Genomic DNA, 193,115 nt, shown 5'->3' with positions numbered 1-193,115 from the left:
GGGGGGGGGCTGGGGGGGGGGTCTGGGGGTGGGGGTTGAGGTCGGCCGACCTCTCCCACAGCCCTTCGGGGGTGCGGGGCGGCGGGTCAGCCGCACTGGCAGGCGCCGCCCGACTGGCAGCCACAGGTGCAGCCCGAGCCGCAGCCGCAGGCGCCGAAGAGCGGCAGGCTCCTGATCTCGGCGGGCTGTTCGGTGGGGGACTGCCGGGTGGGGTCCTGCGGGGGTGCGGGGGTCTCGGCCATGGGTCCTCCTGAAGGTGGCGATGCGCGGGATGCCCTCACTCATTGCATGCCCGTCGGCGGCAGCGCATCAACGGCGCACGGAGGCTTGCGTGCGCCGCGGATGGCTTCCTCGCGCCGTGCTCTCGCCCCGCGGTTCGGATACCGCCGGTCCCGGTGCCGCGCAACCCCTGAGGTGAGCAGCCTTTGAGACGGGCGGTCTTCGGGACGGGCAGCCTTGAGACGGGCGGCCCCGCGGCCCCGGAGGTGGGGCCGGGCGGGGCCGGGCCTCGGCCGGAAGGCCCTCCGCGGGCAGGCTTCCCGTCGGAAGCCCCCGGTCAGGCGCCTTCCGTGTCCGTCGCCGACTGGATCTCCGACTGGATGTCGTCGGCGTGCTCGCCCGTCACCAGGAACACCACACGCTTCGCCACCGCCACCGCGTGGTCGGCGAAACGCTCGTAGTACCGGCCCAGCAGGGTCACGTCCACGGCCGTCTCGATACCGTGCTTCCAGCGGTCGTCGATCAGGTGCTGGAAGAGAGTGCGGTGCAGCAGGTCCATCGCGTCGTCGTCCTGCTCCAGCTGGAGGGCCAGGTCGACGTCCTTCGTGATGATGCACTCCGCGGCCTTCGCCATCAGGCGCTGGGCGAGCTGGCCCATCTCCAGGATCGTCGCGTGCAGGTCCTGCGGAACCGCGCGCTCCGGGAAACGCAGCCGCGCCAGCTTCGCCACATGCTGGGCGAGGTCTCCCGAACGCTCCAGGTCGGCCGACATCCGCAGCGACGTCACCACGATCCGCAGGTCGGTCGCGACCGGCTGCTGGCGGGCGAGCAGCGTTATGGCCCGTGCCTCCAGGTCGTGGTGGAGTTCGTCGACCTTCTTGTCCGCCTCGATCACGCTCTCGGCCAGCTTGAGATCGGAGTCGAGGATCGCCGTGGTGGCGCGCCCGATCGCCGACCCGACGAGCCGGGCCATGTCGACCAGGCCGTCGCCGATCGAGTCAAGTTCCTCGTGGTACGCGTCCCGCATCAGGGGTCCCTCTCTTACTCTGCCAGGGGGTTCCGGGCCCATAAGCCTGTCGTGAAACCGGCGGTGCGAACCCCACGCTCCCACGTTCCGGGCCGTACGCGTCCGTTTCCGCCACCACAAATGAACCAATACTGGCTCCAAGGTGAACTCTGGGCGACGAGTGTTGCAGCTCGCACCCCGACGGCTGTGGTCACGAGGTGTCCCATGCCTAACCTGTTTGCATGGACGTGAACGCGGCGGTCGCCGCAGCGGCAGCGATCGCCGGGGTGCTCACCGGTGTCATCGCCATGCTGGCGTTCCGCTGGAGCGAGCGCGACCAGAAACGCCCCACCAGAACCTCCCTGCACACCGACCCCGTGCTCCCGCCCGGCGTGGACACCGTGCTGTCCGTGCTGCGCAGCTCGGCCGTCGTCCTCGACGAGGCCGACGCCGTCGTCAAGGCCAGCTCCGCCGCGTACGCCCTCGGGCTGGTACGGGGCGGGAAACTCGCCGTCGACCCCATGTTGCAGATGGCCCGCGACACCCGCCGCGACGGGGAGATACGCCAGGTCGAACTCGACCTCCCCCGACGCGGCACCGGCCGGGGCGAGGCCCTCGCCGTCTCCGCGCGCGTCGCACCGCTCGGCTCCCGGCTGATCCTCCTCCTCGTCGAGGATCTCACCGAGGCCCGCCGTATCGAAGCCGTACGGCGCGACTTCGTCGCGAACGTCAGCCATGAACTGAAGACTCCCGTCGGAGCGCTCTCCCTGCTCTCCGAGGCCGTCATGGACGCCTCCGACGAGCCCGAGGCCGTGCAGCGCTTCGCCGGGCGCATGCAGATCGAGGCCACCCGGCTCACCAACCTCGTGCAGGAACTCATCGACCTCTCCCGGGTCCAGAACGACGACCCCCTCGAGGACGCCGAGCCCGTCCGTGTCGACGAACTCGTCGCCGAGGCCGTCGACCGCTGCCGCCACGCCGCCGGCACCAAACAGATCACCATGGCCGCCGGCGGCACCGCCGACCTGCACGTCTACGGCAACCGCGGCCAGCTCGCCGCCGCGCTCGGCAACCTCGTCGAGAACGCCGTCAACTATTCGCCCGCCCGCACCCGCGTCGGGATAGCCGCCCGCCGCGTGCCCGCCTCCGGCGGCGACCTCATCGAGGTCTCCGTCACCGACCAGGGCATCGGCATCTCCGACAAGGACAAGGAGCGTATCTTCGAGCGCTTCTACCGGGTCGACCCCGCCCGCTCCCGGGCCACCGGAGGCACCGGTCTCGGGCTGGCGATCGTCAAGCACGTGGCCGCCTCGCACGGCGGGGAGGTCACGGTGTGGAGCTCCGAGGGACAGGGCTCCACGTTCACCCTGCGGCTGCCGGAGGCGGGCTCGGCCCGCGACCGCGCGCACCAGCACCCCGACCTCGATGACGAGGACGCCGGCGCGGGGCACCTGGCCCGAACCACCCTCACCCCATCCCCTGCCGCAACCGCGTACGAAACGCATCCCGCCCCGGAGGTCCTTCCGTGACCCGAGTGCTCGTCGTCGAGGACGAGGAGTCCTTCTCCGACGCTCTGTCGTACATGCTCCGCAAGGAGGGCTTCGAGGTCGCCGTGGCGGCCACCGGGCCCGACGGCCTCGACGAGTTCGAGCGCAACGGCGCCGACCTCGTCCTCCTCGACCTGATGCTGCCCGGGCTGCCCGGTACCGAGGTCTGCCGCCAGCTGCGCGGCCGCTCCAACGTGCCCGTCATCATGGTGACCGCCAAGGACAGCGAGATCGACAAGGTCGTCGGCCTGGAGATAGGAGCCGACGACTACGTCACCAAGCCGTTCTCCTCGCGGGAGCTGGTCGCCCGCATCCGCGCCGTGCTGCGCCGCCGCGGCGAGCCGGAGGAGGTCACCCCGGCCGCGCTGGAGGCGGGCCCGGTCCGGATGGACGTCGACCGGCACGTCGTCACCGTCTCCGGTTCCAAGGTCGACCTCCCGCTCAAGGAGTTCGACCTCCTGGAGATGCTGCTGCGCAACGCCGGCCGCGTGCTGACCCGTATGCAGCTCATCGACCGGGTCTGGGGCGCCGACTACGTCGGTGACACCAAGACCCTCGACGTCCACGTCAAGCGGCTGCGCGCCAAGATCGAGCCCGACCCGGGTGCGCCGCGGTACCTGGTGACGGTGCGGGGGCTCGGGTACAAGTTCGAGCCGTAGGCCGGTGGAGGTGGTCGGTCCGGTGGGCGGGGGCGCTGCGTCTGCCCGCTGGACGGAGTCCGGTGCAGCACTCCGATGTCCGCGCAGCGGTGTGAGGGGTGCGTCGGGGGGAGGTCCCTCGACGTCCACGTCAAGCGGCTGCGCGCCAAGATCGAGCCCGATCCGGGTGCGCCGCGGTACCTGGTGACGGTGCGGGGGCTCGGGTACAAGTTCGAGCCGTAGGCCGCAGGCCGCGTACACCGTGGTCCGTGGGCCGCTGGTGCGGACGGTGAGGAGGGTGGGACCCCGCGGGGTCCCACCCTCCTCACCGTCCGTCCGCGGTTCCTACTGCCCCGAGGCCGAGGCGGAGGCCGACGCGCTCCCGCTCGGCGAGCTCGACGCGCCCGCGGCGGGGGACGCCGAGCCGCTCGGGGACCCCGACGGGCTCGCGGCGGCCGAGGCGCTCGCGCTCGGCGTGGGAATGCTGCTCGGGCCCCACTTGGTGAAGTACGACTCCGCCGGTACGACGAACGCGCGCAGACTCACCGCACCCGTCTCGCTGAAGGTGAACGTGACCTTCTGGGCGTTGCCGTCCGCGACGTTCGCACCCGGCGACTTCAGTGCCGCGGACGCGTTGCCCGCGCCGCCGAGCACCAGGGAGCCGCCCGCGGGGACGGTCACGCTGCCCTTGCCGCCGGCGGCGGTGAGTTCGGCGGAGCCGTCGCCCTCGACGCTCACCGAGTCCAGGGTCTGGGCCTTGCTGCCGCTGTTGAAGAGGGTCGCGGAGATCACGGCGGGGCCGCTCGCGCCGCCGGCGGGCTGGGTGATGACGATCGCGTTCTGGATCTTGATGGCGCCGACACCGGTCGCCGCGTTGTCCGGCTTGATCTGCAGGATCTGGCTGTTGTTGCCGGAACCGCAGGCGGCGAGCGAGGCGACGGAGAACGCGATGACGGAGGCGGCGAGGGCGCCGCGTCGAAGGCTGCTGCTCACGGCGGCGGCAACTCCTTGATCGTCAAGGGGCGGCTCTTCCTGATAAAGCTGCCCTAAGTGTCTTGTCAGCGGCCTTAGGTTACCGAGCCGTTCCCGGGCGACCGCACCCGACCCTCCCTCAGCGCCCCGGTTCCCCCGGATCACCTCTCCGCGCGGTCGGCGGCCCCGCGCCGTCAGGGGTTCCGCGCCGTCACCGGTTCCACGCCGTCAGAGGCCGCACGCCGGTCACCGGCTCCGTGCCGACCCCTCCTGCCCCTCCGGTCTCTCCCACCTCTCCCGTCACCCGACGCACGCACTCGTCCGTCATTCACATAAGTCGCCGATGGATAGCGCGGTACCGGCGCGCACATTTTCTGTGTAAAGAATGCGAGGACGGCCCCGGAAATTGATCACCGGCCAGGTGAACGGCGCTGTTCGGGACGGTGTGATCAATTCCCGATTCGGCCGGTACCCGCCCCTCCCGGCACCGAACGGAGTAGCGGAAGTCGCATGTGTGGAACCAGACATATGTGGACGTACGTCCGCTCGGGCGAGCCTCCGGATGTGTGTAACGTACGCGTTTCACTTCCCCCGTGCAGGCGCTCCGACCTGCGAATACCTGCTTCCGTTCGCCCCGCGAAGCACGTTCCTGTTGCTGTTGTCAAGCCCCGAGATATGCCCTGACCTGCGAAAACGCCATTCAGAAGACGCCGTATCCGTGTTACCCTGGATAGCCACGGAAGGGGTACCTGTCACATGACGTTCAAGGTTGGCGACACCGTGGTCTATCCCCATCACGGGGCCGCGCTGATCGAGGCTATCGAAACTCGCCAGATCAAAGGCGTGGACAAGACCTACTTGGTGCTGAAGGTCGCCCAGGGTGACCTGACGGTACGTGTGCCAGCGGACAATGCGGAGTTCGTCGGCGTGCGTGATGTGGTCGGTCAGGACGGGCTGGACCGGGTCTTCGAGGTGCTGCGCGCTCCGTACGCCGAGGAGCCCACGAACTGGTCGCGTCGCTACAAGGCAAATCTGGAGAAGCTCGCGTCCGGCGATGTCATCAAGGTCGCGGAAGTCGTGCGTGACCTGTGGCGTCGTGAGCGTGAGCGCGGACTCTCCGCGGGAGAGAAGCGCATGCTCGCCAAGGCTCGCCAGATCCTGGTGAGCGAGCTCGCCCTCGCGGAGAACACGAACGAGGACAAGGCCGAGGCCCTGCTCGACGAGGTACTCGCGTCCTGACGCGGACAGCGGCAGCTCGGCAGTGACCCTGCTCCGCCCGACGCCCCGCTCAGCAACAGCTCAGTACACCGAAATGCCGCGGTGCCCGATGACATCACCGATGTCGCCGGGCGCTGCGGCATGTCCGTATCCCGATGCCGTACGCCGTTGGGGCGCTGCTGTGTCGGGGGAGGACCCCGATGCTCGATACTTGGCGTGCCGGGCCCGGGCGGTGACTGGCCGGCGTCACGGAAGGGTGCCGGTCAAGGTGTCGTGCCCGACACACCCCCCGGGTGCTGCGAGCAGCGCCAGGGGTACCTCCCAGGCCATACCCACGTAGGCCGAGCACACAAACCTGACAGGAACCGATGTCCGACGTATCGCGACCTTCGCCCGCGCCGCCCGCCGCCACTCCGTCCCCAGGACCCTCAGCCGCACCCTCCCAGCGGGACGCGCGAGCCGCCGTCGCCGCGGTGATCCCGGCCGCCGGGCGGGGCGTACGGCTCGGTCCCGGCGCACCCAAGGCACTGCGCTCGCTGGGCGGCACGCCCATGCTCGTGCACGCCGTCCGGGCGATGGCCGCGTCCCGTGCCGTGTCCCTCGTCGTGGTCGTCGCCCCGCCCGACGGCACGCCCGAGGTCAAGTCCCTCCTCGACGCCCACGTCCTGGCCGACCGCACCGACGTCGTCGTCGTTCCCGGCGGCGACACCCGCCAGGAGTCCGTGAAACGCGGCCTCGACGCCCTGCCGCCCGGCTACGGCATCGTCCTCGTCCACGACGCCGCCCGCCCCCTCGTCCCCGTGGACACCGTCGACACCGTGATCGACGCCGTACGCGACGGCGCCCCCGCCGTCGTCCCTGCCCTGCCGCTCGCCGACACCGTCAAGGAAGTCGAACCCGCCGGGGTCCCCGGCGAACCCGAACCGGTCGTCGCCACCCCCGAACGCGCCCGGCTGCGCGCCGTCCAGACCCCGCAGGGCTTCGACCGTACGACGCTGATCCGCGCCCACGAGACGGTCACCGACGACGTCACCGACGACGCCGGCATGGTCGAGCGCATCGGTGAACCCGTCGTCGTCGTGCCCGGACACGCCGAGGCGTTCAAGGTCACCCGGCCCCTCGACCTGGTCCTCGCCGAGGCGGTCCTCGCCCGCCGGAGGCTCAACGATGGCTTCTGACCAGGCGCCGCCCGACTTCCCGCTGCCCCAGGTCGGCATCGGCACCGACATCCACGCCTTCGAGGACGGCCGGGACCTGTGGTGCGCCGGGCTGAAGTGGGAGGGGGAGGGCACCGGTCTCGCCGGACACTCCGACGCCGACGTCGTCGCGCACGCCGCCTGCAACGCCCTCTTCTCCGCCGCCGGTCTCGGCGACCTCGGCCGGCACTTCGGCACCGGGCGGCCCGAGTGGGCCGGGGCGTCCGGGGTCACCCTGCTCACCGAGGCCGCGCGGATCGTGCGGGACGCCGGGTTCCGGATCGGGAACGTCGCCGTGCAGGTCGTAGGACCCCGTCCGAAGATCGGCAAGCGGCGCGACGAGGCGCAGAAGATCCTCTCCGACGCCGTCGGCGCTCCGGTCTCCGTCTCCGGCGCCACCACCGACGGCCTCGGTTTTCCCGGGCGGGACGAGGGGCTGATGGCGATCGCCACGGCGTTGGTGCTCCGCACCTCGGGTACCTGACCGCTCCGCGGTCCCTGTCGGCGCCGTGGGGGTGGGCGGGGAGTGGGTTCGCCCCCGCCGCCCCTTCCCGTCCCGTCACGGGGGCTCCGCCCCCGTACCCCCGCTCCTCAAACGCCGGAAGGGCTGTGAGGGGGAGGGCCGGTGAAGGGGTGGGGCGGTGGAGGGGTGCGGCGGTGGAGGGGTGGGGCAGGGGGGAACGTCACGAATGTGTGGCCCTTGCCCGGAAGGGGCGCGAGGCACGGCCCGGTTCCCACTACCCTGGTTGCGTGACCATTCGCCTGTACGACACCAACGCCCGGCAGATCCGTGACTTCACCCCGCTCGCACCGGGCTGCGTCTCGATCTACCTCTGCGGTGCCACCGTGCAGGCCGCACCCCACATCGGGCACATCCGCTCGGGCCTGAACTTCGACATCATGCGCCGCTGGTTCGCGTACCGCGGCTACGACGTCACGTTCATCCGCAACGTCACCGACATCGACGACAAGATCATCGCCAAGTCGGCCGAGCAGAACCGCCCCTGGTGGGCGATCGGCTACGAGAACGAGCGCGCCTTCAACGACGCCTACACCGCCCTCGGTTGCCTGCCCCCGACCTACGAGCCCCGCGCCACCGGCCATGTGACCGAGATGGTCGCGATGATGCAGGGCCTCATCGAGCGCGGCCACGCCTACGAGGCCGACGGCAACGTCTACTTCGACGTGCGCTCCTTCCCCGGCTACCTCGAGCTGTCCCGGCAGGAACTCGACAACCTCCAGCAGCCCTCCGGCACCGGCGAGACCGGCAAGCACGACCCCCGCGACTTCGCCCTGTGGAAGTCCGCCAAGCCCGGCGAGCCCACCTGGGACACCCCCTGGGGGCCGGGCCGCCCCGGCTGGCACCTGGAGTGCTCGGCCATGGCGCACAAGTACCTCGGCACCGCCTTCGACATCCACGGCGGCGGCCTCGACCTGATCTTCCCGCACCACGAGAACGAGATCGCCCAGGCCAAGGCCTACGGCGACGAGTTCGCCCGCTACTGGGTGCACAACGCCTGGGTGACCATGGCCGGCGACAAGATGTCCAAGTCGCTCGGCAACTCCGTGCTCGTCTCCGAGATGGTCAGGACCTGGCGGCCGATCGTGCTGCGCTACTACCTCGGCACCCCGCACTACCGCTCCATGATCGAGTACAGCGAGGAGTCGCTGCGCGAGGCCGAGTCCGCGTTCGCCCGGATCGAGGGCTTCATGCAGCGCGTGGTCGAGACCGCCGGAGCCGTCGAACCCGCCGCCGACGTACCGCCCGCCTTCGCCGAGGCCATGGACGACGACCTCGGCGTCCCGCAGGCCCTCGCCGTCGTGCACACCACCGTCCGCCAGGGCAACAGCGCCCTCGCCGCCGCCGACAAGGACACCGCCGTCGCCCGCCTCGCCGAGGTGCGCGCCATGCTCGGCGTCCTCGGTCTCGACCCGCTCGACCCCGGCTGGTCCGGAGAGGGCACCGACCGCGGCGAGGACCTGAACGGCGTCGTCGACAGCCTCGTCGGCCTCGTCCTCCAGCAGCGCGAGTCCGCCCGCGCCCGCAAGGACTGGGCCACCGCCGACGCCATCCGCGACCAGCTCAACCGGTCCGGTCTCGTCATCGAGGACAGCCCGCAGGGGCCGCGCTGGTCCCTCGGCCCGCGCTGAGCCCCGGCACGCCCACAGCACCACAGGTACCCCCGCAGAACGGGTACCCCTACAGACAGGTAGATCATGGCCGCGAACAACCGCCGCATGTCCGGCAAGAAGGGCGCGCAGGTCGGCAGTGGCGGCCAGCGGCGCCGGGGCCTGGAAGGCAAGGGCCCCACCCCGCCCGCCGAGATGCGCAAGGGCCACGCCAAGCAGCGCGCCGCCGCCGCGAAGTCCCGCCGCGCCCAGGGCGCCCGCCCGCAGCAGCGCCGCGGTGGCAAGGGGACGTCCGAGTTCGTCGTCGGCCGCAACCCGGTCGTCGAGGCCCTGCGCGAGGGCGTGCCCGCCAGCACCCTCTACGTCCAGCAGTTCATCGACAACGACGAGCGTGTCCGCGAGGCCCTCCAGCTCGCCGCGGAACGCGGCGGCATCAACCTCATGGAGGCCCCCCGCCCCGAGCTCGACCGCATGACGAACGGGCTCAACCACCAGGGCCTGGTCCTCCAGGTCCCGCCCTACGAGTACGCCCACCCCGAGGACCTCGCCCAGGCCGCCTACGACGAGGGCGAGGACCCGCTGATCGTCGCGCTCGACGGCGTCACCGACCCGCGCAACCTCGGCGCCGTCGTCCGCTCCGTCTCCGCCTTCGGCGGCCACGGCGTCGTGGTGCCCGAGCGGCGCGCCGCCGGTATGACCGCGGGCGCCTGGAAGACCTCCGCCGGTGCGGCCGCCCGCACCCCGGTCGCCCGCGCCACCAACCTGACGCGCGCCCTGGAGGCGTACAAGAAGGCCGGCATCGTCGTCGTCGGCCTCGCCGCGGACGGGGAGACCGAACTCGGCGAGGTGACGGCCCTGTCCGGGCCCGTCGTCATCGTCGTCGGCAGCGAGGGCAAGGGACTGTCCCGCCTCGTCGGGGAGACCTGCGACGTCCGGGCGCGCATCCCGATGCCGGGTGGCGCGGAGTCCCTCAACGCCGGTGTGGCTGCCGGGATCGTGCTCTACGAGGCGGCCCGCCGCCGTAGCTGACCCCGCCCCCGCCTCCGCGGCGAGGGCGAACAGGTGTCCGGCGGCTCACCCGAGCGGGTCGAAAAGGGCGGACAGGGCGAGCTTGACGCGGTCCGGACACATCGGGGCGGTCGAGGCAGTGTCCTAACTCCGTGTCACTCGGTTAGATGAGTGTGGACACCAGAACACCCCGCACACCCACGGGGGACCGCTCGTCGGGATACGACGACGCTCCCGCGCTGAGCATGGTGAAGGTGCCGAGCGATCCGGCGCAGGTCATCGTCAACCATGCGAGCTTCCGCGTGCAGTTGGGCGCGTCCGCGCGCCGCGCCCAGTCCCCGCGGATCGCCCGCCACCTCAGCGCCGCGGACGACACCGCCCGCATCCCCGTCGCGGGCGCCGCGGGCAGAGCGGCCGCCGCGCCCGCGCGCGGCCGCCGTCGCCCCGTCGTCTGGAGCGGCCACTCGGCCCCCGACGACACCGGCGCGCACCGGCTCCTCCAGGCCGTGCGGGGCGGCAGCGTGGGCCACGGGGACGAACCGCTCACCGGCCCGGCCGCGGACACCGGGGCGACCCGTGTCATCCCCCGCGTCGACGGCGGCGGGGCCGACGGGCCGTACGCCGACGGCGGTCACGACCCGTACGGCGGCCACGACCCCTACGGGGGAGGCGGTCACCGCGGCGGATACGGCTACGGCTACGGCGACGCGCTCGCCGACACCGCCCCGGGCGGCACCCCCGTCGTGGGCGCCCAGCGCGGCCGTGGCACGAGCGGCCCGCCCGCCGACGGCACCCGTCTCCTCCCGCACATGCGCACCGGGGACAACGCCTTCGACGACCCGGCGTACGACTACCTCTTCGCCGACGGCCGCGGCCGGGACGACCGCGGTGGCGCGCGTCGTGGCGACGACCACGGCACAGACGGCGGCTACGAGGACACCGACGACGTCTACGACGTCACGTACGGGGACGCCTACGGCGCCTACGACGACACCGGCGACGCTTACGGTGACGCCTACGACGAGACCGACGAGACCGACGCGGCCACCCGGCGTCACGCCGCCCGCCGCACCGGCGACGACCCGGCCCGGCACGCCTACTTCCCCGGCCGCCGGATGAACCTCGGCGTCGTCCTGCTCCCCCTCCGCATCCTCCTCGGCTTCGTCTCCATCTACACCGGCATGGGCAAGCTCTGCGACCCCGTCTACTTCGACGGCGGCAGGCGCGGCTCCATGGTCAAGTGGCTCAACACCCTGCACCCCTGGGAAGTCGCCGAGCCGCTGCGCGCGTTCGCCCTCCACCACCCCGTCGGCTCCGGCCTGGTGATCGCCTTCCTCCAGGTCGTCGTCGGCGTCCTCACCATCCTCGGCTGCTGGCAGCGGGTCGCCGCCGCCGTCGGCGCGCTGCTGTCCGCCGCGCTCATCCTCACCGTCAGCTGGAAGACCGCCGCCGTCTACGACGCCCCCGACTTCATCTTCCTCGCCGCCTGGTCCCCGCTGGTCATCGCGGGCGCCCCCGTCTACTCCGTCGACGGCCGCCTCGCGGGCAGCGCCTGGCGCCGGCTCGGCCCCCGCTCCGACATCTGGGAACTCCGCGCCTACGTCCTGCGCCGCGGCGCCCTCGTCACCGCGCTCACCGTCGGCCTCACCCTGCTCGTCGGCTCCCTGCTCGGCGGCGCCGTCCGCGACGCCGGCCGTGTCGTCGTCCCCGGCCCCGGCGAGGCGCCCCGCAACGAACTCCCCGGCTCCCCGCTGCCCGGCGAACCCGGCGCACGGCACCGCAGGACCCCGGCCGCCCCCACCACGCCCACCGAGGGCGCCACCGGCACCGGTACGCCGTCCGGCGCGGCGGCCACCCCGGGCACGGCCGACGCCTCCGACACCGCCACCGCGGGCACGCCCAGCCAGACCCAGGGCACCGCGGGCCAGACCCCGCCGCGGCAGTCCGCGCCCGTCCAGCAGGCCCCCAGCACCAGCGCGGGACCGACCGGCGGCACCACGACCGGCGGCGGACCGGGCGCGGGCGGCGCGGGCACGGCCCCCGGCGGCACGGGAAGCACCGGCGGCTCCTCCGGCGGCGGTTCGGGGTCGTCCGGCGGCCGTACGGGACTGGTGGGCGGCCTGCTGGGCTAGCGCCCCGCCCGTACCCGGCACCCGCGGCCCCGCGAGAGCGCCACCGGCGCCTCAGAGAGGGCCCGGACGGCCAGGAGACGGTCACCGGCGCCCGTGTGGCGTAGCGATCAGCGACGGCCACCGGACCACGACTACGGCGATGGGGTCCCCCGAACCACTCGGGGGACCCCATCGCCGTAGTCATGAGGCGGTTTGCCGGGCCCCGGGACCGCCGGACCGCCGGAATGCCCGAATGCCGGGTCGCCGGATTGCCGGATCAGCGGCCGCCGGCACCGCTCCCGCCGCCCAGAGCGGCCAGCTCCTTCGCCGCCTCCGTCAGGTCCTTCGCCGTGTCGATGGCCCGCCAGTACGCGCCCTGCGGGATCGTGAAGCCGGCGAGGCGCCGCTCCCGGGCCAGCCGCGGGAACGTGGTGCGCTCGTGGTCGCCGCGCTCGGGAAGCATGCCGGTGAACTCGGGGGAGAAGACGTAGACGCCCGCGTTGATCTCGAAGGTCGACGGCGGGGCCTCGATGAAGTCGGTGATACGGCCGAAGCCGTCCGTCCTGACGGCGCCCCAGGGGATACGGGGCCGGGCCAGCGCGAGGGTCGCGACGGCGTCGCGCTCGGTGTGGAAGTCGGCCATGTCGCGCAGCGAGAAGCGCGTCCAGATGTCCCCGTTGGTGGCGTACCAGGGCCGCTCGGGGTGCGGGAGGTGCGCGGCGGCGTACCGGAGACCGCCGCCGCGGCCGAGGGGCTCCGTCTCGACGACGGTGGTGACCTTGACGGGCAGATCGGCCGCCGCCAGCCAGTCCTGCAGCACCTCCGCGAGATGACCGCAGGAGACCACGACGTCGGTGACGCCCTCCTCGGCGAGCCAGACGAGCTGATGGCCGATGATCGGGGTTCCCGTGCCCGGGATCTCGACCATCGGCTTGGGGCGGTCGTCGGTGTAGGGACGGAGCCGGGAGCCCTGGCCACCGGCCAGGACCACGGCTTGGGTGGGGCGCGACGCCGCGTTCGGGTGGGTCATGCCCCGAACTGTACGTCGCGCCCAGGGTGCCCCTCACCCTCCGCGGCGGCTTCTTGGCGACCCGTTACCGACTTCCCACCCGGGGCTTGCGGTCAGCTGTGCGCGGCCATGACACCGGAGGCGAAAGCGGTGTCGCAGACCGGGCGGGCGTACGACTGCGCGCGGGACGCGCCGTAGATACGGACGGCGGCCCGGCCGAGCGAACGGGCGATGGAACCGCAGTGCCGGGCCAGTGACGGACGGCCGTTCACCGCCTGCTGGAGATGGGTCAGGGCGACGCCGGGGTTCTTCTCCTCGAGTTCGGTGAGGAGCCGGTCGCGCAGGACCTCCTGCGGGGCACGGGCGTGCGCCCGCGAGGAGACGCCGGACGTCAGGGAGCCCGACGCGACCGACGCGTCCGAGGCGTCCGACGCGGTGAGCACGGAGGCCGAGGGACTTCCCGACCAGTTGACCCGGGTGACCGCGAGGGTCCCCGAGAGCACCAGGACGACGGGCAGGACGAGGGCGAGGGAGCGGCCGATACGGCGGGCGGGACCCCGGCCGCTTCGCGTCTGAGGGATGGTGGAGTGCTTCACGCCAGTGAGGGTAGCGCCCGGTAACCATATGGCGACATTTCGTCACCGTAACGAGGGACGGAAAGACGCCTTTCGCGCTGCGGGGTGTTGACGCACGCTGCTCGAAACGCCGGGAGTGCCGGGGTTTCGGAGAGCGCGGGGGGACACGGGAAGAGGGCCCCGCAGACCGTTGCGGGGCCCTCTTCGTCAACAGGGCCGAAATGCCCTGATGTGCCGCGTTTTCTCTCGCGTGCTGCGGTGTCAGTCGGTGAGACGCTCGCCGGTGGAGGTCGAGAACACGTGGGTCTCGCCCGCGCGCGGCACGACGTGGACGTGGGCGCCCTTCTCCGGCACGGCACGGCCGTTGACGCGGACCACCAGGTCCTTCAGCTCGCCGCCGACCTCGGCGGTGCCGTAGACGTAGCCGTCGGCGCCGAGCTCCTCGACCACGTTGACGGTGACCGCGAGGCCCGCCGGGGCGTCCTCGGCTTCCTTGGACAGCGAGGCCGCGGCGGCGCCGCCGCCCAGCTCGACGACGTCGAAGTGCTCGGGACGCACGCCGACCGTGACCGTGGTGTCACCCCTGTCGGCGGCGGCCTTGAGGGCGTCGCGGTTGACCGGGACGACGCTGTTGCCGAACTTCACACCGCCGTCGGTGATCGGCACCTCGACCAGGTTCATGGCGGGGGAGCCGATGAAGCCGGCCACGAAGAGGTTCGCCGGGCGGTCGTACATGTTGCGCGGGGTGTCGATCTGCTGCAGCAGACCGTCCTTCAGCACGGCGACCCGGTCGCCCATCGTCATGGCCTCGACCTGGTCGTGGGTGACGTAGACCGTGGTGATGCCCAGCCGGCGCTGCAGGGACGCGATCTGCGTACGCGTGGAGACACGGAGCTTGGCGTCCAGGTTGGACAGCGGCTCGTCCATGAGGAACACCTGCGGCTCACGTACGATGGCGCGGCCCATCGCGACACGCTGCCGCTGACCGCCGGACAGCGCCTTCGGCTTGCGGTCCAGGTACTCGGTCAGGTCGAGGATCTTCGCGGCCTCCTCGACCTTCTTCCGGATCTCCGCCTTGTTGATGCCGGCGATCTTGAGCGCGAAGCCCATGTTGTCGGCGACCGTCATGTGCGGGTACAGCGCGTAGTTCTGGAACACCATGGCGATGTCCCGGTCCTTCGGCGGCAGGTGGGTGACGTCACGGTCGCCGATCCGGATGACACCGGCGTTGACGTCCTCGAGCCCCGCGAGCATCCGGAGCGAGGTGGACTTGCCGCAACCGGACGGGCCGACCAGGACGAGGAACTCCCCGTCCTCGATGTGGATGTCGAGCGCGTCGACGGCGGGCTTCTCGGTGCCCGGGTAGATCCGGGTCGCCTTGTCGAACGAGACAGTGGCCATGGTGAATGAACCCCTTCTACCGGCAGGAACGTGCCGGACGATCCGAGTAGGAAGGCGGATGGTGTAGTCCACACGAGCGAACTGCCTCGGACGCTACCTCCCGATCCGGCCATCTGTCAGCAGCGAAGGCAGGTGAACTCCGCGAAAATTTTCCCAGGGCCGGGCCGCGGCCCCGGGTACACTGCACAGGCACACCCGAACACGCCTCCTTAGCTCAGCTGGTCAGAGCGCCGCTCTTGTAAAGCGAAGGTCGTCGGTTCGAATCCGACAGGGGGCTCCAGCTGCAGAAACCCCGACCGAAGTGATTTCGGTCGGGGTTTCTTCTGCAAAGAACGGCCGCTGGTCGAGGGTGATGAATTCCTCCTCGGCCGGTGGACGGCACGAGACCTTGCCGACCGTCTCTCCGGTCGGGTGGCCCAGATCGGCTGTGGCGGACCGCTGGGGTGCCGGCGGAACGGCAGGGACCGGGCAGGTGCGTCCGGGCCGTGTTTCACGATGGCGCGGTGCCCGGGGTCCGGCCGTTCAGCCGGTCGGGTCTGCCGGGTGCCGGACGGGCGTCCGCCCCGGGATCAGGACGGCGAGGGTTCTGCGGGCGTCGAGGCGTCGCGCCGGGGTTCGGGCGAAGGTCGCGGTCAGGGCGAGGATCGAGATCGTGCAGCCGTAGAAGACGGCGCTGATGGCGGAGAGGAGCCCGACAGCCATCGGGCACGCACCTTTCTTCCCCCGTTCGGCCCGGTCGGCCGGGTGACGGCCCGGCGCGGGCGTTGATGCGTTCCGTGTCCACGATACGAGCCCCGTCAACCACCCCTCCAGAGGCCCGCGGTGTCAGGCCCCGTTCCTCGACTCTGCTGAAGACGAGGGACTTTGCCGATGTCCGGAGTCACTGTCGTCTCCGTGTGTGCCCGTGCCGGAGGGGCCGTTCGGTGGCTGGTGCCGCGGCACTAGGCGTGGCTGCCGAGGGTTGTGAGGGGCTTGTCCGTCAGGCGGTATGTCGTCCAGTCGGACTGGGGGCGGGCGCCGAGGGACTCGTAGAAGTCGATGGCCGGGGTGTTCCAGTTCAGGACCGACCATTCCAGGCGCTGGTAGCCGTGGGTGACGCAGATGCGGGCCAGTTCGGTGAGGAGGGCCCTGCCGTGGCCGGTGCCGCGGGCGGTGGGGCGGACGTAGAGGTCCTCCAGGTAGATGCCGTGGGTGCCGCGCCAGGTGGAGAAGTTCAGGAACCAGAGGGCGAAGCCGACCGGCTCGCCGGTGGTGTCGTCGGCGGCGATGTGGGCGTACGCGGCGGGGTGGGGGCCGAAGAGGGCGGTGTGGAGCTGGTCGGGGGTCGCCCTGGCCTCGTGCGGGGCCTTCTCGTAGTCGGCCAGCTCGCGGATCAGGGTGTGGAGGGTGGGGACGTCGGCAGGGGTCGCGGTGCGGATCATGGGGCGAGGGTAGCCGGGGGGCCCTGGAGGGCCCGGTCGGTGATACTGGGCGGGTGAATCGCCTTGTGGACCTGGGGAGGGGGGTTCTGCGGCGGGTGCCGGGGTATGTGCGGCGCGCGCCGGGGACTTATGTCTGGCTGGCGATCCTGTTCGTGACCACCGTCGCGCTGCATCACATGTCTCCGGAGTTCGAGCGGGAGTTTCTCCTCCAGCGGTCGACGAATATCCGGGAGTTGTCGCAGGATCCGGTGCGGGTGCTGATCACCAGTGCCCTGTGGATCGACGGGGGGCACTGGCTGCCCTATGTCGTGCTGTACAGCGTTTTCCACGCCCAGGCCGAGCGCTGGCTGGGGACCGTGCGGTGGCTGGCGGTGTGCGTGGCCTCGCACGTGCTGGCGACGCTGGTGAGCGAGGGCGTGCTGCTGAAGGCGATCCATGACGGGATCGCGCCGCGTTCCGCCGTCAACACCCTTGATGTGGGGGTCAGTTACGCGCTGGTGGGGGTCGTGGGGGTGCTCTGTTACCGGGTTCCCCGGCCCTGGCGGTACGGGTATCTGGGGGTGGTCGGGGTGCTCTACGCCCTTCCGCTCGTCGAGGGGCCCACCTTCACCGACATCGGGCATTTCAGTTCGCTGCTCATCGGGCTCGCGTGTTATCCGCTGGTCCGGGGGCGGGAAAATGTACGGAATCCGAAGGAGACAGTGGCTGGTTCCACGGGATAGCGTCGGTTTATGGGCAGCTCAGGGAGCGGTTTCGTCAATGGCGGTATCTCGTTCTGGTTCGGGGACGACGGGCTTCCCGCGGTGCGGGAGCCGTTGCCGGGTGACTCGACCGCTGATGTGGTGATCGTCGGTGGCGGATACACCGGGTTGTGGACCGCCTATTACCTCAAGCGGGCCGATCCCTCGTTGCGGATCACCGTTCTGGAGCGGAAGTTCTGCGGGTACGGCGCCTCCGGGCGGAACGGCGGCTGGCTCTACAACGGCATCGCCGGCCGGGACCGGTATGCCGCGCTGCACGGGCACGAGTCCGCCGTACGGTTGCAGCGGGCCATGAACGAGACCGTCGACGAGGTCGTCCGGGTGGCCGGTGCCGAGGGCATCGACGCCGGGGTGCACCAGGGCGGGGTGCTGGAGGTGGCCCGTACCCCGGCCCAGCTGGCGCGGCTGAGGGAGTTCCACGAGCACGAGCTGGCGTACGGCGAGAAGGACCGCGTGTTCCGCGGCGCGCGGGAGACCGCCGAGCGGATCCGGGTCGCGGACGCCGTCGGGTCCACCTGGACGCCGCACGGGGCGCGGCTGCATCCCGCGAAGCTGGTGAAGGGGCTGGCGGCGGTCGTGGAGGGGCTGGGCGTCGTCGTCCACGAGTCGACCCCGGTGACCGGGATCCGGCCGGGGTGCGCGGTGACGCCGTACGGGACGGTCCGGGCGCCCTACGTGCTGCGCTGCACGGAGGGGTTCACCGCGGAGCTGCCGGGGGAGCGGCGGACCTGGCTGCCCATGAACTCCTCGATGATCGCCACCGAGCCGCTGACCGAGGCGCAGTGGGCGGAGATCGGTTGGGAGGGGAGGGAGACGCTGGGCGACATGGCGCATGTGTACATGTACGCGCAGCGGACGGCCGACGGGCGGATCGCGCTCGGCGGGCGCGGGGTGCCGTACCGGTTCGGGTCGCGGACCGATGACGACGGGCGGACCCGGGTCGCGACGGCCGCGGCCCTGCGGGGCGTGCTCGTCGGGTTCTTCCCCTCGCTGGCCGGGGTGCGGATCGCGCACGCCTGGTCCGGGGTGCTGGGGGTGCCGCGGGACTGGTGCGCGACGGTCGCGCTGGACCGGACGACGGGGCTGGGCTGGGCCGGGGGGTATGTGGGGTCCGGGGTGGCGACCACCAATCTCGCCGGGCGGACCCTGCGGGACCTGGTGCTGCGGGCGGCGGGGCAGGGCGGCCGGACCGGGCTGACGGATCTGCCGTGGGTGGGGCACCGGGTGCGGAAGTGGGAACCGGAGCCGTTGCGGTGGCTGGGGGTGCGGGGGATGTACGCGACCTACCGGACGGCGGATCGCCGGGAGGGGGCGTCGTACGGGGTGCGGTCGTCGCGGCTGGCCCGGGTGGCGGACCGGGTGGCGGGGCGGTAGCCGGACGGTGGCCGGGCGCCGTCTGCCCAGGTCGGGGCGATTGTCGGTGGCGGGGTGCAGGATGGGGGCATGGCGAGGAGAGCGGTCGGTGGGGGCGGCGGGGCGGACGGGGTGAAGGGGGCCCGGCGGCCCGAGGTGCGGCTGCCGGGGCTGGAGGTGTTCGGAGGAGGGGGACTGGAGCCGGACGGGGATTATGACGGGCTGGAGTTCCGGGAGGAGGATCTCGGCGGGCAGGACGGGCGGGGCGCGCGGTTCATGGACTGCCGGCTGACCGGATGCGCGCTGGACGAGGCCGAGCTGCCGCATGTGCGGGTGCTGGACTCGGTCGTGGCGGCGCCGCGCGGGGTGGGGACGAATCTCGCCGAGGCGACCCTGCGGGACGTGGAGCTGCTCGACGCCCGGCTCGGGGGTGTGCAGCTGCACGGGGCCGTGCTGGAGCGGGTGCTGGTCCGGGGCGGCAAGATCGACTACCTGAATCTGCGGGACGCGCGGCTGAGGGACGTGGTCTTCGAGGGGTGCGTGCTCGTCGAGCCGGACTTCGGGGGTGCCCGTCTGGAGCGGGTCGAGTTCGTCGACTGCCGGTTGACGGGGGCGGATCTGACGGGGGTGACGATGAAGGACGTGGATCTGAGGGGAGCGGTGTCGCTGGAGGTCGCGAGAGGCGTGGAGCGGTTGTCCGGCGCGGTCATCAGCACGGGGCAGCTGCTGGATCTGGCGCCGGTGCTGGCGGGGGCGCTGGGGATCCGGGTGCTGTGAGCGTGCGGCCCGGGTGGCCGGAGGTCAGGGCAGCCGGGGGAACTTCGCCTGGAGCGTCCAGATCGCCGGGTTCTCCGCCAGGGCGTCGTGGAGGTCGCACAGGTCGGCCAGCAGGTCCTGGAGGAAGTCCCTTGCCTCACGGCGCAGTTCGGCGTGGGAGAAGCTGAGCGGAGGCTCGTCGGCGGGCATCCAGTCGGCCTCGATGTCGACCCAGCCGAAGCGGCGCTCGAAGCGGAGGCGGTCGGTGGACTCGGTGAAGTCGAACTCGGCGCGCTGCGGGCGGGCGGCGCGGGAGCCGGCCGGGTCGCGGTCGAGGCGCTCGGTGATGTCGCACAGCGCCCAGGCGAAGTCGAGCACCGGCACCCATCCCCAGGCCGTGGACAGTTCCCGGTCGGCCTTGGTGTCGGCGAGGTAGACGTCGCCGCAGAACAGGTCGTGCCGCAGGGTGTGGACGTCCACGGTGCGGTAGTCGGTCTGCGGGGGGTCCGGGAAGCGGTTGGAGAGGGCGTAGCCGATGTCGAGCACGTAGGTGATGGTGTCACGGCGTCGGGGAGCGGGCGCGCGGCCGGCTCCGGACGCGGACGCGGGCGGGGCGCGGGCAGGACGTAGGCGGGGCGTGGGCAGGGCGGGACCGGCCCGTGGACGAGGCCGGGTCCGGGATCCGGGCCCGCCTAGGATCCGTGGCATGTCCTGCTCCGCACCCGCCGACCAGCCTGTCGACCGGCCTGTCGACGGGGCCGCCGATCGGTCTGCCGTTCCGGCGTCCGCCGTCCGGCGCCGCCCGTGGCGCACCGCCGCGCTGCTGCTCGGCGTCCTGGCCGTCCTGCCCGCGTCGGCGCTGACCGCGTGCGACGGCGGGGTGCGCGGCACTCCCGGGGGCTTCGGGGTGCGGGATCCGTACTTCCCGAAGCTGGGCAACGGCGGATACGACGTGCGTCACTACGGGCTGACGCTCGCCTACGAACCCGGCGGCCACCGGCTCACCGGTACGGCGGTGATCACGGCCCGGGCGACGCAGGACCTGTCCGCCTTCGACCTCGACCTGAAGGGGCTGACGGTCGAGAAGGTCACCGTGGACGGCGAGGCGGCCCGCTGGAACCGGGCGGGCCAGGAGCTGACCGTCCGTCCGCGCGACGAGGTGAGCGCGGGCGGGACGTTCCGTACGACCGTCCGTTACTCCGGCACCCCCGTGACCGTCACCGACCCGGACGGCACCGAGGAGGGCTGGCTGCGCACCGGCGACGGCGCCCTCGCCCTCGGTGAGCCGACCGGCTCGATGGCCTGGTTCCCCGGCAATCACCACCCCTCGGACAAGGCGTCGTACGAGGTCTCCGTGACCGTGCCGGAGGGGCTGACGGCGGTGTCCAACGGGGAACTGCGGAGCGAGCGCACCGCGCACGGCCGGACGACGTTCGTCTGGCGCACCGCCGAACCCATGGCGAGCTATCTCGCCACGCTCGCCGTCGGCCGTTTCGAGGTCAGCCGCTCGGTCACGGACGACGGGCTGCCGGTCTGTACGGCCGTCGATCCGGCGCTGGCGGCGGACAGCCGCGCGGTGCTCGCGGAGCTCCCGGAGATCGTGGCGTGGGAGGAAAAGACCTTCGGGCCGTATCCCTTCTCCTCCACCGGGGCGATCGTCGACCGTCTCGACGGCCTCGGGTACGCCCTGGAGACGCAGAACCGCCCCGTCTTCCCCGGCGCCCCGGACACCGGCACCCTGGTCCATGAGCTGGCCCACCAGTGGTACGGGGACTCGGTCACCCCGGAGAGCTGGCGGGACATGTGGCTGAACGAGGGGTTCGCGACGTACGCGGAGTGGCTGTGGGACGAGGACCACGGCGGTGACCCGGCGCAGCGGACCTTCGACGCGCTCTACGACGGCAGCTGGTTCGACGCCGATGCCGACGGCGGCGGCGAGCAGGGGGCGGAGGCCATGTGGGCCTTCCCGCCGGCGAAGCCGCCGGGTGCGGCGCAGCTGTCGGACAGCCCGGTGTATCTGCGGGGTGCGATGGTGCTGCACAAGATCCGGCAGAAGGTGGGTGACGAGGCGTTCCTCGGCATCCTGCGCGGCTGGGCCGCGGCGCACCGGCACGGCAACGCGGACACGGCCGGCTTCACCGCGTACGTGGAGAAGCGGGCGCCGGGCGAGGACTTCTCCGGGATCTGGCGGGACTGGCTGTACGGCGACGGCAAGCCGGACCGCCCCTGAGCCCGACTCCGTCCCCCTGCCCCGGCCCGGCGGCCGGTCACCGGCCGCCGGGGTGCGGGTACGGGACGCCGGACGGGCGGACCGTGGGACGGGCGGACCGTCAGACGTTGACGCCGAAGTCCTGGGCGATGCCGACCAGGCCCGAGGCGTAGCCCTGGCCGACGGCCCGGAACTTCCACTCGGCGCCGTTGCGGTAGAGCTCGCCGAAGACCATGGCGGTCTCGGTGGCGGCGTCCTCCGACAGGTCGTAGCGGGCGATCTCGGCGCCGCCGGCCTGGTTGACGATGCGGATGTAGGCGTTGCGGACCTGGCCGAAGTTCTGGCCGCGGTTCTCGGCGTCGTAGATGGAGACCGGGAACACGATCTTGTCGACATCGGCGGGGAGACCGGCCAGGTTGACGTTGATCGCCTCGTCGTCGCCCTCGCCCGCGCCGGTGCGGTTGTCACCGGTGTGGACGATGGTGTTGTCCGGGGTCTGCTTGTTGTTGAAGAAGATGAAGTGGGCGTCGGAGTAGACCTTGCCCTGCGGGTTGACCGCGATGGCGGAGGCGTCGAGGTCGAAGTCCGTGCCGGTGGTGGTGCGGACGTCCCAGCCGAGGCCCACGGTGACGGCGGTCAGGCCCGGAGCTTCCTTGCTGAGCGAGACGTTGCCGCCCTTGGACAGGCTTACAGCCATTGTTGGGAGTCCCTTCCCTCGTGGTGCACGTACGTACGCGCGTAAAGGCTTCGCACTGCGGACGAAGCTACCGTCATCGGTAGGAACGTCGACAGGTGTCGCCCCGGTTCCTGATGCTTTACCTTTTTTACCTTTTCCGGAATCAGTTCCGCGTCAAATTCGGATGACGTCGTGGCGGCGGTGACGGGAACATGGTCGTCATGTCCGGTCCTTATGTCGTCCGCGGCTCCGTCTCCCTGCCCGAGGCCGAGCTCATGTGGCGTTTCTCGCGGTCGTCGGGGCCGGGTGGGCAGCATGTGAACACCACCGACACCCAGGTCGAGCTGCGGTTCGATCTGGCGCGCACCGAGGCGCTGCCGGAGGTGTGGAAGCGGCGGGCGCTCGAGCGGCTCGCCTCCCGTCTCACGGACGGTGTCCTGACCGTCCGTTCCTCCGAGCACCGTTCCCAGTGGCGCAACCGGGAGGCCGCCGCGGTACGGCTGGCCGCGCTGCTCGCGGAGGCCACCGCGCCCCCGCCGAGGCCGCGCCGCCCGACCCGGATCCCGCGCGGCATCAACGAGCGGCGGCTGCGGGAGAAGAAGCAGCGGGGGGACACGAAGCGGGGGCGTTCGGGCCGCGACTGGACGGCGTAGCGGCCGGACGGCGCGGGCGGGGTCCTCACCTCAGCTGCCGGTAGCGCCCCTTGAAGTACGTCAGCGGGCCGCCCTCGGTGCTCGGCGCGCGGGCCGTGAGGACCCGGCCGACGACCAGGGTGTGGTCCCCTGCGGTGACGCGCTGCTCGGTGCGGCACTCCAGGGTGGCCAGCGCCCCGCCGATCAGGGGTGCCCCGCTGGCCTCGCCCCGGGTCCAGGGGACGTCGGCGAAGAGCAGCCGGTCGCTGATGCGGCCCTTCATGGCGAAGCGGCCCGCGATGTGCCGCTGGCTCTCGGCCAGGACGGAGACGGCCCACAGGGGCTGTTCGGCGAGCAGGTCGTCCATGCGGGAGCCCTCGCGCAGGCCGACGAGGACCAGCGGCGGGTCGAGGGACACGGACATGAAGGCGGTGGCCGTCATGCCGGCGTCCTCGCCGCGCGGTGCGGTGGGGTCGTCGGGGTCGAGGGGCGGCTCCTGCGCGGTCAGCAGGACCACGCCGGAGGCCAGGCGGGTCATGGCGGCCCGGAACTCGTCGTCGCTCACCCCCTCAGGATGCCTGGTGGGGGTGGGGGCGGCGGCTGCGGGGGAGGTGGGGGAGGCGTCGGGCACGCGGAGACGCTAGTCTCCGGCCGGTGGGCGTGACATCGGGCCGGAGCCCGATGAGGGGGACCGCCCGGGCCCAGGACCACGGAACGGGACCACGTGCCGTGCGGCCGTCCGCCCGGCGCCCGGGGTGGCCAGGTGGACTGGACCACGTGACCGGTGTTCACTGTCCGCACAGTGAAGACACAGAATTTCCCCGTAATTGCTCACGTTATGTTGTGACTTGAGTCACAAGAGACATCAATTGTTGACCCTGTGTACCGAGTGGGCAGCGCGCTGTGATTCAGTGGCCGTGAGGTACAAGGGAACCACTCATTGACCACTCATTGACCACTCAGTGAGAAGCGCCGAAGACAACCCTTGATTCGCTGCGATGTCTCGGGGGGAGGGCGAGCATGGAGACCGAGTCGGAGCCGTATGTCCGTCTGGCGTCGCTGCGGCAACTGCACCAGGTCATGGCGGACATGAACAAGGCCCGCAGCCTGGCGGACACGTTGCAGGCGGTCGCGGACGGCGTGATCGGCGGCCTGGGCTACGAACTGGCCTGTGTGAACCTCGTCCAGCCGGACGGCGATCTCGTGGTGGCCGCGTTCGCGGGGAACCCCGCGGCCGAGGCGCTGATCACCGGCCGGGTCGGCTCCCGGCACTCGTGGGAGCGGCGGCTGCTGATGGGGGAGGCGTGGGGCGACCTGCGTTTCATACCCCACACCGAGGGCTGGGTCCTCGACGACGACGATGTGCCGCAGTGGTACACCGACGGGCCCGCGCCCCGCTTCGAGGACGAGTGGCACCCCTCCGACCGGCTGTTCGCCCCCATGTACTCGCCGGGCGCCGGCGGCTCGCACGGCGAACTGGTCGGTGTGATCTCCGTGGACCGGCCGCGCAACGGGCGGCGACCGGGCGCGTGGGGCCGTGAGGCGTTGCAGCAGTACGCGTTCCAGGCGGCCATCGCGATCAGCAACGCCCGGCTGCGGGCCAACATGCAGCGCGCCCTGGTGAGACTGGAGCGGGAGCAGCAGGCGCTGCGCGCCAGTGAAGAGTCGTTCCGCCAGGCCTTCGAGTACGCCCCGTCGGGCATGGCGATCGCGGAGATGGGCGGCGACCAGCACGGCCGTATCCTGCGCACCAACGACGCCCTGTGCCGGCTGCTGGGCCGCCCGGCGTCGGCGATGCGCCGCTACTCCTTCTCCGACCTGGTCCACCCCGAGGACATCGGCACCCTGCTGCGCACCTCGGCGGAGGGCGGCCGGGCGGAGCTGCGGCTGGGGCGCCGGGACGGCACGTACGTGTGGGTGTCGCTGCGCAACTCGGTGGTGGCGGACGCGGCGGACGGGCCGCGGTTCCTGCTCACGCACGTCGAGGACATCGAGGAGCGCAAACGCCGCGAGCTGCAGCTGGCGCACCGCGCCTCGCACGACTCGCTGACCGGGCTGCCGAACTCGGCGGAGCTGCGTTCGCGGCTGTCGTCCCGGCTGTGCAAGCGCCCGCAGGCGGCGCATCCGGACGGGCCGGAGTCGCTGGACGCGGCGTACGGGCATCCGGCGTTCGACACGCACGGGCACGGTTTCGACTTCCGGCCGGGCGCGGAGGGCGTCGACGCCTACGACCATCATGTGCACACCATCGCCCCGGGCGAGGCCGCGGGCGGCTACGACGACGGCGCCAAGGGACTCGCGGTGCTCTTCTGCGACCTGGACGGCTTCAAGTCGATCAACGACCGGTTCGGGCACAACGCGGGGGACGCGGTGCTCATCGAGGTGGCCGGACGGCTGACCCGGGGGGTGCGGGACGGTGACACGGTCGCGCGGCTGGGCGGCGACGAGTTCGTGATACTGGCCGACGGTCTCGGCAAGGCGGACGCGCAGGACCTCGCCGTACGGCTGCGCAACGAGATCATCCAGCCGATCCGGGCCGAGGGCCGGGCGGTCCGGGTGGGCGCCAGTTTCGGCATCGGGTGGGCGCACTGCGGGATGACGGCGGACGAAGTGTTGAAATCAGCCGACGAGCGGATGTACGTCGAGAAACGATCTCGTCCCAAAGCTCATCGCCGGGCCGGATGATCCGCAGGTCAGAGCGATGTGAGGGATCCGGTCACCCGTTCGGGGCGGCCGGAGCGGGTAGGCTCGCCCTTCACACGTACAACGCATCCGCCCGCACCTGTTGAGGAGTACCCAGGGATGACGCCCGGCAACAACGGAGGGAGCCCGCCCGAGGACGACGACCCGTTCGGCTACCTCTACGCCGACGGTCAGGCCCGAGGAGCCCAGCCGCCGTCCGGTGGTGGGTACGGCTATCCGAACTCGGTCAACAGAGTGCGCCCGGTCGGTGAACGGCAGTACGGCCAGGCACAGCAACAGCAGCCGACGGCGCAGTACGGCCAGGCGCCGACGCAGCAGGGCGCGTACGGGCAGCCGGGCACGCGCTACGCGGCGCCGGAGCAGGCGCCGGGCGGCGCCCCGGCGGGCGGCCGTCGTGCGGCGCCCTCCGGCGGGGGCGGCAGGGGCCGCGGCCCCAACACCAAGGGGCTGCTGATCGGCGCGCTCGCGGTGGTCGCGGCGGTCGTCATAGGCATCAGCGTGGCGATGATGAACGGCTCCGGCGACAAGAACGACGCCGGCGGCGGTACGGCGGCTCCGTCGCAGTCGGGGAGCACGTCGGCGAGCCCGTCGTCGAGCGGCGGCGACTCCACGTCGCAGGAGCTGCCGAAGCCGATCGACGCCAAGGCGCTGCGGCTGGACGGCGGCGCGGCGACGGCGTCGGACGTGGAGGGCGCGCAGGCCGACGGCGGTGTCTACGTCACGCTCAACCAGACGGGCTCCTCGGTGACGTGGACGGTCAACGGCGTTCCGTCGGCGGGTGCGTACACGCTGTTCGCGCACTACAGCGCCGTGGACGACCAGTCGATGACGCTGACGATCAACGGCAAGAAGTTCGGCACCAAGATGAGCATGAAGAACTACGCGCAGGCCAAGGACGGCGACTTCTCGAAGGGCTGGACCACCACCTACGCGTATCCGACCCTCACCAAGGGCACGAACACCATCGCCCTGTCCTGCGAGGACGGCGACCAGTGCAACGTCCTGCTGGACCAGCTGTGGCTGAAGCAGGGCCAGGTCAAGGGATAGCGACCGCGCCGTACGGCGGCCGCCCGCGCCCGGCCGGGTCCTACCGGCCGGGCAGCCGGGCGGCCAGGGACGTCAGCAGGTGGACGACGCCCTCCGGGCCGTCCACCACCAGGTCCGCCCGTGAGGACAGTTCCGTGACCTCGGTGCTGCCGCTGCAGACCAGCAGGCCGGGGACGCCCTCCTCGCGGAGTTTCTCCACGGCCGCGTAGGCCGGGAGGTCGCCGAGGTCGTCGCCCGCGTAGAGGACCGCCTGCGCCCCGGTGGCCCGGACGTGATCGCGCAGGGCCACGCCCTTGTCCATGCCCGGCGGGCGCAGTTCCAGGACCAGGCGGCCCGGTTCGACGATCAGGCCGTGGGTGGTGGCCAGCGCGGTCAGGGGGCCCCGGAGGGCTTCGAAGGTCTGCTGGGGGTGTGCCGCGCGGCGGGTGTGGACGGCGATCGCCCTGCCGCCCTTCTCCTCGATCCAGATGCCGTCGCCGGCATCGGCGGGGGCATCGGCGTCGGCGGGGGCATCGGCGTCGGTCCGGGCCAGGAGGTCCGGGAGTGCGGCCCGCGCCGCGGCCACTCCGGGGTGCGGGGGCGGGGCGGTGAGGGTGGCGGTGGCCGCGTCCCAGCGTTCGGCGCCGTAGTGGCCCAGGACCACCAGGTGTTCCAGGCCGGGTACGTCCGCGAAGCCGCCGTGGTGCACGGCGACCTCGGCCGGGCGGCCGGTGACGACGGCGACGGACGCGACCTTCGGGGCGAGCGCCGCCAGCGCGGGTACCGCGCCGGGGTGGGCGCGGGCCTGTTCCGGGTCCGGGACGATCGGGGCGAGCGTGCCGTCGAAGTCGAGGCCGATCACGGTGCGGTCCGGGTGGGCGAGGATCGCGGCGATCGCCTCACGGCCGGCCCGGGTGACGGGCTGCGGGAGGGGATGGCGGGAAGGGGCCTGCGGCTCGGTGGGCATGCCGTCAACCTAACCGGGGGACGCCCGCCCCATGCGTACCCCGGCCGCCGGGGTTCTCAGCGTTCGGTGCGCCGCGTCTCCCTGACGCGCCGCAGCCGGTTCACCGTCACCGGGTCGTGGGCCAGGGCCCGGGTGTCGTCGAGGAGGGCGTTGAGGAGCTGGTAGTAGCGGACCGGGGCCAGACCCAGCTCCTCCCGTATGGCGCGTTCCTTGGCGCCGGGGCCGGGGAAGCCGCGGCGCTCCAGGGCCAGGACCGCGCGTTCGGTGCGGCCCAGGCCGTCGGGTGCGGTGCCCTCGGGCCCGCCGGTCTCGTCCTCCATGAGTGCACGGTAGCGGCCGTCACCGACAGCCGCCCCGGCAGCCGCTGTGCCTACTTGGTGCGCGACGCGTTGTCCGCCGCGTTGTCCGCCGCGCTCGCCTTGGACTGCAGGCGGGTCAGGACGGCGGACGGATTGCCGTCCGGGGCGACCGCCTGGCCGATGCTCTTCTTGATCGCGGCGCTGACGGTGGCCCACGAGGTCTTGCCGACCGGCGGGAGCACCGACGACGGCAGCTGCTCCAGGAACGGCCACATCTGCTCGTCCTGCTTCGACTCGGACATGGTCTGGGACGCCGACTGGGTCACGGGCAGCAGACCGTACTCGCGGGTGAAGGACAGGACGTTCTTCTCGTCGTAGACGAAGTCGAGGAAGTCGCCGATCTGTTCGGCGTGGCCGTGCTGCTTGAACGCCATCATCCAGTCGGCCACGCCCATCGTGGACTTGGACTGGGCGTCCTTGCCGGGCATCGGCACCATGCCGAACTTGACGTTCTTCTCCTCGGCCTGCTTCATCAGCGTGGGGTGGCCGACGAGCATGCCGACGTCGCCGTTCGCGAACGCGGTGAACGCGTCGGCGCGGTTGAGCTTCGCGGGCGCGACCGGACCGGTGAGGCCCTTGCCGACCAGTTCGTCCTTCAGCCAGGTGAACGTGGTGACGTTGCGCGGGTCGTCGATGGCGTACGTGCCGATGTCGCTGGTGTAGCCGTCGCCGTTGCTGAGCAGCCACTGCATGGTCTCGGCCTGGGCCTCCTCGGGGCCGAGGGGCAGCGCGTACGGGTAGCTCACGCCCTTGGCCTTGAGGGCCTCGGCGTCGGCGGCGAGCTGGTCCCAGGTGGTGGGCGGGGTGATGCCGGCCTTCTCGAAGAGCGTCTTGTTGTAGAACAGCATGCGGGTGGAGGCCGCGAACGGGATGCCGTACTGGGTGTGGTCCGCCTCGCCCGCGTCGGCGAGCTGGGAGATGAAGTCCGCCTGGGTGGAGATGGACAGCAGGTCGTCCGCGCCGTACAGCTTGCCCTCGGCGGCGTAGTCGGCGTAGGCGCCGATCTGCGCCAGGTCGGGGGCGTTGCCGTCGGCGACCATGGCCTTCACCTTGGCGTCGACGTCGTTCCAGGAGTAGACGGAGACGTCCACCGTCACATCGGGGTGCTTGGCCTCGTACGCCGTCACCAACTGGTCCCAGTACTTCTGGGAGGTGTTGGCCGAGGAGTCGCCGTAGTCGGCCGCGACCAGATGAAGGGTCACGTCACCGGATGCGGCCCCGGTCAGTCCGCACCCGCTGAGGACCGCCGTCATGCCCAGGGCGGACACCACCGCGGTCATTGCCGTCTTGCGCCGAGCCACTGCTCCCGACCTCGCCTTCGCCGTCGTGCTGTTCAACATATGGACAGAATAGGTCTACACCATATGTGGACTAGACCTCTTGCGGCTTCGGGGTCACACTGTCCCCCGTGAGACATGTCATCGCCCTGGACGTGGGCGGTACGGGGATGAAGGCTGCCCTGGTCGGCGCGGACGGCGCGCTGCTGCACCAGGCACGCCGCGCCACCGGCCGCGAACGCGGGCCCGGCGCCGTCGTCGAGGAGATCCTCGACTTCGCCGCCGAGCTGCGCGCCCACGGCACGGAGCACCACGGCGGACCCGCGGCCGCCGCGGGCATCGCCGTACCCGGCATCGTCGACGAGACGCACGGCGTCGCCACCTACGCCGCCAACCTCGGCTGGCGCGACGTACCCCTGCGTGACCTGCTCACCGACCGGCTCGGCGGCATCCCCGTCGCCCTCGGCCACGACGTGCGCACCGGCGGCCTCGCCGAGGGCCGCGTCGGCGCGGGCCGCGGTACCGACCGCTTCCTGTTCGTCGCCCTGGGCACCGGCATCGCGGGCGCCATCGGCGTCGACGGCCGGGTGGAGGCGGGCGCGCACGGCTTCGCCGGTGAGATCGGCCACATCGTCGTACGGCCCGGCGGCGAGCCCTGCCCGTGCGGGCAGCGCGGCTGCCTCGAGCGCTACGCCTCGGCCGCCGCCGTGAGTGCCGCGTGGGCCGCCGCCACCGGGACGGCGGACGCCGACGCCGCCGGCTGCGCGCGCGCCGTCGCAGCCGGTGACCCGGACGCCGGCCGCGTCTGGGCGGCCGCCGTGGACGCGCTGGCCGACGGGCTCGTCACCGCGCTCACCCTGCTGGACCCGCGCACCCTGATTCTCGGTGGCGGGCTCGCCGAGGCCGGGGAAACCTTGATCACACCCCTGCGGGACGCCCTCCGGCGCCGCGTCACCTTCCAGCGGCTCCCGGACCTCGTCCGCGCCGCCCTGGGCGACACCGCCGGCTGCCGGGGCGCGGGACTCCTCGCCTGGGACCTCCTGACCGCCCACACCCCGACCGCCCCGACCGACACGACCGACTCGACCGACCCAACGGAGGTAACCGCCTGATGGCCACCACCACAGTCTTCGCCGGTGCCCGGGTGGTACTGCCCACCGGGACCGTGGACGGGGGGCGGGTGATCGTCGAGGGCACACGCATCGCCGGAAGCGCGGCCCCGGACGCCCCGGTCGTCGACGTGAGCGGCCACTGGCTCGTGCCCGGCTTCGTCGACATGCACACCCACGGCGGTGGCGGCGGCTCCTTCTCGGTGGGGACGGTCGAGGAGATCCTCAAGGCCGTCCACACCCACCGCACGCACGGCACGACCACCATCGTCACCTCCACCGTCACCGACGACCTGGACGTCCTCGCCCAGCGCGCCGGCCTGCTGTCCGAGCTGGCCGAACAGGGCGACATCGCCGGCATCCACTTCGAGGGCCCCTTCATCTCCCCGCACCGCAAGGGCGCCCACTCCGAGTCCCTGCTGCGCGACCCCGACCCGGCCGAGGTGGCCAAGCTCGTCGACGCCGCGCGCGGCCAGGCCCGCATGATGACCCTGGCGACCGAACTGCCCGGCGGCACCGACTCCGTACGGCTGCTCGCCGAGCGCGGGGTGATCGCCGCGATCGGGCACACCGACGCGACGTACGAGCAGACCGTCGAGGCCATCGACGCGGGCGCCACCGTCGCCACGCACCTGTTCAACGCCATGCCGCAGCTCGGCCACCGCCTCCCCGGCCCGGTCGCCGCGCTCCTGGAGGACGAGCGGATCACCGTCGAGCTCATCAACGACGGCACCCACCTCCACCCGGCCTCCCTGCAACTGGCGTTCCATCACGCGGGTCCGGAACGCGTGGCGTTCATCACCGACGCCATGGACGCCGCCGGCTTCGGCGACGGCCGTTACCTGCTCGGCCCGCTGGAGGTCGACGTCACGGACGGCGTGGCCCGCCTGGTGGAGGGCGGCGCGATCGCCGGGTCCACCCTCACCCTGGACCGCGCGTTCAAGCGGGCGGTGACCGTCGACCGGCTGCCCGTCGAGCACGCGGTGCAGGCCCTGTGCGCCAACCCGGCCCGGCTGCTCGGCGTCGACGACCAGGTCGGCTCCCTCGACCCGGGCAAGTACGCCGACTTCGTCCTGCTGGACGACACGTTCGACGTCAAGGGTGTCATGCGGCACGGCGAATGGGTGGTGCGGCCCGAACTGGGCTGACCGGCAGGGCAGGCAGAACCGGCAGAACCGGCAGGGCGGGTGCCAGGGAGGCCGGGGTCCGGGGGCCCGGCCCCCGGGGACGGGAACGGGAAGGGGCGGCGGGGGCGAGAACCCGGGCTCCCGCCTGCCGCCCGGGGCACCCCGCCCGGGGCAGCAGGCTCCCGCCCCGGACTACCCCTGCAACGCGTGCAGCTGGTCCAGGAACCACTTCGCCGGCGGCAGCGCCGTCGCCGTCGCGGCGAGCCGCTTGGAGCGCTCCGCCCGCTCCCCGGCGGGCAGCGTCAGCGCCTCGTGGAGCGCCCGCGCCGTCCCCACCACGTCGTAGGGATTCACGGCCACCGCGTCCTCGCCCAGCTCCTCGAACGCCCCCGCCTCCCGCGACAGCACCAGCACGCACCCCTCGTCGGAGACGACCGGCACCTCCTTCGCGACGAGGTTCATCCCGTCCCGGATCGGGTTCACCAGGGCCACGTCCGCCAGCCGGTACGCCGCGAGCGAGCGCGCGAAGTCGTCCTCGACATGCAGCAGGACCGGCGTCCAGCCCGGCGTCCCGTACCGCTCGTTGATCTCGTCGGCCAGCCGCCGCACCTCGGCCGTGTACTCCCGGTACACGGCGAGGTCCTGCCGGGACGGATACGCGAACGCGACATGCACGACCCGCTCCCGCCACTCGGGCCGGTCGTCGAGGAGCTGCCGGTACGCGAGCAGCCCGCGCACGATGTTCTTCGACAGCTCGGTCCGGTCGACCCGCACGATCGTCCTGCGGCCGGCCCCGATCTCCTCGCGGAGCACGGCCATCCGTTCCCCGACATCGGCCCGGTGCGCGCGCTCGCGCAGGAAGTCGGCGTCGGCGCCGAGCCCGTGCACCCCGACGACGGTCTCCCGTACGGCGCCGGGGCCCTCGTCCGCGGAATGCCGTACGACGAGGCGGCCGTCCTCGGCCGCGCCCGCGAACGCGACCCCCTCCGGGTCCGCCTCCCCGGCGCACCGTACGAACGCGTCGGCCCACCGCCGGGTGAGGAACCCGAGCCGGTCCGCGCCGAGCATCCCGCGCACCAGCCGGGCGCGGACGTCGTCGGGCAGCATCCGGAAGTACTCCGGCGGCGCCCACGGCGTGTGCGAGAAGTGCCCGATGCGCAGATCGGGCCGCAGCTCGCGCAGCATGCCCGGCACCAGGCACAGGTGGTAGTCCTGGACGATCACCACGGCCCCGTCGGCCGCCTCCTCGGCGAGCGCCGCCGCGAACGCGCGGTTGTACTCCTCGTACGACGCCCACCGGCGCCGGAACCCGGTGTCGAAGACCGGCTCCAGCGGGGTCTGGTAGAGCATGTGGTGCACGAACCACAGCACGGAGTTGGCGATCCCGTTGTACGCGTCGGAGTGCACGTCGGCCGGGATGTCCAGCATCCGCACGCCGGGTTCGCCGACGCCGCGCCGTACCGCCTCCCGGTCCCCGTCACCGAGTGCCGAGCACACCCACAGGGCGCCGGCGTCCGGTCCGATGGCCGAGAGCCCCGACACCAGACCGCCGCCGCCGCGTTTCGCGTGCAGGGAACCGTCCTCGTGCACCTGGTACGAGACGGGACCGCGATTGGAGGCGACCAGCACGGTGGGGGCTGCGCTGTCTGACGTAGTGGCCATAAGCCCAGACCTAGCCCGCCGGACGGGGGGCCAAACGTATGGTCACTCACACTGTGCGCGCGTGCACACCGTGCCGGGGGGAACAGGGAACAGCGCTCCCGCCGGCCGGCGGCGGAGAGGACGACGGCCGCGGCGGGGCGCCACGGCAGGGCGGCGCGCCGCCCGCCCCGCCGGGCGGCACCCCGCCCCCGTCGTCAGGCGACGCGCCGTTCCGCGTACTCCTCGATCTCCGTGATCGGCGGACGCTCCTCCGTGTCCACCGAGTACGTCCGCGCCTCGAACCCGTCCGAGCCCCGCTCGAACTGCGTGAGCGACGGCCGGATCAGATGCCCGCGGGCCAGCCGCAGCTGGGCGGTGCGGTAGATCGCGGCGGCCATCCGCCCCAGCGCCTGCCCGTCCTGGTGCCGGTGCTTGCGCACCCCCACGTCGACCTGGGCGAGTGCGTCGAGCCCGACGAGGTGCAGCGCGTCGACGAGCATGCCCAGCTCGACGCCGTAGCCCACCGGGAACGGCAGCCGCTCCAGCAGGCGGCGCCGGGCCGCGTACTCGCCGCCGAGCGGCTGGACGAAACCGGCCAGCTGGGGCCAGTGCATGTTGAGCAGCGGGCGGGCCATCAGCTCGGTGACCCGGCCGCCCTGCCCGGTGGCGCCGCCGAGCGGCCGGTCGTACATGGCCTTGACCAGGTCGACCCCCGGGTCGGTGAGCAGCGGGCCGACGATGCCGGAGACGAAGTCGGAGGAGAACTCCTTCAGGTCGGCGTCGATGAAACAGACGATGTCCCCGCTCGTCACCAGGAGCGACCGCCACAGCACCTCGCCCTTGCCGGGCGCGGCGGGGATGCGCGGCAGGATGTGGTCGCGGTGGACGACCCGGGCGCCCGCCGCGGCGGCGACCTGGGAGGTGCGGTCGGTGGACCCGGAGTCGACGACGACGATCTCGTCGACCAGCGGGACCTGCTGCATCAGGTCGTGACGGATGATCGCGACGATGTCGCCGACCGTCTCCTCCTCGTTGAGGGCGGGCAGGACGACGGACACCGACTGACCCGTGCGCTGCTTCGCCGCCATGATCTGGTGGAGCGGGCGATCGGTCACGGACCAGGAGCGGTCGTTCAGCCAGCGCTCGGTTTCTTCCAGCACAGTCTGCGGCTCCTCACTGTTACGGCGTCACGGTCACACGTCGCCGTGTGATCCATCTCGCGGTTCGGACGACTATCTCAACTGTCCTGGCCGTCGGTTACAGTCTTGAACAACGCGGATGACCATCGCATGTCCGAGGTCTCCGGCGTTCACAACCGCATAGCGCTCATCCAGAGGGGCAGAGGGACACGGCCCGGTGAAGCCCCGGCAACCCCCCTACGACCGGTCTCGGGATCCAGGAAAGATCCATGACGAGGCTGCCGGCGAGGGAAGGTGCCAAATCCGTCTCACGGCGAAGTGCGCCGTGAGGAAGATGAGGAGAAAGGGCCTCGCCTCACATGGCTGCGCAGACAGTTGCTGGTACCACGGAATCCGGCGTCGACCTCGGCCCCGCCGCCGCCCTGAGCTGCCGCGAATGCGGTCACCGCGTCCCGCTCGGCCCGCTCTTCGCCTGCGAGGAGTGTTTCGGCCCGCTGGAGATCGCCTACGACTTCTCGTCCTACGACGCCGAGGAGCTCCGTAAGCGGATCGAGGCGGGACCCGCGAACATCTGGCGTTACGCGCCGCTGCTGCCCGTCCCCGCGGACGTCGCCGACAAGCCGAACATCAACCCCGGCTGGACGAAACTCGTCAAGGCCGACCGGCTCGCCCGGGAACTCGGTGTGACCGGCGGGCTGTACGTGAAGGACGACTCCGGCAACCCGACGCACTCCTTCAAGGACCGCGTCGTCGCCCAGGCGCTGGAGGCCGCCCGCGCCTTCGGCTTCACCACGCTCTCCTGCTCCTCCACCGGCAACCTGGCCGGCGCGGTGGGCGCGGCCGCGGCCCGCGCGGGACTGCGCTCGTGCGTGTTCATCCCGCACGACCTGGAGCAGGGCAAGGTCGTCATGGCCGCGGTCTACGGCGGCGACCTCGTCGGCATCGAGGGCACCTACGACGACGTGAACCGCTTCTGCTCCGAGCTGATCGGCGACCCGGCGGGCGAGAGCTGGGGCTTCGTCAACGTCAACCTGCGGCCGTACTACGCGGAGGGCTCCAAGACCCTCGCGTACGAGGTCTGCGAGCAGCTCGGCTGGCGGCTGCCCGACCAGATCGTGGTGCCGATCGCGTCCGGCTCGCAGCTCACCAAGGTCGACAAGGGCCTGCGGGAGCTGATCGAGCTGGGTCTGGTCGAGGACCGGCCGTACAAGATCTTCGGTGCGCAGGCCGAGGGCTGCTCGCCGGTGTCCACCGCGTTCAAGGCGGGGCACGACGTCGTACGGCCGCAGAAGCCGAACACCATCGCCAAGTCGCTGGCCATCGGCAACCCGGCCGACGGCCCCTACGTCCTCGACATCGCGCGCCGCACCGGCGGTGCCGTGGAGGACGTGACGGACGCCGAGGTCGTCGAGGCGATCAGGCTGCTGGCGCGTACCGAGGGGATCTTCGCCGAGACGGCGGGCGGGGTGACGGTGGGCGTGACGAAGAAGCTGATCGACGACGGCGTCCTCGACCCCGCGCTCACCACGGTCGTCCTCAACACGGGCGACGGCCTCAAGACCCTCGACGCGGTGGCCGGGACCGGCCTGACCGCCACCATCCGGCCCACCCTGGACTCCTTCCGAGAGGCGAACCTCGCATGAGCGTCACCGTCCGCATCCCCACCATCCTGCGCACCTACACCGGTGGCCGGGCCGAGGTGCCGGCCGAGGGCGCGACCCTCGCCGAGGTCATCACCGACCTGGAGAAGAACCACACCGGCATCGCCGCCCGCGTCCTGGACGACCAGGGCAAGCTGCGCCGGTTCGTGAACGTGTACGTCAACGACGACGACGTCCGTTTCGAGCAGGGCCTGGAGACCGTGACGCCGGACGGGGCGGGCGTGTCGATCATCCCCGCCGTCGCGGGCGGCTGAGCCCCCGGAGCGTCCCGCGCCGAGCCGTACGCGTTACCTACGGTAACGCCGCTCACGCACCGTTCACCCGATTGCCTCCTCCGTGAGAGAAACGGAGGAGGCAATTCAGTTGGGTTAGACGCGGTAGAGTTGGGGAACGCGCTCCTGATCTTCGGAGCGGAGGCCCTCGCGGCCCGCTGGGCGAACGGCAAGAAACAGCCAAAGTGTGCGAGCCTTTTAAGCCTTATGCGCCATTTATGGGGCCCGACTTGCCCTGAATTCGGGCGAATTCTCGGGAGATTCCCGACCGGTCATGCCCAGATTTCTCGTCCAGTTGACCTGTTGCACAGGGCAGTTGGGCAGATACATTCGGCCGCGGTCGACGCGTTCCGGCGCACGCCCCCAATCCATGGGGGGTGAGGTCTGACCCGGATCCGCGAGGTGTGGATCTGTGCAAGGGCCAGTAATAGGGGAGTTAGGCATGGCTCAGGGCACCGTCAAGTGGTTCAACGCGGAGAAGGGGTACGGCTTCATCGCGGTCGACGGTGGTGCGGACGTCTTCGTCCACTACAGCGCGATCCAGATGGACGGCTACCGCACCCTGGAAGAGGGTCAGCGCGTCGAGTTCGAGATCTCGCAGGGCCAGAAAGGCCCGCAGGCCGATATGGTCCGCCTCACCGCCTGAACGTCTTCCGCCTGTTTTTCTGCGAAGGGCCCGCACCCTCCTGGGTGCGGGCCCTTCGTGCCGCCGGGGGCACGGGCCGGTGCGGTCCGGGGCGCGGGTCGAGGGCTGTCCGGGGGTGGCCCGAGGGTTGTCCGGGGGTGGTCCGGGGCGGTTCGAGGGCGGACCGGAGATGGTCTGAGGATGGTCCGAGGACCGTCCCGGGGCGGCCCGCCGGGCGTTCGCCGGTGGCTGAGCCGCGACCGACCCTCCCCCAAGGCGCTTGCACTCGGCAGGGCCGAGTGCTAATCATTGGCGTTAGCACTCTGAAGGTGAGAGTGACAACGAAGGACCGGGTCGGTGAGGCCCGCAGGCCGCGTGGGGCAAGGAACCACAGGCCGGCGAGCCGTCCGTCGCGGGCGCGGGCGCGGTCCGAAGGAATCACCCCCAGTCCTGGAGGGACCACTTCACATGGCCAAGATCATCGCGTTCGACGAGGAGGCGCGGCGCGGCCTCGAGCGCGGCATGAACCAGCTCGCGGACGCCGTCAAGGTGACGCTCGGCCCCAAGGGCCGCAACGTCGTCCTCGAGAAGAAGTGGGGCGCCCCCACGATCACCAACGACGGTGTGTCCATCGCCAAGGAGATCGAGCTCGAGGACCCGTACGAGAAGATCGGCGCCGAGCTGGTCAAGGAAGTCGCCAAGAAGACGGACGACGTCGCCGGTGACGGTACGACCACGGCGACCGTGCTCGCCCAGGCCCTGGTCAAGGAGGGCCTGCGCAACGTAGCCGCCGGCGCCAACCCGATGGCCCTCAAGCGCGGTATCGAGAAGGCCGTCGAGGCCGTCTCCGCCGCCCTGCTGGAGCAGGCCAAGGACGTCGAGACCAAGGAGCAGATCGCCTCCACGGCCTCCATCTCCGCCGCCGACACCCAGATCGGCGAGCTGATCGCCGAGGCCATGGACAAGGTCGGCAAGGAAGGCGTCATCACCGTCGAGGAGTCGCAGACCTTCGGGCTCGAGCTCGAGCTCACCGAGGGCATGCGCTTCGACAAGGGCTACATCTCGGCGTACTTCGCCACCGACATGGAGCGTATGGAGGCCGTCCTCGACGACCCGTACATCCTGATCGCCAACTCCAAGATCTCCTCGGTCAAGGACCTGCTCCCGCTGCTGGAGAAGGTCATGCAGTCGGGCAAGCCGCTGCTGATCATCGCCGAGGACGTCGAGGGCGAGGCCCTGTCGACCCTGGTCGTCAACAAGATCCGCGGCACCTTCAAGTCCGTCGCGGTCAAGGCCCCCGGCTTCGGCGACCGCCGCAAGGCGATGCTGAACGACATCGCCATCCTCACCGGCGGCGAGGTCATCTCCGAGGAGGTCGGTCTCAAGCTCGAGAACACGACCCTCGACCTGCTCGGCAAGGCCCGCAAGGTCGTCATCACCAAGGACGAGACCACCATCGTCGACGGTGCCGGCTCCTCCGATCAGGTGCAGGGCCGCGTCAACCAGATCCGCGCCGAGATCGAGAACAGCGACTCGGACTACGACCGGGAGAAGCTCCAGGAGCGCCTGGCGAAGCTCGCCGGCGGTGTCGCGGTCATCAAGGCCGGTGCCGCCACCGAGGTGGAGCTCAAGGAGCGCAAGCACCGCATCGAGGACGCCGTCCGCAACGCGAAGGCCGCGGTCGAGGAGGGCATCGTCGCCGGTGGCGGCGTGGCGCTCATCCAGGCCTCCTCGGTCTTCGAGAAGCTCGACCTCGAGGGTGACGAGGCGACCGGCGCCCAGGCCGTGAAGCTCGCGCTCGAGGCCCCGCTGAAGCAGATCGCCGTCAACGCCGGCCTCGAGGGCGGCGTCGTGGTGGAGAAGGTCCGCAACCTGACCCCGGGCCACGGCCTCAACGCCGCGACCGGCGAGTACGTCGACCTGGTCGCCGAGGGCATCATCGACCCGGCGAAGGTGACGCGCTCCGCGCTGCAGAACGCGGCCTCCATCGCCGCGCTGTTCCTCACCACCGAGGCCGTCATCGCCGACAAGCCGGAGAAGGCCGCCGCGGCCGCTCCGGGCGGTATGCCGGGCGGTGACATGGACTTCTGATCCGGCTCACGGATCGGACCGTCCCGCTGACGACGAGGGCGGCACCCCCTGCCACATGGGGGGTGCCGCCCTCGGGCGTTCCCCGGGAGGCTTGCCCCGCCCGGTCCCCGGGTGTCCCGGATCACAGCGTGACGTCGCCGGTGGGAGGAATGCGGCCGCAGTCGTGTGGAGTTGGCACTTGATGCGTATGCACATACCGTTCGGTCGACCGCCTACTCCCGAGGAGCCCCCTCCTGTGACCGTCACCACGACCTCCGAGTCCCGCGCCGCCCGGATCCTGTCCCGGCCGATCGGGATCAACGGCCTCACCGTCCCCAATCGGATCGTGATGGCCCCGATGACCCGTCAGTTCTCCCCGGGCGGCGTCCCCGGTGAGGACGTGGTGTCGTACTACGCCCGCCGGGCCGCCGCCGGAGTCGGACTGATCGTCACCGAGGGCACCTACGTCGGCCATGACTCGGCGGGGGAGAGCAGCCGCGTCCCGCGGTTCCACGGCGAGGAGCAGCTGGCGGGCTGGGCGAAGGTCGCCGAGGCCGTGCACGCGGCGGGCGGCACCATCGTGCCGCAGCTGTGGCACATCGGCATGGTCCGCAAACCGGGCCGCCCGCCCTTCGCCGACGCGCCCGCCGTCGGCCCCTCCGGCCTCCGCCTCGACGGCACCGACGGCACCGACGGCACCGACGGCACCGGCAGGGCGATGACCCAGGGCGACATCGACGACGTCGTCGCGGCCTTCGCCGCCGCTGCCGCCGAGGCCGAGCGCATCGGCTTCGACGGCGTCGAGCTGCACGGCGCCCACGGCTATCTCGTCGACCAGTTCCTGTGGTCGGGCACCAACCGGCGCACCGACGCCTACGGCGGCGACCCGGTGGCCCGTACGAAGTTCGCGGCGGAGATCGTCGCCGCCGTGCGCGCGGCCGTCTCGCCGTCCTTCCCGGTGATCTTCCGCTTCTCGCAGTGGAAGTCGGACAACTACGACGCCCGGCTCGCCGAGTCCCCCGAGGAGCTGGAGGCCGTGCTCACCCCGCTCGCCGCGGCCGGTGTCGACGCGTTCCACGCCTCCACCCGCCGCTACTGGCTCCCCGAGTTCGACGGCGCCGACCTCAACCTCGCGGGCTGGGCCAGGAAGCTGACCGGCAAGCCCACCATCACGGTCGGCTCCGTCGGCCTCGACGGCGACTTCATCCGCGCCTTCGCCGGTGAGGACGCCCCGCTCAAGGGCATCGACGACCTCCTCGACCGCTTCGAGCGCGACGAGTTCGACCTCGTCGCCGTCGGCCGTGCGCTGCTCCAGGACCCGGAGTGGGCGGCCAAGGTGCTCTCCGGCCGCTACGACGAGCTCAAGCCGTACGACGCCGCCGCGCTGCGGACCCTCAGCTGACGCGCCGGAACCCGGCGGGCCCCGCCGGGTTCACAGGTTGCCCATCGGCTCTATGTCCACCTGCACCGGCGTGCCCCACACGCGCAGCACCTCGTAGTCGGTGAACTCGTGCACCAGCCGGTAGGCCATCGCCGGTCTGGGGCCGCGCCGCTGGGCGGCCAGATACAGCTCCGCCTCGTGCCGGTCGCGGCGCGGGGTGCCGCACAGCTGCCACTCCTGCCCGTTCCACAGCTCCGGCAGCCAGCGCTGCTGGGGCTGCGGGTGGTGGCCCCGGACGCCGTAGCGTGACGGCGCCGGGCCCTCCGCGGCGTGTCCGGCGGGGCGGGGGCCCGGGTAGCCGCCGGACAGCTCCGAGCGGCGGGCGGCCCTGCGCCGCGTCTCGCAGAGCAGGCACAGGTCGGGGGCGGCCTCGTCCACGGGACCGTTGGGGTGCTCGGCGCAGCGGGTGGTCGGGACGGCGGTCGTGACGGTCTCGTCCAGCATCTCCAGGGCGCGCCTCAGGTCCGTCCTGATCTCGTGCAGCTTGCTGTCGGCCGTGGTGGCGGCGAGGGCGTCGCCGTGCTCCCCGAGAAGACGGAGCGCACGGCCCAGGGTGGTGGCTTGGGCGTGATTCACCGTTCCACCGTGACACACGGGACTGACAATCGGCGGCGACGGCGGCCCAGGGACCTCTGGGAGGGGCAGCGCGGTCCGGGCCGGTGGTCTCCGGCGGGAACCGGGGCGGGCCCGGAAAGGGACTCCGGGCGGGTCCGGCCGGTGCGGTGGCGGGCCGTCGGCAGTGTGGCGGCCGTCCGGTCCGGGCCGGGGGCGTGGGACTCGGAGGCCGCGGTGCCGGGGAACGGCCCGGGTGTTCCGGGGAGTTCCTCACGGGGGTGGTGACGGTGCGTCGGAGGGTGCGGCCGCCGGGGTGGTGGCGGGGTCGGCCGGCGTGGGCCTGGTCGGGGCGGAACCGGTGGTGGCGGGGACGGGCGGGGCGGAGCCGGGCGGGGTGCGCAGTGCCGGGAGGGCGTAGGTCGCCGCGAAGCCGACCAGGTAGGCCGTGAGGAGGCCGCCCGCGTAGACCGCCGCCGTCAGGGCCAGGCCCCTGTTCCCCGCGAGCAGGGGGAACAGGGCCCAGCCCGACGGGCCGATCGCCGTCGCGCCGACCCTGTCGCCGGCCATCGCGAACGCGCCGAGGAAGGCGCCGCCCGCCGCGCCGCCCGCGCAGGCGGTCAGGAACGGGCGGCCCAGCGGCAGGGAGACGCCGTAGATCAGGGGTTCGCCGATGCCGAGCAGCCCCGCCGGCAGCGCCGACCGGATGGTCGTACGGATCGAGACGTCGTGGCGGAGCCGCACGTACACCGCGACCGCCGCGCCGACCTGGCCCGCGCCCGCCATCGCCAGCACCGGCAGCAGCACCGTGTAGCCCTGCTGCTCGATCAGGGTGGCGTGGAGCGGGATGAGGGCCTGGTGCAGGCCCAGCATCACCAGGGGGAGGAAGAGGCCGCCGAGCAGCAGTCCGGCCAGGACACCCGTGGTGGACAGCAGCCGGTCGGCCGTGGTGCCCACGGCGGAGGCGGCGGCCCCGGCCGCGTACATCAGGCCGTAGAGCGTGGCCAGTCCGGCGACCAGGACGGTGACGGTCGGGGTGACCAGGACGTCCAGCGCCGCCGGGACCCGGCCCCGGCACCACTTCTCGACGTACGTCGCGAGCAGCGCCGCCGCCAGCGCGCCCAGGACGCCGCCCTGGCCGGGGGACAGGTGCGTGCCGAACGCCGTCACCTTCGTCACCCCGGGGAAGACCACCACCGCCGCGACCGCGCCGCCCAGCACGGGCGTCCCGCCGAACTCCCGTGCCGTGCCCAGCCCGACGAACACCGCGAGCAACGCCATGAACGCCGACGCGATCGCGCCGAGGGCCGGGGTGAGGCCCGGCAGCCATCCGGCGTTCAGCAGCAGGCCGTTGAGGCCGGCGAGCACCCCGCAGCCGATCAGGGCGGGGATGAGGGGCACGAAGACGTTCGCCACGCGGCGCAGGGCGGACCTGAGCGGGGTGGCGTTGCGCCGTCGCCGGTCCGCCCGCCACTCGGCCCCGCGAGCCGCCAGTGCGGCGGCGGCCGTCGTCCCCACCGCGTCCGGGCGCTCTCCCGCGGCCGGGTGCTTCCCCGCCGCGTTCGGGTGTGTCCCCGCCGTCCGCTCCTCGTCCGGCAGCAGCCGCTCGAACTCCCCGGTCACCCGCGCCACCGCCCCCGGCCCGAGCACGATCTGGAGGGTCCCGTCGCCCCCCGCCACGGTCCCGAGCACCCCCGGCAGCGCCCGCACCGCCGCCTCGTCCACCCGGGACGGATCCGTGAGGGCGAGACGGAGGCGGGTCATGCAGTGGGCGGCGGAGACGACGTTCGCGGGGCCCCCGACCAGGGGCAGCAGCGCGGCGGCGATGACGGCGGGTTCGACGGTCATCCACCGAGCGTGCGGGTCAGCCGCCCGCAGCCGCCAGCGCGGCGCGCAGATGACCGCCGGACTCCACCAGAAGGCGGGCGGCCGTCGGGCCGTCCACCCCCGCGAGGACGCACAGCACGGCGTTCTTCACCTCGCCGTCCGTGGCGGCGAGCGCCCGTTCGATCTCGTCGTCCGGCGCGCCCGTGGCGAGGGCGACGATACGGCGGGACCGGGCCCGCAGCTTGTCGTTGGAGGCGCGCACGTCGACCATCAGGTTCCCGTACGTCTTGCCGAGCCGGATCATCGTGATCGTCGACAGCATGTTGAGGACCAGCTTCTGGGCCGTCCCCGCCTTGAGGCGCGTCGAACCGGTGAGCAGCTCCGGTCCCACGACGACCTCGATGCCGTGCTCGGCGGCGGCCCCGAGCGCACTGCCCGCGTTGCAGGCCAGGCCGACGGTCAGCGCGCCCAGCGAGCGGGCGTACCCGACGGCGCCGAGCGCGTAGGGCGTACGGCCGGAGGCGGACACGCCGACCACCGTGTCGCCGGCGGTGAGCCCGAGGGCACGGAGGTCGTTCTCCGCGAGCTCCCGGGAGTCCTCCGCCCCCTCCACCGAGGTGACCAGGGCGTCCGGGCCGCCCGCGATCAGCCCGACGACCTGCCCGGGGCCGGTGTTGAAGGTGGGCGGGCACTCCGAGGCGTCCAGCACACCGAGCCGTCCGGCGGTCCCGGCACCGGCGTGGACCAGCCGTCCGCCGTGCGCCATCCGCTCGGCGATCGCGTCGACGGCGGCGGCGATCTCGGGCAGCCGCGCCGCGACCGCGGCGGCCACCCCGGCGTCCTCACCGTTCATCAGCCGGGCGATGTGCAGGGTCGGCAGCGTGTCGATCTCGGCGAGCTCGGGCCGGAACGCCTCGGTGGTGAGCGACTCCAGCTCGGTTCGGAGGTCGTGAGGGTGGGACGTGGAGGTCATGGGGCGGCTCTCTCCGGTGACGTTGCCATGAAGGTCGGACGAGGTGCCGACACCGGTCGGTGCGGCGGCCCTCGGGGGCGCGGGGCCGTGTCGATCTGCGGCTCCGCCGCGTGGGCGCGAGGCCCCGCCGGGTGGACGCGGGGCACCGCGACGCGTCCGCGGGTCCCCACGACATCAGGCCCTGCGGTCTACCGCACGGCGCGGGCGTGCCCGTGCCGGTGGGCCAGCGCCTCGTAGGACGCGGCCAGCGCGGGACCGGCCCGGTCGTACGTCCGCTGCGTCACCCCGATGAACAGGCAGTCCACGACCAGGAGCTGACTCGTCCGGGAGGACATGGCGGCCGGGCGCAGTTCGCTCTCCCGTGCGGTGGACGTGGTCAGCACATGGTCCGCGTACCGGCCGACGGGCCCGTCGGGCCGTCCGGTGACGGCGACCGTCGTGGCCCCGCGCTCGAAGGCCGCCCGCAGCGGTTCGATGACGTCGCCGGTCGAGCCCGAATGGGTGATCGCGACGGCCACGTCGCCCGAGCGCAGCTGCACGGCGTTCGTGACGGCGAGGTGCGGATCGCTGTGCGCCTGCGCCAGCAGCCCTATCCGCAGCAGCTTCTGGGCGAGGTCCTGGGCGACGAGCCCGCTCGCCCCGACGCCGTACACGTCGATGCGCCGGGCGGCGGCCAGCGCGGTGACGGCGGCGCCGAGCTGCGCGGTGTCGAGCCCGGCGGCGGTGTCGGCGAGGGTCTGCTGCTCGTCGTAGGCGAGCTTGGCGACGACGTCGGCGAGAGGGTCGTCCACCGCGATGTCGGTCGTCAGGGCGGGAGCGCGCCCGGACTGCTGGTGCGCGGCGAGACCGGCGAGGGCGAGGCGCAGATCGCGGTAGCCCGGGTAGCCGAGCAGCCGGGCGGTGCGGACGACGGTGGCCTCGCTGGTGCCGGTGAGCTCGGCCAGACCGGTGACCGTGAGGGCGGCGCAGCCCGCCGGATCGCCGGCCACGGCCTCGGCGACGCGCTGCATGGAACGGGTCATGGAGGGGGCCAGGGTGCGTACTTTCGCGGCGAGGGCGGCGGGCGCGGGAGGCGTCGCGAAAATTTCCTTCACGTCCTGGGTCACCTCTGGAAGGTATTTTCCGTGCCGCTTCCGGTCAAGACCGCGCACAATGGCACCATGAACGACGTCACCCGTCTGGAACAGGCCCTGCACGCCGCCCGCGCCCTGGTGCTCGCCGACCTCGTCGCGGGCCGGGTCTCCCAGGCGGACGTGGTGTCCCTGGTCGAGGACTCGGTGGCGCAGCGCCGCTGGTGGGTCGAACAGTGGCCGGACGGCGCGTCGTACGTGGCCGGGCTGGTCGCGCAGGACGTGCAGGACGCCCTGCGGGAGCGGTACGGCCGCTGGCCGCTGTGCCCGGTCTGCGGCACCGGCGACCCGCACGCCCTGGAGGTCGAGCCGGAACTCGGGCCCGATCCGCACTGGGTGTGCCACCAGGCGGGTGTGAAGGTGGCCGCGCTGGGGTCGCTGTACGCGACGGACGGCCGAGGATGACGTGATCTATATCGACCCGCCCAGCTGGCCCGGCCACGGCCGGCTGTGGTCCCATCTGGTCAGCGACGTCTCGTACGACGAACTGCACACTTTCGCCGAGACGTTGGGCGTGCCCCGGCGGGCCTTCGAACGGGACCACTACGACCTTCCGTCGCACCGTTACGCCGACGCGGTCGCCGCCGGGGCGGTGGAGGTCCGCAGCCGCGAGGTGGTGCGGCTGCTGCACGCCGCCGGACTGCGCCGCCCGAAGCACGGCCACCGGACGCCGTAACTAGTGCCGCGGCAGGCAATGTTTGCCCGTGAAGGAGCGGCGTCCGGTGCGTGCTCTCTGGGGGTCCCCCCTGCTCGAAGAGCTTGGGGGAGTGCCGGCCGGAAGTCCTCGTACTGGATGTACTCGGGCTTCCGGCCGGTGCGGCGAGTGGGGGTCCCCCCTGCTCGAAGAGCTTGGGGGAGCGTGCCGGGCGTCGCGACGGGGCGAACATTGCCTGCTGCGGCACTAGCTTTCCTCGCGCCGCAGTTCGTAGGCGAACAGGTCCTCGTCCTCGCCCGCCTTGCGGAACCCGGCGCGGGAGACGACGGCCTGGGACGGGCGGTTGCCGCGCTCGACGGTCGCGAACAGCGTGCGTACGTCGTCCCGTTCGAGCGCCCAGCGGGCCAGGGCGCGCAGCGCCTCCGTGGCGTACCCGCGGCCGCGGGCGCCCTCGACGAGGTCGTAGCCGATCTCCACCCGCCCCTCCTCGTCCGGCGCGGAGTGGAAGCCCATGCTGCCGATCGCGTGCCCGTCCTCGTGCCGTACGAGGACGAAGGCGCCGAACTCGGGCCGGTGCACGCCTGCTTCGTACGCCTTCACCAGCATCCCGGCGGCGTCGCGCGTGCCGGGGTACGGGCCGCCGGTGAGCCATTCGAAGCCGCCGTCGCCGCCCTGGGCCAGGTCCCGTGCGGCGAGGGGCCGTACGCCTTCGAGGGTGAGGCGTTCGGCGGGCAGCACGAGGTTGTTGTGCCAGTGCCATCCGGTGACCGCCGCCCGGCCGGGCAGTTCGCCGCGCCCGGTGGCCCACAGCAGGACCGGCCAGGGCGCCGGGCCCGGCCGGACGTGCGGGAAGAGCGACTCCAGTACGCCCTCGGCGAGTTCGGCGGAAGGCTCGTAGGGCAGGCCGAGACCCTCGGCGATGTCATGGGTGTGCAGCAGCACCTCGGCGACGCCCATCGCGGCGAAGCCGGTCCGGTCGGCGCTGCGGAAGGGGAAGGGATGGAAGGCGCGCGCATGGCGCGGGGCGGTGCGGACGGCGGCGGCGAGGAGGGCGCCGGTCGTCGTGATGACGTCCAGGACACCGGCGTCGCCGGTGGCGTCGTCGAGGGTGATGCCGAAGGGCACGTGGGCGTGCTGTGCGCGGCCCGCCAGCCGTCCGGCGTAGGCGATGAGATCGTCCGCGATGTGCAGGGCCGTCCGCAGACAGTCCCACTCCAGCCGTCCGGCGCGGACCCGTGCCCAGTCCGGCCGTCCGGCGTCCGCCGTACGCAGCAGCGCCACGCACCCCGCGACCGCCTCTTCCACCTGCTCCCCGCCCATTGCACGCATGAGCCGCACCCTAGGACGCCGGGTCCGTCCCGGTCGACAGCATTTCCAGTTCGGACCGCAGGTTGTGACGGGCGGTCGCCTCCCACTCCCGCCGCCCGTACGGCGTCCGGAACAGGCGGGGCAGGGCGAGGAGTTGCCGCAGGACCGCGCTGCGCCCGGCGCGGAAGGCGGCGTCGGGGACGAAGGCGTACTCCTGGCGGACGGCGGCGGTGTAGGCGGCGTAGCCGGAGGGCGGGGCGGCGAGGACCGCGAGGTCGGCGTCGCAGAGCACCTCGCCGTCCGGGTCGCCGGCGGCGGGATCGTGGGTGACGGTGAGCCGCACCAGCCGGGCCACCTCGGCGGTCCGCTCCGCCGGGACCCCGGCCTCGGCGAGGGCCCGTTCGGCTAGGCGGGCCGAGCGCTCCTCGTTCTCGGAGCGGTCGGGCCGGTACACCGCGTCGTGGAACCAGGCGGCGAGCCGTACGGCGTCCGGGTCGGCGGCGTGCCCGGCCAGGGTGTCGATGTGGTCGAGGACCGCGGTCAGGTGGGTGAGCGTGTGGTAGTGGCGCTGCGGTTCCTGCCAGCGGGCCAGCAGGTCGTCGGCGTACGGCGCGGGGTCGGGGCCGCCGCCCGCCCCTTCCAGGGCTCGGGACCAGCGGGCACGGAGGGCGTCGGGATCGGCCATGGGGCCATTGTCGCGCGGGGCGCGGGGCGCGGGGCGCGGGGCGAGGTGTGTGGGGCGGCGGGGTGGCGGGGCGGGGCGTTCGGTGTGCGGTGGTGAAGGGGTGGTGGCCGGTGTGTCCGGGCGAGTCCTGGCGGCCCTCTTGCGCGGGCAGGCTAATCTGAATTGGACTAGACCTCTAGTAGACATGTATAGACCAGTAGCCGCCCGAAGCCGAATCCCGATGAATGGGGTCCCATGAACCAGCGTGCAGTCCTGGAGGTGATCGCCCTCGACACCGAGGACGCCGTCGCCGCCCAGGCCGGAGGCGCGGACCGCCTCGAACTCGTCACCGACATGGCCGCCGACGGGCTCACCCCGCCGGCGGACACGTTCGCCGCGATCCGCGCCGCCGTGGACATCGATCTGCGCGTGATGCTGCGGCTCGCGGACGGGTTCGCCGCGGGCGACACCGGGCTGCTCGTCGGTGTCACCCGGGAACTGCGGGCGGCCGGGGCCGACGAGTTCGTGCTGGGCTTCCTCGACGCGGACGGCGGCCCCGACCTGCGGGCCGTGGAGCGGGTCGTGGCGGAGCTGGACGGCTGCCGGTGGACCTTCCACCGCGCCATCGACCGGGCCGCCGACCGGGACGCGCTGCGGCGGGCGCTCGCCGGGCTGCCCGGGCTGGACACCTACCTCACGGCGGGCTCGGCGGACGGCGTCGACACCGGGCTGCCCGTCCTCCTCGCGGAGGCCGCGCGGGCGGGTGAACCGGGGTACGCCCAGCAGATCCTGGTGGGCGGCGGGCTGCGGCTCGATCATCTGCCGGTGCTGCTCGACGCGGGCGTCGACGCGTTCCACATCGGCGGTGCGGCGCGGCCCGGGGGCTGGGCGACGGCTGTGTCGGCTCGGCTGGTGGGGGAGTGGCGGGCCGTGCTGGACGGGGAGGGGTTCGCCCCCGCCGCCCTTTCCCGTCCCGTCACGGGGGCGCTGCCCCCGTACCCCCGCTCCTCGAACTCCCCCATAGGGGGTACCCCCAGGAGGGGCTGACTTCAGCCCGTCCGGCGTTTGAGGACGAGGCCCGTCCAGGGCCGGGAACGGGAAGGGGCGGCGGGGGCGAGGAAACCCCGCTCAGACCTCGCACCCGCCGAGCTGCCGCGGCAGCGGGTCCGTGTGGGTGATGATCAGGCCGGAGACCGCCCGGGTCAGGGCCACGTACAGGCGGCGCAGCCCGGTGCGCTCGTCGGGCTCCGCCGCCACGACCGCCGCCGGCTCGTCCAGGACCACGTAGTCGTACTCCAGGCCCTTCGCCAGCGACGCCGGGATCAGGGTGAGACGGGTGTCCTGCGTGGTCTCCTCACCGGGGGAGAGGTAGGGGATGTTTGCCGCGGTCAGCGCCTCGGCGAGGGCCGGGATCCGCGGGTCCGCGGCGATCAGGCCCGTCGAGCCCTCCTGCGCCAGGAGTTCCCCGCAGGCGGCCAGCACGGCCGCCGTGCCCTCGGCCCGGCGCACGTCGAAGAAGCCCGGGTTGTCGCGGATGGAGGCGACCGGGGCCAGACCGGGCGCGATGTGCGGGAGCAGCCGTGAGGCGTACGTGATGACGTCGGTGGGGACGCGGAAACCGGCCGTCAGCTCCTCCACCACGCCGTCCGTCTTGCCCAGGTGGCCCAGGGCCTCCGCCCAGCTGCGGGTCGCCCACGGCGTGGTGCCCTGCGCCAGATCGCCCAGGACGGTCGCGGAGCCGGTGGTGCAGCGGCGCCCCACCGCCCGGTACTGCATGGGCGAGAGGTCCTGCGCCTCGTCGAGGACCACATGGCCGAGGGAGTGCGTGCGCTCCACCAGGTCCCGCGCCTCGTCGACCAGCACCGCGTCGGCCGCCGACCACCTGGCCGACTTCACCGAGCGCACCGGCTTCGGCCAGCGGACCGTCCGCTGCTCGTCCTCGGTGAGGATCCCCTCGGCGTGCGCGGCGAGGAACTCCGCGTCGGTCAGCAGCCGCAGCACCAGCCTGGCCGGGTCGACGGGCGGCCAGATCTGCTTCACGGCGGCCTTCACGGCGGCGTTGCGGGCGACCGCGTCCTGCACCCGGTCGTCCGGTGCCTCGCCCGACCGTTCCATCTGCACCAGCACCGCGTGCGCGATCCGCTGCGGCAGGGCCTCGCGGGCGGCGCCGTAGCGGATTCCGCGGTCCAGCAACTCGCGGACGATGCGCTCCAGTTCGTACGCCGCAACGCGCCAGCGCCGGGAGCCCCGTACCACCACGACCGGCTCCGTCGGCACCGTCACATGCGAGACGACCGCCCGCCGCAGCACCTCCGCCATCCGCGCGTCGCCCTTCACCGTCGCGGCCGCCGTACCGTCCGTGCCGCGGATCTCGACGTGCGCCACGAGATCGTCCACCGTCGCCTGCCGCACCGTCAGCTCGCCCAGCGCGGGCAGCACCTGCTCGATGTAGTGCAGGAACGACCGGTTCGGCCCGATGACCAGCGTGCCGGTGCGGGCCAGCCGCTCCCGGTGCGCGTACAGCAGATACGCCACCCGGTGCAGCCCCACCGCCGTCTTCCCGGTGCCGGGCCCTCCCTGCACGCACACGGTCCCGCCGAGCCCGCTGCGCACGATCTCGTCCTGCTCCGGCTGGATGGTCGCCACGATGTCCCGCATCGGGCCGACACGCGGCCGCTCGATCTCCTGCTGGAGCAGCTTGCTGGTCTTCGCCGACTCCTCGGGGTCGGACAGGTGCTCGTCCTCGTACGCCGTGAGGTCGCCGCCCGTGTAGCCGAAGCGGCGGCGCAGCGCGACGTCCTGCGGGTCCTTCTTCGACGCCCGGTAGAACGGCTGCGAGACCGGCGCACGCCAGTCGATCACCATCGGGTCGCCGTCCCCGTCGTGCACATGGCGCCGCCCGATGTAGAACCGCTCGCCGTCCGCGCCCTCCGCCTGCTCCGCGCCCGGGGCGTGCAGATAGTCGAGCCGGCCGAAGAACAGCGGGGTGTCGCTGAGGTCGGCCAGCGCCTTGATGCGCTCGTCGATCTGGCGGGAGAGGACCGCGGCGTTGACCCAGTTCGCGGTGACGTCGCTGATGTCGAGCGCCTCCACGTCCTCGCGCATGGCGCGCAGCGCGGCACGGGAGGAGGCGAGATGGGCACGCTCACGGTCGAGCGGACCGGCGACGGGCGGGGAGGAGGGCAGGGGGGAGGGCAGGGGGGAAGGGATCGGGGCGGGCGCGGACAAGGGTGTGCCTCCGGAAGAACCAGGATCTGCGGCGGGCGCGGCGGGAGGGCCGCGCGGGACGGGCACGGACGCGGGGTGCGCCGCGTGCGCCGGACAGCCGACCGGTTTCCGTCCGGGCGGCGGCACTCCCGGGGGGAGGCGGGCAAGAGCGGAGATTCTAAGCCGCCGCGGCAGACCGACGCCAACGCTTTTCTCCGAGGCGGTTTCCGTCCGCCCGGCGGCCGCCCGGTCCCCTAGGGGACGTACCCCCCGTCCCGGAAGGACCGCCTCACCCGGAAGAGGTACGCCGGTGGCCTCCCGGTTCGCCCTGCGGACCGATGCCGTCCTTATGCCGCGAAACGCACCATGGAGACATGAGTGCAGCCACCCTTCATCCAGCCCACCCGGCCCCGGCCCGCCCGTCCGGCGCCACGCCCCTGCACGGCGGCCACCTCCACCGCCTCGGCGACGTCCTGCACGCCGTGCGCGTCTACGCGGGCGCCGCGTTCCGCGTCGTGATCCTCGGCGAGTACGGCGAGGAGGCCGGCGTACGCCGCAGGTGAACCCCGCGGCCGGCGGACGGGGGCGCCCCCGCCGCCCCGGCCCTCCGCTCGGCTCTTCGTTCAGCTCTCCGCGAGGAGGTCGTCGGCGTCGACGATGCGGTACGCGTAGCCCTGTTCCGCCAGGAAGCGCTGGCGGTGGGCGGCGAAGTCCTGGTCGATCGTGTCGCGGGCCACCACGGAGTAGAAGTGCGCCTGATGCCCGTCCGCCTTGGGCCGCAGCACCCGCCCGAGCCGCTGCGCCTCCTCCTGGCGTGACCCGAAAGTGCCCGACACCTGCACGGCGACCGTCGCCTCCGGCAGGTCGATGGAGAAGTTGGCCACCTTCGACACCACCAGCACGCTGATCTCGCCCTCCCGGAAGGCGTCGAAGAGCTTCTCGCGCTGCGCGTTGGTCGTCTCGCCCTTGATCACCGGGGCGTCCAGATGCTCGCCGAGCTCGTCGAGCTGGTCGATGTACTGCCCGATGACCAGGATCTGCTGCCCCGCGAACCGCCGGACGATCGCCTCGGTCACCCGGCGCTTGGTCGCGGTCGTGGCGCAGAAGCGGTACTTCTCCTCCTGCTCCGCCGTCGCGTACGCGAGCCGCTCGGAGTCCGTGAGGTTGACCCGGACCTCCACGCAGTCGGCGGGCGCGATGTAGCCCTGCGCCTCGATCTCCTTCCACGGCGCGTCGAACCGCTTGGGGCCGATGAGGGAGAACACGTCGGACTCGCGGCCGTCCTCCCGGACGAGGGTCGCGGTGAGGCCCAGCCGGCGGCGCGCCTGGAGGTCGGCGGTGAACTTGAAGACCGGCGCGGGCAGCAGATGCACCTCGTCGTAGACGATCAGCCCCCAGTCCCGGGAGTCGAACAGCTCCAGGTGGGGGTAGATCCCCTTCCGCTTCGTCGTCAGCACCTGGTACGTGGCGATGGTGACGGGGCGGATCTCCTTCCGCGTGCCGCTGTACTCGCCGATCTCGTCCTCGGTCAGCGTCGTCCGCTTCACCAGCTCGTGCTTCCACTGCCGCGCCGAGACGGTGTTCGTGACCAGGATGAGCGTCGTCGCCTTCGCCTGCGCCATCGATCCGGCGCCCACCAGCGTCTTGCCCGCGCCGCAGGGCAGCACGACGACGCCGCTGCCGCCGTGCCAGAAGTTCTCCACGGCCTGCTTCTGGTACGCCCGCAGCGCCCAGCCGTCCTCGCGCAGCTCGATCGGGTGCGCCTCGCCGTCCACGTACCCGGCGAGGTCCTCCGCCGGCCAGCCCAGCTTCAGCAGGGTCTGCTTGATCTGCCCGCGCTCCGAGGGGTGCACGAGGACCGTGTCCGGGTCGATACGCGCCCCCACCAGCGGGGCGATCCGCTTCGAGCGCAGCACCTCCTCCAGCACCGGCCGGTCGGTGGTCGTGAGGACGAGTCCGTGCGCCGGGTGCTTGCTGAGGGTCAGACGGCCGTAGCGGTCCATGGTCTCGGCGATGTCGACGAGCAGCGCGTGCGGTACGGGGTAGCGGCTGTACTGCACCAGCGCGTCCACCACCTGCTCGGCGTCGTGCCCGGCGGCGCGCGCGTTCCACAGGCCGAGCGGGGTCACGCGGTAGGTGTGGATGTGTTCCGGGGCCCGCTCCAGTTCGGCGAACGGGGCGATCACCCGGCGGCAGTCGTCGGCCTGCTCGTGGTCGACCTCCAGGAGCAGAGTCTTGTCCGACTGGACGATCAGAGGACCATTCACGCGCGAGCACCCTTTCGCTGTGACCGGACCCGGCAGCGTCCCGGCCGACTCTCCAGTGTGCCTCACCGGCCGCGCGGGGCGGGGCGGGTGGGGGGAGAGGTGTGCGGGGCGTGCGGTCCGGTACCGGCCGGCGTCAGCTGTCAGCTGTCAGCCGGCCGCCGTCAGTCGTCCGCCGGCTCCGCGACGCCCGTGATCCGGTGCAGCGGGTACGTGCGTACCTCGTCCGCCGTGTGGTCGTACGCCGTCACGAAGCCGCCCTCGACCCGCACCGGCGCGATGACGCGCCGGCTGGCCGCCCCCTCCGCGTTGACGTACCCGATCCACACCGTCTCGCCGGTCAGCACCGCCGCCTGCACGGTGGCCAGGGTCTCCGCGGCGCTGGTGCGCGGGAGTTCACCGGTCACGGCGGCCACGGCGGACGCGGATCCGGACGTGCCGCTGCCGCCGCTCGGCCTGAGCGGGGCGGTCGCCGCCAGATCGCCCGCGCGGATCGCCCGGACGGCGGCGGCGAGCAGCGGCGCGTCGGGTACCGGCGGGCCCTCCGGCACCGGCTCGGGGGCCGTGCGGGGCGGGGTGCGGTGGGCGAGGGCGCGGGTGATCACGACATCACCCTCGGCCGACTCGGCGGCGGGCGCGAAGCCCATCGCGCGCAGCCCGTCGAGCAGCGCGGCGGGGTCGGCCTGTGCCGCCAGCACGGTGGGCGCCAGCCGCCGCAGCCGCAGGCCCGCCGAGCGCTTGTCGGCGAGGATCTCGCTGAGCAGCGCGTCGTCGTCGCAGCGCACGTACGCCGAGGCCGCGCCGACCCGCAGATGGCCGTGCTTGCGGGCGACGTCGTCGATCAGATAGGCGAGCGGCTGCGGGACGGGGGTACGGGAGTGCGCGGTGAGGAAGTCGTGCAGGTCGGAGGCGGTACGGCCGGCGTCGAGGGCCCGCCGTACGGAGCCGGGAGTGAACCGGTACACGGTCGCCCCGCCCTTGGACTCCACGTCCGCGAGCACCGCGAGCACCTCGGCGAGCGGCCGCCGGAGCGGGCCGGGGGCCACGGCGGTGAGGTCGGCCTGGAGCAGCACGTGGTCCAGCGGTTCGGGCAGCAGCGGCGCGAGCAGCCGGGCGGCGGACGCGGTGGCGGTGGCCTGTTCGGCGGCGGAGAGGGGGGCCGCGGCGGTGGCGGGCACGGGGGAAGGGACGGGAGGGAGGGGAGGGTGCGGGTGGTGAGTGTGGTGGTGGAGGGGAAGTTTGTCGCCCGGCCCCGCGCCCGGCCCCGTCCCCGGTCCCTGGGCTGCTCCCGGTCCGGTGGGGTGCGGGGCGTGCGCCGCCTCGCTCTGCGGGGGTTTCCCGGCGGGTGCCGCCGCCCCCGCACCGAGCAGCGCGCGCCCGTGGGCGGAGAGCGCGCCCCGCCCCGTGACCCCCAGGAGTTCCGCCTCCGACAGGGTCCACCGGGCCAGCCGTGACCGCAGATCCTCGTCCCGGCGCCCGCCCTGGCCCTGGCCGGGGCCGTAGCCGTAGCTCTGCCCCTGACCTTGGCCGTAGCTCTGCCCCTCCCCCTGTGCCTGGCTCTGCCGGGAGCCGCGCGGCGGGCGCTCCCAGCGCAGGCGGTCCAGCACCGACTCGGTGGTCGGCGCCGTCCCCTCGGGGAGCCCGGCGAGGAGGGACAGCACCCGGTGCCGTACCTCCGGCGCCGCCGACCGGTCCAGTCCCGGCCCCAGCGCCGACAGCGCGCGGTCCTTCGCGTCCCGTCCGCCCACCAGGCCCGCCGTCCGTGTCGCCGTCAGCCATGCCTGCGCGAGCGGGGCCCAGCGTTCCGCGGGCGGACGCTCCAGCCACTCGTCGTAGGCCGGGGTCGCCGCGTACCGTTCGTCGGCCTCGCCGTCGGAGGCCAGCAGGCCCGCCGCGTGGGCGAGTTCGACCCAGAAGGCGGCCACCGGCTCGGACAGGCCGAGGGCGACGGCGGTCCGCTTCAGATCCCGCACGCTGAGCCCGCCGGCCCGCAGCACCGCGGGACCGCCCTCGTCCCAGTCCTTCAGCAGCTCCTCGACGGTCGCCAGCGCGGTGTACGCCTGCCCCGCCGCCGTCGCGTCCACCACCTCCGGCCGGTGCTCCGCCCCCGGCTCCACGGCGGGCGGCACCGGCTCGGGCATGCGGTGCGCGCGGCCGCCGCGCAGATGAAGGGCCACCTCGCGGGGCAGGACGACGGTGCCGGGCGCCGTCGGCAGCAGCAGCCCCCGGTCGAGCAGCCAGCGCAGATGGGCGGCCGGATCGGCGGTGACCTGGCCGTACGGCGGTCCCCACAGCAGCCGCGACAGCACCACGAGTGACTCCTCGGGCGCCTTGGCGAGCAGCGCGGTCATACGGGTGCGGTCCGTGAACAGTGCCGCCAGCGACTCCGTCGCCGAGACCGGGTCGTGGGTGGAGGGCAGCCCCGCCGCCGTCAGGATCTCCTGCACCCGGCCGGGTGACATCCCGCCGGCGGCCTCCCGTACGGTCGGTCCCAGCCCCGTCGGGGAGACGTGCGCCCCCGGCCCGCCCGGCCGGGCCGCGGCCGACGGCGGTGCCAGCAGCTCACGGGCGGTGCGCACCAGCCGCAGCCGGTCGTCGCCGCCCCACACCAGTGCCTGCTCGCGCAGCGTGCCGAGGGCGCGGGGCAGCGCGGCGGCGACGACCGGGTCGCCCTCGTCACCGGCGAGCAGCCCGAGCAGTTCCCCGTACGCCGCCGGATCCGCGGCCACCGCCAGCGCCTCCGCCGTCTGGAGCGCGAACCGGTCCAGCCGCTCCAGGGCCCGGACGACCGAGGCCCGCGTACCGGCGCGGGTGGCGAGCTGGGTGAGATCGGTGGGGACGGGGGTCATCAGATCGGGGCGGCTGCGCAGGAGCGCGGCGAGGGAGGTGTCGTCGCGTCCACGGAGCGACTCCGCCAGGGAGCGGGGGGCTGACTCGGCCTCGGTGCTCATTCGACCCACGGTAGCGGGTGTTCTCGTACATGCTTCCGTGCCCGGCCGAGGCGCGCCCACCCCGCCCGCGGTCCGGCCCTTCGGGCGTGTCGGCGGCCACGGACCGGACATACCGCCGTACCTGCCGCCGGACGCGGTACCGTCGTCGGACTGGGGTAATCCAACGCAGCCGCCCCGGAGGGGACTTCGTGGGGATCGAGAGCGACCAGGTCGTCTACGAGTATCTGAGCCGCGTCGGCGACGTGGCGCACCAGCGGCAGCTGCCGTCCGCCACCCGGATGCGGCTGGTGTCCGGACTGCGCGACGAGATCGACCGGCGCCGTGCCAGGGCGGTCGTGGACAGTCCGGCGGCGGTCCGCCGCATCATCGACGGCCTCGGCAGCCCGGACGACGTGGTCACGGCGGCCGGGGGCGCGGCCCCGGCCTTCGTGCCGCAGCCGCCGGTGACGGCCGTACCCGTGCAGCGGGAGCGGGACGGCGAGGCCGCGTTCGGCACGGGACCGGTGACGGAGACCGCCGGGGACGGCACCCGCCCGAAGGGCCTGCGCCGCCTCGTCCCCCGCCCCCGTCCCCGGGACGGCGAACCGGCCCCGGCCGTCCCCGCCGACCGCCCCACGCCTCCGCACCTCGCGGGCCCGGACGAGGCGGGGACGCGCAGCGCGGTGCCCGCCGACTGGTGGCGGGCGGAGAACACCCCCTTCTCGGTGGGCGACGGAGTCCCGGGCTTCGTCGGCGGAGTGGAGATCCCGGACCTGCTGAAACGCCCGCAGGGGCCACCGGGATCACCGGCACCGGGGGCCGCGGGGAAAGCGGCGGTGCCGGAGCCGAAGGACCCGGCGGCCCCCGCCGTACCGGACGGGGCGGCACCGGCGGCCCCCGCCGGCACCCCTCGCCGCCGCCTGCGTCTCCCCGTCCTCCCGCGCGGTGGTGCGGGTGGCTGGAACAACCCGCTGCTGCTGGTCGCGGCGGCCCTGCTGGTCGCGGGCGCCGTGCTCGGCAACCTGATCGCGCTGGTGCTCGGCTGGCTCATCGCGTGGGGCTCGCGGCGGCTGACGCAGAACGAGACCAAGTGGGCGGTCATGGGCGTGCCGGGCGTGGCGGTCGCCGCCGGGGTGGTGTGGCTGTGGGGCCGCGGCGCGGGCCGCTGGGGCGACCCGATCGCCCAGGGCCACCTGAACGACGCGGTCGCCCAGACCTGGCCGTGGATGCTGCGGGCCGCGGCGATCGGCTCGGCCCTGTTCCTGGTCTGGCGCTCCCAGCGCCGGAGATGACCACCCACCCGGCGGAACGCCGTCCGGCGCCGGACGGGGTTCCGGGGCCTGGGACAATGACCGATATGGCCTCCGCGATCCCGCCCGTCCCGTCCGCGTCGCCCGTCCCGTCCGCGTCGACCGTCCGGTCGTCCCCGGGTGACCGTCCCGCCGAGCCGCCCGCAGGGCTCACCGTCGGGTTCGACCTGGACATGACCCTGATCGACTCCCGTCCCGGGATCCGTGCCTGCTACGTGGAGCTGGCCGAGCGGACCGGGACGTACGTCGACGCCGATCTGGTGGTGTCGCGGCTGGGGCCGCCGCTGGAGGACGAGCTGGCCAACTGGTTCCCCGCGGAGCGCATCGAGGAGGCCGCGGGGCTGTACCGGGAGATGTACCCGGCGCTCGCCGTGACCGCGACGCCCGCGATGGCCGGGGCGCACGAGGCGATCGCCGCCGTACAGGCGGCCGGCGGGCGGGCGATCGTCGTCACGGCGAAGTACGAGCCCAACGCCAGGCTGCACCTGGAGCACCTCGGCATCGCTGCCGACGCCGTGATCGGCGACCTGTGGGCCGAGCGGAAGGCGGTGGCGCTGCGGGCGCACGGCGCGGACGTCTACGTGGGCGACCACGTCGGGGACGTACGCGGTGCCCGTACGGCCCGGGCCCTGTCGGTGACGGTGGCCAGCGGCCCGTGCAGCGCGGCGGAGCTGCGGGAGGCGGGCGCGGACGTGGTCCTGCCCGACCTCACGGCGTTCCCGGAATGGCTCGCGGCCTACCGGAACGCCGCCTGACGGGCTCCGCCTACCGGGACCCCGCCTCCCGCGCCTGCCGGCGTCCCGCCGCGACCGAGCGCAGCACCCCCGCGCCGGCGACGAGGAAGCCGACGCCCATCAGCATGCACAATCCGAACATGTATGCCGGAAATGGTTTCGTGCCCAGGAAGAGCGGGGTCACGGTGACGAGGGTGGCCACCGCACCCGCGAAGAACACGATGGCACCGGCACGGATCAGCCCGTCACCGGCCATGGCGGAATTCGTTTGGGTTTTGTCACGCACCGGACCAGGGTAGTTCCCTGCACGAGAGAACAACCGGGCAACGTCTTGTCAGCGGCCCGGTGACCATTAGCCTTGGACCGGCGGGTCGTGGCGGCCCGCCCGACTGGTGTCAAGAGCCGTTTCCCGAAGCAGTTTTCCGACGAGTACGAGGACGAGGACGGACGTGCCTACCGGCAAAGTCAAGTGGTTCAACGTAGAGAAGGGCTTCGGCTTTCTCTCCCGTGACGACGGCGGGGACGTCTTCGTCCATTCCTCGGTTCTCCCCGCCGGAGTCGACTCCTTGAAGCCGGGACAGCGCGTGGAGTTCGGTGTGGTCGCCGGGCAGCGCGGTGACCAGGCGCTTTCGGTGGTCCTGCTGGACCCGACGCCGTCCGTCGCGGCCGCCCAGCGCAAGAAGCCGGACGAACTCGCCTCCATCGTGCAGGATCTGACGACCCTTCTGGAGAGCATCACCCCGAACCTGGAGAGCGGCCGCTACCCCGACAAGGCGTCAGGGAAGAAGATCGCGGGCCTGCTGCGGGCGGTCGCCGACCAGCTCGACGTCTGACCGCCCGCGTTCCGCCGTGGCCGCCCGCGTTCCTCCGTTCAGGGGAAGACGAGCGCGTCCGGGCCGAGGGGCGGTACGAGTCCCTCGGCCGCCGCTCGGCCGAGCAGCCCGCGGATCGCGGCGTAGCCGTCCGCGCCCAGCTCCTCGGTGAACTCGTTGACGTAGAGCCCGATGTGCTGGTCGGCGACGGCGGGATCCATCTCCTGGGCGTGCTCCATGACGTACGGCCGGGCCGCCTCGGGCTCCTTCCAGGCGGCCCGTACGGAGGCCCGCGCGGTATCGGCCAGCAGCCGCAGCGTCTCCTCGCCCAGCGACCGTCTGGCGATGATCGCGCCGAGCGGGATCGGCAGCCCGGTGGTGCGTTCCCAGTGCTCGCCCATGTCGGCGAGCTTGTGCAGCCCGTAGGTGCGGTAGGTGAAGCGCGCCTCGTGGATGACGAGGCCCGCGTCGACCTTGCCGTCCCGGACCGCGGGCATGATCTCGTGGAACGGCATCACCACGATCTCGCCCACCCCGCCGGGCAGGGTGTCGGCGGCCCAGAGCCGGAAGAGCAGATACGCGGTCGACCTCTCGCTCGGCACCGCGACCGTCCGGCCCGTCAGGTCGGTGTCGCCCTCCCGGGTGAGCACCAGCGGCCCGCAGCCCCGGCCCAGCGCACCGCCGCACGGCAGCAGGGCGTACGTGTCGAGGACGTACGGCAGCACGGCGTACGACACCTTCAGCACGTCGGACTCGCCGCGTTCCGCCATGCCGTTGGTGATGTCGATGTCGGCGAAGGTGACGTCGAGGGCGGGGGCGCCGGGGACGCGGCCGTGCGCCCAGGCGTCGAAGACGAAGGTGTCGTTGGGGCAGGGGGAGTAGGCGATCCGGAGCGGATCGGCCGGCCGCCGCGTGATGCCGCTGCCGGGGTCGGCGAGGTCGGCGGGGTGGCCGGTGTTGTCAGGGTTGCCGGGGCTGCTAGGGCTGCTCATGGTTGTTCCAACTCTCGACCACGGGTGTGAGCTTCCCGAAGGCGGCGGTGAGGGCGGTGAGGGCGTCGCCGATGCGCCAGGCGGCGCGGTCGCGGGGGCCGACGGGGTTGGAGACCGCGCGGATCTCGGCCACGGGCACCCCGTGCGCGGCGGCCGCCTCGGCGATCCCGAAGCCCTCCATGCCCTCGGCGAGGGCGTTCGGGTGGCGGGCGCGGAGGGCGGCGGCGCGGGCGGCGGTGCCGGTGACGGTGGAGACGGTCAGAACCGCTCCGACACGGGCTCCCATGACCCCGGCGAGGTCTCGTACGAGTGAATCCGGCGGACGGTGGGTGACGGTGCCGAAGCCCAGGTCGGTGACCGGCACGAATCCGTCGGCGGTCTCGGCGCCCAGGTCGGCCACGGTGATCTCGTCGGCGACGACGAGGGAGCCGACGGGCGCGTCCGGCGGGAAGCCCCCGCCGATCCCGGCGCAGACCACCAGGTCGTAGGGAGCGCCGCCGAGGGCCGCCGCGGTGAGCGCCGTCGCGGTGGCGGCGGCGGCACGGGCGGGGCCGACTCCGGCGGCGAGGAGGTCGTAGGACGTGCCCGGGGACGTACGGCCGGACGACGCACCGGCGATCCGGTGGAGCACGATGCCCGCACCCGCACCCTGGTCCCCGCCACTGCTCCCGTCGCCGCTTCCGCCTCCGCAGGGGACCTCACGCCTCGCCGCCCCCGGGAACGCCCGTGCCACCGCGTCCCGCTCGGCGGGCACCGCGGTGGCCACGAGGACACGCACCGGCGCTGCGGGACGACCGGTGGAACGCGCTGCGCCGGGCCCGGCGGCGTGCGTTGCGGCGTGTCCGGCGGACGTGGTCAGGCGTCCTTCTTGAACTTGAAGGACCACAGCCCCTTGGTGGTCTTGTCGCCCGCCTTGACGGACACCAGGGTCGAGTTGCCGCTGGCGCCGTACTGGGCGTTGAAGAACACGCTGCCCGGGATGGTCCGGTACGTCTTGGTGCTGGAGTCGGTGAGCGCCTGGCCGTTCATCAGGATCGTCCAGCCGCTGTCGGCGATCTTCGGGTCGACGCCGAAGCGCACCGTCGCGTCCGGGTCGACCGTGATGGACTTGATGCCGGTGTCCTTCAGACAGGTCGTCAGCTCGGCCGTCCTGAGATCGCCGCCGTCGTTGTAGCAGGAGGCCTCGGTGTGCACCGAGCTCGTGCCGACGGTGATCGTCGCGATCGGGGTCGGCTTGTCGCAGGCCGACAGGACGAGCAGTCCGGCGGACACGGCACCGGCGGCGGCGACGATACGGCGGCGTCGCGCGACGCGTGATACATCAGCGGCTTCGCCGCGGGGCAGGCTGGTCATGGCGGAAGGCTATCGGGCACCTTCCGCGCGCCGCCCATGCGGGGTACGGCGTGCCCTCCCGCGTCACCGGACTGCGCCGTCCGCGCGGCGGACCCCGCCGTCGGGTCGTGCCGACGGCGAGCAGGTCGTGCCGTCGGGTCGCGCCGACGGCGGGCCGGTCACGCCACCCGTGAGCGGGGCGTGCCGCCGTGCCGGGCGGAGGTCAGCAGCCCGCGCACGGTGGTCAGCCAGCCGACGGCGACGATGAGGGCGGCGACCGACAGGCCGAGCGTGCCGTTGAGCGGCATGACGATACCGACGGCGCCCCCGAACACCCACGCCATCTGCAACAGCGTCTCGGAGCGGGCGAAGGCGGACGAGCGGACGTGCTCGGGCACGTCCCGCTGGATCAGCGCGTCCAGGGACAGCTTGGCGAGCGCCTGTCCGAACCCGGCGACCGCGGCGAGGCAGGCCACCAGGAACGCGCCGAAGAACACGGCGGCGGTGATCGTGGCGCCCAGCACCAGCGCCACGACGGTCACGATGATGATCTCGGGCGCGCGGGACCGCAGCCAGGAACCCACCGCCGTGCCCAGCGCGTTGCCGGTGCCCGCGGCGACGGCGACCGTGCCGAGGGACACCGCGGCACTCTGGCCGGTCATGGGGTGCTCGCGCAACAGAAAGGCGAGGAAGAAGATCAGGAAGCCGGTGAGGCAGCGCAGGGCGGCGTTGGCGCCCAGGGCGTGGGTGACGGCGAGCCCGACCGTACGCAGCCCGGGCCGCCTGACCGGCTGCCGGTGCGGGCCGTGCAGATGCTGTTCGTCGGCGGCGAGCAGGGCGACGTCCTCGCCCTTGGCGGAGTCCACCTTGGACGGGAGGAAGAAGGACAGGAACGTACCGGCGACGAAGATGACGAAGGCGCCGTAGAGCGGCCAGGCGTCGCCGACGGTGTGCAGCAGCGCCCCGACGGGCGCGGCGATGCCGGTGGCGAGCAGCCCGGCGAGGGTGACCCGGGAGTTGGCCTTCACGAGGGAGAAGCGGGGCGGCAGCAGCCGGGGCACCACGGCGCTGCGGACGACGCCGTACGCCTTCGACGCCACCAGCGCCCCGAGCGCCGCCGGATACAGCTCGATGCTGCCGCTGGCGGCGGCGCCGGAGATGATCAGCGCGAGGAGGGCACGGGCGAGCATGGACGCGGCCATCGCGGCGCGGCGGCCGTGCGGGAGGCGGTCGAGGAGGGGGCCGATCACGGGGGCGAGGACCGTGAACGGGGCCATGGTGATGGCGAGGTAGAGCGCGACACGGCCGCGGGCCTCGTCGGTGGGGACGGAGAAGAAGACGGTGGAGGCGAGGGCGACGGTGATCATCATGTCGCCGGCGCCGTTCACGGCGTGCAGCTCGATCAGTTTGCCGAGCCCGGACTCGCCCGCGCCGTGGGCGTGGGTCGCGCGCCGGATACCGCGTACCGGGAAGTGCAGGACACGCCCGACGGCGCGGACGGCACCGCCGAACCGGCCCGATCCGCCGCCCATGCTGCGCCCCCTCACCCCGCCGAGCCCGGCGGCGCCCTGGGGGTACCTCGCGGCTGCCACGACGTTCATAGTGCCCCGCGAGGGCCGTCGATAGTGCGGTTACCGCGCGGATGGAGGCGTCGAATGTGCGCGGGGGGCGGGGGAACCGCACCCGGACTCGAAGGAGACCGGACCGAGACCGGACCGAGACCGAGCCGGTACGGCAGGCCCGCGACCCGCCCCGGCCCGGCCCACGACCCGGCTCACGGGCCGCCCGCGGGAGGCCTCCCGGACGAGGGTCCGGGGCCGGGAAAGGGGCGGGAACGGAGCCGGAAACCACCGCCGCACCCCCTCTCCCCCCTTCGGATGTGTCTCTCGGTACCCATGGATGTACACGTCGGTGTAGGCCAGGCGTCGCTGAACAGGTAGCGTGCGTATCTCAGCCATGCCGCAGAATGGATGGCAGAGGTGCGCCCGAGTGCGAGTGGGCGCGGACGTCGACGCGGTCCCCCGGTCCGCTCCGTCCGCCACCGCCGCCCGAGGCAGCCGCACCCGAGTGACGGCGTAGGAGAGAAGCGATACCTGTGAGCGCAGCGAGCACGCGAAGCCGCACCCCCGACCGCCTGTGCGCCGAGGCCGTCGACCTCGCCCGCTCCGCAGCCGAGGAGGCGGCGGCGCCAGGTGTCGTGGGCGAGCATGCCGGGACCACCGTCGAGGGCGACCGTGTGGTGACGCATTTCTTCGAGTGCAAGGAACTCGGCTACCGCGGCTGGCGCTGGGCGGTGACGGTGGCGAGGGCGTCGCGCGCGAAGGTGGTGACGCTGGACGAGGTGGTCCTGCTCCCCGGCCCCGACGCCCTGCTCGCCCCGGAGTGGGTGCCGTGGAGCGAACGCCTGCGCCCCGGCGACATGGGCCCCGGCGATCTGCTCCCGACCGACGCGGAGGACCTGCGCCTGGAGCCCGGCTACTCGGGCGAGGACGAGCCGGCGCCGAACGCCCCCGTCTCGGAGGAGATGGCGCTGCTGGCGGAGGCGGAGGACGCCGAGGTGTCCGCCGGCACCCCCGCACAGCTGCCGGTCGTCCCGACCCGGGGCTCGATCGCGGCCGTGGCGGAGGAACTGGGACTGCGGCGCGCCCGGGTCCTGTCCCGGTACGGCCTCCACATCGCGGCGGACCGCTGGGAGGAGGGGTACGGCGCGAAGACCCCGATGGCCCAGGCGGCCCCGGCGACCTGCGTCAGCTGCGGCTTCCTGGCCCGGATCGGCGGCTCCCTGGGCCAGGCGTTCGGCGTGTGCGCCAACGAGTTCTCCCCGGCGGACGGCCGGGTGGTCTCCCTGGCCTACGGCTGCGGCGGTCACTCGGAGGCGGCGGTCATGCCCAGGCCCCCGCAGCCGCCCCCGCCGGTCATCGACGAGACGAGGGTCGACCACTTCCCCCTCCGCCCGTCCCCGGACTCCGGCTCGGTCCCCCCGTTCCCGGACGAGGCTTCGGCGGAACTCGGCCACGCGTAGGGGCGGTCGTCGGGATCAGACGTCCAGCGGAAGAGGGGGCTGCTCGGCGGCCGGCCCCAGGTAGGTGTACTCGGTGGACCGGGCGATCCCGACGGCGTCGAGCCGTTGACGGAAGCGGACGCGGAAGTGGACGTTGTCCCCGAGGACCGGCCGCATACGGAGCAGTTCCCCAGGTTCATCGAAGTGGACGTCGTAGGCGGGTGCGTTCTTCGCCGTGCCCGTCTTGACCTTGATCCAGCCGCTCTCGCGCAGTTCCGTGATGCGACCTGAGATGATGATCTCCTGGTCGCGGGGAGAGGTCTCGCGGAGCTGTTCGATGTGGTGACGTCCGCGCTCCGTCAGCTGCGCCCGGCGCATACGGCCGTCTGCCGCGTACCACGTCATGCCCAGGTCCAGCCGGTACTTGCCCAGGGCCCGGGCCAGCCCGTCCACGGCATCGAAGAGACGCGCCCACTCGCGGATGTCCTGACCGGACTCCAGCGCGGTCAGGACTTTGGCGAGCGCGTGCATGCCCATGCCGGTCGTGGAGGGGACGGGCGCATCCAGGACGGGCGCTTCCTGCTCGGGAGGTTCCTGCGTGGACGATCGGGTGACGGGCCGCGCGTGGATGACGGTGCTGCCCACGGAGATGCCGGTCAGCTCAAGTTCGACGGGGGATCCGGCGGCGGCGGACAGAACACCTTCCACAGGGCTGAGAAGCGCGTCGCCCCACTGGAACCGGAGGGCACCTCCCTCGGCGTCCGGACCGCTCAGCCGGAGCTGCAACTCTTCTTCGAGGCGCGCGCTCGGATCGTACTCGCGCACCGCGGCCAGCCGGCTCGCCCGGTGCTCGGCCTCGATCTCCTCGGAGTCCCGGTCCTCCGTACCCATCTCTTCGAGCAGCCGTGCCCGCTTCTCCGCGGCGTGCGGATCCGCCAGCTGCTGCGCGCGACGGCGCTCACGCCAACTGCCACCGGTCGTCACAGCCGCACCTCCAGATATCCGCGTGCCGGGACGGCGCTTTCCACCGAAGGGGAACGGTCCGACTGATCGGGCAGTCGGCAACGCTGCCACCAGTCGTCCCACAATCCCCGTTCCATGAAGTATGTCCTTTCACCCGTGCTGAAGTGCTCAGGCTGGAAGACATGGGCGATGGGCCGGTAGCCGACTCGGAGTGGGGCGACGCCGAACTTTGCTGCCATGTTCTGCCGGCTCTTGAAAGCGGTGGTCAACCACTTCGACCCCGGCCTGCCGCATACCCTGGCCTCTGCCCGAAGGTCGATGAGCAGCGTCGCGTCGATGTTCCGCGGGTCCCTTTTCGCACTGACGTAGCTGCCACCGAGCCACAGCCGGTGGACCAGGACGAGCCCGTCCAGATCAGCCGTGTAGGTGTCCTCCAGATCGGCGAACCGTCCCAAGTAGGTGAGCAGCCCCTCCCACAAGGTGGCGCGTGTGACGGAATCACCGAACTCCGGTGCACCGACCAAGAGGCTGTGCGCATCCTCGAGCGAGACGGAGTACCGGCCCACGGGCAGGAACCCGTTCGCGGTGAAGGAAGGAAGCATGAGAAGCAGGTCCTGTCGGTGTCGATCGGCAGGGGCAGGATGACCCGGCTGCCGGCTGTGAATGTCATCTCACCGGTACGGTCCGGGCTTTGTCCTCGTGGTCCTCGCGGTACTCGCGGCACGGGCCGGGCCGCGGGGCGTGGGAAGGTCGCAGTCGTCGCGGTTGACGCGTCCGTACCGTTGAGCAAGCGGTGGCTCGGGGGCACGCAGGACCGGTCGGGCCGGGAACCGTTCGGCGAGGCGGTGGGCCAGGAGGGTCGCCCGACGGGAGGACTCTCGGCGGCAGGCTCCGGGGGAGAGCGAAGCGGAAGCTGGGGAGGACGTCACGTTCCAGCCGGGCGGCGACGCCGGGGGCCGGATGGGTGACGTCGTCGGCGGACAGCACCAGGCATGGTCGTGGCGGTGCAGTTCGACAAGGAAGCCGGTGACCCGCCGCATCAGTTCGGGGGCGGACCGAGCGGTCTGCGGCATGCGGGTGACCACGCGGCCGACAACGCGTTCGCGCGTGCTGCGCAGGCAGCCTTGGGCCTCCGGCTCGCGCACCGCGGCGGCGATACGGGAGGCGCGCGGCGAGGCCCTTGATGCTCACGTGGGTGCCCTGGGGCAGCGTCTGGACGTGCGCTCCGGGGCCGATCGGGAGCAGCGACAGCTCCGGTTGCTGGGCGAGGTGGTTGCCGATCACCGTGAAGCGAGTGGTGCGGCGGCTGTGGTCGTGGATCAGTCCCCCGGTGGGGTGGAGCGGGGAACGGCGTTTCGGGCGAGTGCCGCTCGCACATCGGGCCGTGGCGGGCTGGGCCGCGCTAGGGTTCTGCGTGTCCATCAGGGAGCTGTCTTCTTCCTCGTTGGTCAGGCCCTCGCAGTGGGATCGCTAGTCCCGGCGAGGGCCGACGTATGTCGGAGGGTGAGGTACTGAGCTGGTCTACGGCGCCGTGTTGCGCAGCCGCTGCTGCGCCGAGCGTAGGCCGACCAACCCGCCCCAAATCCAGCCCGATCGGCAAGTTTCACCCGCTCGAGTGAGTTTGCGGAGCGGGAGGAAGGGGCGGGTTCGGTCTGGTCCTTTCAGCCCCAAGTCCTGCGGGAAAGAAACGGCTTCCGCCACCGGAACCCGTAGGCCGGGGGCACGGTGCCGTGTTGCGACCGACGGTGGGGTGACCCGCTCTGGCGGGTACGGTCATGAGGGGAAACCGGCCTTCCGGCACGATCCACGGCTCCTACCGGGTCCCGACGGCCGGGGACTGCTCCTGGTAGAGGCGCTCACCCGTGCGTGGGGCTGGTCGCCCGTCCCCGGAGGCATGGAGGAACAGACGTGACACAGCGCGATGCGGACGAGCGGCCTGCTATCGCCGCTGCCGTCGTCGTGGACGAGGGGCGTGTGCTGATGGTGCGCCGCCGGGTCGGGGAGGGACGGCTCTCCTGGCAGTTCCCGGCCGGAGAGGTCGGGCCTGGTGAGGCCCGCGAGGATGCCGCTGTGCGGGAGACCCGGGAGGAGACGGGGCTGACCGTGGCGGCCGTGAGGCCGCTCGGCGGGCGGGTCCACCCGATGACGGGCCGGCTGATGTCGTACACGGCCTGCGAGGTGCTGAGCGGTACCGCCCATGTCGCCGATACCGAGGAACTGGCCGCATGCGCCTGGGTTGCCCACGACGAGATCCCGCACTACGTGCCGTACGGGCTGTTCGAGCCCGTGCAGGAGTACCTCGACACGGCCCTGCTCTCCTGAGCGGATGAGGGCCGGGGCTCCGGAGCCGCCGAGTGGCTGCTGATTCTCGTGCAGGGCAGGCGGTCCTGTCCGGCCCACCGCCCCGCCCCCGCCGGACCCGCGGCGCGGGCGGTTGTCCGGGGCGGTACCTTCGTCGTCACGCCGACGATGGAGATGACCGTGAGCAAGTTCGTGCGCCCTGCCCCCGAAGGTGCGGACCCCTTCGGTACCGCCCGGCTGCGGCGTGGGGTGCTGGATGCCTGGGCGGCCGGCCCCGCCCGGTTCCGGGAGGACGCCAACGCCGAGGAGGACCTCGTCCTCGGCGGCTACCGCGACCGTCTCGTCGTCGAGCTCGCCCAGAACGCCGCCGACGCCGCCGCCCGCGCCCGGGTGCCCGGCCGGCTCCGGCTCACCCTGCGCGACGGTGTCCTCGTCGCCGCCAACACCGGCGCCCCCCTCGACACGGTCGGGGTGGAGTCGCTCGCCACGCTCCGGGCCTCCGCCAAACGGGACGATCACGAGAGCGCCGTCGGGCGGTTCGGCGTCGGGTTCGCCGCCGTGCTCGCCGTCACCGACGAACCCGCCGTCGTCGGCCGGCACGGCGGGGTGCGCTGGTCGCTCGCCGAGGCCCGGGAACTGGCCGCGGACACCGCCGCCCGGCTCAGCCCGCAGCTGGGCGAGGAGATCCGCCGCCGCGACGGCCACGTCCCCCTGCTCCGCCTCCCCTTCGCCGCCGAGGGCAGCGCGCCCGGCCCCTACGACACCGCCGTCATCCTGCCCCTGCGGGACGCCGCCGCCACCGACCTCGCCGAGCGGCTGCTGAACGGCGTGGACGACGCCCTGCTGCTCGCCCTGCCCGGCCTGGAGGAGATCGTCGTCGAGGTCCACGGCGACGACCCCCGCACCCTCGGCCGCCGGACCGACGGCGACCTCACCGTCGTCACCGACTCCCGGGACGGGACCACCCGGTGGCGGACGGCCGCCGCGCACGGCGGGCTCGCCGCCGAACTGCTCGCCGACCGGCCCGTCGAGGAACGGCTGCGGCCCTCCTGGTCGGTCACCTGGGCCGTGCCCGTCGCCGCCGACGGCGCCCCCGCCCGCCCCCGCACCAGCCCCGTCCTCCACGCACCCACCCCGAGCGACGAACCGCTCGGCGTCCCGGCGCTGCTGATCGGATCGTTCCCGCTCGACACCACCCGGCGGCACGCCGCGCCCGGCCCGCTCACCGACTTCCTCGTGCAGCGCGCCGCCGACGCCTACGCCGGACTGCTCGCCGACTGGCGCCCGGTGGGCCCGGGGATCATCGACCTCGTGCCGGGACCGCTCGGCAAGGGTGAACTGGACGGCGCGCTGCGGCAGGCCGTGCTGGAGCGGCTGCCCCGCACCGCCTTCCTCCCGCCCGCGGCCGAGCGGCCCGAGGAACCCGGCGAGCACGAGCACGAGGCCGAGGCTGAGCTGCCCGAGGCGCTGCGGCCCCGTGACGCCGAGGTCGTGGAGCAGGCGGGCGGCGACACCGTGCGGGTGCTCGCCGAGGTGCTGCCGACCCTGCTGCCCGCCGGGCTCGAGCGGCGCGTCGAACTGCGCACCCTGGGCGTCGCCCGCGTCCCGCTCGCCGACGCCGTCGACCGGCTCGCCGGACTGGAGAAGGACCCGGACTGGTGGTGGCGGCTCTACGACAGCCTCGCCGGGGTCGATCCCGACCGGCTCTCCGGGCTGCCGGTGCCCCTCGCGGACGGCCGGACCGCCATCGGCCCCCGGCAGGTGCTCCTGCCCACCCCCGACGCCGCCCGCGTCGACCCCGCCATGCTGGGCCGCCTCGGCCTCAAGGTCGCCCACCCCGACGCCGCGCACCCCCTGCTGGAGAAGCTGGGCGCGCTGCCCGCGACACCGCGCGCCGTGCTGACCACGCCCCAGGTGCGGGCCGCCGTCGCCGCGTCGCTCGACGACGAGGGCGCCCTGACGTGGGAGGAGGACACCCCGGACGCCGAGGAACTGGCGGACACCGTCCTCGCCCTCGTGCGCGACGCCGGTCTCGACCCCGGTGACGAGCCGTGGCTCGGCGCCCTCGCCCTGCCCGACGAGGACGGTGAACTCGCCCCCGCCGGTGAACTCGTCCTCCCCCACAGCCCGTTCGCCTCCGTCGTCCGTGAGGACGAACTGGATCGCGTGGACGCCGAGTTGGCTGAGCGCTGGGGCGAGCAGCCGCTCGCCGCGTGCGGGGTGCTCGCCGGGTTCGCCCTGGTCCGCGCCACCGACGTCGTCCTCGACCCCGACGAACTCGAGCCCCGCGAAGGCGACTTCGCCGAACCCGACGACGCCGGGCTGCTCGACGCCGTGGACGTGTGGTGCGAGGACGTCCTCGACCGCTTCCCCGACACCCCCGTACCGCCGGTCGCCACCGAACTCGTCGCCGTGCGCGACCTCGACCTCGTCGACGACGACCACTGGCCGCAGGCCCTCGCGATGCTGGCCCGGCCCCCGCTGCGGGACGCGATCACCGAACCGGTGCGGATCCTGCTGCCCGACGGCACCCACGAGGCCGTACGGTCCTACACCGCCTGGTGGCTGCGCGGGCACCCGGTGCTCGACGGCCGCCGCCCGGCCGGGCTGCTGGCCGCGGGGGGCGACCCGCTCCTGCGCGGCCTGTACGACGAGGCCGACGCCACCGGCTTCGACGACGAACAGGTGCTGCGCGCCCTGGGCGTCCGCACCTCGGTCGCCGCCCTGCTCGGCGAACCCGGCGGCGCCGCCGAACTCCTCGACCGGCTCGCCGACCCCGACCGCGAGGTCAGCGCCGGCCAACTCCACGGCCTGTACGGGGCACTTGCCGAACTCGACCCGGAACAGGTCACGTTGCCCGACGACCTGCGCGCCGTGGTCGACGGGCGGGTGGAGGTCGTGGACGCCGCCGACGCGGTCGTCGTCGACTCGCCCGACCTGCTCCCCTTCACCGCCGGTGTCCCGCTCCTCCCGGTCCGGCCGTCGCGCGCCGCCGACCTGGCCGAGCTGTTCCAGGTACGGCGGCTGAGCGAGTCCGTCACCGGCGCGGTGGACTCCGAGGGCTCCGAACACGGCGTACCGGAGCCCGTACGGGTACTGCTCGGGCCCCGTACCCCGGCGTCGTACGTCGAGCACGACGAACTCGTCGTGGACGGCGTGGAGATCGACTGGCGCCTCACCGACGACGGCGTCCTGCACGCCGCGACCCTGGAGGGCGTGGCCGCCGGACTCGCCTGGGCCGCCGGTCAGTGGCCCCGCCGCTTCGAGGTCGCCGCCCTCCTGGAGGACCCGTCCCGCACGGCGGAACTGGCCAGGGACCGCTGGTTCGACTGAGGGGAGAACGGGGCCGCCGGGGTGCGACACGCCCACCCGAAAACTTCCCCACGAATTCTCCCCTTCCCCTACAACCCTTCTCGCCCCTCACGAATCTGATCATGTGAGCCACAAGGCTCCACGATCATCTGGGCCCGGCAGCCCTCACGAGCCGCGTGACGACGGCTGCCGGGGCCCACCTCATGCAGGGGAACGCATGCGTATACGTGCCACTGTGGCCGCCGTCACCGGCGCCCTGGCCCTCTCCGCTCTCGCCGTACCCGCCGCGCAGGCCGTCGGCACCTCCTCGCCCAGCCACGCCGACATCGCCCGGCTCGCGCAGGCCGCGCGTCACCTGGACTCCGGCACGTCGGCGTACACCGGCTCCGTCGGCGCGGTCGGCGACCCGTACGCGCTGGACCTCACCTTCTCCAACGTGAAGGTCAACAAGGGCAAGCCGATCGTCGCCGGCATCAGCAACGCGGTGTCCGCGCCCGTGACCTACACCGTCACCCACGCCGTCGGCATCGACGTCAACGCCGGCGACTTCTACATGGACGTCGAGCTCTACCGCGGAAGCTCGTACGACGACCCGACCGGTCTGCTCATCGGCGACGACTGGCCGACGTGCACCGCCGTGTCGACGACCCAGGACACCTGCACGGGCACCATCGACATCTACCCGCACGACGACCTGGTCAACGCCGACGCCACCACCTGGAAGGCGGGCGGCTACGCCCTCGACTTCAACGGCCAGGACCCGACGGACGAGAACCTCGACATGAGCAAGGTCGGCTTCGCCTCCCAGGGGGACCTCGCCACCACCAAGCTCCAGCGCTACTCCAAGCTGACGGTCAACGCGGCCCCGGAGCCGGTGAAGAAGAACAAGACCGTCACCGTCACGGGCAGCCTGACGCGCGCCAACTGGGAGACGCACAAGTACGCCGGCTACACCAACCAGCCGGTGAAGCTCCAGTTCCGCAAGAAGGGCTCGAGCACCTACACCACGCTCAAGACGGTCACGTCGAGCTCGACGGGCGCGCTGAAGACGACCACCACGGCCACCGTGGACGGTTACTACCGCTACAGCTTCGCGGGCACCTCCACCACCCCGGCCGTCAACGCCACGGGCGACTACGTCGACGTGCAGTGACATCGCAGGACCGGCGAGACCGATGAACGACCGACGGCCCCGCGTCCCCGCCAGGGACGCGGGGCCGTGTCGTCGGTCACGACGGGCAGGGCGCCGCCGCCCCTACGCGAACCGCCGGTCCACCCACTTCCACAGCAGTTCCAGCGCCACCATCGACACCCCCGCGATGCCCACCGCGATCCACGGCATCGTCACCCCGACCAGCTTCAGGGCGAAGAAGTGCTGGAGCGACGGGACGATCAGGACCACCAGGAACGCGCCGCCCATCGCGGCCACCAGGGCCAGCCGCCACCAGGTGTAGGGGCGGGCGATGATGGCCAGCACCCACATGGAGATCAGGAACAGCGTCAGCGTCGCCGCGCTGGTCTCGGCGTCGAGCGCGCCCGGGCCCGTGTAGTGGTGCCGGGCCAGCAGATACGTCACGAAGGTCGCCACCCCGGCCACCACGCCGCCCGGGATCGAGTAGCGCATCACCCTGCGCACGAAGTGCGGCTGCGCCCGTTCCGTGTTGGGGGCCAGCGCCAGGAAGAACGCCGGGATGCCGATGGTGATCGTGGAGAGCAGGGTGAGGTGGCGGGGCAGGAAGGGGTACTCGACCTGCCAGAACACCACCAGCAGCGCGAGCAGCACCGAGTACACCGTCTTGACCAGGAACAGCGTCGCCACCCGCGTGATGTTCCCGATGACCCGACGGCCCTCCGCGACCACCGACGGCAGCGTCGCGAAGCTGTTGTCCATCAGCACGATCTGCGCCACGGCGCGCGTCGCCTCCGAGCCCGAGCCCATCGCCACGCCGATGTCGGCGTCCTTCAGGGCCAGTACGTCGTTCACGCCGTCCCCGGTCATCGCGACCGTGTGCCCGCGCGACTGGAGGGCGCCCACCATGTCCCGTTTCTGCTGCGGGGTGACCCGGCCGAACACCGTGCCCTCGTCCAGTGCCCGCGCCATCTCCGCCCGCTCCGCGGGCAGCCGGCGCGCGTCGACCGTCGTACCGCTGAGCCCCAGCTTGGCCGCCACCGCGCCCACGGACACCGCGTTGTCACCGGAGATGACCTTGGCCTGGACGTGCTGCGCGCCGAAGTAGCGCAGCGTGTCGGCGGCGTCGGGGCGCAGCCGCTGCTCCAGCACGACCAGCGCGGCCGGGCGGATGCCGTGGGCGACCTCCGGGTCGTCCAGGGGACGGGTGGCCGCGGCGAGGAGGAGGACCCGCAGACCCTGCTCGTTCAGGTGTTCGGTTTCTGTCAGGGCGGGGTCATCGGACGCCAGCAGCACGTCGGGCGCTCCGAGCAGCCAGGTGCGCGTCCGCTCGTCGTCCTCGGCGAACACCGCCCCGCTGTACTTGCGCGCGGAGGAGAACGGCAGCACGTCCAGCCGCCGCCACCCCGACGAGGGTCCGCCGTCCGGCGCGGGGAACGCCTCGACGATCGCCCGCAGGGACGGGTTCGGCCGCGGGTCCGCCCCGCCGAGCGCCCCCAGCACCCGCTGGACGTACGCCTCGTCCGAGCCGTTCAGCGCGCGCACCTCGGCGACGTCCATGCCGCCCTCGGTGAGCGTGCCCGTCTTGTCCAGGCACACGGTGTCCACCCGGGCGAGGCCCTCGATGGCCGGGAGCTCCTGCACCAGGCACTGCCTGCGGCCGAGCCGGATCACACCGATCGCGAAGGCGATGGACGTGAGCAGCACCAGCCCCTCCGGCACCATCGGCACGATGCCGCCGACCGTGCGGGCGATCGCGTCCTTGAGGTGATGGCTCTTCACCACCAGCTGGGTGATGATCAGACCGATCGCGGCCGGGATCATCATCCACGTCACGTACTTGAGGATCGTCGAGATACCGGTCCGCAGCTCCGAGTGGACGAGCGTGAAGCGTGACGCCTCCTCCGCCAGCTGCGCCGCGTACGCCTCGCGCCCCACGCGCGTGGCGGCGAACGCGCCCCCGCCCGCGACGACGAAGCTCCCCGACATGACCTGGTCGCCGGACCGCTTGAGCACCGGGTCCGCCTCACCGGTGAGCAGCGACTCGTCGATCTCCAGCCCGTCCGCCTCGACGCACTCCCCGTCGACGACCACCTTGTCCCCGGGCCCGATCTCCAGCAGGTCCCCGAGCACGATCTCCGACGTCCGCACGGCGACGGCGGCCCCGTCCCGGCGCACCGTGGGCCGGGCCTCCCCGATCACCGCGAGCGAGTCCAGGGTCTTCTTGGCCCGCCACTCCTGGACGATGCCGATACCGGTGTTCGCGAGGATCACGAAGCCGAACAGACCGTCCTGGATCGGCGCGACGAACAGCATGACCAGCCACAGCCCGCCGATGATCGCGTTGAACCGGGTGAGGACGTTCGCCCGGACGATCTCGCCCATCGACCGGCTGCTGCGCACCGGTACGTCGTTGACCTGCCCGAGCGCCATCCGCTCGGCGACCTCGGCGGAGGTCAGCCCGGTCGCCGGGGTGGTGGCGGCCGGCCGTTCGGGACCCTTGGAGTCGCCGGGACCGCCGGGGTGCGCAGGGTGGGTGAGGCGCGCGGAGCGCTGGTGTTCGAGTCCGGCGCCCGCGTCGGGGTGGGTCATGTATTCGACGGTACGTGCGGATCGGGGGCTTCACCCTGGTGAGCCCGGAAGATCCGACCAGCGGGACCGGAAGATCCGACCAGAGGACGAGAAGCGTGCCGGGGCATGCTGCCCTGGGCGTAGTCACCCGGTCGCGGCTGCCCGGCCGTGCCCGCCGCGGACGCCGTCACTCGGTCGCGGCCGCCGGTTCCTGGCCCGCGGCCCGCCGGTCGGCGTCCCGCTTGATCGCGGCGTCGCGCCGCCGGACGTAGTACACGCCGATCAGTCCGAGCCCGCCCCCGGCCAGACAGGTCCAGATCCACCAGGTGTGGCCGTGGTCGGCGTACCAGCCGTAGAACGGCAGCTGGACCAGGAAGAGGACGAACCACACCAGGGTGCCGCCGGTGATGGTGGCGACCACGGGGCCCTCCAGGGGCTCCGGCGCCTCGTGTCTGGGGGTCCACTTCGCCATGGGGACAGCTTACGAGGCCCGGGTGCCGACGATCGTTCGTCACCCGTCTCTGTGCGGCCTTGGCGCATCTCTCACCCGGATATGCAGGTGTTTTGTCTGGTTTTTGGTCGGTCTACGCGCAGAGATAGCGTTCTTCTCATCATAGGTTCATACTGAAACCGTTTGTCCCTGGCCGCTTCTGTTCGTATGAACCACCAAAGGAAACACCTTACGGAGCTCGGGGGAGCCCGTCCGGTGATGAGGTCCCGCATGTCCACCTCGGCCCCAGCCAAGGTCCCCGCCCCCGAGCAGCCCGGCGGAACGCCCGCCGGCGGCGCTCTCGACCGCTACTTCAAGATCTCCGAGCGTGGCAGCTCGCTGTCCCGTGAGGTCCGGGGCGGATTCGCCACATTCTTCGCGATGGCGTACATCATCGTGCTGAACCCGATCATCCTCGGCAGTGCGAAGGACATGTACGGGCACCACCTGAACAACGGCCAGCTGGTGACGGCCACCGCGCTGACGGCGGCGCTCACCACCCTGCTCATGGGCGTCATCGGCAACGTGCCGATCGCGCTCGCCGCGGGCCTCGGCGTCAACTCGGTCGTCGCGCTCCAGCTGGCCCCGCGGATGTCCTGGCCGGACGCCATGGGCATGGTCGTGCTCGCCGGCTTCATCGTGATGCTGCTGGTCGCCACCGGTCTGCGCGAGCGCGTGATGAGCGCCGTGCCGTACAGCCTGCGCAAGGCGATCGCCATCGGCATCGGTCTGTTCATCATGCTGATCGGCCTCGTGGACTCCGGCTTCGTCTCCCGCATCCCCGACGTCGCCCAGACCACCGTCCCGCTCCAGCTCGGCACCGGCGGTCACCTCACCGGCTGGCCGGTGCTGGTCTTCGTGCTCGGCGCGCTGCTGACGCTCGCGCTGATCGTCCGCAAGGTGCCCGGCGCGATCCTGATCTCGATCGTCGCGATGACGGTCCTCGCGATGATCGTCGACGCCGTCGCCAAGGTGCCGAGCTGGGGCCTGACCACCCCGAAGTGGCCCGGCAACCCGGTCGCCAGCCCCGACTTCGGCCTGATCGGCAAGGTCAGCCTGTTCGGCGGCTTCGGCAAGGTCGGCGTGCTGACCGGCGTGCTGTTCGTCTTCACCGTGCTGCTGTCGTGCTTCTTCGACGCGATGGGCACGATCATGGGCATCTCCGACGAGGCCAAGCTGACCGACGCCCAGGGCAACATGCCCGGCATCAACAAGGTGCTGTTCATCGACGGTGTCGCGGTCGCCGTGGGCGGCGCCAGCTCCTCCTCGGCCACCACCTGCTTCGTGGAGTCCACGGCGGGCGTCGGCGAGGGCGCGCGCACCGGCTTCGCGAACGTCGTCACCGGCGCGCTGTTCGCCGTCGCGCTGTTCCTGACCCCGGTCGCCACGATGGTGCCGTCCCAGGCGGCCACCCCGGCGCTGCTCGCGGTGGGCTTCCTGATCCTGGCGGGCTCGGTCAAGGAGATCGACTGGGCCGACTACACGCTGGCGATCCCGGCGTTCGTCACCATGGTGATGATGCCGTTCACCTACTCGATCACCAACGGCATCGGCATGGGCTTCATCACGTTCGTGCTGCTGCGGCTGGCGGCCGGGCGTGCCAAGGAGGTCCCGGTGGCGATGTACGTGGTCTCGGCCGTGTTCGCCTTCTACTACCTGATGCCGGCGCTGGGTCTGACCTGACCTCGCCCGACCTCACGGGCCTACGGCCCGCAAGGGGTCCACGGCCCGGGAGGGGCCTACGGCTCGGGAGAGGCGTAGAACTTCTCCGTCTCCTCGACGGCGGACTGGAACCGCTGGTCGAAGTCATCGCGAATGAGCGTCCGGACGACATAGTCCTGGACGCTCATTCCTCTTTTCGCCGCGTGATGCCGGAGCCGTTCGAGCAGCTCCTGGTCTATCCGGATGCTGAGCACGCTGGTCCCGCCGATGCCGCTGGTCCCCATGCGTACGAGGGTCGCTGCACTCTTCGGCGGGATGCGTGACATACCGCGCACAGATCACCCGTACGAGTGAAGGCATCTTGCGCCGGTCGGAGGGACGGATGCCGGATGATGGAACGAAGTGGCAAGAGTCACGCCGAACGGACGCATCGGAGTGGTCTTTAGCGAGGGTAATGAGTTACGCTAAAGAACATGCCGGACCTTACCCATGGCGACGATGCTGCCGCCGTGAACTCCCTGCGCTCAGCCGTGATGCGACTGTCCCGTCGGCTCAAGCACCAGCGGGTCGACGAGTCGCTGAGCCCCACCGAGATGTCGGTGCTGGGCACTCTGTCCACGTGCGGCCGGGCCACCCCGGGCGAGCTCGCCCGCAAGGAGCATGTGCAGCCGCCCTCGATGACCCGCATCGTGGCCCTGCTGGAGGCCAAGGGTCTGGTCCGTCTGGAGCCGCATCCCGAGGACCGGCGCCAGAAGGTCGTCACCCGGACGGAGCAGGCCGAGGCGATGCTCGAGGAGAGCCGCCGCAAGCGCAACGCGTTCCTGGCCGGCCTGGTCGACGGTCTCGACGAGGACGAGTGGGCGAAACTCCGCGCCGCCGCCCCCGTGCTGGAGAAGCTCGCACAGCTCTGACGACGCACGTCCTGGAGGCGCACCTTGAGTACGGGAAACGGAGCAGCTTCCGCCCCCGCACCGACCACCCCCGACCCCACCGCCCGCCCCGCCGCGAAGTCCTCGATGTTCAGCTCGCTGAGGACCCGCAACTACCGCCTCTTCTTCATCGGCCAGGTCGTCTCGAACATCGGCACCTGGATGCAGCGCATCGCCCAGGACTGGCTGGTGCTGAGCCTGACCGGCTCGGCGACCGCCGTCGGCGTCACGACGGCCCTCCAGTTCCTGCCGATGCTCCTCTTCGGCCTCTACGGCGGCGTCCTCGTCGACCGCCTGCCCAAGCGCCCCACCCTGCTGGTCACCCAGACCGCGATGGCCCTGACCGGCCTGGTGCTCGCCGCCCTCACCCTCAGCGGCCATGTCCAGGTCTGGCACGTCTACCTCGCCGCCTTCGCCGCGGGCCTCGCGACGGTCGTCGACAACCCGGCCCGCCAGTCCTTCGTGGCCGAGATGGTCGGCCCGGCGCAGTTGCAGAACGCGGTCAGCCTGAACTCGGCGAACTTCCAGTCCGCCCGTCTGGTGGGACCGGCGGTCGCCGGCCTCATGATCACCGGCGTGGGCACGGGCTGGGCGTTCCTCTTCAACGGCCTGTCGTTCGTCGCGCCGATCACCGGCCTGCTGATGATGCGCGCGCGTGACCTGCACGCGGTACGGCGCGCCCCGCGCGGCAAGGGCCAGCTGAGGGAGGGCCTGGCGTACGTCGCGGGGCGCCCGGAGCTGATCTGGACGATCGCCCTCGTCGGGTTCATCGGCACGTTCGGCTTCAACTTCCCGGTCTACCTGTCGGCCTTCGCCGACGACGTCTTCCACGCGGGCGCCGGCTCCTACAGCCTGTTCAACTCCCTGATGGCCGTCGGCTCCCTGGCCGGAGCCCTGCTGGCCGCACGCCGGGGCACCTCGCGGATGCGGGTGCTGATCGCGGGGGGCGTGGCCTTCGGCGTGCTGGAGACCGTGGCGGCGCTCACCCCGCAGCTGTGGCTGTTCGCGCTGGTGATGATGCCGATCGGCATGTTCGGCATGACGGTGAACGTCACCGCCAACAGCAGTGTGCAGATGTCCACCGACCCGGCGATGCGCGGCCGGGTGATGGCGCTCTACATGATGGTCTTCATGGGCGGCTCCCCGGTGGGCGCGCCGATAGCGGGCTGGATCACCGACACGTACGGCGTCCGGGCGGGCCTGGCGACGGGCGGCGTGATCTCGGCCGTGGCCGCGGTGGCGATCGGCCTGATCCTCACGAGGGTGGGCGGATTCCGCGTCAGCGTGACATGGCGGCAGGGCCACCCGAAGCTGTGCCTCACCCCGCGCAAACCGGCCCCGGAACCCACGGCGGCCTGACGGCGGCCTCCTGACGGCGGCGACCGGGGGCGACCGGGGCGAAGGCAACTGCCCCGGCCGCCGCCGGTCGCCGCCGTCACCGGTGTCACGGCTGCCGGGGCCCCTGCTCGCCCCTTGTTCGCTCCGTGCCGCCGTTCTCTGTTCGCTCCTTGCGCACGACTCGCGCACCGCTTCCGCGCCCCTGGAAGACTGCCGGGCATGAGACTCTTCGCCGCCGTGCTGCCGCCCGCGCACATCACGCACGACCTGGCCGCGGAGGTGGCCGAGCTGAGGAAGCTGCCGGGTGCGGACGCCCTGCGCTGGACGGGACGCCCCGGCTGGCACTTCACGCTGGCCTTCTACGGCGAGGTCGACGAGGCCGTCGTGCCGGACCTGTCGGCACGCCTGGAGCGCGCGGCGCGGCACACGGAGCCGTTCACGCTGACGCTGCGGGGCGGTGGCCAGTTCGGCCACGGCAGCACGGTGTGGACGGGAGCGGCGGGCGAGACGGCCACCCTGGGTCTGCTGGCCGAGCGCGCGCAGGCGGCGGCCCGCAGAGCGGGTCTCCCGATGACGGAGCACCGTGCCTACCGGCCCCACCTGACGCTGGCCCGCAGCAGGAAGGACCCGGTGGACGCGAGGCCGTACACCGCGCTGCTGGCGAAGTTCGAGAGCCGCCCCTGGACGGTCGCGGAACTGGCCCTGGTCCGCAGCAACCTCCCGAAGTCGGGCATTCCGGGCGAGCAGCCCCGCTACGAACCGGTCGCCCGCTGGCCGCTGGGCCGTTCCGGTTAGGCTCGACGGCGTGGACCCGAAAACCCGGAACCGGATCATGGCCGGTGCGCTCGTACTGATGTTCGTGGTGGTGGCACTGGCGGCGGCGCTGGGCAGGTAGGCACCCGCCCGAGCCGCCGCCACCGCGATCACACGATCACCAGGCGAAGGCCTCCGGGGACGGTCCCGGCCCGGGGAAGATCTCGTCGAGGGAGGCGAGAAGCTCCTCGCCCAGCTTCAGCTCGACGGCCCGCAGCGCGGACTCGAGCTGCCCGGCGGTGCGCGGGCCGACGATGGGCCCGGTCACGCCGGGCCGGGTGAGCAGCCAGGCCAGCGCGGTCTCGCCGGGCTCCAGCCCGTGCTTGTCCAGCAGATCCTCGTACGCCTGGATCTGCGCGCGGACGGCGGGATCGGCGAGCGCGTCGGCGGCCCGTCCGCTCGACCGCCGGCCCACCTTGGCCTCCTTCTTGAGGACGCCGCCCAGCAGCCCGCCGTGCAGCGGCGACCAGGGGATGACACCGAGGCCGTACTCCTGCGCGGCCGGGACGACCTCCATCTCGGCGCGCCGCTCGGCGAGGTTGTAGAGGCACTGCTCGCTGACCAGCCCGATGGTGCCGCCACGCCGGCCGGCTATCTCGTTGGCCTGGGCGATCTTGTAGCCGGGGAAGTTGGAGGAGCCGACGTAGAGGATCTTCCCCTGCTGGACCAGGGTGTCGACGGCCTGCCAGATCTCCTCGAAGGGGGTGCTCCGGTCGACGTGGTGGAACTGGTACAGATCGATGTGATCGGTCTGCAACCGCTTGAGGCTGGCGTCCACGGCCCGCCGGATGTTCAGCGCGGAGAGCTTGTCGTGGTTGGGCCAGGCGGGGTCGCCGGCGGCCATGTTGGCGTACACCTTGGTGGCGAGGACCACCTTGTCCCGCCGGTCACCGCCCTTGGCGAACCAGTTCCCGATGATCGTCTCGGTGTGGCCCTTGTTCTCGCCCCACCCGTACACATTGGCCGTGTCGAAGAGGTTGATCCCGGCGCCGAGCGCCGCGTCCATGATCGTATGACTGTCCGACTCATCGGTCTGCGGACCGAAGTTCATGGTCCCGAGAACCAGCCGGCTGACCGTGAGTCCCGTACGTCCGAGCTGCGTGTACTCCATGACCACCAAGCCAACGACGTGGAGCGCGCTCTAGGCAAGCGTGGGCCGGGGGCGGTTCCGCGCGAGGACGACGGGCACGGGCTCCGGCCGCCCGGACCGTTCGTCCCGCCGCACGGTCAGAAGCGGTACTCCTCGCCCAGGCCCCAGCCCTCGTGCAGGGTGTCGGCGAAGGTGGCCGCGATCCTGTGTTCGCCGTGGGGGTTGGGGTGGGTGCCGTCGTAGGTGTCGAGGTCCGTGTCGTAGGCGGGTGGCAGCGGGGCGAGGAGGAGGGGGGAGCGGTCGGTGTCCAGGTCCACGGCCGTCTTCGCCAGGAGGTCGTTGAAGAGGGTGACCTGTTCGGCGAACAGAGGGTCCGTCAGGGCGCGGACGTTGGGGATGACCGGGAGCAGGGCCATCGCGACGCGCGGGTTGGCGGTGCGGGCCTCGGCGATGAACTTCCGGACGTTGTCGGCCGTCTGCTCGGCGTTCGTGTAGAAGCCCAGGTCGATCAGGCCCAGGGCGACCAGGAGGACGTCCGCCCGGGTGCCGCGGACCGCGTCGGCGATCAGCGGGGCCATGTGCAGCCAGCCCTCGCCCCAGCCGGCCAGATGGCCGCGCGGGAAGTCCGGTTCGGCGTAGGCGTACGACACCGGCGCGTCGGCCTGTTTGTCGTACAGCGTCTCGCGCGGACCCACCAGCGTGACCGGGCCGCCACAGGTGCGGTCGAGGTGCTGCCACATGCGGTAGCGCCAGGTGTGTTCCCCCGCACTGCCGATGGTCATCGAGTCGCCGACGGGCATCAACCTGAGCACTCGCACATGATGGACGATCGGCGTGTTCCCCGGGGTACGCGGTGCGTGTGAGGCCCGCCACGGCTTCACCACTTGGGACTGCCCACCAGGTAGGTGATGCCCAGGAGAACGGCCACGGTCAGTGCCGGGATCGCCAGCCCCTTCGCGACCGACGCCAGTGTGCGCGTTCCGCTCGCCGCCTGTCTCGTGTAGTGCTCCCGGCGCGCTTCGAGATCGTGCCGGGCGAACACGGCGGCGACCAGCGCCACCGCACCGGTTATCAGACACACCGTGATCAGGGAGAGTGCTCCGTGCTGGTGGATGTCGTCCGCGATGCTTCCTTTCTTTCCCTGGTGGCTCCGTTCCAGGACGGCCGCAACCGCCGCCCCGACGGACGCCAGGAGCGTGACGACCGCCGTCACGGAGAGGGCGAGTGCGGCACCGCCGAGGACGAGAGCGCGTCGGGACAGGGACGGCGTCCCGGACACGGACGGTGTTTTGGACGGGGGCGATGTCTTGGCCGGAGGCGATGTCTTGGCCGGGGGCGATGTCTTGGCCGGAGGCGATGTCTTGGCCGGAGGTGATGTCTTGGCCGGGGGCGGTGTCTTGGGCGGGAGCCCGACGACCACCGTGTCCGGCCCGCCGCCCGCTGCGGGCTCCGACCCTGTGGAGCCGTTCGGCGGTCCGGTGTCGGGCTCGTGCGCCGGGCCCACCACTGCCTTCACGTGGATCACCGACTCGTCGGCCACGCCCTTCAGGGCGATGTCGCCGGACAGATGCCCCTCGGTGGTCGTGTCGACGTAGACCTCCAGGCCGTTGCCGGTCGGATCGACCCGTAGCCACGACCGCGTGGGCTGGGCCACGCAGTGACGGGCCAGGGGCGGACCGTGCAGGGTCACGGACTGCCTCCGGGAGGGCGAGCCCCTCGGTACCAGGCCGAAGTCCAGGTGGTCCGGGGACGGTGCCAGGCGGATCTCGCTCAGCGCGGCGGAGGCCTGGTCGGCGATCTGCTGGACGTCGTCGCGCGCGACCTCCTCCAGGTGCTGACGCGCTCCTTCGGCCACGGGCAGTTCCGTACGCCGCAGTCGCTTGTGCAACTCCGTCACGGCGCCCTGCTGTCTGAGGAAGTCGCCGCTGTTCATGGCCGCCTGGATGGGGGGCGGCGAGGCGACGGCGGCGATCTTGATGCGGCCACGCCGGCTGTGCGCGAGGTGCAGCTCTCCCTGGAGTTCCGCCGCCTTCTTCGGCGTCTGATGGGGGTTCTGCTCCCGGACGTGCTGGTAGACGTACTCGTACATGTCATCGAGGGAGACATGCCCGTCCGCGTCGAGGTCGGCTTCGCCGGTCTCCAGGCCCTCGACCACCGCGTGCGTGAACACCGAAGGCCGCGCGGCGTTCTCGGCGAGCTGGTCGCCCTCGAAGGCGTACTCCATGGAGTCGGACGCGGTGATGACGGCCCAGCCCCGTCCACTGACCGGCTCGTCCTTCGCGAACGACTCCAGGACGTTGACGTCTCCGGAAGCGCGCACGGAGGACGAACCCCGGGAGAAGGCGCCGCCGTAGCAGCAGTCGAGGAACAGGACGGTGCGGCCCGCCCGGGTGGTGGACATGCAGCTGCGCACGAACTGGGAGGCGACGGCGGTGGCGGCCAGCAGCGGGGGCTCGGTGTCGCTCGCGGCGAAGTACAGTTCGCCGGACTCGCCCTTGATGCCGTGGCAGGAGAAGTGCAACAGGAGCGTATCGGCGCGTTTGCGTTCGTTGAAGAAGCCCTGGATGCGCCTGCGCATGAGGTCGGCCGACGCGTTGTGCACGACCTCCACCTCGAAATCGCCGATCTGGGGGTCGTGCAGCACTCTCTCGAGGGCCGCGGCGTCCTGGGCGGGCGCTCTGAGTTTCTTGAGCCCCGGGTCGGTGTACCGGTCGTTGGCGATGATCAGCGCGTGTCTGGAATCCGTCATGCCTCGGCTCCGGCGGAGGAATGGCGCCGGACGAACATGTTGAACGCCTCCGACACCTGGTCGTCGGTCGCCTTGTGCACCTCCAGGATGTCGTCGCCCATCTGCAGGTGCAAAGAAACCTGTGATTCATGTGCCTCGTGACGTCGCCCCAGCCACGACCGGATGACGGTCATCACCTGGCTCAGCATGTTCGCCGAGTGTCCCAGGGCCACCAGCAGGGCACCGATGTCCGTGGGGTCCACGGCCCGCGCCCCGGGCGGGACCTCCCCGCCGGGCGGCGCCGTGACGTCGTCCACGTCGAGATCGAGCAGCTCCTCGCGCAGGTAGCCGGTCAGCTCCGCGATGCGTTCGGGATCCGCGTCCTCTTCGGTGAGGAGGATGCGCAGTGTGTTCTCCACCGGCTCAGCCCCTTTGCTCGTACTCATCGGGGCGGCGCAGATCCGGACCATGGTGGGATCTGCGTCATTTTCTACAGTTTCTGCCGTTCGGGGCGGGGCGGCAAGTCGTCGTCAAGTCGTCGGCGGGGGAGCGGATTTCGCGATTCAACCGGAAAGTTCCTCGTTCAACTTGGTGTCGCCGCCGTGGTGATCGTGGTGTCTTGGCAGGCCGTCTCGTTTTGGCGGACCCTGTGTCTTGGCGGACTCTGTGTCTTGGCGGAGCCTCTCCTCCCCGGTCCGGGAGAGCGCGTCGCGCGCGACGCGCGTGGCCGCCGGGGAACTCGCGCCTGCGGCGCGGCCACCGCGCGCCGGCCGCACGGCCCGGGATGGCAGGCTGGGGGCATGCGCCGATCCCTCGCGTTCCTCGCCGCCGGTCTCCTCGTGGGCGCGTTCGCCCTGCCCGCCTCCGCCGCGACCGGCGACGAGGGGTTCACCATCAAGGATCCGCGGATCAAGGAGTCCAGTGGACTCGCCGCCTCGCACCTCCACCCCGGGATCTACTGGACGCACAACGACAGCGACGACGGCCCGTACCTCTACGCCGTCGACAGCTCCACCGGGAAGACCGTCGCGACCGTCACGCTCAGCGGCATCGGCAGGCCCCGGGACGTGGAGGCCATCTCCATCGGGCCCGGCAACGAGATCTACGTGGGTGACATCGGCGACAACCTCGACGGCACCTGGCCCTACGTCTGGATCTACAAGCTGCCCGAGCCGAAGAAGCTCGTGAACCAGACCGTGCGGGCCACGCAGTACATCGTGAAGTACTCGAACGGGGCCCGGAACGCGGAGTCGTTGGCCGTCCAGCCCAAAACGGGGCGCGTCTACATCATCGACAAGAAGGAGGACGGGGGGCACTTGTACGAGGGGCCCGCCGAACTCACCGCCTCCGGTACGAACATCTTCAAGCCCGTCGCGGCCGTCGACCTCTGGGCCACGGACGCCGCGTTCTCGCCCGACGGCGGACAACTGGCCGTACGCGGGTACTTCGGCGGCATCCTGTACGACTGGAACGGCGGAGCGATCAAGCGGAAGCAGCGCCTGGACGTGCCGCTCCAGGGGCAGGGGGAGTCCGTCAGCTATTCCGCCGACGGCACCAAGCTCATGTACGGCAGCGAGGGCACCGACAGCCCCGTGCAGGCGGAGGACGCGCCCGGAGGCTCTGGGGGATCCTCGTCCTCCGGCGGCGGCGCCTCGGCCTCGTCGAAGGGGGCCGGTGGCGTGTCGGGGATGAGCGGGAGCGTCAAGGTGGGGGCGTTCGCCCTGGCAGCCGTCGCCGCCGTCCTCTTCGGCTCCCGGAGGCTGTTCCGGAGGCGCTGAACCGCCGGAGGTATTGACGTGGTCATGTTGTGTCAGTTTCCTGGGGGGAGCGCGGGAAGTGGGAGCGCTCCCACCGTGGTTCCGGTCCGCGCCTCCGGAGAGGACACAGCGACATGTTCCGCAGCTTGCGAAGAGGGCTGTGCGCGGTGGCGGCCGCGCTCCTGTTACCGCTGGGGGCCGCCGGTGCGCAGACGGCCCAGGCGGCCGGTACCGGCACCGGGACCGTGAAAGCCGCCGATGCCGCCGGTGCCGGTTACTGGCACACCAGCGGGCGCAGGATCCTGGACGAGGCCGGGCAGCCGGTCCGGATCGCCGGCATCAACTGGTTCGGGTTCGAGACCACCAACCACGTCCCCCACGGCCTGTGGAGCCGCGACTACAAGAGCATGATCGACCAGATGCGCTCGCTGGGCTACAACACTCTCCGGCTCCCGTACAGCGACGACATCCTCAAGTCCGGCACCATGCCGGACAGCATCAACTTCTCCAGCGGCATGAACGCCGACCTACAGGGGCTGACCTCGCTCCAGGTCCTCGACAAGATCGTGGCCTACGCCGGCCAGAGCGGTATGAGGGTCATCCTCGACCGGCACCGCCCGGACTCGGCGGGGCAGTCGGCGCTCTGGTACACCGCGGCGGTCCCCGAGTCGACCTGGATCACCAACCTCAAGGCGCTGGCGACGCGTTACTCCGGTGACTCCACGGTCATCGGCATCGACCTGCACAACGAGCCGCACGATCCGGCCTGCTGGGGCTGCGGCGACACGACGAAGGACTGGCGGCTGGCCGCCGAGCGGGGCGGCGACGCGGTCCTGTCCGTCAACCCGAAGCTGCTGGTGTTCGTCGAGGGCGTGCAGACCGTGGACGGCGTCTCCGGCTGGTGGGGCGGCAACCTGATGGGCGTGGCCCAGTACCCCGTCCGCCTCGACGTGGCGAACCGGGTGGTGTACTCCGCCCACGACTACGCCACCAGCGTGGCCCAGCAGAGCTGGTTCAGCGACCCGACGTTCCCCGCGAACATGCCCGGTGTCTGGGACAAGTACTGGGGCTACCTCTTCAAGCAGAACATCGCACCGGTGTGGGTGGGCGAGTTCGGTACGACCCTCCAGTCGACGGTCGACCAGAAGTGGCTGACGGCGCTGGTGAGTTACCTGGGCCCGACGGCGACGAGCGGCGCCGACTCGTTCCAGTGGACGTTCTGGTCGTGGAACCCCAACTCCGGTGACACGGGCGGGATCCTGAAGGACGACTGGACCACCGTGGACACGGTGAAGGACGGCTACCTGGCGAGCATCAAGGCACCGGCCTTCCCGGCCACCGGCTCGGGCGGCGGCGGCTCCGGCGGGGGCTCGGGAGGCGGCGGCACGGCGGCCTGCACCGCCGCGTACACCGTCAGCAGCGACTGGGGCAGCGGCTTCAACGCAGACGTCACGGTCACCAACACCGGCACCACGGCGCTCAGTTCCTGGAAGGTGACGTGGACCTGGCCCGGCGCGCAGCAGGTCACGAACATGTGGAACGCGACGTACACCCAGACCGGAGCCACGGTCACCGCAGTGAACGCGGCCCACAACGGCACGGTTCCGGCAGGCGGTTCGGCGAGCTTCGGCTTCGGCGGGGCGCCCGGCGGCGGGGGAACACCGAGCGTGAGCTGCGCGGCGACGTGATCGCTGGGCTTGCCCACGGCGCGGGTCGCCCGGCGGTACTCGCCGGGCGACCCGCGCCGTACCGACGAAGGGGCGGGCGTCCGAGTACACCGCACCAGGACGGTCAGCCTGCCCCACGCAGGGCCTCCACGTAGTCCACGGCGTCCTGACCGCCGGTCATGTCCGGCCAGAATCCCGCCGCCAGCTCATCGTCCGGCAGTCGGGGCTCCGTCGGAAGCACTTCGATCTCGGTCGCCCGCATCCGCAGGATCTGTCCTTGCGCGTTCTCCGTGATCTCGCCGGTCACCTCCACCCGGTCGCGCCGCCGCGCCCGCCTGACCACGGGTTCGAGGTCGTCGGAGAAGTACACGGGGACCACCTCACCGCCCACCTCTGTGTGCAGCAGGGCGCGAGGACGGTACCGCTGTGTGTCCCCCTCCGGTTCGCTGAGAAGTCCCCGGCGGGAGCCGAATGTGACCAGGGGCGATGCGCTCACGCCGGGAGCCCGGTGCGGGCGGCGGCGCATTCGGGGCACAGGACCTCCTCTCCGGTGGGGCGGAAGAGGGTGGCCCGGGCGTGGTCGCCCTCGCATTCGCGGGTGCCGGTGAGGCGGGCGGAGAGGCCGCCGCCGAGGGGGGTGGGGGCCGGTTCCGGTGTGGGTTCGGGAGTGGGCTCGGGGGTGGGTGGGATGTCGCGGAGGAGGTGGCGGAGGAAGCCTCCGGGGCGGTGGACGGGGGTGCCGTCGTCGGGGAGGCTGCGGAGGATGTGGAGGCGGATGTCGGCGGGGGTGTGGCCTGCGGCGAGCCAGTCGGCGGTGAGACGGGTGAGTTCGGCGTGCATGGGGCGGGGGATGCGGCGGAGGTCGGGGGAGAGGTGGGGGTAGGCGGAGGTGAGGGCGGCGGCCTGGTCGAGGAGGGGGAGGGGGTGGGCCGTGGCCGGTGCCTGGTCCTGCGCCGGTTCCTGTGCCGGTTCCGGTGCCTGGTGCGGTTGCGGATCCGGTTGCGGCTGCGGGGGGTTGGGGGGTTGGTGGGAGGTGTTTCCCTCAGAGTCTTGCAATGGATGACCGTCGGACAGCGGAGGGGTCGGGTCGCCGACGGTCGGATTGCCGTCACTCGGTGTGAGCTGGGGTGATACCCGGACGGGGGCGGGCTCGGGGGCCGTGCCTGCGGGGCTCACGGGGCCTACGGGCATCCGGGCGAGGAGTTTGGCGGCTTCGCCGGGGCTCAGCGGGATGCTGGAGACGAGTTGCTGGGTGATCCAGTGGCCGCCGGGGCCCTGGAGGCGGCGTTCGTGGACGAAGCCCTCGTCCTTGAGTTGCCGTTTGGCGCGGGTGAAGGCGCTGCCGCCGATGCGGGCGCGTTCGGCCGTGCGGGAGAGGGGTTCGCGGGCTTCCCGGGGGAGGGAGAGCTGCCAGGTGAGGAGGCGGGCCGCGTCGGAGGAGAGGCGGGGGTGCCGGATGATGTCGTGCGAGAACTGCGTGTAGGCGCGCGGGGGCGCGATATGGTGCCGGTAAATCACGGTGGAAGTCTCGTTTCCATTGGTGGTTCAGGCCCTCGCGAAGGGTTGCCGTCCGTCGCGGGGGCTGACTTGTCTGTGGTGCGGCGTTGGAGTGATCAGGCCGCACGCACAGTGTGTACGTGGATCCGATGAGTGACGGCACGTTTTCGGGGCTGTTCACTCATACGAGGCAATTCGCCCGATTGTCGGCCTGTTTGGTTTGCCCTGCTTCACGCGCACGCAGGGACGTTCATGGTCGGGTCCGTGCCCGCGCTCGATGCGGGTGGAGGTGCGCGGCTTGTTCACATGTCGTGGCCGTGGTGGTGCACAAGGGCGGCGAGGAGGCGGCCCAACTGCTCACGTTCCGGCGGCGTGAGCGGTGCAAGCACCTCGTTCTCCGCCTCGGCCAGCAGTTCGTCCAGCTCCAGCAGGTGCCGATGGCCCTGCCGGGTGAGGGTGATGATGTTCTGCCGGCGGTCTGTGGGGTTCGGTGAGCGTTCCAGCAGTCCGCGGTCGGCCAGCTCGTTGATGACCGCGACCATGTCGCTGCGGTAGATCCCGGTGCGGGAGACCAGTTCCGCCTGGCTCGCGGGTCCGAACTCGTCCAGCGTGGCGAGCGCCGCGTAATGCCACTTGCGGGCGCCCGCCCGGACGAGTTTCTCGTTCACCAGGCGATCCGACTGGATCGCGGCCAGAGACAGAAGCCGGGTCCGCAGGTTCCGCAGCCGTGCGGCGGTGGCCTGCCGGTCGGCCGGGCGGGACGAGTCTGGCGTGCGGTCACTCATGCCCGTATCCCTTGTGTTAGTCACACTAACAACATACGCTGCCCGGCAAGAAGACGTTAGTGTGACGAACGTTTTGGAGGCCGTCATGCCGGTGGCGAACGTGCTGGACTCGACGATGTTCTACGAGGAGGCCGGCAGCGGCACCCCCTTCGTCTTTCTGCACGGCAACCCCAGCTCATCCCACCTGTGGCGAAAGACGCTGCCCGAAATCGACTTACCCGCCCGCCTGCTTGCCCCGGACCTGATCGGCATGGGCCGCTCCGGCAAGCCCGACGTGCCGTACCGGTTTGCCGACCACGCCCGCTACCTGGACGCCTGGTTCGACCGGCTGGGCCTGGATGAGGTGGTGCTCGTCGGTCATGACTGGGGCGGCGCACTCGCGTTCGATTGGGCGGCCCGCCACCCTGACCGGATCCGCGGCACGGCCTTCTTCGAGACCATCGTCCGGCCGATGTCCTGGAACGAACTGGGCGACGGACCGCGCTCGCGGGCCGAGTCCGTACGCGGTCCCCGGGGCGAGACCCTGGTACTGGACCGGAACGCCTTCCTGGAGTCGGCCTTCACCGGCGGCGTGCTGAACCCGGTCGGCGAGGCGGACATGCAGGCCTACCGGGCGCCGTATCCCACTCGGGAAAGCCGCCGCCCGATGCTGGAATGGGCACGCTCGCTACCGCTGGACGGGGAGCCGGCCGACGTCACCGAACGGGTCGAGCGGTACGTCGAGTGGCTGGCCGACAGCAATGGGGTCCCCAAGCTGCTCCTCACCTTCGACTCCTCACCCACCCTGCTGATCGGCACAGCGATGGCCGAGTGGTGCGCGGCGAACATCGCCGCGCTCGAGACCCGGCACTGCGGACCGGCCGGCCATCACGCACCCGAGGACCGACCCCGGGCCATCGCCGACGCCATCGGCGCATGGGCCCGGCGGCACACTCTGACCGGCGACCGTCTTCCCGGCTGTCGGTGAGTCGTGCGGAGAAGCGGCTGACGGTGGCGGGCGGTGGTGGTCGCACCGCGCAAGGGGCACCGGACGGCCCCGGATCGCGTTGGTGACCGCTTCACGGACCAGTTGGAACGTGGGCCTTCTCGGGTTCCGTGAGTGTGAAGCGGGCCCACACGCACTTCGCGTACGGCTCCTGGTGGTGGCCCCAGGAGTCGGACAGTGCCGCCACGAGCGACAAGCCGCGTCCGCTCTCCTCGTCCGGGTCGGAGTGGTGGAGCAGGGGGAGTCCGTCCCGGTCCGGGTCCGCGACCTCCAGGACCAACTCCGGTCCGTGGAGCGTCAGTCTGATCTCGACCTGGGCGTAGGAGACCCGACAGTGGGTCACGGCGTTGGTGACGAGTTCGTTCGCCGAAAGGGTCACGCTGTCGGCGAGTTGATCCGTGATCCCCCAGTCCGCGAGGGCCTTGCGGACCTGCTGACGGGCGATCGGCACGTGCCTTCGGTGTTTGGGGATGCGGATGGTCTCGGTCGCGGGCATGGGCCGTACTACCTCCTGACATGCCGTCAATGTGTCGTTCGATGGCGACATGGCTGAGGTTAGGGTCGCAAGCTGGACATCAGCAATAAGCTAGGTCGCATACATGCTGTAGCACATATGTGCAGTATGTACCTTGCTCTACAGTGGCTCGCGAGAGAGGGGGTGCGATGCCCGCAGGTGGACGACCGACCGTGCGCAGCAGGCGACTTGGCTCCGCGCTCAGGCGGTACCGGCTGGCGGCCAAGCTCGACCAGCCGCAGGCGGCCGAGGTGATCGCGGCACATCAGACCAGGGTCAGCCGGATCGAGACCGGGCATGTCACTGCCCGGCCCATCGAGATCCGGGCGATGCTGAAGGCGTACGGGGTCGACGACCCCGAAGTCCGCGGAAAGCTGGAGGCGTTGGCCAAGCAGTCCAACCGGCGCGGCTGGTGGCTGGAGCATGCGGCGCATCTACGGCCGGACTACCTCGATCACATCGCGTTGGAGGATGACGCGACGTACATCCGCGAGTGGCAACCGGTGCTTGTCCCCGGGCTCCTGCAAACCGCGGCGTATGCCGGCGCGGTCATCGAGGAGGGGCCCGATTACGTGGCTCCAGATGCGATCGACCAGTTGGTGAGGGTGCGGCAAGGGCGGCAGGCCAAGATCGCGGAGGGCGGGGCGTCATACACCGCCATCCTCTGGGAGGCGGTCGTCGTGCACCCGCTGGTCGGTGTCGATACTCATCGGCAGCAACTGGCCGCGATCCTCGAAGCCGGAAAGAGGAAGAACGTCACCGTGCAGGTTCTGCCGTTCGGCGCCGGAGCGCTGGCGGCTTCGACTTCCGCCTTCTCCTCCTTCAGCTTCGATTCCGAGCCGGTGGTCGAGGCAGTGACCTTGGAGAACCTGCGGGGTACATCGGTCCTTGAGGCTCCGGAAGACCTGACCGCTTACGCCAATATGTATGACCAACTACGATCGGCGGCGTTGGCGTCGGAAGCGAGCGCGAGGCTCATCCGGGACATACTGCGGAGCATCTAGGAAGCCCGATGGTGACTGAGGTTGCGGGACCCTTCTTGAAGTCTTCGTACTCCGGACAGCAGGGCAACTGCGTAGAGGTCGCCCCCACAAGCGCCGGCGGCCGAGCCGTCCGTGACGGCAAGCGGCGCGACGGCTCGCTGCTCACCGTCTCCCGTGAGGGATGGCGGGCGTTCCTGCGGCAGTTCGGATAGGTGGCGGTGTCGTCAGGCCTGCACGGTGGGTCGGACGACGATCTCGCTGATGTCGATGCCGTCGGGCTGCTCGATCGCGTAACCGATGGCGGAGGCGACGGCGGAGGGCGGCATGGCGATCTCGTCGCGCTGCCGGGTCATCGCTGCCGCGACCTCGGGGCCGGCTCCCTTGCCGATGCCCTCGGTATGGGTGAAGCCGGGCGATACGAGGGTCACGCGCAGGTCGGGTCCTGATTCCTGGCGTAGGCCCTCGGTGAGCACCTTCACCGCCGTCTTGGTGGCCGCGTAGACGCCCTGCGGGGCTTTGACCACGTAGGCCGCGGTGGAGGCGACGTTGACGAAGTGGCCGGAGCGCTGTCGGCGGAAGACGGGAAGGGCTGCCCCGATGCCGTTGAGCAGGCCGGTGATGTGGGTGGAGACCATGGCGTCCCAGTCGTCCTGGCGCAGCTCGTCGAAGGGGGAGACCGCCATCGTGCCGGCGTTGGAGATCAGGACGTCGAGTCGGCCGAACCGATCGAGGGCCGTGTCCGTCAGGCGCCGCAGGTCCTCGCGGTGCCGGACGTCGACGATGACGCCGGTGGCGGTCCCGCCCTTCGCCGTGATGCCGTCCACGACGGCGCCCAGCCGGTCCGCGCGCCGGGCGCCGAGCACGAGCCGGGCACCCTTCTCGGCGAGGTGGGCCGCGGCGGCTTCGCCGATGCCGCTGCTGGCACCCGTGATCGCGATGACCTTGCCCTGGATTCTCGACATGATCGGGTTTCCTCCGAGGGGGGTGTACGCCGGTCAGCACGTTGACCGACGAGTAAAGTGGGGGATCCCCCACTTGGGTGAGGGTAAGTGGGGGTGTCCCCGTTTAGCAATCCGGGATGTCTCCGGGAAGGGGTGACGAGACCGATGGCCGACGAAGCGCACCGTCCGCTGCGCGCTGACGCCCGGCGCAACAGGGAGAAGATCCTCGCGGCTGCCGCGCGTGTGTTCACGACGGAGGGGCTGGACGCGCAGATGGAGCGCATCGCCAAGGAGGCGGGGGTGGGCAGCGCGACCCTGTACCGCAACTTCCCCACCCGGGAGACCCTGGTCGAGGCGGTCTACCGCCACGAGGTGGCCCAGTTGTGTGACGCCGTCCCCGCCCTGCTCGCCCGCCACTCGCCCGACGAGGCCCTGCGCGGCTGGACACGCCTGTTCCTGGACTACGCCACCGCCAAGTACGGCATGATCGACGCCCTGCGCGCCCTCGCCGCGTCGGGCGGCAATCCCTACGGTCACAGCCGGGAGATGATCCAGGCCGCCATCACCTCGCTCATGGAGGCCTGCACGGTCGCCGGACTGATCCGCACCGACATCCGGCCCACCGACATCGGCGCCGCCCTGGAAGGCATAGCCCTCACCTCGGCGGGGGCTGAGCACCGACAACAGGCGGAGCGCCTGCTCGACCTCACGCTGGACGGCCTCATGGCCCACCGGTGACGACCCGTGCGGGGGGCCGCTCCACTGCTGCCGGATCTTGACCTCGGACGCGCGAAGGGCGCCCGGTGCGGTACCGGGCGCCCTTCGTTGTTGTGACGGGAGCGGTCAGAGGCGCTCGATGGCGTAGTCGACGCACTTCGTCAGGGCTTCGACGTCCGCCGGGTCGACCGCCGGGAACATGGCGACGCGCAGCTGGTTGCGGCCGAGCTTGCGGTACGGCTCGGTGTCCACGACGCCGTTGGCGCGCAGCACCTTGGCCACGGCGGCGGCATCGATCTCGTCCGAGAAGTCGACCGTGCCGACGACCTGCGAACGCTTCGCCGGGTCGGTGACGAACGGCGTCGCGTACTTGGACTCCTCCGCCCAGCTGTAGAGCCGGGTCGAGGAGTCCTTGGTGCGGCCCGTGGACCAGGCGAGGCCGCCCTGGCCGTTGATCCACTCCAACTGCTCGTTCAGCAGGAAGAGGGTCGCGAGCGCGGGGGTGTTGTACGTCTGGTTCTTGCGGGAGTTGTCGATCGCCGTCGGCAGGCTGAAGAACTCCGGGATGTGCCGGCCGGACGCGTGGATCCGCTCGGCGCGCTCGATCGCGGCCGGGGAGAACACGCCGATCCACAGGCCGCCGTCGGAGGCGAAGGACTTCTGCGGGGCGAAGTAGTAGACGTCGGTCTCGGCGATGTCGACCGGCAGGCCGCCCGCGCCGCTCGTCGCGTCCACGAGCACCAGTGCGCCCTCGTCGGCGCCGGCCACCCGCTTGATGGGCATGGCGACACCGGTGGACGTCTCGTTGTGCGTGAACGCGTACACGTCGGCGCCCGCCTCGGCCCGCGGCTCCGGGTGCGTACCCGGGTCGGAGGAGACGAGGACCGGCTCGGCCAGCCACGGGGCCAGCTTGGACGCCTTCGCGAACTTGGAGGAGAACTCGCCGAACGTGAGGTGCAGCGACTTGTTCTCGATCAGGCCGTGGGTCGCGATGTCCCAGAAGGCGGTCGAGCCGCCGTTGCCGAGGATGACCTCGTAGCCCTCGGGCAGCGAGAACAGCTCGGAGATGCCTTCGCGAACCTTGCCGACGAGGTTCTTGACCGGAGCCTGTCGATGAGAGGTGCCGAGCAGAGAGGTGCCGGTCGCGGCCAGGGCGTCCAGCGCCTCCGTCCGCACCTTGGAGGGACCCGCGCCGAAACGACCGTCCGCGGGCTTGATGTCAGAGGGAATCTGGATCTCAGCCACGAGGGGAGATTATCGGGTGCGCGAAACCCGGGCGAAACGTTGTCCATGCCCTGAGACGGAGTCTCGTACACCGGACCGAACGACTGGGCCGGTCGGCCCCGGAGCGTCCCGGCGCAAAGGGTTCTCCTACCTTCCATAAGCTGCCTCTCAGGTTTATAAGACCACTCTCAGGTTGCGCGGGCGAACTCAGCGGGCGCCAAGGTATTCACAGCACCTCTATGCCGTGAGCAAGCCGATTTTGCCGTTCCGTGGGGTGTGCGGCGTGTAAGTTTCTCGATGTCGGGATCCGGACGCGGAATTCCCGAACTTCCCAAGCACAGCGCAATCCCGAGGAGTCGGAATGAGCTTCAAGAAGCTGGCCCCGCTGCCCCCGAAGCCCAAGTCGAAGCAGCTCCCCCCGCCGCCGAAGCCGAAGCCCAAGAAGAAGCACGAGGCGAAGCCGCTGCCCAAGCCGCTGCCCGGTCACGGCAACTGATTCCACTGATTCAGCTGCTTCTGTGGTGAGAAAGGGGGTCGATGGTGCACCGTCGACCCCCTTTCACCTGTGCGGCGGTTCAAGGCCCGAAGAATTCGACGGCTTATTGATCCTGATATTCGGTGACGTGTCGATGCGGATGTTCTTCCTGCGTCGTCATGCAGCTGCAAACAGGGAGGAGGGGTTCCCGTAATGCGGCATACCCCTGAATACCGTGCCCACGGACGCGACCTCGACCGCGATGACGATGCCGTCGACGAGGGGGAGGGCAAGGGCGAGGACGAGCCGGACGACGACTTCGAGGACGCCCCCACCATCCCCGCCCGTACCGCCTTCCGCCGTTTCTGGCCGCTGACCCGGGGACTGCGCGGCCGGCTGGTGCTGGTCTGGGTGTGCACGGTGCTCGCCGCGGTCGCCGAGACCGAGTCGATCCTCCTCTTCAGCGACCTCACCGACCACGCCCTCCAGAAAGGCTCGCTCGGCGCGTTCTGGAGCCCCGCGCTGAAGTGGCTCGGCATCGCGATCGTCGGCGCCGTCGTCGCGTACGCCGGCAACTCGCTGGCCGCGTGGATCACCGAGCGCTTCGTGATGCGGCTGCGCGAGCACGTCTTCGACCATGTGCAGCGGATGCCGCCGCACTTCTTCCAACGCCACCGCCAGGGCGATCTGCTGTCCCGGCTGACCGGTGACGTCGAGGCCATCGAGACGATGGTGGTGTCCGGGCTCGTCGGCGCGGCCTCCGCCGGCTTCAGCGCCGTCTTCTACGCGGCCGCCGCCTTCTGGCTGCGCTGGGACCTGGCCGCCGCGACCTTCGTCCTCGCCCCGCTCTACTGGCTGGCCGCCCGCCGGTTCTCCGGCTCCATCAAGGATGTCTCCCGCGAGGGCCGGGTCGCCGACGGCGCGATCACCTCCGTGGTGGAGGAATCGCTCGGCAACATCGTCCTCACCCAGGCCTACGACCGCCGGGACGCGGAGAAGCGGCGGCTGCACGAGGAGGCGACCGCCTGGTTCCGCGCCTCGGTCCGCTCCACCCGCCTCAACGAGGCCTACGAGCAGCTCGTCGCCGTCATCGAGACGGTGTGCGTGCTCGCGGTCATCGGCATCGGGGCCTGGGAGATCTCCTCGGGCCGGATGACCCTCGGCCAGCTCCTCGCCTTCGCCGCGTTCCTCGGCTACCTCTACCCGCCCGTCCAGGGCCTGGCCCAGCTCGGGCTCACCGTCACGGCGGCCACCGCGGGCGCCGAGCGGCTCATCGAGATCCTCGACGTCCGGCCGTCGGTCGCCGACCCCCGGCACGCCTCCGACACCGGCCGCCCGGACGGCACGGTCGAGGTACGGGACGTCACCTTCCACTATCCGGGCACCGACAAGGCGGCCCTGAAGGATCTCTCCTTCACCGTCAGCCCCGGCGAACTGGTGATCATCACGGGCCCGAGCGGCGCGGGCAAGTCCACCGTCTCCAAACTCCTCCTCCGCTTCTACGACCCCGACACCGGCGAACTCCTCCTGGACGGCGTCCCCCTGCGCGACCTGCCGCTCGCCCGCCTGCGCGAGTACGTCACCCTGCTCCCGCAGGAGACACTCGTCCTGCACGACACCGTCCGCGCCAACATCGCCTGCGGACGGCCCGGCGCCAGTGAACAGGCGATCCTGGAGGCGGCCAGGGCGGCCGACGCACACGACTTCATCCGCCGGCTGCCCGACGGCTACGACACCCGGGTCGACCCCAACTCCGCCCGCCTCTCCGGCGGCCAGCTCCAGCGCCTCGCCATCGCCCGCGCGATCCTGCGGGACGCGCCGGTACTCGTCCTGGACGAACCGACGACCGGCCTCGACTCGATGGCCGCGCGGCGGGTGGTCAAACCGCTGCGCCGGCTGATGACCGGCCGTACCACCATCATGATCACCCACGACCTCAACCTCGCGCCCGACGCCGACCGCATCCTCGTCGTGGACCGCGGCCACATCGTCGAGACCGGCCGCCACGAGGAACTGCTGGCGCGGGGCGGGGCCTACGCCCGTCTGCACCGCTCGCAGAACAACGCGATCATGGACACCGGCGAACTCCGGCTGCCGCTGTTCGTGGAACCCGGCGAGCGGGAACGCGAGCGGGAGGGTGAGCAGCGGCAGGAGCGGGAGTGGCAGCAGGCCGAGGCGCAACTGCTCCAGCAGCCCCAGCAGCAGCCGTGGGTGCCGTACGCGTACGAGGCACCGTACGAACCTGCCTACGACCAGTCCCACGCTCCTCCGCAGCCGTTGTACCAGCCGGCGTACGAGTCGGCGTACGCCGCCCAGGATCCCTACGGGGCCCCCGCCCCCTCCCCCTCCTCCCCTTCCCCCCTCTTTCCCGACGGCCGCCCCCTCTTCCGCGACGAGGTCCCGCTGCCGCCGTGGCCCGGGGTGTGAGGCGAGCGGCATAAAGAATTCACAGGCCGCGCGGAGTCCATTACCCTGGACCGGACAGTTCATCAAGCTGAACGCATGGCGGTGTCGGCGTCAGCGCCCGCATCACCTCCGCATCCGCATCCAGAGCCGAACCCCGTGGACCGCCCGTGAGTACCCCCAGCACCTCCGCTTCCGCCGCAGCCGCTTCCGCCGCCGCTGTTCCCGTCCCGGAGTCCCCGAGCCGCCGGGGCTCGCTCGGCCCCGTCGGTCTGGTGCTTGCGGGCGGCGTCTCGGTGCAGTTCGGCGCCGCACTGGCGGTGACGCTGATACCGAGGGCCGGTGCGCTGGGTGTGGTGACGCTGCGGCTCGTGGTGGCGGCGCTGGTCATGCTGCTGGTCTGCCGTCCGCGGATGCGCGGCCACTCGCGCGCGGACTGGGGGACGGTGATCGCCTTCGGCGTCACCATGGCGGCGATGAACGGCCTGTTCTACCAGTCCGTGGCCCGTATCCCGCTGGGCCCGGCGGTGACGCTGGAGGTGCTGGGTCCTCTGGCTCTCTCCGTGCTGGCCTCCCGTCGTGCCGTGAACGCGTTGTGGGCCGCGCTGGCCCTGGGCGGTGTCTTCCTGCTGAGCGGCGGAGGCTTCGGCGGCCTGGAGCCGGCCGGAGTCGCCTTCGCCCTCGCGGCGGGTGCGATGTGGGCGGGGTACATCATGTTCAGCGCGCGCACCGGCCGCCGTTTCCCGCAGGCGGACGGCCTGGCGCTGGCGATGGGCGTGGCGGCGCTGTCCTTCCTGCCGCTGGGCGTCGCGGAGTCCGGCACCCGGCTCCTCGACCCCGTGACCGTCGCTCTCGGCGCGGGCGTGGCGATCCTCTCCTCCGTCCTCCCGTACACCCTGGAACTCCTGGCCCTGCGCCGCCTGCCCGCCTCCACCTTCGCGATCCTGATGAGCCTGGAACCGGCGATCGCGGCGACGGCCGGCTTCCTGGTCCTGAGCCAGTCCCTGTCCGCGGTCCAGGCCGTCGCGATCGCCCTGGTGATCGCGGCCAGCATGGGAGCGGTACGCACCCAGGTGGGCCGCGGCCGTGCGAAGCCGCCCGTGCCGGACGTGCCCTGACGCCGACGCCGATACCAACGCCGATACCGGCACCGGCACCGGTACTGACTTCGTCACTCATCGTGCTGCCTCCCGCCGGCCCCGCCGTCTCCGTCGCCTTCGCCATCAACTGTCACACAGAGTAATCGATCGCACGCACACGGATGAGGCCCTGTGGATAACTAATTCATGCAAGCGTGCTTGATTGTTTCTACCCCCGCTGCCATGCTCCCCCCATGGCTGACCCGACGCCCGTGATCGATGATCTGCGTGCGGAGAGCGAGGAACTCGACCGGCTCGTGGCCGGGCTGGACGTGGCGCAGTGGGCACTGCCCACTCCCGCGGACGGGTGGACCGTCGCTCACCAGATCGCGCACCTTGCCTGGACCGACCGCTCGGCGCTGCTCGCCGTCACCGACGAGGACGGCTTCCGCGTGATGGTGGAGAAGGCCCTCGCCGCCCCCGCCACCTTCGTGGACGGCGGAGCCGAAGAGGGCTCCCGCCTGCCCGTCCCCGAGCTGCTCGCCGGGTGGCGGGACGGGCGGACCGCACTCGACCTGGCCCTGCGCCGGGCACCGGACGGAGCCAGGTTCCCCTGGTACGGGCCGCCCATGGCCGCCGCCTCCATGGCCACCGCCCGCCTGATGGAGACCTGGGCGCACGGCCTCGACATCGCCGAGGCGGTCGGCGCGGTCCGGGAACCCACCGCCCGCCTCCGGCACATCGCGCGGCTCGGCGTGCGGACCCGGGACTTCGCCTTCGGGGTACGGGGACTGCCCGTGCCCGAGGCAGCCTTCCGCGTCGAGCTCCGGGCCCCGGACGGCGAGGAGCTCTGGACCTACGGGCCCGAGGACGCCGACCAGCGGATCACCGGGACCGCCCTCGACTTCTGCCTCCTCGTCACCCAGCGCGCCCACCGCGCCGACCTCTCTCTCACCGCCACCGGCCCCGACGCCGACCGGTGGCTCGACATCGCCCAGGCCTTCGCCGGACCGCCCGGACCCGGCCGCCCCGCGCAGCCGGAGTCCCCTTCCGCGCAGGAGGACGCCCGATGACCCCGCACCCCGGTGGCGCAGGCCGTCCGATCGCCCGTCCCCCGGCGGAGGCACGCCGGTGACCCTCCGCATCGGCAACGCCTCCGGCTTCTACGGCGACCGTTTCGACGCCCTCCGCGAGATGCTCACCGACGGCCCCCTCGACGTCCTCACCGGTGACTACCTCGCCGAGCTGACCATGCTCATCCTCGGCCGGGACCGCCTCAAGGACCCCTCCGCCGGATACGCCCGCACCTTCCTGCGGCAGCTGGAGGAGACCCTCGGGCTCGCCCACGCGCGCGGGGTGAAGATCGTGACCAACGCGGGCGGACTGAACCCGGCGGGACTCGCCGGTGCCGTCCGGCAGCTCGCGGACCGGCTGGGCATCCCCGCGCGGGTCGCCCACGTCGAGGGCGACGACCTCACCGCCCGGTATCCCGGCAGCCTCGCCGCCCACGCCTACCTCGGCGGCTTCGGCATCGCCGAGTGCCTGCGCGCCGGGGCCGATGTCGTCGTCACCGGGCGGGTCACCGACGCCGCCCTGGTCACCGGGCCCGCCGCCGCCCACTTCGGATGGCAGCCCGGGGACCACGACCGGCTCGCCGGGGCCGTCGTCGCCGGACACGTCCTCGAATGCGGCACGCAGGCCACCGGCGGGAACTACGCCTTCTTCCGGGACGGCGACGTACGGCGGCCCGGGTTCCCGCTCGCCGAGCTGCACGCGGACGGCAGCTGCGTCATCACCAAGCACCCCGGCACCGGCGGCTTCGTCGACACCGGCACCGTCACCGCGCAGCTGCTCTACGAGACCGGCGGCGCCCGGTACGCGGGACCCGACGTCACCGCCCGCCTCGACACCGTACGGCTCACCCAGGCCGGACCCGACCGGGTGCGGATCTCCGGGGCACGCGGCGAGGCACCGCCGCCCACCCTCAAGGTCGGGCTCAACAGACTCGGCGGGTTCCGCAACGAGGTCGTCTTCGTGCTCACCGGCCTCGACATCGAGGACAAGGCCGGCCTGGTCCGCGCGCAGATGGACGACGCCCTCACGCGCGCGAAGGCCCGCCCCGCCGAGATCCGCTGGGACCTCGTCCGCACCGACCGGCCCGACGCGGGCACCGAGGAGACCGCCAGCGCCCTGCTCCGGCTCGTCGTGCGCGACCCGTCCCAGGAAGCCGTCGGACGGGCGCTGAGCGGCGCCGCCGTCGAACTCGCCCTCGCCAGCTACCCCGGGTTCAACGTGCTCGCCCCGCCCGGGAAAGGCGCGCCCTACGGCGTGTTCGAGGCCGCCCACGTGCCGCAGGACGCCGTCGAGCACACCGCCGTCCTGCCCGACGGCCGGCGTGTCGTCGTCTGCCCCCCGCGCCACACCCGCGCCCTCCAGGACGCCGGACAGCCACCCCTGCCCGAGCCCCTCACCCCCGCCGGTCCCACCCGCCGCGCCCCCCTCGGCCTCGTCGCCGGGGCCCGCAGCGGTGACAAGGGCGGCGACGCCAACGTCGGCGTGTGGGCCCGCGGCGAGGCGGCGTGGCGGTGGCTGGTGCACGAGCTGACCGCCGAGCGGTTCCAGGAACTGCTGCCCGAGACCGCGCCCCTCACCGTCGTCCGCCACGTGCTGCCCGACCTGCGCGCGCTGAACTTCGTCGTCGAGGGCGTCCTCGGCGCCGGAGTCGCCTCCCAGCACCGTTTCGACCCGCAGGCCAAGGCTCTCGGCGAATGGCTGCGCTCCCGCCACCTGGACATCCCGGAGGCCCTCCTGTGACCGTCCTGCCCACCGCCCTCGACACCGGCGGCGCCGACTACCGCACACACCGCGACACCATGCTCGCCAAGCTCGACGCCCTGGACGCCGAACACGCCAAGGCCCTCGCCGGCGGCGGCGACAAGTACGTGCAGCGGCACCGCGCGCGCGGGAAGCTGCTCGCACGCGAACGCGTCGAGCTGCTGCTCGACCCCGACACGCCGTTCCTGGAACTCTCGCCGCTGGCCGCCTGGGGCAGCGACCACACCGTCGGCGCGTCCATGGTCACCGGTATCGGTGTCGTCGAGGGCGTCGAATGTCTGATCACCGCCAACGACCCCACCGTGCGCGGCGGCGCCACCAACCCGTGGACCCTGAAGAAGGCCCTGCGCGCCAACGACATCGCCCTCGCCAACCGGCTGCCCGTCGTCAGCCTCGTCGAGTCCGGCGGCGCCGACCTGCCCTCCCAGAAGGAGATCTTCATCCCGGGCGGCGCGATCTTCCGGGACCTGACACGCCTGTCGGCCGCCGGGATCCCGACCGTCGCCGTCGTCTTCGGCAACTCGACGGCCGGAGGCGCGTACGTGCCCGGCATGTCCGACCACACGATCATGGTCAAGGAACGCGCCAAGGTGTTCCTCGGCGGGCCGCCGCTGGTGAAGATGGCCACCGGCGAGGAGAGCGACGACGAGTCGCTCGGCGGCGCCGAGATGCACGCGCGCGTGTCGGGACTCGCCGACCACTTCGCCGTCGACGAACTCGACGCACTGCGCCAGGCACGGCGTGTCGTGGCGCGCCTCAACCACCGCAAGGCCTACCCGGACCCCGCACCCGCCGAGCCGCCCCAGTACGACCAGGAGGAACTCCTCGGCATCGTGCCCGGCGACCTGAAGACCCCCTTCGACCCGCGCGAGGTGATCGCCCGGATCGTCGACGCCTCCGACTTCGACGAGTTCAAACCGCTGTACGGGACCAGCCTGGTGACCGGCTGGGCCGCCCTGCACGGCTACCCGGTGGGCATCCTCGCGAACGCCCAGGGCGTGCTGTTCAGCGAGGAGTCGCAGAAAGCCGCCCAGTTCATCCAGCTCGCCAACCAGCGCGACATCCCGCTGCTGTTCCTGCACAACACCACCGGTTACATGGTCGGCAGCCGCTACGAACAGGGCGGCATCGTCAAACACGGCGCCATGATGATCAACGCGGTGTCCAACTCGCGCGTGCCGCACCTGTCCGTACTGATCGGCGCGTCCTACGGCGCCGGGCACTACGGCATGTGCGGACGCGCCTACGACCCGCGTTTCCTGTTCGCCTGGCCGAGCGCCAAATCGGCCGTCATGGGACCGCAGCAGCTCGCCGGCGTGCTGTCGATCGTCGCCCGCCAGTCCGCCACCGCGAAGGGTCTGCCCTACGACGAGGACGCGGACACCGCGCTGCGCGCCATGGTGGAGCAGCAGATCGAAGCGGAGTCGCTGCCGATGTTCCTGTCCGGGCGGCTGTACGACGACGGCGTCATCGACCCGCGCGACACCCGCACCGTCCTCGGCCTGTGCCTGTCCGCCGTGCACACCGCGCCCTACGAGGGCGCGCGCGGCGGCTTCGGCGTCTTCCGGATGTGAGGGACCCCCACGTGATCACTTCAGTCCTTGTGGCCAACCGGGGCGAGATCGCCTGCCGGATCTTCCGCACCTGCGCCGAACTGGGGATCCGGACGGTCGCCGTGTACTCGGACGCCGACGAGAACGCGCTCCACGCGCGCGTGGCCGACGCCGCCGTACGGCTGCCGGGCGCGTCGCCCGCCGACACCTATCTGCGCGGCGAGCTGATCGTGAAGGCCGCCGCCGCGGCCGGTGCCGACGCCGTGCACCCCGGCTACGGCTTCCTGTCCGAGAACGCCGGCTTCGCGCGCGCCGTCCTCGACGCCGGCCTGGTGTGGATCGGGCCGCCGCCCGGGGCGATCGAGGCCATGGCGTCCAAGACCCGCGCCAAGGAACTCATGGGCATCGCGCCCCTGGGCGAGGTCGGACCGGACGACCTGCCGGTGCTCGTGAAGGCCGCCGCGGGCGGCGGAGGCCGCGGGATGCGCGTCGTACGGCGGCTCGGCGAGCTGGACGACGCGCTGGCCGCCGCGCGCGCCGAGGCCGCGAGCGCCTTCGGGGACGGCGAGGTCTTCGTCGAGCCGTACGTCGAGGGCGGCCGCCATGTCGAGGTGCAGGTCCTCGCCGACACGCACGGCACGGTGTGGACGCTCGGCACCCGCGACTGCTCCCTCCAGCGCCGCCACCAGAAGGTCGTCGAGGAGGCCCCGGCACCCGGCCTGCCCGACGCGCTCGAGGCCGAACTGTGCGCGCTCGCGGTGCGTGCCGCGCGCGCCGTCGACTACGTCGGCGCGGGCACCGTCGAGTTCCTGGTCGCGGGCGGCAAGGCGCACTTCCTGGAGATGAACACCCGCCTCCAGGTCGAGCACCCCGTCACGGAGGCCGTGTTCGGCGTCGACCTGGTCGCCCTCCAGCTCGCCGTCGCGGAGGGCGCCCCGCTGGACGAACGGCCGCCCCCCGCGCGCGGGCACGCGATCGAGGCCCGCCTGTACGCCGAGGACCCCGGCAGCGGCTGGGCCCCGCAGACCGGCACCCTGCACCGCCTCGCCCTCCCCGGCACCGGCCACCAAGGTCCTGGTGGCGGCCCCGGCATCCGTCTGGACACCGGCTACGCCGACGGCGACGACATCGGCGTCCACTACGACCCGATGCTCGCCAAGGCCGTCGCCCACGCGCCGACCCGCGCGGAGGCCGTCCGCAGGCTCGCCGCCGCCCTGGAACGCGCCGAGGTGCACGGCCCGGTCACCAACCGCGACCTCCTGGTGCGCTCCCTGCGGCACCCCGAGTTCACCGCCGCCCGCATGGACACCGGCTTCTACGACCGCCACCTCGCCGCCCTCACCGAACCGGCCGCCGACCCGTACGCCCCGCTCGTCGCCGCCCTCGCCGACGCGCACGGCCGTTCCCGCTTCGGCGGCTGGCGCAACGTGCCCTCGGCGCCGCAGACCAAGCGGTACCTGATGGCGGGCGAGGAACACGAGGTCGCCTACCGGCACACCCGCGGCGGCGGTCTGGCCGCCGACGGGGTGCGGGTCGTGCACGCCGACGCACGGCGTGTCGTCCTGGAGACCGGCGGCGTACGGCGGACCTACGACGTGGCCCGCTACGGCGGCGACCGCGTGTACGTCGGCGCCACCGCCCTCACCGCCCTGCCCCGCTTCCCCGACCCGGCCGCCCAGCAGGCCCCCGGCTCCCTGCTGGCCCCGATGCCCGGCACCGTCGTCAAGGTCGCCGACGGACTGGCCGTCGGAGCCGCCGTACAGGCCGGACAGCCCCTGCTGTGGCTGGAGGCGATGAAGATGCAGCACCGCATCTGCGCACCCGCCGGCGGCACCCTCAGCGCCCTGCACGCCGTGCCCGGCCTCCAGGTGGAGGTCGGCACACTCCTGGCCGTGGTCGACGCCGGCGACGACACCCCCGACGACACCTCTGACGACGCCCCGGGCACCGCCCCCGACAAGGAGGACCAGTGAGCGCCACCCTGGAACCGCAAGAGCACAAGGACCTGCGTGCCGCGGTCGCGGCACTCGGCACCCGCTTCGGCCGCGAGTACGTCACGAACGTCGCCCGGCAGGGCGGCCACCCCGACGAACTGTGGGCGGAGGCCGCCAAGCTCGGCTATCTCGGCGTCAACCTGCCCGAGGAGTACGGCGGCGGGGGCGGCGGCATCGCCGAGCTCTCGATCGTCCTGGAGGAACTCGGCGCCGCGGGCTGCCCGCTGCTGATGATGGTCGTCTCGCCCGCCATCTGCGGCACCGTCATCGCCCGCTTCGGCACCGCGGAGCAGAAACGCGCCTGGCTGCCCGGACTCGCCGACGGCACCCGCCGGATGGCGTTCGGCATCACCGAGCCCGACGCCGGCTCCAACTCGCACCGCATCACCACCACCGCCCGCCGCGACCCGGCCGGCGGCGACTGGCTGCTGACCGGCCGCAAGGTGTTCATCTCCGGCGTCGACATCGCCGACGCCACCCTGATCGTCGGCCGCACCGAGGACGCGCGCACCGGCCGCCTCAAGCCCTGCCTGTTCATCGTCCCGCGCGACGCCGAGGGCTTCCGGCGACGGCAGCTCGACATGGAACTCAGCTCCGCCGAGAAACAGTTCGAGCTGACCCTCGACGACGTGCGGCTGCCCGCCGACGCGCTGGTCGGCGACGAGGACGCCGGACTCCTCCAGCTGTTCGCCGGGCTCAACCCGGAACGCATCATGACGGCCGCGTTCTCGATCGGCATGGGCCGCTACGCGCTCTCCCGCGCCGTCGCCTACGCGCGCGAACGCTCCGTCTGGGAGACCCCCATCGGCGCCCACCAGGCGATCGCCCACCCGCTCGCCCAGGCGCACATCGACCTCGAACTCGCCCGCCTGATGATGCAGAAAGCGGCCCACCTGTACGACGCCGGTGACGACACGGGAGCCGGAGAGGCCGCCAACATGGCCAAGTACGCGGCCGCCGAGGCATGCGTCAGGGCCGTCGACCAGTCCGTGCACACCCTCGGCGGCAACGGCCTCACCCGCGAGTTCGGCATCGCCTCGCTGATCACCGCCTCGCGCGTGTCGCGCATCGCGCCCGTCAGCCGGGAGATGATCCTCAACTACGTCTCCCACCAGACCCTGGGCCTGCCCAAGTCGTACTGAGCAGCGCGCAGTTCATCGTCCGTACTGAACGGCACAGCCTTGTCCAGCACAGCGTCGTGCGAGGAGAAACCGTGTTCCGCAGCGAGTACGCAGACGTCCCGGCCGTAGAACTCCCCATCCACGAGGCCGTCCTGGGCCGGGCCGCCGAGTTCGGCGACGCGCCCGCGCTGATCGACGGCACCGACGGCACCACCCTCAGCTACGCCCAGGTGGACCGCTTCCACCGCCGTATCGCCGCCGCGCTCGCCGAGACCGGTGTGCGCAAGGGCGACGTGCTGGCCCTGCACAGCCCCAACACGATCGCCTTCCCGCCCGTCTTCTACGCCGCCACGCGCGCGGGCGCCGCCGTCACCACTGTGCACCCGCTCGCCACGGCCGAGGAGTTCGCCAAGCAGCTGAAGGACTCCGGCGCCCGCTGGATCGTCACCGTCTCACCGCTCCTGGAGACCGCCCGCGCCGCCGCGGACCTCGCGGGCGGCGTCCAGGAGATCTTCGTCTGCGACAGCGCGCCCGGACACCGCTCGGTCCTCGACATGCTCGCCTGCGAGGCCCCCGAACCGCAGGTCGACATCGACCCCGTCGACGACGTGGCCGTCCTGCCGTACTCGTCCGGGACCACCGGCGTCCCCAAGGGCGTCATGCTCACCCACCGCCAGATCGCCACCAACCTGGTGCAGCTCGAACACACCGTCGACGCCGGACCCGGCCACCGTGTCCTCGCCGTCCTGCCGTTCTTCCACATCTACGGCCTCACGGCCCTGATGAACGGCCCGCTGCGGCTGGGCGCCACGGTCGTCGTGCTGCCCCGCTTCGAGCTGGAGACCTTCCTCGCCGCTGTCCAGAACCACCGCATCAACGGCCTGTACGTCGCCCCTCCGATCGTCCTGGCCCTCGCCAAGCACCCCGTGGTCGCCGACTACGACCTCTCCTCGCTGGAGTACATCGTCAGCGCCGCCGCCCCGCTGGACGCCGCTCTCGCCGCCGCCTGCTCGAAGCGCCTCGGCCTGCCGCCCGTCGGCCAGGGCTACGGCATGACGGAACTGTCGCCCGGCTCCCACGCCGTCCCCCAGGCCCTCATGCGCGACGCGCCGCCCGGCACCGTCGGCAAGCTCGTCGCCGGGACCGAGATGCGCATCGTGTCCCTCGACGACCCCGGCAAGGACCTCGGCCCCGGCGAGGCCGGCGAGATCCTCATCCGCGGCCCCCAGGTCATGAAGGGCTACCTCGGCCGCCCCGACGCCACCGCCGCGATGATCGACGAGGACGGCTGGCTGCACACCGGCGACATCGGCCGCGTGGACGACGACGGCTGGCTGTTCGTCGTCGACCGCGTCAAGGAACTCATCAAGTACAAGGGCTACCAGGTGGCCCCCGCCGAACTGGAGGCCCTCCTGCTCACCCACCCCGGCATCGCCGACACCGCCGTCGTCGGCGCGTACGACGCCGACGGCAACGAGATCCCGCACGCCTTCGCCGTCCGCCAGCCGTCCGCCCCCGGTCTCACCGCGGACGACGTCATGGCCTACGTCGCCGAACACGTCGCCCCCTACAAGCGGGTGCGCCGGGTCACCTTCGTGGACGCCGTGCCGCGCGCCGCGTCCGGCAAGATCCTCCGCCGCGAACTGCGGGGCCGCTCATGACCGCGCCGTCGCCCTCCTCCGTGGCCCTGATCGGCCGCACGCGCGCGCGGGGCGTCGAGTTCCTCAGCCTCGACTCCACCGCCACCCGCAACGCGCTGTCCTCCGTCCTCGTCGGCGCGCTGTCCGCCGCCCTCACCGACTGCGCCCGCGACGACGCCGTGCGCGCCGTCGTGCTCACCCACACCGGCACCACCTTCTGCGCCGGTGCCGATCTGCGCGACCCGCCGGACCCGGACGCCTTCACCGGGCTGCTGCGGCAGCTCGTCGAACTGCCCAAGCCGGTCGTCGCCCGCGTCACCGGGCACGTCCGCGCGGGCGGCCTCGGCCTGCTGGCCGCCTGCGACATCGCGGCCGGCGGCGACGGCGCCACGTTCGCCTTCACCGAGGTGCGCATCGGGGTCGCGCCCGCGGTGATCTCCCTGCCGCTGCTGCCCCGCACCGACCCGCGCGCCCTGGCCCGCTACTACCTCACCGGTGAGCGCTTCGGCGCGGCGGAGGCGGCCCGCATCGGCCTGCTGACGGTCGCGGCACCCGCGGGAGGCACCGGTGCCGACGCCGACGGCGGTTCTGACGCCGTAGCCGCCCCGGACACCGACCCGTACGCCGCCCTGGACGCCGTGCTGGAACCCGTCCTGGACGGACTGCGACGGTCCGCGCCCGAGGCCCTGGCCGAGACGAAACGGCTGCTCACGGCTAGGGTGCTGGAGTCGTTCGACCGGGACGCGGCCCTTCTCACCGCGCTCTCGGCCCGGCTGTTCGCCTCCCCGCAGGCCCGCGAGGGGATGACGGCCTTCCTCGAACGCCGGGACCCCGCGTGGGTGCTGTGAGACGAGGAGACGACGGAACAGCAGGAGCGCGGAGGACGTGGAACCGGGATGGGCGTGACGTCGGTCGACCGAGTACCCAAGCAGGACCGCAGCCGGGCCACCCGGCAGCGACTCCTGGAGGCCGCCGTGGCCTGCCTCGCCGAGCACGGCTGGGCGGGCTCCACCGTCTCCGTCGTCGCCGAGCGGGCCGGAGTGAGCCGGGGCGCCGCCCAGCACCACTTCCCGACCAGGGAGGACCTGTTCACCGCCGCCGTCGAGTACGTCGCCGAGGAACGCTCCAGCGCCCTGCGTGAGCTGTTCCCGCAGGGCGCCGCCGACCGGCGGGCGGTGGTGTCCGCCCTGGTCGACCTGTTCACCGGACCGCTCTTCCGCGCCGCCCTGCACCTGTGGGTCGCCGCCTCGAACGAGGAACAGCTGCGGCGGCGGGTGACGGAGCTGGAGGCCCGGGTCGGCCGCGAGACCCACCGCATCGCCGTCGAACTGCTCGGCGCGGACGAGTCCCGGCCCGGCGTCCGCGAGACCGTGCAGGGCCTGCTCGACATGGCCAGAGGCCTCGGCCTCGCGAACCTCCTCACCGACGACAGCGCCCGCCGCGACGGCGTGGTGTCCCAGTGGGCGGCCCTGCTGGACACGGCACTGGACTGAGCGACCGGACCCCGGCGGCCAGAACCCCGGAGTCCGGCCGGGCGGCGGGTCCGGCCGGTGGGCGTTGCCCGGCCCCTGGTGGCCTCCCGGCCGGTGCGGCGCGCGGCGTGATCGGGCGGTGGTCCAGGGGTGTGGTGCCGGACGGACGGTTGTCCGTCCGGCGGGGGTGGCTCAGTGGGCGATGGCGGTGTACCCGGTGACGTCCTGGGGGCCGCGTGGCGCGGGACCGATGTAGCGTGCCGACGGGCGCACCAGGCGTCCGGTGCGCTTCTGCTCCAGGACGTGCGCCGACCAGCCCGCGATCCGCGCGCAGGTGAACATCGACGCGAACAGGCTCGCCGGTACCTCGGCGAAGTCCAGCGTGATCGCCGCCCAGAACTCCACGTTCGTCGCCAGGACACGGTCCGGGCGCCGGTCGTGCAGTTCCTCCAGCGCCGCCTTCTCCAGCGCCTCGGCGACCTCGTAGCGCGGCGCGCCGAGATCCTTGGCGGTTCGGCGCAGCACGCGCGCGCGGGGGTCCTCGGCCCGGTAGACACGGTGACCGAAGCCCATGAGGCGCTCACCGCTGTCCAGGACCCGCCTGACGTACGCCCGCGCGTCACCGGTGCGCTCGATCTCCTCGATCATGTGCAGCACCCGGGAGGGCGCGCCGCCGTGCAGCGGGCCCGACATGGCGCCCACCGCGCCGGAGAGCGCGGCGGCGACGTCGGCGCCGGTGGAGGCGATGATGCGGGCGGTGAACGTGGACGCGTTCATGCCGTGCTCGGCGGCGGAGGTCCAGTAGGCGTCGACGGCCGCGGTGTGCCGGGGGTCGGGCTCACCGCGCCAGCGGATCATGAAGCGCTCGACGATCGAGTGCGCCTTGTCGATCTCACGCTGCGGCACCATCGGCAGCGTCTGGCCGCGCGCCGACTGGGCGACGTAGGACAGGGCCATGACGGAGGCGCGCGCGAGGTTGTCGCGGGCCTCCCGCTCGTCGATGTCGAGCAGGGGTTTGAGACCCCAGGCCGGTGCGAGCATGGCGAGCGCCGACTGCACGTCGACCCGCACGTCACCGGAGTGCACCGGGAGAGGGAACGGTTCGGCGGGCGGCAGCCCGGGGGTGAAGGCTCCGTCGACGAGCAGTCCCCAGACGTTGCCGTACGAGACGTGACCGACCAGGTCCTCGATGTCGACGCCCCGGTACCGCAGGGCGCCGCCCTCCCGGTCGGGTTCGGCGATCTCCGTCTCGAACGCGATGACTCCTTCGAGTCCGGGTACGAAGTTCGACATCGGGCGGCTCCTCGTGATGGGTACGGCGGCTGGGTCTGCATACGTCGTCGGATGCAACACGTGGGGGACGCCGCGTGGACCGTGGCGTCGTGGACCCGGCCCGCGGCGAGGCGGCGGGCGGGTGAGGCAGGAAAGACTGTGCTGTTGTGCGGGTGCTGTGCGGGCTTCCGCGGGGGTGGAACAGAGGGTGGAACGGGGGTGGTGCGGGGGACGGGGACACGGGCGGAAACCGGAGCGGCATCAGCACGATATCTCCGAGTGCCACCTTTGGGGAGGGCTCGCGGCACTCAGTGCCACTATGAAGGTGCTGTGGAATGCGGGCCGGACGTCCCTCCGGCTACGCCGCGTGCATACGGCAAGATGAACGAGTGACCGAACGCGACCCCCTCCCCGACCCCGCAGACCCCGCCGCCATGCGCAGGCACTACCAGGAGGAGGGCCTCGACGAGGCCGGCCTGGCAGCCGACCCGATGACGCAGTTCGCGCGGTGGTTCGAGGAGGCCGCGCAGGCCGCCGACCAGGGACTGGTCTACGAGCCCAACGCGATGATCGTCTCCACGGCCGACGCCGAGGGCCGTCCCGGCTCACGCACCGTGCTGATGAAGCAGTACGACGGGCAGGGGATCGTCTTCTACACCAACTACGACTCCGCCAAGGCCCGTGACCTCGCCGTCAATCCGCAGGTCGCGGTGGTGTTCCCCTGGCACGCGCTGGCCCGCCAGGTCGTCGTCACCGGCACCGCGCGCCGTACCGGCCGCGACGAGACCGCCGCGTACTTCCGCACCCGGCCGCACGGCTCCCAGCTCGGTGCCTGGGCCAGCGTCCAGTCCTCGGTGATCGGTTCCCGCTCCGAGCTCGACGCCGCCTACGCGAAACTGGCCGCGCGCTACCCCGAGGGCGAACAGGTCCCGGTGCCGCCGAACTGGGGCGGTTTCCGCATCGCGCCGCGCACCGTCGAGTTCTGGCAGGGCCGCCACAACCGCCTCCACGACCGCCTGCGCTACACCGCGCAGCCGGACGGCAGCTGGCGGGTCGAGCGCCTGAGCCCCTGAACGCGCCCCGCCCCCGTCTCCCGGCGGAAGGGGTCCCGGACGCAGACGACCCGCGAGCTCGGGTCCCCCCGCCGGGCGGCGGGGGAGCCGGCCGGACGTACCGGCGAGCTCGCGGGTCGGGTGACTGCGTTGGATTCAGGCCGGCTGCGTGCAGAGACTGCACGCCGGTCCGGCACCGCACTGCGTGGGGTGACGGGCGCTAGCCCGCAGCCACCTCCGACGTCCGGTGTGCATACATGCTCCGAACCACCTCCTTTCCTCGGTACCGCCACCCTAAGAACCCCTCGCCCCCGGAATCAACCACTTTTTTCCCGCCCGCTTCCGGAACCGGGGTCTACGCGCGAAGGTCCTCGCCCACCGCATGAATGACCCACCCGCCGTCGGGGCATAGTGGCCGGTGAACGGCGTGCAACGATTCTCTCAATCTTGCGGGAACGACGTGTGGGCTCTGTCACGTTCGAGTTGAATGAAGGCCGAGCGAACCGACGCGCCGCTACTCGCGGGCGCAGCCTGCAGGGGGTTCTGGTGAGTGCTTCCCGGCGCAGTGGCGCCACCGACGAGCTGGGGCCCGACGAACGCGGGCCCGAGAGGGGCGGTCCCGCGCAGGGCGGTCCCGGCGGACCGGAAGAGCCGGGCGGCTCCGAGGGCGACCGCGGGGCGGAACTGCTCGCGGCGCTCCTCGACGGCATGGACGCCGCCCTGTGCGCCTTCGACGCGGACGGCGTGGTCACGCACTGGAACCGGGAGGCCGAGCGGATCCTCGGCTGGACCGCGGCCGAGGCCGTCGGCCGACACGGGTTCGCCGGATGGGCGGTGCGCAGCGCCGACGCGGAGGAGGTCGAGGCGCGGCTGCTGTCGGCCATGCACGCGCCCGGGCGGCAGGTGCACGAGTTCGCGCTGCTCACCAAGGACGGCGGCCGGGTGCTCGTGCGTACCCAGTCCGCCGCCGTGCCGGGGCCGGGCGGGAAGCCCGCCGGGGTGTACTGCGCCTTCAGCGAGGTGCACGCGCAGATCGACCTGGAGCGGTCCATCGCGCTGAGCGAGGCGCTGTTCGAGGACGCCGCCTGGGGCGTCGTCCTCGTCGACGCCGACCTGCGGCCCGCCGTGGTCAACGCGCACGCCGCGCGGGCCCTCGGTATCGGGCGGACGTCGGCGCTCGGGCGGCCGATCGGCGAACTGCTCGCGCAGGGCGTCGAGGAACTGGAGGGCGCGCTCACCCATGTCCTCGCCGAGGGCGCGCCGCCCGCGCCCGCCGAGATGTGGGTGACCGTGCGCACCCCGGACGGCGAGAAGCGGCGCTGCTGGCGCAACGGCTTCCTGCGGCTGTCCTCACCGCTCGCCGAGGAGCCCGTGCCGCTCGGCGTCGGCTGGCTCTTCCTGGACGTCACCGACGCCAAGCAGGCCGAGCAGGAGGCGGCCCTGCTGCGGTTCCGCGCCAGCCAGCTGCACCGCGCCGCCCGTGCCGCAGCCGAGTGTGAGGACCCCGCGGAGGCCGCCACCGTCCACCTCGACTTCGCCCTCGCCGGGTTCGCCGACCACGCCCTGATCGACCGGGTCGCGGGCGGCGCGCTGCCCGACGGCGGCACGGGCCCCGTCCGGCTGGTGCGGGTCGCCGCCACGCCGTCCGGCGCGCCCGGCCCGAGCGTGCTCGGCGGCCACTCCGGGCTGCCCGTGCGCTACGACGACGGCCACCCCGCCCTCCAGTGCGCCGAGCGCGCCGGGACGGTCCGGGCGGACGCCGGGGGCGTGGCGCCCGAGCGGGCGCGCGAGTGGGCGCTGGCCCGGCAGTGGCCCGGCGACGCGGTCCACGCGCTGTGCGCGGTGCTGCGCAGCCGGGGCCGCACCCTGGGCGTGGTGACCTTCCTGCGCGGCGCCGGCCGCAGCCGCTTCGAGCGGTCCGACGGGACGTACGCGGAGGACGTGGCCGTACGGATCGCCTCGGCGCTCGACCTCGCCGGCCTGCCGGAACGGTAAGCCTGTCCGGCGGATCAGCCGGGAGAACCGGTGGCCCGGAAGTCCGGAGATCCGCTGGCCCGGGAGCGCGGAGTCCGCTGGCCCGGCAGCCCGGCAGCCCGGAGGCTTGGGGGCCTTGAGATCCGCGGGCCCGGAGGCTCCGGCGCGCGCGGAGTCCTGGTGGTCCGGGAGCGTGGAGCCTTGGTGGCCCGGTGCCCCGGTGCCCCGGTGGGGTCAGTGGTCGTAGAAGATCCGGTCTCCGTACTCGTCCATCACGCGTGCGTTCCAGGCGTGGCCGCCGTCCACGTTGCCTGAGCGCAGCAGCGGCGGCTGGATGCCGCGGCCGACGAGGACGCCGGCCGCCGTGGCGACGACCGCCTGCAGCAGCGCGGACGTGACGACCGTCGAGGTCGGGCCGAACGGCGCCGGGATGCCCTCCAGGGTGAGTTCGGCGTCGCCGACCGGGATCCGGGAGTCCAGGACGAGGTCGCAGTGGTCCTTCAGGAACGTCCCCGAGGCGCTGCGGGACGTGGTCTCGCTCGCGTACGCCACCGACGTCACGCCGATGACCTTCACGCCCAGCGCGCGGGCGCCGACCGCCAGCTCGACGGGCAGCGTGTTGCGCCCGGACAGGGAGATCACCACCAGGGCGTCCCCGGCGCGCAGCGGGGACGTCTCCAGGACGACGTCCGCGAGGCCCCCGACGCGCTCCAGGGCGGATCCCAGGGTGGCGGGGCGCACATCGACGCCGAGGGCGCCCGGGACGACGAGCAGGTTCATCAGGGCCAGTCCGCCCGCCCGGTAGACGAGGTCCTGGGCCGGGAGCGAGGAGTGGCCCGCTCCGTACGCGAACAGCCTGCCGCCGGCCTCGACGGTGTCGGCGAGCAGGGTGGCCGCCGCCTCGATCGTCTCGGCGTCCTCGTCGCGGACGCGCCGCAGCAGGGCGATCGCCGCGTCGAAGTACTGTCCGGCCAGCTTGCCGTCGGTCATGCGTGGGGGTCCCTTCGACGTGTCCGGTGACGGTTCCGGCGGTTGTCCCGGCGCCCTCGCGGGGGCCGCACCGGCGCCGTGTCGGCGTACGCGTGTGAGGCGCGTGCGCGCGTGTCGCGGATCACCGTGCGGTCTGGACCAGTGTGCTGTCAACACGGCGGCGCGCAGGGCCTGTACGGCGCCGGGAAGCACGGGGTTCCCGCGGCGCGGCCCGGTTGTCGGCGGGATGCGTCAGAATTGGCTTTCAGGGCCGGCGCTACGCGGCCAGCGCACGCGCCGGAGCCGGCGAGCTTCCCGGCAGAGGTAATCGAGGGGCACGAATGTCCGGACTGATCGACACCACGGAGATGTATCTCCGCACCATCCTCGAGCTCGAGGAGGAAGGCGTGGTCCCCATGCGCGCCCGGATCGCCGAGCGGCTCGACCAGAGCGGGCCGACGGTGAGTCAGACGGTGGCACGGATGGAGCGCGACGGCCTGGTGGCCGTGGCCAGCGACCGCCACCTCGAACTGACCGAGGAGGGCCGCAGGCTGGCCACCCGCGTGATGCGCAAGCACCGGCTCGCCGAGTGCCTGCTCGTCGATGTGATCGGCCTGGAGTGGGAGCAGGTGCACGCGGAGGCGTGCCGCTGGGAGCACGTGATGAGCGAGGCCGTGGAGAAGCGGGTGCTGGAGCTGCTCCGGCACCCCACCGAGTCGCCCTACGGCAACCCGATCCCCGGCCTGGAGGAACTGGGCGAGAAGGACGGCGCCGACCCGTTCCTGGACGAGAGCATGGTGTCGCTGGCCGAGCTCGACCCGGGCCTGGACGGCAAGACCGTCGTGGTCCGCCGGATCGGGGAGCCGATCCAGACGGACGCGCAGCTGATGTACACGCTGCGGCGTGCGGGGGTGCAGCCGGGCTCGGTGGTGAGTGTGACGGAGGCGGCCGGCGGGGTGCTGGTGGGCAGCGGCGGCGAGGCCGCGGAGCTGGAGGCGGACATCGCCTCGCACGTCTTCGTCGCCAAGCGCTGAGCCGGAACCGGAACAACGAGCCGGAACCGGAACAACCGTCGGCTTCCCCGCCCGCAGCTGTTTCCGTGCATATGTTTCCGTGACAGGTGTCGAATGTGTCGAACACGCCGATTCCATGATCCAGTGTGCCGAATCGCAGCGCTCCGGCGCTCCGCGTGCAACGCTGTCGCGTAAGGCATATGACCTGAGGGGGGAGCGGGCGGATGTGCCGCAGACACAGTGAGGGCCCCGGCGCCTTGCGGCGCCGGGGCCTGTCCTCCCCTGTGCTGACCCGGAGCCCCGAGCTCTCAAGGTCAGTCCCCGCGGACCCCTGTCCCCGAGCGGTCCGCCTCCTGCTGAAGATCTCCCCCCGTCGGTCGCGATCATTCCTGGCGGAGTGTCACTCGAACGAGGGGTGTTGGCTGCCGGAACCATGTTTTCGAATACGCATTCGATATCCTGTGCGGGTAGGGGCACAGACATACGCGTAGACGTGATCCAGGGTGAGTGGTCCGAGCGGAGCTAGGGGGTGCCGGGACCGATGGCGCGGCGCATCGACGTGACCGGGGCGGGCGGTGTCCGCCTCGCGGCCTGGGAGTTCGGGGACCCGGTCAAGACGGGTCCGGGGGCGGCACTGGACCCGGCCGCGGATCCGGTGCACCAGGGGCGGCCCGGTGTGCTGTTACTGCACGGGCTGATGGGCCGCGCCTCGCACTGGGCGTCCACCGCCCGCTGGCTGTCCGAGCGGCACCGCGCGGTCGCCCTCGACCAGCGCGGACACGGCCAGAGCGCGAAGCCCCCGGCGGGGGCCTACACCCGGGACGCGTACGTCGAGGACGCCGAGGCGGCCCTCGAACAGCTCGCCCTCGCCCCCGCCGTCCTCATCGGGCACGCCATGGGGGCGCTCACCGCCTGGCAGCTGGCCGCGAAGCGTCCCGACCTGGTGCGCGGGCTCGTCATCTGCGACATGCGGGCGTCGGCGCTGGGCGCGGCCTCGCAGCGGGAGTGGGCGGACTGGTTCGACGCGTGGCCCGTGCCGTTCGCGACACTCGCCGACGTGCGCAAATGGTTCGGGGAGGACGACCCGTGGGTGGAACGGCCCAGCCCGGCGCGGGGGGAGTTCTACGCCGAGGTGATGCAGGAGTCGTCCGACGGGTGGCGTCCGGTGTTCGAGCCCGCGCAGATGCTCACGTCACGGGAGACCTGGGTGTACGACGCGCACTGGGAGGAACTGGCGCAGGTACGGTGCCCGACGCTGGTCGTGCGGGGACTGGACGGAGAACTGGGGCGGGCGGAGGCGCAGGAGATGGTGCGGGTGCTGCCGCTGGGGGAGTACGCGGACGTGGCTGACGCCGGTCACCTGGTGTTCTACGACCAGCCTGCCGCCTGGCGGGCCGTCGTGGAACCGTTCCTGGACGGGGTCCTGGCCGTGTGAGGCGGCCGGCTGCCGCGGACAGGGGGCACGGGACGGGCCACGGGGGACTTCGCCACGGGCGGGGGGTTCGGCCCCGGCCCGGTCCCGGCTCCGTCAGCCCTTGCTCACCGCCGCCAGGATCTCCGGGAGGCGGCTCGCCGTGCGGGGCGCGGCCAGGCGCAGGGAGAGCCAGGCGACGAGCGCGCCGTAGGCCGTGCCGACGGGGAGAAGGAGCCAGGTCCAGGGGGAGCCGGTCACGTTGAGCCAGATCGTCAGGGCGATGACCGGGGAGCAGAGCACCGCCGCGGCCGCCATCCCGCCGAAGACGGAGATCCAGGCGAGGCCCTGCTGGCCGGCGGCCACGTTCCGGTGGCTGTCCTGGGGGATGGAGTACGGGAAGAGCGCCGAGGCCCACGCGCCGGTGGCCAGCATCGCGCCGAGCAGGGCGAACGACAGGCCCAGCACCTCCGGGAGCTTCGGCCAGTCGCCGAGCAGGCCCGCGGTCAGCGACGTGACGAGGACGGCGTACGGCAGGATGACCAGCAGCAGGGCGAAGGCCCGGCCGCGCAGCTCGACGTAGGCGTCCCGGGGGGAGGCGACGGTCGCCGCGACCATCCAGAAGGCGGAGCCGTCCTGACCGTACTGGTTGTACATCTGCATGCCGATCATTCCGGCGGCGAAGCAGGAGAAGTAGACGGAGCCGGTGTCGCGGAGGGCGTTGAACACCGGGACGATCAGGCCGATCGCGAGCGCGGCCCCCCAGGCGCCCTTGGTCTTGGGGTCGCGCCAGACGTAGCGCAGGCTGCGTTCCATGACGGTGCCGGTGCGGCCGGACGGCAGCAGGCGGGCCGCACCCGACCGGTCGGCCGGGCCGCGGCCGCGACCGCGGGAGGCGGGTTCGGCGGCCTGGAGGGTGGAGGCGTCGGGCGAGGTCATCAGCCGGGTCAGCGTGCGGGACCACACGGTGAGGGCCAGCGCCAGGAAGACCGCGCTCAGAGCGAGTTGGGCGGCGGCGACGCCGTACGACCCGTCGCTCACGGACTGCACCGCGCCGACCGCCGACGCGGGCGGCACCCAGCGCACCACGTCCGCCGCCGGAGCGAGCTGCGTCAGGGCACTCGCCGAACCGAGGCGCTGCACGGCGAAGTTGACGAGCTGCGCGCCGATCGCGATGGCGAGGCCGCTGAGCACCGCCAGGTCGCGTCCCTTGCGGCTGTTCAGCAGGCGCACGTTGGCGGCGGCGACGGCTCGCGCGAGGGCCACACAGGCCAGCAGCGCGACGGCGACGGCGACGACCGCGGTGACGGAGGCCGCCGGGCCGTGGGCGACCGACACGGCGCAGCCGGTGAGCAGGAGGAGAGTGAACAGCGGGCCGATGCCGACGAGGGAGGCGGCGAGCAGCGCCCGTACCAGCGGACGGGGCCGCAGCGGGAGCATCACCAGGCGGGTCGGGTCGAGGGTCTCGTCGCCGCCGGGCGCGAACAGCGGCATCACGGTCCAGCCGAGGGCCAGGGCGGCCGTCGCGATGACGGCGACGGCGTCGGCGTGCGCGTGCCCGCGCAGGGCGATCAGACCGAGCAGCTGGAGCGCGGCGAACAGGAGCGCGACGATCGCCGAGACGACGTACGCGGCCCGGCGTCCCCCGGACTGCCGCAGGCCGTTGCGCAGCAGGGACAGCTTCAGCCGTATGACGACGGGGGTGACGGCCGGGCTGTCCGGACCGGCGCTCACCGGGAACCGCCGCCCAGCCAGTCGAGGTCGGTCCCGGTGTTCCGGCCGTTCGCGCCGACGAGTTCGAGGAACGCCTGCTGAAGGGTGGGGGCGTCGCCGCGCACCTGGTCGAGAGGGCCGTGCGCCCGGATGCGCCCGGCGGCCATCACGGCCACCCAGTCGCACAGCGACTCCACCAGCTCCATGACGTGGGAGGAGAAGACGACGGTGGCGCCGGAGGCGGTGTAGCGCTCCAGGACGCCGCGGATGATCTGGGCGGACACCGGGTCGACGCCCTCGAAGGGCTCGTCGAGGAAGACGATGTCGGGATTGTGGAGCAGGGCGACGGCGAGACCGATCTTCTTGCGCATCCCGGTCGAGTAGTCGACGACCAGCTTGTGCTGCGCCCCGGCCAGATCGAGCACGTCGAGGAGCTGCGCGGCCCGCTTGTCGACCTCGGCGCCCGGCAGACCGCGCAACCGGCCGCTGTAACCCAGCAGTTCGCGCCCCGACAGCCGCTCGAACAACCGCAGTCCCTCGGGCAGCACGCCGATCCGCGCCTTGACCGCCACCGGATCGCGCCACACGTCGTGTCCCACGACCTCGACGCTGCCCTGGTCGGGCCGCAGCAGCCCGGTCACCATCGAGAGCGTGGTGGTCTTGCCGGCCCCGTTCGGCCCGACCAGGCCGATGAACTTCCCCGCCGGCAGGTCGAGATCGATCCCGGCGACGGCGATCTGCTGCCCGAACCGCTTCCAGAGCCCCCGTACCCGTACGGCGGACGCTCCGTCCGCCACTGCCTCGGTCATGGGGCACAGACTACGACCGCACGCCGGGAAAAGGATCACCGCGGACGCCCCGCGGAACGCCTTTACCGTCCCGTGGCGGTCCGGCGGGAGGCGGGTTCCCGCGGAGGTGCGGCGCGGGGCGGTGCGTCGGGCGGGGGTGTGCCGGGCGGTGGTGCGTCGGGCGGTGGTGCGTCGGGCGGGTCAGCGTTCACGGCCGCAGGCGTAGGCCAGCGGGGGGATCAGTTCCGCGGCGTCCGGGAGCCAGCGGTTGGCGGGGGTGGGGCGGCGGGCCCACTGGACGGCGCCGCCCGTGCCGTAGCGGGTGGGGGGCGCGGGAACGTACGCGCCCTCGCCCAGGACGAGCAGGTCCAGGGACTCCGGGGCCCAGCCGGCGGCGTGCAGCAGGCCGGGGAGCCTGGCGACGGCGCCGGGCAGCACGAAGAAGCGCATGCGGCGGTCCGGGGACAGGGTCACCGGGCCCAGGGCCAGCTCCATGCGTTCCATCCGCGCCAGGGCCAGGAAGCCGGCCGTCTCGGGCACCTCCAGCGCGTCGAAGGCCCGGCCCGTCGGCAGCAGGATCGACGCCCCGGGCCGCTCCTGCCACAACCGCCGGGCCACCGTGGCGTTTCCGGTCGCCCGCGCGGCCCAGTCGGCGTGCGCCGGGTGCGCGCCGGGTGCGGCGCACGCCGGGGCGCCGCACGAGCACCGCTCCACCGCGTCGCCGGCCTCCAGCCAGGCGCCGGGAACGACGTCCCAGTGCCGGTCCACCGCGTACCGGACGGCTGTCTCCAGCAGCGATGCCCCGCGCTGCGTCGGAATGTGAACGGTGCCGGTGCCGGCGGTCATATCTTCCACATCTCACACAACTCCCGTGCCCACCTGGAGTTACGGCCGTAGCGCGCGCGGGGGAGGAGCATCGGACCGGTGGACGGGGCGCATGGATGCAAGTACGGGGGCGCGCGGTGAGAAGCAGGGCGTGAGCTGGGTAGCCACGAGAGGGTTCGGCATCCGTCTTTTCCCTACAAGGCGCGGCAAGGTACCGCAAGTCATGGAAAGACGTGGTGACTCACAGCAAATATCAGCAATCCTCGCAAGTTCCGCATTGTCGCTGTGCGGGTGGGGCATTGATCTTCCCGGCCGGTACTTCCCGCACTTCGCGGAGGGCGGGAGGAACGGCAGGGAAGACACGTCAACTCGGTGCGTGGGCAGGCACCGCAGCCACAGGGGGTCAACGCCATGGCCGCAAGGCCTCTCGTCGCGCGGCAGCCGAACGAACGGCTGCAGGCGCTCATCCAGGAAGCCGGCTGCTCCAACGCCGGGCTGGCCCGCAGGGTCAACATGTGCGGCGCGGAGCACGGGCTCGACCTGCGCTACGACAAGACGTCCGTGGCCCGCTGGCTGCGGGGCCAGCAGCCGCGCGGCCGCGCCCCCGCGATCATCGCCGAGGCGCTGGGCCGCAAGCTGGGGCGCGCCGTCACGATCGACGAGATCGGCATGGCCAACGGCAAGAACCTCGCGTCCGGCGTCGGCCTCCAGTTCTCGCCGACCGTGCTGGGGGCCATCGAGCAGGTCTGCGAGCTGTGGCGCAGCGACGTGGGGCGGCGGGACTTCCTGTCCGGCTCGTCGGTCGCGTCCTCCGCGCTGGTCGAGCCGAGCCGGGACTGGCTGATCACCGCGCCGGACACCCAGGTGGCGCGGGCGGCGGGGCCGAAGGTCGGGCAGTCCGACGTGGCGGCGGTGCGCGCGATGACGCAGGCGCTCACCGACCTCGACCACCAGTACGGCAGCGGGCATGTGCGCCCGGTCGTCGTGCACTACCTCAACAGTGTCGTCTCCGGCCTGCTCGCGGGGTCGTACCGGGAGACGGTGGGGCGTGAACTGTTCGCCGCCGTGGCCCGGTTGACCGAACTCGCCGGGTACATGGCGATCGACACCGGGCAGCCGGGGCTCGCCCAGCGCTACTACATCCAGGCGCTGCGGCTCGCCCAGGCGGCCGGGGACCGCGGCTACGGCGGCTATGTGCTCGCCGCGTCGATGAGTCACCTCGCCGCACAGCTCGGCAACCCCCGGGAGATCGCCCAGCTGGCGCGGGCCGCGCAGGAGGGCGCACGGGGGCGCGTGACGCCACGGGCGGAGGCGATGTTCCACGCCGCCGAGGCGCGCGGGCACGCGCTGCTGGGCGACGCGCGGGCGACGCAGCTGGCGGCCGGGCGTGCGGTCGGGGCACTGGAGGCGGCCGATCCGGGGTCCGGGGACGACCCGGCGTGGATCACGCACTTCGACCAGGCCTACCTCGCCGACGAACTCGCCCACTGCCACCGGGACCTGGGCCAGGGGGAGGCGGCGGCGCGGCGGGCCGAGGAGGCCCTCGCCGGGCACCCGGAGACCCGGGCGCGGCGGCGGGCCATCGGCTACCTGCTGCTGGCCACCGCGCAGGTGCAGCAGCGGGAGGTGGAGGAGGCCTGCCACACCGGCACCAAGGCCGTGGAACTGCTGGAGACGGTCCGCTCCAACCGCGGTGCGGAGTATCTGGACGACTTCCGGCAGCGCCTGGAGCCGTACCGGGACGAGTCCGTGGTCCGGGAGTTCGGGGCACGGCTGGAGCTTCAGCAGGCGGCGTGATCCCTGCGTCGCCCTGCGGGGCTTGGGCGGGGTTTGGGTGCGGGTGCGTGGGGGCTGGTCGCGCAGTTCCCCGCGCCCCTGTGGGGGTTGGGGTGGGTGGTCGGGTGCGGGTGGGCTGTGGCTGGTCGCGCAGTTCCCCGCGCCCCTGTGGGGGTTGGGGTGGGTGGTTGGGTGCGGGTGGGTGGGGGCTGGGTGCGCAGTTCCCCGCGTCCCTGTGTGTGGGGGCCGGTTTTGGGTGCGGGTGGGGCTGTGCTGCGTGGCAGTGGGGTTGGGGGACCCGGTAGCGTGGGCCGACGGTTTCGCAGGTTCCCCAGTGGTAGGAGTCCCGGTGACGCACAGTGGACAGGGCGAACGGCCCTCGGCGCGGCCCGCGCGCGAAGGCATCGTGCTGCCCTCCGACGGAAGCGAACCCCTGCTGCCCGGGACCATGCCTGAGCCGCCCGTGGACCGGCAGCCGCCCGCCGGTCAGGCGTGGGGGCAGCCCTGGGGCCCCGAGCAGCGGTACCCGCACACCGCCCCCGACCCGCAGACCCAGATCTGGCCGGAGCAGTCCGCCCTGACCTGGGGTTCCTCCGATCCCGAGCCCCAGCACCACCCGCACACCCCGGCACCGGTGTCCGGCGGCTGGGGCGGCGGTCCCGGCGCCCTGCCGCCCGAGGCACCCGCGCCCCAGGCACCGGCCTACGGCTACCCCCCGGTGGCCGGCGCCGACGAGGGTGCCACCCAGTACATCCCCCCGGTCCCGGCCGGCCAGGCCTACGGCGCCCCCGCCGACGAGGGTGCGACGCAGTACATCCCGCCCGTTCCCGCCGGCGGTGTGCCCGAGGGCGCCACCCAGCTGCTGCCGCCGGTGACGCCGGGCGCGCTGCCCCCGGAGATATCCGGCGCGGCGTCCCCTCCCGGTGCCGCGCACCCCGACGCCGAGCCCACGCAGTACATCTCCCCGGTGCCCGCCGGGCCGTACGGCGGTGAGACGCAGCCCCCCGCCGAGTTCGACAACCTCTTCCGCAGCGACTCCGGGTCCGGCGCCGCCGGCGGAACCCCGCAGATGCCGCGCGTCCAGCGCAACGCGCCCGGCGGGCAGCAGCCGTACGGCAGGGCGCCGTACGCCGAGCCGTCGTACGCCCCGCACGGAGCCCCGCAGGGTCCGGGCGACAGCGGTGGGCGTGGCGCGGGCCGCGGCGGGCGCGGTGGTGACGGCGGCAGCCGTTCGCGGGTGCCGCTGATCGCCGCGATCGGGATCGGCATCGTGGTCATCGGTATCGGCGCGGGCGCGCTGATGGGCGGGGGCGGCGGCGGGGGCGGCGACGACACGAACGGCAAGCCCGTCGCGGACACCGCCGCCGCGAGCGACGGCGCCTCGCAGCAGGGTGCCGATCCCGTGAAGCAGCAGGCGGTCGCGCTGGACAAGCTGCTCGCCGACAGCGGCAACAGCCGTACCTCGGTGATCAACGCCGTGGCGGACGTGAAGCGGTGCGACAACCTCGACGGCGCCGCCTCCGATCTGCGCGCCGCCGCCAAACAGCGCACCCAGCTGGTCACCCGGCTCTCCCAGCTGTCCGTCGACAAGCTGCCGAACAACGCGGCGCTGGCCAGTGCCCTCACCAAGGCGTGGCAGGCGTCCGCGTCGGCCGACTCCCACTACGCGAACTGGGCCGACCAGGTCGCCGCCAACCGCAAGGGCTGCCACAAGGGCCAGGCCCGCACCACCGGCGAGACCCAGGCGGGCAACGTGGCGAGCGGCACCGCGAGCACGCAGAAGACCGAGGCCGCCCAGCTGTGGAACCCGATCGCGAAGCAGTACGGCCTCACCCAGCGCGAACGCACCCAACTGTGACGCCGACCGGCTGAGACCGGCAGAGGCCGGCTGATACGCCGACCGGCTGATACGGCGGCGGGCCGGGCGCATCCCTCGCGGATGTGCCCGGCCCGCCGGCCTGTCGGCCGCGGTGCGGCGGCGCCGTCAGTCCAGCTCGGCGTCCGCCAGTGTCCTGGTGACGTCGATGAAGTCGCCCCGTGCCGCCGTCAGCCGGCCGTTCTTCACGACCTGCAGATTCATGTCGGCGTTGACCAGCCGCGGAAAGCCCACACCGGCGAGCTTGTTGGAGAACTCCCAGTGCAGCGTGGGCGTCAGCCCGCCGGTGCCGATCTTGAGGCCGTTGTCGATGGCCCGCCGCACGGCGTTGGCGGTGACCTGGCCGTGCAGGGAGTCGACGACCGCCTTGAACACCGTGAAGGCGATCCAGGTGGTCTGCACCCCGGCGTCCGCGGGGTCGATGCGGTTGTCGCCGAAGGCCTCCTCGCTGATGACCTTCTTCATCCGGTTCCAGCGCGCGTCCGTGGCGGCCGGGTACCAGCTCGCGATGTAGGAGTCCTCGTACGGGCTCGACGCGCCGCCGGTCTCGTTGATCACCGTCTGGTCGGCGCTGCCGATGACGGTGCCGGTCTGCACCGCGGGGAAGTCCTCGCGGGTACGGCGGAAGGAGTCCATGAAGGTGGCCGTGCGGTCGCCGAGCACGGGTACCACGCAGCCCTTCTTCGCCGGGTCGGCGGTGGACTGCTTGAGGGCCTTGTCGGCCTGCTGCCCGTACTCGGTGGCGTCCTCGGCGGCCAGCTGGTCGGCCGCCGCCTTGTGACCGCCCGCCGTCAGGCCCGCGTCCAGCAGCTGGGGCAGCTCGTCGCCGGCGATGCTGTCGGGCCGGATCAGGGTGAGGGGACCGCACTGCGCGGCCATCGCCTTGCCGAGGCCGGCCAGCAGCACCGGCTGGCCGCCGTTGACGGGGTAGGACACGGGGCTGGTGAACTCACCGTTGGTGACGCCGTATCCGCCGACGTAGGGGATGCCGGCGCCCTCGAGCGGCGGGAGGAAGGAGTCGCTGTACTGGCTGTAGGAACCGACGACGGCCACGACGTTCTCGTTGACGGCCCGCCGGGCGCACTTGGCGGCGTCCACGGCGTGGTTGTGGTCGTTGCAGGTCAGGACCTTGAGCTTACGGCCGCCCAGGCCGCCGTGGGCGTTGAGCCAGCGCGCGTAGGCGGTGGCCAGGGCGGGCATCCCGGGTTTGTTGGTCGCGTCGGTGTTCTCCGGGGCCCAGGTCATCACGGTGATGCTGTCGTCCGCCGACCCCCCGGAGAGTCCGGGAACGGTCCCGCATCCGGCGGTGAGCGAGGCGCACACGGCCAGGGCTCCCGCGGCGAGCGCGGGGCCTGTTCTGACGGGGCGGGTGGGGCGGTGGGGGAAGGTGCTGCGGTTGAGTCGCCTGCCGGTCATGCGTCCACACGATTCCCCCACACGGCCAACCCGGGTGTGACCGAAAGTCAAGAGAAGGTGACCGAGAGGTGAATTACGGGGGTCGTTACGGCTTTACGGCCAGGACACGTACGATCGATGACCGTGCAAGGTCCGGACAGCTCTTCCCGCCGCCCCCGTCGCTCGGCCACCATGGGCGGTATGCCCCTCAACGACATGCCGTGGTGGCGCTGGCGCAGCAATGTGCGCTCCGCGCTGCACATGCTCTCCGACCCTGCGTTCCAGCGGGACGTCTGGCTGACCGGCGTCGAAGGCTACGGCGACGTCACCGACGCCGTCTACCGTCTCGTCGAGGACACCTGGCTGGACAACTGGTCCGCCGAGAAGTACGTCGGCACCATCTTCCGCGACTCGCAGGAGGCGGCGCTCGTCGACACGGCGGTGCTGCGGGTGCTGCGGATCATGCACCAGGTCGGGCCCGACGCGCCCGTCGCCGTGTACATGGAGAACCAGGGCTGGCCGGAGGCGGTACGGGCCGCCCGTGACGCGCACGTCCGGATGACGATGGCCGACGGCGAGAACCCCGACGAACCCCCGCGCACCCTGGAGGTACTGCGGATCATGACCCGCTCCGCGTAGCCCCGGCCCGCCCGGCCCCGGCCCGCCCGGCCCCGGCCCGCCCGGCCCCGGTCCGGCCGGTGGACCGGCGGTCCGCCCGGGTGCCGGAATATGGGACGCTGTCCGGATGAACGAGCAGTCCAGCCCCGCCACCGCGGTCCGCGCCGGCCAGTACGTCCTCACGCTCTCCTGCCCCGACAAGCAGGGCATCGTGCACGCCGTGTCCAGCTACCTCTTCATGACCGGCTGCAACATCGTCGACAGCCAGCAGTTCGGCGACCAGGACACGGGACTGTTCTTCATGCGGGTCCACTTCACCGCCGAGACCACGGCGACGGTGGACAAGCTGCGCGCCAGCTTCGCGGCGGTCGGCGACACCTTCCACATGGACTGGCAGATCAACCGCGCCGACGAGCGGATGCGCGTCGTCCTCATGGTCAGCAAGTTCGGCCACTGCCTCAACGACCTGCTCTTCCGCGCCCGGACCGGCGCGCTGCCCGTGGAGATCGCGGCGGTGGTGTCCAACCACACCGACTTCGCCGAGCTGGTCGAGTCGTACCACGTGCCCTTCCACCACATCCCGGTGACCCGGGACACCAAGGCGGACGCCGAGGCGCGGCTGCTGGAGATCGTGCGGGAGCAGGACGTCGAACTCGTGGTGCTCGCCCGCTACATGCAGGTCCTCTCCGACGACCTGTGCAAGCAGCTCAGCGGCCGGATCATCAACATCCACCACTCCTTCCTGCCGAGCTTCAAGGGCGCCAAGCCGTACCACCAGGCGCACGCCCGGGGCGTGAAGCTGATCGGCGCGACGGCGCACTATGTCACGGCCGACCTCGACGAGGGCCCGATCATCGAGCAGGAGGTCGAGCGCGTCGGCCACGACGTCACCCCGGACCAGCTGGTCGCCCTCGGCCGCGACGTGGAGTGCCAGGCGCTGGCGCGGGCGGTGAAGTGGCACGCGGAACGCCGCATCCTCCTGAACGGCCGCCGCACGGTCGTCTTCGCCTGACCCGCCGACGGTCCCGCCCGGCCGGCTCCGCCCGGTGGGCCGGCCCGTTCCACAGCCGGCTCAGTGACGCCGCCGTTCTACAGCCGGCTCAGTGACGCCGCCGCGAAGAGCACGTCCCTGATCGCCGCCCGGTCGCCGAGCTGACCGGCGGCGGCCTCCTCGGGTGACACGTGGCCGGCCGCCAGGCGGCAGAACTCCACGCCGTCCAGCGCGACATGGGCCACCTCGTGCTCGGCGGACGCCGTCGCGCCGGGGGAGTCGAGCGGGATCAGCCACTGGCCGCCGCCCGCTCCCTCGATCTCCAGGCGCAGGCTGCGGCCGGGGCTGCCGACGGTGACCAGATGGCGTTCCCGGGCGGGCGCGGTGAGCCCGGCCCGGCGGCGTGCCGCGAGCACCAGCGGCAGCATCCGGGCCGCGAGGTCGATCATCCGGTGCAGATGGCGCGGTGCGGGCGGTTCGTACGGGTAGTCCACGGCGTTCGCGATGTCCTCCGCGTGCACCCAGCACTCGAAGGCCCGGTCCAGCAGCGCGTCGCGCAGCGGCAGGTCGAAGTCGCCGTAGGGCACCGTGAGCCGTTCACCGCTGTCCCCGGCGAACGACGCCGAGCGCACCAGGTCGTGGCTCTGCCGCCGCCAGTGCGGCCGTACGGCGCGGGTCGGCGGGAGGTACGACGCCCGCCAGTACGCCTCGGTGCGCGCCGTCGGGCCGGTGCTCTTCGCGCCGGTCTCACCGAGCGGGTCGTCGAGACCGAGGGCGGCGGCGACCAGTCCGTCGACCGTCAGCAGATGCGCGATGACCCCGGCGACCGTCGTACGGCGGGAGGCCGGTGCCCCGTCCTCGAACCAGCGCAGCCGCACCGGGGCGTGCCACTCGGCGTCGCCGATGTCCTGCAACAGGGCGTCGAGCCGCGCGGTCTCCGCGTCGTACGGCTCCGCCCAGCCCGGTACGGGGATGTGTGGCGGCCGCAGTTCGAGGCAGCCCTCCAGGACCCGGGTGCGCAGTGCCGGGTCCAGGTCCAGGCTCTCCGGCGGATGCAGCAGGCCGACCGCGTCGCGCAGCCGCAGCGCCTCGTCCGCGCAGGGGCCGCAGTCGCCGAGGTGGTCCTCCACGGCCGCCGTCTCGGCCGGGGAGCAGGCGGCCAGCGCCCAGGCGCCGAGCAGGGCCTTCAGTACGCCGTGGGGCAGGACGAGCGGGGCGGGCGCGGCCGGTTCGGGCGGTGCCGGCGGCACGTCCAGGTCGGGCAGGGGCAGCCCGGTGTCCTCGACCGAGGCGCGCGGGGTGGGGATACGGGTGCGGGGGCTCTCGCCGCGGGGACGGCTCTCCCCGTACCTCCCGTACGGATCGTGCCCCTCGTGCCCCTCGTGCCCCTCCTGCCCCTCGTACTCGTCGGGCTCGTCGAACTCGTCCTCCCCGCTCATGCCCCGCCCCCCTGCTCCGGCGGCCGGGCGCCGGTGTCGTGGGCGGTGGACAGGAGCTGGAGGCCGAGGCGGAGCCTGCGGCGGGCCTCGTCCTCGGTGACGCCCAGGTCGGCGGCGGTCTGGCGGTAGTCGCGGCGCTGGAAGTAGGCGAGTTCGAGGGCCGCCCGCAGCGGAGTGGGCATGGACTGGACGATGTAGTCGGCGCGGGCGGCGGCCGAGGCACGGCGCACCGTGCGCTCCAGTTCCTCCTCGGAGCCCGTCCCGCCCCGGGCGAGCGCCTCGGCCCCGGCGGCGCGCAGCCGCTGCACGGCGAGCCGGTGGGCCAGCCCGGCCAGCCAGGACCGCAGCGGTCCCTGCCGGGGGTCGTAGGTCTCCGGGTGCTCCCAGGCGTGGGCGAACACCTCACGGGTGACGGTGTCGGCGGCGCCTTCGTCCGTGAGGATGCGCCGGGCGAGACCGTGCACGAGGGAGGCGAACCGGTCGTAGAGCTCGCCGAGGGCGGCGGCCTCCCCGTGCGCGAGCCGCTGCTGCATCCTGAGGTCCCAGCGGTGCGGCGTGTCCTGCGGCATCCGCGGCCCCTCCCCTTCCTCGCCCGTACCTTCGCCCGTACCTTCGTCGTTCGCTCGTCATGCGGTCGTGCCGTGTCCGGCACAGGGGCGCCGTCCCCCCGAATGTAGTCGGCACGACCAGCGGCGCACGCCCCTTTGTGGCAATGTGCGCCCCCTGCGGCCCGCCAGGTGGTAGAGGAACTCGGCCGACATGACACAAGATTGAACAAGAACGGGGATGACCGAAACGAATCCTTCATTGATCGTTTTTGGTTTGTCGTGTTGCGTTTCAGGGAACGGCCGGTGGGCAGCCGCGCGGAAACAGGCGTAGGAACTGCTTCCGTTTCCGGGTGGTTTCGGGGTTTTTCGGGTTCCGGGTTTTCCGGGTGGTTCCGCGAGATCCGGCGAGCGGAGGGCGTGGCCGTGGCGTTGAAGGTGACCGGCGACGACGAGTGCGGGTGGGCCGTGCTCCGGGTGGTGGGCGAGCTGGACCTGATGACCTCGCCGACGCTGCGTCAACGGGTGCACGACGTGGTGGCGGAGGGCCGCCACAGCCTGGTCGTCGATCTGTCGGGCGTGTACTTCTGCGACTCGAGCGGTGTCGGCGTGCTGATCGCGGCCCGGCGGCTGATCCGCGCCTGTCAGGGCCGGCTGCGGATCGTCCTGCCGGCCGACGACGGCGCCGAGGCCGCGCACGTCAACCGGGTGCTGGGGGCGCTGGGCGTACGGCGGCTGTTCACCGTCTACCCGGACGTGGCGAGCGCGGTCGAGGAGGAACCGGACCCCTTGTCGGCCTGACGACGGCAGCCGGCGACGGGACCCGGCGACCGCACCCGACCGCGGCACCCGGCGACCGCACCCGACCGGGCCGCCCGACGGTACAGCCGGTCGTGCGCCGGGATCACACAGTTGTCCCGGAATTCCCCCGGTCTTGGCACAAACGCCGTTTTCCGGCTCGCGGACGCCTCGCGGCGTCGTACGCTCCGTGCCAGATGACCCTACGCGACGTGAGGTGGTCCGAAACCCATGGTCAGCAGCGAGTACGAACGCAGGATCGCGGCCAGGTTCGCCACGTTCGACCAGGACGGCAACGGCTGGATCGACCGGGAGGACTTCAGCGGGGCGGCCAAGGCGCTGCTCGCCGAGTTCGGCGCGGCGGCCCGTTCCGACAAGGGCCAGGCCCTGTACGCGGGCGCCGAGGCGTTCTGGCAGGGCATGGCCGGGATGGCCGACCGGGACGGTGACCAGCGCATCACCCGGACCGAGTTCGTGACCGGCGCGGTCAAGCGGCTCCGCGACAACCCCGACCGGTTCGCCGAGATCGCGCGCCCCTTCCTGCACGCGGCCCTCCAGCTGGTCGCCGACCCGGACGGCACGGCGGCGGTGGACGACACCGTACGGGTGCTCCGGGCGCTCGGCGTGGGGGAGGACCTGGCCCGTACGGTGGCCGCCGGGCTCGACGCGGACGGCGACGGCAGGGTGACCGAACAGGAGATCGTGCCCGCGTTCGCCCGCTACTTCACCGTGCCGGAATAGCGCTCCCGCAGCTTGTACTTGAGCACCTTCCGCAGCGTGTCGCCCCGGGGAAGGGCGTCCACCAGCTCCAGCTGCTCCGGCAGCTTGTGCACCGCAAGCCCTGCCGCGCGCAGGTACGACGTCACCGCGCCGAGCGTCAGCGCCTCGGTTCCCGGCGGCTGTTCGACCACCGCGCAGACCCGTTCCCCGCGCTCGGCGTCGGGCAGTCCGATCACCGCCGCGTCGCCGACGGCGGGGTGGGCGGCGAGCAGGTCCTCGATCTCCTTCGCCGAGATGTTCTCGCCCTTGCGGATGATGACGTCCTTCAGCCGCCCGGTGAGCACCAGATGGCCGCCGGCGGTCAGCCGCCCGAGGTCACCGGTGCGCAGGAAGCCGTCCGCGTCGAAGGCGTCGGCCGTCTGGGCCGGGTCCAGGTACCCCTGGCAGACGGCCTCCCCGCGCAGCCGCACCTCGCCGTCGACGATCCGTATCTCCATCCCGTCCGGGGGCCGTCCCTCGGTGGTGGCGAGGTTCTCGGCGGTGTCGTCCGGCGCCCCCATCGTGATCATCGGCACCTCGGTCATGCCGTACCCGTGGGTGAGCTGCACGCCCATCTCACGGACCACCGCGTGATAGAGCTCGGGCGGTTTGGGCGCGCCGCCCCCGGCGAGCAGCCGCAGCGTCGGGACGATCCGCTCGCCCGGCCGTCTGCGCTGCTCGGCGAGGAACATCGAGTAGAACGCCGTCGAGCCGCCCGCGACGGTCACCCCGTGCCGCCGGTATTCCGCCAGGGCCCCGGGCAGCGCGAAGTGCTCCAGCATGACCGCCGGGAAGCCGTACAGCAGGAGCATCACCGTGTAGTCGGGCCCGCCGATGTGCGCGTACGGGAAGGCCAGCGAGCCCACGTCGTCCGGCGCCGGGCGCAGCGCGTGCCCGAGGCAGGAGCCGCCGGCGATCAGTGACCGGTCCGTGTGCAGGACGCCCTTGGGCGCGGAGGTGGTGCCGGAGGTCCAGTAGATCCAGCGGACCGAGGTGCCCTCGGCGGGCGGTGGCGGCAGCACGGCCGGATCGCCGTCGGGCAGGCTGCCGGGGCCGTACACCTCGAAGATCCCCCGGGCGCCGAGCCGCCGCGCCATCTCCGTGTGGTCGAAGCCGCGCCACACCCCGGGCACGGCGAAGAAGGCGGCCTTCGACTCCCGCAGCGCGAAGCCGGTTTCGCGGTCGCGGTAGAAGGGGATCACCGGCGACTGCACGGCGCCGAGACGGGCCAGCGCGAAGGACAGCACGGCCGTCTCGATCCGGGTGGGCAGCTGCCAGGCGACGACCGTGCCGGGCCGGACGCCCCTGCCGTACAGCCCGGCCGCCACCCGCTCGGCCCGGTCGCGCAGCCCGCCGAAGGTCAGCACGCGGTCGTCCTGGAGCAGCACGGGGCGCCCGGGAGTGAGGGCGGCACGGCGGTCCAGCAGGTCCCAGAGGGTGCGGGAGGTGCTCAGAGTGTGCGCGGTGTCGGTCACGTGGGCCCCCTGCGTGGCTGATGGCCGGCAACACAGCTGACGCTGCGTCAGATCTCGCGGAGAGCGTAGGGCCGGGCGCCTTGTCGGTCCAGGGGTGCGGGACTAGCCTGCTGGGCACGTCGTATCTGACGCACCATCAGAAAAATCGGGAAGGGACAGGCGTCCACGGACGCCGGGCGGAGGGCATCCCATGACAGACGGCACGACCGGCCGGACCCCCGGCCGCACCGCAGAAGGAACCTCCGGCCCCGCCGGGAGCGGAGCCCCCAAAACCCCCGGTCCCGCCGCGGGCGGGACCACCACCGACCTGCCCCGCATCATCAGCGTCGACGACCACGTCATCGAGCCCGCCCACCTCTTCGACACCTGGCTCCCGGCCCGGTACCGCGACCGCGGCCCGCACCCGCTCACCGCGGGCATCGGCGAACTCGCCTACGTCGGCGGCAAGTACCAGATCACCATGGACCCGGCCGGCCAGCTCACCGACTGGTGGATCTACGAGGACCTGAAGTTCCCGTACAAGCGCAACATCGCCGCCGTGGGCTTCGACCGCGACGAGATGACCCTGGAGGGCATCACCCGCGAGCAGATGCGCCCCGGCTGCTGGGACCCGGCCGAGCGGCTCAAGGACATGGACCTCAACCACGTCGAGGCCAGCCTCTGCTTCCCCACCTTCCCGCGCTTCTGCGGTCAGACCTTCGCCGAGGCGCACGACAAGGAGGTCGCGCTGGCCTGCGTGCGCGCCTACAACGACTGGATGGTCGAGGAGTGGTGCGGCGACAGCGGCGGCCGGCTGATCCCGCTGTGCCTGATCCCGCTGTGGGACGTGGACCTCGCGGTCGGGGAGATCCGCCGCAACGCGGCCCGCGGCGTGCGCGCGGTGACCTTCTCCGAGATCCCCACCCACCTCGGCCTGCCGTCCATCCACTCCGGGTACTGGGACCCGTTCTTCGCGGTCTGCCAGGACACCGGCACGGTCGTCAACATGCACATCGGCTCGTCCTCCCAGATGCCCGCCGCCTCCCCGGACGCCCCGCCCGCCGTCCAGGCGTCCCTCAGCTTCAACAACGCCATGGCCTCGATGATGGACTTCCTCTTCAGCGGCGTCCTCGTGAAGTTCCCGCGCCTCAAGCTGGCCTACTCCGAGGGCCAGATGGGCTGGGTGCCGTACGCCCTCGAGCGCGCCGACGACGTCTGGCAGGAGCACCGCGCCTGGGGCGGCGTCCGCGATCTGATCCCGGACCCGCCGTCCACGTACTACTACCGGCAGATCTACTGCTGCTTCTTCCGCGACAAGCACGGCGTCGCGTCCCTCGACGTCGTCGGCCGCGACAACGCCACCTTCGAGACCGACTACCCGCACGTCGACTCGACGTTCCCGCACACCAAAGAGGTCGCCCTCGACCATGTGAAGGGCCTGGACGACGAGACCGTCCACAAGCTGATGCGCGGCAACGCGATCCGCATGCTGGACCTGGACCTCGACAAGGCCCCGCAGACCGGCTCCGGCGTGTAGGCGGCCGGCGCCGATGGACCTCACGGACACCCCGCGGGAGCGGGAGTTCCGGGCCCGGCTGCGCCGGTGGCTGGCCGGTGCGCTGCCCGGCCTCCCGCCCAAGCCGCCCGCCACCGACTGGCCCGCCCGGCGCGCCTACGACCTCGGCTGGCAGCGCATGCTGCACGACGCCGGGTACGCCCACGTCCACTGGGACGCGTCCCCCACCACCCGGCTGATCTTCCTGGAGGAGACCGAACGGGCCGGAGCCCCCTACGTCGGCGCCAACTTCGTCGGCCTGCTGCACGCCGGGCCGACCATCGCCGTCGAGGGCACCGAGGCCCAGCGGGACCGCTGGCTGCCGCCGATCCTGCGCGGCGACGAGGTCTGGTGCCAGGGCTTCAGCGAACCCGACGCGGGTTCCGACCTCGCCGCGCTGCGCACCCGCGCGGTACGCGACGGCGACGACTACGTGGTCACCGGGTCCAAGATCTGGACCTCCCACGCCGAGGTCGCCGACTGGTGCGAACTCCTGGTCCGCACCGACCCCGCCGCCCCCCGGCACCGCGGCATCACCTGGCTCGCCCTGCCCATGGACGCCCCCGGCATCACCGTACGGCCGCTGCGGACCCTCGCCGGATCCGCCGAGTTCGCCCAGGTGTTCCTCGACGAGGTGCGCGTGCCGGTGGCCAACCGGGTCGGGGACGAGAACGACGGCTGGCGCGTCACCATGGTCACCCTGTCCTTCGAACGCGGTACGGCGTTCGCCGGGGAGGTCGTCGCCTGCCGCAGGGTGCTGCGCGAACTCGCGCACGAGGCACACGCGAACGGCCGCTGGGACGATCCGGTGCTGCGGCGCGCGCTCGGCGGGCTCGACGCCGAGTTCCGCGCGCTGTGGCGGCTGACGCAGTGGAACGTGAGCGAGGCGGGGACCGGGGCCTCGGTCGGCGGGAGCGGGCGCGGGGGCGGCGGGATACCGGGGGTCGGCGGCTCGGTGTTCAAGCTGCGCTACTCCCACGCCCGCCAGCGGCTCTACGACACCGCGGCCGAGGTGCTGGGCCCCGCCGGCCGGCTCGACCTGGACCGGCCGTGGACCCATGACCGCCTGTCGTCCCTGTCGTACACCATCGCGGCCGGCACCTCACAGATCCAGCGGACCATCGTGGCCGAGCGCATCCTCGGGCTGCCGAAAGGACGGTGAACGCCGTGCGGTTCCGCCTCACGGACGACCAGCGGGCGCTGCGCGCGGGGGCCCGGGAGCTGCTGGCGCGGCGCTTCGGACCGGAGGCGCTGCGCGCGGCGGCGAATGCCACGACCGGCCCCGTGCCCGGTTCCGTGCCCGGCCCTGGGACCGGCGTCCCCCGGCTGGACCGGCGGCTGTGGCGGGAGCTCGGCACGGCCGGGTTCTTCGCGCTGCGGCTGCCCGAGGCGGACGGCGGGGCCGGACTGGGCCTCCCGGAGGCGGTGCTGATGTTCGAGGAGGCGGGCAGGGCGCTGCTCCCCGGACCGCTGATCGCCACGCATCTGGCGGCGGGCGAGGTGCCGGGCGCGGCCGACGGGAAGACGGTCGTCACCGCCGTGGACTCCTCCGGCCTCGTGGAGTGGCTGGCCGAGGCGGACACCGTACGCGGCGACGCCACCGGGGCCGTGGCACTGCGGTCCGTGGACCCGCTGACCCCCCTGCACCGCGTGCCCGCCCCCCGCGTGCCTGCTACCCCCGTGCCCGCCACCCCCGTGCCCGCCACCCCCGTGCCGTCATCGCCACCGGATCCGCTCGCCGTCCTCCTCACGGCCGCCGAACAGCTCGGCACCGCGGGACGCTGCTGCGAGCTGGCCGTGCAACACGCCCGGGCGCGAGAACAGTTCGGGCAGCCGATCGGGGCCTTCCAGGCGGTCAAGCATCTGTGCGCCGACATGCTGGTGCGCACCGAGCCGGCGCGCGCGGCCGTGTACGCGGCGGCGGTCACCGCGGACCCGGCGGACATCGCCGCGGCCCGGCTGCTCGCGGACGAGGCCGCCCTCCAGGGCGCGCGCGACTGCCTCCAAGTCCACGGCGGAATGGGCTTCACCTGGGAGAGCGAGGTCCATCTGCACCTCAAACGCGCCTGGGTGCGGGCGTCGCGTGGCGGAACCGCCGCGGAGTGCGCGGAGACGCTGGCCGCCGGGCTGCTCGCCTGAGGCACCGCGCCGGTGCCCCGTCCGGGGCCGCCGCAGGACCGCGACACGGCCGGTCGCCGAGAATGTCGCGGATCGTGGCACACCGGAATCACGGAGCGTTGATACCGGGTTGTGTCCTAGGTGTGACTTGTCACGTCATGGAGTCGGCCGCCCGCTCCGGTACCTTCTGTGGGATGCGAGTGGTGCGGAGCATGAGCCATGCTGACGCGGTCGCCCCGGTGACCCCGCGTCCGAGGGCGCATGCCACCGCACGCAGGGCGGGAGCGGGTCCGGCCCCCGTCCGTTCGACTCGTCGGGACGAGCGTCGCACAGTATGCCGTACGAGTACTCCTTCGCGCTGGAATATGCCCGAAGCGCTTGTAGAGGTGACTGTACGTCAACCAAGCTGTTCTGCAAGGGAGTCACGATCCGTGACCGCCGTGGTGGCCGGCGTTTCGGCCCTGCGCGAAATGGCTACGATCGTGGCCTTCGTCATGGCGCGCGTAATGGCGCTCATGTGGCGCGAGCCCATGTGTCCGCCGGTTCGGATGGTGTGAGCGGTGCAGGTGCTTCAGGTGCAGTTGGAGATCCGGCCCGACCCCGCTGAGGTGGGGCGAGCCCGCAGCTGGGCCCGTTCGAGGCTGGCCGGGTCCGGGATAGCGGTCGATGAACCGCTGGCCGAGACGCTGATCCTGCTCGTCTCCGAACTCGTCACCAACGCCGTCGTGCACACCGGCTGCACGGCCGTGCTGCGGCTCTTCCTGCCGGGCGCCGCCGCCGATTCGGCACCCGTACGTCTGGAGGTCGCCGACGCCAGCACCCGCGCGCCGGTGCCGCGGTGCGTGGACGGCGACGCCACGGGCGGCCGGGGCCTCGCCCTCGTCGACGGCCTGGCCGACCGCTGGGGCTGGAGCGCGGAGGGCGCGGGCAAGAGCATCTGGTGCGAACTCGACCGCTGCAAGAAGCGGTCGGGGGCGGCGGCGGGGATCACGTCCTCGTTCGGGATCGGCGTCACGGCGTACGACGGCCTCGCGTACGACGGTCTGGCGTACGAGGCGGTCTAGCCCGCGTCGGCCGGTGCGCCGGAACGTGCTCCCGTGCGCGGTGCCCGCGAATCAGGCGTGACCGGCGCACCCCCCTCCCGATGTTGACGGCGTGTGACCGCTTGGCCACGCTTGTCGCAGCGATTCGCCGCGAGGGGACGGCGAGGGCCATGGCGACGGGGTCCTCGGCGAACGCGGGTCGTGCGGGTGGCGGTGCGCGCGAGGGGGACGGGGGTGGCGCGCCGCCGGCCCGGCCCTCGCGCGTCCGTGCCGCCGCTCAGAGAACGGCCACCGGCGCCACCGGAGTTCCCGTCGCCCCGGTGAAGGGCTCCGGCATGGCGGAGAGCAGGAACGCGTACCGGCCGAGTTGTCCACAGGCTGTGGACAACTTTTCGAGATTCCAGTTCTGTCCCTGGAGCATCCCCATCTCGACCAGGTCCAGGGCGTGCACCGGCAGCCAGAGGTCGTCGAGTTCGGGCGGGAAGATCTCGAAGGTGAGCGTGTCGTTGGCGACGGCGGCGACATCGCGCGCGTGGAACCACTCCGGCGTCCGCACGGAGAGCCCCGGCGACGGATAGCCGTAGGCATGCTTGTCACCGGCCAGGTACACCTGCACCTGCCCGGTCCGTACGAGCACGACGTCACCGGGGCGGACCCGTACCCCGGCGAGTTCCTCGGCGGCGTCGAGGTCCTCCGGGGTCACGGCGTGGCCGCCGTCGAGCCGGTCGACCCCGCGTGCGCGCGCCACGTCGAGCAGCACGCCGCGCGAGACGATGTGCGGCACCTTGTCGATGCCGGCGAACGCGGCGCCCCCGTGCGCGGTGATCGTCTCCGCCGGACGCCCGTTGTAGAGCCGCCCCGAGTGCGAGACGTGGCTCAGCGCGTCCCAGTGGGTGCCGGCCTGAAGTCCCATGGTCACCGCGTCGTCGCTGCACGCGACGGTGCCGGGACCGAAGATCTCCTGGTTGATCTGCACCATCGCGTGCAGAGGGTTGACGCGGCCGGGGATCATCCCGGTCTGCACACCGTCCTCCCGGAGGGGCAGCGCGAGCGGTACGCGCAGCCCGCTGCGGACACAGGCGGCGGCCTCGCGCACCACGTCGTCGGTGATGAGGTTGAGGGTGCCGAGTTCGTCGTCGGCGCCCCAGCGCCCCCAGTTGTTGACGCGCTTCGCGATGGCGTGGAACTCGTCCGGCAATGACATCCGGATCCTCCCCGGGGGTTGTCTCTTCACGTCCGGCCGGTCATAAAATCTAACGGTCCGTCAGAAACCGCGGGAAGGGGCCGGGCGTGGGGAACTTCTTGGCAGGCAGGACCGTCGCCGTGACGGGCGCGGGCCGGGGCATCGGACGGGCGGTGGCGCTGGCGGCGGCGGCCGAGGGGGCTCGCGTCGTGGTCAACGACTACGGCGTGGCCGCGGACGGCACGGCGCCGACGAGCGAGGTCGCGGAGGCGGTCGTCAAGGAGATCGAGGCGGCGGGCGGGACCGCGGTCGCCGTGGCCGACGACATCTCCACGATGGCGGGCGGACAGCGCGTCGTCGACACGGCCCTGGCGTCGTACGGACGCCTCGACGGAGTGGTGTGCGTGGCCGGCATCCTGCGTGAGCGGATGCTGTTCAACATGACGGAGGAGGAGTGGGACCCGGTGGTCGCCACCCACCTCAAGGGCACGTTCACCGTGTTCAGGGCGGCGTCCGCGGTGATGCGCGCACAGCGCTCCGGCACCCTGATCGGCTTCACCAGCGGCAACCACCAGGGCTCCGTCTCGCAGGCCAACTACAGCGCGGCCAAGGGCGGCATCATCTCCCTGGTCCGCAGCGCCGCGCTGGGCCTGCACAAGTACGGGGTGACGGCCAACGCCGTGGCCCCCGTGGCCCGTACGCGCATGTCGGCGAACGTGCCGATGGAACTCGCCGAGATCGGCGACCCGGAGGACGTGGCCGCGCTGGTGACCTACCTCCTCTCCGACCGGGCCCGGGAGCAGGGCGTCACCGGGCAGGTCTACACGATCGCGGGCCCCAAACTCGCGGTCTGGGCCCAGCCCCGCGAACTGAGGGCCGCGTACGCGGACGGCGGCGGCTGGACCCCGGAACGCATCGCGGAGTCCCTCCCGGGCACGGTCGGCACGGACCCGATGCCGATGCTGGAACGCCTGGCGGCAATGGAACGAGCGGCCCGCGAGGGAGCCCGCCCCAACACGTGAGGGGGTCTCTGCCAGCCCGTCCGGCGTTTGAGGACGAGGCCCGTTCAGGGCCGACAAACGGGGGTCTGGGGGCGCAGCCCCCAGGGACGGGAACGGGAAGGGGCGGCGGGGGCGAAACACCCCCACCCCGCCACACAACCCGCACCACACACACGAGGCGGCAACGATGGACTTCGGATTCGGCCCGCAGGACGAGGCGTTCCGCGCCGAAGCCCGCACCTGGCTCCGGGCCAACCACCACGCACAACCCCGCCAGGACTGGGAACGCACCCTCGGCGCCGCAGGCTGGATAGGCCTCGGCTGGCCGGAAGCCGGGTACGGCAACCGCAGAGCCACCCTCACCCAGCAGGTCGCCTGGGCCGAGGAGTACGCCCGCTCCGGCGCACCCCCACGCTCGGGCCACATCGGCGAGAACCTGCTGGCCCCCACCCTGCTGGCCCACGGCACCGAGGCCCAGAAGGCCCGCTTCCTCCCGCCGATCGCCGCGGGCGACGAACTCTGGTGCCAGGGCTACAGCGAACCGGGCGCGGGCTCCGACCTGGCGGGCATCCGCACCACGGCCGTACGCGACCCGCGAGGTGCCGGCCACCGGGTCACCGGCCAGAAGATCTGGACGTCACTCGCGCACGAGGCCCACTGGTGCTTCGTCCTGGCCCGTACGGAGCCCGGCTCGCGACGCCACCGCGGCCTGAGCTTCCTGCTGGTCCCCATGGACCAGCCGGGCAGGGTGGAAGTCCGCCCGATCCGGCAGCTGACCGGCACCAGCGACTTCAACGAGGTGTTCTTCGACGGTGCGCGGGCCGAACACGTGGTGGGCGGCGAGGGCAACGGCTGGCGCGTGGCGATGAGCCTGCTCGGCTACGAACGGGGCGTGTCGACCCTGGCCCAGCAGATCGGCTTCGCCCGCGAACTGGAGGACGTGCTCCGCACCGCGGTGAAGACGGGAGCCGCCGCCGACCCGGTCGTCCGTGACCGCCTGGTCCGCCAGTGGGCGGAGTTGCGCACCATGCGCTGGAACGCCCTGCGCACGCTGGGCGGTTCGGGCGACGCGGGAGCGCCGAGCGTGGCGAAGCTGCTGTGGGCGGGCTGGCACCAGCGCCTCGGCGAACTGGCGGTGCAGGTCCGCGGCGCGGAGGCGAGCGCGGGCCCCGCGGACTGGACCCCCGCCTCCCCCTACCGACTGGACGATGACCAGCACCTGTTCCTCTTCTCCCGGGCCGACACGATCTACGGCGGCTCGGACCAGATCCAGCGCACGATCATCGCCGAGCGCGTGCTCGGCCTGCCGAGACGAGCCGAGGGCTGAGAGGGGGCCGCACGATGCGCGGTGTGGTGTACGACGGACGGCGGGCGGAGGTCGTCGACGACCTGGAGGTACGGGACCCGGGGCCCGGCGAGGTACGCGTGTCGATCAGGGCGGCGGGCCTGTGCCACAGCGACCTCTCCGTGCTGGACGGCACGATCCCCTTCCCGGTCCCGGTGGTCCTGGGCCACGAGGGCGCGGGAGTGGTGGAATCGGTAGGCGCAGGAGTGGCACACGTCGCCCCCGGCGACCACGTATCGCTCTCCACCCTGGCCAACTGCGGCACCTGCGCCGAGTGCGACAGGGGCCGCCCGACGATGTGCCGGAGAGCGATAGGCCGCCCGACCCGCCCCTTCACACGGGCGGGCACCCGGCTGTTCCAGTTCGCGGCGAACTCGGCCTTCGCCGAGCACACGATCGTGAAGGCGGTCCAGGCGGTCCCCGTACCGAAGGACATCCCCCTGACCTCGGCGGCCCTGATCGGCTGCGGCGTCCTGACGGGAGTGGGCGCGGTGCTCAACCGGGCCCGTGTGGACCGGGGAGACACGGTCCTGGTGATCGGCACGGGCGGCGTCGGCCTGAACGTCATCCAGGGCGCGCGGATCGCGGGCGCCCTGCGCATCGTGGCGGTCGACGCCAACCCGGCGAAGGAGGCGGCGGCACGGCAGTTCGGCGCGACGGACTTCCTCACCTCGACGGAAGGGGTCCGCGACCTCCTCCCCACGGGCGCCGACCACGCCTTCGAGTGCGTGGGCCGCGTGGAGCTGATCCGCCAGGCGATCGACCTCCTGGACCGCCACGGCCAGGCCGTCCTCCTGGGCGTCCCCCCGGCCGCGGCGGAGGCGTCGTTCCAGGTCTCCTCGCTCTACCTGGACAAATCGATCCTGGGCTGCCGCTACGGCTCCGCCCGCCCCCAGCACGACATAGCCCTCTATGCCGGCCTCTACCGCCAGGGCCGCCTCCTCCTCGACGAACTCATCACGACGACCTACCCGATAGAGGACTTCGACAAGGCAAGAACAGACGCGGAAGCGGGCCACCTGGCCCGCGGGGTCTTCACGTTCTAGACGCCACGGGCTCCCCGGTATCCGCCTCCGCCCCCGTCCCCGCCTCCGTCCGGAACGTCCGCCGGTAAGCCGTCGGGGTCACCCCCAGGGCCGTCTGGAGGTGCTGGCGCATGGACTGGGCCGTGCCGAAGCCGGCGTCGCGGGCCACCTGGTCGACGGACAGGTCCGTGGACTCCAGGAGCCGGCAGGCGCGTTCCACGCGCCGCTGGGTGAGCCACTGGCCGGGGCTGATGCCGGTCTCCTCGCGGAAGCGGCGGGTGAAGGTGCGTACCGACATGGACTCCCGGGCCGCCATGTCGCGCAGCTGGAGCGGCTCGTGGAGGCGGGCCAGGGCCCAGCCGCGGGCCCTGGCTGTGGTGGTCTGCGCCGGGTCGGGGACCGGGCGTTCGATGTACTGCGCCTGGCCGCCGTCGCGGTGCGGGGGCACGACGGTGCGGCGGGCCGCCGCGTTGGCGACGGCCGTACCGTGGTCGCGGCGCAGCATGTGCAGGCACAGGTCGATCCCGGCCGCCACACCCGCCGAGGTCAGCACGTCGCCGTCGTCGATGAACAGCACGTCCGGGTCGACCTCGATCTTCGGGAAGAGCCGCTGGAGCCGGTCGGTCTCGGCCCAGTGGGTCGTCGCCCGGCGTCCGTCCAGGTAGCCGGCCGCCGCGAGGACGAACACGCCGGTGCAGATCGAGGCGATCCGGGTGCCGGGGCGGATACGGGCGAGGGCGGCGGCCAGTTCGGCGGTGAGTACGCCCTCCTCGTACACCGGGCCCAGCTTGTACGACGCCGGGACGATCACCGTGTCGGCGGTGGCCAGTGCCTCCGGGCCGTGCGGCACGTCCACCGTGAAGTCGGCGTCCGTCCTGACCGGGCCCGGCTCGCGGAGCGCGCAGGTGACGACCTCGTAGAGGTGGCGGCCGTGGGTGTCCCTGGGCCGGCCGAAGATCCGGTGCGGGATGCCCAGTTCGAAGGGGAGCAGCCCGTCGAGGGCGAGGACGACGACCCGGTGGGGCCGGAAGTCAGGGTCCGGTACGGGTTCCCGTGCGTCGGTCATGGCCCGATCCTAGCGGACACTGTCCTTCGGGCCAGTGGTCCGGACGGGTCCCCGCACCGCACCCTCGATGACGTGACCCAGACACACGATGCAGCCGCGAGCACCGAGACTCCCGCCGGCGTCCGCAGACACCGCGTCCACCGGGCGTGGTTCGTCGCCGCCGTCACCTTCGTCACGATCATCGGCGCGGCGGCCTTCCGCTCCCTGCCGGGACTCCTCATCGACCCCCTCCACGCCGAGTTCCACTGGTCCCGCGGCACGATCGGCGCGGCCGTCTCCGTGAACCTCGCCCTCTACGGCCTCACCGCCCCGTTCGCCGCCGCGCTGATGGACCGCTTCGGCATCCGCCGCGTCGTGGCCGTCGCGCTCACCGTGATCGCGGTCGGGTCGGGTCTGACCGTGTGGATGACCGCGGCATGGCAGCTGATCCTCTGCTGGGGCCTGCTGGTCGGGCTCGGCTCGGGCTCGATGGCGCTGGCGTTCGCGGCGACGGTCACCAACCGCTGGTTCACCGAGCGGCGCGGCCTGGTCACCGGCATCCTCACCGCCGCCTCCGCCTCCGGGCAGCTGATCTTCCTGCCGTTGCTGTCCTGGCTGGTCGCCCACCACGGCTGGCGTCCCGCCGCCGTCACCGTCGCCCTCGCCGCCCTCGCGGTCGTCCCCTTCGTCTGGCTGCTGCTGCGCGACCACCCGGCCGACACCGGCCGGCTGCCCTACGGCGCCACCGAGTGGGTGCCCAGGCCCGCCCCGGTGAAGGGAGCCGCCCGCCGGGCCGTACGGATCCTGCTGTCCGCCGTCCGCACCGGACCGTTCTGGCTGCTGGCCGGTACCTTCGCGATCTGCGGCGCCTCGACCAACGGCCTGGTCCAGACCCACTTCGTGCCCGCCGCCCACGACCACGGCATGCCCATCACGGCGGCGGCCTCGCTGCTCGCGGTCATCGGCGTGTTCGACGTCGTCGGCACGGTGGCCTCCGGCTGGTTCACCGACCGCTTCGAGCCGCGCCGTCTGCTGGCCGTCTACTACGCCCTGCGCGGCGTCTCGCTCCTCTTCCTCCCGATGCTCCTCGCGCCGAGCGTGCACCCGCCGATGGTGTTCTTCATCGTCTTCTACGGTCTCGACTGGGTCGCCACCGTCCCGCCCACCCTCGCCCTGTGCCGCGAGGTCTACGGCGAGGACAGCGCCATCGTCTTCGGCTGGGTCCTCGCCTCCCACCAGATCGGCGCCGCCCTGGTCGCCTACCTCGGCGGCGCCGCCCGCGACGCGTTCGGCTCGTACGACATGGTCTGGTACACCTCGGGCGCCCTGTGCGCGGTGGCGGCGCTGATGGCACTGATCATCCGGCGGCGGCCGGTCGCGCCGCGCCTCGCGCCGGCTGCCGCCGCGGCGGTGTGAGGACCGTCAGGTGCGGGCGGTCCTGCCCTGTCCACCGGACCGGAGGGCAGATCTGCCGGGCCGCGCGGGCAGACCGCCGAGGCCGTCAGGGCCGCAGAGCGGTGAATCCCCCGCGGTGAAAGACGAGGGGACCGTCGGGCGAGGTGCCGGGCGGCGCGGCCAGAGCGGTGACCCTGCCCACCACGATCAGGTGGTCGCCGCCGGTGTGGACGGCGTGGATCGCGCAGTCGAGCCACGCGGCGGCGCCGGTGAGGCGAGGCGCACCGGAGACCGGGGACGGCTCGTACCGCACCCCCGCGAACTTGTCCGCCCCGCTCACCGCGAAGGCACGGCACAGCGGGCCCTGGTCCGCGCTCAGCACGTTGACGCAGAACACCCCGGCGCGGGCGATGCGCGGCCAGGTCGTGGAGGTGCGGGCCACCATGAAGACGACCAGCGGAGGGTCCAGGGAGAGGGACGAGAAGGACTGGCAGGCGAAGCCCGCGGGAGAGGACTCCCCTGCGGCCGCCGGAGCCGTCACGACCGTCACCCCGGTCGGGAAACACCCCAGTACGCGGCGGAACTCCGCCTGGTCCACCGGCGCCCGCTCGTCGTCCCGGACGCAGCGCAGCTCGGGGCGGGGCAGGGGCCCGGCGCCGGGGTGCGCGCCGGTGCCCGTCCGCCTCAGGTGACGGACCGCGGCCGCCGCCGCTCCTGCGTGTCCCATCATCCCGCCATTGAAGCTGACGTCACGTCAGATGGGAAGCCCCGTACGGCGGGAGAGCGGGTGCGTGGTGCCGCTCGGGCGGACGCGGGGGAAAGGGAGAGGTACTTGAGGGCAACCGTCCCGGCCGCCCGCGAGGCGCTCTTTGCCAGCACCGATCAGGAGAGGTTTACTCGGTTTCTCGGAACGGAGGGGTCAGCGATGCATGCTCAGGAGCGACAGAGGGCGGCCGAGGCGAGGGAACGCGCCCGGCGCGCGGCCCAGGCCGGGCCCGCGCCCACGCCGTCCACCTCGGCCCCGGCGCAGCTCCTCCGCCTCCAGAACCTCGCGGGCAACGTCGCCGTCGGCCGCGCGCTGAGCGGCGGCAGCCGGCACCTCCCGACCGTCCAGCGCACCCCGGTGGGCGCGCCCCCGGCGCCCCCGCCGCCGCCGATGCCCGTCCTCAGCCGGGGCCCGGCCGCCGTGGCCCCCGCCGCGACCTCCGCCGACAACGAGTTCGAGCTGCCTCCCGAACACGTCGGGATCCGTTCCACCGTGCCCGACGGGCGGCTGCCGCTGCGGAACAAGCCGCTCGTCCGGCAGGTGATCACGCGCTACTACGGTGTCAACCGCACCGACATCGTCGACCTGATCAAGGAGCGGTACGAGCAGGTCAACCACGAAGCTTTCGTGGACACACCGCAGATGGAAGCGCTCAAGCAGAGCCACCGGCCCGGGTACAAGGACTCGGACGCCTACATCGCCGTCTCCGGCAGCGGCGGAGTGCCTCCGCACTGGCCGGTCGTCCCCGGCGGGCCCGTCAAGGTGCACAAGGGCAGCCTGGACGCCTTCCGGCTCGGCGCCCCCGGTACGGCGTTCACCGGTCTGGTGCGCTTCGGGGGCCATGACGACAACGGCGCGCCGAACGAGCCGAAGATCATCCTCTTCCCGACCCAGAGCACCGGCGAGTACCTGAAGCAGGGCGTCGCCGAGCATCCGCAGGAGGACCAGGACAACCCGCCGGAGATCCTGCGGGAATCGAGGGTGTACCAGGAGCGGTCCACCGTGTACACGACGCACGCCGCGTCGGGCGCCCTGTCCAGTCACGGCAAGCTGGCAGCCCACGTCTACGAGAAGGACAAGTACAAGCAGCTCGTCAAGAACCTCGAACTGGAGGACGCGGAGGACCTCCAGACCGCCGGTCTGACCATCGGCTTCACCGTGGTCAAGGGGGGCGGCTCGGCCGCCCACAAGTATTCGTTCGTCTCCCGCAGCAGCAACAACCACATGTTCGACCTGCTCTCGCCCCAGGAGAAGAGCGACCTGAGCCCGATGCGGAAGATGAAGCTGCGCGCCGATCGCAGTGCCAAGTTCGGCCACCTCGGGCTCCAGGCCAACGGTCCGGGCAGCATCACCAAGGAGTGGGGCGAGAAGATCATCGCCTCGGTCAACTCGGCCGTCGGGTAAGGGAGACGCGCGGCAGGGGCGGCGCGCGGCTCAGCGGCCGGTGTACCTCGCGGGGCGGCGGTCCTTGAAGCCCGCCACTCCCTCCTGGGCGTCCCGGGTCGTCATGTTCAGCTCCTGGGCCGCCGCCTCCGCGGCGAACGCCGTCGCGCGGTCCGTGTCCAGGGACGCGTTGACCAGCTGCTTGGTCAGGGCCAGGGCGCGGGTCGGGCCGGCGGCCAGGCGGGTGGCCCATTCCGCGGCCGTCTTCTCCAGCTCCGCGTCCGGGACGACCCGGTTGACCAGGCCCAGACGTTCGGCCTCCGGCGCCGGGAGCGCGTCGCCGAAGAACATCAGCTCCTTCGCGCGCTGCGGGCCGATCAGCCGGGGGAGCAGGTACGCGCCTCCCGCGTCCGGGACCAGGCCCCGGCGGACGAACACCTCGACGAAACGCGCCGACTCCGCCGCCAGCACCAGATCGCAGGCCAGGGCCAGATGGGCGCCCAGGCCGGCCGCCGTACCGTTCACCGCCGCCAGTACCGGCTTCTCGCAGTCCAGTACGGCCGCGATCAGACGCTGGGCGCCCAGGCGCAGCATCCGGGACACGTCGCCCACGACGCGCTCACCGGTGGCGGTGGTGCCGCCCCGCAGGTCCGCGCCCGCGCAGAAGCCCCGGCCCGTGCCGGTCACGACCACGGCCCGGACGTCCGGGTCCGCCGACGCCTCCGACAGCAGCGCGATCACCCGCTCCCGCATCCCGGGGGTGAGGGCGTTCAGGGTCTCGGGACGGGAGAGGGTGAGGTACGAGACCTGGGCGCGGGTCTCGTGCCGCACCCACGTCCCCTCGTCCGGCGACGGCGACGACGGCGGCGGCGTCACCGGCACACCACCAGCGCGTCCAGCGCCACCGCGCCCTGCCCGCGGGGCAGCACCAGCAGCGGGTTGATGTCCAGCTCCGCGACGTCGTCGCCCAGCTCCAGCGCCATCCGCTGCACCCGCAGGACCACCTCCACCAGCGCGTCCACATCGGCCGGCGGACGCCCGCGCACCCCCTCCAGGAGGGCCGCGCCGCGCAGTTCGGTGAGCATCGCGCGCGCCTGGTCCTCGCCGAACGGCGGCACCCGTACCGCCGCGTCCCGCAGGACCTCCACCAGCACCCCGCCGAGCCCCACGGTCACCGTCGGCCCGAAGAGGTCGTCGTGGGTCACCCCGACGACCATCTCCACGCCCCGCTCGATCATCTGGCAGACCAGGATGCCGTCCAGGTCCACGCCCTCGTAGCGGGCGATGTCGGTGAGCTCGCGGTAGGCGTCGCGGACCTGGCTCGCCGAGGTGAGGCCGATCTTCACCAGGCCCAGGTCGGTCTTGTGGGCCAGCCGCGCGCCGGACGCCTTCATCACCACCGGGTAGCCGATCTGCGCCGCCGCCCGTACGGCCGCCGCCGCGCTGGTCACCAGCTGCTCGCGCGGCACGCGGATGCCGTAGGCGCGCAGGAGCTGCTTCGCCGCGTGCTCGCTGAGCTGTCCGCCGGGCTGGAGCAGGGCCCGCGCCTTGCGGTGGGAGGGGGACGGGGTGCGGGGGGCCTCGTCGAAGGGGGAGCGGTAGGCGGCGGTGAAACGGTGGTGGGCGAGGTAGGCGCGGACCGCCGTGAGGCAGTTGCCCAGCGTGCGGAAGGTGGCCACGCGCGACGAGCCGAGGAGCACGTCGCGGTACGCCGGCTCGGTGCCGACCGGTGAGCCCCACACCACGCACACCAGCTTGTCCGTGGTCTCCGCCGCGTCCACCAGATCCCGCACCAGCCGGTCGCTGAGCGGCGGGAAGGGGCCGGTGACCGGACAGATCAGCACGCCCACGGACGGGTCGGCGAGGATCGCGTCGATGATCTGCCGACCGCGCCGGTCACCCACCGGATGCCCGCCGTTGTCGACGGGGTTGGCCACGCTCAGATACTCCGGGATCCACTGGTGCAGCTCGGCCTGCTTGGCCTCCGGCAGCACCGGAAGCCGCAGTCCGGCCGCGGTGGCCAGGTCGGCGGCATGGGCGCCGGTGCCTCCCGAGATGGAGTAGACGACGACTCCGTCGGCGCGCGGCGGCCGGGCGCGGGCCAGCAGGGCGGCGGTGTCCTGGAGTTCGTCCAGCCCGTCGACGCGGATCACCCCGAACTGCCGCATCGCCGCGTCCACGATGTCGTCCGCGCCGGTGAGCTTGCCGGTGTGCGAGGCCGCCGTACGCGCGCCGGCCTCGGTGCGGCCCACCTTCACGGCGACGACCGGCACCCCGCGGCGGGCGGCGCGGTCGGCGGCGAGGAGAAAGGAACGGCCGTCCTTGAGGCCCTCGATGTAGCAGGCGACGGCACCGGTCTCCGGCCGCTCGGCGAAGTACGAGAGGAAGTCGGCGGTCTCCAGATCGGCCTCGTTGCCGGTCGGCGCCCAGTGCGAGAGGCGGATGCCGAGTTCCTGGAGGGCGAAGACGGGGCGGCCCTGGTGCCCGGACTGGGTGATCAGGGCGATGGCCGGGCCGGTGAGGTCGTCGCGGAACTCCTCGAAGGCGTTCAGGTTGGTGTTCGGGCCGAGCAGCCGCAGTCCCGCCCGCCGCACGGCGGCCGTCAGCCGGTCCTGGGCCTCGGCGCCCGCCGCTCCCGTCTCCGCGAACCCTGAGGCGAAGGCGACCGCGAACTTCGCCTTGGCCGCGCCGAGTTCCTCGATCACCGGCACCGGGTCGGCGACCAGCAGGACGGCGAGGTCGACCGGTTCGGGCAGCTCGGTCACGGAGCGGGAACAGGGCAGGCCGAAAACGGCGGACCGGGTCGGGTGCACCGGGTGCAGCCGGGCGCCGACCCGCTCGGCCCAGGCCACCAGCTGCCGCGTGATACCGGTGTTGGGCCGCCCTTCCATGTCCGACGCGCCCACCACGGCGACCGACTCGGGGCGGAAGAAGCGGTCCAGGTCGGGCACGTCGGCGTACAGTGGACGGCCGCTGACGTCGAGGTCGTCCACATCGGCCGCCGTACGCCCGTGCACGGCGTTGCCGGGCCGGGGTTCGCCGCAGGCGATGACCCGGGCCCGCCGGGAGTCGGTGGTGAGGGTGCCGTGGGTTGATCCGAGCATCGTCCGCCCCGCTCCTGAACTCGGCGACTCCGTGACGCACCGGACCGGCGCGTCATGACCCGTCAAAACTGACGCTCTGTCAGATTACTGAACGGGAGCCTTGTCAGGAACCCTTGTGAACGGCACCGCTCTCACCGGGCCGCCGGCCCGTCCCGGCGCCCACCCGGAGCGCCCCCACATCGGGCGCGTCCGCCCCGAAGTACCGCCGCAGATGCCGCTGTACGAACCGGTCGCCGCGCCGCAGCAGATACGCGCGCCCCGCCGCACTGCGCCCGAGCACCTGGTACCGCACGACGTTGGCGGCCACCAGCGGCGGCACCGCCCAGGGCCGGGCGGCCGGCAGCCGCAGGTCCCGCATCCCCTCGCGGCCGAGGAAGTAACGCAGCATGCTCAGCAGCCGCGCCCGCGCGTACCGGCGCCGCAGCCCGGCGAAGTGCTCGAAGTGCAGCGCGCGCTGGGCGTCCACGAGGGCGCCCGCCAGTGGCGGACCGGCCGTACCGCCGTAGCTCTGGGCGAGCAGGAGATGGTAGTTCAGCCGGTGCTGCTCGAGCTCGGTGTCGCACAGCCAGTCCTCGTCGACGCCCATCAGATGACCGACGTACCTCCACAGATGCATCAGCGCCCGCGACTCGGCGCGGGTGACGCGGACGCCCAGCAGCCGCACCCCGAGCAGCTGCACGGCGTTGAACAGACCGAGGGTGGAGGCGAGATCGGACCGGTTGACCGGCAGGCCCCACCGCGCGGTGTCCCACTCCCCGCCCCGCTCCACCTGATGGTTCACCAGCGCGTGCATCACGCGTACGTGCACCGTGAGGCGGAAGCCCTCGCCGTCGCGGCGCATCGCGCCGGGCCCGGTGACGGCGGTCGCCCACTGCTGGGTCTCGGCGATCCTGCGCAGCGCCGATCCGCCGGTCAGCCCGCCGGTCATGACGAGCAGGTTCGGCGGCCCGTCGAAGCGGTACGACCCGATGAGCGCCAACTGGAGCATGACGTCGGCGGAGTTGCGGCCGAAGCGGCGGACGACCCGGCCGCCCTCGTCGACGAGGCCGAAGTCCACCCAGTCCGGCACCGGGTCCACGGCGGCGAAGAACTCCCGCAGCGGGCGCGGCGCTTCGGGCACGGCGTCGATCCCGTCGGCCAGCGCCCGCCGGAACTGCTTCATCGTGACCTTGTCCGGGTCCGCCGGGTCCGGGTTGCGCAGGGCGGCGGCCAGGGCGGCGCCGGTCTCGTCGCGGGCGGTCAGGCGCTCACCGATGGTGGCCAGCAGCGCCGGGTCCGTCCGGCCCCGGCCCAGCAGCAGGAGCCGCAGCGGTCTGCCCAGACGGCGGTTGAGGCCCTCGGTCTCCCGGAAACGGCTCGGGTACACCGGCGGCTTCGGTGCGGACGTCCTCGGCGCGGGTGAGTCCGGCGCGGGTGGCTGGGGCGCGGGTGTCCTCGGCGCGGGTGCGGCAGCGGAGACGTCAGGGGTCTCACGCTGTAACGGCTCGTGTGCGACCATGACGTGATGGTGACCGTCCCCCGTACTCGCGTTCAATTCGCGTTCTGACGCCCATGTCGTCGCCCCGTCCCGACGCGCGGCGCACGGCCGCCGCTCGCGTTTCGCCCCGCAGGACACCGACGCAGCAACGCTCCCGGGCCATGGTGGAACGCGTCCTCGGCGCGGGCCGCGAGGTGCTGGCCGAGCACGGCTACGAGGGTGCGTCGACCAGCCGGATCGCGGCGGAGGCGGGGATCAGCCCCGGCTCGCTCTACCAGTACTTCCCGCACAAGGACGCCATCGTCCTCGCGGTGCTGGACCGCTACAGCGACGCCCTGGTCTCGGCCGTCACGACCCGGATGTCCGGCCAGTTCGAGCAGCCCGCCCCGGTGGTCGCCCGCACCACGCTGGCCGCGCTGGTCGACGGGCTCGACGTGGAGCCGCCGTTCCTGCGCGCCGTGGTCGAGCACGGCCCGCGCCTGGACGACGGCCGCGCGCTGCGCGCCTTCGAGCAGCGCGTCGGTGAACTGGTCCTGGCCTACCTGACCACCCGGCGCGAGGGCCTGCGCCCGGACACCCCGCTCGACACGGCGGTGTGGATGATGGTGCGCACGGTCGAGCACCTGACCGTGCGCTATCTCCTCGACCGGCCGCCGATCCCGCGGGACCGCTTCCTGGAGGAACTGACCCGCCTGACGCTCAACTACCTCCGGCCGCCGGAGAAGCGAGACCCGCCGGCCGATCCGGCGTGAGCCCCGCCGACCGGTCCGGCAGCCGTGGGGACCCGCCGGTCACTCCGGCAGCCGGGCCAGCCGGTCCGCCCCGTACCGTACGACGGCCTTGGCGATCTTCTCCGCGTCGATGGCCAGCTCACGGAACATGCCGCTGATCGGGTTGGTGAAGCCGGTGAAGTAGAGGCCGGGGGCGTTCTGCGGGGAACGCCCGCCGCTCACGACCGGCCGGCCGCGCTCGTCCAGCACATCGAGATCGCCGACGAGCCCCTCCAGGGCGCGGACGTACCCGGTGGCCGCGATCACGGCGTCCGGCTCGATACGGGTGCCGTCGGCCAGCACCACCTTGCCGCCTTCGAAGGAGTCCACGGCGGCGACGATCTCGATCTTCCCCTTGCGTACGGCGTCGATCAGCCCGACGTCCTGCACCGGGATGGCGCCCTCCCGCACCCGCGAGTAGAGCCCGGAGTCGGGGCGCGGCAGCCCCTGCGCCGTCAGGTCGGGCACGCCGAGCCTGGTCACCGGCTTGGCCAGCCGGTCGACGAGCCGGACGGGCAGCCGGCGGACGAGCACGGCCGAGTACTGCGAGGGCCACCCGGCGGTGGACCGGCGCACGATGTGCGGCACCGTCCGCACCGCGAGCCGTACCCGCGAGGCCCCGCCCTCCACCAGGTCGACGGCTATCTCGGCACCGGTGTTGCCGACGCCGACGACGAGCACGTCGCGCCCGGCGTAGGGCTCGGCGTTGCGGTAGGCACCGGCGTGCGCGAACTCGCCGGAGAAGGACTCCAGCCCGGCCCAGTCCGGGATGCGCGGGGTGTGGTTGAACCCGGTCGCCACCACGACCGCGGCGCCGGTCAGTTCACGCCCGCCGGTGGCGTGCAGCAGCCAGCCGCCGTCGGCCGCGTGCTCGATGCGGGACACCTCGACGCCGGTGACGATCTCCAGGTCGTGGACCTCGGTGTACTTCTCCAGGTAGCGCACCACGTCGTCCCGGGCGACCCACCGCCCGAACCGGCGCGGCATCGGCAGCCCCGGCAGGGCGGACATGCGCCGCGTGGTGTGCAGCCGCAGCCGGTCGTAGTGCTTGCGCCACGACGACCCGACGCGGTCGGACCGCTCCAGTACGACGGCGCGGATGCCCCGGGCGCGCAGCTCGTACGCCACAGAGAGGCCGCCGGGGCCGCCTCCGACGACGTAGACGGGGTGCTCGGCGGTGGGCGCGGCGCCGGTCGGCGCGGCGGGGGTCGGGGGGTTGGACGAGTCGGCCATGAGCGCGAGCGTAATGTCACCCACCGTTGATGGGTCTCGGTCAAGAGGGGAATTGATTGCGGATCGATCACGGCTGGGGGAGGGAGGGGTGGGATGTGTGGCGTAGCGGCCCCGGTCGCGGGGTTCCGGCGTCGTACGGGTCTTGCGGAAGCGGTGCCGATCGGCTGAACTGACGTACCGTCAGATACCTGGCCCGGAACCGGACCGGGACCGTACGTACGCCGTCGGCAGGGGTGCCCATGGACACGATCTGGCTCAGTGGTGCCGAATGGCTGGCCGTGCTGCGCATCGGCCTCGGGCTGTGGTGGCTGGAGAGCTGGCGGCACAAGGACAAGAAGACCTGGTTCCGGGGCGGCGGCATCGGCTGGGCGGCGGGCATCGCGGAGAAACACCGGTGGGGCGCGGTACGGTCCGGTTTCGCCGCGGTGGTTTCGCCCCGGCCGCGCCTGATGGCGTACGTCGTCGCGTACGCGGAACTGGCACTCGGGCTCGGGCTGGTCCTGGGGCTGCTGACGCCGGCGGCGCTGGTCGGGGGGCTGGTCCTGAACGCCCTGTACTTCACGCTCATGATCCACGACTGGGCGGAACAGGGCCAGAACTCGATGATGGCACTGATCTCGGTGACGGGGTTCTTCGGGATGTCGTGGCAGACGTGGTCGCTGGACAGCGCGCTGGGATGGTTCGCATGACCGGCACACCCGACCCGGGGCCCCGACGCCCCGACGCACCCGCCCCCGAGCCTGATGCCTTCACCCGCCCCTACTGGGACGCGGCGGCGCAGGGCCGCCTCCTGCTGCGCCGCTGCGGAACCTGCGGCAGGCCGCACCACTACCCCCGCGAGTTCTGCCCGCACTGCTGGAGCGAGGACGTGAGGTGGGAGACGGCGAGCGGCCGGGCCACGCTCTACACATGGTCGGTCGTGCACCGCAACCAGCTGCCGCCCTTCACGAGCCGCACGCCGTACGTCGCCGCGGTCGTCGACCTCGCCGAGGGCCCGCGGATGATGACGGAGGTCGTGGAGTGCGCGGCGGCCGGGCTGCGGGCGGGGATGGCGCTGGAGGCGGCTTTCCGGTGCGGGATCCCCGTGTTCCGGCCGTTGAGGGGGTGACCCGGGGGGAATGGGGGACTCACCGGTTTCAAAATGGGAGGCATGGCACCCCTACGCGACCGACACGACCCGCGTGACCGACGCGACCGTGCTCCGCTCCCGATCTGCCGCCCGCGGGGCAGGCGCCCGCCCGTGGACACCGGCCCGGACCCGAGCGGCGAGGGGTTGCGCCTGCGCCGCTGGGACGCGGAGTCCGAGGCCGACGCCGCGGCCTGGCTGCGTGGCAGGACCGACCCCGACTTCCTGCGCTGGAACACCCCGCTGGCGCAGACCGCCGACCTCGCCGGGGCCCGGCAGTCGCTGAGGGCCCAGGCGCGGGCGATCGCGGACGGCACGTGCGCGCACTTCTGCGTCACGGACGAGGCCGACGGCAGGGTGCTCGGCCATGTCGGGGTGAACGCCATAGACCGCGTGATGCGGGTGGCCCGCATCGGCTACTGGGTCCTCCCGGAGGCCCGCGGCCACCAGGTCGCCACCCGGGCGCTGGCCGTGGTCACCCGCTGGACGTTCGCCGAACTCCCGCTCCACCGGCTGGAACTCGGCCACGCGCTGGGCCACGAGGCGTCGTGCCGGATAGCGGAGAAGTGCGGCTACCGCGCGGAGGGCACGCTGCGGGGAGCGATGTTCGACACGGGCCGCGTGGACGCCTTCCGGGACGTCCACCTGCACGCGAGACTGACGACGGACGACACCGCCTGACCCGGGTGGCCCGCCTGACCCGGGTGGCTGAGGACCGGACGGCTCAGGGCCAGAGCAGTTGCCTGCTCCACCCTTCCGCCTCGCGCCGGTAGACGAGCCGTATGTGACGCCGCTGGGCATCCCCCTGGAAGAACTCCACGGTGTCGGGCCGCAGATGGTAGAGCGTCCAGGACGGCACGGCGGCCGTCGGCTCCAGCTCGGCCCGCCGCCAAGCGGCCCGCGACGCCTCGGCCAGCTCCTCCAGGGATCCGAGGGGCTCGCTCTGGTGCCCCGTGAGGGCGGAGGAGAGCGCCCCGGTGGAACGGGCGTGGAGATCGGCCTGTGCCTCGGTGGCCGGGGCGGTGGCGACGGACCCCCGCACCCGGACCTGCCTCCCGTGCACGGGCCAGTAGAAGACGAGGGCGGCGTGGGGCTGCGCGGCGAGCTGCTGCCCCTTGGCACTCCCGGAGTGGGACGCGAACGCCCACCCGTGCTCCTCGTCGGCACCGTGCAGCATCACGATCCGCGCGTCGGGAAGACCCTCGGCGTCGGTCGTGGCGAGCGACATGGTGTGCGCCTCGACCTGCCCGGCCGCCACGGCCTCACTCAGCCAGGCCCCGAACAGCTCCACCGGCCCGTCGGGCACGGAGCCCGGTTCCAGCGACCTCAGTTCGGTGAATTCCGGATCCCACACCCGAAGGGACCGCAGCAGTTTCTGAAGATCCATGGGCTGAGTATCACCTGAGGTGGTGGCCCGAAGGCAGACCTTCTCGGCCCGGACGTGTGGATGGCCCGTGGTGAGCAGTCCGATGTCCTCGACGTCCGACGTCAGGACCACCTCCGTGCCCGGACACCGAAGCGCGGTCGCGCACCGCATCGCGTCGATGGCGTACCCGGCACGCTTGGCAGCCACCGCCTGCGGATCCGCCGGGCCGTTCACCTGGTCGAAGTCGGTGATCAGTTCGTCCAGGTCGTCCCGCTCCATCTGCTGCTGCGCGGCCTTCTCCGGACAAGCCGACACGCCCCGCCTCCCGATCCCGGATCATGCCGGATGCCGGCAGCACTGCCCGAGTTGGGCCGTGAGCACGCCGTGCAGCAGCTCGGCGTCGACGAACTCTCCCAGCTCCGGCGCCCCGCAGCGCCAGCTGAGCGGGTACGTGTTGCCGTCCGGTGCCGGAATGCCGACGTACTCGTCCCGCCCGGCCGGCGCCGGCCGCCCGAGACGGCGTACGCCGGGCGGCCAGTCGAACTCCTCCCCCTCACCGGGAGCCAGCAGGAAGTACGTCCAGCGCCCCCGGCCGACCTCCCGCACGACGGGACCGGGCCGGTCGTCGGTGAGTGAGGCGAGGTGGTGCACCACGGCCTCCCCTCGGACCCCGCAGACACGGACGGCATCGAAGTGAATCCCGGCCAACCGGAGTTGCAGACCGACTGCGGGCACCCAGTTCGGGTGAAGGTTGCTCGTCATACGGACGAGCTTCGCGCCGTGTGCCTAGCGTGACCAGGTGGACACGATGCACATCGGTGCTTGTGGAGAGGACGGTGGCGGGAGTGGGGTCATGTGAGGCGCCTTCGGCGGGCCGGCGGATGGTGGGGGAGCTGCTGCGCGTCCACCGGACACGGCTGGGACTCACCCAGAAGGAAGCGGCGGACCTGCTCCACGTGTCGGAGTCCTGCCTCGGCTCGTACGAACGGGCGGAACGGATCCCGACGACGGCGTTCCTGAAGCACGCGGACAAGGGCCTGGACGCAAGGGGAGCGCTGTGCGCGTGCGTCGAGATGATGGAGGAGGAGAAGTACCCGCCGAAGTTCGTCGACTGGGTGAGGTTCGAACGGTTGGCCCCGATCATCAACGGTTATGAGGTCATGGTGGTCCCAGGGCTTTTGCAGATCGAGTCGTACACGCGCGCTCTGTATGAGTCCCGCTATCCCTCCTTCGTCGGCGAGGAGATCGACAAGCACGTCGAAGCCCGTCTCGAACGGCAGTCGGTGTTGACGCGGCATCCGCTGCCGCGTCTCGGGTTCGTGGTCGAGGAGTCGGCGCTGGAGAGGCAGTTCGGTGGCCCGAAGGCACTCAGGGAGCAACTGCTCCATGTGCTGGAGCTGATGCGGACAATGAGCCACCTCACCCTGCAGATCATGCCGGCCGACCGCCATACGCATGCCGGGCTGCAAGGTGCCATGCAGCTGATGAGTACGGAAGAAGGCCGCAATCTGGTCTTCGTCGAGTCTCAGGCGGGCAGTACGTTGATCTCCCGGCCGGATCAGGCCAACGGCCTCTTGGACCTGTTCGGCATGTTGCGGGCTCAGGCGCTCACGCCATGGGAGTCGGCGGAGCTCATCGAACGGAAGGCGGAGCAACTGTGAACACGGTCCAGCTCAACTGGTTCAAGTCGAGCCACAGCACCAACGAGGGCGGCGCCTGCCTCGAAATAGCCGTCATTCCCGCTGCGGTCTACGTGCGCGACTCCAAGACTCGCACGCCGACGGCTTCGGTCCTCACCGTCACCCCCACCATCTGGACGGCCTTCGTCACCGCGGTCCGCCACCACCGCTGACCGAAGGACAGGGGCCGGCTGCTCAGCTTGACCGGCACATTCGCCCAGGGCGGCTTCCTGTCGACCTTGTCGCCGACCGCCCGGCGGGTCAGGCGCGGGCGTGGATTCCCATGCCTCCGGAGACGACCAGGTTGTCGCCGGTGATGTAGCCGGCGGCGTCCGAGGCGAGGTAGGCCACCGCTTCGGCGATGTCGGCGGGCGTGCCGGCGCGGCCGAGCGGGACCTCCTTGCCCCAGGTGTCGAGCATCTCCCGGGTGACGCCCATCCTGCCGTAGACGGGGGTGTCGATGAGGCCGGGGCTGACGGCGTTGACGCGGATGCCGCGGGGAGCGAGTTCGAGCGCGAGGGACCGCATGAGGGGCAGCAGGGCGCCCTTGGCGGCTGTCGTGGCGGCTCCCACCCCTTCGCCGGCGCCCACGGTGAACACGACCGACGCGCCCTCGCCGAGGAGCGGCAGCGCCTTCCGCAGGGTGAAGAAGCTGCCCTTGACGTTGATGTCGAACAGGGCGTCGAAGGCGTCCTCGTCGGTCGACTCGATCGGGCCGGGGCGGGAGACGCCCGCGTTGAGGAAGAGCAGGTCGAGGGAGCCCAGGTGCCGGCGGGCCCTGTCCACGGCGTGGTCGATGTCGGGCAGGGACCGTGCGTCGGCCCGGACCACCAGGACCTCTTCGGGAAGTCCGGCGTCGGCGGCATGGTCGACGCCGGTGACCATCACGCGGTAACCGCGGGAATGGAGCAGTTCGGCGGTCGCCCTGCCGATGCCGCTGGTTCCACCGGTGATCAGCGCTGCGGGTGAGGACATCATGCGCTCCTACGGGGGCTTGGGGTGAAGGGGGGAGAGGTGGAGGGTGGGTGCCCCTCCGGGGGAAGGGGTTCCGTTCTGACAGCGTACGCCTGGCTGGCAGTGACTGCCAAGAAGGCTGTCGGTGTCTGAGTGGCAGTGCTGGGTTAGCCTGGTCGGCATGAAGCAGGGAGACGAAGCCGCGACGGGCGTATCGGCCACGCTGTGGGACCGGACGCGGCAGCTGGCCTCCCGGGAGATCCTGGCGACGGCTCTGCGGCTGTTCACCGAGCAGGGCTACGACAGGACGACCGTCGCCCAGATCGCGCGGGAGGCCGGCGTCTCCCAGCGCACCCTCTTCCGCTACTTCGGTGCCAAGGAGGACCTCCTCGGCGGTGATCAGCGGCTGTTCGGGAAAGTACTGGTGGACGCGATCAGCGGGCAGCCGGCCGGAGCCGGTGTCTGGGAGGTCCTGCGCGCCGGGGTCGCCGCCGTTCTGGCCCTGCACGACAGCCGCGAACAGGCCCTGGAGCGGTTCCGCCTCCTCCACGACACCCCGTCGCTGCGCGCCGGCTGGCTCGAGAAGCGGCTGCAGTTCCAGGAGGATCTGCGACCGCTCGTCGAGGCGCGCATGGGCATGGCCGCCGACGGCGCGGATCCGCGGGCCCGCGCGGTGATCGCCACGGCGTTCGCCTGCCTGGACGCCGCTTCGATGGCGTGGGTCGGCGACGACGGCAAGGGCGACCTCCTGGACCTCTACGACCAGTGCGTGGCCGCCGTACGCGACGCCTAACCCGCGGCCGCCGCCGGCTCACCCCCGCCCCAGCACCACCGTCCCCGAGGAGCAGAACCACCCCCCGGTGCCCGACGCCACCCCCAGGCGCGGCAGCTGTCCGTCCCGTGTCCGTACCTGCCGCTCGCCGCATTCGCCCCGCAGCTGCCGTACCGCCTCGACCAGCAGGAACAGGCCCCGCATCCCCGGGTGCTGGGCGGAGAGGCCGCCGCCGTCGGTGTTGACCGGGAGCTCGCCGCCCGCGACCTTCAGCCGGCCCTTCTCCACGAAGGCGCCGCCCTCGCCCTTCGCGCAGAAGCCCAGGTCCTCCAGGGTGACGAGGGTCATGTAGGTGAACGCGTCGTAGATCTCCGCGAAGTCCATGTCCGCCGGGGTCACCCCGGCCCGCTCGAAGGCCAGGCGGCCGCTCACCGCCGCCGGGGAGACCGTGAAGTCGGGCCACTCCGACATCGTCGCGTGGGAGAGGTGCTCTCCGGTGCCGAGGATCCAGACGGGGGCGGTGCGGCAGTCCGGTACGTGGTCCTCCGCCGCCAGCAGGACCGCCGCGCCGCCGTCCGAGCGGATGCAGCAGTGGAGTCTGGTGAACGGGTCCGCGATCATCGGGCCGGAGAGGACCTCGTCCACCGTGATCGGGGTGCGGTGCATCGCCTCCGGGTTCAGGGCCGCGTTGGCTCTCGTCTGGACCGCCACCTCCGCCAGCTGCTCGATCGTCGTGCCGTGTTCGATCATGTGACGGCGGGCCGCCATCGCGTACTTCGCGATCAGCGTGTGACCGTACGGCGCCTCGAACTGGAGCGGGCCGCGGCTGCCGAAGGACAGGTCGCCGGTCCGGCGGCCCGCCCTGATGTCGGCCCTCGCCGTCGAGCCGTAGACCAGCAGGACCGCTTCCGCGTGGCCCGCCGCGATGGCGTCCGCCGCGTGGGCCGCCATCACCTCCCACGTCGAGCCGCCCACCGAGGTGGAGTCCATCCACGTGGGGCGCAGGCCCAGGTACTCCGCCACCTCCACCGGTGCCAGCGTGCCCAGACCCGCCGAGGCGAGGCCGTCCACCCGGGAGCGGTCCAGGCCCGCGTCCGCCAGGGCCCGGCGGGCCGCCTGCGCGTGCAGGGCGTACGGCGTCGCGTCGTCCACCCTGCCGCAGTCCGCCAGGGCCGCACCGACCACGGCGACCTTGCGATTCCCTCGCGTCATGAGATCTGACGGTACATCAGATGCGGGTCGGTGCGGCAGGGGTCCGGCGAAGGGCGCGGCTCTGGGCAATCGCCGCCCCGCGTCCTAACATGACGCGCCGTCAGATACCGAGGGAGCCGCCCCCATGGACGCCTGCTTCACCCCCGAACAGGACCAGATCCGCCGCACCCTGCGCGACCTGCTCGCCGGACGCTGCGGCCCCGCCGAGCGCCGCGCCGCCCTCGACACCCCCGCCGGACACGACCCCGCCCTCTGGACCGTCCTCGCCGACGGCCTCGGTCTCCCCGGCCTCGCCCTCCCCGGGACCTACGGCGGCGTCGGCTGCACCCCCACCGACCTCGCCCTCGCCGCCGAGGAGACCGGACGGGCCCTCGCCCCCTCCCCGCTCCTCGCCACGGCCGTCCTCACCGCACCCCTCCTCCTCGCCCTCGGCACCGACGCCCAGCGCGCCGCCCTGCTGCCCCGCATCGCCTCCGGCGCCCTCACCGCCGCCCTCGCCGTCCCCGGCGCCGCCCTCGCCGGCGTCCTCGGTCTCACCGGCGGGAGCGGCGGCGGGGGTGACTGGGCCGGGGGCGGGCGGGCCGGCGGGGTGCAGGCCCGGAAGGAGGGGGAGGGGTGGCGGCTGTACGGGGAGGTCGAGCAGGTGCTGGACGGGCACAGCGCCGGGCTGCTGGTCGTCGCCGCGCACAGCGGGGGGTTCGCCCGGTCCCGGGTCCTCCTCTTCCTCGTACCTGCCGACGGCGCCCCCGGACTGCGGCGCGTACGGCAGACCGCCCTCGACGCCACCCGGCCCCAGGGGCGCCTGCAACTCCGGGACGTGGGGGCCGAACTGCTCGGCGCCGACGCGCACGCGGACGTCCCCGCCGCCCTCACCGCCGCCGGGGACGGCGTCGCCGCCTTCCTCGCCTGCGAGGCCGTCGGGGCCGCCGACCGGGCCCTGGAACGTACCGTCGAGTACGTCAAGCAGCGGGAGCAGTTCGGGCGGGCCGTCGGGTCCTTCCAGGCGCTCCAGCACCGGCTCGCCGACGCCTACGTCCAGGTCCAGGCCGCCCGTTCCGCCGCCTACTACGCCGCCTGGGCGACCGGGCGGGAGGGCGTGCGCGCCGGCGGGCTCGCGCTCGCCCAGGCACTGGAGGCCCTGCGGCTGGTCGGCGGGGAGGGCATCCAGCTCCACGGCGGTATCGGGTTCACCTGGGAGCACGAGGCCCACCTGTACTTCAAGCGGGCCGCCGGGGACGAACTGCTCTTCGGGCCCGTGCACCGGCTGCGCGCCCGTGCCGCCGACGCCGCCGGGCTCTTCACCGCCGACGCGGAAGGGGTGACCGTCTGATGGCCCGCACCGGCGCCCGACTGCTGCAGAAGGTGTCCTCCACCCGCGGCTTCGCCAGGGCGGCGCCCCGCGTCGTCCCCGTCCTCGACCGTGCCGTGCACCGGCTCACCCGGGGAAAGGTGCTGCTCAGCGCGCTGATGCTGCCCGGCGCCGTGCTCACCTCGACCGGGGCGAGGAGCGGGGAGGCGCGCCGTACGCCGCTGGCCTGCCTGCCCGAGGAGGGCGGGCAGCGCACCTGGCTGCTGGTCGGGTCCAACTTCGGGCGGCCGGGACATCCCGCCTGGACGCACAACCTTCTCGCCCACCCCGACGCCGAGATCAGCTGGAAGGGCCGGGACATCGCCGTGCACGCCGTGCTGCTGCGGGGTGCGGAACGGGCCGCCGCCTGGCAGTACGCGCTGGCCTGCTGGCCGCCGTACGCCACGTACCAGGCCCGGGTGGAACGGGAGATACGGATCTTCAGGCTGCTGCGGAGATGACGCGTGACGCACCACATGCCGTGCGTCACGCACCACGCACCACGCACCACGCGTCACACGTGGCGCGTGACGCGCGCGCAGCGCTGCGGGCGGTGGTCCACAGCCGTCGACCACCGCCCGTGAGACAGGACTTGGGGGCTGGAAAAGTGGGCGGACGCCAACGAAAAGTGATGAGGGTCACGGTCTCCGGGCGGACCTACCTCGTCGGCTTCCGCCCCGTCACACCCAGATGGATCAACAGCGCCAGGTTCGGCTTGAGTTCCGCCTGCTTGACGCCCCAGGACGTGAAACCCTTCTGGTGCGCGGCCACCGCCGCCAGCATGGCGACCAGTGAGCCCGCCACCGCCGCGGGGTTCACATCCTTGTCGATCCGCCCCTTGGCCTGGAGTTCCGCGATGGATTCGCTCAGGGAGTTGTTCACCGCGTTGAGGATCTTCATACGGATCTTGTAGAAGCGCTTGTCACCCTCGGCGGCGCCGAGATCGACGACGCGCAGGATGGCGTCGTGCTTGCGCCAGAAATCGAGGAAGCCGTCCACAAGTTCCTGCGCGGTCTGCCATCCGGCCTTGCCCGCCCAGGACCGCCCGGCGACCAGTTCGGTCAATCCAGCGCCCTCGGAGGCCATTTGCTCGGCGATCTCCAGGACGGCACCTTCGACGTCCGGGAAGTACTGGTAGAACGTCGCGGGCGAAGTGCCCGCCTTGCGGGCGACGTCGATGACCTTGACGTCACGGTAAGGAGACGAGCTCAGCATCTCGCCGAGGCAGTCGAGCAGCTTCTGCCGTGTCGCCTGCCCACGCCGGCCGGCCACGCGGCCGTCGACGGTACGCACTTGTCCTGTCATGTCGTCAGCTTACCGAGGGGTGATCGGATCGCTATTCGGCCGACTGCAAATGGGGTGCGCGGGGGTGTGAGCGGTGGTGTGCCTGGTCTGCGCGGTGCGCGTGACGCCAGTAGGTTGGCAGCATGGCCGAAAACAGGGCATCGGTGTACGGAGAGGGCGTCCCCTGCTGGGTGGACGCCCGGCTGCCCGACGTGGCGGCGGGGGAGCGGTTCTACGGAGAGCTCTTCGGGTGGACCTTCGAGGAGGCGCACGGGGACTTCCGGTGGGCCCGGCTCGACGGCGAACCGGTCGCGGCGCTCGCGCAGAAGACGGACGGCCGGATGCCGAGCGTCTGGACGGTGTACTTCGCCACCCCGGACGCCGAGGCCCTCATGCGCCGTGTCCTGGCGGCCGGCGGACAGCTGGTCATGGCGCCGACGCCGCTCGGCACCCTCGGCACCGCGGCCCAGGCGGCCGACCCCGAGGGCGCCGTGTTCGGGCTGTGGCAGCCCGGCGGGCACCGGGGCTTCGGGCGGCGCCACGAGCCGGGCGGCTTCGTCTGGGTGGAGCTGTACGCGCGCGACACCACCGCGGTCAACACCTTCTACGGCGGCCTCTTCCGTGACGCCCTGTTCGGCGAGGGCGCCGAGCCCGACTTCGGCCGTGCCCCGGTCTCCGGGGTGTTCCCCGCCGAGATGCCGCCGCACTTCCTGGTGCACTTCCGGGTGGAGGACTGCGAGGCCGTCCTGGGGCGGGTGCAGCGGCTCGGCGGACGAGTGCGGGTTCCGCCGTTCGAGACGTCGTACGGCACCGTCGCCGTCGTCAGCGACAATCAGGGGGCGTCCTTCGCGGTGCTCCAGCGGTGACACGCTGCTCCGGCGCTGACACGGCGCCCGGGCGGTGACACGGTGCCCGGGCACCGGCACGATGTTCCGGTACCGACCCGGCGTTCCGGTACCGACCAGGCGTTCCGGTGCTGGAATCTTGTCATTCGTCACAGGACACCCCGATATCGCCCCGGGTTCGCAACCAGTGTCCGGGCCAGGGAGAATCGGGGTGCGTGCCGCCACGGCGGTGCGGTGGTGAGACGCTGCACGGGGTCGCGTACATAAGTGGGTGACGCGGCTCGTACGGGGAGGTGGCAGGCAAGTGGTGGATCAGCTGACGCAGCACGATCCGCGGCGGATCGGGCCGTTCGAGGTGCTGGGACGGCTGGGAGCCGGCGGCATGGGGCTGGTCTATCTCGCGCGCTCGGCGTCCGGCCGGCGCGTGGCGATCAAGACGGTCCGTACGGAACTGGCGGAGGACCAGCTCTTCCGGGTCCGTTTCACCCGCGAGGTGGAGGCCGCCCGCGCCGTCTCCGGCTTCTACACGGCCGCGGTCGTCGACGCCGACCCGCGCGCCGCCGTGCCCTGGCTGGCCACCGCGTACGTTCCCGCGCCCTCCCTCGAGGAGATAGTGAACGACTGCGGCCCGCTGCCCGCCCAGGCGGTGCGCTGGCTCGCCGCCGGGGTCGCCGAGGCGCTCCAGTCCATCCACGGCGCCGGACTCGTCCACCGCGACCTCAAGCCGTCCAACGTGCTGGTCGTCGAGGACGGCCCCCGCGTCATCGACTTCGGCATCGCCTCCGGTGTCTCGAACACCCGTCTGACGATGACGAACGTCGCCGTCGGCACCCCCGCCTACATGTCGCCCGAGCAGGCCAAGGACTCCCGCAGCGTGACCGGCGCGAGCGACGTCTTCTCGCTCGGCTCGATGCTCGTCTTCGCCGCCACCGGACACCCGCCCTTCCACGGCGCCAACCCGGTCGAGACCGTCTTCATGCTGCTGCGCGAGGAACCCGATCTGGAGGGGCTGCCCGACGAGCTGCGCCCGCTGATCGACTCCTGTATGCAGATGGACGCCACCGCCCGGCCCAACCCGGCCGACCTCCAGGCACAGCTGGCCCCGCACCTGTTCGGCTCCGGCTCCGACGACAGCGGTACGGCGTCGGCGTGGCTGCCGGAGTCGGCGGTCACCCTCATCGAGTCCCGCCGCGGCGCGGTCCGCGCCGGTGCCGCCCGGGCCACCCAGGCGGGCCCGCGACCCCAGCTGCCGCCCCCGCCCTCGTACGCCCCCGCCCCCGTGCCCGTCCCGGCCACCGCGCCCGCCCCGCTGCCCCTGCCGGCCGGCGCCCCCGACACCGGCCCGGTCCGGCTGGCCGGCGCCGCCGTGCCCATCGGACCGGGGCCGCGCGTCGCCGACGCCCGCGCCGCCGCCGTGAAGGCACCGCCGCCCGAGGCCGGGCTGGTCGCCCACTGGTCGCGCCCCCGCCCCGGCGTCAACGGCGCCGACCCGGCCCTCACCGCCCCGCAGGCCCCGCCCGTACCGCCGGAGGCGGCCACCGGCTGGCGGCCCTGGCGGTTCCGTATGTCCAACGATGTCTGGGGCACCCCCGCCGTCGACGGTGACCTGGTCTACGTCACCTCCTTCGAGGTGCACGCCCTGGACGTGGCGACCGGCCGCCGCCGCTTCAAGACGCGGGACGTGGCCTGGTCGATGTCGGTCGCCGACGGCCGTATCCACGCCTCCGACGGCCCCACCCTCTACGCCCTCGACGCCCGTGAGGGCGGCGATCTGTGGCGGCTCCAGACCGACGCCTGGGTGTACTCCCTCAAGGCCGAGCGCGGCACCGTCCTCACCGCCACCCGTGGCGGCGGGGTCCAGGCGTGGGAGGCGTCCAGCGGGCAGAAGCTGTGGGAGCTGAACGGCGCGCAGACCGACTTCGAGTCGCCCGAGGCGGGCCCCGCGCTCCACGACGGCGTCGTGTACGTGTGGCAGGACGCCCGGCTGCGCGCCCTGGAGGCCCGTACCGGCGACGAGCGCTGGTCGTACCCGGTCGGCGACGCCGCCTCCTGCGGCGGGGTCCCGGTCCGTCTCACCCCGGCCCCCGACGGCTGCCTCTACGTCGCGGCGGGCACCCGGGTCATCGCGATCGACGTGGCGACCGGCATGGTGCGCTGGCACTTCGAGGCCCCGGCGGTCTTCCTGTGCCCGCCCGCCTTCGCGCCCGGCCCCGCCGTCACCGGCGGCGGTGTCTACCTCGCCGACTACCTCGGCACGGTGTACGCCCTGGACGCCGCCGACGGCCGCGACCGCTGGCGTATCGCCACCGAGTCCCGTTCCTCCGCCGAGCCGGTCCTGGTGGCCGCCGGACACGTCCACGTGGGCAGCGGCAAGGGTCTCTACACGCTGGACGCGGTGACCGGTACGCCCAAGTGGCGGTTCCAGTCGGGCGGCGACCTGGTGGGCGCCCCGGCGGTGGCCGAGGGCCGGATCCACTTCGGCTCGACCGACCATCTGCTCTACACCCTGAAGGCCGACGACGGCCGGCTGCGCTGGAAACTCGCCACCGGCGGCGAGATCACCGGGTCGCCGGTGGTGCGGGACGGCATCGTGTACGCGTGCAGCAAGGACCGGTGCGTGTACGCGCTGGACGCGGAGAAGGGCACCGGCACGGCCCGCACGACGTGACGACCCGGCGGGGCGCGGTCGCGCGGCCTCGGGGGAGCGGCAGCGCCTGTGCGGCGGCTTCGGCGTGACGGCTTCGGCACGGCGGTGGGTGCGACGGCCGTCGCAGCGGTGCCGGTGCCACGGAAGGGGCGCGTACGGCGGCCGTCCCGGAGCCGACGCTACCGTCGCGGGGTGCGGTCCGCCACGCGGTCACCAGGCGGTCCGCCCCGTCCCTCGCCTCCGCCCGCGCGGCGGACTGTCACCGGACCCGGAAATCGCCGCTCCGCCGCCCTGCGAACAGCTCCGCCTGCCGCTCGGGAGGCAGGTTGCCCAGCGCGACCAGGGACGGCGCCAGGGCGTACGCGTGCGCCCGCGCCGCCTCCTTGACCGCCCACAACGCCCGTACGGTGCCCTGCACGCCCTCCGGCGGATACCCGGCGAGCACGGTGGCGCACCGGACCGCGGCCGCCACCGCCTCCCCGGGCGGGGTGAGTTCGGAGACCAGGCCGACGGCGTGGGCGCGTTCGGCGGAGATCCGTTCGGCGGTGCCCATGAGCATCATCCGCGCGGCCTCGCCGTAGGGCATCCGCAGGGCCATGAGCGCGGACTCGTAGGCGCTGACCATGCCGTAGGCGGTGTGCGGGTCGAAGAAGACGGCGGTGGTGTCGGCGACGACGAACTCGGCCTCGCCGAGCAGGTAGTAGGCGCCGCCGCAGGCCATCCCGCTGACGGCGGCGATCACCGGCTTCCACAGGTCGTTGGCCTTCGGCCCGATGTTCAGCAGCGGATCGTCCTGCATGTAGGGGGAGTCCGGCTGCGGGACGACGGTGTCCCGGTCGATGCCGGTGCAGAACGCGCGCTCCCCGGCCCCGGTGAGCACCACGGCCCGTACGGTGTCGTCGGTCCGGAACCGCCGCCACACCGCGCCGAGTTCACCGGCCGTGGCGAGGTCGACGGCGTTGAGCCGGGCGGGCCGGTCGAGGGTGACGACGGCGACGCCGGTGCCGTTGCCGGTGCTGACGCGGAGGGTCATGACCGCTCCGGCACCCACTGCGGCAGCGGCGCTCCGCCGTCCGCGGGGAACACGGCCCGGACGCGCGCGCCGATACGGAGCTGCTCGGGCGCGAGGGAGCCGAGGGGCGCGCCCGGGTGGGGCACGAGGTTGCCGACGAGCCGGATCCGGGGCGCGTCCTCCAGCTCCACCAGGACGACGTTGTACGGCGCCCGCGCCGCGTAGTCCGGCAGCAGCGGCGGATGCGGTACGACGTACGACCACACGCGGCCGCGTCCGCCGGTGAGGCGCCACTCGCTGGCGAAGGACCGGCAGTGCGGGCAGCAGGGCCGCGGCGGGAAGCGGGGCTCGCCGCAGCCGGCGCAGGCCTGCACGCGGAGTTCACCGCGGGCGGCGTACTCCCAGAAGGGGGCGCCGTCGGTGTCGGTGACGGGACGCAGCATCAACGCTCACTCCTCGGGGCTCAGTTGCGCAGCAGCAGGGCGGAGGTGGGGACGCCCTCGCCCGCGGTGACCAGGCAGGTCGCGGCGTCCGGGACCTGCGCGGTACTGGTGCCGCGCAGCTGTCGGACGCCCTCGGTGATCAGGTTGAAGCCGTGCACGTACGCCTCGCTGAGCCCGCCCCCGCCGGTGTTGAGGGGCAGCCGTCCGCCGGTCTCCAGGGCGCCGCCCTCGGTGAACGCGCCGCCCTCGCCCCGGCCGCAGAAGCCGTAACCCTCCAGGGAGAGCGGGATCAGCGGGGTGAACGCGTCGTAGATCTGGGCGACGTCGACGTCCTCGGGGGTGAGGTCGGCGTGCTTCCACAGGTGGCGGGCGGCGGCCCAGGCGGGGCCGGTGAGGGGGTCGTCGGTCCAGTAGTTGACCATGCCGTGGTGCTGGGCGGGCAGTCCCTGCGCGGCGGAGTGGATGTACACGGGCCGCCGCCGGCAGTCCCGGGCCCGCTCGGCGGAGACGACCACGCACGCCAGCGCGCCGTCCGTCTCCAGGCAGTTGTCGAAGAGGCAGAGCGGCTCGCTGATCCACCGGGAGGACATGTACATCTCGCGGGTGAGCGGCCGGTCGTACATGACGGCGGCCGGGTTCTGGTTGGCGCGGTTGCGGCAGGCGAGGGCGACGTTGAACAGGTGGTCGCGGGTGGTGCCGTACTCGTGCATGTGGCGGCGGGCCAGCATGGCGATCTCGTCCACCGGCCGCAGCAGCCCGTACGGCCGGGTCCACTGGGCCGGGGTGGGCAGCTGGACGGCGGTGTTGGTCCACGGGCGCGGCCCGCTGCCCCGCTTCCGGGACCGCCAGGCGACCCCGACGGTGGCCTGTCCGGCGGTGATCGCGGCGGCGAGATGCGCGACCGTGGCACACGAACCGCCGCCCCCGTAGCCGACCTTGCTGAAGAAGGTGAGGTCGCCGAAGCCGACGGCCTTGGCCAGCTCGACCTCGTCGGTGTCCTCCATGGTGTAGGAGGCGACGGCGTCGACCTCGCCCGGGTCGATGCCCGCGTCGTCGAGGGCGGCGAGCACGGCACGGCAGGCGAGGGTCCTCTCGTCCTCGGGGAGCCGCTTGGCGAAGGGGGTCTGGCCGATCCCCGCGATGGCGGTGGCGTCCTTGACGCCTTGCGCTCCGCCCGTTCCCGGCATGGTGCACCCACCTCCGCGCTGTGGCCTGTGACCGACGGCTGCTGACAGCCCGTCAGGCTACCGCTAATCTGACGGTCAGTCAGCAACCTGTCCGCGGGGAGGCCGAAGGTGCGCGACGAGACGGCGTGGGGCAGCATCCCGGCCCTGGTGAGCTGGGCGGCACGGCGGTACGCGGACACCGAGGCGGTCGTCGACGGGCGGACCCGGATCACGTACGCGGAACTGGGCGCGCGGGTGGCGCGGGCGGCGGCGGCCTGCCTGGCCAACGGCATCGAGCCGGGCGACCGGGTGGCGGTGTGGGCGCCGAACTCCCTCGACTGGATCACCGCCGCGCTGGGCGCGGTCTCGGCGGGAGCGGTCCTCGTCCCCCTGAACACGCGCTTCAAGGGTCCGGAGGCGGCGTACGTACTGCGCAGGAGCGGAACCCGGCTGCTGTTCGTGACGGACACCTTCCTGGGCACGTCGTACGTCGCCGCGCTGCGCCGCGCGGCGGGCGGGGACGCGGTGCCCGGGGGGCCGACCCCGGCGAGTGGCCCCGGTCCGGGCGGTGGTCCCCGCAGGGGGCGTGGTCCGCTTTCCGGGCTTCCCGCCCTGGAGCAGGTGGTGGTTCTGTCGGGGGACGCCGCGCCGCCGGACTTCCGTACCTGGAAGGACTTCCTGGCGGACGGCGAGGCGGTGACCGCCGGGCAGGTCAGGGCCCGCGCGGCGGGCATCACCCCGTCCACCCCCTCCGACATCGTCTTCACCTCGGGCACGACGGGCCGCCCGAAGGGCGCGGTGATCACCCACGGGCAGAGCCTGCGCGGCTACGAGGTGTGGAGCGACCTGGCGGGCCTGCGCCACGGCGACCGCTACCTCGTCGTGAACCCGTTCTTCCACACCTTCGGCTACAAGGCGGGCGTGATCGCCTGCCTGACGCGCGGCGCGACGGTGATCCCGCAGGCGGTGTCCGGGACGGACACGGTGCTGGCGAACATGGCGGCGGAACGCGTCTCGGTCCTCCCCGGGCCGCCCACCCTCCTCCAGTCCCTCCTCGACCACCCGGCCCGCAGCGCCCACGACCTCTCGGCCCTCCGCCTGGTCGTGACCGGCGCGGCGGTGGTCCCGCTCCGCCTGGTGGAACGGCTGCGCGGCGAACTGGGCGTGGAGACGGTCCTGACCGCGTACGGCCTCTCGGAGGCGAGCGGCATCGTCACGATGTGCCGCCGCGGCGACGCCCCGACGGTGATCGCGTCGACCTCGGGCCGGGCCGTCCCGGGTACGGAGGTCCGCGTGGCGGACGCGCAGGGCGCCGTACGCCCTCCGGGCGAGCCCGGCGAGATCCTGGTCCGGGGCTTCAACGTCATGCGGGGCTACTACGAGGACGAGGCGGCGACGGCCGAGGTGCTGACGCCGGACGGCTGGCTGCGCACGGGCGACGTGGGTGTCCTGGACGCGGCGGGCAACCTCCGGATCACCGACCGCCTCAAGGACATGTTCATCGTCGGCGGCTTCAACGCCTACCCGGCGGAGATCGAGCAGCTCCTCGGCCTGCACCCGGAGGTGGCCGACGTCGCGGTGATCGGCGTCCCGGACGCCCGGCTCGGCGAGGTCGGCATGGCTTACGTCGTCCGCCGCCCCGGCGCGCTCACGACCGCCGACGACCTGATCGCCTGGTCCCGCCGGGAGATGGCCAACTACAAGGTGCCGAGGCGGGTCGAGTTCGTCCGCGACCTGCCCCGCAACGCGAGCGGCAAGGTGCTGAAGGGCGACCTGCGCGGCCGGGCTGCGGACCGTACCTGACACCCGGCCCCCGGCCGTCTCGCCCGGCACGCGGGACGGCCGCGGCGGCTCCCCCTCTTCCGCGCCGCCGCGGCCGTCCTCTGTGCTCCGCCCCCTGTTCCCCCGCCCCCCCCGGTGGAGGCGTCAGGCGGACTCGTCCGTCACATGGACGTTGTCCGGGTCGGCGGTGCCGCCGTCCGCGGCGGTGGCCGTCAGCGGCTCGTCGGTCACGTGCACGTTGCCCATGGTGGTGCCCCCGCCGGCCGCCACGAGCGGTTCGTCCGTGACGTGCACGTTGTCGGTGGTGTTCTGGTCGCTCATCTCGCTGGCTCTCCCTGCGTGTCGTGCGCTGGATGGCGGGTCCGCCCGGCTTTCCCCCCGTGCACGGCCGGGCGGACCCGTCGTGACCGGCTCACCTCACGAACCCGGCCACCTGCCGCTCCGTCTGCCCCCCGACGCGACGGCGCGACACAGCAGAGCATGCCGGACGCCGATAAACGAACGATGAACGCCGCCGCGCCGGACCGCGCGTCCAGGGGAAAGTGACGGGACGGTCTTCAGCCCCTCACCCCACCGCCGAGGGCGTCAGCAGGGCCCGTACCTCCGCCGCCTCCGGGGCGTTCAGGGTGTCGAAGACGTCGAGGGCCTCGCGCCAGCAGACCTGGGCGCGGTCGAGGTGGCCTATGCCGTGCAGGGCGCGGCCGAGGACGGTGAGGGCGTTGGCGCGGCGCCATTCGCCGCCGATGCCGCGGAGGAGGGTGAGGGCCGTCTCGGCGTTGACGGCGGCCGGGGCGGGGCGGCGGGCGGTGAGGTCGAGTTCGGCCAGCCGGAAGAAGGTCATGCCCTCCCACAGGCGCTGGCGGGAGTCCTGGAAGACGCGCAGCGCCTGCTGGAGGCACTCGGTGGCCCCGGCCAGGTCGCCGCTGCTGGTGAGGGCGAGACCGAGCGCGTAGCGGCCGTTGGCGCCCTTGAGGGCGTGGCCCATCGCGTCGTACATCTCCGTGCCCTGCCGGGCCAGCTCCACCGCGCTCCCGGTGCGGCCGGTGGCCAGATGGGTGCGGGAGAGGTTGCACAGGGCGCTGGCCTCGCCCGGACGGTCGCCCAGCGGGCGGAAGTTCTCGGCGGCCCGGGTGAAGTGGGCCTCGGCGTCGGCCGGCCGGTTCTGGTACATCGCGACCGCGCCGCTGATGTTCGACGCCCAGCAGGCGGTGAGCGGGTCGTCGCAGGCGTCGGCCAGGGCCGTGGCCCGCTCGGCCGCCTGTCCCGCCGCGTCGAACTTGCTGCCGGAGATGTGGTGCACGAAGGCCAGCGCCATCAGCGCCCGCGCCTCGGAACGGGGGTCGCCGGCGTCCCGCGCCGCGTCGCGCAGCCGGGCGGCGACGACCTCGTACTCGCGGGAGTTGGCGCCCGACTCGGCCAGGTCCACCGCCGCCCACAGCACGTCGACCGCACGGCGCAGGGTCCCGGGACGGGCGGCGGACTGGCGTACGCAGGCCAGCAGGGAGACCGCCTCCGCGTACAGCCAGTCCTGGGCGGCGTGCCGGTCGGAGAAGGCCAGGCCGGGGTGGGAGGGCTGCTCCAGGTGGTCGACCAGGCGGTCGCCGGGGCGTTCGATCAGATAACCGCCGGCGACCGTGGCCAGATAGAAGTCCAGGAGCCGGGACAGGGCCGCCGCGCACCCGCTCGGCGGCTCCTCGTCGCGTTCCGCGCAGGCCCGGGCGTAGAGCCGTACGAGGTCGTGGTAGCGGTAGCGGCCGGGTGCCGCCGACTCCACCAGGGAGGTGTCCACCAGGGATTCCAGCAGGTCCTCGGTGTCGTCCTGCGGGAGGTCCAGTACGGCGGCCGCCGCGGCCAGCGAGATGTCCGGGCCGTCGGCCAGACCCAGCAGCCGGAACGCCCGCTGCTGGGCGGGCTCCAGCTGGCCGTAGCCGAGCTCGAAGGTCGCCTTCACGGCGAGGTCGCCCGCCTGGAGCTCGTCCAGCCGGCGGCGTTCGTCGGCGAGCTTCGCCGCCAGCACCGACACCGTCCAGGTACGGCGTGCCGCGAGGCGGGACGCGGCGATACGGATCGCCAGCGGCAGGAAACCGCACGCCGCGACCACGTCCAGGGCCGCCTCCCGCTCCGCGCGCACCCGCTCCTCGCCGACGATCCTGGTGAACAGCGCCAGCGCCTCGTCCGGCGACATCACGTCCAGGTCCACCAGGTGCGCCCCGGCCAGGTCCACCATCCGCACCCGCGAGGTCACCAGGGCCGCGCAGCCCTCCGTGCCCGGCAGCAGCGGGCGTACCTGCGCGGCGTCCCGCGCGTTGTCCAGCAGGACCAGCACGCGGCGCCCGTCCAGCAGGGAGCGGTAGAGCGCGGCGCGGTCCTCCAGGGACTCCGGGATCGCCGAGTCCTGGGTGCCCAGGGCACGCAGGAAGGAACCGAGCACCGTCTCCGGCTCGGCGGGCCGGGCGCCGGCGCCCTGGAGGTCGACGTACAGCTGTCCGCCGGGGAACGCGCCGCGTGCCTGGTGGGCGACGTGCACGGCCAGCGTCGTCTTGCCCACGCCGCCGATCCCGGCGAGCGCGGACACCGCCATGACCCGGCCGCCGTCCCCCTCTCCGTCCTGGGACGCCGATGCCAGTACCTCGCCGAGCTCGGCCACGAAGGACGCGCGGCCCGTGAAGTCGGGCACCGCCATGGGGAGTTGTGCGGGCCGGACCGGGGCGGCGACCGGTTCGGGCACCGGGGCGGACGGCTCCGCGAGGCCCGGGTCGGCCTGGAGGATGCGCTGCTGGAGGTCGCTGAGGGCGGGGCTCGGGTCGACGCCGAGTTCCTCCGCGAGCAGCCGCCGGGTGTCGGCGTACACGGCCAGCGCCTCGGCCTGGCGGCCGCCGCGGTACAGGGCCAGCATCAGCAGCTCGCGCAGCCGTTCGCTGAGCGGATGGTCGGCGGTGAGCGCGGTCAGCTCCGACACGGCCGCCGCGTGACAGCCCTGCTCCAGGTCCATGTCGAGCCGGGACTCGAGGAGTTGGAGGCGCCACTCGGACAGCCGGGTCCGCTGGGCCTCCGCGTACGGGCCGGGCACCCCGGCGAGCGGTTCGCCGTCCCACAGGTCCAGCGCGTCGTTCAGCAGCTGCCGGGCCCGGCCCAGGTCACCGGCGGCCTTCGCCTTGTCCGCCTCGGCGGCCAGCCGTTGCGCGCGCGCCAGGTCGAGCACGCCGTCGGCGAGGCCCCGTACCGCGTAGCCGCCGGACTCGGTGACCAGCATGCCGGGGTCCAGGATCTTGCGGAGCCGGGACGCGTAGGTCCGCAGCGCCGCCACCGCCCGCGCCGGCGGTTCCTGGCCCCACAGGGCGTCGACCAGCTCGGGTGCGGTGGCCGTCCGGCCCTCGCGCAGTAACAGAGCCGCCAGCAGGGCCCGTTGCTGTGGTGAGCCCATGGAGAGCGGCTCGCCGCCCCGCCGGCCGCGCACCGGTCCGAGCACGTCGAACCGCAGCTGAGGCGACTCCTCTGCGGGTCCGGGACGCCACTGCGCCGGTACCCGCGGTCCACCGTCCATCCGCTGTCCCCCTAGAGACCCTCGTTATCGGACGTAAGTCTGCCTTGTCCACAGGGCGCGCGTCAGCCACGAGGGGCGCCGATCACGGGTGAGTGCCGTGCGCCGCAGGGGAATCGGGGCGACATGCACAGGGCCCTCACATCCTCTCCGCGGCCCCGGACGGGTCCTGCCGGCGTCCACGCAGCTGACGGTCCGTCAGATTGGCGCTACCGTGGCCGTCATGGAGACCACCCAGGACAACACCCGCGCCGGCGGTGGCGACTTCCCGCTGATCATCTCCGTCGACGACCACACCGTGGAGCCCCCCTCCGTCTGGCAGGACCGGCTGCCGAAGAAGTACCTCGACACCGGGCCCCGTATCGTGCGCGCCCCGCTGAAGGAGATGTCCTTCCTCGGCGGGCGCTTCAGGCCCGTCATGGGCGAGCCGGGCGACGACGGCCCCGTCGGCGACTGGTGGATCTACGAGGACCTGCACCGCCCCCTCACCCGCCTCGACACCGCCGTCGGCGTCAGCCGGGAGGAGGTGAGACTGGAGGTCATCACCTACGAGCAGATGCGCCCCGGCTCGTACGACGTCGCGCAGCGCCTCGCCGACATGGACGTCAACCACGTCCAGTCCGCCCTCTGCTTCCCCACCTTCCCCCGCTTCTGCGGCCAGACCTTCACCGAGGCCGCCGACCGGGACCTCGCCCTGCTGTGCGTGCGCGCCTACAACGACTGGATGGTGGAGGAGTGGTGCGGCCCCGAGGCCCGGGGGCGGCTCGTCCCGCTCACCCTCATCCCGCTCTGGGACGCCGAACTGGCCGCCGCCGAGGTCCGCCGCAACGCCGCCCGCGGGGTGCGCGCGGTCGCCTTCTCCGAGATACCCCCGCACCTCGGCCTGCCCTCCGTCCACACCGACCACTGGGACCCCTTCCTCGCCGCCTGCGACGAGACCGGCACCGTCGTCGCCATGCACATCGGCTCCAGCAGCCGGATGCCGTCCACCTCCGAGGACGCCCCGCCCGCCGTCGGCTCCACGATCACCTTCGCCAACTGCTGCTTCTCCATGGTCGACTGGCTGATGAGCGGCAAGTTCGAGCGCTTCCCCGGCCTCAAGGTGATGTACGCGGAGGGACAGATCGGCTGGATCCCCTACATCCTGGAGCGCGCCGACGTCGTCTGGGAGGAGAACCGCGGCTGGGGCGGCGTCGCCGACAAGGTGCACCGGCCGCCGTCCGAGACCTTCCCCGGGCATGTCTGGGGCTGCTTCTTCGACGACGCGTTCGGGCTGCGCAGCCTCGGCTCCATCGGCGTCGGCAACGTCCTCTACGAGACGGACTACCCGCACTCCGACTCCACCTGGCCCAAGTCCCGCGAGGTCGGCGAGGCGCAGATGGGGCATCTGGCGCCGGACGTCGTCGAGCGGATCGTGCGCGGCAACGCCATCGAGCTGCTCGGACTGACGGCGGACGGCCTGTGGCGGGGGCCGCGGTGAGCGGGGCCGGGGCCGGGAACGCCGGCGGGCTCGGGTACGGGATGCAACTGCCGGTGCAGTCGCAGAGCACGATGTACGCCGAACCCTGGGAGGCGGACGCGGGCGCCGGGGACCTGGTGGAGATCGCCCGCGCCGCCGACCACGCGGGCTTCGCCTACGTCGCCGTCTGCGACCACGTCGCCATTCCGCGCCGCCTCGCGTCCGCGATGAGCACGGTCTGGTACGACCCCGTCGCCACCCTCTCCTATCTCGCCGCCGCCACCGCACGCACCCGGCTGCTCAGCCACGTCGCGATCGTCGCCCTGCGCCACCCCCTCCTCACCGCCAAGCAGTACGCCACCCTCGACCACCTCAGCGGCGGCCGGCTGATCCTCGGCGTCGGCGCGGGGCACGTCACGGAGGAATTCGACGCCGTCGGCGCCGACTTCGCGCACCGGGGCGCCGTGCTCGACGAGACCGTCGACGCGCTGCGCGCCGCGCTCGGCCCGGACGAGTTCCCCGAACACCACGGCAAGCTCTACGACTTCGGGGGCCTCGGCCAGCGCCCCCGCCCCGCCCAGCCGCGCGTCCCCGTCTGGGTCGGCGGCTCCTCGCCCGCCGCCGTCCGCCGGGCCGCCCTCAAGGGCGACGGCTGGCTGCCCCAGGGCGACCCGCGCGACCGGCTGCCGGCCCAGCTGGCCCGTATCCGCGCGCTGCGCGAACAGGCCGGGGTGAGCGGGCCGTTCACCGCCGGAGCCATCACCGAGCCGCTCTACGTCGGCACCCCCGGCTGGGAGACCGGCCGCCGCACCCTCACCGGCGCCCCCGAGGCGCTCGCGGAGTCCCTGCGGGCGTACGCGGAGATGGGCGTCGACCAGATCCAGGTGCGGTTCCGCAGCCGGAGCCGCAGCGAACTCACCGACCAGATCACGGCGTTCGGCGCGGAAGTGGCGCCCCATCTCGTAACACCGTCTTGAGAGGACTTCCCATGGGCAAGCTGGACGGGCGTGTCGTGATCGTCACCGGCGCGGCGCGCGGGCAGGGCGAGCAGGAGGCGCGGCTCTTCACCGCGGAGGGCGCGCGGGTCGTCATGACGGACGTCCTGGACGACCAGGGGGAGGAACTGGCGAAGGAGCTGGGCGCGCTGTACGTCCACCTCGACGTGGGCCGCGAGGACGACTGGCGCGCGGCGGTGACGCGGGCGAAGGAGACGTACGGCCGGATCGACGGGCTGGTCAACAACGCCGGCATCCTGCGCTTCAACGCCCTGCTGGACACCCCGCTGGAGGAGTTCCTCCAGGTGGTGCAGGTCAACCAGGTCGGCTGCTTCCTGGGGATCAGGACCGTCGCCCCGGAGATCGCGGCGGCGGGCGGCGGCACGATCGTCAACACCGCCTCCTACACGGCCGTCACCGGCATGGCCGCCGTCGGCAGCTACGCGGCCACCAAGCACGCCGTCCTCGGCCTCACCCGGGTCGCCGCGCTGGAGCTCGCGCCCAGCGGGATCCGCGTCAACGCGGTGTGCCCCGGCGCCGTGGACACCCCGATGTCCAACCCGGCCCGCCTGGACCCGGACGCCGATCCGGAGGAGATGAGCCGGGCCCTGGACGAGCTGTACCGCAAACTCGTCCCGCTCGGCCGGATCGGCCGTCCGGAAGAGGTCGCCCGGCTGGCCCTGTTCCTCTCCTGCGACGACTCGGCGTACATCACCGGGCAGCCGTTCGTGATCGACGGCGGATGGCTGGCGGGCGTGTCGGTGGTCTGACGGGACGGGTCTGACCGGGCGGGTCTGACCGGGCGGGGCCGAGAGCACACGGAAGGTGTGTCTTATGTCGCACACACATCGGGACGTTCGGCGGATTTACACCGAAGTCTTCGCAGCTCAGGCGGGTCAAGGAGGTCCCGGGGCGAGGGCCGCGGCCCGTCAAGGGTTGTGGCTCTCACCCCCTGCGGACCGTGCCCGGTGTTAAAGTAATGAACGATCGAACTCGATCACAGGATTGTTACTTCCCGAGGACGTCACCGTCATCGCCGCGTGCGATGCCACGGAGGGCGGGCCGCTTGAGGGGAGGCAAGGCCTGGGTGGCGCGCTTTGCGCTTCCCGGGCCTTTTTTGTTGCCCAGATCCTGGTGAACGAGCTCGTGGACCGATGCATTACGGCACGAACCAGGGGATGCAGGGACGCATCATGACAACACCGGCAACGGGACACGACGCACTGGCGGAGCAGATCCTCCGCGGCGTCGGTGGCCCTGAGAACATCGAGAGCCTCACGCACTGCGCGACGCGGCTGCGCTTCCAGCTCCACGACGGGAAGAAGGTCGACCAGGCCGCCCTCGATCGCCTCGACGGCGTCATGGGTACCGTGCCGCAGTCGGGCGACCGCTTCCAGATCGTGATCGGCGGAGCCGTCGCGAGTGTGCACTCGAAGATCATAAACCTTCCGTCGATGAAGGCGGGCGGCACCCCCGCCCCGCAGTCGAACGCCGACGTCAAGGCTGCCGCCCGGGCCAAGGGCCGCGGTCGCTACGCCTGGCTCGACAACTTCTTCGAGTACCTCTCCGACTCGTTCCGGCCGCTCCTGGGCGTCCTGCTCGGCGCCTCGCTGATCATCGCGATCGCCTCGATGCTCGACGCCTTCGGCCTGGTCGACTTCCGCGCCGCGAACAAGTCCGCCACCTGGGTGTTCGTCGACGCGATGTGGCGCTCGGTGCTGTACTTCCTGCCGATCATGGTCGCCTACAACGCGGCCAAGAAGCTGAAGATCGACCCATGGATCGGCGCCACCGTGATGGCCGCCGTGATGACCCCGAACTTCACCGGCATGATCGGGTCCAAGACCCCCGGCGTCGAGACCCACATCAACCACACGCTGGGCACCACGGAGTCCGTGGCGCACGTCTTCGGGCTGCCGATGCAGCTGAACGACTACGGCGGCCAGGTCTTCGTGCCGCTGCTGATGGTCGCCCTGCTCGCCCTGGTCTACAAGGGCCTGAAGCGGATCTTCCCCGAGAACGTGCAGATGGTCTTCGTGCCGTTCTTCAGCATGCTGATCATGATCCCGCTCACCGCCTTCCTCATCGGCCCGCTGGGCGTCTGGGCCGGCAACGGCCTCGGTTCGGGTCTGTCCTGGCTGAACACCAACGCGCCGATCGTCTTCGCGATCGTCATCCCGATGCTGTACCCCTTCCTGGTGCCGCTGGGCCTGCACTGGCCGCTGAACGCGCTGATGCTCGTCAACATCAACACCCTCGGGTACGACTTCATCCAGGGCCCCATGGGCACGTGGAACTTCGCCTGCTTCGGCGCGACCGCCGGTGTCCTGCTGCTGTCGATCCGGCACCGTGAGAAGGACATGCGCCAGACCGCCACGGGCGCCCTGGCCGCGGGTCTGCTCGGCGGTATCTCCGAGCCCTCCCTGTACGGCATCCACCTGCGCTTCAAGCGGATCTACCCCCGCATGCTCGTGGGCTGCCTCGCCGGTGGTGTGATCATCGGCCTCCTGGGCGGCGTCAACACCAACGCCTTCGCCTTCACCTCCGTGCTGACCATCCCGGTCTTCACCCCGATGATCAAGTACATCATCGCGATCTCCGCGGCCTTCATCATCTCGATGGTCCTCGTGGTCGTCTCCGACTACCGCACCCCGGAGGAGCGCGCCGAGGCCAACGCCGAGCGTGACGCCGCCGAGGCCGCCGCCCGCGGTGACGTCGTCGCCCGCAGCGAGACCGTGGCCGACGACCGCGAGCTCGTCGCCGTCGGTGCCGCCGCTCCGGCCGCCGCCGCCGGTGCCTCCACCGACTCCGCCGTGGTGTCCGCCGCGGGCGGTGCCTCCGCCGGCGCCGCCGCCGGAAAGGCCACCGAGCTCAAGGCGCCCGTCGCGGGCCGTGTGATCGGCCTCGGCGAGGTCGAGGACCCGGTGTTCGCCTCCCGTGCGCTCGGCGAGGGCGTGGGCATCGAGCCGGCCGACGGCCACGTCGTCGCCCCGGTCGCCGGTGAGCTGATCACCGTCGCCGACACCGGCCACGCCTTCGGCATCCGCACCGAGGACGGCATCGAGGTGCTCATCCACGTCGGCATCGACACGGTGCAGATGCAGGGAGAGGGCTTCGACGTCCGCGTCGAGGCCGGCCAGACGGTCGCCGCCGGTGACCTCCTCGCCGAGGTCGACCTCGGCGCCGTACGCGCCGCGGAGCACCCGACCGTCACCCTCATGACCGTCCTCAACACCGCGGACGTCACGTCGGTCGAGCCGCACGCCGGGCAGGACGTCGCCGTCGGCGCTCCTGTGGTGACCGTGCGTCGGTGATGACCCGCCACCGGTGCGGCGCGCGCGCACGTCCCCTCGGGGGGCGTGTGCGCGCGCCGCGTCGGTTCGGGAGAGTATGGGCACGGAGAGAAAGGAGGGCCTGCGGTGAAGGCGCTGCGTGTCCTCAACAACAACGTGGTCCTCGCGCGTGACGAGAAGGACCAGGAGGTCATCGTCACCGGGCGGGGCATCGGCTTCAGCGCCCGCCAGGGCAAGCGCATCGACCCCGCGCTGATCGAGCGTGTCTTCGTCCCGGCCGACGGCCGCGACCCCGACCATCTCGCCGAGATGGTCGCCCTGATCAGCGAAGAGGTCCTGCGGGCCGTCGTGATCGCCCTCAGCGAGGTCGGCATCGAGGGACGCGAGTCCACCCGGCCCACTCTCGCCCTCGCCGTCGCCGACCACATCGCCGGCGCCCTGGACCGGGCCGCGCGGGGCATCACCATCGAGTACCCGCTGCGTGCCGAGGTGCAGACCCTGTACGCCACCGAGTACGCGCAGGCGCTGCGCCTGCTGCGGGCCATCAACGAGCACGTCGACCCGAAGCTGGACGAATCCGAGGCGACCGCGCTCGCGCTGCACCTGGTCAACGCGGGGTTCGTCTCCGGCGATCTCTCCTTCACCTACACGATGACCGGCGTCATCCAGCAGATGCTCGCCGTGGTGCGTGAGCGGTACGGCATGGACTTCTCCCCCGAGTCGATGAGCGCGGCCCGCTTCATCACCCACGTGCGCTACCTCTTCGTACGGATCGAGCAGCACCGGCAGCTGAAGGGCCAGGAGTCCACGATCGGCAAGGGCATCCGCCAGCACTACCCGGAGGCGACCCGCACCGCGCAGCAGCTGGCGACGATCGTCGAGCTGCGTCTGGGGCAGCACCTGAGCGAGGACGAGGTCTCCTACCTGGCGCTCCACGTGGCCCGCATGACCATGGACGCCGACGGCAACGCGGCGTGAGCCGCGCCGCGTGAGTCCGGCGGGTGCGGGTGCCGGCGCCCCTGTGGCGTTGGCCAGGAGGCTCCACCCGGCCATGCCCCCGGCCCACCCCGCAGGGCCGAGCGCCGTGTCGGTCACCGCGGAGCAGGCAGCGGCCGGAGCGCAGCGCCCGGTGCGCGGCAGCGGCCGTGCCCCGCGACGTGGTGCAGGGGATCAAGCGCTCCGCGTTCCGGTCGGAGGCCCGTGGCGATCTCCGCCGAGGCGGCTGTCCGCGAAGCGTCCCGCTGAAGCCGGGTGAACGCCCGAGCCGACAGAGCCACCGGCTGCGACCTACGGATTCCGGCGCCTTGATCCCCTGCACCACCGGGCGGGCCGGTGCGCGGCAGTCGCCGGTGTCACGGCTCTTGACGGTCCATGCTGCCGGTGCCACAGTCGGGCTCCATCTGATGGACCGTCAGAAACGGCGTCGGACACACCGGGCCGTAGGCCATCCGTGACTCCTGGGGACGGTGAACCTCCTTGGAATTCGGGCTCTTTGTACAGGGATACGTGGGCAAGCGCGCCGAGACCGACCCGCTCGCCGAGCACAAGGCGCTGATGGAGGAGACCGAGTACGTCATCCAGGCGGACAGGTCGGGCTTCAAGTACGCCTGGGCCTCCGAGCACCACTTCCTGGAGGAGTACTCGCACCTCTCCGCCAACGACGTCTTCCTCGGCTACCTCGCCCACGCCACCGACCGCATCCACCTGGGCTCCGGCATCTTCAACCCGCTGGCCCAGGTCAACCACCCGGTGAAGGTCGCCGAGAAGGTCGCCATGCTCGACCACCTCACCGGCAACCGCTTCGAGTTCGGCAGCGGACGCGGCGCCGGCTCGCACGAGATCCTCGGTTTCCTGCCCGGCATCACCGACATGAACCACACCAAGGAGATCTGGGAAGAGACCATCGCCGAGTTCCCCAAGATGTGGCTCCAGGACGAGTACGAGGGCTTCCAGGGCAAGCACTGGCAGCTGCCCCCGCGCAAGATCCTGCCGAAGCCGTACGGGAAGTCGCACCCCGCGATGTGGTACGCGGCCGGCTCGCCCCCGTCGTACGCCATGGCCGCCCGCAAGGGCCTCGGCGTGCTCGGCTTCAGCATCCAGAAGGTCTCCGACATGGAGTGGGTGCTGGAGCAGTACAAGACGGCGGTCGTGAACGCCGAACCGATCGGCGACTTCGTCAACGACAACGTGATGGTGACGACGACGGCGATCTGCGCGCCCACCCACGACGAGGCCATCGAGATCGCCGTCAACGGCGGCCTGCACTACCTCCCCTCCCTCGTCTTCCGCTACCACGACACCTTCCCGCGCCCCGAGGGCTTCCCGGTGTGGCCCGAGACGCTGCCCGCGTACACCCCCGAGTTCGTCGAACTCCTCGTCGAGGAGGAGCTGCTGATCTGCGGCGACCCGGACGAGGTGCTGCGCCAGTGCAAGCGCTGGGAGCAGGCCGGGGCGGACCAGCTGAGCTTCGGCCTGCCGGTCGGGGTGCCCAAGGAACAGACCCTGCAGACCATCCGCCTCATCGGTGAGCACGTGATCCCGAAGATCGACACGGATCCCGTGCACCGGACGACGCGGTTCAGGCAAGCGGTGTGAGGGAGGGGACGGCCGCCATGCTCGACCACGTCATCCAGGGCGCGACCGTCGTCGACGGGACGGGCGCGCCCGGGTACCCCGGAGACGTCGGCATCCGGGACGGCCGGATCGCCGCCGTCGGCGCCGCCGGGACCCTCACCGGGGAGTCCCGTACGGCCGAGGACGCGACCGGCCTGGTCCTCGCCCCCGGCTTCGTCGACCCCCACACCCACTACGACGCCCAGCTGTTCTGGGACCCGTACGCCACCCCGTCCCTCAACCACGGGGTGACCACGGTCGCCGCCGGGAACTGCGGCTTCACCCTCGCCCCCCTCCACCCCGGCCGCCCCGCCGACGCCGACTACACGCGCCGGATGATGTCCAAGGTGGAGGGCATGTCCCTGGTCGCCCTGGAGGAGGGCGCACCCTGGAACTGGCACACCTTCGGCGAGTACCTCGACGCCCTGGAGGGCCGCATCGCGGTCAACGCGGGCTTCATGGTCGGCCATTGCGCCCTGCGGCGGTACGTGATGGGCCCGGACGCCATCGGCGGACAGCCGACCCCCGCCCAACTCGACGCGATGCTGGCCCTGTTCCACGAGGCGATGGACGCGGGCGCCTGGGGCTTCTCCACCACCCAGTCGACCACCCACTCGGACGGCGACGGCCGGCCGGTGGCCTCCCGCCACGCGCTCCCCGACGAACTCATCGCCCTGGCAAAGGCGGTGGGCGAGCACGAGGGCACCCAGATCGAGGCGATCGTCGCCGGCTGCCTCGACCAGTTCAGCGACGCGGAGATCGACCTGCTCGTCGAGATGAGCGCCGCCGCGGGCCGCCCGCTGAACTGGAACGTCCTCACCGTCGACGCCCAGGTCCCCGAGCGCGTCCCCCGCCAGCTGACCGCGAGCGAGCGCGCCCGCAAGGCCGGTGGCCGGGTCGTCGCGCTCACCATGCCGATCCTCACGCCGATGAACATGTCGCTCGGCACGTTCTGCGCGCTGAACCTGATCCCCGGATGGGGCGAGATCCTCGGCCTGCCCGTCCCCGAGCGGATCAGCCGGCTCCGCGACCCCGCCGTGCGCGCCGAGATGCTGCGGCGGGCCCGGTCGAAGGAGGCGGGCGTCTTCCGGCGGCTGGCCACCTTCGACCGGTACGTCATCGGCGACACCTACAGCGCCGCCAACACCGGCCTGACCGGCCGCGTCGTCGGTGACATCGCGGCCGAGCGCGGCCAGGACCCGTTCCACTGCCTGGTCGAGATCTGCGCCGCCGACGACCTCCGCACGGTCCTGTGGCCCATGCCCACCGACAACGACCCGGCGTCCTGGGCACTGCGCGCCGAGACCTGGCAGCACGACGACGTCCTGCTCGGCGGCTCCGACGCCGGCGCCCACCTGGACCGCATGTGCGGGGCGCCGTACACCACCCGCTTCCTCGGCGACTGCCTGCGCGGCCGGAGGCTGGTGGGCCTGGAACAGGCGGTGAAGATGCTCACCGACGACCCGGCCCGCCTCTTCGGCCTGCGCGAACGCGGCCGCGTCCAGGAGGGCTGGCACGCCGACCTGGTCCTCTTCGACCCCGAACGCATCGACGCGGGCAAGGCCACCCTGCTGCACGACCTGCCCGGCGACAGCCCCCGCCTGGACTCCAAGGCGCTCGGGGTGCGCGCGGTGTGGGTCAACGGCGTCGCCGCGATCCGCGACGACACGGTCACCGGCGCGGTGCCCGGCCGGGTGCTGCGCTCGGGCCGGGACACGGCCACGGTGAGCACCAGGTGACCCCCGGCCGGCTCCACGGCACCGGCGCCCAGCGGCTGTTCGTCGGCGGCGAGTGGGTGGAACCCGACGGCGGGCACTACGACGTCGTCGACCCGGCGACCGAGCGGCCCGTCGCCCCCGCCCCGGAGGCCTCGCGGGAGCAGGTGCACGCCGCCTGCGCCGCCGCCCGCGAGGCACTGGGCCCCTGGTCGCGCACCCGCCCGGCGGAACGGGCCGCGGTGCTGGCACGGGCGGCCGGGATCATCCGGGACCGGGCCGCCGCGTACACGGACCTGGCGGTCGCGGAGACCGGCGCGACGACGGCGACGGCACGCGGGATGCAGGTGGGGGTGGCGGCGGCCCGCTTCCGCCGCTACGCCCGCGTGGAACCGTCCGAGTGGCCCGTCGAGCCCCAGGTCAACGAGGCGGGCCCGATGGGCCGGGCCGGTGTCTTCGGCGCGGTCGCCGTACGGCAGCCGGTCGGGGTGGTCGCCTGCGTCACCTCGTACAACAACCCGTGGGCCAACCCGGCGGGCAAGGTCGCCCCGGCGCTCGCGATGGGCAACACGGTGGTCGTCAAACCGGCCCCGCAGGACCCCCTGTCGGTCTACCGGATGGCGGAGGCGCTGGAGGCGGCGGGCGTCCCGCGCGGCGTGGTGAACGTCGTCTCGGGGCGCGCGACGGCGGTCGGCGAGGCCGTGGTGGCGTCACCGGACGTGGACATGGTGAGCTTCACCGGTTCCACGGCGGTCGGCCGGCGGATCGCCGAGGTGTGCGGCCGGGACATGAAACGCCAGCTGATGGAGCTGGGCGGCAAGGGCGCGGCGCTCGTCCTCGACGACGCGGACCTCGCCTCGGCGGTGGCGGGGATCGGCACGACGTTCTCGTTCTACAGCGGCCAGATCTGCACCGCGCCGACCCGGGTCCTGGCCGCGCGGGCCGTGTACGACCGGCTGGTGGAGGGCCTGGCGGCGTACGTGCGGCGGCTGACGGTGGGCGACCCCAGGGCCAGGGACACGGTCGTCGGCCCGCTGATCTCGGCGGCACACCGCGACCGGGTCGAGTCGTACGTCGAACTGGGCCGCAAGGAAGGCGCGGTGGTCGTCGCGGGCGGTGAACGGCCTCCGTACGAGAAGGGGTTCTACGTCGCCCCGGCCCTGCTCGCCGACTGCACCAACGACATGCGGGTCGCCCGGGAGGAGATCTTCGGCCCGGTGGTCGTGGTGATCCCGGTCGACGACGAGGAGGAGGCGGTGACCCTCGCCAACGACTCGGAGTACGGCCTGATCGACTACGTGTGGTCCGGTGACGTGGCGAGGGCGTTCCGGGTGGCCCGGCGGCTGCGGGCGGGCGGCGTCGGGATCAACACCGTCGGCCGCAACATGGAGGCGCCGTTCGGGGGGTTCAGACGGAGCGGGGTGGGCCGGGACGTGGGGTCGTACGCCCTGCACGCCTACAGCGAGGTCCAGTCACTCGTCTGGCCGGGCTGATCCCGGGACGTCCGGGTGGGGCGCGCGGACGAGATCCACCCGGACGGTCAGCAGCTCCGCGCCCATCGCCCGGACGGTGGCGCTGTTGCCGCGGGGCAGACTGCGCAGCCGCTCGCGCGGGTCGTCGTCCGGCAGCGGGTGCGCGGTCCCGCTGTGCCAGTGCCCGTGGACCCGGATCCGTACGTTCGGGTCGGCGCGGATGTTCTTGACGTACTGCGACCGCTCCCCGAACTCCGAGACCAGCCAGAACGTGTCCCCGACGAGCTGCCCGCCGACCGGCGTCCGGCGCGGCAGCCCGGACGTGCGGCCGGTGGTCTCCAGCAGGGTCTGGAGGGGCATGCGCCGCGTCAGCGGATTGATGACGTGCCGCTGGAGGGTGGTGACGGCGCGGTGCTTGACGTCGGCGAAGGGGGCCATGCCTCCAGCCTCCTGCGCACCGGGGCCGGAGGCAACGGCTCCCGGGTGACGCCGGTCATCGGCGCCCGGACGGGTCACCCGTGCCCTGGCCCGTCGCCGGTACCGGAGCCGGTCAGCGATGTCCGAGGAAGACCGGATTGGTGAACGCGGCCATCGTCCCCGGCACCGGCCCCGCGGCCGTCTCGTGCCGCAGCTCGGCGCGCACGTAGGCGGCGTAGGACGGGGTGGTGTGCCACTCCAGCACCCCGGACCCGGCGACGGGCAGCGGATCGCCGGTGACGAGGACGCCCTGGTCGGTGACGAGCCGGATGCTGCACCGCGGCGCCCCGGACGCCTCGACCCGCAACGTCACCGGGGTGTCGGCCCCCACCTCGAGCCGCTCCCCGATCCCGGCCCGCAGCCCGCGCCCGCCGGCGGCGGTGAAGGCGACGGAGACGGTCTTCGACTCGGCGACGTAGCAGCGACCGGCCCGGATCCCCGCCTGGACGGCCTCCCGGGAGAGCTCCTCGGCGAGGACGACGGTCTGGGGCAGCCCGACGGCGTCCGGGGCGCGGTGCGCGTCGCTGCCGCCCATCGCGGGCAGCCACGCCCGCCTCTCGTCGACGGAGGCGACGAGCCGCGCGTCCCAGGCGGCCAGCGCCACCTCGTCGTCGGGCGTCCACGGCCCGTTCCACACCTCCACGGCGTCCGCGTCGCCGAACCCGAACTTCCAGGAGCAGCCGATGCAGGTGGCGTGCGGATGGGCCGGTACGACGAGACCGCCGGCGGCGCGGATCCGGCGGGCGAAGCGCCCGAAGCGGTTGTCGCGGGCACGGTAGCGCCAGTCGACGAAGGTGCCGGGCTCGGTGCCCAGGGCGACGACGTGACCGTTGCGGGTGGTGACCTCCTCGCCGAGCATGACCAGCAGATCGTCCCCGGCGGCGTCGGCCCAGTGGGCGTGGGAGGAATGGGTGTTGTGGTCGGAGGAGTTGATGAAGTCCAGCCCGGCGCCGCGCGCGAGGGCGGCGATCTCGGCGGGGGTGCGGCGGCCGTCGGAGTACCAGGAGTGCAGATGGCAGTCGCCCCGGTACCAGTCCCGTCCGCGCCCCCTGGCCCGCTCGGGCGGATACACGGGGGGCGTGACCGTACCGGGCTCCCCGTAGGCGAGGGTGACGGTGATCTCGTAGTCGAGTCCCTGCGGGGCGACGGTGTAGGGGCCGAGGGCGATGTGCCAGGTGCCCTGTCCGACCGGCCCGGGGAGATAGCCGGGCGTGGCGTCGTCGGCCCGGACGAAGAACTCGGCCCGCGCCCCGCCGGACCACCCCCGGAACCCCTTCCCGCCCAGTTCCGTACCGCGCTCGTCGAAGATCCCGATGTCCAGGGCGTTGCCGGGGGTCCCGGCGGGCACGGGCGGCTTGGCGTAGGTGTAGGCGACCCTGATCTCCCGTACCCCGGACGGCACTTCGACGGGGACGTACACGAAGTCGGGTGCCCCGGGAGGAAGGGTGCCGCGCACCGTCCGCGTCTCCGTCTCCGTCCGCATCCCCGGCTCCCTTCCCGTCGCGGTCCCGCTTCCGTTTCCGGTTTCCGTCGCCTGTCCGTCGCCGGAGGCCCGCGCCCCGCCCGCGAAGCTGACACTTCCCAACGTAAGCGCGGCGGCGGCGCCCGTCACGAACAGACCGCGCCTGCCGAGCGTGCCGTGCCCGTGCTCGTCCTCGCCCATGCTGCCGCTCCCCGAGGGTTGTGAGTGATGGCCGCAACTCTGCCGCCGCAGCATGAACTGCCGTACACCTGAGGGGAATCCGGGGCTTGCGGCATCCGGACGCCTCGGGGTGCGAAAGCGTCCGGCGAGCCGGACCGGCCGACCGGGGACCCCGTTCGGCAGTAACGTGGGGTGATGCCGACACCGATGGTCTCGTCCCCTGAGCTGCTGTCCGCCGTGTTCCCGTGGAGCCGGCACCTGTCGGAGGAGGAGACACGGCAGTTCATGGCCGACCTCGTCGACGCCGTGTCCGACGCCGCCGAACGGGACGTCCAGGCCGACGTCCACCGGGTCGTCACCGAGTGGCGGGCGACGGCACGCACGGTCGCGGACCCCGGGCAGCCGCGGCAGGCGACACGCCGACCGGCCGACGCGGACCGCGCCGGGGACCGCGCCGGGGCGGCCGTTCCGGGAGAGAAGGGTGTAGAGGGCAGCGAGTGACCCATTCGGTGCCTCCGTGCCGGTCTGTGCCGATCACCTCGAACGTATGCTCAGGGAATGACGACTTCCGCGACCCCCGGAACCGGCCCCACCGAGAACTCCATGCGTCGCGCCCTCAAACGAGCCCGGGACGGCGTCGCCCTCGACGTCTCCGAGGCCGCCGTGCTGCTCCAGGCGCGCGGCGCGGACCTGGAGGACCTCGCCGCCTCCGCCGCCCGCGTGCGCGACGCGGGCCTCGCGGCGGCGGGCCGCCCCGGCGTCATCACGTACTCGAAGAGCGTCTTCATCCCCCTCACCCGCCTCTGCCGCGACAAGTGCCACTACTGCACCTTCGTCACCGTCCCCGGCAGGCTGCGCCGCGACGGGCACGGCATGTTCATGTCGCCGGACGAGGTGCTGGACATCGCCCGCAAGGGTGCCGCCCTCGGCTGCAAGGAAGCCCTGATCACCCTCGGCGACAAGCCCGAGGACCGCTGGCCGGAGGCGCGCGAGTGGCTCGACGCGCACGGCTACGACGACACGATCGCGTACGTCCGCGCCGTCTCGGTCCGCATCCTGGAGGAGACCGGCCTGCTGCCCCACCTCAACCCGGGCGTCCTGACCTGGACCGACTTCCAGCGCCTCAAGCCGGTCGCCCCCTCCATGGGCATGATGCTGGAGACGACCGCGACCCGTCTGTGGTCCGAGCCCGGCGGCCCGCACCACGGCTCCCCGGACAAGGAACCCGCCGTACGGCTGCGCGTACTGGAGGACGCGGGCCGCTCCTCCGTGCCCTTCACCTCCGGCATCCTGATCGGCATCGGCGAGACGTACGACGAGCGCGCCGAGTCCCTGTTCGCGCTGCGCCGTGTCGCCCGCGCGCACCACGGCATCCAGGAACTGATCATCCAGAACTTCCGCGCCAAGCCCGGCACGGCGATGCACGGGATGCCGGACGCCGAACTCGACGACCTGGTCGCCACGGTGGCCGTGGCCCGGCACATCATGGGCCCCGCCGCCTGCCTCCAGGCACCCCCCAACCTGGTCGACGCCGAGTACGGCCGGCTGATCCGCGCCGGCATCGACGACTGGGGCGGGGTGTCCCCGCTGACCATCGACCACGTCAACCCGGAACGCCCGTGGCCCCGGATCGACGAACTGGCCGCCCACTCCGCGGCCGAGGGCTTCGCACTGCGCGAACGGCTCTGCGTGTACCCGGAGTTCGTACGCCGTGGTGAGCCCTGGCTGGACCCGAGGCTGCTGCCGCACGTGACGGCCCTGGCGGACCCGGAGTCGGGCCTGGCCCGCCCGGACGTCCTCCCGGCGGGCCTGCCCTGGCAGGAACCGGAGGAGTCCTTCACGACGACGGCGGCGACCGGCCGCACCGACCTCCACACCACCATCGACACCACGGGCCGCACCACCGACCGCCGCGCCGACTTCGACGAGGTCTACGGCGACTGGGACGCCCTGCGCGAGGCGGCGGCGCCCGGCATGGCACCGGAGCGCGTGGACGCGGACGTGCGCCACGCCCTGACCACGGCGGCCGACGACCCGACGAGACTCACCGACGCCCAGGCGCTGGCCCTGCTGCACGCGGACGGTCCGGCCCTCGACGCCCTCTGCCGCATCGCCGACGACGTCCGCAGGTCGGCGGTCGGCGACACCGTCACCTACATCGTCACCCGCAACATCAACTTCACCAACGTCTGCTACACCGGCTGCCGTTTCTGCGCCTTCGCCCAGCGCCGCACGGACGCGGACGCGTACACGCTCTCCCTGGAACAGGTCGCGGAGCGCGCCCAACAGGCCTGGGACGTCGGCGCGGTGGAGGTCTGCATGCAGGGCGGCATCCACCCCGACCTGCCCGGCACCGCGTACTTCGACATCGCGCGGGCGGTGAAGGAGCGCGTCCCCGGGATGCACGTGCACGCGTTCTCCCCGATGGAGGTGGTGAACGGCGCCGCCCGCACCGGCCTGTCCGTCCGCGACTGGCTGACGCGGGCCAAGGAGGCGGGCCTGGACACCATCCCCGGCACGGCGGCGGAGATCCTGGACGACGAGGTCCGCTGGATCCTCACCAAGGGCAAACTCCCCACCTCCACCTGGGTCGAGGTGATCACCACGGCGCACGAACTGGGCATCCGCTCCAGCTCGACGATGATGTACGGCCACGTCGACCAGCCCCGCCACTGGCTGGCCCACCTTCGCCTCCTCGCCCGCATCCAGCAGCAGACCGGCGGCTTCACGGAGTTCGTCACCCTCCCCTTCATCCACACCAACGCCCCGGTCTACCTGGCCGGCATCTCCCGTCCCGGCCCGACCTCCCGCGACAACCGCGCGGTCACGGCGATGTCCCGCCTCCTCCTCCACCCCCACATCCCCAACATCCAGACCAGCTGGGTCAAACTGGGCGTGGAGGGTGCCGCGGAGATGCTCCGCTCCGGCGCCAACGACGTAGGCGGCACCCTGATGGAGGAGACGATCTCGAGGATGGCGGGCTCCTCGTACGGCTCGTACAAATCCGTCCGCGACCTGATCGCCATCGCCGACTCGATCTCCCGCCCGACCCGCCCCCGCACCACCCTCTACGCCGAGGTCCCCGAGGAACGACGGCGCGCGGCCCGGTCCTCGGACGGCCACCTACCGGCCCTGCTGCCGGTGCTGGACTGAGAGCCCCCGCGCGCCCAGTACGATGATCCGACCCCACTTGTATGAGGGGGCTTGACTCGCGGAGGAGATACGTTCCCGTGCCTATTCCCTCGTGGGCCTGGGTCAGCGGGCTGACCGCGGGGGCCACGGCCGCGGTGGTCGTCCTGGCCGTTCAGGCCAACCACGGGCCGCACCCCACGGCGTCGGCATCGGACGCCCGCCCCAGCGCCTCCGCCACGGCGAGCGCCCACCCGTCGGCGACCCCGAAACCGGCCGAGGCCCCGGCGGTCCCGGCCGCGTCCGGCACCGGCCGCCGGATCGTCTACGCGCTGGGCCAGAAGCGGGTGTGGCTGATCGACGCGAGCGACAAGGCGACGCGCACGTTCACCGTCTGGCCGGGAACGGTCGACCCGGACCCGGGCACCTACTCCATATCGAACCGGGTGGAGGCCACGACGGGCTCCGACGGTGTGCAGATCGAGCACATCATGTACTTCGCGGCGAAGTCCGGCCTCTCGGTCGCCTTCTCCAACGCGGTCGACGGCTCGTCCCCGCCCCCCGCGGCCGCCGGCAAGCAGACCAGCGGCATCCGCATGCACAAGCCCGACGGCACGGCCCTGTGGACCTTCGGCACGGCGACCACGAAGGTGACGGTCGTCAAGTAACGTCCGTGGACCGGTGACCAAAAGGGATTACTTGCGGTCGCCCATGGCCGCTTCCGCCCTTTTCCGGGTGCATCACGCATATCGAATCGGTCCCTGAAACGGTCGTTCACGGTCGTTTACAGTGCTGGGGGACGGAAAAGACGTGGCGTGAGGGTGGTGGCGTCAGGAGGCCAGGGTGGGTGCGACAGCCGGTGCCGTCTGGGGGCGCGCCGAGCAGCAGGACTTCCGCAGCCGGGTGCGCGGCACCCTCCTCGGCGCCGCCGTCGGTGACGCGCTCGGCGCACCCGTCGACCGGCTCGGGGTACCGCAGATCCGCGAGGCGTTCGGCGTCGACGGGATCGTCGACCTCGCCCCCGCCCACGGCCGGCGCGGCGCCGTCACGCACCTCACGCAGCTCGCCCTCTTCACCGTCGACGGGCTGATACGCGCCCAGGTCCGCCGCGACACCGGCGCCTGGCATCCGCCGACCGATCTGCACCGGGCGTACCTCCGCTGGGCCGTCACCCAGCGCGACTGGGGCCCCGACGAACGCCGCGCCGGGGACGGCTGGCTGGCCAGGGAGGAATGGCTGTACGTCCGCCGCGGTCCCACCCGCGCCCTCCTCCTCGGCTTCGGCGACGAGAAGATGGGCACCTTCGAGAACCCGAAGGACCCGGCCGGGGCGGGGCCGGAGGCGGCGGCCAGGTCGGCGCCGTTCGGGCTGCTGGTGGGCTGGGAGCCGCAGCTCGTCGTGCAACTGGCCGCCGAGTGCGCCGTGCAGAGCCATGGGCACCCCGTCGGCTACCTGGCGGCGGGCGCGTACGCCGTCATCGTGCACTCCCTCGCCCGCGGCGACGGACTCGACGGCGCCGTGCAGCGCACCCTCGCCCTGCTCGCCGTACGGCCCGGGCACCAGCCCGTCTCCGAGGCACTCCAGTACGCGCTCGGGGCGGTGCGGCAGGGCATGCCCACGCCCGCCCGGGTCGAGGCGCTGAGCGGGGAGGGCACGGCGGAAGGGGCGCTGTCGGCCGCGGTGTACTGCGCGCTGGTCGGGGAGGACATGCGGCACGGGCTCTGCCTCGCCGTGAACCAGGGCGGGCCCTCCGGCGTGGTCGGCGCCCTCACCGGCGGGCTGCTCGGTGCCCTGTACGGCGAGACGGCCCTTCCGCCGGCCTGGCTGGCCGAGCTGGAGGGCCGCCCCACGATCCTGGAACTCGCCGACGACTTCGCGATGGAGATGACCCAGGGCCCGGCCCTCCACAACCCGGCCGGTGCGGCCCCGGGCTGGCTCGCCCGGTATCCCAGGGGCTAGCCGGGACGTTCGTGTTCCTGCCGGACACGGAACACCGGACCGCGTCCTAATCCTGTCGGCGCGATATTCACCGGAAATGTCTATCATTCGAACTCATAGACTGCCGTTTGCGCCATTTCCCCTTCATTTATCGGCATCTACCGTTATGGCGAGCGGATCGGTACCGAATGTGACCGTCCAGGAGGGGAAAATCATGCAGATTATCCGATTGGGTGTCGCTGCTGCCGTGGCGTCCGTCGTGCTGGCCGGCGCCGGCACCGCGGCGGTGGTCGCGGCTCCGGCCCACGGAAACACGAACGCCAGGACGGCCGCCGCGCCCGCCGCGGCGCCCAACCGTCTCCGGGACGGCGGTTTCGAGTTGCCCAGAGTGGCACCGAACACCTTCCGGGAGTTCGCGGCCGGTCAGTCCTTCGGCCCGTGGCGCGTCCTGAGCGGCTCCGTGGACCTGATCGGGGCCGGCTTCTGGCAGGCCGCCCAGGGCGCCCAGTCCCTGGACCTCAACGGGAACAACGCGGGGGCGGTCTCGCAGACCTTCGCCACGGTTCCGGGCAAGAGCTACATGGTGACGTACGCGCTGGCCGGCAACACGGACTGCGCGCCGGTGGTGAAGACGGGCAAGGTGCTCATCGACGGGCAGGACTTCCAGGACTTCACCTTCGACACCACCGGCAAGTCCCGCACGAACATGGGCTACGTCTACCGGCAGGTGCCCTTCGCGGCCGTCGGCCGGTCCACGACACTGGCGTTCGCCAGCACCACCCTCGGCAGCGCTTGCGGGCCGGTCGTCGACCGCGTCCTGGTGACGCGGTCGTAGGCGACGCCACGGTGACGTCCCGGCCGCCGCGCCCCTGCCGCGGCTGAGAGACCTCCGCGTCGGCTGACCAGGCGGCACACCTGGTCAGCCGACCGTCGCTCCGACCCCGGCGATCACGCGTCCCGGCGCCCGGGGCTAATCCAGTGAGGCCGCCCCCGCCCGGGTGCCGTTGTGCTCCGGTACGGCGGCGGCCGCTCCGTCGTCGTCCGTGTTGATCTTCTCGAGCACGGCCAGGCGCTCCGGGGTGTCCTCCGGGCGGATCAGGCCGATCAGGGTGTAGAGGACCAGCGAGATCACCATCGGCAGCGCCACCTGGTACTCCAGCTTCACATCAGTGCGCTGTGA

Annotated in this window: 173 protein-coding genes, 1 tRNA gene, 1 pseudogene and 1 riboswitch (1 of these 176 only partly in view); of the genes and pseudogenes, 101 read left to right on the top strand and 74 right to left on the bottom strand. The window is 72.5% G+C overall.

The window, feature by feature from the left end; translation table 11 throughout:
• Positions 1-86: 86 nt before the first annotated feature.
• Positions 87-242 carry a hypothetical protein gene (locus ABZ862_RS20000; protein WP_360959809.1) on the bottom strand — a complete coding sequence of 52 codons (156 nt, stop codon included), beginning with the start codon at positions 240-242 and terminating at the stop codon, positions 87-89.
• Between the two features lie 314 nt (positions 243-556).
• On the bottom strand, positions 557-1,246 hold the full coding sequence (phoU, locus tag ABZ862_RS19995) for a phosphate signaling complex protein PhoU (RefSeq protein ID WP_360959807.1): 690 nt from the start codon (positions 1,244-1,246) through the stop codon (positions 557-559).
• Between the two features lie 221 nt (positions 1,247-1,467).
• Between phoU and ABZ862_RS19990 the strand changes: the two genes are divergently transcribed.
• From ABZ862_RS19990 to ABZ862_RS19980, 3 genes and pseudogenes are all read left to right on the top strand, one after another.
• The gene (locus ABZ862_RS19990; protein ID WP_360959805.1) at positions 1,468-2,754 is read left to right on the top strand and encodes an ATP-binding protein; all 1,287 of its coding nucleotides are present in this window, start codon (positions 1,468-1,470) and stop codon (positions 2,752-2,754) included.
• The gene (locus ABZ862_RS19985; RefSeq protein ID WP_010358452.1) at positions 2,751-3,431 is read left to right on the top strand and encodes a response regulator transcription factor; all 681 of its coding nucleotides are present in this window, start codon (positions 2,751-2,753) and stop codon (positions 3,429-3,431) included. Before ABZ862_RS19990 ends, ABZ862_RS19985 begins: the two co-directional genes overlap by 4 nt.
• Positions 3,432-3,533: 102 nt before the next feature.
• A pseudogene (locus ABZ862_RS19980) lies at positions 3,534-3,653 on the top strand (helix-turn-helix domain-containing protein); the annotation flags it as partial.
• Between the two features lie 102 nt (positions 3,654-3,755).
• On the opposite strand, the gene ABZ862_RS19975 reads toward ABZ862_RS19980, so the two are convergent.
• Positions 3,756-4,403, bottom strand: coding sequence for a copper chaperone PCu(A)C (locus ABZ862_RS19975; protein WP_360959803.1), 648 nt, complete (start codon positions 4,401-4,403; stop codon positions 3,756-3,758).
• 735 nt (positions 4,404-5,138) lie between these two features.
• Between ABZ862_RS19975 and ABZ862_RS19970 the strand changes: the two genes are divergently transcribed.
• From ABZ862_RS19970 to ABZ862_RS19945, 6 genes are all read left to right on the top strand, one after another.
• Complete coding sequence (locus tag ABZ862_RS19970) at positions 5,139-5,621, top strand: CarD family transcriptional regulator (protein WP_003953493.1); 483 nt, start codon at positions 5,139-5,141, stop codon at positions 5,619-5,621.
• A gap of 347 nt (positions 5,622-5,968) precedes the next feature.
• On the top strand, positions 5,969-6,778 hold the full coding sequence (gene ispD / locus ABZ862_RS19965) for a 2-C-methyl-D-erythritol 4-phosphate cytidylyltransferase (protein ID WP_360959801.1): 810 nt from the start codon (positions 5,969-5,971) through the stop codon (positions 6,776-6,778).
• The gene (gene ispF, locus ABZ862_RS19960; protein WP_360959799.1) at positions 6,768-7,280 is read left to right on the top strand and encodes a 2-C-methyl-D-erythritol 2,4-cyclodiphosphate synthase; all 513 of its coding nucleotides are present in this window, start codon (positions 6,768-6,770) and stop codon (positions 7,278-7,280) included. The genes ispD and ispF overlap by 11 nt, the downstream gene beginning before the upstream one ends.
• Before the next feature lie 266 nt (positions 7,281-7,546).
• The gene (cysS, locus tag ABZ862_RS19955; RefSeq protein WP_360959797.1) at positions 7,547-8,947 is read left to right on the top strand and encodes a cysteine--tRNA ligase; all 1,401 of its coding nucleotides are present in this window, start codon (positions 7,547-7,549) and stop codon (positions 8,945-8,947) included.
• 66 nt (positions 8,948-9,013) lie between these two features.
• Positions 9,014-9,955, top strand: a complete 942-nt coding sequence (rlmB, locus tag ABZ862_RS19950) for a 23S rRNA (guanosine(2251)-2'-O)-methyltransferase RlmB (RefSeq protein ID WP_360959795.1) — start codon at positions 9,014-9,016, stop codon at positions 9,953-9,955.
• A gap of 146 nt (positions 9,956-10,101) precedes the next feature.
• Positions 10,102-12,066 carry a DoxX family membrane protein gene (locus ABZ862_RS19945; RefSeq protein WP_360959793.1) on the top strand — a complete coding sequence of 655 codons (1,965 nt, stop codon included), beginning with the start codon at positions 10,102-10,104 and terminating at the stop codon, positions 12,064-12,066.
• Between the two features lie 256 nt (positions 12,067-12,322).
• On the opposite strand, the gene ABZ862_RS19940 is transcribed toward ABZ862_RS19945, so the two are convergent.
• The 3 genes from ABZ862_RS19940 to ugpC all read right to left on the bottom strand — a co-directional run bounded on the left by ABZ862_RS19940 (position 12,323) and on the right by ugpC (position 15,030).
• The gene (locus ABZ862_RS19940; RefSeq protein WP_360959791.1) at positions 12,323-13,075 is read right to left on the bottom strand and encodes a nucleotidyltransferase family protein; all 753 of its coding nucleotides are present in this window, start codon (positions 13,073-13,075) and stop codon (positions 12,323-12,325) included.
• Positions 13,076-13,167: 92 nt separating this feature from the next.
• The gene (locus tag ABZ862_RS19935) at positions 13,168-13,650 is read right to left on the bottom strand and encodes a hypothetical protein (RefSeq protein ID WP_360959790.1); all 483 of its coding nucleotides are present in this window, start codon (positions 13,648-13,650) and stop codon (positions 13,168-13,170) included.
• 240 nt (positions 13,651-13,890) lie between these two features.
• Complete coding sequence (gene ugpC, locus ABZ862_RS19930; protein WP_360959788.1) at positions 13,891-15,030, bottom strand: sn-glycerol-3-phosphate ABC transporter ATP-binding protein UgpC; 1,140 nt, start codon at positions 15,028-15,030, stop codon at positions 13,891-13,893.
• A 203-nt stretch (positions 15,031-15,233) separates the two neighbouring features.
• On the opposite strand from ugpC, the gene ABZ862_RS19925 reads away from it, so the two are divergent.
• Positions 15,234-15,310: transfer RNA gene (locus tag ABZ862_RS19925), tRNA-Thr, on the top strand.
• Positions 15,311-15,552: 242 nt separating this feature from the next.
• On the opposite strand, the gene ABZ862_RS19920 is transcribed toward ABZ862_RS19925, so the two are convergent.
• Together ABZ862_RS19920 and ABZ862_RS19915 are read right to left on the bottom strand one after the other, a co-directional pair.
• Entirely contained in the window at positions 15,553-15,732 is a 180-nt protein-coding gene (locus ABZ862_RS19920; RefSeq protein ID WP_360959786.1) for a hypothetical protein, read from the bottom strand.
• A 239-nt stretch (positions 15,733-15,971) separates the two neighbouring features.
• Positions 15,972-16,451, bottom strand: a complete 480-nt coding sequence (locus ABZ862_RS19915; protein ID WP_360959784.1) for a GNAT family N-acetyltransferase — start codon at positions 16,449-16,451, stop codon at positions 15,972-15,974.
• A gap of 53 nt (positions 16,452-16,504) precedes the next feature.
• Here ABZ862_RS19915 and ABZ862_RS19910 point away from each other — a divergent pair, with 53 nt between their 5' ends.
• From ABZ862_RS19910 to ABZ862_RS19900, 3 genes are all read left to right on the top strand, one after another.
• Positions 16,505-17,173, top strand: a complete 669-nt coding sequence (locus ABZ862_RS19910; protein ID WP_360959782.1) for a rhomboid-like protein — start codon at positions 16,505-16,507, stop codon at positions 17,171-17,173.
• 9 nt (positions 17,174-17,182) lie between these two features.
• Positions 17,183-18,586 carry an FAD-dependent oxidoreductase gene (locus tag ABZ862_RS19905; RefSeq protein ID WP_360959780.1) on the top strand — a complete coding sequence of 468 codons (1,404 nt, stop codon included), beginning with the start codon at positions 17,183-17,185 and terminating at the stop codon, positions 18,584-18,586.
• A gap of 69 nt (positions 18,587-18,655) precedes the next feature.
• Positions 18,656-19,342, top strand: a complete 687-nt coding sequence (locus tag ABZ862_RS19900) for a pentapeptide repeat-containing protein (protein ID WP_360959778.1) — start codon at positions 18,656-18,658, stop codon at positions 19,340-19,342.
• 24 nt (positions 19,343-19,366) lie between these two features.
• Here the strand turns inward: ABZ862_RS19900 and ABZ862_RS19895 are convergent, their stop codons facing one another.
• A complete protein-coding gene (locus ABZ862_RS19895) occupies positions 19,367-19,867 on the bottom strand; it encodes a hypothetical protein (protein ID WP_360959776.1) in 501 nt (166 codons plus the stop codon).
• Positions 19,868-20,027: 160 nt separating this feature from the next.
• On the opposite strand from ABZ862_RS19895, the gene ABZ862_RS19890 reads away from it, so the two are divergent.
• Complete coding sequence (locus ABZ862_RS19890; protein WP_360959774.1) at positions 20,028-21,551, top strand: M1 family metallopeptidase; 1,524 nt, start codon at positions 20,028-20,030, stop codon at positions 21,549-21,551.
• Between the two features lie 100 nt (positions 21,552-21,651).
• On the opposite strand, the gene ABZ862_RS19885 is transcribed toward ABZ862_RS19890, so the two are convergent.
• Entirely contained in the window at positions 21,652-22,227 is a 576-nt protein-coding gene (locus ABZ862_RS19885; protein WP_360959772.1) for a TerD family protein, read from the bottom strand.
• Positions 22,228-22,418: 191 nt separating this feature from the next.
• Here ABZ862_RS19885 and arfB point away from each other — a divergent pair, with 191 nt between their 5' ends.
• The gene (gene arfB / locus ABZ862_RS19880; protein ID WP_360959770.1) at positions 22,419-22,859 is read left to right on the top strand and encodes an alternative ribosome rescue aminoacyl-tRNA hydrolase ArfB; all 441 of its coding nucleotides are present in this window, start codon (positions 22,419-22,421) and stop codon (positions 22,857-22,859) included.
• 25 nt (positions 22,860-22,884) lie between these two features.
• Here arfB and ABZ862_RS19875 read toward each other — a convergent pair whose 3' ends face one another.
• On the bottom strand, positions 22,885-23,469 hold the full coding sequence (locus ABZ862_RS19875) for a flavin reductase family protein (protein ID WP_360959768.1): 585 nt from the start codon (positions 23,467-23,469) through the stop codon (positions 22,885-22,887).
• A 389-nt stretch (positions 23,470-23,858) separates the two neighbouring features.
• On the opposite strand from ABZ862_RS19875, the gene cdgB reads away from it, so the two are divergent.
• On the top strand, positions 23,859-25,523 hold the full coding sequence (gene cdgB, locus ABZ862_RS19870) for a diguanylate cyclase CdgB (RefSeq protein ID WP_360959766.1): 1,665 nt from the start codon (positions 23,859-23,861) through the stop codon (positions 25,521-25,523).
• Positions 25,524-25,640: 117 nt separating this feature from the next.
• A complete protein-coding gene (locus ABZ862_RS19865) occupies positions 25,641-26,588 on the top strand; it encodes a carbohydrate-binding protein (protein WP_360959764.1) in 948 nt (315 codons plus the stop codon).
• A gap of 40 nt (positions 26,589-26,628) precedes the next feature.
• Here ABZ862_RS19865 and otsB read toward each other — a convergent pair whose 3' ends face one another.
• From otsB to ABZ862_RS19850, 3 genes are read right to left on the bottom strand one after another with little or no spacing between them, the layout of a single operon-like run.
• Positions 26,629-27,534, bottom strand: coding sequence for a trehalose-phosphatase (gene otsB / locus ABZ862_RS19860; RefSeq protein WP_360959762.1), 906 nt, complete (start codon positions 27,532-27,534; stop codon positions 26,629-26,631).
• A 56-nt stretch (positions 27,535-27,590) separates the two neighbouring features.
• Positions 27,591-27,854, bottom strand: a complete 264-nt coding sequence (locus ABZ862_RS19855) for a DUF3263 domain-containing protein (RefSeq protein WP_360959760.1) — start codon at positions 27,852-27,854, stop codon at positions 27,591-27,593.
• 50 nt (positions 27,855-27,904) lie between these two features.
• Positions 27,905-29,173 (bottom strand): extracellular solute-binding protein, encoded by a 1,269-nt coding sequence (locus tag ABZ862_RS19850; RefSeq protein WP_360959842.1) that lies wholly within the window; start codon positions 29,171-29,173, stop codon positions 27,905-27,907.
• A gap of 128 nt (positions 29,174-29,301) precedes the next feature.
• Here ABZ862_RS19850 and ABZ862_RS19845 point away from each other — a divergent pair, with 128 nt between their 5' ends.
• Together ABZ862_RS19845 and nagA are read left to right on the top strand one after the other, a co-directional pair.
• The gene (locus tag ABZ862_RS19845; protein WP_360959758.1) at positions 29,302-30,282 is read left to right on the top strand and encodes an ROK family protein; all 981 of its coding nucleotides are present in this window, start codon (positions 29,302-29,304) and stop codon (positions 30,280-30,282) included.
• The gene (nagA, locus tag ABZ862_RS19840; protein WP_360959756.1) at positions 30,282-31,427 is read left to right on the top strand and encodes an N-acetylglucosamine-6-phosphate deacetylase; all 1,146 of its coding nucleotides are present in this window, start codon (positions 30,282-30,284) and stop codon (positions 31,425-31,427) included. Before ABZ862_RS19845 ends, nagA begins: the two co-directional genes overlap by 1 nt.
• A 171-nt stretch (positions 31,428-31,598) precedes the next feature.
• Here nagA and ABZ862_RS19835 read toward each other — a convergent pair whose 3' ends face one another.
• Positions 31,599-33,068, bottom strand: a complete 1,470-nt coding sequence (locus ABZ862_RS19835) for a trehalose-6-phosphate synthase (RefSeq protein ID WP_360959754.1) — start codon at positions 33,066-33,068, stop codon at positions 31,599-31,601.
• A gap of 194 nt (positions 33,069-33,262) precedes the next feature.
• Positions 33,263-34,207 carry a glucosyl-3-phosphoglycerate synthase gene (locus ABZ862_RS19830; RefSeq protein WP_360959752.1) on the bottom strand — a complete coding sequence of 315 codons (945 nt, stop codon included), beginning with the start codon at positions 34,205-34,207 and terminating at the stop codon, positions 33,263-33,265.
• A 163-nt stretch (positions 34,208-34,370) separates the two neighbouring features.
• Positions 34,371-34,527: riboswitch (SAM riboswitch) on the top strand.
• Between the two features lie 18 nt (positions 34,528-34,545).
• On the opposite strand from ABZ862_RS19830, the gene thrC reads away from it, so the two are divergent.
• The 5 genes from thrC to ABZ862_RS19805 all read left to right on the top strand — a co-directional run bounded on the left by thrC (position 34,546) and on the right by ABZ862_RS19805 (position 40,216).
• Positions 34,546-35,829, top strand: coding sequence for a threonine synthase (gene thrC, locus ABZ862_RS19825; RefSeq protein ID WP_360959750.1), 1,284 nt, complete (start codon positions 34,546-34,548; stop codon positions 35,827-35,829).
• Entirely contained in the window at positions 35,826-36,101 is a 276-nt protein-coding gene (locus ABZ862_RS19820) for a MoaD/ThiS family protein (protein ID WP_360959748.1), read from the top strand. The genes thrC and ABZ862_RS19820 overlap by 4 nt, the downstream gene beginning before the upstream one ends.
• Positions 36,102-36,561: 460 nt before the next feature.
• Complete coding sequence (locus ABZ862_RS19815; protein ID WP_219092312.1) at positions 36,562-36,765, top strand: cold-shock protein; 204 nt, start codon at positions 36,562-36,564, stop codon at positions 36,763-36,765.
• Between the two features lie 447 nt (positions 36,766-37,212).
• On the top strand, positions 37,213-38,835 hold the full coding sequence (gene groL, locus ABZ862_RS19810) for a chaperonin GroEL (protein ID WP_360959746.1): 1,623 nt from the start codon (positions 37,213-37,215) through the stop codon (positions 38,833-38,835).
• Between the two features lie 235 nt (positions 38,836-39,070).
• Entirely contained in the window at positions 39,071-40,216 is a 1,146-nt protein-coding gene (locus tag ABZ862_RS19805; protein WP_360959744.1) for an NADH:flavin oxidoreductase, read from the top strand.
• A 30-nt stretch (positions 40,217-40,246) separates the two neighbouring features.
• Here the strand turns inward: ABZ862_RS19805 and ABZ862_RS19800 are convergent, their stop codons facing one another.
• The 4 genes from ABZ862_RS19800 to ABZ862_RS19785 all read right to left on the bottom strand — a co-directional run bounded on the left by ABZ862_RS19800 (position 40,247) and on the right by ABZ862_RS19785 (position 44,713).
• Positions 40,247-40,831 (bottom strand): hypothetical protein, encoded by a 585-nt coding sequence (locus tag ABZ862_RS19800; RefSeq protein WP_360959742.1) that lies wholly within the window; start codon positions 40,829-40,831, stop codon positions 40,247-40,249.
• A gap of 249 nt (positions 40,832-41,080) precedes the next feature.
• Positions 41,081-42,655: a PTS transporter subunit EIIC gene (locus ABZ862_RS19795; protein WP_360959740.1), complete on the bottom strand. Its 1,575-nt coding sequence runs from the start codon at positions 42,653-42,655 to the stop codon at positions 41,081-41,083.
• Positions 42,656-42,671: 16 nt separating this feature from the next.
• On the bottom strand, positions 42,672-43,607 hold the full coding sequence (murQ, locus tag ABZ862_RS19790; protein WP_360959738.1) for an N-acetylmuramic acid 6-phosphate etherase: 936 nt from the start codon (positions 43,605-43,607) through the stop codon (positions 42,672-42,674).
• Positions 43,608-43,795: 188 nt separating this feature from the next.
• On the bottom strand, positions 43,796-44,713 hold the full coding sequence (locus ABZ862_RS19785; protein ID WP_360959736.1) for a MurR/RpiR family transcriptional regulator: 918 nt from the start codon (positions 44,711-44,713) through the stop codon (positions 43,796-43,798).
• A gap of 54 nt (positions 44,714-44,767) precedes the next feature.
• On the opposite strand from ABZ862_RS19785, the gene ABZ862_RS19780 reads away from it, so the two are divergent.
• Positions 44,768-45,142: a hypothetical protein gene (locus ABZ862_RS19780; RefSeq protein ID WP_360959735.1), complete on the top strand. Its 375-nt coding sequence runs from the start codon at positions 44,768-44,770 to the stop codon at positions 45,140-45,142.
• Between the two features lies 1 nt (position 45,143).
• Entirely contained in the window at positions 45,144-45,413 is a 270-nt protein-coding gene (locus ABZ862_RS19775; RefSeq protein WP_360959733.1) for a DUF4031 domain-containing protein, read from the top strand.
• 225 nt (positions 45,414-45,638) lie between these two features.
• On the opposite strand, the gene ABZ862_RS19770 is transcribed toward ABZ862_RS19775, so the two are convergent.
• Positions 45,639-46,721 (bottom strand): GNAT family N-acetyltransferase, encoded by a 1,083-nt coding sequence (locus ABZ862_RS19770; protein WP_360959731.1) that lies wholly within the window; start codon positions 46,719-46,721, stop codon positions 45,639-45,641.
• Positions 46,722-46,731: 10 nt separating this feature from the next.
• A complete protein-coding gene (locus ABZ862_RS19765; RefSeq protein WP_360959729.1) occupies positions 46,732-47,385 on the bottom strand; it encodes a hypothetical protein in 654 nt (217 codons plus the stop codon).
• Between the two features lie 234 nt (positions 47,386-47,619).
• Between ABZ862_RS19765 and ABZ862_RS19760 the strand changes: the two genes are divergently transcribed.
• The gene (locus tag ABZ862_RS19760; RefSeq protein ID WP_360959727.1) at positions 47,620-48,411 is read left to right on the top strand and encodes a copper homeostasis protein CutC; all 792 of its coding nucleotides are present in this window, start codon (positions 47,620-47,622) and stop codon (positions 48,409-48,411) included.
• Between the two features lie 81 nt (positions 48,412-48,492).
• On the opposite strand, the gene ABZ862_RS19755 is transcribed toward ABZ862_RS19760, so the two are convergent.
• Positions 48,493-50,469 (bottom strand): UvrD-helicase domain-containing protein, encoded by a 1,977-nt coding sequence (locus tag ABZ862_RS19755; protein ID WP_360959840.1) that lies wholly within the window; start codon positions 50,467-50,469, stop codon positions 48,493-48,495.
• A gap of 476 nt (positions 50,470-50,945) precedes the next feature.
• Between ABZ862_RS19755 and ABZ862_RS19750 the strand changes: the two genes are divergently transcribed.
• Positions 50,946-51,134, top strand: a complete 189-nt coding sequence (locus ABZ862_RS19750; protein WP_360959725.1) for a hypothetical protein — start codon at positions 50,946-50,948, stop codon at positions 51,132-51,134.
• Positions 51,135-51,194: 60 nt separating this feature from the next.
• On the opposite strand, the gene ABZ862_RS19745 is transcribed toward ABZ862_RS19750, so the two are convergent.
• Both ABZ862_RS19745 and ABZ862_RS19740 read right to left on the bottom strand, forming a co-directional pair.
• Entirely contained in the window at positions 51,195-52,838 is a 1,644-nt protein-coding gene (locus ABZ862_RS19745; RefSeq protein ID WP_360959723.1) for a DNA repair helicase XPB, read from the bottom strand.
• Between the two features lie 161 nt (positions 52,839-52,999).
• Positions 53,000-55,786 carry a helicase C-terminal domain-containing protein gene (locus ABZ862_RS19740; protein ID WP_360959721.1) on the bottom strand — a complete coding sequence of 929 codons (2,787 nt, stop codon included), beginning with the start codon at positions 55,784-55,786 and terminating at the stop codon, positions 53,000-53,002.
• A 188-nt stretch (positions 55,787-55,974) separates the two neighbouring features.
• On the opposite strand from ABZ862_RS19740, the gene ABZ862_RS19735 reads away from it, so the two are divergent.
• A complete protein-coding gene (locus ABZ862_RS19735; RefSeq protein ID WP_360959719.1) occupies positions 55,975-57,057 on the top strand; it encodes a hypothetical protein in 1,083 nt (360 codons plus the stop codon).
• A 65-nt stretch (positions 57,058-57,122) separates the two neighbouring features.
• On the top strand, positions 57,123-57,830 hold the full coding sequence (locus tag ABZ862_RS19730; RefSeq protein ID WP_360959717.1) for a haloacid dehalogenase-like hydrolase: 708 nt from the start codon (positions 57,123-57,125) through the stop codon (positions 57,828-57,830).
• 10 nt (positions 57,831-57,840) lie between these two features.
• On the opposite strand, the gene ABZ862_RS19725 is transcribed toward ABZ862_RS19730, so the two are convergent.
• Positions 57,841-58,095, bottom strand: a complete 255-nt coding sequence (locus ABZ862_RS19725; RefSeq protein ID WP_360959715.1) for a hypothetical protein — start codon at positions 58,093-58,095, stop codon at positions 57,841-57,843.
• Between the two features lie 163 nt (positions 58,096-58,258).
• On the opposite strand from ABZ862_RS19725, the gene ABZ862_RS19720 reads away from it, so the two are divergent.
• The gene (locus ABZ862_RS19720) at positions 58,259-58,642 is read left to right on the top strand and encodes a cold-shock protein (RefSeq protein ID WP_360959713.1); all 384 of its coding nucleotides are present in this window, start codon (positions 58,259-58,261) and stop codon (positions 58,640-58,642) included.
• Positions 58,643-58,680: 38 nt separating this feature from the next.
• Here the strand turns inward: ABZ862_RS19720 and ABZ862_RS19715 are convergent, their stop codons facing one another.
• From ABZ862_RS19715 to ABZ862_RS19700, 4 genes are all read right to left on the bottom strand, one after another.
• The gene (locus ABZ862_RS19715; RefSeq protein ID WP_360959838.1) at positions 58,681-59,508 is read right to left on the bottom strand and encodes a 1,4-dihydroxy-6-naphthoate synthase; all 828 of its coding nucleotides are present in this window, start codon (positions 59,506-59,508) and stop codon (positions 58,681-58,683) included.
• Between the two features lie 91 nt (positions 59,509-59,599).
• Positions 59,600-60,391, bottom strand: coding sequence for a futalosine hydrolase (locus ABZ862_RS19710; protein WP_360959711.1), 792 nt, complete (start codon positions 60,389-60,391; stop codon positions 59,600-59,602).
• Between the two features lie 77 nt (positions 60,392-60,468).
• A complete protein-coding gene (locus ABZ862_RS19705; RefSeq protein ID WP_360959709.1) occupies positions 60,469-60,966 on the bottom strand; it encodes a DUF2771 domain-containing protein in 498 nt (165 codons plus the stop codon).
• A 158-nt stretch (positions 60,967-61,124) separates the two neighbouring features.
• The gene (locus ABZ862_RS19700; RefSeq protein WP_360959707.1) at positions 61,125-62,537 is read right to left on the bottom strand and encodes an MFS transporter; all 1,413 of its coding nucleotides are present in this window, start codon (positions 62,535-62,537) and stop codon (positions 61,125-61,127) included.
• A 503-nt stretch (positions 62,538-63,040) separates the two neighbouring features.
• On the opposite strand from ABZ862_RS19700, the gene ABZ862_RS19695 reads away from it, so the two are divergent.
• Positions 63,041-63,967: a DUF3027 domain-containing protein gene (locus tag ABZ862_RS19695; protein ID WP_360959705.1), complete on the top strand. Its 927-nt coding sequence runs from the start codon at positions 63,041-63,043 to the stop codon at positions 63,965-63,967.
• A gap of 15 nt (positions 63,968-63,982) precedes the next feature.
• On the opposite strand, the gene ABZ862_RS19690 is transcribed toward ABZ862_RS19695, so the two are convergent.
• Complete coding sequence (locus ABZ862_RS19690) at positions 63,983-64,930, bottom strand: hypothetical protein (RefSeq protein WP_360959703.1); 948 nt, start codon at positions 64,928-64,930, stop codon at positions 63,983-63,985.
• The gene (locus tag ABZ862_RS19685) at positions 64,927-65,511 is read right to left on the bottom strand and encodes a hypothetical protein (protein ID WP_360959701.1); all 585 of its coding nucleotides are present in this window, start codon (positions 65,509-65,511) and stop codon (positions 64,927-64,929) included. Before ABZ862_RS19685 ends, ABZ862_RS19690 begins: the two co-directional genes overlap by 4 nt.
• 1,306 nt (positions 65,512-66,817) lie before the next feature.
• On the opposite strand from ABZ862_RS19685, the gene ABZ862_RS19680 reads away from it, so the two are divergent.
• From ABZ862_RS19680 to ABZ862_RS19670, 3 genes are all read left to right on the top strand, one after another.
• Positions 66,818-67,231: an NUDIX hydrolase gene (locus ABZ862_RS19680; protein ID WP_360959699.1), complete on the top strand. Its 414-nt coding sequence runs from the start codon at positions 66,818-66,820 to the stop codon at positions 67,229-67,231.
• Positions 67,232-67,390: 159 nt separating this feature from the next.
• Positions 67,391-70,543, top strand: a complete 3,153-nt coding sequence (locus ABZ862_RS19675; protein WP_360959697.1) for a molecular chaperone Hsp90 — start codon at positions 67,391-67,393, stop codon at positions 70,541-70,543.
• Positions 70,544-70,739: 196 nt separating this feature from the next.
• Positions 70,740-71,675: a hypothetical protein gene (locus ABZ862_RS19670; protein ID WP_360959695.1), complete on the top strand. Its 936-nt coding sequence runs from the start codon at positions 70,740-70,742 to the stop codon at positions 71,673-71,675.
• 102 nt (positions 71,676-71,777) lie between these two features.
• Here ABZ862_RS19670 and ABZ862_RS19665 read toward each other — a convergent pair whose 3' ends face one another.
• Together ABZ862_RS19665 and ABZ862_RS19660 are read right to left on the bottom strand one after the other, a co-directional pair.
• Positions 71,778-74,243, bottom strand: coding sequence for a cation-translocating P-type ATPase (locus ABZ862_RS19665; protein WP_360959693.1), 2,466 nt, complete (start codon positions 74,241-74,243; stop codon positions 71,778-71,780).
• A gap of 166 nt (positions 74,244-74,409) precedes the next feature.
• Complete coding sequence (locus tag ABZ862_RS19660; protein ID WP_360959691.1) at positions 74,410-74,694, bottom strand: DUF2530 domain-containing protein; 285 nt, start codon at positions 74,692-74,694, stop codon at positions 74,410-74,412.
• 249 nt (positions 74,695-74,943) lie between these two features.
• Between ABZ862_RS19660 and ABZ862_RS19655 the strand changes: the two genes are divergently transcribed.
• Positions 74,944-76,395 carry an NCS2 family permease gene (locus ABZ862_RS19655; RefSeq protein ID WP_360959690.1) on the top strand — a complete coding sequence of 484 codons (1,452 nt, stop codon included), beginning with the start codon at positions 74,944-74,946 and terminating at the stop codon, positions 76,393-76,395.
• 56 nt (positions 76,396-76,451) lie between these two features.
• Here ABZ862_RS19655 and ABZ862_RS19650 read toward each other — a convergent pair whose 3' ends face one another.
• Positions 76,452-76,658, bottom strand: coding sequence for a ribbon-helix-helix protein, CopG family (locus tag ABZ862_RS19650; protein ID WP_360959836.1), 207 nt, complete (start codon positions 76,656-76,658; stop codon positions 76,452-76,454).
• 189 nt (positions 76,659-76,847) lie between these two features.
• Between ABZ862_RS19650 and ABZ862_RS19645 the strand changes: the two genes are divergently transcribed.
• The 3 genes from ABZ862_RS19645 to thpR all read left to right on the top strand — a co-directional run bounded on the left by ABZ862_RS19645 (position 76,848) and on the right by thpR (position 79,436).
• On the top strand, positions 76,848-77,285 hold the full coding sequence (locus tag ABZ862_RS19645) for a MarR family transcriptional regulator (protein ID WP_360959688.1): 438 nt from the start codon (positions 76,848-76,850) through the stop codon (positions 77,283-77,285).
• Between the two features lie 24 nt (positions 77,286-77,309).
• Positions 77,310-78,662 carry an MFS transporter gene (locus tag ABZ862_RS19640; RefSeq protein ID WP_360959686.1) on the top strand — a complete coding sequence of 451 codons (1,353 nt, stop codon included), beginning with the start codon at positions 77,310-77,312 and terminating at the stop codon, positions 78,660-78,662.
• A gap of 198 nt (positions 78,663-78,860) precedes the next feature.
• Complete coding sequence (thpR, locus tag ABZ862_RS19635) at positions 78,861-79,436, top strand: RNA 2',3'-cyclic phosphodiesterase (protein WP_360959684.1); 576 nt, start codon at positions 78,861-78,863, stop codon at positions 79,434-79,436.
• Positions 79,437-79,572: 136 nt separating this feature from the next.
• Here thpR and ABZ862_RS19630 read toward each other — a convergent pair whose 3' ends face one another.
• From ABZ862_RS19630 to ABZ862_RS19615, 4 genes are all read right to left on the bottom strand, one after another.
• Positions 79,573-80,565, bottom strand: a complete 993-nt coding sequence (locus tag ABZ862_RS19630) for an aldo/keto reductase (RefSeq protein WP_360959682.1) — start codon at positions 80,563-80,565, stop codon at positions 79,573-79,575.
• Positions 80,566-80,681: 116 nt separating this feature from the next.
• Entirely contained in the window at positions 80,682-81,356 is a 675-nt protein-coding gene (locus ABZ862_RS19625) for a GDSL-type esterase/lipase family protein (RefSeq protein ID WP_360959680.1), read from the bottom strand.
• Positions 81,357-81,421: 65 nt separating this feature from the next.
• A complete protein-coding gene (locus ABZ862_RS19620; protein WP_360959678.1) occupies positions 81,422-83,293 on the bottom strand; it encodes a caspase family protein in 1,872 nt (623 codons plus the stop codon).
• Entirely contained in the window at positions 83,290-83,691 is a 402-nt protein-coding gene (locus tag ABZ862_RS19615) for a hypothetical protein (RefSeq protein ID WP_360959676.1), read from the bottom strand. Before ABZ862_RS19615 ends, ABZ862_RS19620 begins: the two co-directional genes overlap by 4 nt.
• Positions 83,692-84,072: 381 nt before the next feature.
• On the opposite strand from ABZ862_RS19615, the gene ABZ862_RS19610 reads away from it, so the two are divergent.
• Both ABZ862_RS19610 and ABZ862_RS19605 read left to right on the top strand, forming a co-directional pair.
• Positions 84,073-85,050 carry a WD40 repeat domain-containing protein gene (locus ABZ862_RS19610; protein WP_360959674.1) on the top strand — a complete coding sequence of 326 codons (978 nt, stop codon included), beginning with the start codon at positions 84,073-84,075 and terminating at the stop codon, positions 85,048-85,050.
• A gap of 113 nt (positions 85,051-85,163) precedes the next feature.
• Positions 85,164-86,717, top strand: a complete 1,554-nt coding sequence (locus ABZ862_RS19605; RefSeq protein ID WP_360959672.1) for a cellulase family glycosylhydrolase — start codon at positions 85,164-85,166, stop codon at positions 86,715-86,717.
• 103 nt (positions 86,718-86,820) lie between these two features.
• On the opposite strand, the gene ABZ862_RS19600 is transcribed toward ABZ862_RS19605, so the two are convergent.
• The 3 genes from ABZ862_RS19600 to ABZ862_RS19590 all read right to left on the bottom strand — a co-directional run bounded on the left by ABZ862_RS19600 (position 86,821) and on the right by ABZ862_RS19590 (position 88,978).
• Positions 86,821-87,192: a hypothetical protein gene (locus ABZ862_RS19600; protein WP_360959671.1), complete on the bottom strand. Its 372-nt coding sequence runs from the start codon at positions 87,190-87,192 to the stop codon at positions 86,821-86,823.
• Positions 87,189-88,214, bottom strand: a complete 1,026-nt coding sequence (locus ABZ862_RS19595; RefSeq protein ID WP_360959669.1) for a hypothetical protein — start codon at positions 88,212-88,214, stop codon at positions 87,189-87,191. Before ABZ862_RS19595 ends, ABZ862_RS19600 begins: the two co-directional genes overlap by 4 nt.
• Before the next feature lie 281 nt (positions 88,215-88,495).
• Positions 88,496-88,978, bottom strand: a complete 483-nt coding sequence (locus ABZ862_RS19590; RefSeq protein ID WP_360959667.1) for a MarR family transcriptional regulator — start codon at positions 88,976-88,978, stop codon at positions 88,496-88,498.
• Positions 88,979-89,063: 85 nt separating this feature from the next.
• Between ABZ862_RS19590 and ABZ862_RS19585 the strand changes: the two genes are divergently transcribed.
• A complete protein-coding gene (locus ABZ862_RS19585) occupies positions 89,064-89,945 on the top strand; it encodes a haloalkane dehalogenase (protein WP_360959665.1) in 882 nt (293 codons plus the stop codon).
• Positions 89,946-90,036: 91 nt separating this feature from the next.
• Here the strand turns inward: ABZ862_RS19585 and ABZ862_RS19580 are convergent, their stop codons facing one another.
• On the bottom strand, positions 90,037-90,459 hold the full coding sequence (locus ABZ862_RS19580) for an ATP-binding protein (protein ID WP_360959663.1): 423 nt from the start codon (positions 90,457-90,459) through the stop codon (positions 90,037-90,039).
• A gap of 167 nt (positions 90,460-90,626) precedes the next feature.
• Here ABZ862_RS19580 and ABZ862_RS19575 point away from each other — a divergent pair, with 167 nt between their 5' ends.
• Positions 90,627-91,481, top strand: a complete 855-nt coding sequence (locus ABZ862_RS19575; protein WP_360959661.1) for a helix-turn-helix transcriptional regulator — start codon at positions 90,627-90,629, stop codon at positions 91,479-91,481.
• Positions 91,482-91,492: 11 nt separating this feature from the next.
• Positions 91,493-91,672, top strand: coding sequence for a DUF397 domain-containing protein (locus ABZ862_RS19570; RefSeq protein ID WP_360959834.1), 180 nt, complete (start codon positions 91,493-91,495; stop codon positions 91,670-91,672).
• Positions 91,673-91,684: 12 nt separating this feature from the next.
• Here the strand turns inward: ABZ862_RS19570 and ABZ862_RS19565 are convergent, their stop codons facing one another.
• Positions 91,685-92,422, bottom strand: a complete 738-nt coding sequence (locus tag ABZ862_RS19565; RefSeq protein WP_360959659.1) for an SDR family oxidoreductase — start codon at positions 92,420-92,422, stop codon at positions 91,685-91,687.
• A 144-nt stretch (positions 92,423-92,566) separates the two neighbouring features.
• Between ABZ862_RS19565 and ABZ862_RS19560 the strand changes: the two genes are divergently transcribed.
• Positions 92,567-93,139 carry a helix-turn-helix domain-containing protein gene (locus ABZ862_RS19560; protein WP_360959657.1) on the top strand — a complete coding sequence of 191 codons (573 nt, stop codon included), beginning with the start codon at positions 92,567-92,569 and terminating at the stop codon, positions 93,137-93,139.
• A 105-nt stretch (positions 93,140-93,244) separates the two neighbouring features.
• Here the strand turns inward: ABZ862_RS19560 and serC are convergent, their stop codons facing one another.
• Positions 93,245-94,363: a phosphoserine transaminase gene (serC, locus tag ABZ862_RS19555; RefSeq protein ID WP_360959655.1), complete on the bottom strand. Its 1,119-nt coding sequence runs from the start codon at positions 94,361-94,363 to the stop codon at positions 93,245-93,247.
• Positions 94,364-94,703: 340 nt separating this feature from the next.
• On the opposite strand from serC, the gene ABZ862_RS19550 reads away from it, so the two are divergent.
• The 11 genes from ABZ862_RS19550 (at position 94,704) to ABZ862_RS19500 (ending at position 108,935) form a co-directional block, all read left to right on the top strand.
• Positions 94,704-94,838: a hypothetical protein gene (locus ABZ862_RS19550; protein WP_360959653.1), complete on the top strand. Its 135-nt coding sequence runs from the start codon at positions 94,704-94,706 to the stop codon at positions 94,836-94,838.
• Positions 94,839-95,030: 192 nt separating this feature from the next.
• Positions 95,031-97,244: an ABC transporter ATP-binding protein gene (locus ABZ862_RS19545; protein WP_360959651.1), complete on the top strand. Its 2,214-nt coding sequence runs from the start codon at positions 95,031-95,033 to the stop codon at positions 97,242-97,244.
• Between the two features lie 146 nt (positions 97,245-97,390).
• A complete protein-coding gene (locus ABZ862_RS19540; RefSeq protein WP_360959649.1) occupies positions 97,391-98,338 on the top strand; it encodes an EamA family transporter in 948 nt (315 codons plus the stop codon).
• A 215-nt stretch (positions 98,339-98,553) separates the two neighbouring features.
• Positions 98,554-99,372 carry a TIGR03084 family metal-binding protein gene (locus ABZ862_RS19535; protein WP_360959647.1) on the top strand — a complete coding sequence of 273 codons (819 nt, stop codon included), beginning with the start codon at positions 98,554-98,556 and terminating at the stop codon, positions 99,370-99,372.
• Positions 99,373-99,430: 58 nt separating this feature from the next.
• A complete protein-coding gene (locus ABZ862_RS19530; protein ID WP_360959646.1) occupies positions 99,431-101,113 on the top strand; it encodes an acyclic terpene utilization AtuA family protein in 1,683 nt (560 codons plus the stop codon).
• A complete protein-coding gene (locus ABZ862_RS19525; RefSeq protein ID WP_360959644.1) occupies positions 101,110-102,708 on the top strand; it encodes a carboxyl transferase domain-containing protein in 1,599 nt (532 codons plus the stop codon). Before ABZ862_RS19530 ends, ABZ862_RS19525 begins: the two co-directional genes overlap by 4 nt.
• Positions 102,709-102,719: 11 nt before the next feature.
• Positions 102,720-104,660: a biotin carboxylase N-terminal domain-containing protein gene (locus tag ABZ862_RS19520; protein WP_360959642.1), complete on the top strand. Its 1,941-nt coding sequence runs from the start codon at positions 102,720-102,722 to the stop codon at positions 104,658-104,660.
• Positions 104,657-105,823, top strand: a complete 1,167-nt coding sequence (locus ABZ862_RS19515) for an acyl-CoA dehydrogenase family protein (RefSeq protein ID WP_360959640.1) — start codon at positions 104,657-104,659, stop codon at positions 105,821-105,823. The genes ABZ862_RS19520 and ABZ862_RS19515 overlap by 4 nt, the downstream gene beginning before the upstream one ends.
• Before the next feature lie 71 nt (positions 105,824-105,894).
• A complete protein-coding gene (locus tag ABZ862_RS19510) occupies positions 105,895-107,463 on the top strand; it encodes a 4-coumarate--CoA ligase family protein (RefSeq protein ID WP_360959638.1) in 1,569 nt (522 codons plus the stop codon).
• 20 nt (positions 107,464-107,483) lie between these two features.
• Positions 107,484-108,290, top strand: coding sequence for an enoyl-CoA hydratase family protein (locus tag ABZ862_RS19505; protein ID WP_360959832.1), 807 nt, complete (start codon positions 107,484-107,486; stop codon positions 108,288-108,290).
• Positions 108,291-108,338: 48 nt separating this feature from the next.
• On the top strand, positions 108,339-108,935 hold the full coding sequence (locus tag ABZ862_RS19500; protein ID WP_360959636.1) for a TetR/AcrR family transcriptional regulator: 597 nt from the start codon (positions 108,339-108,341) through the stop codon (positions 108,933-108,935).
• Between the two features lie 171 nt (positions 108,936-109,106).
• Here the strand turns inward: ABZ862_RS19500 and ABZ862_RS19495 are convergent, their stop codons facing one another.
• Positions 109,107-110,207 (bottom strand): citrate synthase 2, encoded by a 1,101-nt coding sequence (locus ABZ862_RS19495; RefSeq protein ID WP_360959634.1) that lies wholly within the window; start codon positions 110,205-110,207, stop codon positions 109,107-109,109.
• Positions 110,208-110,575: 368 nt separating this feature from the next.
• Here ABZ862_RS19495 and pdxH point away from each other — a divergent pair, with 368 nt between their 5' ends.
• Together pdxH and ABZ862_RS19485 are read left to right on the top strand one after the other, a co-directional pair.
• The gene (pdxH, locus tag ABZ862_RS19490) at positions 110,576-111,259 is read left to right on the top strand and encodes a pyridoxamine 5'-phosphate oxidase (protein ID WP_360959632.1); all 684 of its coding nucleotides are present in this window, start codon (positions 110,576-110,578) and stop codon (positions 111,257-111,259) included.
• 525 nt (positions 111,260-111,784) lie between these two features.
• Positions 111,785-113,233: a PAS domain-containing protein gene (locus ABZ862_RS19485; protein WP_360959630.1), complete on the top strand. Its 1,449-nt coding sequence runs from the start codon at positions 111,785-111,787 to the stop codon at positions 113,231-113,233.
• 213 nt (positions 113,234-113,446) lie between these two features.
• Here ABZ862_RS19485 and ABZ862_RS19480 read toward each other — a convergent pair whose 3' ends face one another.
• Positions 113,447-114,202 carry an SIS domain-containing protein gene (locus tag ABZ862_RS19480; RefSeq protein ID WP_360959628.1) on the bottom strand — a complete coding sequence of 252 codons (756 nt, stop codon included), beginning with the start codon at positions 114,200-114,202 and terminating at the stop codon, positions 113,447-113,449.
• Between the two features lie 320 nt (positions 114,203-114,522).
• Here ABZ862_RS19480 and ABZ862_RS19475 point away from each other — a divergent pair, with 320 nt between their 5' ends.
• Both ABZ862_RS19475 and ABZ862_RS19470 read left to right on the top strand, forming a co-directional pair.
• A complete protein-coding gene (locus tag ABZ862_RS19475; RefSeq protein ID WP_360959626.1) occupies positions 114,523-115,215 on the top strand; it encodes a metal-dependent transcriptional regulator in 693 nt (230 codons plus the stop codon).
• A 520-nt stretch (positions 115,216-115,735) separates the two neighbouring features.
• Positions 115,736-116,629, top strand: coding sequence for an alpha/beta hydrolase (locus ABZ862_RS19470; protein ID WP_360959624.1), 894 nt, complete (start codon positions 115,736-115,738; stop codon positions 116,627-116,629).
• Positions 116,630-116,722: 93 nt separating this feature from the next.
• Here the strand turns inward: ABZ862_RS19470 and ABZ862_RS19465 are convergent, their stop codons facing one another.
• The 3 genes from ABZ862_RS19465 to ABZ862_RS19455 form a co-directional block, all read right to left on the bottom strand.
• Positions 116,723-118,339, bottom strand: a complete 1,617-nt coding sequence (locus ABZ862_RS19465) for a transporter (RefSeq protein WP_360959622.1) — start codon at positions 118,337-118,339, stop codon at positions 116,723-116,725.
• A complete protein-coding gene (locus ABZ862_RS19460) occupies positions 118,336-119,127 on the bottom strand; it encodes an ABC transporter ATP-binding protein (protein WP_360959620.1) in 792 nt (263 codons plus the stop codon). The genes ABZ862_RS19465 and ABZ862_RS19460 overlap by 4 nt, the downstream gene beginning before the upstream one ends.
• A gap of 180 nt (positions 119,128-119,307) precedes the next feature.
• The gene (locus ABZ862_RS19455; RefSeq protein WP_360959618.1) at positions 119,308-119,952 is read right to left on the bottom strand and encodes a bifunctional DNA primase/polymerase; all 645 of its coding nucleotides are present in this window, start codon (positions 119,950-119,952) and stop codon (positions 119,308-119,310) included.
• Between the two features lie 390 nt (positions 119,953-120,342).
• Between ABZ862_RS19455 and ABZ862_RS19450 the strand changes: the two genes are divergently transcribed.
• Positions 120,343-121,728, top strand: coding sequence for a transcriptional regulator (locus tag ABZ862_RS19450; protein ID WP_360959616.1), 1,386 nt, complete (start codon positions 120,343-120,345; stop codon positions 121,726-121,728).
• A 328-nt stretch (positions 121,729-122,056) separates the two neighbouring features.
• Positions 122,057-123,565, top strand: a complete 1,509-nt coding sequence (locus ABZ862_RS19445; RefSeq protein WP_360959614.1) for a hypothetical protein — start codon at positions 122,057-122,059, stop codon at positions 123,563-123,565.
• A 126-nt stretch (positions 123,566-123,691) separates the two neighbouring features.
• Here ABZ862_RS19445 and ABZ862_RS19440 read toward each other — a convergent pair whose 3' ends face one another.
• Positions 123,692-124,999, bottom strand: coding sequence for an ABC transporter substrate-binding protein (locus ABZ862_RS19440; protein ID WP_360959612.1), 1,308 nt, complete (start codon positions 124,997-124,999; stop codon positions 123,692-123,694).
• A gap of 117 nt (positions 125,000-125,116) precedes the next feature.
• Between ABZ862_RS19440 and ABZ862_RS19435 the strand changes: the two genes are divergently transcribed.
• Both ABZ862_RS19435 and purU read left to right on the top strand, forming a co-directional pair.
• Positions 125,117-125,617: a hypothetical protein gene (locus ABZ862_RS19435; protein WP_360959610.1), complete on the top strand. Its 501-nt coding sequence runs from the start codon at positions 125,117-125,119 to the stop codon at positions 125,615-125,617.
• A 106-nt stretch (positions 125,618-125,723) separates the two neighbouring features.
• Complete coding sequence (purU, locus tag ABZ862_RS19430) at positions 125,724-126,608, top strand: formyltetrahydrofolate deformylase (protein WP_360959608.1); 885 nt, start codon at positions 125,724-125,726, stop codon at positions 126,606-126,608.
• Between the two features lie 77 nt (positions 126,609-126,685).
• Here purU and ABZ862_RS19425 read toward each other — a convergent pair whose 3' ends face one another.
• Together ABZ862_RS19425 and ABZ862_RS19420 are read right to left on the bottom strand one after the other, a co-directional pair.
• A complete protein-coding gene (locus ABZ862_RS19425) occupies positions 126,686-128,026 on the bottom strand; it encodes a maleylpyruvate isomerase N-terminal domain-containing protein (RefSeq protein ID WP_360959606.1) in 1,341 nt (446 codons plus the stop codon).
• A complete protein-coding gene (locus tag ABZ862_RS19420) occupies positions 128,023-128,595 on the bottom strand; it encodes a sigma-70 family RNA polymerase sigma factor (RefSeq protein ID WP_360959604.1) in 573 nt (190 codons plus the stop codon). Before ABZ862_RS19420 ends, ABZ862_RS19425 begins: the two co-directional genes overlap by 4 nt.
• 396 nt (positions 128,596-128,991) lie before the next feature.
• Here ABZ862_RS19420 and ABZ862_RS19415 point away from each other — a divergent pair, with 396 nt between their 5' ends.
• On the top strand, positions 128,992-129,372 hold the full coding sequence (locus ABZ862_RS19415; protein WP_360959602.1) for an STAS domain-containing protein: 381 nt from the start codon (positions 128,992-128,994) through the stop codon (positions 129,370-129,372).
• 228 nt (positions 129,373-129,600) lie between these two features.
• Positions 129,601-130,110, top strand: coding sequence for an EF-hand domain-containing protein (locus tag ABZ862_RS19410; protein ID WP_360959600.1), 510 nt, complete (start codon positions 129,601-129,603; stop codon positions 130,108-130,110).
• Here ABZ862_RS19410 and ABZ862_RS19405 read toward each other — a convergent pair.
• Positions 130,089-131,603, bottom strand: coding sequence for an AMP-binding protein (locus tag ABZ862_RS19405; protein WP_360959598.1), 1,515 nt, complete (start codon positions 131,601-131,603; stop codon positions 130,089-130,091). The two genes, ABZ862_RS19410 and ABZ862_RS19405, sit on opposite strands and share 22 nt — an antisense overlap.
• Positions 131,604-131,793: 190 nt before the next feature.
• Here ABZ862_RS19405 and ABZ862_RS19400 point away from each other — a divergent pair, with 190 nt between their 5' ends.
• From ABZ862_RS19400 to ABZ862_RS19380, 5 genes are all read left to right on the top strand, one after another.
• Positions 131,794-133,119, top strand: a complete 1,326-nt coding sequence (locus ABZ862_RS19400; protein ID WP_360959596.1) for an amidohydrolase family protein — start codon at positions 131,794-131,796, stop codon at positions 133,117-133,119.
• Positions 133,120-133,132: 13 nt separating this feature from the next.
• A complete protein-coding gene (locus ABZ862_RS19395; protein WP_360959594.1) occupies positions 133,133-134,299 on the top strand; it encodes an acyl-CoA dehydrogenase family protein in 1,167 nt (388 codons plus the stop codon).
• Positions 134,300-134,304: 5 nt separating this feature from the next.
• Positions 134,305-135,276 (top strand): acyl-CoA dehydrogenase family protein, encoded by a 972-nt coding sequence (locus ABZ862_RS19390; RefSeq protein WP_360959593.1) that lies wholly within the window; start codon positions 134,305-134,307, stop codon positions 135,274-135,276.
• A gap of 410 nt (positions 135,277-135,686) precedes the next feature.
• On the top strand, positions 135,687-135,812 hold the full coding sequence (locus ABZ862_RS19385; RefSeq protein ID WP_360959591.1) for a hypothetical protein: 126 nt from the start codon (positions 135,687-135,689) through the stop codon (positions 135,810-135,812).
• A gap of 18 nt (positions 135,813-135,830) precedes the next feature.
• Positions 135,831-136,319: an ATP-binding protein gene (locus ABZ862_RS19380; protein WP_360959830.1), complete on the top strand. Its 489-nt coding sequence runs from the start codon at positions 135,831-135,833 to the stop codon at positions 136,317-136,319.
• A 256-nt stretch (positions 136,320-136,575) separates the two neighbouring features.
• Here ABZ862_RS19380 and ABZ862_RS19375 read toward each other — a convergent pair whose 3' ends face one another.
• The gene (locus tag ABZ862_RS19375) at positions 136,576-137,502 is read right to left on the bottom strand and encodes a cyclase family protein (protein ID WP_360959589.1); all 927 of its coding nucleotides are present in this window, start codon (positions 137,500-137,502) and stop codon (positions 136,576-136,578) included.
• A gap of 86 nt (positions 137,503-137,588) precedes the next feature.
• Here ABZ862_RS19375 and ABZ862_RS19370 point away from each other — a divergent pair, with 86 nt between their 5' ends.
• The 3 genes from ABZ862_RS19370 to ABZ862_RS19360 all read left to right on the top strand — a co-directional run bounded on the left by ABZ862_RS19370 (position 137,589) and on the right by ABZ862_RS19360 (position 140,873).
• Positions 137,589-138,503: an SDR family NAD(P)-dependent oxidoreductase gene (locus ABZ862_RS19370; protein ID WP_360959587.1), complete on the top strand. Its 915-nt coding sequence runs from the start codon at positions 137,589-137,591 to the stop codon at positions 138,501-138,503.
• Between the two features lie 166 nt (positions 138,504-138,669).
• Entirely contained in the window at positions 138,670-139,809 is a 1,140-nt protein-coding gene (locus tag ABZ862_RS19365) for an acyl-CoA dehydrogenase family protein (RefSeq protein WP_360959585.1), read from the top strand.
• 14 nt (positions 139,810-139,823) lie between these two features.
• The gene (locus ABZ862_RS19360; protein WP_360959583.1) at positions 139,824-140,873 is read left to right on the top strand and encodes a Zn-dependent alcohol dehydrogenase; all 1,050 of its coding nucleotides are present in this window, start codon (positions 139,824-139,826) and stop codon (positions 140,871-140,873) included.
• Here the strand turns inward: ABZ862_RS19360 and ABZ862_RS19355 are convergent.
• Positions 140,863-141,918, bottom strand: a complete 1,056-nt coding sequence (locus tag ABZ862_RS19355; RefSeq protein WP_360959581.1) for a helix-turn-helix domain-containing protein — start codon at positions 141,916-141,918, stop codon at positions 140,863-140,865. The genes ABZ862_RS19360 and ABZ862_RS19355 overlap by 11 nt on opposite strands.
• Positions 141,919-141,990: 72 nt before the next feature.
• Here ABZ862_RS19355 and ABZ862_RS19350 point away from each other — a divergent pair, with 72 nt between their 5' ends.
• The gene (locus ABZ862_RS19350; protein WP_360959579.1) at positions 141,991-143,313 is read left to right on the top strand and encodes an MFS transporter; all 1,323 of its coding nucleotides are present in this window, start codon (positions 141,991-141,993) and stop codon (positions 143,311-143,313) included.
• A gap of 85 nt (positions 143,314-143,398) precedes the next feature.
• On the opposite strand, the gene ABZ862_RS19345 is transcribed toward ABZ862_RS19350, so the two are convergent.
• Positions 143,399-144,019, bottom strand: a complete 621-nt coding sequence (locus ABZ862_RS19345; RefSeq protein WP_360959828.1) for a flavin reductase family protein — start codon at positions 144,017-144,019, stop codon at positions 143,399-143,401.
• A gap of 198 nt (positions 144,020-144,217) precedes the next feature.
• Here ABZ862_RS19345 and ABZ862_RS19340 point away from each other — a divergent pair, with 198 nt between their 5' ends.
• On the top strand, positions 144,218-145,462 hold the full coding sequence (locus ABZ862_RS19340; RefSeq protein ID WP_360959577.1) for a hypothetical protein: 1,245 nt from the start codon (positions 144,218-144,220) through the stop codon (positions 145,460-145,462).
• Between the two features lie 30 nt (positions 145,463-145,492).
• Here the strand turns inward: ABZ862_RS19340 and ABZ862_RS19335 are convergent, their stop codons facing one another.
• From ABZ862_RS19335 to ABZ862_RS19325, 3 genes are all read right to left on the bottom strand, one after another.
• On the bottom strand, positions 145,493-146,272 hold the full coding sequence (locus tag ABZ862_RS19335) for an enoyl-CoA hydratase-related protein (protein ID WP_360959575.1): 780 nt from the start codon (positions 146,270-146,272) through the stop codon (positions 145,493-145,495).
• A gap of 41 nt (positions 146,273-146,313) precedes the next feature.
• On the bottom strand, positions 146,314-148,545 hold the full coding sequence (locus ABZ862_RS19330; RefSeq protein WP_360959573.1) for an acetate--CoA ligase family protein: 2,232 nt from the start codon (positions 148,543-148,545) through the stop codon (positions 146,314-146,316).
• A 103-nt stretch (positions 148,546-148,648) separates the two neighbouring features.
• Positions 148,649-149,911, bottom strand: a complete 1,263-nt coding sequence (locus ABZ862_RS19325) for an oxygenase MpaB family protein (protein WP_360959571.1) — start codon at positions 149,909-149,911, stop codon at positions 148,649-148,651.
• A gap of 272 nt (positions 149,912-150,183) precedes the next feature.
• Here ABZ862_RS19325 and ABZ862_RS19320 point away from each other — a divergent pair, with 272 nt between their 5' ends.
• A complete protein-coding gene (locus tag ABZ862_RS19320) occupies positions 150,184-150,774 on the top strand; it encodes a TetR/AcrR family transcriptional regulator (RefSeq protein WP_360959569.1) in 591 nt (196 codons plus the stop codon).
• A gap of 39 nt (positions 150,775-150,813) precedes the next feature.
• On the opposite strand, the gene ABZ862_RS19315 is transcribed toward ABZ862_RS19320, so the two are convergent.
• Positions 150,814-152,025, bottom strand: coding sequence for an NAD(P)/FAD-dependent oxidoreductase (locus ABZ862_RS19315; RefSeq protein ID WP_360959567.1), 1,212 nt, complete (start codon positions 152,023-152,025; stop codon positions 150,814-150,816).
• A 239-nt stretch (positions 152,026-152,264) separates the two neighbouring features.
• Here ABZ862_RS19315 and ABZ862_RS19310 point away from each other — a divergent pair, with 239 nt between their 5' ends.
• The 3 genes from ABZ862_RS19310 (at position 152,265) to ABZ862_RS19300 (ending at position 153,832) form a co-directional block, all read left to right on the top strand.
• Complete coding sequence (locus ABZ862_RS19310; protein ID WP_360959565.1) at positions 152,265-152,714, top strand: DoxX family protein; 450 nt, start codon at positions 152,265-152,267, stop codon at positions 152,712-152,714.
• Positions 152,711-153,133, top strand: a complete 423-nt coding sequence (locus tag ABZ862_RS19305) for an OB-fold domain-containing protein (RefSeq protein ID WP_360959563.1) — start codon at positions 152,711-152,713, stop codon at positions 153,131-153,133. The genes ABZ862_RS19310 and ABZ862_RS19305 overlap by 4 nt, the downstream gene beginning before the upstream one ends.
• A 132-nt stretch (positions 153,134-153,265) precedes the next feature.
• Positions 153,266-153,832 carry a GNAT family N-acetyltransferase gene (locus ABZ862_RS19300; RefSeq protein ID WP_360959561.1) on the top strand — a complete coding sequence of 189 codons (567 nt, stop codon included), beginning with the start codon at positions 153,266-153,268 and terminating at the stop codon, positions 153,830-153,832.
• Between the two features lie 43 nt (positions 153,833-153,875).
• Here ABZ862_RS19300 and ABZ862_RS19295 read toward each other — a convergent pair whose 3' ends face one another.
• Both ABZ862_RS19295 and ABZ862_RS19290 read right to left on the bottom strand, forming a co-directional pair.
• Positions 153,876-154,538, bottom strand: coding sequence for a pyridoxal 5'-phosphate synthase (locus ABZ862_RS19295; protein ID WP_360959827.1), 663 nt, complete (start codon positions 154,536-154,538; stop codon positions 153,876-153,878).
• A gap of 315 nt (positions 154,539-154,853) precedes the next feature.
• Positions 154,854-155,279 carry a hypothetical protein gene (locus tag ABZ862_RS19290; RefSeq protein ID WP_360959559.1) on the bottom strand — a complete coding sequence of 142 codons (426 nt, stop codon included), beginning with the start codon at positions 155,277-155,279 and terminating at the stop codon, positions 154,854-154,856.
• 119 nt (positions 155,280-155,398) lie between these two features.
• Between ABZ862_RS19290 and ABZ862_RS19285 the strand changes: the two genes are divergently transcribed.
• Both ABZ862_RS19285 and ABZ862_RS19280 read left to right on the top strand, forming a co-directional pair.
• Positions 155,399-156,178 (top strand): helix-turn-helix transcriptional regulator, encoded by a 780-nt coding sequence (locus ABZ862_RS19285; RefSeq protein WP_360959557.1) that lies wholly within the window; start codon positions 155,399-155,401, stop codon positions 156,176-156,178.
• A complete protein-coding gene (locus tag ABZ862_RS19280) occupies positions 156,175-156,369 on the top strand; it encodes a DUF397 domain-containing protein (RefSeq protein WP_360959555.1) in 195 nt (64 codons plus the stop codon). Before ABZ862_RS19285 ends, ABZ862_RS19280 begins: the two co-directional genes overlap by 4 nt.
• A gap of 88 nt (positions 156,370-156,457) precedes the next feature.
• Here the strand turns inward: ABZ862_RS19280 and ABZ862_RS19275 are convergent, their stop codons facing one another.
• Positions 156,458-157,171, bottom strand: coding sequence for an SDR family oxidoreductase (locus tag ABZ862_RS19275; protein WP_360959553.1), 714 nt, complete (start codon positions 157,169-157,171; stop codon positions 156,458-156,460).
• A gap of 160 nt (positions 157,172-157,331) precedes the next feature.
• Here ABZ862_RS19275 and ABZ862_RS19270 point away from each other — a divergent pair, with 160 nt between their 5' ends.
• Positions 157,332-157,943, top strand: coding sequence for a TetR family transcriptional regulator (locus ABZ862_RS19270; protein ID WP_360959551.1), 612 nt, complete (start codon positions 157,332-157,334; stop codon positions 157,941-157,943).
• 18 nt (positions 157,944-157,961) lie between these two features.
• On the opposite strand, the gene ABZ862_RS19265 is transcribed toward ABZ862_RS19270, so the two are convergent.
• Positions 157,962-159,134 (bottom strand): acetyl-CoA acetyltransferase, encoded by a 1,173-nt coding sequence (locus ABZ862_RS19265; RefSeq protein ID WP_360959549.1) that lies wholly within the window; start codon positions 159,132-159,134, stop codon positions 157,962-157,964.
• A gap of 124 nt (positions 159,135-159,258) precedes the next feature.
• Between ABZ862_RS19265 and ABZ862_RS19260 the strand changes: the two genes are divergently transcribed.
• Positions 159,259-160,464: an acyl-CoA dehydrogenase family protein gene (locus ABZ862_RS19260; RefSeq protein WP_360959547.1), complete on the top strand. Its 1,206-nt coding sequence runs from the start codon at positions 159,259-159,261 to the stop codon at positions 160,462-160,464.
• Positions 160,464-160,943: a nitroreductase/quinone reductase family protein gene (locus ABZ862_RS19255; RefSeq protein ID WP_360959545.1), complete on the top strand. Its 480-nt coding sequence runs from the start codon at positions 160,464-160,466 to the stop codon at positions 160,941-160,943. Before ABZ862_RS19260 ends, ABZ862_RS19255 begins: the two co-directional genes overlap by 1 nt.
• A gap of 196 nt (positions 160,944-161,139) precedes the next feature.
• Here ABZ862_RS19255 and ABZ862_RS19250 read toward each other — a convergent pair whose 3' ends face one another.
• Positions 161,140-161,787 carry a TetR family transcriptional regulator gene (locus tag ABZ862_RS19250; protein ID WP_360959543.1) on the bottom strand — a complete coding sequence of 216 codons (648 nt, stop codon included), beginning with the start codon at positions 161,785-161,787 and terminating at the stop codon, positions 161,140-161,142.
• 122 nt (positions 161,788-161,909) lie between these two features.
• Here ABZ862_RS19250 and ABZ862_RS19245 point away from each other — a divergent pair, with 122 nt between their 5' ends.
• Positions 161,910-162,632 carry a VOC family protein gene (locus ABZ862_RS19245; RefSeq protein WP_360959541.1) on the top strand — a complete coding sequence of 241 codons (723 nt, stop codon included), beginning with the start codon at positions 161,910-161,912 and terminating at the stop codon, positions 162,630-162,632.
• A gap of 283 nt (positions 162,633-162,915) precedes the next feature.
• Complete coding sequence (locus tag ABZ862_RS19240) at positions 162,916-165,279, top strand: PQQ-binding-like beta-propeller repeat protein (RefSeq protein ID WP_360959539.1); 2,364 nt, start codon at positions 162,916-162,918, stop codon at positions 165,277-165,279.
• 238 nt (positions 165,280-165,517) lie between these two features.
• Here the strand turns inward: ABZ862_RS19240 and ABZ862_RS19235 are convergent, their stop codons facing one another.
• From ABZ862_RS19235 to ABZ862_RS19225, 3 genes are read right to left on the bottom strand one after another with little or no spacing between them, the layout of a single operon-like run.
• Positions 165,518-166,291: an enoyl-CoA hydratase/isomerase family protein gene (locus tag ABZ862_RS19235; protein WP_360959537.1), complete on the bottom strand. Its 774-nt coding sequence runs from the start codon at positions 166,289-166,291 to the stop codon at positions 165,518-165,520.
• Positions 166,288-166,713 (bottom strand): OB-fold domain-containing protein, encoded by a 426-nt coding sequence (locus tag ABZ862_RS19230; RefSeq protein WP_360959535.1) that lies wholly within the window; start codon positions 166,711-166,713, stop codon positions 166,288-166,290. The genes ABZ862_RS19235 and ABZ862_RS19230 overlap by 4 nt, the downstream gene beginning before the upstream one ends.
• Before the next feature lie 20 nt (positions 166,714-166,733).
• On the bottom strand, positions 166,734-167,900 hold the full coding sequence (locus tag ABZ862_RS19225; RefSeq protein ID WP_360959533.1) for a lipid-transfer protein: 1,167 nt from the start codon (positions 167,898-167,900) through the stop codon (positions 166,734-166,736).
• Positions 167,901-168,008: 108 nt separating this feature from the next.
• On the opposite strand from ABZ862_RS19225, the gene ABZ862_RS19220 reads away from it, so the two are divergent.
• The gene (locus ABZ862_RS19220; RefSeq protein ID WP_360959531.1) at positions 168,009-169,682 is read left to right on the top strand and encodes a fatty acid--CoA ligase family protein; all 1,674 of its coding nucleotides are present in this window, start codon (positions 168,009-168,011) and stop codon (positions 169,680-169,682) included.
• Positions 169,683-169,805: 123 nt separating this feature from the next.
• Here ABZ862_RS19220 and ABZ862_RS19215 read toward each other — a convergent pair whose 3' ends face one another.
• The gene (locus tag ABZ862_RS19215) at positions 169,806-169,982 is read right to left on the bottom strand and encodes a hypothetical protein (RefSeq protein WP_360959529.1); all 177 of its coding nucleotides are present in this window, start codon (positions 169,980-169,982) and stop codon (positions 169,806-169,808) included.
• 244 nt (positions 169,983-170,226) lie between these two features.
• A complete protein-coding gene (locus ABZ862_RS19210) occupies positions 170,227-173,205 on the bottom strand; it encodes a BTAD domain-containing putative transcriptional regulator (RefSeq protein ID WP_360959527.1) in 2,979 nt (992 codons plus the stop codon).
• A gap of 220 nt (positions 173,206-173,425) precedes the next feature.
• Here ABZ862_RS19210 and ABZ862_RS19205 point away from each other — a divergent pair, with 220 nt between their 5' ends.
• The 8 genes from ABZ862_RS19205 to ABZ862_RS19170 all read left to right on the top strand — a co-directional run bounded on the left by ABZ862_RS19205 (position 173,426) and on the right by ABZ862_RS19170 (position 184,770).
• Positions 173,426-174,682, top strand: a complete 1,257-nt coding sequence (locus ABZ862_RS19205; protein ID WP_360959525.1) for an amidohydrolase family protein — start codon at positions 173,426-173,428, stop codon at positions 174,680-174,682.
• Between the two features lie 41 nt (positions 174,683-174,723).
• A complete protein-coding gene (locus ABZ862_RS19200; RefSeq protein ID WP_360959825.1) occupies positions 174,724-175,638 on the top strand; it encodes an LLM class F420-dependent oxidoreductase in 915 nt (304 codons plus the stop codon).
• An 11-nt stretch (positions 175,639-175,649) separates the two neighbouring features.
• Entirely contained in the window at positions 175,650-176,426 is a 777-nt protein-coding gene (locus ABZ862_RS19195; RefSeq protein ID WP_360959523.1) for a glucose 1-dehydrogenase, read from the top strand.
• A 423-nt stretch (positions 176,427-176,849) separates the two neighbouring features.
• The gene (locus ABZ862_RS19190) at positions 176,850-178,970 is read left to right on the top strand and encodes a glucose PTS transporter subunit IIA (protein WP_360959521.1); all 2,121 of its coding nucleotides are present in this window, start codon (positions 176,850-176,852) and stop codon (positions 178,968-178,970) included.
• A 105-nt stretch (positions 178,971-179,075) separates the two neighbouring features.
• Positions 179,076-179,927, top strand: a complete 852-nt coding sequence (locus ABZ862_RS19185; protein WP_360959519.1) for a PRD domain-containing protein — start codon at positions 179,076-179,078, stop codon at positions 179,925-179,927.
• 498 nt (positions 179,928-180,425) lie between these two features.
• Positions 180,426-181,544 (top strand): LLM class flavin-dependent oxidoreductase, encoded by a 1,119-nt coding sequence (locus ABZ862_RS19180; protein ID WP_360959517.1) that lies wholly within the window; start codon positions 180,426-180,428, stop codon positions 181,542-181,544.
• A 17-nt stretch (positions 181,545-181,561) separates the two neighbouring features.
• Positions 181,562-183,301 (top strand): D-aminoacylase, encoded by a 1,740-nt coding sequence (locus tag ABZ862_RS19175; RefSeq protein ID WP_360959515.1) that lies wholly within the window; start codon positions 181,562-181,564, stop codon positions 183,299-183,301.
• Positions 183,298-184,770, top strand: coding sequence for an aldehyde dehydrogenase family protein (locus ABZ862_RS19170; protein ID WP_360959513.1), 1,473 nt, complete (start codon positions 183,298-183,300; stop codon positions 184,768-184,770). The genes ABZ862_RS19175 and ABZ862_RS19170 overlap by 4 nt, the downstream gene beginning before the upstream one ends.
• On the opposite strand, the gene ABZ862_RS19165 is transcribed toward ABZ862_RS19170, so the two are convergent.
• Positions 184,750-185,187 (bottom strand): nitroreductase/quinone reductase family protein, encoded by a 438-nt coding sequence (locus ABZ862_RS19165; RefSeq protein WP_360959511.1) that lies wholly within the window; start codon positions 185,185-185,187, stop codon positions 184,750-184,752. The two genes, ABZ862_RS19170 and ABZ862_RS19165, sit on opposite strands and share 21 nt — an antisense overlap.
• Positions 185,188-185,299: 112 nt before the next feature.
• Positions 185,300-186,889, bottom strand: coding sequence for a CehA/McbA family metallohydrolase (locus ABZ862_RS19160; protein WP_360959509.1), 1,590 nt, complete (start codon positions 186,887-186,889; stop codon positions 185,300-185,302).
• A gap of 174 nt (positions 186,890-187,063) precedes the next feature.
• On the opposite strand from ABZ862_RS19160, the gene ABZ862_RS19155 reads away from it, so the two are divergent.
• From ABZ862_RS19155 to ABZ862_RS19135, 5 genes are all read left to right on the top strand, one after another.
• On the top strand, positions 187,064-187,369 hold the full coding sequence (locus ABZ862_RS19155) for a DUF6247 family protein (RefSeq protein ID WP_360959507.1): 306 nt from the start codon (positions 187,064-187,066) through the stop codon (positions 187,367-187,369).
• 57 nt (positions 187,370-187,426) lie between these two features.
• The gene (locus tag ABZ862_RS19150; protein ID WP_360959505.1) at positions 187,427-190,021 is read left to right on the top strand and encodes a bifunctional FO biosynthesis protein CofGH; all 2,595 of its coding nucleotides are present in this window, start codon (positions 187,427-187,429) and stop codon (positions 190,019-190,021) included.
• Positions 190,022-190,062: 41 nt separating this feature from the next.
• Entirely contained in the window at positions 190,063-190,665 is a 603-nt protein-coding gene (locus ABZ862_RS19145) for a hypothetical protein (RefSeq protein WP_360959503.1), read from the top strand.
• Between the two features lie 175 nt (positions 190,666-190,840).
• Positions 190,841-191,956, top strand: coding sequence for an ADP-ribosylglycohydrolase family protein (locus ABZ862_RS19140; RefSeq protein ID WP_360959501.1), 1,116 nt, complete (start codon positions 190,841-190,843; stop codon positions 191,954-191,956).
• 193 nt (positions 191,957-192,149) lie between these two features.
• Positions 192,150-192,770, top strand: coding sequence for a choice-of-anchor C family protein (locus tag ABZ862_RS19135; RefSeq protein ID WP_360959499.1), 621 nt, complete (start codon positions 192,150-192,152; stop codon positions 192,768-192,770).
• Between the two features lie 135 nt (positions 192,771-192,905).
• On the opposite strand, the gene ABZ862_RS19130 is transcribed toward ABZ862_RS19135, so the two are convergent.
• Positions 192,906-193,115: the final stretch of a sodium:solute symporter family protein gene (locus ABZ862_RS19130; protein ID WP_360959497.1), read on the bottom strand. Its footprint extends 1,350 nt past the window's final position; the window shows 210 of its 1,560 coding nt (coding positions 1,351-1,560); the start codon falls outside the window, past its right edge — the gene reads right to left on this strand; its stop codon occupies positions 192,906-192,908.

Source organism: Streptomyces sp. NPDC047000 (genome assembly GCF_040644295.1).
Classification (GTDB): Bacteria; Actinomycetota; Actinomycetes; order Streptomycetales; family Streptomycetaceae; genus Streptomyces.
The sequence above is the reverse complement of the archived record's forward strand: the minus strand, read 5'-3'. Positions and strand labels throughout refer to the sequence as shown.

Coding starts and splice junctions, on each gene's coding strand:
- ABZ862_RS20000 (WP_360959809.1), bottom strand. CDS start 242: ATGGCCGAGACCCCCGCACCCCCGCAGGACCCCACCCGGCAGTCCCCC.
- phoU (WP_360959807.1), bottom strand. CDS start 1,246: ATGCGGGACGCGTACCACGAGGAACTTGACTCGATCGGCGACGGCCTG.
- ABZ862_RS19990 (WP_360959805.1), top strand. CDS start 1,468: ATGGACGTGAACGCGGCGGTCGCCGCAGCGGCAGCGATCGCCGGGGTG.
- ABZ862_RS19970 (WP_003953493.1), top strand. CDS start 5,139: ATGACGTTCAAGGTTGGCGACACCGTGGTCTATCCCCATCACGGGGCC.
- ispD (WP_360959801.1), top strand. CDS start 5,969: ATGTCCGACGTATCGCGACCTTCGCCCGCGCCGCCCGCCGCCACTCCG.
- ispF (WP_360959799.1), top strand. CDS start 6,768: ATGGCTTCTGACCAGGCGCCGCCCGACTTCCCGCTGCCCCAGGTCGGC.
- rlmB (WP_360959795.1), top strand. CDS start 9,014: ATGGCCGCGAACAACCGCCGCATGTCCGGCAAGAAGGGCGCGCAGGTC.
- ABZ862_RS19945 (WP_360959793.1), top strand. CDS start 10,102: ATGAGTGTGGACACCAGAACACCCCGCACACCCACGGGGGACCGCTCG.
- ABZ862_RS19940 (WP_360959791.1), bottom strand. CDS start 13,075: ATGACCCACCCGAACGCGGCGTCGCGCCCCACCCAAGCCGTGGTCCTG.
- ugpC (WP_360959788.1), bottom strand. CDS start 15,030: ATGGCCACTGTCTCGTTCGACAAGGCGACCCGGATCTACCCGGGCACC.
- ABZ862_RS19920 (WP_360959786.1), bottom strand. CDS start 15,732: ATGGCTGTCGGGCTCCTCTCCGCCATCAGCGCCGTCTTCTACGGCTGC.
- ABZ862_RS19915 (WP_360959784.1), bottom strand. CDS start 16,451: ATGATCCGCACCGCGACCCCTGCCGACGTCCCCACCCTCCACACCCTG.
- ABZ862_RS19905 (WP_360959780.1), top strand. CDS start 17,183: ATGGGCAGCTCAGGGAGCGGTTTCGTCAATGGCGGTATCTCGTTCTGG.
- ABZ862_RS19900 (WP_360959778.1), top strand. CDS start 18,656: ATGGCGAGGAGAGCGGTCGGTGGGGGCGGCGGGGCGGACGGGGTGAAG.
- ABZ862_RS19890 (WP_360959774.1), top strand. CDS start 20,028: ATGTCCTGCTCCGCACCCGCCGACCAGCCTGTCGACCGGCCTGTCGAC.
- ABZ862_RS19885 (WP_360959772.1), bottom strand. CDS start 22,227: ATGGCTGTAAGCCTGTCCAAGGGCGGCAACGTCTCGCTCAGCAAGGAA.
- arfB (WP_360959770.1), top strand. CDS start 22,419: ATGGTCGTCATGTCCGGTCCTTATGTCGTCCGCGGCTCCGTCTCCCTG.
- cdgB (WP_360959766.1), top strand. CDS start 23,859: ATGGAGACCGAGTCGGAGCCGTATGTCCGTCTGGCGTCGCTGCGGCAA.
- ABZ862_RS19865 (WP_360959764.1), top strand. CDS start 25,641: ATGACGCCCGGCAACAACGGAGGGAGCCCGCCCGAGGACGACGACCCG.
- otsB (WP_360959762.1), bottom strand. CDS start 27,534: ATGCCCACCGAGCCGCAGGCCCCTTCCCGCCATCCCCTCCCGCAGCCC.
- ABZ862_RS19855 (WP_360959760.1), bottom strand. CDS start 27,854: ATGGAGGACGAGACCGGCGGGCCCGAGGGCACCGCACCCGACGGCCTG.
- ABZ862_RS19850 (WP_360959842.1), bottom strand. CDS start 29,173: ATGACCGCGGTGGTGTCCGCCCTGGGCATGACGGCGGTCCTCAGCGGG.
- nagA (WP_360959756.1), top strand. CDS start 30,282: ATGGCCACCACCACAGTCTTCGCCGGTGCCCGGGTGGTACTGCCCACC.
- ABZ862_RS19835 (WP_360959754.1), bottom strand. CDS start 33,068: ATGGCCACTACGTCAGACAGCGCAGCCCCCACCGTGCTGGTCGCCTCC.
- thrC (WP_360959750.1), top strand. CDS start 34,546: ATGGCTGCGCAGACAGTTGCTGGTACCACGGAATCCGGCGTCGACCTC.
- ABZ862_RS19820 (WP_360959748.1), top strand. CDS start 35,826: ATGAGCGTCACCGTCCGCATCCCCACCATCCTGCGCACCTACACCGGT.
- ABZ862_RS19815 (WP_219092312.1), top strand. CDS start 36,562: ATGGCTCAGGGCACCGTCAAGTGGTTCAACGCGGAGAAGGGGTACGGC.
- groL (WP_360959746.1), top strand. CDS start 37,213: ATGGCCAAGATCATCGCGTTCGACGAGGAGGCGCGGCGCGGCCTCGAG.
- ABZ862_RS19795 (WP_360959740.1), bottom strand. CDS start 42,655: ATGACCGTCGAACCCGCCGTCATCGCCGCCGCGCTGCTGCCCCTGGTC.
- murQ (WP_360959738.1), bottom strand. CDS start 43,607: ATGACCTCCACGTCCCACCCTCACGACCTCCGAACCGAGCTGGAGTCG.
- ABZ862_RS19780 (WP_360959735.1), top strand. CDS start 44,768: ATGAACGACGTCACCCGTCTGGAACAGGCCCTGCACGCCGCCCGCGCC.
- ABZ862_RS19770 (WP_360959731.1), bottom strand. CDS start 46,721: ATGCGTGCAATGGGCGGGGAGCAGGTGGAAGAGGCGGTCGCGGGGTGC.
- ABZ862_RS19765 (WP_360959729.1), bottom strand. CDS start 47,385: ATGGCCGATCCCGACGCCCTCCGTGCCCGCTGGTCCCGAGCCCTGGAA.
- ABZ862_RS19760 (WP_360959727.1), top strand. CDS start 47,620: ATGAACCAGCGTGCAGTCCTGGAGGTGATCGCCCTCGACACCGAGGAC.
- ABZ862_RS19755 (WP_360959840.1), bottom strand. CDS start 50,469: ATGCGCGAGGACGTGGAGGCGCTCGACATCAGCGACGTCACCGCGAAC.
- ABZ862_RS19750 (WP_360959725.1), top strand. CDS start 50,946: ATGAGTGCAGCCACCCTTCATCCAGCCCACCCGGCCCCGGCCCGCCCG.
- ABZ862_RS19740 (WP_360959721.1), bottom strand. CDS start 55,786: ATGAGCACCGAGGCCGAGTCAGCCCCCCGCTCCCTGGCGGAGTCGCTC.
- ABZ862_RS19730 (WP_360959717.1), top strand. CDS start 57,123: ATGGCCTCCGCGATCCCGCCCGTCCCGTCCGCGTCGCCCGTCCCGTCC.
- ABZ862_RS19705 (WP_360959709.1), bottom strand. CDS start 60,966: ATGACCAGCCTGCCCCGCGGCGAAGCCGCTGATGTATCACGCGTCGCG.
- ABZ862_RS19685 (WP_360959701.1), bottom strand. CDS start 65,511: ATGCTTCCTTCCTTCACCGCGAACGGGTTCCTGCCCGTGGGCCGGTAC.
- ABZ862_RS19670 (WP_360959695.1), top strand. CDS start 70,740: ATGCGTATACGTGCCACTGTGGCCGCCGTCACCGGCGCCCTGGCCCTC.
- ABZ862_RS19665 (WP_360959693.1), bottom strand. CDS start 74,243: ATGACCCACCCCGACGCGGGCGCCGGACTCGAACACCAGCGCTCCGCG.
- ABZ862_RS19660 (WP_360959691.1), bottom strand. CDS start 74,694: ATGGCGAAGTGGACCCCCAGACACGAGGCGCCGGAGCCCCTGGAGGGC.
- ABZ862_RS19655 (WP_360959690.1), top strand. CDS start 74,944: ATGTCCACCTCGGCCCCAGCCAAGGTCCCCGCCCCCGAGCAGCCCGGC.
- ABZ862_RS19650 (WP_360959836.1), bottom strand. CDS start 76,658: ATGGGGACCAGCGGCATCGGCGGGACCAGCGTGCTCAGCATCCGGATA.
- ABZ862_RS19645 (WP_360959688.1), top strand. CDS start 76,848: ATGCCGGACCTTACCCATGGCGACGATGCTGCCGCCGTGAACTCCCTG.
- thpR (WP_360959684.1), top strand. CDS start 78,861: ATGAGACTCTTCGCCGCCGTGCTGCCGCCCGCGCACATCACGCACGAC.
- ABZ862_RS19630 (WP_360959682.1), bottom strand. CDS start 80,565: ATGGAGTACACGCAGCTCGGACGTACGGGACTCACGGTCAGCCGGCTG.
- ABZ862_RS19620 (WP_360959678.1), bottom strand. CDS start 83,293: ATGACGGATTCCAGACACGCGCTGATCATCGCCAACGACCGGTACACC.
- ABZ862_RS19610 (WP_360959674.1), top strand. CDS start 84,073: ATGCGCCGATCCCTCGCGTTCCTCGCCGCCGGTCTCCTCGTGGGCGCG.
- ABZ862_RS19605 (WP_360959672.1), top strand. CDS start 85,164: ATGTTCCGCAGCTTGCGAAGAGGGCTGTGCGCGGTGGCGGCCGCGCTC.
- ABZ862_RS19590 (WP_360959667.1), bottom strand. CDS start 88,978: ATGAGTGACCGCACGCCAGACTCGTCCCGCCCGGCCGACCGGCAGGCC.
- ABZ862_RS19585 (WP_360959665.1), top strand. CDS start 89,064: ATGCCGGTGGCGAACGTGCTGGACTCGACGATGTTCTACGAGGAGGCC.
- ABZ862_RS19580 (WP_360959663.1), bottom strand. CDS start 90,459: ATGCCCGCGACCGAGACCATCCGCATCCCCAAACACCGAAGGCACGTG.
- ABZ862_RS19575 (WP_360959661.1), top strand. CDS start 90,627: ATGCCCGCAGGTGGACGACCGACCGTGCGCAGCAGGCGACTTGGCTCC.
- ABZ862_RS19565 (WP_360959659.1), bottom strand. CDS start 92,422: ATGTCGAGAATCCAGGGCAAGGTCATCGCGATCACGGGTGCCAGCAGC.
- ABZ862_RS19560 (WP_360959657.1), top strand. CDS start 92,567: ATGGCCGACGAAGCGCACCGTCCGCTGCGCGCTGACGCCCGGCGCAAC.
- ABZ862_RS19550 (WP_360959653.1), top strand. CDS start 94,704: ATGAGCTTCAAGAAGCTGGCCCCGCTGCCCCCGAAGCCCAAGTCGAAG.
- ABZ862_RS19545 (WP_360959651.1), top strand. CDS start 95,031: ATGCGGCATACCCCTGAATACCGTGCCCACGGACGCGACCTCGACCGC.
- ABZ862_RS19535 (WP_360959647.1), top strand. CDS start 98,554: ATGGCTGACCCGACGCCCGTGATCGATGATCTGCGTGCGGAGAGCGAG.
- ABZ862_RS19500 (WP_360959636.1), top strand. CDS start 108,339: ATGGGCGTGACGTCGGTCGACCGAGTACCCAAGCAGGACCGCAGCCGG.
- ABZ862_RS19495 (WP_360959634.1), bottom strand. CDS start 110,207: ATGTCGAACTTCGTACCCGGACTCGAAGGAGTCATCGCGTTCGAGACG.
- ABZ862_RS19480 (WP_360959628.1), bottom strand. CDS start 114,202: ATGACCGACGGCAAGCTGGCCGGACAGTACTTCGACGCGGCGATCGCC.
- ABZ862_RS19475 (WP_360959626.1), top strand. CDS start 114,523: ATGTCCGGACTGATCGACACCACGGAGATGTATCTCCGCACCATCCTC.
- ABZ862_RS19470 (WP_360959624.1), top strand. CDS start 115,736: ATGGCGCGGCGCATCGACGTGACCGGGGCGGGCGGTGTCCGCCTCGCG.
- ABZ862_RS19460 (WP_360959620.1), bottom strand. CDS start 119,127: ATGACCGAGGCAGTGGCGGACGGAGCGTCCGCCGTACGGGTACGGGGG.
- ABZ862_RS19455 (WP_360959618.1), bottom strand. CDS start 119,952: ATGACCGCCGGCACCGGCACCGTTCACATTCCGACGCAGCGCGGGGCA.
- ABZ862_RS19450 (WP_360959616.1), top strand. CDS start 120,343: ATGGCCGCAAGGCCTCTCGTCGCGCGGCAGCCGAACGAACGGCTGCAG.
- ABZ862_RS19440 (WP_360959612.1), bottom strand. CDS start 124,999: ATGACCGGCAGGCGACTCAACCGCAGCACCTTCCCCCACCGCCCCACC.
- ABZ862_RS19435 (WP_360959610.1), top strand. CDS start 125,117: ATGACCGTGCAAGGTCCGGACAGCTCTTCCCGCCGCCCCCGTCGCTCG.
- purU (WP_360959608.1), top strand. CDS start 125,724: ATGAACGAGCAGTCCAGCCCCGCCACCGCGGTCCGCGCCGGCCAGTAC.
- ABZ862_RS19425 (WP_360959606.1), bottom strand. CDS start 128,026: ATGAGCGGGGAGGACGAGTTCGACGAGCCCGACGAGTACGAGGGGCAG.
- ABZ862_RS19420 (WP_360959604.1), bottom strand. CDS start 128,595: ATGCCGCAGGACACGCCGCACCGCTGGGACCTCAGGATGCAGCAGCGG.
- ABZ862_RS19410 (WP_360959600.1), top strand. CDS start 129,601: ATGGTCAGCAGCGAGTACGAACGCAGGATCGCGGCCAGGTTCGCCACG.
- ABZ862_RS19400 (WP_360959596.1), top strand. CDS start 131,794: ATGACAGACGGCACGACCGGCCGGACCCCCGGCCGCACCGCAGAAGGA.
- ABZ862_RS19395 (WP_360959594.1), top strand. CDS start 133,133: ATGGACCTCACGGACACCCCGCGGGAGCGGGAGTTCCGGGCCCGGCTG.
- ABZ862_RS19375 (WP_360959589.1), bottom strand. CDS start 137,502: ATGTCATTGCCGGACGAGTTCCACGCCATCGCGAAGCGCGTCAACAAC.
- ABZ862_RS19365 (WP_360959585.1), top strand. CDS start 138,670: ATGGACTTCGGATTCGGCCCGCAGGACGAGGCGTTCCGCGCCGAAGCC.
- ABZ862_RS19360 (WP_360959583.1), top strand. CDS start 139,824: ATGCGCGGTGTGGTGTACGACGGACGGCGGGCGGAGGTCGTCGACGAC.
- ABZ862_RS19355 (WP_360959581.1), bottom strand. CDS start 141,918: ATGACCGACGCACGGGAACCCGTACCGGACCCTGACTTCCGGCCCCAC.
- ABZ862_RS19345 (WP_360959828.1), bottom strand. CDS start 144,019: ATGGGACACGCAGGAGCGGCGGCGGCCGCGGTCCGTCACCTGAGGCGG.
- ABZ862_RS19340 (WP_360959577.1), top strand. CDS start 144,218: ATGCATGCTCAGGAGCGACAGAGGGCGGCCGAGGCGAGGGAACGCGCC.
- ABZ862_RS19330 (WP_360959573.1), bottom strand. CDS start 148,545: ATGCTCGGATCAACCCACGGCACCCTCACCACCGACTCCCGGCGGGCC.
- ABZ862_RS19320 (WP_360959569.1), top strand. CDS start 150,184: ATGGTGGAACGCGTCCTCGGCGCGGGCCGCGAGGTGCTGGCCGAGCAC.
- ABZ862_RS19315 (WP_360959567.1), bottom strand. CDS start 152,025: ATGGCCGACTCGTCCAACCCCCCGACCCCCGCCGCGCCGACCGGCGCC.
- ABZ862_RS19310 (WP_360959565.1), top strand. CDS start 152,265: ATGGACACGATCTGGCTCAGTGGTGCCGAATGGCTGGCCGTGCTGCGC.
- ABZ862_RS19305 (WP_360959563.1), top strand. CDS start 152,711: ATGACCGGCACACCCGACCCGGGGCCCCGACGCCCCGACGCACCCGCC.
- ABZ862_RS19295 (WP_360959827.1), bottom strand. CDS start 154,538: ATGGATCTTCAGAAACTGCTGCGGTCCCTTCGGGTGTGGGATCCGGAA.
- ABZ862_RS19290 (WP_360959559.1), bottom strand. CDS start 155,279: ATGACGAGCAACCTTCACCCGAACTGGGTGCCCGCAGTCGGTCTGCAA.
- ABZ862_RS19285 (WP_360959557.1), top strand. CDS start 155,399: ATGGTGGGGGAGCTGCTGCGCGTCCACCGGACACGGCTGGGACTCACC.
- ABZ862_RS19275 (WP_360959553.1), bottom strand. CDS start 157,171: ATGTCCTCACCCGCAGCGCTGATCACCGGTGGAACCAGCGGCATCGGC.
- ABZ862_RS19270 (WP_360959551.1), top strand. CDS start 157,332: ATGAAGCAGGGAGACGAAGCCGCGACGGGCGTATCGGCCACGCTGTGG.
- ABZ862_RS19265 (WP_360959549.1), bottom strand. CDS start 159,134: ATGACGCGAGGGAATCGCAAGGTCGCCGTGGTCGGTGCGGCCCTGGCG.
- ABZ862_RS19260 (WP_360959547.1), top strand. CDS start 159,259: ATGGACGCCTGCTTCACCCCCGAACAGGACCAGATCCGCCGCACCCTG.
- ABZ862_RS19255 (WP_360959545.1), top strand. CDS start 160,464: ATGGCCCGCACCGGCGCCCGACTGCTGCAGAAGGTGTCCTCCACCCGC.
- ABZ862_RS19250 (WP_360959543.1), bottom strand. CDS start 161,787: ATGACAGGACAAGTGCGTACCGTCGACGGCCGCGTGGCCGGCCGGCGT.
- ABZ862_RS19245 (WP_360959541.1), top strand. CDS start 161,910: ATGGCCGAAAACAGGGCATCGGTGTACGGAGAGGGCGTCCCCTGCTGG.
- ABZ862_RS19235 (WP_360959537.1), bottom strand. CDS start 166,291: ATGACCCTCCGCGTCAGCACCGGCAACGGCACCGGCGTCGCCGTCGTC.
- ABZ862_RS19230 (WP_360959535.1), bottom strand. CDS start 166,713: ATGCTGCGTCCCGTCACCGACACCGACGGCGCCCCCTTCTGGGAGTAC.
- ABZ862_RS19225 (WP_360959533.1), bottom strand. CDS start 167,900: ATGCCGGGAACGGGCGGAGCGCAAGGCGTCAAGGACGCCACCGCCATC.
- ABZ862_RS19215 (WP_360959529.1), bottom strand. CDS start 169,982: ATGAGCGACCAGAACACCACCGACAACGTGCACGTCACGGACGAACCG.
- ABZ862_RS19210 (WP_360959527.1), bottom strand. CDS start 173,205: ATGGACGGTGGACCGCGGGTACCGGCGCAGTGGCGTCCCGGACCCGCA.
- ABZ862_RS19205 (WP_360959525.1), top strand. CDS start 173,426: ATGGAGACCACCCAGGACAACACCCGCGCCGGCGGTGGCGACTTCCCG.
- ABZ862_RS19200 (WP_360959825.1), top strand. CDS start 174,724: ATGCAACTGCCGGTGCAGTCGCAGAGCACGATGTACGCCGAACCCTGG.
- ABZ862_RS19195 (WP_360959523.1), top strand. CDS start 175,650: ATGGGCAAGCTGGACGGGCGTGTCGTGATCGTCACCGGCGCGGCGCGC.
- ABZ862_RS19190 (WP_360959521.1), top strand. CDS start 176,850: ATGACAACACCGGCAACGGGACACGACGCACTGGCGGAGCAGATCCTC.
- ABZ862_RS19175 (WP_360959515.1), top strand. CDS start 181,562: ATGCTCGACCACGTCATCCAGGGCGCGACCGTCGTCGACGGGACGGGC.
- ABZ862_RS19165 (WP_360959511.1), bottom strand. CDS start 185,187: ATGGCCCCCTTCGCCGACGTCAAGCACCGCGCCGTCACCACCCTCCAG.
- ABZ862_RS19160 (WP_360959509.1), bottom strand. CDS start 186,889: ATGGGCGAGGACGAGCACGGGCACGGCACGCTCGGCAGGCGCGGTCTG.
- ABZ862_RS19155 (WP_360959507.1), top strand. CDS start 187,064: ATGCCGACACCGATGGTCTCGTCCCCTGAGCTGCTGTCCGCCGTGTTC.
- ABZ862_RS19150 (WP_360959505.1), top strand. CDS start 187,427: ATGACGACTTCCGCGACCCCCGGAACCGGCCCCACCGAGAACTCCATG.
- ABZ862_RS19145 (WP_360959503.1), top strand. CDS start 190,063: ATGAGGGGGCTTGACTCGCGGAGGAGATACGTTCCCGTGCCTATTCCC.
- ABZ862_RS19135 (WP_360959499.1), top strand. CDS start 192,150: ATGCAGATTATCCGATTGGGTGTCGCTGCTGCCGTGGCGTCCGTCGTG.